Raw genomic sequence first — 226,724 nt, 5'->3', positions numbered from 1 at the left:
CGACGCGTTCGATGCCGCCGGCCGTATCGACATGAACCTGCTCTCGCGCAGCCTGCCGTTTGGCGATTACGAGTTCTACCTGTGCGGTCCGGGCGGCTTCATGCAGGGGCTCTACGACGGCTTGCGCGGCTTCGGCATCAGCGATGAGCGCATCCATGCCGAAGCCTTTGGTCCGGCCTCGCTCGCCCGCACCGGCAACACCGTCGCGGCGGCAGTGCCGCTGGCACCGGTGGCGGACACGGCCGTCCCGGTGATCTTCATGGAAAGTCTCAAGGAAGCCCGCTGGACGCCGGATTCCGGCAGCTTGCTGGAGCTGGCCGAAGCGCGCGGCCTGTCGCCGGAGTTCAGTTGCCGCGAAGGCCACTGCGGGAGTTGCCGCACTCGCTTGCTCGCTGGCGAGGTGACTTACCTCAAGCCACCGCAGGCCAGTGTGGGCGAAGGTGAAGTACTGCTGTGCTGTGCGCGCCCGGCCAAGCCCTCCGGAACCGATGCACCGCGCCTGGAACTGGCGCTGTGAGGGTGATATGAAGGCCCTGGCAAGTCCTCCGTCCTGATGCCGCTGAAGAGGGCATAATGCGACCTTCTCCGACAGGCAGGGAAGGAAGGCACATGGACCGATGGCTGGCAATGCGAATCTTCGTGCAAGTGGCCGAGACTGCCAGTTTCGCCAAGGCGGCGCGGCAGATGCAGTTGAGTGCGCCGGTGGTCACCCGCACCGTGGCGGGGCTGGAAGAACTGGTCGGTGCGCGGCTGCTGGTACGCACCACGCGTTCGGTCAAGACCACTGAAGCCGGGGCGCGCTATCTGGAAGACTGCCGTCGCATCCTCGCTGAAATCGCCGAAGCCGAAGCGGCTGCGGCCGGCCATTACGACCAGCCCTCGGGCACGCTGTCGGTGACGGCGGCCTTGCTGTTCGGACAGTTGCATGTGCTGCCCATCGTTACCGAATATCTCGATCTCTATCCGGGCATGCGGGCGCGCACTTTCTTCGTGGATCGCCCGGTCAACATCGTGGAAGAGGGCATGGATGTGGCGGTGCGCATCGGCCATCTGCCTGATTCGGGATTCACGGCCATCCAGGTCGGTTCGGTCAGCCGCGTGATCTGTGCCTCGCCCGACTATCTGCGCCAGCATGGCACGCCGGCTGCACCCGCCGATCTCAAGCAGCATCGCATCGTCACGTCCACCAGCGCCTGGGCTTCGCCGGAGTGGCGCTTTGCCGACGGCCAGCGTGTGGTGGTCGATGCAGCGCTGCAGACCAATACCAATGAAGCCGCCATCAGTACCGCCCGCCAGGGCTGGGGATTGACGCGCGTGCTGGCCTATCAGGTGGCGGCCGACTTGCAGGCCGGGCGCTTGCAGCGGGTCATGCGCGAATTCGAAGAGCCGCCGCTGCCGATCCACGTGCTCTATCCGGAAGGGCGGCGCTCACCGGCCAAAGTGCGGGCCTTCATTGACCTGGCGGTGAGCCGCCTGCGGGCGCATCCTGCGTTCCACTGAGCGCAGCCGGGTTCATCCGTAATACGCAGGGTTGCGTACCGAAATACGCAGGGGGCGGTCCAACTGTCGCGTCCACGCTGCGTAGGTCTGGTCAGCGACCAGGCGCAGAGCGGCGATGCGTTCGGGCAGATGATCGAGGATCTGTGCCTGGCTTTGCGCAGCCGGGCCGTGTGCGCACAGCAGTTCGTCGCGTCCGGCCGCACACCAGTTGCGCACGCTCTCTTCGGTCACTTCCAGATGGCCCTGGAAACCCCATTGCTTGCCGCGCATGAATCCCTTGTTGAGGCAATGGCTGCCATACATGGTGCGCACCGCGCCGGTGGGAATTTCAAAGGTGTCGTAATGCCAGTTGAAGATGGTGACCTGGCGTGCCAGTCCCATGCGCTGCTGTGCCGGCGGCGTGACCCAGACCGGGCTCCAGCCGATGTTGGCGCAGAGGTTGCGGCTGACCTGCGCCCCCATGGCACGGGCCAGCAGCTGGGCACCGAAGCAGTGGCCCAGCACCGGCACGTCGCGGGCCAGGGCATCTTGCAGGAGGGCGTGTTCGGCGTGGATCCAGGGCAGGTCTTCATTGACGCTGTGGTCGCTGCCCAGCGTGACGATGCCGGAAAACTGGCTGGCATCGCGCGGGGCGTCGCCTTCTGCGGCGGGATGGAACAGGCGATAGGGCAGGGCGTGTTGTTCCAGATGATCCAGCAGGACCCCGGGGCCCTGTGTGCTTTCATGCTGGAGGATGGCGATCGGTCTCATAAACGAGGGACGGGCTTGGGCCGGTCCGTAGTGGAGGAGACGTCAATGTAGGATGGGGGGCGTAAAAATCTGGTTGTATTTTTGGTTGAATGTGTAAACGCCAGGTAAAGCGCTTGGCGCTTGGCGACGAACAATCGGCCACTGCTGTGTTGAGATGTTTTTATTTAAAAGAGCAAAATTGCTCTTTTAAAGAAATAATCGACTCAAACACGATGAAAAGAGCAATTTCGCTCTTTTAGCTTGAATGCCAAGGTGTCAGCAAGCGCAAGACAACGTGCTCCTGAGCAGGCTCATCGTCATCCGTTCACGCCGTCCTCACCTCCAGCGGCACCCGCTGGAGGAATCGCTCGAAGGACGACAGAAAAGCTTGTTCCGGCGCAGACAGCTTGCGCCCTCCATGCCAGGTCAGGAAGACGTCGATCTCGGCCACCGGCCCGCCCAGTGGAAGCACCTTCAACTGGCCATCGGCCACGTCCGGTCCGATCAGGTGCTCGGGCAGGAAACTCAGACCGATGCCGGCGATCACCAGGCGACGGATCTCTTCCACGTGCGGCGAGGTGGCCGCAATATGGCCGGTAAACCCCTGCTGATCCCGGAAGACTGTGAGCGGCGAGAGGGTATCGCCCAGCTGGTCGCTGGCAAAACAGACGAAATTCTGCACCAGCAGTTCAGCCATGCTGACACTGCGTTGGGCAAACAGCGGATGATGCCGTCCGCACACCAGCACATAGCGATGCCGCAGGAACAGCCGCCGTTCCAGTTTATCCACCGGCTTGCGGCACAGACACAAGCCCAGTCCGCTGCTGCCCTTGGCCAGGGTGTCGAGAATGGCGGCGCTCTGCATGACATCGATCCGGAATTCCACGCGCGGATAGCGACGATGGAATCGCGCCAGGAAATCGTCATACGCCGTGCTCTGCACCCGGCTCATCAGCAGCAGGCGCAGCGTGCCCGCCACATCCTCGCCAGCATGGCCGGCAGCGACCTCGATGCGCGCTACCATGCCATACATCTCGCGGGCCACGGCATAGATTTCCTCTCCCAACGGGGTCAGGCGGAATTCGCCATGGCGCCGGTGCAGCAGCACGCCCCCCAGATTGTCTTCCAGGCGCCGCAGCGCCTGACTGACCGCCGGCTGGCTCAGGCAGAGTGTGCTGGCGGCGCGGCCGACGCCGCGCTCCTGCACCACGAACATGAAGGTGCGCAACAGATTCCAGTCCATGCGTTCGGAGGAGAACGCGGGCAGGGGCGGGCGCAGGCTGGCGGGATCGTGGCGCATGAGGGGCTCGGCGAAGGGAGATCGTAAGGATTCAAGCGGACTCCAGTCCGGCAAAGAAGCGCGCCGCGTTATCCTGCAATCCGGCTAGATAGTAACCGCCTTCCTGCACCACCAGCGTGGGCAAGCCCAATGCGCCGACCTCGCGCCCCAGCCGCTCGAACCCGGCACTGCTCACGCCCACCACGGCCTGCGGGTCTTTCTCGAAGATATCGAAGCCCAGCGCCAGCACCAGTACCTCCGGCTGATACAGCGCAATGGCGCGGCAAGCCTGCGCCAGCCGCGCGAAGAACACCGCTTCGGGCGAGCCGTGCGGCATGGGCAGATTGAGGTTGTAGCCCAGGCCCTCGCCGCTGCCGCGTTCCTCTTCGAAACCCGCCACTGCGGGATAGAAATTCTCCGGGTCGCCGTGGATCGAGATGTACATCACGTCACGCCGTGCGTAAAAGATTTCCTGGATGCCCTGGCCGTGATGCATGTCGGTATCGAGGATCAGGACGCGGCGATGTTTTTCACTCAGCATCTGGGCGGCGATGGCAGCATTGTTCAGATAGCAGAACCCGCCGGCCGCTTCGCGCCGCGCATGGTGGCCGGGTGGGCGGCACAGCGCATAGGCACGGCGTTCGCCCTCCAGTAGCGCTTGCGCGCCGGCCATGGCGCACTGCGCCGACCAGTAAGCCGATTGCCAGGTATGCGGCCCTACCGGACAGCTGTCATCGGCCAGGTAGCGTGCCGCCTTGGCCAGCACGCCGCGCAGCGGATTGGGTTCGCGCACGAAGACGTTGGAGACCACTTCCTGGCCCCAGTCATCAGGCAAGGCCATCCACTGCGCATGCGCCTCCTGCAGGAATTGCAGATAGTCCAGCGCGTGTACGGCGCTGATGGCGGACGCTCCCGCATCCGGTGGTGCCTGTACCGCAAAGCCAAGATGCGTGGCCTGGGCGGCCAGTTCGTCCAGCCGTTCCGGCACTTCCTGCGGTATGCGCATCTTGCCGCGCGAGAAGTAGCTCTGCGGGTGGTGCAGCTTTTGTGCGGGATGGTAAAAAGTTTTCATCAGCTCTCCTGCACGTGTAGACGATCAGACATGGACATGGCGCGATCCCGGCCCAGCCGCGCCACGCACAGCATCGACAGCAGCGAGATACATGAGAACAGCAGCGCCAGCGGCCACCACTGGCCCCGGAACTGTTCGGCCAGGACCGTGCCCAGGAGGGGTGTGAGGCCGCCGAAGATGGCGCCCGAAACCTGGTAGGCCATGGAGATGCCGGTATAGCGGATCCGCGTCGGGAAGGTTTCGCTGATGAAGCCGGCGATGACTGCGTAATAAGCACCGATGAAGAGGATGGCGATGGCGACCCCGGCCGTGACGCTGACCAGCGAACCGAGATCGACCAGCGAGAACATGGCAAAGGGCGAGACGACCGAGAGCGCGGCCATCGTCACCAGGAAACGGTGATTGCCCCACAGCCGCGCCAGATGGGCGGCTACAGGCGTGATGAAGAATTGCATCACCGATACCAGCAGCAAGCCGTTCAATACCAGCGCCCGCTCCAGATGCAGGTATTGGGTGGTATAGACCAACATGAAGGTATTGGTAAAGTAGAAGCCCGCGATTCCGAGTACGTTGGCACCGACGGCCAGCATCAGCAGCCCGGGCGCACCGCGCAACACTTCGGCCAGGGGAGGGGCGCTTTCTGCTTCGGCGGCGGCAGGTGTACTGGCGCGCCGTCGCTGTTCGTCCAAAAAATCCGGCGACTCCTGCACCGAGAGCCGGATCGCAAAACCGACCGCCAGCAGCAGCGCGCTCATCAGGAAGGGAATGCGCCAGCCCCAGTCGAGGAAGGCGGCATTGTCCAAGCTGCTCACCAGTTTGAACATGAGCGTGGCCAGGATCAGCCCGGCCGGACTGCCCAGCTGCGCGAAGGAGGCCAGGAAGGTGCGGCGGCTTTGGTCCGGCGAATGTTCACTGGCCATGAGTACGGCACCGCCCCATTCGCCGCCCACCGCGATGCCCTGGATGAAGCGCAGGGCCACCAGGGCGATGGGTGCCCAGATGCCGATGCTGGCATAGGTCGGCAGCAGTCCGATGAGTACCGTGACCGTGCCCATCATCAGGAGCGTGATGACCAGCGATTTCTTGCGGCCTGCGCGGTCGCCGATATAGCCGAACACAGCACCCCCCAGCGGCCGCGCCAGGAAGCCCACGGCGAAGGTGCCGAAGGAAGCCAGCGTTCCGTAGAAGCCGCTGGTCGTGGGAAAGAACAGTTTGCCGAACACCAGGGCGGAGGCCGTGGCATAGATGTAGAAGTCGTACCATTCGATCATGGTGCCGACGAAGGCCGCCAGCGAGGCGCGTACGGGCTGGTGACGTGATGCTGCGGTATGCATGGTTCAGTCTCCCGAGGGGTTGTCGAGGTGAGGGGGAACTGAAGTTATACGACTGCCGCGCTCATAAGAAAAATTAGCTTTTTGAATCCTTTATATTCGGAATTCTTATCTATTGTTTTGATGCCCTGTTTTTTTAATTCAGCCGCAGGGATGATTGGGGCATAGTTGACCCGGAAGCGAACAGTGACGATTCGATGATGAGGAAAAAATGCGCCCCCAAGACGAGACCAAATCCAACACGAAAACCGATGTACCCATCGGAGACGCCTACTCCGCGAGCAAGGAGCAATCATGCTCTCCAGACGTGCGTACGACAAACCAGCGCCGTCTTGCACCATTGGAGATACTCAATGGAAGTGTATTGCGCTATGACGACCCGATCAGTTCCTTGTTTGACGACTAGCGGCCGTTCGCAATCAACCCCAAAAAAAACCGGCCGCTATCGCGGCCGGATTGACTTCGTTGATCAGTACCACATCGGGATAATCAAATCCCCCCCATACACAAATACTTCACGACCAGGTAATCATCAATCCCGAAGTGCGACCCTTCGCGCCCCAGTCCCGACTGCTTGACGCCGCCGAACGGTGCGACTTCATTGGAGATCAGCCCGGTATTGATGCCCACCATGCCCGACTCCAGCCCTTCGGCCACACGCCAGATGCGGCCGATGTCGCGTGAATAGAAATAGCTGGCCAGCCCGAATTCGGTATCGTTGGCCAGGGCCACCGCTTCCTCATCAGTCTTGAAACGGAACAGCGGCGCCATCGGACCAAAGGTCTCTTCGCGGGCCACCTGCATGGCCGGCGTCACATCGGCCAGCACGGTCGGCTCGAAGAAGCTGTGGCCCAGCGCATGGCGCTTGCCGCCCAGCAGCACGCGGGCTCCCTTGCTGACCGCATCGGCGATATGCTGCTCCACCTTCTTGACGGCCTGCTCGTTGATCAGCGGACCTTGCGTCACGCCGTTCTCCATGCCATCACCGACCTTCAGTTTCTTGACCGCTTCCACCAGCTTGGCAGCGAAGGCGTCATACACCCCATCCTGCACGTAGAGCCGGTTGGCGCACACGCAGGTCTGGCCGGCATTGCGGTACTTGGAGGCAATCGCACCTTCCACGGCGGCATCCAGGTCGGCATCGTCAAAGACGATGAAGGGTGCATTGCCGCCCAGTTCCAGCGAGAGCTTCTTGATGCTGGATGCACTCTGTTCCATCAGCAGCTTGCCCACGCCCGTGGAACCGGTGAAGCTGATCTTGCGCACGATGGGGTTGGAGGTCATCTCGCCGCCGATGTCCTTGGCGCTGCCGGTGACCACGCTGAACACGCCTGCCGGAATGCCGGCGCGTTCGCCCAGCACGGCCAGCGCCAGTGCCGAGAAGGGCGTGGCTTCAGCGGGTTTCAAGACCATCGGGCAGCCGGCGGCCAGTGCCGGACCGGCCTTGCGAGTAATCATTGCAGCTGGGAAATTCCACGGCGTGATCGCCGCGCAGACGCCAATGGCTTCCTTGATGACCACGATGCGGTTCGACGGCGAGGGCGAAGGAATGGTATCGCCATAGGTGCGCTTGCCTTCCTCGGCAAACCATTCGATGAAGGAGGCGGCGTAGCCGATCTCGCCCTTGGCTTCGGCCAGGGGCTTGCCCTGCTCGGCCGTCATGATCAGCGCCAGGTCGTCGGCATTGGCCATCATCAGCTCATACCAGCGGCGCAGGATGACGCTGCGTTCCTTGGCGGTCTTTTTCTTCCAGGCGGGCCAGGCGGCGTTGGCGGCTTCGATGGCGCGGCGGGTCTCGGCCGCACCCATCATGGGCACGCTGCCCAGCAGGCTGCCGTTGGCCGGGTTGTAGACCTCGTGCTTGCCAGCGTGGTCGGCATCGCACCACTGGCCGTTGAGATAGGCCTGCTGGCGCAGCAGGGAAGGATCTTTGAGTTGTTGCAGCATGTCAGGTCTCCGTAAAAGTGGGGGGAGCAGGCTCAGAAGCGCGCGGCCGCCTTGTTGCGCCCGCGCAGCCATTCCAGGGCCAGCAGCAGGCAGGTCGAAAACAGAATCAGGATCGTCGCCAGGGCGGCGATGGTCGGGCTGATGTTGTCCTTGATGCCGGCAAACATCTGGCGCGGCAAGGTGGCTTGCTCAGGCCCGGCCACGAACAAGGTCAGAACCACTTCGTCGAAAGAAGTTGCAAAAGCGAACAAAGCCCCCGAGATCAGGCCCGGCGCGATCACCGGCAAGGTGATGCGGAAGAAAGTACGCAGCGGACTGGCGCCCAGGCTCAGGCTGGCCCGCACCAGGTTGTGATTGAAGCCCTGCAGCGTGGCCAGCACCGTCGTGACCACGAAAGGCGCACCCAGCGCGGCATGCGCCAGGATCAGGCCGAGGTAGCTGTCGGACAGGCCGATACGGGCAAAGAACAGATACACCCCCACGCCGACCACCACCACCGGCACGATCATGGGCGAGATCAGGATTGCCATCAGGATGCCCTTGCCACGGAAGTCCGACTTGTTCAGGCCGACGGCGGCCAGCGTGCCCAGTACGGTTGCGATGACGGTCGCGGCCGGTGCCACGATGAAACTGTTCTTGGCGGCACGCACCCATTCATCGGAGCTGAACAGGTTCTCGTACCAGCGCAGCGAGAAGCCCTTGATGGGATACATGAGGAAACTGCTGTCAGAGAACGACAGCGGGATCATCACCAGGATGGGCGAGAGCAGGAACAGCAGCACCAGCAGGTTGAAGCCGCGCGAGGCAAAGAACCAGGCGCGTTCCACCAGCGAGGTGTAGGGCGGGAAGAGAGGCGGTTTGTTCATGGCGTACTCCTTGGATTCTTCAATGACTCAGCTGATGCCCACATCGACCTTGGCAAAGCGGCGATAGACGCCATACAGCACCAGGGTCGCCGCCAGCAGCAGGGCACCCAGCGCGCAGGCCATGCCCCAGTTGATGGTGGTGTTGATGAAGTAGGCGATGAAGTAGCTCACCATCTGTTCATTCGGTCCGCCCAGCAGCGCCGGGGTGATGTAGTAGCCGCCGGCCATGATGAAAACCAGCAGCACACCCGCACCGATGCCCGGATAAGTCTGCGGCACATACACGCGCCAGAAGGCGGCGAAGGGATGGCTGCCCAGCGAGACGGCGGCCTTCAGGTAAGTGGGCGGCACCGATTTCATGACGCTGTAGAGCGGCAGGATCATGAAGGGCAGGAGGATGTGCGTCATGGAGATATAGACCCCGACGCGATTGAATACCAGCTCCAGCGGCGACTGCGTGAGACCGGCCAGCATCAGCGCCTTGTTCACCAGTCCTTCGGATTGCAGCAGCACGATCCACGCGGCCACGCGCACCAGGATCGAGGTCCAGAAGGGAATCAGCACCAGGATCATCAACAGGTTGGCGCGGCGCTCCTGCATGGTGGAGAGCCAGTAGGCCAGCGGATAGGCCAGCAGCAGGGTAATGAGGGTGACCACCGCGCTCATCCACAGCGTGCGGCCGAAGATGGTGCGGTAGATCGCCGATTCAGGGGCGGCCGCTTCGATGTCGCCGAAGACGTTCTGGCGCAGGTCCAGCGATGCCAGCAGATAGTAGGGGGAATAGACCGAGCCGTTCTGGGCGATCACGCGCCACACGTCCGGCTGGCCCCATTGTGCATTGAGGGCGATGATGGCCTCGCGCGCGGCGGCGGGGCTCAAGGCTTTGCCATCGGCATCGCGCAGCGGCATGGCACGCGCCGTGCCCATCACCAGCGAGCGCGAACCGGACAGTTCGATATTGAGACGGCGCGCCAGGTTGCCGGCGGTGGTGTCTTCCTTGGCACGGGCCAGATCTTCCGCGAGCGCTGAAAACGCCTGATCGGGCAGAGCTGACTTGCGATCCCACTTCGACAGCACCGCCACGGTCTGCGGCAAGGTGGCGGCCACTTCCGGATTCTCGATGGCGCGCTGCAGGAGGGCCACGATGGGGGCCACGAAGGTCAGCAGCAGGAAGATCGCCAGCGGCGCGATCAGGGCCAGCGCACCCAGGCGTTTGCGGGTCTGGGCGGCGCGCAGTTCGCGCTTGAGTTGCTGCGGATCAGGTTCGGCCAGGGGCATGGCGGCGGCGGAGCGGGTGGCGATGGTGGTCATGTCTCGGGTGTCCGGTGGCAGCGGAATTCAAGGCAGCGATCCCGCCGGTGAGAGCGGGATCGCTGTCGTTACGGCGTGCAGGCTTACTTGGCGATCCAGGCAGCGAAGCGCTGTTCCAGCTCTTCACCGTGGTCGGTCCAGAACTGCAGGCTCAACTGCACCGCATCCTTGGCATTGGCCGGCGAGGTCGGCAGGTTGCCCAGGGTCTTGGCGTCCAGCAGCTTCAAGGCAGCCTTGTTGACCGGGCCGTAGGCGATGTTGTTGGCGTAGACCTTCTGGTTTTCCGGCTGGCTGACGAAGTTGATGAACTTCTCGGCCAGTGCCTTGTTCGGCGAACCCTTCGGGATCACCCAGTAATCCAGGGTGTAGACGCTGCCGGCCCACACCACCTTCAGGTTCTTGCCTTCGCGCTGGGCGGCATCGATGCGGCCGTTGTAGGCGTTGGCCATGACCACGTCACCCGAGGCCAGGAACTGCGCCGGCAGGGCGCCGGCATCCCACCACTGGATGTTGGGTTTCAGTTGATCCAGCTTCTTGAAGGCGCGATCCACGCCTTCCTTGGTGGCCAGGACCTTGTAGACATCCTTGGTCGGCACGCCATCGGCCATGAGTGCGAACTCCAGGTTGTACTGGGCGCTCTTCTTCATGCCGCGCTTGCCGGGGTATTTCTTGGTATCCCAGAAATCGGCCCAGCCGGTCGGTGCGGTCTTGAGCTTGTCGGCGTTGTAGGCCAGCACGGTGGACCAGACGAAGGCACCCATGCCGCATTCGCTGACGGTGGCTTCGGGGATGTAGTCGTCCTTCTTGATGGTCTTGGCCAGGTCGAGCTTTTCGATCAGGCCATCATCACAGGCGCGGGTCAGGTCGCCGCCGTCGATTTCCACCACGTCCCAGCTGACCTTCCTGGTCTCGACCATGGCCTTGACCTTGGCCAGTTCGCCGTTGAATTCGGCGGTCACGACCTTGGTGCCGGTGCTCTTCTGGAAGGGCTCGACGTAGGCCACCTTCTGGGCGTTGCCATTGGCACCGCCGAAGTTGACCAGGGTCAGTTCCGCGGCGGAAGCCGCGCCGGAAAACAGCAGGCCCAGGAAGAGCGGGGACAGCAGGGCAGGTGTCAGGCGTTTCATTGTTGTTCCTCGTTGGTTATCGTGCGTGTTGACTGTGTTGAACTAAGGTAGAGCCGAGCGGCAATCTGAGTTGCCTCGCTCATCAAGCGGTACTGCTGAACATCAGGTGCGACAAAAGAACAAAAACGGAATAACTCAAAAAACCAAGTAAACGGGGAGTGTGGAGAAATCAGAGGAAGCAGCGCAGACGATCCTGCGCCACATGCAGGACCACGCTGCTGCCCTCGCTCAGTCCCGCCAGTGCCGGGTCGGAGAGGGAGAGCTTGACGAAGCAGTCTTCCTGCCCCGTCACCGTGCAGCGCACGCGCACGTGATCCCCAAAATAGATCAGCCCGGCGATGGTGGCGCGGATGCTGTTGGGTTCGGCACTGCCGCCTGCGGCCAGGCGGATGCGTTCCGGGCGCACGCAGGCGGTGATGCTTTGTCCGGCATGGGCGCGATGCACGTTCAGGCCGGTCACCACCGTGCCATCGGCCAGGCGCACCGTACAGTGTTCGCCCTGGACCGATTCCACGCTGCCCTTGAGACGGTTGTTGTCGCCGATGAAGTTGGCGACGAATTGATTGTCGGGATATTCGTAGAGCTCGGTGACCGGGGCCAGTTGCTGGATCACGCCCTGGTCGAAGACGGCCACGCGGTCCGACATGGTGAGCGCTTCGCTCTGGTCGTGGGTGACGTAGACGAAGGTCACGCCCAGGCGCTTGTGCAGGGCCTTCAGTTCGAGCTGCATGTGTTCGCGCAATTGCTTGTCGAGCGCGCCCAGCGGTTCATCCATCAGCACCAGTTGCGGATCGAACACCAGCGTGCGCGCCAGCGCCACGCGCTGCTGCTGGCCACCCGAGAGCTGGGTCGGATAACGGTCACCGAATTTGCCCATCTGCACCATGTCCAGCGCCTGCTTGACCTTGGCTTCGCGGGTGGCGCGATCCATCTTGCGCACCGACAGCGGATAGGCCACGTTCTGCGCGATGGTCATGTGCGGGAACAGCGCATAGTTCTGGAACACCATGCCGATGTTGCGCTTGTGCGGTGGCACGCGATTGAGCAACTGGCCATCGAGGCGGATCTCGCCGCCGGTCGGAAATTCGAAACCGGCCAGCATCATCAGGCAGGTGGTCTTGCCGGAGCCGGACGGACCCAGCAGGGTCAAAAATTCACCGCGACGAATGTCGAGATCCAGATTCTTGACGATCAGGTTTTCGCCATCGTAGGTTTTCTTCACGCCGCAGAACTGCACCAGCACGTCATTGCCGCTGCCGGCGGCCGGCGCGTGTGCTTGCGCCGCTTGCTTCATTGCATAAGCTGCCATCATCGATCCTCTCTTGTACGCGGGGCCGCAGACTTGGTGCGGCCCGTCTTCCCTGTTCTGAAAGCTGCCTTGCAATGCAAGACTCAGGCCAGCTTGATCGCCTTGGCCAGGATGCCCAGCGCCTCATCCATGACGGTATCGGGAATCGTCAGCGGGAACAAGAAGCGGATCACGTTGCCGTAGCTGCCGCAGGAGAGCAGCAGCAAGCCATTGTTCAACGCATGTTGCTGGACCTTCTTGGTGTAGTCCGCATCCGGCTTGCCGGTGACGGGATCGGCAAACTCCACCGCCACCATCGCACCGACACCGCGCACTTCGGCGATCTGCGGCACGGCAGAGCGCAGTTCCTTCAGGTGCTCCTGCAGCTTGTCACCGAGGCGTTGGCCGCGGGCGACCAGCTTTTCTTCTTCCATCACATCCAGCACCGCCAGCGCCGAGGCGACGGCCAGCGGGTTGCCGGCATAGGTGCCGCCCAGGCCGCCAGGGGCGGGCGCATCCATGATCTCGGCGCGGCCGTTGACGGCCGACAGCGGCATGCCACCGGCCAGGCTTTTCGCCATGGTCATCATGTCGGGCAGGACGTCGTAATGTTCCATCGCAAACAATTTACCGGTACGGCCGTAACCGGACTGCACTTCGTCGGCGATCAGCAGGATGCCGTGCTCGTCGCAGATGGCGCGCAGGCCGCGCATGAAGTCGGCCGGGGCAGCATAGAAGCCGCCTTCGCCCTGCACCGGTTCCAGAATGATGGCGGCGACGCGCTTGGCTTCGATGTCGCTCTTGAAGAGGCCGTGGACCGCGTCCAGTGCGTCTTCGGTGGTGATGCCGTGCAGGGCGCTGGGGTAGGGCGCATGGAACACGTCGCCGGGGAAGGGGCCGAAGCCCAGCTTGTAGGGCGCGACCTTGCCGGTGAGCGCCATGCCCATCATGGTCCGGCCATGGAAGCCGCCAGCGAAGGCGATCACGCCGGGACGGCCGGTGTGGGCGCGGGCGATCTTGATGGCGTTTTCCACGGCTTCGGCGCCGGTGGAGAAGAAGGCTGTCTTCTTGGGATAGTTGCCTGGCGTCACCGCATTGATGCGCTCGGCCAGCTCGACATAGCTGGCGTAGGGCACGATCTGGTAGGCGGTGTGGGTGAACTTGTCGAGCTGGGCGCGCATGGCGTCGAGCAGCTTGGGATGGCGGTGGCCGGTGTTGAGGACCGCAATGCCGGCGGCGAAGTCGATGAAGCGACGGCCTTCCACATCCCACAGTTCGGCGTTCGACGCGCGCTCGGCGTAGAAGTCGCACATCACACCCACGCCGCGCGGGGTGGCGGCATTCTTTCGTTGTTGCAGCTCTTGGTTGGTGGCCTTGCTGGTCATGGCTTGCTCCGATCTTGCTTCGTTGAATGCGCCGCAGGGCGCGGAAATGTGCAGGAAATTGCTGAATCGGGAAACAATATAAAACCCCAGTGGCACTGTAATATAGAGCCAATTTCAATTATTTGATGGTGCCACTTGAAACTCGCCTCCTTGTCCGACTATCTGCTGCTGCGCATCAATCGCACCTCCGCCAAGGCCGCGCCGGGCAAGGGCAAGGCGGCGGCCAGCCGCGAAAGCGGCGCAGCGAAGACCACCAAAAACGTAAAGACCGGTAGCGAGCGCATGCCCGTCAACCGCCAGATCTACCAGTTGATCCGCGAAGCCATCCTGGCCCATACGCTACCGGCGGGCATGCAATTGCCGTCCTCGCGCGACCTGGCCCTGGAGCTCGGTACCTCGCGCAATACCGTGACCTATGCCTATGAACAATTGCTGGCCGAGGGTTATCTGGAAAGCCGCACCGGTGCCGGAACCTTCGTGGCCGATACGGCGCCGGACCAGATCCCCGAGGCGGTGGAGCGCAAGGAGCCGCTGACCGATCCTTCCGGCAAATCCGAACTGTCCGCGCGCGGTGCGCTGCTCACGCGCCAGGCCGGCGTGGGCGAGCGGCAGTGGGGGGCCTTCATGCCGGGCGTGCCGGACGTGACCTGCGTGCCGCACAAGATCTGGGGACGCCTGCAGAACAAGCACTGGCGTCGTTCCAGTTCGGACCTGCTGACCTACGGGCCGGGCGCCGGTTATGCCGGGCTGCGCGAGCAGATCGCCGAGTACCTGCGGGTGGCGCGTTCGGTCAACTGCACGCCCTCGCAGGTGCTCATCACCACCGGCATCCACCAGTCCATCGACATCGTGGTCAAGCTGCTTGGGGAACATGGGGATACTGCCTGGGTGGAAGACCCGTGCTACTGGGGCACCCGCAGCGTGCTCAATTCGCTGGGCATCCAGTCGGTCCCGATTGCGGTGGACCAGGAAGGCATGCGCATGCGCCTGGCCAATTTGCGCCGTCCGCCGCGCTTCATCTGCACCACGCCCTCGCACCAGTATCCGCTGGGGATGGTGATGAGCCTGTCGCGGCGGCGCATGCTGCTGGAGTACGCGGCGACCCACAAGGTGTGGATCATCGAGGATGACTATGACAGCGAATTCCGCTACGGTGGCCGTCCGCTGGCGTCGCTGCAGGGCATGGATACGCAGGACCGCGTGCTGTACATGGGCACCTTCAGCAAGATCATGTTTCCGGGATTGCGCATCGGCTTCCTGGTGGTGCCGGAGTCGCTGGCCAAGGCTTTTGCCACCGGCATTGCCGAGTTGTATCGCAACGGCCAGGTGTTCCTGCAGGCCACGCTGGCCGACTTCATGGCCGAGGGCCACTTCGCTTCGCACATCCGCAAGATGCGCGTGCTGTATGCCGAACGGCTGCAACTGCTGCAGCAGTCGATCAACCGCCACTTCGGCGAGAAGATGACCATTACCGGCGGCGAGGCCGGATTGCATCTTGTGCTGGGCCTGCCGCAGGAGTGCGACGACGTGCTCATCTGCGAAGAGGCACTGGCCGCAGGCATTGTGGTGCGCCCGCTGTCGCGCTACTACATGCATGCCCGCGGGGCGCGGCGAGGCTTGCTGCTGGGCTATGCGAGCGTGCCCAATGAGGAGATCGCGCGCGCCTTTGACAAGCTGGCGGCGGTGATCAAGCCGCATCTGGTGTAAGCGGTCACCTGCGCGGATGCGGCGGCGGGTGGGGGACAGGGGTGGATTTTCGCCTGTATGAAGAAACTCTTTCGTGGCCCCGGGAGTGGTTGATCGGGTGGCGCTGTCCTAAGATGTCTCCCATCTGTTGCTCATTATCGTGAAGGATTCAGCATGAAAGCCATCATCACCAACCCGCAAGCCCAAGCCATCCACGACGCCGCCTCGCTGGCCGACACCACCTTGCCCGATCCCGTCGCTGGCGAGCATGACCTGCTGGTCGAGGTCAAGGCCATCTCGGTCAATCCGGTCGACACCAAGATCCGCGCCAGTGCTGGCGAAGCCCGCGTGCTGGGCTGGGATGTCAGCGGCGTGGTGCGTGCGGTCGGCCCGGCGGTCAGCCTGTTTGCGCCGGGCGACGAGGTGTTCTATGCCGGTTCCATCGTCCGCCCCGGTGCCAACAGCGAACTGCACGTGGTCGACGAGCGCATTGTCGGCCGCAAGCCCGCCAGCCTGGGCCATGCAGATGCCGCCGCCATCCCGCTGACGGCCATCACCGCCTGGGAACTGCTGTTTGACCGCGTTGGCGTCGCCGAAGGCGCGGGGCAGGGCAAGCGTCTGCTCATCATCGGCGCAGCCGGCGGCGTGGGCTCGATCCTGACCCAGCTGGCGCGCAAGCTCACGCAGCTGACCGTCATCGGCACCGCCTCACGCCCGGAAACTGCGCAATGGGTCAGCGAGCTGGGCGCGCATCACGTGATCGACCACAGCCAGCCCTTCAAGCCGCAACTGGAGCAGTTGGGTTTTCCTGAGGTCGATATCGTCATCAGCCTGACCCATACCGACCAGCACTATGCACAGATCATCGAGGCGCTGGCACCGCAGGGCCAGCTGGCGCTGATCGACGATCCGGCCACGCTGGATGCAGTGCCGCTCAAGCGCAAGAGCATTTCGCTGCATTGGGAATTGATGTTCACCCGCTCCATGTTCCAGACTGCCGACATGATCCGCCAGCACGAACTGCTGCAACGGGTTTCACAACTGCTGGATGAGGGCGTGCTGCGCACCACGACCGGCGAGCATTACGGGCGCATCAGCGCGGAGAATCTGCGGCGTGCGCATGCCCTGCTGGAGTCGGGCAAGGCCAAGGGGAAGATCGTGCTGGAAGGGTTTGCGGACTGAAGCGCGCAGGCTGTGGAGCGGCAGGTCGGCCGCTCCGCCTGCCTGCCTTCCTGCGCAGCGCGCCATGGTCATGCAGATCACGCATAGATTACTTTTTTGACAACGAATCGGGTTCCATGCCACATGCATGGTAAATTACGGAGTCCGGACCGGCTCATGGCGTCCGGGCCCTTAGACAACCCCGATAGGAACCCTAGTTGGAAAACATATTACTGATCGTCGCGGCCTTCTTCCTGGTTGCGTTGAACGGTTTTTTCGTTGCAGCAGAATTCAGTCTGGTCAAGTTGCGTCAAACGCGCATCCGGGCCATCGCAAAAACACAAGGCATGCGCGGCCGCATTCTGGCCGTGGTCCACAATCAGCTGGATGCCTATCTCTCCGCCTGCCAATTGGGTATCACCCTGGCCTCGCTGGGCCTGGGCTGGATCGGTGAACCCGCCTTCGCACGCTTGCTGGAACCGCTCTTTTCGCTGGTCGGCGTGACCAATCAGGAGCTGATTCACGGCGTCTCGTTCGTGTTCGCCTTCTTCGTCATTTCCTTCCTGCACATCGTGGCCGGCGAGCTGGCCCCCAAGTCGATGGCCATCCGCAGCCCCGAGAAGCTGGGCCTGTGGTGTGCCGTGCCGCTGTACGGTTTCTACTGGGGCATGTACCCGCTGATCTGGGTGCTCAATGCCAGCTCCAACTGGCTGCTGCGCGTGGCCGGACTGGGTGCGGGACATGGTCACGATGCCCATTATTCCTCGGACGAACTCAAGCTGATCCTGCGCGCAGGCAGCAAGAGCGGCAAGAGTGGCAAGTTCACCCGTGACGAGTGGAACGTGCTGGCGCAGAGCCTGAACTTTGCCGAACTGGACGTGGCCGACATCATGCGTCCGGCCAGCGAGATCGTGTCCCTGGGCGATGACAAGAGTCTGGAAGAGAACCTGGACATTATCTATCGCAACCGCTATTCGCGTTATCCCTATTTCGATGCCGAGCGCCAGCAGGTGCTGGGCCTGGTGCACCTGAAGGATGTGTTCCTGGCGCAGCAGGATGGCCGTGCCATCGGCAACCTGAAGGAATATCTGCGTCCGGTGCAGTTCATCTCGCCGGCCTTGCCGGCACTGGACCTGCTGCGCCGCTTCCGCACCGGCATGCCGCACTTTGCCATCATCGGCAAGAAGGGCCAGCCGCCGCAGGGTTTCATCACGCTGGACAACATGCTGAGTTTCCTGGTGGGCGAGATCCGCGACGAATTCCGTCACAACACCGGCGAGTGGAGCCGTCAGGATGACGGTACCTTGCTGGGCAAGGGCAGCCTGCCCATCGTGACGCTGGAGCACATGCTGGGCATCGACATCGAATACGACGACAGCATCGACTCGGTCGGTGGCCTGGTGATGGAGAAGCTGGGCGACCTGCCCAAGGAAGGCCAGAAGATCGAGTTCGCGGCCTTTGATGTGGTCATCAAGCGTATGTCCGGACCGAAGATCGTGCTGGTGAAGGTGTATCCGAAGGGTGGGGACGTGCGCGAATAAGGAGAGCCAGCGCCTCTTTGCTTGCGCCTGTGGCAGGATGATCGGGTGAGGCAGCCGGGTGCCGTGCGATCCGCTGGTTGAGCGTTCTTCAGCAACACCGTAAAGGCAGGCGATGGCGAGCAGTCATCGACTGCCTATTTTTTTGATGGGGACCGGGGATCCTGTTTCTCCGTGCCCTCCACCAGAAAGCTCGCCGTATAAACGAGGAAGGCTTTGCCATTGGCATCGGCGCGCTGGTAGTCCTCCACCAGCGCGCCGATTTCGCGTTTGAGCAGGCTGGTGGTCGTGGCTGCGCTTTGGCCGCTGAGCAGCCAGGTGATATCGATTCCGAACTGTTCGCGCATGAGGCGCAGCAGCTTGCTACCGGGAATGCAGCGGCCGCGTTCGATCTGGCAGATGTGATTGGGCGCGGTGTTCAGGGCGCGGGCGAAGACGTTCTGGTTGATGCCCATCTTCAGGCGGATGGTGCGCAGGCGTTGGCCCATCGCGGCCGGCGCGCTGGCGCTGCTGGCAGCGGCCGGGGGCGGTGGTGGTGGCGGCGGCAGCGGGGGCGGCAATGGCGGTAGCGCTGCTAACGGTGGCAGCGGCGGCGCAGGCAGTGGCGCAGGCGCTGCAGCCGCCGGCAGTGCAGGTGCAGGCACGGTCGACCCGTCCGCCGCAGTCATCCGGGGCAACGCCGCGCTGGGTGCCATCAAGAACGCGAACGTCACGGCCTATGACGCAGCCGGCAATGCCATCAGCGATACCGTGGCCGTGGTCGACGGCAAGTACACGCTGACGCTCAAGCATCCGCTCTACAAGGGCCCGATGATGCTGGTGGTGCGCGACAACACCCCCGGCGGAGCCGACAACTACATCGACGAAGGCAGCCTGCAGCTCACCGACCTGGGCCCCACGCCGCTGCGTGCACTGGTCATGGCCAGCGGCGTCAACCAGAACGTCAACGTCACCGCACTGACCGAACTGGCCGTGCTCAAGGCCGGTCTGGACCAGGGCGTCACGCGCGCGGCCGAGCAGCCTGACGTCACGGCCGAACGCATCATCGCCGCCAACAATGCGGTCAGCGGCTTCTTCAAGGTCGATATTCTCGGGACGGACGTGGTCACCACTTCCGCCACCCATGCGAACGGACGCGGCATCCCCAATCCCAGCTTCAACAGTGCGTTGAGCGTGGAGACGCAGAACTATGGCGCAGCCCTGAAGGCCATCGCCAACCTGGTCCGGCTGGACAAGAAGACTTACCCCAACCAGGCCAGCGCACTGGTGCGCCTGGCTGACAGCCTGGACTTCGTCGACGAGGCCGGCAGCGGCCTGAAATGGGCGACCAGTGCGCACGGCCAGACGCTGGCCAAGGCCAGCGCCCTGCAAGGAGCGCTGTTCAGCGAGGCGCTGACGCAGATCATCGAGAATGCCAAAGTCTCGGTCACCATCAAGGGCATCGACACTCTCGGCCATGAGGTCAGCGTCAACCTGCCCGTGGCCCACGCCGATGCCAACGGCAACGCCATCCTCAAAGCCAGTGAGGAGAACATGGAGGTCCTGCATGGCGTCGACCGCGGCCGCGCCATCAGCGCCCAGGTCACCGTGACCGACGGCAGCAACAGCCGCACCAACCATGCGCTGTGGAGCAGCAGCAATACCGATGTGCGGGTGGACCTGAATACCCCCGAGAGCATGACCCGCTTTGCCGCGCAAAATCCGCTGAGCCTGGTCAGCGATACCTTCTACAACGACAGCAGCACCGGCGGCGACAGCGGCAGGTTCCCCGCCACGCAGGGCGACAGCGACCGCATCACCCGCGATGGCAGACTGCGCATTGCCCTGACCAAGGCGTTCAACGGCCAAAGTGAAGTGTTGCAACTGGCCGTGGCCAGCAGCACCGACCGCAACGGCAACCCGGTATGGGACAGCTGGCACGAAGTGAACGGACTGACCGAAAACGGCAGCCCCGCCGCAGGCCGCTTCATCTACGAGACTGGCAAGGTGACCGAAGCCAACGGCCAGATCTGGGTCAAGGCGCGCATCGTGCAAAAGGGGCGCGAGTTCACCGGTGGCTACGGCAATGCCAACACGCTGGAGACACCGCTGCACTTCACCCTGGACAGTCTCGCCCCCACGCCCCTCCGCCTGCGCCTGCCCACGGGTGCGGACGACGGCATCGCCAGCGACGATGGCATCACGCGCCAGCTCAATACCAGGCTGGAACTGATGGCCCCGCGCGAAGGCGGCGCGGAACTGCACCTGCAGCTGCAGGCCGTGCCTGGTACCGCCAATGACACCCTGGCGGCGATCAATACCGCCGGCGTCGGCCGCACCATCGCGCCCGGCAGCTGGATCACCCTCAGGGCCGACGAACACCTGGTCATGAGCGGCAACACCAAGACCGGCAACGGCAAGGTAGTACTGAAGCTGCGCCACATCGACGCCGCCGGCAACTATCAGGAGATCAGCCATACCTTCGTCACCGACAGTACCGGCACCATCGAACTGGTCAACCTGCTGGTGCAGCGCAATAGCGTCCTGCAGGAAGCGCGTAAGGCCACGGCACAAGCACAAACCGCCTTCGACACGGCGACGGCCACCGAGCGCACCGCCAAGCAGACCGTGCTGGCAGCCGCACAGCGGGTCGAGCAGGCCGCCCGCAAGGCCCATGAAGAGGCCGTCGTGAGCGTGCGCACGGCATTGACTACAGCACGTGAGGATGGCACGTATCGCCTTGATGAAGTCTTGAACCAGAACACCGACAAAGCCTATTTCCCGGCCATCGTCAACCAGCTCAGCCGTGCCACCAATGTGGAGCAGATCAATCACCAAAGCGGACTGGAGAGCTTCGTCACGGATGCCATGCAGAAGGCCAACGCTGCCGTGACCAAGGCGTCCCTCTACGGGGATGATCCGGCCAAACCGGCACCGGATCACGAGGATTTCTTCGCCATGGGCGTGCTGGGCCTGGACAATAATGCGGTGGCCATGGCGGCGGTGGTGGATGCCATCAAGGGACTACCGAAAGACAAGACCAATTCCATTGGCGAGATCCAGGCGGTCACCGACGCCTACCTGAAGGTGCTGGCGCTGGCCAATGAGCGGACCGACACGGCAGACACGGACCTGCCTGCGGCCACCGTCTACGCAATCCTCGGGGTGAAACCGGCCTTGACTCCTGCAGCGGCCACCACGGTGCTGGCACAAGCCGCAGCGGACCTGCACGCCCTCGCCAAGGGCGTGCCCGAGCCCGAAGACGCGCTTGCGCTGACCACCGCCCAACTGACGGCCATCAAGACCCAGCTCACCAAACTGGGCGTGACCGCTCCCGATGACGCGGTGCTGCCAGCGGTCATTGCCGCCCTGCGCTTGAGCCCTTCCGATGGCGCAAAGATCAACACGCTGGACAAGCTGCAACAGCTTGCCGACAAGGCCGCCGACGCACAGCGCAAGATCAGTCTCTACGCCGATGATGCCAGCAAGCCCAAACCGAGCGCCGAGGATTATCTCGACATGGGCGTGAACAAGGTCACCGCCGACAACCTCGATGCGATCAACTCCGCGCTGGCCACCCCGCTGGTCCAATCGGCACAGACCGCCAGCCCCAAGCTGGTACAGGGCATCGTCACCTCGTACGCAAGAATCCTGGCAGCGGCCGATGGCATTGCAGGCAATGCCACCACACCGGCGAGCGCGCCAACCGCGCCCACGGCCGTCGATTACGAACGCGTGGGCATCAAGACGGAACTGGTCACCAAACTGAAGGACAGTGCCTACCCGCTGCTGGGACTGCTCAATACCCTGGTCGATGCCACCCACAAGGACAAGGTCAATACCGTGGCGCTGCTGCAGGAGCGCGCCGAGATCGCCGACAAGATCATTGCCCAGGTCCGGGGCGTGCCCGGCGACAGCAAGGTCAGCCAGCAGGAATTGACAACGGTCGGCATCACCGAATTGCAGGCCGACACCTTCGCCGCCGTCCTCTCGGCACTGGCGGCCAGCAAGGATGACGGTTCGGAAGTGATCGGCCAGATCGGCGGCACCTTGCGCCTGCAGCAACTGGCCAACAAGGCCCATGCAGCACAGCTGGTGCTGGAGAACTACGCCGACAACAAGCCGGAGGCCACCGAGCTGACCAGCGACACTTACAAGGACATCGGTCTTGACCTGACCAAACACCTGCCGCAGGCCGGCAGTGCGGCAAAGGCCGTGGCCGCCCTCAACAGCGCATTGCAAACCACCGCCGTGACCAAGGCGCAGGTCAATCCGCCGGTCAGACTCAAGGAAATCATCGAGAGCTACCAGAAGGTCCTGGCGGCCGCCAACGGGGAAGCACCCGCCGATGGCAGCCTGAGTTCCGAAGCCAGCCAGATCACGGCTGAGGGACTTGGCAAGCTGGGCATTACCGGTCTGGCCGGCGCCCCTGCGGAGCTGCTGGCCAATGTGCAGGCGGTGGTGGATGGCATGGCGCGCGAGAAGGCGCTGGATGTGACCAACCTGCAGAACAGCGTGAATATCCTGTTGAAGATCAGCCGGCTGGCCGACGGCACGGCCGGCAATGCGACCGTCGCTGAGCAATTCACCGATGCCCTTGCCGAACTGGAAGCCGTCGGGATTACCGTGACCGACCCGATCGTGGCGCAAGCGGCAGTCAGCGCCATCGATGCAGTGCGCTTCACCGACATCAACAGCCCCAGGAAGCTGCGCGCACTGGTAGAGGCCTATGAACGCATCCTGCAGGAGGCCAACGAAAATCCGCGGGCTACCGGTGTCCGAGTTGCGCGCACTGGCCGTGGCCGCCCACGCGGCGCTGAAAAAAATCCGCGACTACGCCCAGAACGCCAGCGATGGCACAGTCGCAGCGGAAGGCACCAGCGGCTTGCCGACCCTGCAGGACTTCAAGGATATCGGCGTCACCGACGTGGACAAGTTCGTCCTGCCCACACCGGATCGCGACGATCACATGCCTGCCGGCCTCTTCGCCCTGCTCTCTGGGCTGGCCAGCGCGGACGTCAAGGGCAGCGACGCCACCACCCACAGCCAGATCCAGGACATCGTCAACAGCTACAACAAGGTGCTGACGCTGGCTGACGGCATGGCCAACCTTGCCACTGGCGCGTCCGCTCCCCTGGCAGAGGACTACACCCGCATCGGCAGCACGCTGGGCAGCGTGGCCACGCAACCGGCCTATCTCAAGCTCCTCAACTCCGTCATTGCACGCCCCAGTTCTTTTCATGCTGCGAGTTGATTTCGGCATCGGCGATCTGGCTCTGGTTGTCAGGAGATCTGGTGGGCGAAAAGTTGGCTCGCTCGGTGTTGCCGCTGCTGCCGCTGGTCTCTGCAGCAGCGCTGGGATCGCGCTCGCCGTCCTCGACCACCACCGGCTTGTCGCTGTCTTCCTCGTCGTTCTTGCGGGCCTTCTTGTTCCTGGCGTTGTTCTGGTTGTAGCGCGTGATTTCCTTGGAACTGACGGTCAGGTTGGCTTCCGGCGAGACATCGATCTTGTCGATCTGCTGGAACACGCTGGCTAACGGCAGCTGGCCATCGGCGAACTGCAACGAGGACTCCGGGGCGCTCATGGCGCTGACCGCGCCGCTGGAGATGATGATGCGATCTCCGTTGACCAGCACCAGCATCAGGTCCACGTCCAGCGCGCGGACGTCCTTGATGCTCCTGATGGAAATGTTCTTGAGATAGGCGTCGGCGTCGGACAGCTTGAGAACGGTAACGGTCATGGTGGTACTCCCTAGAAAGTGACGAATCGAAATCGGGTCACGCACGCTTTCATCGCTCACGCCAAGCCGCTGGCAGGGCAGGGGTGGTGCCTGCCGGCAAGACACCTTTCGGTGCGCGGTACGGGTGAACGTGAGCGGATGAAAAATCGTGCTCAGTGACAAACGCCTGCCATAGTGATGGCGTCGTTTTGTCCTGATAAGGGGATCAAGGGAATAAAACCGAAATACAAAAATTTAACGAAATACGGCTCTTCAGATTTCGAAGAATGTCTCGAAAATTTTCTTGAGTTTGATCGAATAAATTCAGAAAGCCTGCAGGGCGATGATCTGAACTACCCGGAAAGCCGCGCCAGATGGGGTCTGGCGGAATCGAGTGGAGATTTTTTTGGGGTAAGTAAAGTGCGGCAAAGAAAACTGATCGGAGTTCGAACAATTTTATTGTGCCGGAGTGAAAATAAGTTTTGATAGCGGGTAGGCCGGTTCAGATCGCCGTTTCAGGAAATGAACGTTCCTTGAAAAATGGCAGCCATTGTGCGGGAAGTGAAACGCGCTCCCTGATAAAAAATGGCTCCCGAATCATCGGGAGCCATGGTGCGGACCGGGACTGGCCGGTCCGGTTCCGTGCCGGACAAAACGCGTGATGCGGAATCACATCAGCGCATCACTGCGTCAATTGCCGATGCCTCAGAATCCCAGCGTACGTCCATCCGGATTGCGCGGATCCGAGAAGCCGTCAAAGCCATCCGGACGGATCTGGATGGTCTGGGTACGGCCCATGGAAGGCTGCACGCTGATCTTCTGGCCCTTGTCCTGCAGGATCTTGAGCGTATCGGCGGACAAGCCCTTTTCCACGCGCAGCTGGTCCGGTGCCCACTGGTGGTGGATACGCGGCGTGATGGTGGCTTCGGCTACGTTCATGTCGTGGTCGATCACGTTGAGGATGGTCTGCAGGGTGGTAGTGATGATGCGGCTGCCACCCGGGCTGCCGGTGACCAGGAAGGGCTTGCCATCCTTGAGCACGAAGGTCGGCGACATCGACGACAGCGGACGCTTGTAGGGGCCGACCGCGTTGGCGTCGCCACCGATGAGCCCGAACGCATTGGGCACGCCCGGCTTGGCGGCGAAGTCATCCATCTCGTTGTTCAAGGTGATGCCGGTGCCGGTGGCGACGATGCCGCTGCCGAAGTTCAGGTTCAGCGTGTAGGTGGTCGCCACCAGGTTGCCGTCCTTGTCGGCCACCGAGTAATGGGTGGTCTGGTCGCTTTCATACGGCTGCGGCTGGCCCGGCTTGATCTCGGTGGAGGGCGTGGCGCGGTCCGGGTTGATCTTCTTGGCCAGCTCGTCGGCATAGGCGCGCGAAGTCAGGCCCTTGACCGGGACCTTGGTGAAATCCGGATCGCCCAGGTATTCGGAGCGGTCGGCATAGGCCAGCTTCATGGTTTCGGCCATCAGGTGGATGGTCTGTGCGCTGTCGGCACCGTATTGCTTCAGGGGATAGCGTTCCAGGATGTTCATCATCTGGATGATGTGCACACCGCCCGAGCTCGGCGGCGGCATCGACATGACCTGGTAACCGCGATAGTTGCCGGAGACCGGCACGCGTTCGACGACCTTGTAGTTCTTCAGGTCCTCGGCGGTGATGAGGCCGCCGTGCTTGTCCATCTCGGCCACGATCTTCTTGGCGATGGCACCGTCATAGAAGGCCTTCGGACCTTCCTTGGCGATCAGGCGCAGCGACTTGGCCAGGTCCTTCTGGACCAGCATTTCGCCTTCCTTGAGCGGACGGCCTTCCTTGAAGAAGATGGCCTTGGAGGAATCCCACTGGCCCAGGTGTTCGCGCTCGGCCGAGAGGATCAGCGCCAGGCTGCGGCTGACCGGGTAACCCTTGTCGGCCAGTTCGATGGCCGGCTGGATCACCTGCGACAGCTTCATCGTGCCGTACTTGGAGAGTGCATGCGACAGGCCCGCGACGGTGCCGGGCACGCCCACGGCCAGGTGGGTGTAGAGCGAACGGCCGGGCACCACGTTGCCCTTGTCGTCCAGGTACATGTTGCGGGTGGCGCGCTGCGGGGCCATCTCGCGGAAGTCCAGCGCCACGTTCTTGCCGGTCTTGGCGTCGTGGATCATCATGAATCCGCCACCGCCGATGTTGCCCGCATTGGGCAGCACCACGGCCAGGGCAAAGCCCACGGCCACGCCGGCGTCGACGGCATTGCCGCCCTTCTTGAGGATATCCACGCCGACCTTGGTGGCCAGCTCCTGCTCGGTGGCCACCATGCCGTGCTGGCTGTGGACCGGGCTGATGATGTCATAGGTCAGGTCGTACTTGACGACCGGGGCCGATGGCGCTGGCGTTGCCGTCTGGGCCGAGGCCGGCAGGAAGGCCAGCGCGCCGCACAGCGGCAGCAGCGCCATGGCGGCGGGTTTGCAAAGACCGGTGAATGTCTGCATGAGGGTTGCTCCTGGTGATCTGGACTTGGTTATCTGCATATTATTTATAGAAATGCCGTCCGCGCTGCTGCATCACTGCATCAGCGACCTGCTGTGCTGCTGCATTCTTGCAGAGGAGAACGACACCGGGAGATTGTAGAGAATGGCAATTTTCTGTCCAGAGCCGGGAGCCGCCGATGGATGGATTATTGGCGCCGATTCGTCCACGGATGTGGGGGATGCAGGCGCGCGCGTGAAGACGCTTGGCCTCAGGTACTCTCGCGCAGCGCCAGCTCGAAGCCCAGGTCCAGGCGGCCTTTGGGAATGTCCTCGCCCTTGAGCTGGCGCACCAGCATCTCGGCCGACTTGTAGCCGATGTCGTAGCGCGGCGTGACTACGGTAGTGATGGAGGGCGTGGCGCAAGCGGCCCAGGAGAGATCGTTGAAACCGGCAATGGCCATCTCGCGCGGCACGCTGATGCCCTGGCGCTGGCATTCGAACAGCGCGCCCAAGGCCAGGTCATCATTGCAGCAGAACACGGAATCGCATTCCGGATGCTGTTCCAGCACCCGCCGCAGCAGTTGCGCGCCCATGTCGACGGTGGTCGGCTCGGGCAGCAAGACTTCGATCTCGGGCTTGATGCCCGCTTCCAGCAAGCCTTTGCGGAAGCCCTCACGGCGCTTCATCATGCGCGGGTCGAGCTGGGCCGCCAGGAAAGCCGGGCGCCTGTAGCCGCGTTCGACCAGATGCCGGGCCACCGCATGCCCGGCACGGGTCTGCGAGAAGCCCACCGAGAAATCATGCTGGCTGCGTCCCAGGTCGAACATGCGCACCGCCGGAATATCCCGGCTGCCGGGACGGGCCTGCAGGATGTCGTGCTGCTCGCTGCTGGAGAGCAGGAAGCCGGCGGGAGCATGGGCCAGATAGGTGGCGATGAGCTGCTCTTCCTTGGCGCGCACGTAACCGGTCTCGCCGATCAGGAACTGGTAGCCGGCACCGGCCAGGTAGTCACGGATGCCGGAAAGCGTCTCGATGAAAACCGCATTGGTCAGCGACGGCACCAGCACCGCGATCACCTGCGAGCGCGCCGAGGCCAGCGTAGAGGCCGCCTGGTTGGGCACATAGCCCAGCCGATCGATGGCTTCCAGGATGCGCTGGCGCGACTGTTCCTGCACCAGGCCGGGATTTTTCAGCGCACGGGACACCGTCATCGGGCTCACCCCGGCCTCGGCCGCCACGTCGATGATGGTGACGCGCCCGGTGGCACGGCTACCACGCACGGCGGGTGGGGCTTTGGGCTTGGACTTGGGTGCTACGCGCTGTGTCATGGATGCAGGGGAGGGCGGTCATTCGAAGTGGCGACATGATACCTGCTTGCGGGGCCCTCTTGGCATGCGGGAAGTCCTTTCGGGTATTTCCGCAAAACAATTTATATCGCACCGGCGCCCGCTCAAGTCCCGCTTCTGACGCACCGCAACACAACAAGTGTTTGACCCGTACAAAATGTTAGCGTTATCATCGCGCCCCATGTTAACGCTAACATCTGAACCTCCGGGCACACGGCGGCGGAGCTGGCGGCGGCATACCACACTCAGGAACGGAACTCAGTGCAGCCCTCGTGGGTTCCTCAATAAAACACTACGCAGATAGTGCAGATGCCCGTGCCTTCTCCAGGAGAGGCCGCAGGAGACGCTCGCCCTGGCGCCATGCGCGGGGCCGCGCCGCTGCGCTGAACCAGGGATCGTGCGCCATCGGCTATCGGCAATCGGAGATCCCATGCTGGGCATGAGCCACGACGCCACCTTGCTGTTCAATGCAGTCATTGCGATCCTTGCGCTGATCCTCATGATCACGCGCCTGCGCATCCATCCCTTCATCGCCCTGACCATCACATCGGGCTTCCTCGGCTTGATCTCCGGCATGCCGCTGCCCAAGATCGTCAAGTCCTTCCAGGACGGCTTCGGCGGCGTGCTCGGTTTCGTCGGCATCGTGCTGGGCCTGGGGACCATGCTGGGCAAGCTGATGGCCGAGTCCGGCGGCGCTGACCAGATTTCCCAGACGCTGGTGCGCGCCTTCGGCCGCGAGCGCGTGCACTGGGCCATGATGATGGGCGCCTTCCTGGTCGGCATTCCGCTGTTCTTCGAGATCGGCTTCGTGCTGCTGATCCCGCTGGTGTTCATCGTGGCGCGCCGCTCCGGCGTGCCGCTGTTCAAGATCGGCATGCCCATGCTGGCCAGCCTGTCGGTGATGCACGGCTTGGTGCCGCCGCATCCGGGCCCGCTGCTGGCCATCGGCATCTTCGGTGCCGACATCGGCAAGACCATCTTCTATGGTCTGCTGGTGGGCCTGCCGACCGTCATCATCGCCGGCCCCCTGTTCGGTGCCTTCATCTCGCGCTACGTCGACATCAAGCCCTCCGAGGAACTGATGGCGCAACTGGCACGCGAGCCGCAGACCACCAACCTGCCCGGCTTCACCACCACGCTGGTGACGGTGCTGCTGCCGGTGTTCCTGATGCTGCTCAAGACCTTCGTCGACGTCACCCTGCCGGAAGGCCACGCCGTGCGCGACCTGATGGATTTCATCGGCAACCCCATCGTGGCCCTGCTGGCCGCACTGCTGCTGGCGATCTGGACCTTCGGCATCGCCCGTGGCTTCACCCGCCAGCAAGTGCTGAAATTCGTGGACCAGAGCCTGGCCCCGACCGCTGCCATCGTGCTCATCATCGGTGCCGGCGGCGGCTTCAAGCAGATGCTGGTGAACTCCGGCGTGGGCACTGCCATTGGCCAGTTGGCCGTGCATGCACAGATCTCGCCGCTGCTGCTGGCCTGGTTCGTGGCTGGCGTGATCCGTGTGGCCACCGGTTCGGCCACCGTCGCCACCATCACCGGTGCCGGCATCGTCGCGCCGCTGGTGGCGCTGATCCCCGGCACCAACAAGGAACTGCTGGTGCTGGCCACCGGTGCCGGTTCGCTGATCCTGTCGCACGTCAACGATGCGGGCTTCTGGCTGGTCAAGGAATACTTCAACATGAGCGTCGGTGAAACCTTCAAGACCTGGACGGTGATGGAAACGCTGATCTCGGTTGTTGCTATCATCTTCATCATGTTGCTCAACCTGGTCGTCTAAGACTGATCGCAACGCCCGGCTGGTCCGGGCGTCTTGCTTTGTTTGTTAAGGAAACTGCATATGTCCTCTTCCGCACCCTACATGCTCGGCGTCGATATCGGCACCACCAGCACCAAGACCGTGGTCTTCACGCTCGATGGCAAGGTGGTCGCCCAGCATGCAGAGGAATACCCGGTCCTCTGTACCGAACCGGGCATGGCGGAACAGGACCCGGAGCAGATCGTCGCGGCCGCGCTGGCCTCCATCGCCGGTGCCGTCAAGGCCGCCAAGGCTGCGCCGCAGGAAATTGCGCTGCTGTCCTTCAGCGCCGCCATGCACAGTGTCATCGCCCTGGATGCCGACAATCGCCTGCTCTCCAACAGCATCACCTGGGGCGATATCCGCGCCTCGGTCTGGGCCGAACGCATCAAGCACGAGCACGACGGCAATGCCATCTACCGCCGTACCGGCACACCCATCCACCCGATGTCGCCGCTGTGCAAGCTGATGTGGATGCGCCATGAAAAGCCGGAGGTCTTCCATCAGGCCGCGCGCTTCGTCGGTATCAAGGAATACCTGCTGTACCAGCTCTTCGGCCAGTGGGTGGTGGATCACTCCATTGCCTCGGCCACCGGCATGTTCAATCTGCGCGAGCTGGCCTGGGACCAGGGCGCACTGGAATTGCTGGGCGTACGTCCCGACCAATTGCCTACCCCGGTCCCGACCACGCACCGCCTGCCGGCCCTGTCGCCGGAGATGGCGCAGCGCCTGGGGTTGTCGGTGGAGACGCCCTTCATCATCGGTGCCAATGACGGCGTGCTCTCCAACCTGGGCGTGAATGCCATCGAGATCGGCCACGTGGCGGTGACCATCGGTACCTCCGGTGCCATGCGCACCGTGATCGATGAGCCGCTGACGGATCCGCATGGCCGTCTGTTCTGTTATGCACTGACCGAAAAACACTGGGTGGTCGGCGGCCCCGTCAACAACGGCGGCAACATCTTCCGCTGGGTGCGCGATGAGCTGGCCACCGCCGAAGCGGCTGCTGCGCGTGAGGAAGGCGTCGATCCCTACGAGGCACTGACGCGCATCGCCGAGAAGGTGCGGCCCGGTGCAGAAGGGCTGCTGTTCCATCCCTTCATGGCCGGCGAGCGCGCCCCGCTGTGGAATGCCGACCTGCGCGGCTCCTTCTTCGGCCTGGCCCTGCATCACGGCAAGCACCACATGATCCGCGCCGCGCTGGAAGGGGTGATCTTCAATCTCTACAGCATTCTCCCGGCGCTGGAAGAACTGGTCGGCCCCACCAAGCGCATGATGGCCACCGGCGGCTTCGCCCGCTCGGCCCTGTGGCGACAGATGATGGCCGACATCTTCAACCGTGAAGTGGTGGTGCCGGAGAGCGTGGAGTCATCCTGCCTGGGCGCGGCCGTGCTGGGCGCGTGGGCGCTGCGCCTGCTGCCGTCGCTGTCGGTGATCTCGGGCATGGTCGGCTCCACCAATCATCACGCCCCCGAGGCCGAGGCGGTCGCCGTCTATGGCCGCCTGCAACCCATCTTTGCCGCCATTCCGGCCAAACTGGAGGCGGAGTATCACGCCATCGCCGCCTTCCAGCGCGAGACCGGAAAGCAGCACTGAGTCCTGTTTTGCGCCATCACGGGCAGGGCAGGGTTTGACAGCGAAATTTCCGACAAGAAGAAAGAGACCACATGACCATCAAGACCACCCCGTTGCCCGCAGGTTTGCAGGGCTTTTCCCTCGAAGGCAAGCTGGCCCTGATCACCGGTTCTTCCGGTGGCATCGGCCTGGCGCTGGCGCGCGGCATGGCCCAGGCGGGCGCTGCCATCGTGCTCAACGGACGCGATGCCGGCAAGCTCGCCACCGTCGCGGCGCAATTGCGTGCCGAGGGCCACACCATCCATGAAGCCAGCTTCGATGCCACCGTCAATGACGAGGTCAAGGCGGCGGTGCAGAAGATCGAAAGCGAGATCGGTGCCATCGGCATCCTGGTCAACAACGCCGGCATCCAGCGCCGCAATCCGCTGGAAGAGTTCAAGGAATCGGACTGGCACGATCTCGTCAATACCAACCTGAACAGTGTCTTCTATGCGGCCCAGGCCGTGGCACGCCACATGATCCCGCGCGGTGCCGGCAAGATCATCAACATCTGTTCGGTGCAGAGCGAGCTGGGCCGTCCCAATATCGCGCCCTATACCGCCACCAAGGGGGCGGTGAAGATGTTCACCAAGGGCATGGCCATCGACTGGGGCAAGTACGGCCTGCAGGTCAACGGCCTGGGTCCCGGCTACTTCAAGACCGAGATGAACATGGCCCTGGTCAACGATGCCAAGTTCACCGACTGGCTGGTGGGCCGCACCCCGTCGCGCCGCTGGGGCGATGTGGAAGACCTGGTCGGTGCTGCCGTGTTTCTGGCCAGCGACGCGTCACGTTTCGTCAATGGCCACATCCTCTACGTGGACGGCGGCGTGACCGCTACCTTGTAAATCATTTAGCTCATTTCGGAGATACACATGCAACAAGGCCTCGTCATCCATGCACCGCACGACCTGCGCATTCAGTCGCTGGAGTCCGCCCCGCTGCAACCGCAGCAACTGAAGGTCAAGGTCAAGGCCGGCGGCATCTGCGGTTCCGACCTGCACTACTATCACCACGGCGGTTTCGGCGTGGTGCGCATCAAGGAACCGATGGTGCTGGGCCATGAAGTCTCGGGCCAGATCGCCGAAGTGGGTTCGGCCATCACCGACATCGCACCCGGCACCCGCATCGCCATCTCGCCCAGCCGCCCCTGCGGCGTGTGCAAATACTGCCAGGAAGGCAAGCAGAACCATTGCCTGGACATGCGCTTCTACGGCAGTGCCATGCGCACCCCGCACGTGCAGGGTGCGTTCCGTCAGGAAATCATCATCGAACGTTCGCAGGCCCACATCGTGGCCGATCATGTCACGGATGGCGAAGCGGCCATGGCCGAGCCGCTGTCGGTGGCGCTGCATGCGGTCCGCCGCGCTGGCCCGCTGGTGGGCAAGCGCGTGCTGGTGACTGGCTGTGGTCCGATCGGCGCGCTGGTGGTGGTGGCCGCGCGCCGCGCCGGTGCACTGGAAGTGGTGGTCACCGATGTCGCCAGCATGCCGCTGCAAGCGGCCCTGCAGGTGGGCGCGGACCGTGCCATCAATATGGCCGAGACGCCCGATGCGTTGAAGGCCTATGCCGTCGACAAGGGGACCTTCGATGTGCTCTTCGAAGCCAGCGGCAATGAACGGGCGTTGGTGGGGGCGCTGGAAGCGCTGCGTCCGCAAGCCGTCATCGTCCAGGTCGGCCTGGGAGGCGACATCCAGTTCCCGGCCAATCTGCTGGTGGGCAAGGAGCTGGACTGGCGCGGCGCATTCCGCTTCCATGAAGAGTTCGCCATGGCGGTGGAGCTGATGAACCGCAAGCTGGTGGACGTGAAGCCCCTGATCACGGCGACCTATCCCATCGCCCAGGCGGTGGAAGCCTTCGAGATCGCCGGTGACCGATCGAAGATGATGAAGGTGCAGATCAGTTTCGACTGAGCATGATGCGGGCGGCCGGTCCCGATGGCCCCGCCCAAGCGCCTTCCCCACCGATGCCGCCCGCTTCATTGCCGGGCGGCATTTTTTTTGCCCGCCGCGCAAACGTTTGTCCAACAGCGTAGGACAGGCATTGCCGCCCGCTATAATTGCGTCGTCAAATCTGCAGCGGGGCCGCGCTGAGGGGCGGGCACCTTTTCATGCAGCCACCGTATTACCTCTGGGGGGAGGAAACCATGTCCAGGCCTGGGCTTCGTACGCTGACCGTCGGTCAGCGCCTGTCGGTGCTGATCCTGCTGGCCTTGCTGGGGCTGGTCGCCACGGCGGCCGTCAGTTTGCGTCAGATCGAAAACGTTTACCATGCGGCCAATTACGCGACGGTCAATACCGTGCCCAGCGTCACAACGCTCGATGATGCGCAGGCGGCCTTCAATGCCATCCAGGGGCGCATCTACCAATACCTGGTCAATCCCGATCCGCTTGACCGCGCGCGTCTGCTGAAGGAGATCGAGACACAGCGCGCACGCCTGAACCGGTATCTCAAGACCTACGCCGAGGCTTACATCACCGACGAGACCGACGGCCTCATGCTGGCCGATGACCAGGCGCGCATCCTCGCCTTCGACGAGGTGGTGCGGCGGCTGTTGAAGGCCTCCGATGAGGACCGCATCGAGGACAGCGTGCCGCAGGCGGTCCTGGAGTTTCGTGCCAGCATTGATGCCGTGCAGGTGACCTTCGGCCGTCACCGTTCCTACAACATTGCGCTGGGTGACGCCAGTGCACTCAGTGCGCGCGAAATGATCAGCGATGCGCTGCAGACGGTCAGCCTGCTGGCGGGCGGGATCATGCTGGTTCTGCTGGGGTCCGGCTGGCTGCTCACGCGCACGCTGTTGCGCCAGATGGGCGGCGAACCGGGGGATGTGGTGACGGTGATGCAGCGCTTGTCCGATGGCGACCTGGTGCAGCAGATCAGCGTGAAGGCACGCTACCGCGACAGCATGATGCACGCCATCCAGAAGATGATGGAGCGTCTCTGCCTGGTGGTGAGCGAGGTCCGTGGCAATGCCGAGGGGCTGGTCAGCACCGCCGAGGAGGTCAGTGCCACCGCGCAATCCTTGTCGCGCGCCTCCACCGAGCAGGCCTCCGGCGTCGAGCAGACCAGTGCGGCGCTGGAGCAGATCCACGCCTCCATCCTCAGCACCTCGCAGAATGCCCGGCTGACCGACCAGATCGCTGCGGCCGCTGCCGTCGAGGCGCGCGCCTGCGCCGATACCGTCAAGCAGATGGTGGATGCCATCCAGCAGATCGCCGGCAAGATTGTCGTCATCGACGACATCGCCTACCAGACCAACCTGCTGGCGTTGAACGCCACCATTGAAGCAGCGCATGCCGGTGAGCATGGCTCCGGCTTCGCGGTGGTGGCCGCCGAAGTGCGCCGGCTTGCCGAGCGCAGCCAGTCGGCCGCGCAGGAGATCGACGAGGTCGCGCGCAGCAACGTCGCCCTGGCCTGCGCCGCCGAGCGCCAGCTCAACGACATGGTGCCGACCATTGCGCGCACCTCGGCGCTGGTGCAGGAAATCGTCCACTCCTCGGAGAGCCAGTCGGCGGCGGTCAGCCAGATCAGCCAGGCGGCCAGCCAGCTGGCTCAGGTGATCCAGCAGAACTCGCTCAGTTCTGAGGAACTGGCCGTGACCTCGGAAGAACTCAACCGGCGCGCCGTGCTGTTGCAGACCACGGTGAGTTTCTTTCAGTGCCAGCTGGCGCGCGGCATGCAGCCCCGGCTGGCGTAGGCCAGTTGCCGTTGGCCTGACGGGGAATTTCCGTGAGGGCTGATGAGAGCTCGTGAGGATGCCGTCGCGCAGCGTTGCCGGACGGTGTTTTCTTTTGCAGCGCATGAGAGGACAGCGCGGCCCCGATTGACAAGCCAGGTCGCCGACGATAATTTCATCGACAGCTCTGCAGCGCGCAGCAGCGAGGGGAGCGCGCCAACAACGCAGCCACAGCCTTGCCTCTGGGGAGAGGAATCATGTCCAGGCCCGGGTTTCGTTTGCTGACCGTCGGTCAGCGCTTGTTCGTGCTGATCCTGCTGGCGTCGATGGGGCTGGTGGCGACCGCCATCGTCAGCTTGCGCCAGATCGGCAATGTCTATGAGGCGGCCAGTTACGCACAGGTCAATACGGTGCCCAGCGTGACCACGCTGGACGATGCCCAGGCCGCCTTCAACGCCATGCGCGAGCGCGTCTACTTCTACCTCATCAACCTTGATCCGGTGGACCGTGCCCGCCTGGTGCAGGAGATGGACCAGCTGCGTGCGCACATGAACGGGCATCTCAAGACCTATGGCGATGCCTACATCTCCGATGAGACCGATGGCGCCATGCTGGCCGAAGTGGTTGCCCGCACTGCGGGTTTTGAGGAGGTCCGCAACCGCTTGCTGGTGGAGAGCGGAAGGAGCCTGGTCCATGACAGCCATACTGCGCTCGGCCTGGAATTTCGTGCCGCCATCGACAGCGTGCAAGCCAGCTTTGCGCGCCATCGTTCCTACAATGTCGCACTGGGTGAGGCCAGCGCATTGAGTGCGCGCGAGATCATCAGCCATGCGCTGGAGTCGGTGGCTGTCGTGGCGGGCGCTGTATTGCTGACGTTGATCGCTGCGGGCTGGCTGCTCACGCGCACCTTGCTGCACCAGATGGGAGGTGAGCCGGGCGAAGTGGTCACGGTCATGCAGCGGCTTTCCGACGGCGATCTGTTGCAGCAGATCCGGCTCAAGCCCGGCTGTGCCGACAGCATGATGCACGCCATCCGCAAGATGGTCGAGCGCCTGGGGCGAGTCGTGGCCGAGGTGCGCGGCAACGCCGAGGGCATGGCCGAGACCGCCGCCGAAGTCAGCGCCACGGCCCAATTGCTGGCCACGGCGGCCACCGAGCAGGCCAGCGGCGTGGCGCAGACCAGCACGGCCCTGAGCCAGATCCATGCCGCCATCCTCACCACGGCGGACAATGCCCGCCTGACCGACCAGATCGCCTCGGCCGCTGCCGTGGAGGCGCATCAGTGCGCGGATACGGTGGGTGAGATGGTCGCGGCGATCCAGGTGATTGCCGGCAAGATCGCCATCATCGATGACATCGCCTATCAGACCAATCTGCTGGCGCTCAATGCCACCATTGAAGCCGCCCATGCCGGGCAGCATGGTGCCGGGTTTGCCGTGGTGGCGGGTGAGGTGCGGCGTCTGGCCGAACGCAGCCAGGCGGCCGCGGAAGAGATCGACCAGGTCGCACGTGATCACACGGTCCTGGCCAGCCGGGTCGAACGGCAGCTCGGCGACATGGTGCCGACCATCGCCCGCACCTCGGCGCTGGTGCAGGAAATCGTGCAGTCGTCGGAGCAGCAATCGGCCGCCGTCAGCCAGATCAGCGCCGCGGCCAGCCAGCTGGCGCAGATTGTTCAGCAGAACTCGATCAGTTCCGAGGAGCTGGCGGTGACCTCCGAGGAACTCAATCGCCGGGCCACCACCTTGCGTTCCTCGGTCGGTTTCTTCCAGTGCCAGCTGGCGCGCGGCATGCAGGCCAGCCTGGCTTAGGGCTTGAGCAGTACCTTGATCGAATCCATCGAGTCGGCCATCTTGATGGCGGCTTCCCATTCAGAAAGGGCATAGTTGTGCGTCACGATGCCGCGTGAGGTCACCAGGCCGCGCGCCAGCAGGTCGATGGCGATGGGATAGCAGTCTCCGCTGAGGTGCGCGCCGCGCAAGTCCAGTTCCTTTTCTTCACCGATGATGGACCAGTCCACGGTAGTGTCACGGCCAAAGACGCTGAACTCCACGAAGCGGCCCAGCTTGCGGATCATGTCCAGTCCTTGCGTCACGCCGGCGGGCGCGCCGGTGGTCTCGATGTAGACATCACAGCCATATTGGCCGGTGGCTTCGCGCACGATCTTCAGCGCATCCTCGCGGCCCGGATTGATGACGATATCGGCCCCGTATTCACGTGCCAGTTGCAGGCGCTGGTCGGAGAGGTCGATGACGATCAGTTTCTTCGGCGTCTTGAGGTGCGCCACCTGGACCATCAGCAAGCCCAGCGTGCCCGCACCGGCAATCACCACCACGTCATCGAGCTGGATGTCGCCGCGGTTGACGGCATGGATGGCGCAGGACAGCGGTTCGGTCACGGCGGCATCTTCGAATGAGATGTGCTCGGGAATCTTGTGGATCACCGCCCGCGCCGACAGCCGCATGTAGTCAGCCATGCCGCCCTCGGCCACCTGGCGCTGGAAGCCGTAGACATCATGCACCTCGCACATCCAGCGATAGCCGGTCTTGCAGTAGCGGCACTTGCCGCAAGGCACGATCTGTTCGGCGATCACCCGGTCGCCCATGGCCACGCCGTGGTGCTCGGCTGCGCCCGGTCCCATCTCCACCACATGGCCCCAGAATTCATGGCCGGGAATCACCGGTGGCTTGACATAGGAGGGCTTGTTCTTGACCTCGTCGCCCCAGAAGCGCGCGGCACCGGCGAAGCACTTGCAGTCACCGGCACAGATGCCGCACGAGGCGATCTTGATGATGACCTCATTGGGACCGGCCGCCGGCCGCTTGACCCGTTGCAGGCGATAGTCGCGTGGTGCGTGGCAGACCACGGCCAGCATGTCGTCGTCATGGAAATGCATGATGGGATGTCCTTTGCTTGGGGATTAGTGGGGCAGGCCGGCCTGCAGCGATTTGGCCAGGCTGCCGAGGATCAGCGCGCAGGAACAGGCACCGGCATCGAGCACGCCGATGGAACGCTCCCCCAGCCGGCTGGCGCGGCCGATGCGGGCCTGCAGGGCGCGGGTCGAATCGCGGCCGGTGTCGGCAGCGTGCTGCATGGCCTGCAGGCAGGCGGCGAAGGGCAGGTCGCGGCCCAGTGCGAGGCGGAAGGCGTCGCGTGCCGGGATCAGGCTGTCCATCAGGGTCTTGTCGCCGACCTTGGCTTCGCCGATGGCCTGCACGGCGGCAATGCCCTCGTCCAGGGCCTTCAGGAAGAGCTGGCGGTCCAGTGTGGGCTGGCCTTCCAGCACCGTGCTCATGGCCATGAAGAAGCTGCCGTAGAGCGGACCCATGGAACCGCCGATGCCTTCCATCAGGGTGATCGAAAGCGTATCGAGGGCCGCCGCCAGCGAGGTTTCGGGCGCTTGTTTGAGACGTTCACCGCACAGGCTGAAACCCTTGCTCATGTTGATGCCGTGGTCGCCATCCCCGATCGCGCCATCGACTTCGCTCAGCCAATCGCGGTGCTGGTTGATGGTCGACACCAGATCCTGTACCACCCAGGCAGCCTGGCGCATGTCGAATCCGGAGTTCATGGCTGGCCTCCCTGGCGCAGGCCGATACTGTCGCAGGGGGCGGCCAGGCATTGGTCCAGCTGCGCATCCAGGCGCATCAGGGTCAGCGTCACCCCCATCATTTCCAGCGAAGTGAAGAGATTGCCCACGAAGCTGTGCGCTACCTGCAGACCGGCTTCGCGCAGGCCATCGGCGACATCGGCATAGAGGATGTATTGCTCCATGAGTGGTGTGGCCCCCAGGCCCGAGAGCAGCACGGCGACCTTGTCGCCACGCGCGAAGGGCAGGTCGGGCAGCAGCTTGTCCAGCATCAGGCGCGCCATGTCGCGCGCTGGAACCACGGCCTGCACCGATACGCCCGGCTCGCCGTGATGGCCGATACCGACTTCCATCTCGCCATGCTTGATCGTGAAGTTGGCCTTGCCCACCGCCGGGATGGTGCAGGCCGACAGGCCGATGCCGATGGAGCGCGTGTTGTCGATGGCTTTTTGCGCAGCCTGTATCACTTCATCCAGCGTGCCGCCTTGCGCGGCCACCGCACCTCCGGCTTTCCACATCAGGATTTCACCGGCTACTCCGCGCCGCTTGCCGGGCTGGTCGGGCGGTGCCGAGGCGGCGTCGTCATTGGCCACCACGGTACGCACCTGGATGTCGGCGCGTTCGGCCAGTTTGATGGCCATCTTGACGTTCATGTTGTCGCCGGCGTAGTTGCCATACAGGCAGGCGATGCCCTGCCCGCCATGGGCGAGCTGGAAGGCGTCCATGAAGGATTTTGCGGTGGGTGAGGAAAACACTTCACCCACGGCCACGGCATCGACCAGGCCCTGGCCGACGTAGCCGAGAAAGGCCGGCTCATGGCCGGAGCCGCCGCCGGTGACGATGCCCACGCGGCCCGGCGTGCCGGCGCTGCGATGGCGCAGTACGCGCGGATTGTCAGGGTGGGCGGACAACCCGGGATGCGCGGCCAGCACGCCGCGCAGCATGTCCTCGACGACCAGGTCGGGGTTGTTGACGATGCGATTGAGAGTCATGAATCAGTCCTTGGAAAACGTCGGTCCACTGCAAAAACAAAGCGTCAGGTCACGGTGTAGCCGCCATCGATGAGGATGTTCTCGCCGGTGATCATGGCCGCCTGCGGGCTGGCCAGATAGGCCACCAGATGCGCCACTTCGTCGGGCTGGGCGAAGCGGCCCACGGGGATGCGCGCCCGCATCGCCACCCCCACCGCGCCGGCCCAGGCCTGCTTGCCCAGTTCGGTTTCCACCACCGTCGGTGAAATGGCATTGGCGGTGATGCCGTGGCGCGCCCATTCCAGCGCCAGCACGCGCGTCAGCGCCACCAGTCCGGCCTTGCTGGCGCAGTAGGCGGCATGCCGCTCCAGCGCTACCACGCTGGCCTGCGAGGCGAGGTTGATGATGCGTCCGCCCTGCTGGCGCTGCATCAGCGGAAACACCGCCTGCGCCAGCAGGAAGGGGGCCTTCAGATTGATGGTCATGGTGCGGTCCCAGTCGGCGCAGGTGGCCGATTCGGCCTCCTGCAACAAGGCCACGCCGGCATTGTTGACCAGCACGTCAATGCGTCCGTAGTGCTGCTCCACCTGGGCGATGGCGCGGCCGATGGCGGCTTCATCGCAGACGTCGAGCACCAGGCCCAGGTGCGCGTGGTCCGGCCCGAGCTGTCGGGCCAGCTGCAGCACGGCATCGCTGCGGTCCACCAGCACCAGCCGGGCACCGCAGCGCGCCAGCAACTGGCTGGTGGCCAGCCCGATGCCGGCGGCAGCCCCCGTGACCAGGGCCACGCGTCCGGAAAAATCATGCGGCCGCGTCATCGCATCGGCAGACAGGGCTGCGCTCATTTCTTGACCTTTTTCAGGAAGGCATCGGCATTCTCCTGGGTGATGGTGGTCCAGGGCACGGTATAGGATTTCTCGGTGCCGCCCTTCCAGGGAAGCTTGTCGCCGTACTCGGTCCAGATCGTCGAGCGCGGCTGGTAGGACGGCCCCTTGATGGCCCGCAAGGCCACATCCAGCGCGCCTTGCGCCTGCGCCTGGGCATCCTGGAACTGGGTCACCATCTCGCCTCGCTTGACGGCGGCAATGGCATCGGCAATGCCATCGATGCCGACCACCGGGATGGTCTTGGGATCGATGCCCTTGGCCTTGATGGCCTGCAGTGCCCCCAGCGCCTCATCATCGTTCTGCGCCAGCACGCCCTTGATCTGGCCGGGATGGGCGGTGAGCCAGTTTTCCATCAGCGCCATCGATTCCGCACGCGACCAGTTGCCGGTCTTGCGAGCCAGCACCTTGACGTCCTTGTTGCGCGCCAGCACTTCATCATTGCCACGCGCACGCTCGATCTGCGCGGACTGCCCGATGGGCCCTTCGATCATGACGATGTTGCCCTTGCCGCCGATGGCCTTCATCAGCGCTTCCGCTTCGAGGCGGCCGGCCACCACGTCATCGTTGCCCACGTAGGACGTCAGCACGTCGCCCTGCACCCGGGTATTGGAGCCGATCACCGGGATGCCGGCCTTGACCGCCTTCTGCACCGGTGCCGCGCCGGCCTTGAGGTCGATGGGCACGAAGATGATGGCGTCATACTTTTGCAGGATCATCGTGTCGAACTGGTTGCTCTGGGTGAGCGCGTCGTAGTTGCCGTCGAAGACGGTGACCTGCACGCTGCCATCCTGTACTGCCGGATGGGCTTTGAGCTGATTGCTCCACATCTGCATGAATTCGCCCTTGAGACCGTAGACGGCCGCGCCGATGCGCAGGGGCTTGTTCTGGGCGCTGACGCCGGTGGCCACGGCCATCAGCAGCAGGCTGGCGAGGGTTTTCTTGATCATGAATCGTCTCCGTGTGAGTTGTTGTGGGACTTCAGTTTTTCTTGCGCGAGGAATCCAGCAGGACAGCGCCGACGATGATCACGCCCTTGATGACTTGCTGGTAGTAGGAAGACACGCCGAGCAGGTTGAGCCCGTTGTTGATGACGCCGATCAGCAGCGCACCCACGACGGTCCCGCCCAGGGTGCCAGTGCCGCCCGAGAGCGAGGTGCCGCCGATGACCACGGCAGCGATCGCATCGAGTTCATAGGACACGCCCGCCTGCGGCAGCGCCGCCGTCGTGCGTGCGGCCAGCAGGACGCCGGCCAGCCCGGCCAGCAGGCCGCTGATGACGTACACCGCGAAGTAGACCTTGCGGGTATCGATGCCGCTGGTCTTGGCGCTGCGCGCATTGCCGCCGACCGCATAGATGTAGCGGCCATAGACGGTGAAGCGCAGCACGAACCACGACACCGCGATGACCACGCCGAAGATGACGATGGGCACCGGCACGTGCAGGATCTGTCCGCCACCGATGGACAGCAGGCCCGGCGGCAGGTCCGAGACCGGCATGCCGTCGTTGTAGATGTAGGTGGCACCGCGTGCGGCGCTCAGCATGCCGAGCGTGGCCACGAAGGAAGGCACGGCCATGCGCGCCACCAGCAGGCCGCTGATGGCGCCCAGCCCGGCACCTGCGCCCAGTCCGGCCAGCACCGCGACCGCAGGCGGATAGCCGCCACCGGTCGCCAGCCACGCCGTGACCATGCCGGAGAAGGCCAGCAGCGCACCGACCGACAGGTCGATGCCGCCGGTCAGCACCACATAGGTCATGCCGATGGCGAGGATGCCGTTGATGGAGGTCTGGCGCAGGATGTCGGTCCAGTTTTCCAGCGTCATGAAATACGGCGTGGCCAGCGAGAGCGCGATGCACAGCACGATCAGGGCCGCCAGCACACCGTAGCGCGCATAGGCCTGGCGCAGGCTGGTGAAGGAGGGCGAGGCCAGCCGGCCGGCGGAGAGGGAAGTGGGTTTGGTCATCATGGGTTCGTCATGGATCGTCATTGGATCGTCGGTGGATCGTCATCGGGATACATCCCACGGATATCGCAGACGGCTGCTCCATGGCAGGCACGCACTGCGTCCCGCGCTTACGAGGCCAGGTGCAGCAGTTCTTCCTGCGTGGTGGCATGCGCATCGACCACTTCCACCACGCGGCCGCGCTTGAAGATGGCGATGCGGTCGCACAGGTCGAGGATTTCCTGCGCTTCGGAAGACACCACCAGGGCGGCACCGCCGTCCTGCACGAAGCGGTCGATCAGCTGGTACACCTCGCGCTTGGCACCTTCATCGATGCCGCGCGTGGGTTCGTCGCACAGCAGGCAACGTGGCTGGGTCGAGAGGCAGCGCGCCAGCACCACCTTCTGCTGGTTGCCGCCGCTCATGGAAGAGACCGGCAGATGCGGTGAACTCACCTTGATCTGCAGGCGCTGGATCATCTGCCGCACCAGCGTATCGACGCGGCTGCGCCGGATCAGCGGCAGGCGCGACATGCGCCGGTACGCAGCCAGTACGATGTTGTCCTGGATCGAGGCGCACAGCACCAGTCCGCTGTCCTTGCGGTCTTCGGTCACCAGTGACAGACCAGCGGCGATGCTGGCCGCGGGCCGGCCTGCGGGCAGGGGCTGCTGCCGCAGCGTGACGGCACCCTGATCGGGCCGGGTCAGGCCATAGATGCAATTGAGGTATTCGCTGCGGCCCGAGCCCATCAGGCCATAGATGCCGACCACTTCGCCCGCATGAACCTGCAGCGAGACCTGGTCGAATTCCCCTTGGCGGCCCAGTGCTTCGGTCGACAGGATCGCCTCGCCACCCCGGCGACGGCGGCGCTCCTGCACCTGCAGCGTGCGGCCGACGATGGCCTTGACCAGGCTGGCGCGGTCGATGTCGCGGATCAGGCCGGTCTCGACGAAGCGGCCGTCGCGAAAGACCGTGTAGCTGTCGGCGATCTGGAAAATTTCGGAAAGACGGTGCGACACGTAGATGATGCCGGTGCCTTGTGCGGCCACGCTGCGGATGGCGCGGAACAGGACTTCGGTCTCCTTTTCGCCGATGGCCGAGGTGGGCTCGTCCATGATCATCACGTCGCAGTCGTGGCTGAAGGCCTTGGCGATTTCCACCAGTTGCACCTGGGCCAGGCTCAGGTCCTGCATGCGAGCGCGCGCATCGACCTGGAATTGCAGGCGATCCAGCAGCGCCTGCGCCTGCCGTTCCATGGCGCGGGTGTTGACGCAGAGCCCTGCCACGCGGGGCTCGCGGCCGAGGTAGAGATTTTCTGCCACGCTCATGCCGGGGATGGGCGAGAGCTCCTGCGTGATGATGGCGATGTGGTGCTGCAGGGCTTCGGCCGGCGAATGGAAATCCACCGGCTGGCCCTTGAGGCGGATCTCGCCGCCATCCCGCCGCAGCAGGCCCATGATGATGGCCAGGAAGGTCGATTTGCCGGCACCGTTGCCGCCGCATAGCGCATGCACGCTGCCGCGCTTCAACTGCAGGCGTCCATCGGCCAGCGCCACGATCTCGTGGAAGGACTTGCTCACTCCATGTGCTTCCAGCAAAAGCTCTGCCATGGCTGTCTCCATACATGCGCTGGTCAAATGTCCAGCGATGGGTAAATGTTTGTTGTGAGCCCATCATTGCAAAGAATTTTTTTGCTGTCAATGCTCATTTGCTCATCGCTTTAAATAACTTTTTCTTCTGTTTTGCGGTGCAATAATGCATTTACGAGGTATTAAAGCTGAATTACTGCAGTTTTTGTGGCGTGCAGAACACTTTTGCATTAGTCTCTTGATGAACAAATGCTCTTCGGTGAATAATTATTCTGGCCGAGCATGAGCAAGTCAGTTCATCGTCACCAGGAGACAAGGATGAAAATAGGTATCGGATGCGACGAAGCGGCGTATGCGCTCAAGGAGGTCATCAAGGCCCATCTGGCGGGAAAGGGCCTTGACGTGGTGGACTTCGGCACCCATGATACGGAGCCCGTGATTTACCCCGACATCGCCTTTGCGGTGGCCGAACAGATCCGGCAAGGGGCGATCGGCCGCGCCGTCTTGCTGTGCGGCACGGGGATCGGCATGGCGATCTCGGCCAACAAGGTGCCGGGGGTGCGCGCGGCGCAATGCCACGACACTTATTCCGCCGAACGGGCCAGCAAGAGCAATGACGCCCAGATCATCACCCTGGGCGCACGCGTGGTCGGGAGCGAACTGGCCAAGGCCATCGTCGATACCTGGCTGGCGGCGGAGTTTTCAGGTGGGCGCTCGACCGAAAAGCTGGAGCGCATCAAAGAGTATGAACATCATTTGCACAATACCAAGCGCCCATAGGCGCAGCGCTTCCGGATGCAAGCCGGCAGTGACGCAGAGGCAAACGCAATCCAAGGGGGGAATCCATGTCCATGGATGAATTGACGCGCCTGGCCACGCTGTATTACGTCGATGGCCTGACGCAGCAGGAGCTGTCGGAGCGCTTTTCGATTTCGCGCGCCTCGATTGCGCGCATGCTCAAGCGGGCGCAGGACGAGGGCATCGTGGAAATCCGCGTGCGCCATCATCCGGGCCAGACCATCGAGCTGGAACACGCGCTGATGCAGCGTTTCGGCATCGAGCGTGCGCTCATCTCGGTCAGCCACAACGACCAGGACCGCCAGCGCGCCATGCTGGCCGGCCTGGTGGCCAATCACCTCGACCGCAGCCTGACCGATGACAGCATCGTGGCCGTCGGCATCGGGCGCAACATCAATGCGGTGTCCGAACACGCGGTGTCCAACACGCGGCGCAGCGCCACCTTCGTCTGTGGTATCGGTGGTTACTATCGTGGTGGCGAAGCGATGAACTCCGATCACATCTGCCGTCGCCTGGCCTCGCGTTTCGGCGGCGACAGTGAAACGCTGTATGCCCCGGCACTGGTCAACAATGCGGCCATGCGCGATGCGCTGCTGGCCAATGATGCGGTCCGTCCTACGCTGGACAAGGCGCGCCGCGCGCACGTGGCACTCATCGGGGTGGGCGATATCCATGAAGACAGTCCGATGGTGCGCATGGGCTGGTTCTCGCCCCAGGAAATCCTGGAGCTCAAGCGCCATGGTGCGGTAGGCGACATGATGGGCTACGACTTCATCAACATCCAGGGCGAACCCATCCGCACGGAGACGCACTCGCGCGTCATCGGCCTGACGGTGGATGACTTGCGGCGCATTCCCGACGTCATCGCGGTCGCCAGCGAAAGCGGCAAGGCCAGCGCCATGCTGGGCGCGCTGCGTACCGGCACCATCAAGACGCTGGCCACGACCGACAGCATTGCGCATACGCTGCTCACGCTGGAAGAAGCGACCAGGAAGAACGCTGCGTGAGCTGAATCGAAGGATTCCATTGCGCAATGAAGAAGGCCGCATCGTGCAGACGATGCGGCCTTCTTTTTTGGATCACGTTCGTGGACAAGGCGCAGCTGCGCCGTTCTCCTTAACGCAATGCGTCGACGATCTGCTCCAGCTTCACTGCATCAGCCGCAAACTGGCGGATGCCTTCGGCCAGTTTTTCGGTGGCCATCGCATCGCCGTTCAAGGCCAGGCGGAAGGCTTTTTCGTCCAGTGAGATGCGCTCGATATCGGCGGCATCCGCCGCTTCCTTGCTCAGCTTGCGCTCGACCGGGCCATCGGTGTCGGCCAGCTTCTGCAGCAGGTCCGGGCTGATGGTCAGCAGATCGCAACCGGCCAGCTCGACGATCTGCGAGGTATTGCGGAAGCTGGCACCCATCACTTCAGTGGCGTAGCCGAACTTGCGGTAGTAGTTGTAGACCGCCTTGACCGACTGCACGCCCGGATCATCGCTGCCGGTGTAGTCCTGGCCGGTGGACTTCTTGTACCAGTCATAGATGCGGCCGACGAAGGGCGAGATCAGCTGGACACGGGCTTCGGCGCAGGCGATGGCTTGCGGCAGCGAGAACAGCAGGGTCAGGTTGCAGCGGATGCCATCCTTTTCCAGGATCTCGGCGGCACGGATGCCTTCCCAGGTGGAGGCGATCTTGATGAGCACGCGCTCGCGGGCAATGCCGGCTTCTTCGTACAGGCGGATCAGTTCGCGGCCCTTGGCGACAGTGCCTTCGGTGTCGAAGGACAGGCGTGCATCGGTTTCGGTGGAGACGCGGCCGGGGATCAGCTTCAGGATTTCCAGGCCGAAGGCGATCAGCAGGCGGTCGATGATTTCATCGGTGCTCTTGCCGGCGTGGGCCTTGACGACCGATTCCAGCAGCGGCTTGTACTCGGCCTTCTGCACGGCCTTGAGGATCAGCGAGGGATTGGTGGTGGCGTCCTGCGGGGCGAAGGCCTTCATCGCCTGGAAGTCGCCGGTATCGGCCACGATGGTGGTGTACTGCTTCAACTGGTCAAGCTGGCTCATGGAAAGTCCTGTTGCTAAAGAGAATGGAAGGGGACAACGGCATTGTACGCATTGGCGCTGCGCTGTCTGTCGGTCAATGACTGATCCTTGATCCGTCGCAGTCCTCTCAACGGAAGAAGGAATCGAATTGCATGTCGAATTTCTGCAGCGATTTCTGGGCGTTCTGCATCTTCTTGCGGAATTCCGGTCCGCGTCGCAGGGCCAGGCCCACGGCGAGGATGTCGATCACCACCAGGTGCGCCAGGCGCGCCGAGATGGGCGTATAGGGATCGATGTTGAAGGACAGGTCGATGGGCACCAGTACCGTCGCCAGTTCAGCCAGCGGTGTACCGGATGGACCCAGCACGATGATGTCGGCACCGCCCTTGCGGGCCAGCTGGATCGAGCGCAGCAGGGCGGCATTGCCGCCACGCTGCGAGATCGCCACCACGCAGTCGCCAGCCTTGAGCAGCGAGGCTGCAATGCTGTGGATGTGCGGGTCGGAGTAGGCCACCGTGGGCACGCCCGAGCGGAAGAACTTGTGCTGGGCGTCGTTGGCCACGATGCCGGAGGTCCCCTGGCCGTAGAACTCGATCTTGTTGGCGCGCGCCAGCACGTCCAGCGCCAGCTGGATCGCATCCGGGTTCAGGTGGTTGCGCAGATCCAGCAGCGTGTTGATGGAGCGGCTGCAGATCTTGTTGACCAGGTCGGCGGCGAGGTCATCCTGCGCCAGCGTTTCATCCGCACCGGGCAGGGCCAGCGCCAGGCTCTGCGCAAGCTTCAGCTTGAAGTCGTGCCAGCCCTCGTAACCGATGGCGCGGCAGAAGCGGATCACGGTCGGTTCCGAGACTTCCGCATTCTTGGCCAGCGCCGTCAGGTTCTCCGCCAAGGCCAGCTGCGGATTGGCGAGGATGGTGGCCGCCACTTTCTTCTCCGACTTGGAGAGGGAGTTGATGTGGGTGCGGATGGAATCAAGCAGCATGGACATGACAGTGGCCTGGTGACGCTAAGCGTGTGGCTTCAGACCTCGGGCAGCGCTTCTTCGCGCCACTGCAGGCCATCGCGGCCGATCAGTGCGCTCGCGGCAGCCGGGCCCCAGGTGCCGGCGTTGTAGGGCACGGGGTCGGCTTCCTGCTGGTCCCAGTAGGTGAGGATGGGTTCGACCCATTCCCAGGCGGCTTCCAGTTCGTCGCTGCGCATGAAGAGCGTGAGGTGACCGCGCAGCACGTCCAGCAGCAGGCGCTCGTAGGCATCCATGCGCGGGGTCTTGAACTTCTCGCGGAAGTCCAGCTCCAGTTCCACCGGGCGCAGGCGCATGCCGTCGCCGGGCTGCTTGGCCATCAGGTTCATGTGCAGACCTTCGTCCGGCTGCAGGCGGATCACCAGGCAATTGGGAGTGTCGTTCTGATGCGCGAAGATGGCGTGCGGCACGCTCTTGAAGCGCACCACGATCTCGGCCAGCGAATCGGCCATGCGCTTGCCGGTGCGCAGGTAGAAGGGCACGCCGGCCCAGCGCCAGGTATCGATCTCGGCCTTTACGGCGACATAGGTCTCGGTGCGCGAATCGGGATTGGCGTCGGCTTCCTTGCGGTAGCCGGGCACGGCCACGCCATCCACGTGACCGGCGCGGTATTGGCCGCGCACCACGTTCATGGCCAGCGTGGTCGGGGTGAAACGCTTGAGCGAGCGCAGCACCTTCAGTTTTTCATCGCGCACGGCATCGGCCGAGTTCGATACCGGCGGTTCCATGGCCACGATACAGAGCAATTGCAGCAGGTGGTTCTGCAGCATGTCGCGCAGGGCACCGGAAGTATCGTAGTAATCGAAGCGGCCACCGACGCCGAGCTCTTCGGCGATGGTGATCTGCACGTCGGAAATCCATTCACGGCGCCACAGGGGTTCGAACAGCACATTGCCGAAGCGCAGCGCCAGCAGGTTCTGCACCGCCTCTTTACCGAGGTAGTGGTCGATACGGAAGATCTGCGATTCCTGGAAGTAGCGGCCCACTTGCGCGTTGATGTTGCGCGCGCTTTCGAGGTCGCGGCCCAGCGGTTTTTCAAGCACCACGCGCGAGGTCGGCGTGACCAGGCCGGCCTTGGACAGGTTCTCGCAGATCGAAGCGAACAGGCTGGGCGGCGTGGCCAGGTAGAACACGCGCGCCAGGCCGTCGACTTCGCGCAGGGCTTCTTTCAGGTGGCTGAAGCTGCCGGCTTCCTTGGCATTGACCGAGGCGTATTGCAGGCGGTTGGTGAAGCGGTCCCAGACGCTGGCGTCCAGGTTGGCGGCCGGCACGTGGGGTTTGGAATCCTTTTCCACCAGCTTGAGGAAATCCTCACGCGATTTTTCATCGCGGCCCAGGCAGATGATGCGGGCATCGGCCGGCAGGTCGCGCGCGCGCTCGCGGGCGTACAGCGCCGGCAGCAGCTTGCGCATCGAGAGGTCGCCGGTGCCGCCGAATAAAACCAGATCGAAATCAGAAGTAGCCATGGTGTGTGTTGTCTCTTGTGCGTGAAGTAGCGGGTTGGCGCTACGTGGTTGCTAGCCTTGCTGCCCGGTGCGGGCTGCCTCGCGCGCCAGTGCGATCAGGGCGCTGGTGGAGGCATCGTGCCGCGCGGCGTCGGGTGCGGTGCCGGACTTCAGTTCGGCCAGGATGGTCTTGGCCAGGACCTTGCCCAGTTCCACGCCCCATTGGTCGAAACTGTTGATGCCCCAGATCGCGCCCTGCACGAAAGTCTTGTGTTCGTAGAGCGCAATCATCGCGCCCAGTGCATGCGGGCTCAGTTCGGGCAGCAGCAGGGTGTTGCTGGGACGGTTGCCGTCAAAGGTTTTGTGCGGGATCAGGGCCGCGAGTTCCGCCTCCGGCACACTCTGTGCCTGCAGGTCGGCGCGCACTTCGTCGGCGTCCTTGCCGCGCATGAAAGCTTCCGACTGCGCGAAGCAGTTGGCCAGCAGCGCTTCCTGATGCTCGGCAATGGTGTGCGAAGGCTTGAGTACGGCGATGAAATCGATGGGCGTGATGTCCGTGCCCTGGTGCAGCAGCTGGAAATACGCGTGCTGGCCATTGGTGCCGACGTCGCCCCAGATGGCCGGGCAGGTCTGTACCGAGACCGGTGTGCCGTCACGGGTGATGCGCTTGCCGTTGCTCTCCATGTCCAGCTGTTGCAGGTAGGCCGGGAAGAAGCGCAGCCATTGGTGATAGGGCGCAATGGTGAGCGAGGCGCTGTCGAGGAAGTTGCGGTTCCAGATCCCGACCAGGGCCTGGATCACCGGCATGTTCGATGCCAGCGGTGCTTCGCGGAAATGGCGGTCCATGGCGTGGGCGCCGGCCAGGAATTGCGCGAAGTTGTCATAGCCGATCAGCAGGGCGATCGGCAGGCCGATCGCCGACCACACCGAGTAGCGGCCACCGACCCAGTCCCAGAAGGGGAACATGTTCTCGGTATCGATGCCGAAGGCCGAGACTTCTTTGGCATTGGTGGAGACGGCCACGAAGTGCTTGGCCAGATCTTCGGACTTGCCATGCTGCAAGAACCACGCGCGCGCCGACTTGGCGTTGAGCATGGTTTCCTGGGTGGTGAAGGTCTTGGAGGCGACGATGAACAGCGTGGTCTCGGGATCGATGCGCGCGAGCACCTCATCCAGATCATGGCCATCGACGTTGGAAACGAAATGCGCCGTCAGGCGAGCGTGGCGATAATCGCGCAGGGCCGTGCAGACCATCTGCGGGCCGAGGAAGGAGCCGCCGATGCCGATGTTGACGATGTCGGTGATCTCGCGCCCGGTGTAGCCGCGCCATTGGCCGCTGCGTACGCGTTCGGAGAAGGCGCGGATGTGCTGCAAGACCGCGTGAACCTCCTGCGCCACGGGCTGTCCGTCCACTTGCGCGGTGCGATCATCAGCCGGTGCGCGCAGGGCAGTGTGCAGGACGGCGCGTTGTTCGGTAAAGTTGATCTTCTCGCCGCTGAACATGGCTTCGCGCAGGGTTTCCACGCCGCGCTCGCGGGCCAGGCTCATCAGCAGAGAGAGCGTGTCGGCATTGAGCCGGTTCTTGGAGTAGTCCAGCAGCAGCCCGGCGGCACGCACGTGCATGCGCTCGAAACGGTCGGGCTGTTGGGCGAACAGGTCGCGCAGATGCCATTGAACTGCCGTAGCGTGATGTGCTTGCAATGCCTGGAAGGCGGCCGTGTCGGTCAGGGCGGTGGTATGCATGAGTTGGGTGTCGGTTGGCTGTCTTGACCTGGTTGGCAGCGCGGCCGGCCGTGGTCATGTTCTCGGGGCAACGCAATCGACTATACATCAAATGTCGCCAAAGTGGTAGTTTCACTACAGTTTATGACCGGCCCGTTACATTGCCGTGCGGCATCGGCGCGCTGCGCCCCAAAGCCGGAAGTGATAAGGGTTTTGAAGCGGAATGATGTTGACCAATGAAAAGACGGGTGCGACTGGCCTGCTGCAGTGCTCTAAGTGTATGATTTCATTCGGCCAAAATTGTGTAGTAAAATTACAGTGTTAACGCTAACAGGAAACCGACAATGTCTCTCAACGCTACCTTAGCCAGCGTCACCCAACGCATCGCCGAACGTAGCCGTCCTTACCGGACCGCTTATCTCGAACGCCTGGAAGCCGCGCGCCGCAAGGGCGCGCAGCGTGGCGCGCTGGCCTGCACGAACCTGGCGCACGGCTTCGCCGCCTTCCCCGCCAATGACAAGCTGAAGCTGAAGGAAGACAAGGCTCCGTCGCTGGCCATCGTCTCGGCCTACAACGACATGCTGTCGGCGCACCAGCCTTTCGAGCGTTTCCCCCAGATTCTGAAAGAAGCCGCGCGCGAAGCCGGCGCCGTGGCGCAGTTCGCCGGCGGCACCCCGGCCATGTGCGATGGCGTGACCCAAGGCCAAGCCGGCATGGAGATGTCGCTGTTCTCGCGCGACGCCATTGCCATGGCCACTGCCATCGCGTTGTCGCACAACATGTTCGATGCGGCGCTGTACCTGGGCGTGTGCGACAAGATCGTGCCGGGCCTGTTGATCGGCGCGCTGCATTTTGGCCATCTGCCGGCCGTGTTCGTGCCTGCAGGTCCGATGACCAGCGGCATGAGCAACAGCGACAAGGTCAAGATCCGCCAGCTCTACACGGCTGGCAAGATCGGCCGCGCCGAGCTGCTGGAAGCGGAATCGAAGTCCTATCACGGGGCCGGTACCTGCACCTTCTACGGCACCGCCAACAGCAACCAGATGCTGATGGAAGCCATGGGCCTGCACCTGCCGGGCGCGGCCTTCATTACCCCCAATACGCCGCTGCGCGATGCGCTGACCGCTGCGGCCGCCAAGCAGGCTGCCAAGATCACCGACCTCGGTTCGCAATACACGCCGGTGGGCCGCATGATCGATGAAAAGTCCATCGTCAATGCCATCGTCGCGCTGCACGCTACCGGTGGCTCCACCAATCACACGCTGCACCTGGTTGCGATCGCCAAGGCCGCCGGCATCGTGATCGACTGGGACGATTTCGACAAGCTCTCGGCCGTGGTGCCGCTGATCACCAAGATCTACCCCAACGGTACGGCCGACGTGAACCACTTCCATGCGGCGGGTGGCACCGGCTTCGTGCTGCGTGAGCTGATCGACGCCGGCCTGATGCATGACGACGTCACCACCATCCTGGGCCAGGGCCTGCGCCAGCACTGCAAGGAACCGATGCTGGCAGCTGAAGGCGAGAACGGCCGTCCCGGCATCGTCACCTGGCACGACGCTCCCGCCACGAGCGGCGACGAAGGCGTGCTGGGCACGGTGGCCAAGCCGTTTGCGGCCGATGGTGGCTTGAAGCTGCTGCAGGGCAACCTCGGCCGCGCGGTCATCAAGATCTCGGCGGTCAAGCCCGAGCATCGTGTGGTGGAAGCACCTGCCGTGGTATTCCATTCGCAGGAAGCCTTCATGGCCGCCTTCAAGGCCGGCGAGCTGGATCGCGACTTCGTGGCCGTCATCACCTTCCAGGGTCCGCGTGCCAATGGCATGCCGGAGCTGCACTCGCTGACTCCGGCGCTGGGCATCCTGCAGGACAAGGGCCGTCACGTTGCGCTGGTCACCGATGGCCGCATGTCGGGCGCATCGGGTAAAGTACCGGCCGCGATCCACGTTACGCCGGAAGTGCTGGGCGGTGGTCCGTTGGGACGCGTTCGCACCGGTGACATCATCCGCCTGGACGCTGATGCGGGTACGCTGCAAGCCAAGGTGGAGGCAGCCGAGTGGGAAGCACGTGGCCTGGACAGCAGCGATCTGTCGGGCAATCAGCACGGCATGGGCCGCGAATTGTTCAGCCTGTTCCGCAACGCGGTGGGAACCGCAGAAGAGGGTGGCGCCACCTTTGGCCTGCCGCCGATTTTTGAGAAAGAGAAAGTCACGGTATGAAGACCACACTGGAAATCATGCGCGCCTCGCCGGTCATCCCGGTGATCGCCATCGACAAGTTCGAACACGCCGTGCCGCTGGCACGCGCCTTGGTCGCGGGCGGCATCCGCGTGCTGGAAATCACCCTGCGCACCGAACACGGCCTGCCGGCCATTCGCGCCATTGCCGAGTCGGTGCCGGACGCCATCGTGGGCGTGGGTACGCTGACTTCGCCCGAAGAGTTCACCGCCTCGCGTGATGCAGGTGCGGTCTTTGGCGTCTCGCCGGGCCTGACCCCGGCGCTGATCGAAGCGGCCAAGCGCAGCGGCCTGCCGCTGCTGCCGGGCGTGATGACGCCTTCCGAAGTGATGGCCGCGCGCGAAGCGGGCTTCCGTCAGTTGAAGCTGTTCCCGGCCGTGCCGGCCGGTGGCGTGGGCATGCTCAACGGTATTGCCGGTCCCTTGTCCGATGTGTCGTTCTGCCCGACGGGCGGTATTACGCAAGAGACGGCACCGCAGTTCCTGGCGTGCAAGAACGTCGTGTGCGTAGGCGGCTCCTGGCTGACCCCGAAGGCGGCCATCGAGGCCGGTGACTGGGACAAGATCACCGAGATCGCCAAGGCGGCAGCTGCGTTGAAGAAGGTTTGAGTTTTCCACAGCCTTGAGAGAGGACGGTGCCGGGTTTTTCCGGCCGTCTGATCGAATCAAAAAAGCCCCGGTTTGCAGCCGGGGCTTTTTGTTTTGGTCATTGTCTGCTGCCCAGCCAGTAGGCTGGTAGTGCGATCATTTCGCGTGCGAGGGAATAGAAATCACGGGCTTCAAAGTAGTTCGCATGTGCTGAATGAACGGTGTCGATGCCGACGCGGTGCAGCGCGTAACGGCTGCGCGGAATGTGGAAGAACTGCGTGACGACCAGGGCGCTGCGCAAACCCTGGGCCTGCATGATCGCCGCGCTGTTGACCGCCGTGGCCATGGTCGTGTTGCCCTGCTCATCCAGGAGGATGGCCGAACGGGGAACGGATTGTACTTCGTTCAGGTAGGTGGCCATGACTTGCGCCTCGCTGAAACCTTCCTTGCCTGTTCCTCCGCTGACGATGATGCACGGGAACATCCCTTGCCGATACAGTTCGGCGGTCTTGTCCAGTCTTGCGCGCAGGCGGTCAGAAGGCGTGCCGTCCGGCATGACCTTGGAGCCGAGTACGATGCCTGCATCGCTCTTCTGGATGTCATCGAGCAGGCCGGTCAGTACGATGCCCAGCAGGCATGTCATGACGATCAAGAGGACGCTTGTCGTGATGAGGATGAGTCGTTTCATTGGAGTGGTCGGAGGGTGATTGCAGGGTGATGAATCAAGAAAAAAGGGCGGGCGCGATGGATATCGCTGCCCGCCCTTTTTGCCTGTCTTTGTTTTTCTTTTACCAGTTTTTGCTTGTCTAGTTCTTGGCCACGACTGCCGGCTCCACCGGCGCTTGCGCCTGCTGCCTGAGCCTGTAAGCCAGCACCAGCAAGATGATCCCCAGCACGATCATCGGCACCGACAGCATCTGCCCGGCCGAGATGGTGATGCCACCAAAATGCACCTCGTAATCCGGCACGCGGAAATACTCGGTGAAGAAGCGCGCGCAGCCATACAGCAGCGAGAACATGCCCGCCACCGCCATGCGCGGACGTGAGTGGCGCGCGAAGATCCACAGGATGATGAACAGCAGGATGCCATCGACCAGCATCTGGTAGATCGGCGAAGGATGGCGCGGGATGTTGTCGACGTTGGGCCAGATCATGGCCCAGGGCAGCGAAGGATCGGCCGGACGGCCCGGCAGTTCTGCATTGATGAAGTTGCCCAGGCGGCCGGCCGCGTACCCCAGCGGCACCATCGGTGCGATGAAGTCCATGATGTCCATCAGGTTGCGGCCGCGCTTGCGACCCCACAGGTACATCGCCAGCATCACGCCCAGGAAGCCGCCGTGGAAGGACATGCCGCCCTTCCAGACCGCGATCATGTCGGCCGGATGCGCAAAGTAATACGCCGGGTTGTAGAACAGGATCTCGCCCAGCCGCCCGCCCAACACCACCCCGAGCACGCCATAGAAGAGCATGTCGTCGAGGTCCTCCTTCTTCCAGCCGACGGCGGCAATGTGCGGCTGCTTGATGCGCAGGCGGCCCAGCGCGATGAATTGGGCAAAGGCCAGCAGGTACATCAGGCCATACCAATGGACGGCCAGCGGCCCGATGTGGATGGCGATCGGGTCGGGCATGGGGTGGACTAGCATGAGTTTGATCTTTCTGTTGTTGGGCGGAACGGCGGTTGGAGCACGCCGCCTTGCGCAAGTTCGCGGCAGTGATTCCCGTGCGATGGGATCAGGCGGGCATCTCCAGGAGATCCAGCAGGGCACGCAGCACGCCGGACGGGTTGTCGCGCCGCCAGGCCAGGCCGGTCTGGATTTCCGGTGCCGCATCCGATAGCCGGCGGTAATCCACGCCCGGGCGTTTCAAATTCGAGACGGATTGTGGCACAAGCGCCATTCCCATGCCAGCCGAGACCAGGCCGACGATGGTCTGCATCTGGATCGCCTCCTGGCCGATATGGGGCGTCACGCCCGCATCGCGAAAGCAGGACAGGATGGTGTCATGGAAGGCCGGTGCAATGCGGCGCGGGAAAATGATCAGCGGCAGCTCGCGCAGGCTCTTGAGCGACACCGGTCCGCGTCTCTTGACCGCGCCTTCGGGCAGCGCCGCAATCAGCGGTTCCGACAGCACCGGGCGCACATCCAGCGCGGCCGCCGCTTTTTCCGGCAGCGGCGGCAGCAGCAGGCCGGCGTCGATCTTGCCCTGCATCAGGTCTTCCAGCTGGATATCGGTGGTGGCTTCGCGCAATTCGATCTGGACTTGCGGATAACGCGCCCGGAAGCGCTGCAGGAGCGGGGGCAGGATGCTGTAGTCCGCACTCGATATGAAGGAAAGCGATAAAAGTCCGGAGGCCCCGCTGGCCGCGCGCCGGGCCAGGTCGGGCAGGGCGGCGGCCTGTTGCAGGATGCGCTGGACCTCCGGCAGCAATGCCTCGCCGGCCGGCGTGAGCGCCACGCTGCGCTTGGTGCGCTGGAACAGGGGCGTACCCAGTTGCTCTTCCAGCGCGGCGATGGTCTGCGACAGCGGCGGCTGGGTCATGTGCAGGCGCGCGGCGGCGCGGCCGAAATGCTTTTCCTCGGCGACGGCGGCAAAGTAGCGCAGCTGGCGCAATTCCAGGCGGGGATGGTCGGACATGGACTGATATCGGATCCGAATGAGTCGGGCGTCCATGATATCCCCGGCCTTGCAACGCGACAAGGCGAGGATGGCGTGATATTTCCGTCATGGAATTTGATCTATGACAGATATACGCGAGGGCAGATAGAGGGTGCGTGGCGAAGCCGGGTAGAATAGCCCCGCCTGCGAAGCGCCTGGAGAATGCCGCTGCAGGCGTGACCGTCGTCCACCGCTTGCTGAGGAGCCCCCATGAAATACCTGTTGTTGATCGCCACCCTGGTGGCCGGTTCGGCCATTTCCGCCGAAGCCATGGCCAATGCGCAACTGGCCAAGTCCAAGAATTGCATGGCCTGCCACTCGGTGGATGCCAAGATCGTCGGCCCCGCCTTCAAGGAAGTGGCCAAGAAATACGCCGGCCAGAAGGATGCCGAAGCCAAGCTGACCCAGAAGGTCCTCAATGGCGGCGGTGGTGTCTGGGGCGCGGTAGCGATGCCGGCCAACAAGGGCCAGGTGACCGAGGCTGAGGCGAAGGAGCTGGTGAAGTGGGTGTTGAGCCTGAAGTAAGCCTCAGCAAACCGCCATGAGAAAAGGAGACCGAGGTCTCCTTTTTTATCGTCTGCATGTCGGTCTGCGTCCGTATGCGCGGACAAGCGATTACTTCAACCACTCCCTGATCCGCCGGCTCAGCACCTCGCAACTGATCCCATACCGGTCATGCAAGGTCGGCAGCGCTCCTGCATCGAGGAAGGCATCCGGTAGCCCGGCCATCTGGAAACCCGCCGGCTGCACGCGGTGGCGCATCAGCGTGGTGGCGACGATCTCGCCCAGGCCGCCGATGACGGAATGGTTCTCGGCCACCACCACCAGACGGTTCTTCTTGCTGACCTGCTGCACCACCGTGGCTTCGTCAAAGGGCTTGATGGTCGGGCAGTGCAGCACGCCCACGCTGACGTTGTCGGCTTCCAGCGCCTTGGCCACTTCCAGTGCGCGCATGGTCATGAAGCCGCTGGAGATGATCAGCACGTCGTTGCCGTCGCGGATCTCTTTGGCTTTGCCCAGCTCGAACTGGTAGTCGTATTCATCCAGCACCAGCGGCACGTTGCCGCGCGCCAGGCGCATGTAGACCGGGCCCTGGTGCGCCGCGATCTGCGGCACCGCCTGTTCCAGGTCCAGCGCATCGCAGGGGTCGACGATGGTCATGCCCGGAATGGCGCGCATCATCGCCAGGTCTTCGGTGGCCTGGTGACTGGGGCCGTAACCGGTAGTCAGGCCGGGCAGGGCGCAGCAGATCTTCACGTTCAGGTTTTCTTCGGCGATCACCTGGTGGATGAAGTCATACGCACGCCGCGTGGCAAAGACCGCATAGGTGGTGGCGAAGGGCACCAGTCCCTCCTTGGCCATGCCGCCGGCGGCGGCCATGAGCAACTGCTCGGCCATGCCCATCTGGAAGAAGCGCTCGGGATACGCCTTCTGGAACAGATGCAGGTCGGTGTACTTGGCCAGGTCAGCGGTGAGGCCCACGATCTCGGGGCGGTCCGCTGCGTATTCCACCAGGGCCTTGCCGAACGGGGCCGCCTGCACGCGCTGCCCTTCGGCGGCGATGGAGGCGATCATGGCCGAAGTGGTCAGGCGCGGTTTCTTCTCTGCGACGGTGTTCATGCTTGGCTTCCTTGTTGATAAGACTGGTCGAGGATGGACAGCGCCTGCTGCCATTCGGGCGGATCGACACGGATGAAGTGGTTCTTCTCGCGCTGCTCCAGGAAGGGCACGCCCTTGCCCATCAGGGTATCGAACAGGATCACGCGCGGCTTGGCGTCCTTGAGGTGGCGGGCATTGTCAAAGGCCCGCACCACGGCGGCCAGGTCATTGCCATCGACCCGCTGCACGTACCAGCCGAAGGACGCCCACTTGTCGGCCAGCGGCTCAAAGCCCATCACCTTGCTGGAAGGACCATCGGCCTGCTGGTTGTTGATGTCGACCAGGCAGATCAGGTTGCCCAGCTGGTGGTGGGCGGCGCCCATGGCGGCTTCCCAGGTCGAGCCCTCATCCAGCTCGCCATCGGACATGGAGTTGTAGACGAAGGCCGGATTGTGGTTGTAGCGCAGGCCCAGCGCCATGCCCACGCCGATGGCCAGGCCCTGGCCCAGCGAGCCGCCGGAGATTTCCATGCCCGGCGTATAGGTCGCCATGCCCGACATGGGCAGGCGGCTGTCATCGCTGCCGTAGGATTCCAGCTCTTCATCGGGGACGATGCCGGCCTCGATCAGGGCGGCATACAGGGCGATGGCGTAGTGCCCGTGCGAGAGCAGGAAGCGGTCGCGGCCGTTCCACTCCGGATCATCCGGGCGCAGTTGCATGGCGTGCTTGTAGGCCACGGCCAGCACGTCGGCCCAGCCCAGCGCCTGGCCGATGTAGCCCTGGCCCTGGACCTCGCCCATGCGCACGGCATTGCGGCGGATGCGGTATGCGCTTGCGCGCAGGTTTGCCAAATTGTCAGACATTGCGAGTCCTTGCTAGAGGAATGAAAACGTAAAAAATCACAGGAAGCCAATCGAGAACCACGGTACGAAGGCCACGATCAGCAGGCCCACCACCAGCGCGCCGAGATACGGCCAGATGCGCTTGACGGCAACGTCCGGATGCACGCGGCCGATGGTGCAGGCGGCGTAGTAGCCCAGGCCGAAGGGCGGTGCGAACAGGCCCACGCCCATGGAGAGGATGATGACCATGGCGTAATGCACCTCATGCACGCCGATGGCCTTGGCCACCGGGAACAGCAGCGGCGCGAACAGCACCATGGCGGGGATGCCCTCCAGCACGCTGCCCAGCACGATGAAGGCGGCGATCGACACCAGCAGGAAGCCATACTTGCCCCCCGGCACACTGGTCATGGCCTCGGCCAGCGCATGCGAGAAGCCCGACTGCGTCAGCGCCCACGACATGCCGGTAGCAGTGCCGATGATGAACAGGATCGCGCCCGACAAGGCAGCGGTGTCGACCAGCATCGGATAGAGCCGCTTCCAGTCGAACTGGCGATACACCAGCAGACCCGCCACCACCGAATAGGCAATGCCGATGGTGGAAACCTCGGTGGCCGTGGCCACCCCTTCGACCACGGCCGTGCGGATCAGGATCGGCAGCAGCAGCGCGGGCAGGGCGATGATGAGCGTGCGCAGCACCACGCGGCCGGGCGCGCGCTGGATGCCTTCGAGGATCTCGGCACTGCGCCAGCGCGCCAGGATCGCCAGCAGCACGGCCAGCACGATGCCCGGCATGATGCCGCCGGTGAACAGCGCCGCAATCGATACCCCCGCCACCGAGCCGATGGTGATCAGTACCAGCGAGGGCGGAATGGTCTCGGCCATGGCACCGGAGGCTGCCAGCAGCGAAATGAGTTCACCCTCGTGATTGCCACGCCGCTTCATCTCCGGCAGCAGCACCGGAGCCACCGCCGCCATGTCGGCGGTCTTGGCGCCGGAGATGCCCGAGACCAGCAGCATCGCCCCCAGCAGCACGTAGTTCAGCCCACCGCGCACGTGGCCCAGCAGCGACGCCAGGAAATCCACCATGGCCTTGGCCATGCCGGTCATTTCCACCAGATGGCCCAGCAGGATGAACAGCGGCACGGCCAGCAGGATCAGCGAGGACATGCCTTCATCGAAGCGTCCCGCCACCACCGCCAGCGGGCTGGTGGTGACCGTGAGCATGAAGGCCACCGTCGCCAGCCCGAAGCAGAAGGCGATGGGAATGCCCAGCAGCACCGACACGCCCAGTACCACACCGAAGAACACCACCAGGTTCCAGTTGCCGATGGCCTGCAGCCAGCCTGCGCCCAGATACATGGCACCGGCCACCACGGCCAGCAGGACCACCACGCCGGCCAGGTCGACCAGCTTCTGGCGCGAGATGCGCAGCAGCGACAGCGCAATCATCAGCGCCGCACCGACCGCCACGGCCGCCGCACGCACGGTGTTGGGCCAGCCCAGCGCCGGGGTCTGTACGAACATTTCGTCTTCGGCGTATTCCCACATCGGATGCATCAGGATCAGCAGCATCACGCAGGGCGCGATGATGGCCAAGGCTTCGGCCCAGGCCTTGCCGCGTTCGCTCATGAAGCCCACCAGCACGGTGGTGCGCATGTGGATACCGCGCCGCAGGGCCACGGCCGCGCCCAGGTTGGCAAGCCAGAGGAAGAGGATGGACGCCAGTTCATCCGCCCAGGGGATCGGGTTGTTGAAGATGAAGCGCATGATCACGCCCGCCAGCAGGACCACCACCTCGCCCACCACCAGCGCCGCGGCAGGAATCTCGATGGCCAGGCCCAGCCAGTTTTCCAGGCGCGCTGCCAGCGAGCGGTCATCCGTCACCGGCTGCTCCAGCGACAGGGCGCTCATCCCAGGCTCCCGACGGCGTTCTGCAGCAGCTTCCATGCATCGTCGCCGAACTTGGCGCGCATGTCCTTGTAGAAGTTGGCCTGGGCCAGTGCGGCCTTGAAGGAATCCTTGTCGGCCTCGATGATCTGCACACCCTTGCCCTGCAGGTCATTGCGGGCGAAGCCGGCCAGCGAGGCGATGTCGGCGCGTTCATCCGTGGCAGCCTTGTCCAGTTCGCGGCGCACGATTTCCTGGATGTCCTTGGGTAGCTTTTCGAAGGCGCGGCGGTTGCCGAGGATCCAGTAAGCATCCCACACGTGGTTGGAGATGGTGCAGAACTTCTGCACTTCGTACAGGCGCGCCGTGCTGATGATGGCCAGCGGGTTTTCCTGGCCTTCGACCAGCTTGGTCTGCAGCGACGAATAGACTTCATTGAAGTTGATCGGCGTCGGGCTGGCACCCAGTGCGGTGAAGAGCGAGGTCAGCATCGGTGCCGCCGGCACGCGCAGCTTCAGGCCCTTGAGGTCGCCCGCAGTCTTGATCGGTTTGGTCGAGGTGGTGATCTGGCGGAAGCCGTTGTCCCAGGGTTTGGACATGGTCAACAGGCCGACCTTCTCGATCTGCGCGCGCACATAGGCACCCAGCGGGCCATCCATGGCCTGCCAGACTTCCTTGTAGTCGTGGAAGGCGAAACCGGTGTTGACGATGCCGGCTGCCGGCACCAGGGTCGACAGCACCACGCTGGCCTGGTTGAAGAATTCCACGCCGCCATTGCGGATCTGCGACATCAGGTCGGTATCCGAACCCAGCTGGTTGGCCGGGAACAGCTTGATGTCCAGCCGGCCGCCGGTGGCTTCGCGGATGCGGTCGATGGCCTGCTGCGCACGCTTGTTGACCGGGTGCGACGGATCTTGTCCGGTGGCGAACTTGTAGTTGAACTCGGCCGCATGGGCCGGACGGCTCATGATGGAAAACAGCGGCAGCGCCGCACCCACGGCACCGGCCTTGAGCAGCTGGCGGCGGCTCAGGGTGGTCTTGCCGGGTTTGCTGTTGTCTTGGGTCATGTCTGGTCTCCTGTTTGTTCTGATAGCGGGAAAGATGCCGGCCGGGCCGGCGTGCGCGAGCATTAAGCTGTGTTTAATGAATCAGCATTCCACCATTAACGTCCAGCGTGATGCCGGTGCAGTATTGCGAGAGGTCGCTGCCGAGGAAGACGCAGGCGCCGCCGATGTCGTCGGCACGGCCCAGGCGCGCCAGCGGAATGGTCTCGGCGATTTCGGCCTTCTTTTCTTCGGTGAGCTTGCCCTTGATGATGTCGGTGCCGATCAGGCCGGGCGTGATGCTGTTGACGCGGATGCCTTCCGGACCGAACTCGCGCGCCATGGCACGTGCCAGCCCCAGCACGCCGGCCTTGGCCGCCGAATAGTGCGGACCGCCCAGGATGCCGCCGCCGCGTTGCGCCGACACCGAGGAGATGCAGATGATGGAACCGCTCTGCTGCGCACGCATGGCCGGCAGCACCGCCTGCGACATGTAGAGCGTGCCGCGCAGGCTGACATCGAGGATGCGGTCGTAATCCGCGCCGGTGATCTCCAGCGTCTTGACGGGTTGGGTGATACCGGCATTGTTGACCAGGATGTCGATGCGGCCGAACTGCTTGATGGCCTGGGCAATGGCCGCCTCGCAGGAAGCCTTGTCGGTCACGTCCGCCACCAGCCCCAGATGCTGGCTGCCGATGCGCGCAGCGGCGCCGGCCGGGTCGGCTTGCGCCAGGTCCAGCACCACCACGCGGGCGCCTTGTCCGGCCATCAGGCGCGCCGTGGCGTAGCCCAGTCCGTTGATTCCTGCACCGCCGGTGATGACGGCAACCTTGTCCTTGAGCAGCATGTCGTGTTCTCCAGATGTTTGCGTTGAGGTGAGCAACAGCGGAGACAGCGCGGATGCGCGATGGCGCGTGCTGCCGTGCAGCATGCAGGGTAGTTGACCATGTCTCCGTTTTTGTTCTGATGCGCATGGTCGAACTTTCCTCGCCTGACGACAAGCGAAGTCTCGTCATGTTAAAGTGACGGATCATCATCTTAGCCACAGAGCCCGTCCATGGCCGTTCTCCCGCCGTTACCCAACCTTCAGGCCTTCGAAGCGGTGGCCCGGCGCAAGAGTTTTGCGCTGGCGGCGGCCGAGCTGCACCTGACCGCTTCGGCGGTGAGCCATCAGGTGGCACGGCTGGAGTCCTATCTCGGCATTCGGCTCTTCGAGCGCAGTGCGCACGGCGTGCGCATCACCACGGCCGGGGAAAGTTACCTGGCGCGCATCCAAGGGGCGATCTCGGCCATCACGGCGGCGTCCATGGACGTGCGGCAAGGAGTCAGCAATACGCTCTACATCCATTCCGCGCCCAGCATCGCCAGCCTGTGGCTGATGGCGCGGCTCAATGATTTCGCGCGCACCTATCCGGAGATCACCTTCAATCTCTCGGCGGCGCACTCGCAGAGCAATTTCGAGTTGGGCGAAGTCGATATCGACATCCGCTACGGCATTCCCAACTGGCCGGGACTGGTAGTGGAGCCGCTCTTCGAAGAGCGCATCGTGCCCTTGGCCAGCCCGGCCTTCATCCGTGAATACAAACTCAGGAAGCCCGCCGATCTGCTGGGCGTGAAGCTCATTCGCAGCAATGTGAGCGTGGTGCAGTGGTCGGACTGGTTCGGGGAATTTGCGGACGTGCGTCCGCCGGAGCAATTCGCGGTGCGCTTCGACCGCGCGCAGATGTCACTGGATGCCGCCACCCAGGGATTGGGCGTGGCGCTGGAGAGCGCGACCGTGGCCGCGCGGCACATCGAGGAAAAGAAACTGAAACCGGTCTTCGGACTGGATCTCGCCATCAAGGTCAAGGCGCACTTTGCGGTCTACCCGGCGCATCATGCGCGCCGGCCTGCGGTGGCTGCGTTCCTTGAGTGGCTGCGTGAGCAGGCCGAAGTGCAGGATTACTGAGCGGCCTTCTGCTGCCGCGCCACTTCCTTGCGCTTCATGGAGAGATAGTCCTCGCGGCTGACCTCATGCAACTGGCGGGGATATTGTTCGGTCGCACCGTACCAGGCCGTCAGCCGCTTCTCCAGCCGTTCTCCGGCCGGTGCTTCCAGGCCGGACAGATAGGCATCGATGGCCAGGTAATAGCGCATGGTATTGCGCTCCACCGTGGCGCGACTGCCTGAGACATACTGCGGCTGTCCGTTGGCCTCGCGCTTGACCACGCTGAAACCGACCTTGTCGCGGCCGGCCGTCATCAGGTAGGCGCGCAGCGCCAGCTTGCTGGCCATGCCATAGGAATAGGCATAGCTGAAATGCAGGAAGGAGCGCTTGTCATCCAGCGGAATGGCTTCAATCTCGATGCGATAGTTGGAGGTGTCCAGCGGTCCCTTGTCGGCCAGCATCGAGGACGAAAAATAATCGGCTGCGCTGGCCCCGCCGTGATAGCGCAGGTCGACGCGGTAGGTATCGTTGAGATCCTGTTCGGTCTTCTTGCCGACCTGCATGCGCAGGGTGGTCTTGCCGTTTTCGCGCATCATGCGGCAATACTTGGTGTTGAGGTGCAGGATGAGGATGTCACACCAATGATCGGGGTTGTCCAGCGACTCGCGCACTTGCGCAAAGGGATAGCTCAGCACGGCATAGATGTCGCCCTTGACGTTGCCGCCTTCCTCGCGCGAATTCAGGTAAAGAGGGCGATGGTAACCGTTGTTGCTGAGCTCGCCCTGCAATTCTTCGTAACGGCTCTTCATGGCGACCGCACCGGTCTGGGTTTGGGCATGTGCCCAGCTGCCGACCGCCAAGGCACAGGTGGCAGCCAGCAACAAGCGTGAGGTCAGACGGGACAACATCGATCGCAAACCGGACTCCTTTTCGATTTCAGTACATTCGTTCATTCACCGGCGTTTCCCGCCGCGCTCAAAGCAGGCGGGACCAGACGCTGGCACCAAATTCCTTCATCCTTTCACTGATCGGGCGCTGCTCCCATTGTTCCTTTGTGATTTCCTTGGAGGCACCAAGATCCCGGTCGAACATGGTTCTGGTCTGGGCCCCGAATTGCGGGCTCAGGATCACGGCATTGATTTCCTGGTTGTAGACGAAGCTGCGCCAGTCGAGGTTGGTCGAACCGATGGTGGACCAGACGCCATCGATGAGCGCGGTCTTGGAATGCAGCAGCGCGTCCTGGCGCTCGTAGATGCGCACGCCCGCTTCCAGCAGTTCGCTGTAGAAGGAGCGCGAGGCATACAGCACCAGCGAGGAGTCGCTGTGCGAGGGCAGGATCAGGCGCACATCCACGCCGCGCCGGGCCGCATCCTTGAGCGAATCGCGCAGTTGCGGATCGGGCACGAAGTAGGCATTGGTCAGGTAGATCGAACTCTCCGCATGTTGAATGGCCGAGATGAAGGTGGCGTAGATGATGCTGTAAGGATCATCCGGTGAGCTGCCGATGGCGCGCACGATCTCGTTGCCGGCCGGGGCCACGGGCGGGAAGTAGCGATGGTCGCCGAGGTCCGGACCGCGCTGCTTGCCCCAGGTCTCGATGAACAGCTTCTGGAATTCCAGCGCTACCGGGCCATCGATGCGCACCTGCGTATCACGCCAAGGGATCTGCTCGCCGTCCTTGTTGAGCTGCGGTTTTTTCTTGCGGGTGCTGAAGGACCCGCTGGAATACACGCTGCTGATGTTGATGCCGCCGACGAAAGCGGTCTTGCCATCGACCACCAGCAGCTTGCGGTGATCGCGCTGGTTGACGGCCCAGTCCTTGCGCAGCTGCGTCGGATTGATCGGATTGAATTCCAGCACATGCACGCCCGCATCGATCAGGGGCTGGAAGAATTCGCGCGGGGTATTGATGCTGCCCACGCTGTCATACATCAGGTTGACCTGCACTCCCTTCTTCTGCATGGCGATCAGCAGGTCGGCAAACTGGCGGCCGACCTCATCGTCTTCCATGATGTAGGTTTCCATGTTGATGTGATAGCGCGCGGCCTGGATGGCCTGCTGCATGGAGGCATAGGTGGCCGGGCCGTCGATGAGCAGCGTGACCTTGTTGCCGGTGACCAGCGGCGAGCCGGTGATGGCGCCTTCGATGGCCACGTGGCGGTCCAGCAGGGTGTTGTCGGCATTCTGCGCGCGCAGCTTGTCCAGCGCGGCCTTGGCCTGTGCCTCGGAGAGCACGCCGCGTCCGCCCTTCATCTGGATGGTGCGGGCCGATTGCGTGTCCATGTCGGGCACGATGGTGGGCAGCGAGCTGCATGCGGCCAGCATCAGCGAGCTCAGCAGCAGCGCGAGCCCGGCGGCGGACCAGCTCCTCAATCTCATTTTCTTGTTGGTCATGGAAGGATCCCGGTTGGGCGCTGCCATGGACCGGGACGCTGTCCGGCGTCGGCAGGCAACGCTGTGCGGACGAGTATATGCCCGGCTGCAGCGCCGTAGCGCGACCGCAGGCACGAATCGGAACTGTCCTACAAAGGAAAGCGGGAGCTGCCTACAGGGGGGCGCGGGCGCTGTTGCATCCCGCAGGAGGAGAGGCGGATGGATCGACGATCCATCCGGCGGGAATCATCAGTAAACGTCGCGGCGATAGCGATTCTGTTCGATCAGGGCATGCAGGCCGGCTTCGCCCAGCAGGTCCGTGAGGACGGCATCGACACCGGCGGCCATGCCTTCCAGGCTGCCGCAGACGTAGATGACTGCGCCCTGGTCCAGCCACTGGCGCAGCTCGGGCCCGGCTTGACGCAGGCGGTCCTGTACATACAGGCGTTCGCTCTGGTCACGCGAGAAGGCGAGATCAAGGCGCGCCAGGCGGCCGTGTTCCAGCCAGTCCTGCAATTCATCGGCATACAGGAAATCGTAACGTTCGTTACGTTCTCCAAAAAGCAGCCAGTTGCGGGACTGCGTTTCTGCGTGCTGCATGCGTGCGTGCAGGTGACCGCGCAAGCCGGCCAGGCCCGAGCCATTGCCGATGAAGATGGCCGGCGTATCGGCCGCGACCGGAGCGAAACCGGCGTTCTCCACCAGACGCAGATCGATTGAGGCATCGCCTGGTGCAAATTCGGTCAGCCAGCCGGAGGCCAGTCCCAGTCCGTCTTCATGCCGGACCTGGCGCACCAGCAGGTGCACCGCGCCATCCTGTGGCACCGAGGCCACCGAGTACGAACGCGCGGCAAGGGGCTGCAACTGGTCGGCCAGGGCTTGGGCTTCCCGTACAGGATGCGTGGGCAGCACGCTGCAGGCCAGCGCGTCGGCCAGCGTCTTTTGCCGGCCTTGATGGCTCACCATGGCGCTGCCATCCAGCTGCAGTCGCTGCAGCAGCAGGGCGATACGATCCGGTGCGTGGCGCGGCAGGATCTCGACCAGTGCACCGGCTTGCCAGTCGGGCAGGCTGCTGTCCTGCGGCTTTAATTCCACGTGATACAGCGGCGCACCCTGGCTGCCCGGATTCATGAGCACGCGTCGTGTCAGCTTCCATTGTTGCCATGCCGGTGCAGTGGTGGGCAGGAATTCGCTCACATTCGCCTGCAGTCCGTGGGCGGCCAGTTCAGTTTCCCATTTGCGCAGCGCCACGCCGGCCATGCGGTCCACTTCCACCAGCGGGAACAGGGGCTTGGCCCCGCACTGGCGCAGGCCATGGTCGAGGGTGTGGCCGAAGCCGCAGAACTGCGGATAGTGACGGTCGCCCAGCGCCAGGATGGCGTAGTGCACGTGGACCAGCGACTGCCCTGCGGCCTGGCGCAGGCGCTTTTCGAAGCCGCGTGCACTGTCGGGTGCATCGCCCTCGCCAAAGGTGCTGGCGATGAAGAGGATGCGGCGGTGATGGCGCAAGCTCTCCGGCGTGCTTTGTGCCAGCGCTTGCAGCTGCACGGCGATGCCGCTGCGGCGCAGGCCGGCAGCGGTATGCAGGGCGATGCGCTCGGCCTGGCCGGTCTGCGAGGCATAGGCCACCAGGACCGGTTCGCCTTCGGGAGCGGGTGCCGTGCCGTTGAGGCTGGCACGTTCGGCGCGCAGCGCGGCCTTTTTGCGGCGGCGGTCGAGATAGAGCATCCAGCCGGTGATGCCAAAGAGCGGCATCATCAGGCTGGCGATGGCCATGATGATGCGGCCCGGCAGGCCGAAGTAAGTGCCCATGTGCAGCGGATAGATGGCCGCGATCAGCTTGCCGCCATTGCTCTTGTCCTCGTAGCGTTCCAGCTGCCGGACCTCGCCGCTCTGCGGCAGGACCACCATGCGGCTGCGGGCGCGCTCATGGGGCGCACCGTGATCGAGGAAGAAGATCTGCACCGGCTGTGATCCCTGTTCCGGCAGGCGCAGCTGGGCGCTCTGGTAGTTGGGGGCCTTGGCCAGGAAACTGTTCCAGGCCTGGGTCAGTTCCAGCGGGATGGCTTCGTCCGCTGCGGGTTTCTTCTTGCCTTCGCCGCGTTGCATGGCGGGGCGGCGGCTCTCGCCGGCCAGCGTATTGAGGCCGTCCTTGAACCAGTCCAGCGCCCAGTAGGCACCCGTGATGGAGAACACGACATACATCACCAGCGACCAGGTACCGATGACCGAATGCAGGTTCCACAGGAAGGAGCGGCCCTGCAACTGGAAGTCCAGCCGCAGCCAGGCGCGCAGCGACAGCGGGCGGCGCGGCCAGCGCAGGTAGAGGCCCGAAAGCGCCAGCACCAGCAGCGCCAGTGCCAGCGTGCCCAGCACGATCTTGCCGATCTCGGTGGGCAGCAGCAGCCAGCGGTGGAAGTGCTCGATGAACTCGAAGAATTCCGCGCCTGTCACCGGCGGCAGCAGCGCGCCGGTATAGGGATCGGCATAGCGCACCTCACCGCGCCGCACGCCGGGCGGCGGCGCGAACACCACGCGGGCCGAGGCGCCGGGTTCAGAAGTGAGGGTGAGGGTGGTGACGCGCCGGGCCGGTTCGGCCTCACGGAGTTTGTCCAGCAGTTGCTGGGGCGTGAGCGTGGCCTGCTGGCGCACTTGCACATGCATCACGCCGGGGCTCAGCGCCTCCATGATTTCTTCGCGGAAAGCCAGCACGGCGCCGGTCACGCCGATGGTCATCAACAGGGTACCGGCAGTAATGCCGATGAACCAGTGCAACTGGAACCAGATCTTCTTGAACATGTATCACTAGGGCGGCGAGAGGCGCGCATGCGCCTTGTTGGTGTTGTCTGCCGGGCCGCAGCGGGCGCGACCGGCGGGTCAGGCCGGTATTATAGTTCAGATGAAAATGATTCTTATTGTTGTTTTTGGGTGGCGTGATGTAGCTGTCCGTACACAAAACTCTTCGAGCTCCACCATGAATTTTCCTTGAGGAAATTATTTGCCAGTCTTGCTGGTTAACCTGGCCGACCAAGCCAGGAGCGCATGTTGCCGGAAATTCTCCTGCCATCTTCAAAAAATTCCTTAAGTGGAATATAACTTCAGGGGAATAAAGCATGCAATGCGAGGTAGAATTTACCGATGAATTCGAAGACTGGTGGGATCGGCTCAATGATGCTGAGCAGACGTCCGTGGCTGCCTACGTCGGCCTGCTGGAGAAAAACGGACCCGCTCTCAGACACCCATACAGTTCTGGAATTCTCGGTTCCAGGCATGCGCACATGAGAGAGCTTCGGATCCAGCATGCCGGAAGACCTTACCGGGTGCTCTACGCATTTGATCCATTGCGGCATGCGATCCTGTTGATTGGCGGAGACAAGACCGGAAACCATCGTTGGTACGAGCACACCATCCCTCTCGCGGACAGGCTCTACGACGTTCATCTCGACACACTGAGCAAGGAGGCAGTCGATCATGGCAAAAAAATTTAGTGAATTGCGCGCCCGCATGCATCCTGAGGCGCAAGTGCAGGCAAACGCAAGAACCGAATCCATGCAGACCTGCATCAAATTGCAGGCATTGCGCAAGAGCCTGCAAGTGACGCAGGCCAGCCTTGCCGCGAGTTTGAATATTCAGCAGGCAGCCATTTCGAAGATGGAAAGTCGTGATGACCTGCTAGTGAGCAGCGTCATGGACTTCGTGCGGGGCTTGGGCGGTCAATTGGTGCTGACGGCAACGTTCCCAGGCAACAAGACGTTTGATTTGACACCCGAACCGGTGAAGGTCCTGCGCGCGCCCATTGCCGTTACGGAAAAGCCTCGAGCCAAGATGCGCCGACCGGGCAAGGCAAGCTGACTTCAGTGTCTCTCCGCTACAGCATCCAGCCACCGGGACGTAGCGTGGCTGGGGCGACATCGGCAAGCTCGTTTACCCCAACATCATCTTCAACAGGGTCCGAGTCAAACTGCTCCCGGTATCGGCCGCCACATCCACCACACTCAGGTGATGTTGCCCGGGCAGCGGCAAGACTTCCACCGCATGTCCCGACTGCCGCAGCGTGGCCGCATAGAAATCGCGCTGGCGCAGGAATTCCGCCGATTCATCGTCGCCCGCACATAGCAAGGCCTGCACGCCATTGGGCATGGCGAGCAATTGCGGGCTGGCCTGCTGGGCGTCCGAGGGCGAGAGGTGCAGCACTTCGTTCAGATAGGACAGCCGCACCGGTTCCAGGTCATAGATCCCGCTGATGCCGCACACGCCGCGCACCGGCGCGGCACCCAGCGAAGCAATCAGCGCGGCCAGGTGGGCACCGGCCGAGTGGCCCATGAGCCAGATCGCATCCGGATCGAAGCGCAGCGCCGCCGCCTTGGCATACAGCATGCGCAGCGCGCGCCCGCAGTCGGCGGCGATGTCGCCCATGCGCACTTGTGGGGCCAGGCGGTAATTGATGAGGGCCACGTTGATGTCCTGGGCCAGGTAGGGCAGGGCCAGTTGGCTGAACTGGTGCTTGTCCAGCGAGCGCCAGTAGCCGCCGTGGATGAAGACCAGCAGGGGCCGGCCATTGCTGCGCCCGGGAAAGAAATCCAGCGTCTGCAGCGCATCCTCTCCGTAAGGCACATCGGTCAGATGCGGATGCGCTTGCCGCGCTGCTTCTCCCTCGCGCGCAAAGCGGTCGAAATACGCCTGGAAATCCGTAATACGCAGGCGCACGTTGTATTGCTCGTCCAGCGCCTCGCGGTCATAGTCGCGGTAGATGTTCATGTTGTCTCCCCGGCCTTCCGGCCACAGTCGTTGTCCTGCCCGGATTCATTCGGCAAAGTGCGCCGAGATCAGGTTGCGCAGCCAGACATTGCCCTCGTCCTGATTGTAGCGGCGATGCCAGAACATGTTGGTCTGCAGCGCCGGCAGGCGCAGCGGCGGTTTGATGTAACGCAGTCCGAAGGGCGCGGCAGCACTCTCGGCGAGCTTGCGGGGCACCGTCACCACCAGCGCCGTGGTGCTGACGATGTAAGGAACCGCCGTGAAATGCGGCACCCGGAAGCGCACGCTGGGCAGCACGCCGGCCTTCTCCAGATTCTGGTTGATGCGATCATAAGGACTCTCCAGCGAAGACACCATCAGGTGCTCGGCTGCCAGGAATTCCTTCAGGCTGACTTCGCCGCGCTTGTCCAGCGCATGGCCGATACGGAACATGCTCACGTATTCCTGGCGGAACAATCGCCGCTGGTACAGCGCCTCCGACAGATTGTCGAACGCGCCGATGGCCAGGTCCACCCGGCCCGCTTCCATTTCACTCTTCAGGTCGATCGCCCCGGCACGCACGGTCGACAGGCTCACGCCCGGCGCGACCTCGGCACAGGCTTCGATCAGGCGCGGCATGAAATACACCTCACCCACATCGGTCATGGCAATCGTGAAGCGGCGCTCGCTGGTCTGCGGCGCAAAGCCTTCCTGCAGGTTGAGAGCACGGGCTACCTGCTGCAGCGCCGCAGCCACCGGCTCGGCCAGCTGTTCGGCAAAGGGCGTGGGCTGCATGCCTTGTGCCGTGCGCACGAACAGCTCATCGCCGAAGCTGCGCCGCAACCGCGCCAGCGCGTTGGACACCGCCGGCTGCGACAGCCCCAGCCGACGGGCGACCGAGGAGATCTGGCGTTCCTGGAAGACTTCCTGAAATACCACCAGCAGATTGAGATCGATGTCGCGCGGTTCGATGAGGGCCATGGTCAGCTCGGCAGTACGGCAAACGCGTGCACTGCAATATTCATGAAATGAATGGATCGTATTTTCGTATTTATATCGTAAAAGAAGGGCGATTGCACTACAGTGACGGCGCGACAACACCATCAAGAGCCGCGCAGCAGCGTCTGCGCACACGGCCATGCAATCTGCCATTGTCGGCCGCATCGGCCCATGGATGGCAGGCAACACAACTAAAAAAACGTAAAGACAGACGAGGAGCACGACAATGAGTATCCACGCAAGTGGCGCTCTCCCCACGGTCCATGTGGACCAGGTGGTGGAGCAGGGCCGGTTCGGCACTTTTCAATTCGGCCTGCTGCTGCTGTGCGGCCTGTGCCTCATCATCGATGGTTTCGACGTGCAGGCCATGGGCTATGTGGCCCCGGCCATCATCGCCGACTGGGGCGTGAGCAAGGCCAGCCTGGGACCGGTATTCGGTGCCGGCCTGTTCGGCATGCTGCTGGGCTCGCTGGTGCTTACCCCGGTGGGTGACCGCTACGGCCGCCGTCCGGTCCTGATCGCCTCGACCCTGTTCTTTGCGGTCTGCATGCTGGTGACGCCGCTGGTCACCACCATCGATCAGTTGCTGATCGTGCGTTTCATCACCGGCTTCGGCCTGGGCAGCATCATGCCCAATGCGATGGCGCTGGTCGGTGAATACAGCCCCTCCTCCTCCCGCGTGACCCGCATGATGCTGGTCTCCTGCGGCTTTACCGTGGGCGCTGCGGCCGGCGGATTCGTGAGCGCAGCGCTGATCCCGGCGCACGGCTGGCATGCAGTGTTCTGGGTGGGCGGTGCAGTGCCGCTGGTGCTGGGCCTGGCGATGCTGGTCTGGCTGCCGGAATCGATACAGTTCCTGGTGCTGCACCGTCGTGCGCGCAGCCAGGTGGCGCGCTGGCTGCGCAAGCTCGATCCCGCCATCCGCATTGATGACAGCACCGAGGTCGTGGTCAAGGAAAGCAAGGCCGAAGGCATGCCGGTAGCCGCCCTGTTCCGCGATGGCCGCGCCGGTGTCACCGTGCTGCTGTGGCTGATCAGCTTCATGAACCTGATCAACCTGTACTTCCTCTCCAATTGGCTGCCCACGCTCATTCGTGACGCCGGCTATTCCACCAGCATGGCCGTGCTGATCGGTACCTCGCTGCAAGTGGGCGGCGTGGTCGGTACGCTGACCTTGGGCCGCTTCATCAACCGCTTCGGCTTCACCCGCGTACTGGGCAGCTGCTTCCTGCTGGCCTGCGTGTCCATTGCGCTGATCGGCAAGGTGGCGGCCATGCCGGTGCTGCTGTTCCTGGCGGTGATCGTGGCGGGCTTCTGCATCGTGGGTGGACAACCGGCCGTCAATGCACTGGCCGGTACCTTCTACCCGACCACGCTGCGTTCCACCGGCATCGGCTGGGCGCTGGGCATCGGCCGCATCGGCTCGGTGGTCGGGCCGGTCATCGGCGGCCAACTGATCGCGCTGCAGTGGAGCAATGGTTCGCTGTTCATCGCAGCGGCGGTGCCGGCGCTGATTTCGGCGCTGACCATCGCGCGCCTGCATCGTACTTCCCGAGGAGTGTCCGCATGAATACCGTCACCGATTCTTCCGTCAGCCATCACGTGCATACACGCGGCTACCAGTCCGGCTTCGGCAATGAGTTCGCCACCGAGGCCCTGCCGGGTGCGCTTCCCGCGCACCAGAATTCGCCGCAGCGTGCGCCCTATGGCCTGTATGCCGAGCAGATTTCCGGTACCGCTTTCACCGCGCCGCGCGGTCACAACCGTCGCTCGTGGCTCTATCGCATCCGTCCGGCAGCAGTGCATCATCCGTTTGAGCCAATGGAACGCGGCCTGCTGGTGAGTCACTTCGACGACGTCGCAGCGCCGCCCAACCAGTTGCGCTGGGACCCGCTACCCATGCCGACCGTGCCCACCGATTTCATCGAAGGGATGGTCACGATGGCCGGCAACGGCTCGCCGCAAGCCCAGAGCGGTTGCGCCATTCACTTGTATGCCGCCAATTGCTCGATGACCGATCGTTTCTTCTATTCGGCCGATGGCGAACTGCTGATCGTGCCGCAGCTGGGCCGCCTGCAATTGCGTACCGAGCTGGGCGTGATCGATATCGAGCCGCAGGAGATCGCCGTCATTCCGCGTGGCGTGCGCTTCCAGGTGCGCCTGCCGGATGGCGAGGCACGCGGCTACATCTGCGAGAATTTCGGCGCGCTGCTGCGCCTGCCTGATCTCGGTCCGCTGGGTTCCAACGGACTGGCCAATCCGCGCGATTTCGCCACGCCGCACGCTTGGTACGAAGACCGCGAGGGCGACTTCCAGCTCATCGCCAAATTCGGCGGCAATCTGTGGCAGGCGAAGATCGGCCATTCGCCGCTGGATGTTGTGGCCTGGCATGGCAACTATGTTCCCTACAAGTACGACCTGCGCCACTTCAACACCATCGGTTCGATCAGCTACGACCATCCCGATCCCTCGATCTTCTTGGTGCTGCAGTCGCAGAGCGATACGCCCGGCGTGGATACGATCGACTTCGTGATCTTCCCGCCGCGCTGGCTGGCTGCTGAAAATACCTTCCGTCCGCCCTGGTTCCACCGCAACGTGGCCAGCGAATACATGGGCCTGATCACCGGCCAGTACGATGCCAAGGAAGGCGGCGGCTTTGTGCCCGGCGGCGGCAGCCTGCATAATTGCATGAGCGGTCACGGACCGGATGCGGCCACCTTCGAGAAAGCCAGCCGCATCGATACCAGCATCCCGAACAAGGTCGACCACACCATGGCCTTCATGTTCGAGACCCGCAACATCCTTTGCCCGACCCGTCACGCCCTGTCCGCGCCGACCTTGCAGCGCGATTACCAGGACTGCTGGCTGGGCATCCAGAAGAACTTCAACCCGGAGCGCGCATGAGCCTGCCTAGCCTGACACTGAACGAAACCCATGACACCTCGCTGCGTAGCTGGGTCCAGAGCGCAAATGCAGAAAACTGCAGCTTCCCGATCCAGAACCTGCCTTACGGCGTGTTTCGCCGCAGCGGCAGTGAAGAAGCGTACCGCGCGGGCGTTGCGATTGGCGACCAGATCCTGGACCTGCCGGCCGCCCAATCAGCCGGCGCCTTCTCGGGCTTCGATGAAGCCACGCGCACGGCGGCGCACGCGGCCTGCAGCGGCAGCAGCCTCAATGCCCTGATGGCGCTCACGCCGGCTGCCTGGTCGGCACTGCGCCTGGCATTGTCGCGCCTGCTGCGCAGCGGTTCGGCGCATCAGTCAGAACTGGCCGCCTGCCTGGTTCCGCAAGCCCAGGCCGAATACGATGTACCGGCCGTGATCGGCGACTACACCGATTTCTACACATCGATCCACCACGCCACCACGATAGGCAAGCTGTTCCGTCCGGACAATCCGCTGCTGCCCAACTACAAATGGGTGCCCATCGGTTATCACGGCCGTGCTTCTTCCATCGCGATCTCGGGCCAGCAGTTCCGCCGTCCGGTGGGCCAGACCAAGGCCCCCGATGCAGACCTGCCCGCTTTCGGTCCCTGCAAGCGGCTGGATTACGAACTGGAACTGGGCATCTTCATCGGCGGCGGCAATGCCCTGGGCGAGCCGGTCCCGATGGCGCAGGCCGAGGACAAGGTGTTTGGACTTTGTCTCCTGAACGACTGGTCCGCACGCGATGTGCAGGCCTGGGAATACCAGCCGCTGGGTCCCTTCCTGTCGAAGAGCTTTGCTTCTACCATCTCGCCCTGGATCGTCACGCTGGAAGCGCTGGCCCCGTACCGTTGCGGATGGACGCGTCCGGCGGACGACCCGCAGCCGCTGCCTTACCTGGATGCGCCGACCCTGCGCGAGAGCGGCGCCTTTGACATCGAACTGGAAGTGCTGATCCAGACCGCTGCCATGCGTGAAGCGGGCAGTGCCCCGCAACGGCTCTCGCTGGGCAACTATCGGGATGCCTACTGGACCGTGGCGCAGCTGGTCACGCACCATACCGTCAATGGCTGCAACTTGCGTCCGGGCGATTTCTTCGGGTCGGGTACCTTGTCGGGTCCGGCACCGGACCAGGCCGGTTCGCTGCTGGAACTGAGCGGTGGCGGCAAGACCCCGCTGACCCTGGCCAATGGCGAGAAGCGCGTCTTCCTGGAAGATGGCGATACCATCATCCTGCGCGCAGTGGCTCGTCGCGATGGCTTGCCCACTATCGGTTTCGGTGAAGCGGCCGGCACAGTGTTGCCTGCCCGCAGCCTGGCCTGATCCGATTGTCTTTCCTGAAGGAAGCAAGCGCATGACTACCCTCTACAGCTATTTCCGCAGCTCGGCCTCGTATCGCGTGCGCATCGCCCTGAATCTCAAAGGCGTGCCTTATGAAACGGCGGCCGTGCATCTGTTGAACCAGGGCGGCGAGCAATTGCTGCCCGCCTTCACGCAGTTGAATCCGCATGCGCTGGTCCCGGTACTGGCCGACCAGGGCAAGCTGCTCACGCAATCGATGGCGATGCTGGAGTATCTGGAAGAGCGCTATCCGACGCCCTCCCTGTTGTCGGGCGATGCCTTTGCGCGAGCGCATATCCGCGAACTGTCGCTGGCCATCGCCTGTGAAATCCATCCGCTGAACAACCTGCGCGTGCTGCGTTATCTCAAGCACGCGCTGGCCGTGGATGAGGCGCAGAAGACGGCCTGGATCCAGCACTGGATCAAGCTCGGTTTCACCGCGCTGGAACAGCAACTGGCGGCCGATACCACCCGTGGCCACTTCTGCGTAGGCGATGCACCGACCATGGCCGATTGCTTCCTGATTCCGCAGATCTTCAATGCGCGCCGTTTCGAAGTGGACATGGCGCCTTACCCGACGCTGTGCGCCATCGAGGCCGCCTGCAATGCGCTGCCCGCTTTCGAGCAGGCGCATCCGGCGCAACAGCCCGACGCCGCCTGAGCGATCAGCCCGGGCTGCGGCGCGGTACCAGCAGGTTGCCTGTCATGATGAGCACGGCTTCGTCGTGCTGGTTGTAAGTCGTCACGCGATGGTTGAGGAATCCCTGCTGCGGCTTGGATTGCGAAGTCTTGATGCCCAGCACTTCGGCTTCCAGGCGCAGCACATCGCCGGGACGGGTCGGACGCGGCCAGCGGAATTCATCGAAGCCGGCACCGATGATGCCGCCCTGGATGTGCAGGGTATCGACCAGCAGGCGCATGGTCAGCGTGGCGGTATGCCAGCCGCTGGCGGCCAGGCCACGGAAGAAGGTCTGCTGTGCAGCTTCGTCGTCGAGGTGGAAGGGCTGGGGATCGTACTGTTGGGCGAACTGCTTGATCTCTTCGGCGCTCACGGTGAGCGTGCCCGGCGAGCGAAATACCTGGCCCGGCTGGAAGTCATCGAGGTAGTTGAGGGTGGTCACTGAGTCTCCCTGTTCATTGTTATCGAAGTCAGACCTGGTCCTTGGGCGGCCAGGGTTGGTCACAGTATAACGACAGACCGTAAAACAAAAGGCCGCAGCGAGAATCGCTGCGGCCTTTCACAGGGAGCTCCGCGCGTGCGGACCTGTCATCAAAACGATCACGACGACTTGGACAACTTCGCCAGCTGCTGGGTCAGATAGCTCTGCCGCGACTGCATCGTCGCCAGCGTCACGTTGAGCCGGTTGAACTGGTTGGTGTAGTTGTCCTTCAGGGTTTGCAGCCGATCATTGGCCGCGGTCTGCTGGTCGGTCACGATCTTGAGGCTGTCCTGCAGGCCCTTGGTCTTGGTGGCCAGCGTGCCGCTGTCGCCCAGGATGCTGTCCATCAGCTTCTGCAGCTTGGGCACGACGCCGGAGGTCCCGGTGAAGAGCTTGGCGACCGCGTCGAAATCCTTGTTGCCGGCCGTCGTCAGCTTGGCCGCATCCAGCGCCAGCGTGCCATCCTTCTGGAACGAGATCCCCACCTGCGACAGGTTCATGCCGCCATCGTCGCCCAGTGCGCCCAGCATGGTGCCGCGGATCTGCGTCATCATGTTCAGCACGGAAGATTCCGCTGCCAGCGGCGAGCCGGTGCTGGCCTGGCCCTTGGTGGTGGACGGGGTCTGCTTGGTGAGGTTGGTCACGGCCTTGGCCAGGTTGTTGTAGGCCGTCACGAAACTGTTGGCCGCCGTCGACAGGCCGCTGGTGTCATTGGCGATGGACAGCGAGAAATTGTCCGCCGCCGTCGTCACCTTCGCCAGGTTCAGCGTCACGCCCGAAATCGCATTGCTGACCTTGTTGGTGGTGCTGGTCACCGCCACGCCATCGATGGTCAGCTTGGCATCCTGCGCCTTGGCCAATTGCCCCATGCTGCTGCCGGACAGGCTGGCATAGTCATTGCTGCCGACCAGCTTGATCGGATCCGTGCCGGCCGGCGTGAGCACCAGATGGTCATTGCTGCCGTCGTTGCTGATGCTGGCGGTCACGCCGGTATTGGCATCGTTGATGGCTTTCATCACGTCGTTCAGGCCGATGGCACCGCTGTTGTCGAGATCGGTCGGGGTGATGGTGAAGGACTTGCTGCCGACCTGCAGCGCCAGGCTGCCGCTGCTGTAAGTCTGGTTGGTCGCTACGCCCGTGGTGGTGACGGTGCCGCTGGGATCGAAGTTGAACACCGCGAAATTGCCGGTGCCGCTGACCCGCAGGCTGTTGGCCGCGCCGCTGTCCTTGGCGGTGAGCACCAGGTGGTCGTTGGTGCCGTCGCTGACGATGGCCGCATTGACGCCCGCTTCGCTGGCGTTGATGGCATCGCGCACACCGGCCAGGGTATTGGTCTTGGGCTGGATCAGCGTGGTCGAGCCATTGCCGGTCTTGATGGCCAGCACGCCATTGTCGAAGGTGGTGCCCGGCACGATGCCGGCCGAGCTGACCTTGACCGCCTGTGCCAGCTGGCTCACGCCGATGCTGTACTTGCCGGCGGCGGCCTTGGTGGTATCGCGCGGGGCCTGGATCTGCGTCACCGAGCCCGACACGCTGGGGTCATAGCTCAGCCCGGACAGCGAATTGTTGGCCGTGACCTTGATGGTGTTGGCCGTGCCGCCGGTATTGGATTCCAGGACCAGATGGTCGCCGCTGCCATCGGTGACGATGGAGGCCGTCACGCCGGCCTTGGAGGCATTGATGGTGTCGCGCAGACCCGCCAGGGTGGCATTGGCCTGCAGCGTGATGAAGGTGGGCGAGTTGGTGCCGATCTTGATGGCGATCGAGTCGCCGGCATTGAAGGTGGTGCCGCTGGCATAGCCACCGGATTTCAACTTCTGTGCCAGGACCTTGGTCGAGTCGTCACTGTTGGCCTCTGCCGTGAACGGATCGGTGGTCAGGCTGGTGCCGGTGCCGGCATTGGACACGGTGGTCTTCTGCGCACTGAAGCTGGCGGCCGTCATGACCTTCAGGGCGCTTTGATAGCTGGTCAGCGCATTCTTCAGCGAGCCATACGCGGAAATGAGCGTATTGAAGCCGCTTTCCTTGGTCTTCAGCGGTGTGAGCTTGGACTTGCTCTCGACCGCGATGAGCTGGTTGACCAGCGTCGAAACGTCAAGCGGACCGGCCGATGTCGAGATCGTCCCCGTGGAAGTTGCCATGTTGCCCCCTAAGCAAACGTGATGTTCTTGTAATTTGAGAAACTGACCCTTCGTCAGCGCACCCGAAGGTTAACGGCACGTCTTTACAAAAGTAAAGGGGAGTTTGCTGACCAATAGTCGTGTTTTTCTGGGGAATTTGTGGAGATTGGATGGAGATGCCGCAATCCGGCCATCGCGGAGGGCATAAATGTAAAGATGAGGCCGAGGGCTTGCCGCGCTGGAAAAGGCTTGCTGTGCGGAAATTGACAGGGGGGTGTGCAAAAACGATCAGGAGGGTCCGCGATCGTCTGTACAGAAAAAAGGGCAGGAAAAAGGCGAGGATAAAGGCCAGCAAAACGTACCGAAAAACGGTGCAGACAGCGCAGCCGCCACATGCAGGGCGTGCCAGGCTGCCACCGCACGGTACCGGCCGGCGGTGGCCAGCCCATGGGGCTCAGGTCTGGATGAATTTTTCCAGCGGATAGTGATGCTTGATGAAGGGCGACTTGATGACGATGTAGCTGAAATACTTCTCGATGCGCAGGTTCTGTTCCAGCAGCGATTCGATTACGCTCTGGTAGTGCACCACGCTGCGGGTCATGAACTTGAGCAGGTAGTCATAGCCACCGCTGACCAGATGGCATTCGATGATTTCATCGACGTTGCGGATGGTGGCTTCGAACTTGGCGAAGTCTTCGCGCCGATGGTCCGACAGCGTCACCTCGGTGAACACGATCTGGACGTCGGCCAGTTTCTCCAGACGGATATACGCGCCATAGCCGCTGATGTAGCCGGCCTTCTCCAGGCGCTTGACGCGGATCAGGCAGGGACTGGGCGAGAGGCCGACGGCGTCGGCCAGGATTACATTGGTAATGCGGCTATTCTGCTGCAGGTGACACAAAATCCTCAGATCGATCCGGTCCAGTTTCAACGCGCCGTTAGTCATCATGTTGCCTCGGGTTATTCGACTCAGCCTGCCGGTTTGCCTCGCGTATCGCACGCAGCGCAATCCGGCAGGATGTAGCAGGGCATTTTAACCCCTCCGGCGGCGATTTCCCCATCGTGCCGGAGGCGATACTCGCATGGGCCGGCTCAGCGCACGGCCTGGCGCACCTCGGGTTGGGCCAGCACTTCATCGAGGATGGCCCGCAGGCGCGCAAACATCAGCGCGAAATCCTCTTCCGTGTAGCACAGCGCGGGCGCGAAGCCGAGGATGTTGTCGCCGAAGGCGCGGAACACCAGCCCATGGCGATAGGCCACCTGGAAGATGCGATCGTGCAGCTTCAGCTCGGGTGCAAAGCGTGCCTTGGTCTGCTTGTCAGCCACCAGTTCCAGTGCGCCCAGCAGGCCACGGCTGCGCGCATCGCCCACCAGCGGATGATCGAGCAGGGCGCGCAGGCCGCCGGCGAAGACCGGTTCCAGGCGCCGGCCGTTTTCCAGCAGACCGCCTTCCTCATACAGCCGCAGGACCTCCAGCGCCACCGCCGCACTGACCGGATGGGCCGAGTAGGTCTGGCCATGGCCGACCACGGTGCTCATCGGTGCGCCATCGGCAATGCCGTTGTAGACACGGTCCGACATCATCACCGCGCCCATCGGCGCATAGCCGGCGGTGAGGCCCTTGGCCATGGTCATCAGGTCGGGCTGCACGTCTTCGTCCAGGCAGGCGAACATCGGGCCGGTGCGGCCGAAGCCGGTGATGACCTCGTCCACCACGAACAGGATGTCCAGCTGGTTGCAGGCCAGCTGCATGGCCTTGAGCCAGCCTTTGGGCGGCACCACCACGCCGCCGGAACCCTGGATCGGTTCGCAGAAGAACGCCGCCACATTGTCCGCGCCCAGTTCGGCGACCTTGTCGCGCAGCGATTGCACCGAGGCCGCGATGATCGCTTCATCGCCCTGCAGCTCGCTGCGGTAAGGGTAAGGCGAGGGCAGGTAATGCTGGGTCGGCAGCGGCAGGTTGAAGTTGTAATGGAAATTGGGCAATGCAGTCAGGCCCGCGCCCACCGAGGACGAACCGTGATAGCCACGCTGCAGCGAGATGAAATGCTTTTTGGTCGGCTTGCCGATGGAGTTGTGATAGTGCGTGATGTAGCGAATGGCCGCATCCACCGCATCGGAACCCCCCAAGGTGAAATACACGTGCTTGAGCGACGCCGGGCTGATGTCCACCAGTTTCTTGGCCAGCAGGATGGCCGGTTCCGAGGCGAAGTGGAAATAGCCGGTGGCATACGGCAGGCGCTGCATCTGTTCGGTCGCGGCGCGGATCACGCTTTCCTGGCCATAGCCGGTATTGACGCACCACAGTCCCGAGAAGGCATCCAGCAACTGCTTGTCCTGGTGATCGGTCAGGTAGGCACCCTGGCCCGACCTGAGGATGATGGGTCCCAGTTCTTCATGCTCGCGGAAGCTGGCAACGGGGTGGATCAGGTGGCTGCGGTCGAGCGCGGCCAGGGCGGAAGTTTGCATAGAGGTGGACTCGCTGAAGATGCGTTGAACAAGGCCGTGCAGGCAAACGGCACAACCGGCATGTGTTCTATCCTATGCCCTCGGCCTCGCAGGCGATGCGCAAGATGCGGGGCTGAAAAAGCATCTTCATGGGTTTTGCGCGCTGCTGCGGCATTTTCTGCGGCAGCAGCGCGGACACGTCAGCCCAGCCTCAGCCCAGCGCCTGGTTGACGATGGAGAACAGCTGCATGCCCGCATCACGTACCGGCGGCTCACCCTTGCACATGCGCGTGACATGGTCCACGCAGGTCAGGCCCAGCTTGTCGAACCAGGCCGGCAGGCCGCTCGATTCGAACACGTCGATGCGGATGAAGGAGTCCGAATAGGTATTGATCCAGTGTGCGATCAATCCCTTGGCGCGTTCCGCGTCGGGTGCCACCACCGGCCCGATCACGCGGCCATGGCCGAAGCGGCGCACCAGCGCAAAGCCCAGCATCTCGCCATCGCGGTCCAGTGCCACGCCTTCGGATATCTCCAACAGGGCCAGCAGCAGCTTGCTGCGATCCATGCCGGTGGCCTGCGCATCCAGTTCCAGCAGGCGATGGACATCATTCTTGCCCATCGGCCGCACGCGCTCGCCCGGTGGCAGCGACACCAGCACCGGCTGCGCTGACGAGCCCTGGAACTGGTGCAGCACATCCTGCTGCACGAAACCCAGTTGCTTGTAGAGCGGCATGCCGGCCGCTGTCGCGTTGACGATGAGGCTGCGGCCATTGACCTCGCTGGCTGCATGCTGCATCAGCCGCCGTCCCAGGCCGCGCCGCTGCAACTCGGTCTGCACCAGCAGCATGCCGATGACGGCGTGGTGCTCGCCATAGGTGGTGCAGACCACGCTGCCGACGGTGCGCAGCGCCGCGTCCGCGGCGGTGTTTTCCAGCAGGTAGCCTTGCCCCATCTGCAGCAGGAAATTCCAGTCTTCCAGCCGGTGCGGCCACTTGAAGCGCAGCGACAGCCGGTGGCAGTGGCCCAGGTCATCCGTTGCAATCGGCCGCAAGAGCAGGTCGGGCAAGGGCTCGCGGGCGGTCTCGGGCTCGTGGGTGGACAGCGCGGGCATGGTGGCTCCTGTTGGTTTCAGTGAGAGGGGCAGCTAGGCAGGGGAGGACTCAGAGCTGGCCCTGGCAAACGTATTTGGTGTGCAGGTAATCATCCAGGCCATGCACCGAGCCTTCGCGGCCATAACCGGATTCCTTCACGCCGCCGAAGGGCGCCGCTTCCGCTGCCAGCGCACCTTCGTTGACGCCCACGATACCGCTTTCCAGCGCATCGGTGACGCGATGGATGCGGCGCACATCGGTCGAATAGAAATACGCCGCCAGGCCGAAGGGCGTGGCATTGGCGGCGGCGATCACTTCCTCTTCCGTCGAGAAGCGGGTAATTGGTGCCACCGGTCCGAAGGTCTCTTCGCAGCTGCATTGCATCTCGCCGGTGACGTTGGCCAGCACGGTCGGGGCATAGTAGTTGTCGCTTTCGAAGCCGGCGCCCTGCAGGCGCTTGCCGCCGGTGATCACGCGCGCACCGCGTTCGATGGCATCGCGCACGTGCTGGTCGATCTTGCCAATGGCGCGGGCGTTGATCATGGGGCCGATCTGCGAAGCCGGATCGGTGGCCGGGCCGACCTTCAGTGCCGCCACGCGCGCCCCGAGCTTGGCCACGAAGTTTTCATAGACCTTGTCTTGCACGTAGATGCGGTTGGGGCTCACGCAGGTCTGGCCGCCATTGCGGAACTTGGCGGCCATCACGCCATCGATGGCGGCATCGATATCGGCATCATCAAAGACGATGAAAGGCGCATTGCCGCCCAGTTCCAGCGAGAGCTTCTTCAAGGTATCGGCCGAATGGCGCGCCAGGTGCTTGCCCACGGCGGTCGAGCCGGTGAAGCTGATCTTGCGCACGCGGCCATCGGCCAGCCACACATCGACCACTTCCGGGGTACGTTCGCGCGAGGCCGTGACGATGTTGATGACCCCGGCCGGCACGCCCGCTTCCAGTGCCAGGCGGATCAGCGCCAGCGACGTCAGCGGCGTGTCCTCGGCCGGTTTGCACACCACGGTGCAGCCGGCGGCCAGGGCCGGGGCGATCTTGCGGGCGATCATCGCTGCCGGGAAATTCCACGGCGTGATGGCCGCCACGACACCCACCGGTTCCTTCAACGCCATCATGCGGCGGCCGGTGACCGGTGCCGGGATGATGTCGCCATTGGCGCGCGTGGCTTCTTCACCGAACCATTCCACATAGCTGGCGGCATAGGCCACTTCGCCCTTGGCTTCGGCCAGCGGCTTGCCCTGCTCGCGCGAGATCAGGCGGCCCAGGTCTTCCTGGTGCGCCAGCAGCAGATCGTTCCAGCGCTTGATGATGGTGGCGCGCTGCTTGGCCGGCGTGGCACGCCAGGCCGGGAAGGCGGCCACAGCCGCATCGACGGCAGCACGCGCGTCAGCGGCGGTACCGTCCGGCACGGTGGCAAACACCTGGCCAGTGGCCGGGTCAGTCACGTCCAGTACGCGGCCATCGGCCGCTGCGCGCCAGTCGGCGCCGATCAGTTGGGCGCCGGGCATCAGATCCTGGCGTTGCAGAGTCAGAGAGGTCATGGTGAGCATTCAGCAAAAGTTAATGCAACTATCAACGAGCATTCAATAAAAGTTAATGCAGCCAGCGGCGCATCATCAGGCCAGCTTGTCCTTGAGCTGGTAATACAGGCCGATCACCGGCAGGAACCACGGCGGCCCGAAGTGGCCGGGGATGGCCGGCCATTCGCGTTCGCGCCAGGGATTGGCCAGCGCGTCACCCGCCATCACCTGGGCCATGCACTGGCCCATGTGCACCGACATCTGCGTGCCGTGGCCGCTGTAACCCATGGAGTAATACAGTCCGTCGCGTTCGCCGGCCTGCGGCAGGCGGTCGCGTGTCATGTCGACCAGGCCGCCCCAGCAGTAGTCCAGGCGCACCTGGCCTAGCTGCGGGAAGGTCTCATGCAGGCCCTGACGCAGGATCTCGCCGCTGGCCGCATCGGACTGCGGACTGGAAATCGCAAAGCGCGCCCGTCCGCCAAAGACCAGGCGGGTATCGGGCGTCATGCGGAAATAGTGGTGGATGTTGGCCACCGTGGTGTAGGTGCGCTGCCTGGCCAGCATCGCGGCAGCGCGCTCGGCGCCCAGCGGTTCGGTCACCACGATGAAACTGCCGATGGGCACGATGCGCCGGCGCAGCCAGCCGAAGCTGCCATAGGCCCCGTGACGGCTGGCTCCGGTGGCCAGCAGCACCTGCTTGGCCGTGATGGTGCCGCGCGCGGTGTGGACGCGATGCGCGTGGGTGTTGCCGATGCGTTCCAGGCGTCGCACTTCGGTACCGGTATGGATGGCCGCGCCGTGACGTTCTGCCGCCGTGGCCAGGCCCCAGGCGAAGCGGCCCATGTGCATCTGGCCGCTGCGCTTGTAGAGCAGGCCGCCGTGGAAGCGCTCGCTTTGCACCTCGGCACGCACGCGGGCGACATCGAGGATCTCCACATCGCTGTCCACGCCATCGGCGATGAGACGGTCGGCGCTGCGTTGCAGGGCGTCCATCTGATAGGGTTTGGTGGCCATCTTGAGCTTGCCGTGGCGCAGGAAATCGCAGGCGATCTGCTCCTGCTCCACCAGCCGTGCCACCGTATCGACCGCATCGTCATAGGCGTGATACCAGGCGCGGGCACGCTCCACGCCGACTTTGGCGGCGACCTCGGCATAGTCCACCGCCAGGCCATTGTTGACGTGGCCGCCGTTGCGGCCCGAGGCTTCCGCAGCCACATGCGGGCCGGCTTCCAGCACCACCACCGAGGCCCCGCGTTTGGCGAAAGCCAGTGCCGCCGACAAGCCGGTGAAGCCGCCGCCGACGATGGCCACGTCAACCTGCGTGGGCAGCTCGCGCGTGGGGGAGATGAACAGCGGGGCAGAATCGGTCCAGTAGGATTCCAGCTTCATGGTCGGGGCTTCAGGCAGGTGAATGGGGAAAGGTGAGGCGGCAGACGCACTGCGCCACGTCATCAAGGATAGAACGCATAAGCCAGCGCCGTGACGCGAACTGCCCGCCGCCAGCGGCATGGCATGCCGTTGTGGCGGGGCGGTTCGGCATTTTGTTTGCCATGCGGCATCTCCGGATGAAGTGGCGTGGAGGTATCAGTAACCGCGCTGGCGGTCGATCAGGCCCAGCAGCGGCAAGCCCTCGCGATGGCGGCGCAGGTTTTCCAGCACCGCATCGACCGCACCATCGGGCTGGGTCATGCTGGCGATGTGCGGCGTGAGCACGATGTCGGGATGGGTCCAGAAGGGATGGCCCTGCGGCAAGGGTTCGGTCTCGCACACGTCCAGCACGGCGGCGCTCAATTGGCCGTCATTGAGAGCGGCCAGCAGATCGTCTTCCACCAGATGGCCACCGCGTCCGACGTTGACCAGCGCAGCACCGCGCGGCAATTGCGCAAACAGCTCGCGGTTGAGCAGGCCGCGCGTATCGTCGGTCAGCGGCACCAGGCACACCAGCACATCGGTACGCGCCAGGAAGTGGCGCAGGCCATCGCTGCCGCTGTAGCAATCGATACCGTCCATCTGGTGCGCCGAACGGCTCCATCCTGCGCAGGGGAAACCCAGTCCGTGCAACTGCTGCAGCACGGCGCGCCCCAGCATGCCCAGTCCCAGCACGCCGACGCGGCAAGCCGAGGCCGGGCGCACGCGATGGGCGCGCCACACCTGTTCCCGCTGCTGTCGCGCATACACGCGGCTGTCACGATGCAGGCCCAGCACCGCGTGCGTCACGTACTGCACCATGCCGGCGGCGATGCCGGGTTCGGTCATGCGCACCACCGGCAGGTCCGGGGGCAGGGTGGACATGTCGAACTGGTCGATGCCGGCCCCGACCGAGAACAGGATTTCCAGATGGGGGAAGCGTTGCGCGATATCGTCTGGCGGCGTCCAGGCGGCCAGATAGCGCACGCTGCTGCCATCGCCTTCATGCGGCCAGATATGGAAGGGCAGCTCAGGGGCCTTCTCGGCAAACAGTTGCGCCCATTCGGCGCCGCGTACCGGATCGGCCTTGTAGAGAAAAGTCATGTTGGTCTCGTGCGGGCCGTTCAGCCCAGTGCCTGGTTGATCATGGAATAGGTGCGCCACGCGGTGGCGGGCGCGGGCGGGGTGCCACGGCACATGCTGACCACGTTGTCCACGCAGGTCAGGCCGATCTCTTCGAGCCACGGTTTGAGGCCGGTCCGGCCCGGCACGTCGATGCGCAGATAAGCGCCGGGATAGGCGTTGATCCAGTAAGCGATGAGCGTCTTCGCATCTTCCACATTGCTGGCGATGACGGGGCCGATCACGCGGCCGCGCCCGAACTCGCGCAGATAGGCGACGCCCTTGACCTGGCCCGCCTGTTCCAGCACGGCCACTTCAGAGGTGTCCAGCAGCGGCACCAGCAGGGCGCTGCGGTCCATGCCGCTGGCCTGTCGGTCCAGTGCCAGCAGATAAGGCACTTCGTCCTTGCGCAACGGGCGGATGCGCGCGCCTGCGGCCAGCACCGGGGTGGCACGCGCGGTGGTGCTCTGGTGCTGGCTCAGGGTGTCGGTGACCACGAAGCCCAGCTTCTCATAGAGCGGGCGTCCGGCCTCGGTGGCATTGAGGATGACGTTGCGCGTACCGGCATCCTGCAGCAGGCGCTGCATCATGGCGCGGCCCAGGCCACGGCCCTGCAGGGCATCGGTGATGATGACCAGGCCCAGCGAGGCATAGTCCTCGCCGAGCGGGCAGAGCATGCCGCTGCCGGCCACGCTGCGCGTGCCATCGGGTTCTTCCAGTTCCACCGCCCAGCTGCTGCTGACCTGATGATGGAACTGCCAGTCGGCCAGCCGGTGCGGCCAGTAGAGGTGCAGGCTCATGGCGTGGCAACTGGCCAGGTCCTCGGGGCGCATGGGGCGCAGGGTGGTCTGTACGGCCTGTCCGGCCGGGAGCGTGCTTTGGGTAGTCATGCAGCGTGTCCTTGTCGATACGGTGGCGATGCGGATGAGGCAGGGTCAATGGTCCCTGTTCCGTCAAATCCTATAAATATATAGTTTCGGTCTTCTCGCGCTGCGGGCCGCGCCCGCTGGCCGGGTCCGCAACGCTACCCCAGCGATGATGCACCTGGCGCGGCATTGCGCGGCAGTTTTCAAGCCTGCCAATTCGCAATCTTATGGCGATCTGCCCCCTCTTCTCGGCACAAAATTGGGCGGTACCGGCAGTAGCATGATGCAGCCCCCGCATGATCTGCTTTGGCAGGCCAGCGCGGTGCGCAAGCAGATGCGGAGCAGGCATCGCCTGCGCAAATGCAGTCCCGGACATGCGCCAGCCTGCGGACACGATCCGCACCAGCTTGGTGAAAATGCCCCAAAGCAGCGCACCCGGCTCGCATTGCTGCACTGCTCGGCAAGCTATGCTGATTGGACCGCAGAAAACACATATTTCTGTTTCGCGGCCCGGTCAAAAAGGAATAAATCGCAAGTTTCGCTATGTTGTAATCCTTCTCATGCAGTCAACCGCAATCCCGCAAGCAAGCAGCCTCCAGCGCAGGCCCAACAGGTGATGCGCCCCCTTTTTTGACAGGACGATTTTCCATGAGCATTTTCAAGCCCAAGTTCATTACCTTCGATTGCTACGGCACCCTGACCCGTTTCCAGATGTCGGAAACCGCGCAAAAGATTTACGCCGATCGCGTCTCCGCCGAAGACATGCCGTTCTTCCTGCGCCAGTTCGCGGCCTATCGCCTCGATGAAGTGCTGGATCAATGGAAGCCCTACGAACAGGTCTGCAAGAACGCCATCACCCGCACCTGCGCGCGCTGGGGCATCAAGACCACCGACGAGGAAACCGGTGCCTTCTACAAGGCCGTGCCGACCTGGGGCCCGCACGCCGACGTGCCGGAGGGCCTCTCCAAGGTGGCCAAGGAATTCCCGCTGGTGATCTTCTCCAATGCCGACGACAGCCAGATCATGCACAACGTCGAGCAACTGGGCGCACCCTTCCACAAGGTCTTCACCGCCCAGCAGGCACAAGCCTACAAGCCGCGCCTGAGCGCCTTCGAATACATGCTCGACAACCTGAACTGCAATCCGGAAGACGTGCTGCACGTGTCCTCCAGCCTGCGTTACGACCTCATGCCGGCCTCCGACATGGGCATCAAGAACAAGGTCTTCGTGGCCCGCGGCCATGAACCCTCGACCCCGTATTACGGCTACACCGAAATCAAGGACATCTCCGGCCTGCCGGGCGTGCTGGGTCTGTAAGGCGCTTGTCAGCAGTCAGCAGTGAGCGGGAGCTGCAGGGCTCCCGTGCAGTTTCCGTCATTCCCGGTGTGCTCCCGCCCTGGTATCAATGTTGCGAGGAGTGTGCCGGACCCAACAGGCGGCGTGCCCTCCCGAGGGATCTGCAACATGCAGACGGCAGGGCAGGCCGGTGGTCTTCGTGGTTGAACTTTTATCGTGAGGCATTTCATGAGCAAGCAGGAAAACGGACATCACCCCAAAGAGGGTTCCATCATCACCGGCGATGCGCTGGACCAGGCCCCTGGCGGCTTCACCCGTCGCGACATGATGCGCACCCTGCTGGCCGGCAGCCTCATGACGGTCGGCGGCACGGGCCTGCTGACGGCCAGCGGCAGCGTCATGGCACAGACCGGCAAGCGCGGCGGCAAGATGCGCATCGCCACCCAGACCAGCTCCACTGCCGATACCCTGGACCCGGCCAAGACCGCGCACTCCACCGACTACACCCGGGTGCACATGTTCTACAACGGCCTGACCAAGCTCGATGGCAAGCTCGCACCGCAGATGGTACTGGCTGAAGAAATGCTGACCACCGACGCCATCACCTGGACCGTCAAGCTGCGCAAGGGCGTGGTCTTCCACGACGGCAAGCCGTTCACCCCGGCCGACGTGGTCTATTCGATCATGCGCCACAAGGATCCGGCCACCGCCTCCAAGGTCAAGGTCGTGGCCGACCAGTTCGAATCGGTCAAGGCCACCGGCCCCAACGAAGTCCAGATCAAGCTCACCAGCGCCAACGCCGACTTGCCGGTGATCCTGGCGACCGCGCAATTCCTCATCATCCGCGACGGCACCACCAACTTCAGCACCCCCAACGGGACCGGTGCCTTCAAGCTCAAGGAATTCACCCCGGGCGTGCGCACCATCGGCGTGCGCAACGAGAATTACTGGAAGCCAGGCCTGCCCTACCTGGACGAAGTCGAACTCTTCGGCATCCCCGACGAAGCCGCGCGCGTCAATGCGCTGCTCTCCGGCGACGTGCACTGGATCAACGACGTCAACGCCCGTTCCACCGGCCGCGTCAAGGGCACGCCGGGCTACACCGTCATGGAAACCAAGTCGGGCCAGTACACCGACCTGGTCATCCGCCAGGACCAGGCCCCGGGCAACAGCATGGATTTCACGCTGGGCATGAAGTACCTGCTGGACCGCGAGCAGATCAAGATGGCCGCCTTCCGTGGCTATGCCGTGACCGCCAACGACCAGCCGATCGACCCGACCAACCGCTTCTACTTCGCCGGCCTGCCGCAGCGCCCCTTCGATCCGGAGAAGGCCAAGTTCCACCTGGAGAAGGCAGGCGTGCTGGGCAGCACCATCCCCATCGTGGCCTCGGTGGCCGCCACCGGTTCGGTCGACATGGCCGTGCTGATGCAGCAGAGCGCCGCCAAGATCGGCCTGAAGCTGGATGTGAAGCGCGTGCCCGCCGACGGCTACTGGTCCAACCAGTGGATGAAGGTGCCGGTCGGTTTCGGCAACATCAACCCGCGCCCCAGCGCCGACATCCTGCTGACCCAGTTCTTCAAGTCGGATGCGCAGTGGAACGAATCGGGCTGGAAGAATCCGCAGTTCGACCAGCTGGTGGTGGCCGCGCGCGGCGAGACCGACTTCACCAAGCGCAAGGCCATGTACGCCGACCTGCAGACCATGATCCACGAGAAGTGCGGCCTGGGTATCCCGGTCTTCATCATCAACCTGGAAGGCATGAGCACCAAGGTCAAGGGGATCGATCCGGTGCCGCTGGGTGCGTTCATGAACTACACCTGTGCGGAGTACGTCTGGCTGGACGCGTGAGTCCGGGAAAGTCTCACGCCTGACGTACGCTGTCAGTGGAAGTCGCGCGGGACCGGTCCATCTCGATGGCCGGCCCCGCCACTCGTTACCGAGGAAAGCTATGAATGGAATGATCCTGCGTCTGATCGTGCGCCGCCTGCTGCAGGCGGTGCTGACGCTGCTGCTGGTCTCGGCCGGCGTGTTCTTCATCACCAACCTGTTGCCGGGCGACGCCGCCCAGACCGCACTGGGCCAGGCCGCCACGCCGGAGACGGTGGCCGCACTGCGCCTGCAATACGGCCTGGACCTGCCGGCCCCGCTGCGTTATGCGCACTGGCTGGGCAACCTGCTCTCGGGCAACCCCGGCATGTCGCTGGTCAACAATGTGCCGGTGGCGCAGATGATCGGTGGCCGCTTGCCGGCCTCGCTGATGCTGGCGGCCGTGACGGCCCTCGTATCGGTGCCGCTGGCGCTGTTCCTGGGCATCTTCTCGGCCATGTATCGCGGCTCCTTCTTTGACCGTGCCGTCAACGTCAGTGCCGTGTCGATGGTATCGGTGCCGGAATTCCTGGTGGCCACGGTGGCCGTGATGATCTTCGCGGTCAAGCTGCGCTGGCTGTCGGCGCTGTCGCATGCCAGCGATGCCGCCACCCTGGGTGCCTTCATCAAGGCCTATGCCATGCCGGTGCTGACCCTGTGCTGCGTGATCGTGGCCCAGATGACGCGCATGACGCGCGCGGCCGTGATCGATCAGTTGCGTTCGTCCTATGCCGAAATGGCGCTGCTCAAAGGCGTCAAGCGCACCCGCATCGTGCTGCGCCATGCGCTGCCCAATGCCATCGGCCCGATTGCCAATGCCGTGGCGCTGAGCCTGTCCTACCTGCTGGGCGGTGTGCTCATCGTCGAGAGCATCTTCAATTATCCCGGCATCGCCACCCTCATGATCGATGCCGTGACCACCCGCGACATGCCGCTGGTGCAAGCCTGTTCCATGATCTTCTGTACCGGCTACCTGCTGCTGGTGCTGACCGCCGATGTGCTGGCCATTGTTTCCAATCCAAGGTTGAAGACCCGATGAAAGCCCTCCACGACTCCACCGGCACCGAAGCGGGCGCGCCCGTCGCACCGGCTGCCGCAGCCACCGCACCCGCCAGGCGCGTGCGCCGCCATTCGACCATGGCCTGGATCGGCATGGTGATCGTCGGCTTCTGGATCCTGATGGCCATCCTCGGCCCCAGCATCTCGCCCTACGACGCCACTGCCATCGTCGATACCGACGTGTTCTCCGGCATGAGCCACAAGTTCCTGCTGGGCAGCGACTACCTGGGCCGCGACATGCTGAGCCGCATCCTCTTCGGCACCCGCGCCACCATCGGCCTGGCCTTGCTGTCGACCGTGGTGGCCAGCCTCTCGGGTACCGCCATCGCCTTGTTCGCGGCCTTCTCGGGCGGCTGGCGCGATGCCGTCATCAGCCGTGCGCTCGATGCCCTGATCTCGATTCCCAGCAAGATGTTCGCGCTGATGATGGTGGCCACTTTCGGTTCTTCCATGTTCCTGCTGGTGCTCACGGCGGCCATCACCTACATGCCCGGTGCCTACCGCATCGCCCGTTCCTTGGCGGTCAACGTGCAGGCCATGGAATACGTGCAGGCCGCGCGCGCTCGCGGCGAGGGCGTGTGGTACATCATGACCGTGGAAATGCTGCCCAACATGATCCGCCCGGTGCTGGCCGATTTCGGCCTGCGCTTCGTCTACGTGGTGCTGCTGCTGTCGGGCCTGAGCTTCCTCTCGCTGGGCGTGCAGCCGCCGGATGCGGACTGGGGCTCGCTGGTGCGCGAAAACATTTCCGGCCTGGGCGAAGGCGCCCTGGCGGTGATCATGCCGGCCCTGGCGATTGCCTCGCTGACCATCGGCGTGAACCTGTTGATCGATAACCTGCGCAGCAAGCGCGCTGCCAAGGAGTAAGCCCGTGAAGCAATTCGATATCTTCCTCGGCAAGGAAAGCGGCGTCGGTGCTGGCGCTGCGGCAGGCGGGGCGGCACTGCGGCCCCTGGTGGAAGTGCAGGGCCTGCGCGTGAATGCCCGCAAGGACGACGGCAGCCAGGTCGAGATCGTCAAGAACGTCAATTTCACCGTGGCCCCCGGTGAAGTGCTGGCCCTGATCGGTGAATCCGGTTCCGGCAAGACCACCATTGCACTCTCGCTGCTGGGCTATGCGCGTTCCGGTTGCCAGATCGTCGGTGGCCAGGTGCGCATCGGCCAGCGCCAGATCGACCAGATGGATGAGAAGGCGCTGCTGGCCATGCGCGGCCACCATGTGGCCTACATCGCCCAGAGTGCGGCGGCGGCTTTCAATCCGGCCCGTACCCTGATGGACCAGGTGATCGAAAGCGCCCTGCAGCACGGCGTGATGGACAAGGCCAGCGCCATGCGCAAGGCGGTCGAGCTGTTCCGCGCGCTGGCCCTGCCCAATCCCGACAAGATCGGTGAGCGTTATCCGCACCAGGTCTCCGGTGGCCAGTTGCAGCGCGTGATGGCGGCCATGGCCCTGATCACCGATCCTGAACTGGTGATCCTGGACGAACCAACGACCGCGCTGGACGTGACCACCCAGATCGAAGTGCTGCGCGCCTTCAAGAAAGTGGTCAAGGAAATCGGCACGACCGCCGTCTACGTTTCGCACGACCTGGCCGTGGTGGCGCAGATGGCCGACCGTATCATCGTGCTGCGCGACGGTGCCGTGCGCGAAGTCGGTACCACCGACCAGGTGCTCAATGCCCCGTCCGACACTTATACCCAAAGCCTGATTGCTGCCGCCTGTCCGGCTGCGCGCGTGGTGCAACTGCGCGAGATCGTGCCCGAGAGCGTGCCGGCCGAAGCCCGTGCGCCGCTGCTGCGCATCAGCGGCCTGGTGGCCGGTTACGGCGCACCGGACCGGCTGGGCCTGCCGGGCGTGCGCATCCTGGATGACATCAATCTCACCATCCAGCGTGGCAGCACCGTGGGCATCATCGGCGAATCCGGTTCCGGCAAGACCACCCTGGCGCGTGCCGTGGCCGGCATGATCGCGCCGGCGCGCGGCAGCATCCAGCTCGATGGCCAGAACCTGTCACCGACACTGGAAGGCCGCACCCGCGAACAATTCCGCCGCGTGCAGATCGTGTTCCAGAACGCCGACACTGCGCTCAATCCGGCGCACACCATCGGCCGCATCCTGAATCGTCCGCTGTCCTTCTATCACGGCTTGAAGGGCGAGGCCATGCGCCGCCGCACGGCTGAACTGCTGGACCTGGTCAAGCTGCCTTCCAGCATCATCGACCGCCTGCCCGCCGAACTGTCCGGTGGCCAGAAGCAGCGCGTGAACCTGGCCCGTGCACTGGCCGCCAAGCCCGACCTGATCCTGTGCGACGAAGTGACGTCGGCGCTGGACACCGTGGTGGCTGCCGCCATCCTGGAACTGCTGGCCGAGCTGCGGCGCGAGCTGCAGGTGTCCTACATGTTCATCAGCCACGACATCAGCACCGTGCGCGCGATTTGCGACGACATCGTGGTGCTGTATGCCGGCCGCATGGTGGCCAACCGTCCGCGCGAAGCCATGATGGCGCCGCCCTATCACCCGTATTCGCACCTGCTGCTGTCGTCGGTGCCGGCCATGCAGCAAGGCTGGCTGGAACAGGTGGCCGGGGCCGGCCAGCACAAGCTGCCGCCGATTGGCGCGGTCGATCCGTCGCCGGAGATCTGCGCCTTCCTGCCGCGCTGTGCGCAGCGCATCGATGGCGTCTGCAACGTGGTGCCGCCGCGCCGCCGCAACATGGAACACGGTGGCGAGATCCTTTGCCACCGTTCGGATGCCGACCTGCAGCAGTCGCAGATGCCGCTGGTGCCGGTGGAGGGCATCACCGTCTGACCCGGTGACCCACCCAGCCGCCTGCCTGGCCGCGAGCCATGGCGGGCAGGCAAGGCAGGCCACGAGCATTAAGCCGCATTTAATGCTGGATTCGTTGAGCATTAATCACAGAATCAGGCGCGGCTCGTAGCATCGTCATGGAATGCATGCCGCCGGCCCCGGCGCCGGCCATGAAGCAAAGATTCGGGCAGGACCGCAAGAGCACCGTGGAGTCGGTCTCGCAATCCTGCCCATCCCCAAGGAAACAGGAGAAGAAATGACTGCAGCGTTGGTGTTGTACCGTGCCTCCGGCACCCCCGTATCCACCCCCTTCCATCCGGGCGCGCTGGGTGCCTCCGACCCCTTTGCCGCCTCGCGCGAGATCGCCTGGCAGGGCATCGGCGGCATGAGCGCAGGCCGCCTGCGCTTCGAAGGCAGCCTCGACATCGCCCGCTTCCCGCACCAGGAAACCCTGGTCGTGGTGCAAGGCGAACTGCGTATCGAAGCCGAAGGTGCCGCACCGCTGGTGATCAAGCCCGACAACGGCGTGGTCATCGCCACCGGCGCCGCCGTGCGCATCACGGCCACGCAGCCGACCCTCGTCATCTTCTGCGCTGCCGACTGCCCGCACCCCGTGCAGCCGGGCGTGTTCCCGCTGGTGGCCGAAGCCAACTTCAAGCCCTCGGCCAATTCGCTGCCCAAGGAAATCCTGCTGGGCGACGTGCCCACCTGCCGCAGCGACAACGTGATCGATGAAAGCTCCATCGGCTGCAAGATCGGCACCTGGGATTCCACCCCTTACCACCGCATCGTGCGCGCCCACCCGGTCAATGAATTCATGCACATCCTCGACGGCGGCGTGCGCTTTGCCGAACCGGATGGCAGCGTGGTTTCGGTGGAACGGGGCGACTCCGTCTTCGTGCCGCTGGGTGCGGCCATCGGCTGGGAGAGCAGTGAGCGCGTGGCCAAGTACTACGTGGTGCAGACCGTCGCCGCCGAGGGAGGAAAGTAAGATGTCGCCCCCGCTCGTGCAGGTCCAGAGTCCTACCATTCCGCCGGCCTCCGCCGATGTGGTCGTCATCGGTGGCGGCATCATCGGCATCTTCACCGCCTACTATCTGGCCAAGCGTGGCATCTCGGTGGCGGTGGTCGAGAAGGGCCGCATCGGTGCCGAACAATCCAGCCGCAACTGGGGCTGGTGCCGTCAGCAGAATCGCGACGCCCGCGAACTGCCGATGGCCACCAAGAGCATCGACCTGTGGGAACAATTCTCCGCCGAGACCGGCGAAGACACCGGTTTTACGCGGTGCGGCCTGCTCTATCTCTCCAACGATGATGAAGAAATCGCCCGCTGGGCAGCCTGGGGCGACTTCGCCAAGACCGCCGGCGTGACCACCTACATGCTCGATTCGAAGCAGGCGGCCGAGCGTGGCCATGCCACCGGACGCGCCTGGAAAGGCGGCGTCTTCTCGCCCACCGACGGCACGGCTGACCCGGGCAAGGCAGCACCCGCCGTAGCGCGCGCCATCATGAAGCTGGGTGGCCACGTGATCCAGAATTGCGCCGCACGCGGCATCGAAACTGAAGGCGGCCGCGTCTCGGGTGTCATCACCGAAGCCGGTGTCATCAAAACCAAGGTGGCCGTCATGGCCGGTGGTGCCTGGGCCTCATCCTTCTGCCATCAGCTGGGTATTCGCTTCCCGCAGGCATCCGTGCGGCAATCCATCATGAGCGTGGCGCCCATGGAGCAGCCCTTGCCGGGCGCGCTCTACACCTCGGGCGTAGCCGTCACCCGCCGCAGCAACGGCTCCTATGCGCTGGCCATCAGCGGCCGGGCGCGGGTCGATCCGACCATGCAATTCCTGCGCTTCTCGCCGCAGTTCCTGCCGATGTTCGCCAAGCGCTGGCGCAGCCTGTCGCCTGGCGGGCTGGAAGCCTGGCGCAGCGGCCACGAGACCCTGTCGCGCTGGCGCATGGATGCGCCTACGCCGATGGAACGCATGCGTATCCTGGATGCGTCGGCTGATCCGGTCTCGATCCGGGCCACCCATCGCCGTGCGGTCGAATTGCTGCCGCAGCTGGCGCAGGCCAAAGTCACGCATACCTGGGCCGGTTATGTGGACAGCACGCCTGATGGCGTGCCCGGCATCGGTGAGCTGCCGCAGACGCCGGGCCTGATCCTGGCCGCCGGTTTCTCCGGTCACGGTTTCGGTATCGGGCCGGGGGCGGGCCACCTGATCGCGGACCTGGCCAGTGGTGTGGAGCCCATCGTCGATCCGCGTCCCTATCACCCCAATCGTTTCTCGGATTCTTCCTGGGGCAAGGTGGCGGATTTCTGAAGCAGTTCAGCGCCGCCAGGGCACGGGCTGGAAGGCCCGCTTGGCGGCGTCGAGAAAGACCCGCTGGCGCAGCGTCAGCCCCTGGCGGCCCGGCAGCAGCGCCATGATGGGTGCGGGATCGAGTTGCCAGCCGGGCAGCACGCGCTTCAGGCTGCCATCGGCCACCAGATGCGCACAATCCCATTCGGAACGCGCCACGAAGCCTTCGCCATCGAGCGCCCAGTCGCGCGTGATGGTGCCGTCATTGGAAGAGAGCGCGCCATTGAGCTTGACGGTCAGCGCCTTGCCGGTGCGGCGGCCGGCACTGTCGACGGGCGTGAAGCGCAGGCGGCTGAGGTCGTCGTCGTTCTCGCGCAGGCTGAGGTAGGGATACTCGGCCAGGTCGGAAGGATGCTTGATGCGCTGCATGCGTTTGGCCAGCACAGGCGCGGCACACAGGAAGCGCGCATTGGGCGCGAGGAAGTGGCCGACCCAGGAGGAGCCCTTGACGCGCCCGATGGAGATGATGGCGTCAGCGCCGGTGGAAGCCGCCAGCGGACTTTCGGCCAGCAGCAGCGAGATGCTCAGTTTGGGATGGCTGCGGTGCAAATCGCGGATCAGCGGTGCCACGTAGCGACGACCGAAGCCGAAGGGCGCGACCACGCGCAGCGAACCGCTGACGTTGGCCAGGTTGCCGCCGGCCCCGCGGTCCGATTCGCGCGAGACGCTGGCGGTGATGGATTCGATGCGCTCCAGGATGTCCATGGCTTCCTGCACCAGGCGCTGGCCTTCGTCGGTGAGCGCGAAGCCGCGCGCGGCGCGATTGGCCAGGCGCACGCCGACGCGGTCCTCGATGCGCTGCAGGCGCACCGTCACCGCCGGTGGCGTCAGGTCGAGCAGGCGGGCGGCACCGGCCAGCGAGCTGGCCGAGCCCAGGGCACGCAGCAGTTGCATGTCATCGAGTTGCAGCATTAAAAATCTCTTAATGGTGAATTGAACGAACATTAAACATCGCTGAAGGTCTTTTGGCTACAGTCCATCACAGGAAATGCGTCGGTTATCCTGACCGGCCTTCCTGCCACTTCAGCCTTGCCCATCATGAACAACACAGCACACACCGCCCCCGTCACCCTCAACCCGACCGGCCTGGCCACCCCGGGCGGCCATTACAGCCATGTGGCCATCGGCAACGGCATGGTCTTCATTTCGGGCCAGTTGCCCATCGATGCGAGCGGGCACAAGCTCACCGAGGCCAGCTTCGAAATGCAGGCACTGCAGGTGCTGGCCAATGTGGAAGCCGCACTCGCCGGTGCCGGCAGCGACATCGGCAAGCTGCTGCAGGTCCGCATCTATCTCACCGATGTGGCGCACTGGCCAGCCTTCAACGACATCTACGCACGCTGGGCCGGCAGCGCCCGCCCGGCGCGCGCCGTGGTGCCGGTCCCGGCACTGCACTTCGGCCTGCAGGTCGAGGTGGAGGCCACGGCACTGCTGTGACACTGCGCCGTACGCGCAACCAACCCGAAACAAGGACAACCCGACATGACCCGCACCGCTTCCACCGACATCGTCTCTCCGCTGGCGCACCTCAAGCGCAACGGCCGCCTGGATCACTTCTACATCGATGGTCAATGGCAGCGCCCGCAAGGCGACGGGCTTGCCGCCGTGGTCTCGCCGGCCACGGAGGAACGTGTCTGCGAGATCGCATTGGGCAACGCCGCCGACGTGGATCAGGCCGTGCAGGCCGCGCGCCGTGCGTTTCCGGCCTGGGCCGCGACCTCGCCGCTGGAGCGCGCCGCGCTGCTCGGTCGTGTTCACGCCCTGCTGGTGGAACGCACCGAACTGTTCGCGCAGGCGCTGACGCTGGAAATGGGCGCTCCCATCACCTATGCCCGCACCGCCCACGTGCCGCTGGCCGCCGAACACCTGCGCGTGGCGCGTGACAACCTGGCGGACTATCCCTTCATTCGCCCGCGCGGCACCACGGCCATCGTGCGCGAGCCGATCGGCGTGTGTGCCCTCATCACGCCCTGGAACTGGCCGATCTACCAGATCACCGCCAAGGTCGGCCCGGCACTGGCAGCCGGTTGCACCGTGGTGTTGAAGCCGAGTGAACTGTCGCCGCTGTCGGCTTTGCTGTTTGCCGAGATCGTGCATGAGGCGGGCATTCCTGCTGGCGTGTTCAATCTGGTCAATGGCAGCGGTCCCGAGGTCGGTGCGGCCATGTCCTCGCATCCGCAGGTGGACATGATTTCGATCACCGGCTCCACCCGCGCCGGCGTGCTGGTGGCGCAAGCCGCTGCCGTCACGGTCAAGCGCGTGGCCCAGGAGCTGGGCGGCAAGTCGCCCAATGTGGTGTTGCCGGATGCGGACCTGGCACGTGCCATTCCGCCGGGTGTGGCGGCGGCCTTCCGCAACATGGGACAGTCCTGCAGCGCGCCCACGCGCCTGATCGTGCCGCGTGCGGCGCTGGATCGCGTGCATGAACTGGCGCTGGCGACGCTGGCCCAGATGAAGGTGGGCGACCCCACCGATGAGGCGACGACCCACGGCCCGCTGGCCAACCGTGCGCAATTCCTGCGGGTGCAACAGATGATCGAGGCCGGGATGCAGGACGGTGCACGCCTGCTGGCCGGTGGTGCCGGACGCCCGGACGGACTGGAGCAGGGCTACTATGCGCGGCCCACGATCTTCTCCGACGTGCATACCGACATGGTGATCGCCCAGGAAGAAATCTTTGGCCCGGTGCTGGCCATCCTGCCCTATGACACCGTGGAAGAAGCCATTGCCATCGCCAACGACACCGTCTATGGCCTGGGTGCGCACGTGCAGGGCAGCGACAAGGACCAGGTGCGCGCAGTGGCCGCCCGCATCCAGTCCGGCCAGGTACACCTGAACTATCCGGCCTGGGATCCGCAGGCCCCCTTCGGCGGCTACAAGCAGTCCGGCAACGGGCGCGAGTACGGGGTGGAGGGCATGGAGGAATACATGGAAGTGAAATCGATCCTGGGCTACTACGCCTGAGCGTCTTCATCACCGCCGTCATGACGGCATGAACACATGAGCATCATGGAACACACTGAACATTCGCACGACTCCTTGCACCAGCACCGCGCCCACTGGGCCGGCCTGCGCCGCGACCTGCACGCCCATCCCGAGCTGCGTTTCGAGGAACATCGCACCGCCGACGTGGTGGTGCAGGAGCTGCAAGCACTGGGCTATGAGGTCACGCGCGGCCTGGGCGGCACCGGCGTGGTAGCCAGCCTGCCGGGCAGCGATCCGCAACGCGGCATCGTGCTGCGCGCCGACCTGGATGCCTTGCCCATCGTCGAGGCCAATGACTTTGCGCACGCTTCCTGCAGCCACGGAATCATGCACGCCTGCGGCCATGACGGCCACACCGTCATGCTGCTGGGCGCGGCACGCGTGCTCAAGCAGCAGCCGACCTTGCCGGGCAGCGTGCACTTCGTCTTTCAGCCGGGAGAAGAGGGCGGGGCGGGGGCGCGCAAGATGATCGATGACGGCCTGTTCGACCAGTTTCCGACCGAAGCCGTGTTCGGCATGCACAACTGGCCCGGCTTGCCCGCCGGGCAGTTCGGCTTGCGCACCGGTCCCATCATGGCCGCCGGTTCGCGCCTGAAGATCACCATCACCGGCAAGGGCGCCCATGCGGCCCAGCCGCACCTGGGGCTGGACCCGATCCCGCTGGCCTGCTCCATGGTCCTGCAGTGCCAGACCATCGCGGCGCGCCACAAGGACCCGGTCGACCCGGCCGTCATTTCGGTCTGCATGTTCCATGCGGGCGATACCGACAACGTCATCCCGGACCGCGCCGAATTGCGCGGCACCATCCGCACGCTGTCCTCCACCTTGCAGCAGAAGCTGCAGGCAGACATCCGCCGCATGTGCCATGCGCTGGCCGAGGCCTATGGGGCCAAGGTCGAAGTGGAATTCTTCCAGTACTATCCGGCCACCATCAACACTCCGGCCGAGACCGACTTCTGCGAACGCGTGATTCGGCAGACCTTCGGTGATGAACGCATCCGCACCGGCATCCCGGCCAACATGACCTCCGAGGATTTCGGTTTCATGCTGGAGGAGCGGCCCGGTACCTATGTGTTGATCGGCAATGCGCCGCAGGACCGTGCCTCGCACTCGCTGCACCACCCGCACTACGACTTCAACGACGACATCATCGAAGAAGGCGTGCGTTACTGGGTGGCGCTTGCGCAGTCTTACTTCGGCAGCGGGCTCACGGGCGGAGCCGTTACCAGCCGTTGAAGCGCGGCCAAGTCGCCACGCTGCCATCGGCGGCGATGGCCTGGTATTGCTGGTACTGCGCACCGGTGGCACAGGCGTGGTTGGGCAGGATGCGCAGGCGCGTGCCGATGGGCAGGTGCTCTGCGATCTGCGCATCCGGGCTGCCCTGGCGCGAGAGGATGCCGTGTTCCTGGTTGGCCCCGCTCATGAGGTAGCCTTCCAGCACCTTGCCGTCTTCCGTGCAAACCTGCCCATAGCCGAAGTCGTGCTTGCGTCCTTGCGTGCCGCGGTCGCGGCTCATCGCCATCCATCCGGCATCGACGATGGCCCAGCCTTTTTCGGGCTGGTGGCCGATCACGGTGGTCAGCACGCTCAGGGCGATCTCGTCCATGGTATTGACGCCCACGTTGTGCATCACCAGGTCGAACATGGCATAGACACCGGCGCGTACTTCGGTCACGCCCTGCAGGTGTTCGGCGCGCAGGGCGGTCGGCGTGGAGCCGATGCTGACCACCTCGCAGGGCAGGCCAGCTTCGCGCAGGCGCTCGGCGGCGCGCACGCAGCCGACACGTTCCTGTTCGGCCACGACGATGAGGGCGGCGTCGTTGTCGTAGTCATAGCTGGAACCGGCATGGGCGATCACACCGCCGATGCGCATGCCGCCGGCGTGGAGCACCTTGCCCACGGCCAGCAGGGTGGCGTCTTCCGGGGCGATGCCGGAGCGGTGGCCATCCACGTCGATTTCAATCCAGACTTCAAAACATTCCTCTTGCGCCTGGCCGAAGGCCACGATGGCCTCGGCACAGACCACGCTGTCGGCCACGATCTTGAGATCGCAACCCTGGCGGCGCAGCGCCAGCGCCTGGCCCAGCTTGGTGGGCGCCATGCCGACGGCGTAGACGATATCGGTGATGCCGGCAGCAAAGAACTGTTCGGCTTCCTTGAGGGTGGAAACGGTGATGCCACGCGCGCCGGCCTGCAGTTGCGCCTGTACCACTTGCTGGCACTTGGTGGTCTTGACGTGCGGGCGGAAGCGCACGCCCAGCGCATCCATGCGCTGCTGCATGCGGGCGATGTTGCGCTCCATGCGCGAGATGTCGATCAAGGCGGCGGGCGTGGGCAGGGTGGCCAGGCTCATGGGGAACTCCTGAAGAGGGTAGGTCGATGAGCATCGACTATAGGAGATCAGGATTGCGCTGTGCTTAATGCTCGGTGAATCGAGCATTAAGCTGTGTTTAATGCACTGTCCGGCGGCCGAGCCGCCGCGTCAGGCCTGCTGGAACTGCCGTATCGTCTCCAGCACGTTCACGGTGGCCTTGTCCAGGTTGGGCAGGGCGCGATGGGCCACGCCGATGTGGCGCTTGAGCACCGGCGACAGTGGCACGATGCGGATGTCCTTGTGGCGCTCCAGCTCGGCAGCCAGGGGCTGTTCCAGCGGCAGGATGGCTGCGCCGTAGCCGGCGGAGACCAGGCTCTTCATGGCTTCGTTGTAGTTCAGTTCGATGCGCGCGCGCGGGTTTTCCCCGGCCTCGGCAAACCAGGCCATGGTGAGCCGGTACATCTGCGTGGTGGCGTCGTTGAAGATCATGGGCTTGTCCATCAGCCAGCCCGGCTTGATGGCGGCGGGCGATTTCCAGGTGGCCGGCAGGAAGGCCATCATGCGGTCGCTGCGCCAGTGCGTGATCTGGATGTCCTTGGAGGCCGTGATGGGGATGGCGACCAGGCCGATGTCGAGCGTGCCTTCCTGCAGGCGCGCCATGGTTTCGTTGGAGCCCATGATGTTGACCTCCACATCGATGCCGGGGTAGCTGTTTTCCAGCTGGCGCAGTACGCGCGGCAGCAGGTTCACCACCACACCGGTGGAGGTGCCCAGCCGTACCCGGCCGACCTTGCCTTCGACATGTTTCCTGGCGACATCGAGCAGATCGTCGGCATCGCGCAACAGGCGCCGGGCCCGGTCGATCACCAGCGCGCCCAGCGCCGTGGCCTGTACGCGGCGGCTGCCGCGCATGAGCAGGGCGCTGCCCAGGCGCTCTTCGAGATCGCTGACATGCAGGCTGATCGTGGGCTGGGCCAGGTGCAGCGCATTGGCGGCAGCGGAGAAGGTGCCGAGGTCGACGATGGTGACCAGCGTGCGCAACTGGTCGAGGCTGAGTTCTCTCATCAGGTTTCCTGATAGTGGCTGTCATCAAACTCAATTTTACCAATGACTTCGATTGGCGGATGATCCGCGCATTCATCCAGGGAGAAGTCCATGTGGCACATCGTCAGCCAGGTCCTTGCCCGCGTCTTCGGGGACCATCACGCTTCACACGGGGGCGCAGAGTCGGAAATGCGGGGGATGGGGACGCGCGAGCTCAATGACCTGGGTATTGGCACGAGCGAGGTGCCGTTCTACTTGAAGGACGAACGACAGGGATTGCGGCATCGTCATGCCAACCCGCCGACCTGATTGCTGCCCGTGAACAGCACAACTGTATTTCATCTGGCCGGACGCACATGCCCTGGCCACCATCAGGAGAAAGACCATGCAACATCTTGCTGAAGTGATCGCCCTGTCCGCCACGTTGAGCGTGGCCACCATGAGCCCCGGACCCAGTTTCGTGATGGTGGCGCGCACCTCGGTCGGAAGCGGACGAGCCAATGGCCTGCTGGCCGCACTGGGCATGGGCATCGGCGGCGTGCTCTTTGCCGGAGCGGCCTTGCTGGGACTGCAAGCGGTGCTGCTGGCAGTGCCTTCGCTCTATCTGGTATTGAAGTTGGGGGGTGGTGTTTATCTGGCCTACATGGGCTGGCGCATCTGGCGCGGGGCGCGTACGCCCTTGATGGCGGACGATATCGCACAGCGCGATGAAGCACCGTCCCTGTCCCGTCGGTCCCTGTGGCTGGGCCTGGTCACCCAGATCAGCAATCCGAAAACTGCCATCGCCTACACCAGCGTGTTTGCTGCCTTTTTGCCGGCCGAGACTTCCTTGCCCTTCAAGGGACTGACGCTGCTGCTGGTCTTCCTGATCGAAGCGGGATGGTATGGCCTGGTGGCCGTGGCGCTCTCGTCAGCGCGTCCGCGCCGCTGGTATGTGCAGGGCAAGCACTGGTTCGACCGCACCGCAGGTGCCGTCATGATGACGCTCGGGTTCAGGCTGCTGCTCTCGCGCATGGGGCCGTGACAGGCCGCGATTGACTGCACATGGGGCCAAGGCACGCCGCCGACGTCAGGCGATCCGACGTCGGCAAGGATGGCCTCAATCCAGCTTGAACTTCCCCACCACCGCCGCCAGATTCCCCGCCTGTCCCTTCAGCGAATCCGCTGCCGCCGCCGCCTGCTCGACCAGCGCGGCGTTCTGCTGCGTGGTCTCATCCATCTGCGTGATGGCGAGATTGACTTCATGGATGCCGCCGCTCTGTTCCTGCGTGGCCGCACTGATCTCGGCCACCACGTCCGTGACGCGGCGCACGCTGGCCACCACTTCGGTCATGGTGCTACCGGCACGTTCCACCAAAGCGCTGCCGGCGCTGACCTTCTGCACCGAGTCGTCAATCAGCTCCTTGATTTCCTTGGCCGCACCGGCCGAGCGCTGGGCCAGTGAGCGCACTTCGGAGGCCACCACGGCAAAGCCGCGTCCCTGCTCACCGGCACGGGCCGCTTCCACCGCGGCATTGAGCGCCAGGATGTTGGTCTGGAAGGCGATGCCATCGATCACGCTGATGATGTCGGCAATGCGGCGCGAACTTTCGGTGATCCCCTCCATGGTCTGCACCACCTGGCCCACCACATCACCGCCCTGGCTGGCGATGTCGGAGGCGGTGGCCGCCAGCTGGTTGGCCTGGCGCGCGTTGTCGGCGTTCTGGGTGACGGTGGAAGTCAATTGCTCCATGGCCGACGCGGTTTCTTCCAGCGAGCCGGCCTGTTGTTCGGTGCGGTTGGACAGGTCCAGATTGCCACGGGCGATTTCGTTGGAGGCGGTAGCAATGGTGTCGGTCCCCTGGCGCACCTCATTGACGATGTCGCGCAGGCTGTCGTTCATCACGCGCAGGGCTTCCATGAGGCGTCCGGTTTCATCGCGGCCAGCCGGGCGGATGCGCAGGGTCAGGTCGCCACGCGCCACGCGCTGGGCGATTTCCACCGCTTCCTTCAACGGACGCGAGACATTGGCCGCCACCACGAAGGCCAGCAGCGAACCGATGGCCACCGTCGCTGCCAGCAAGCCCACGATCCAGCGCTGCGCCGCACGGAATACGCCCGAGGCTTCTTCGTCAGCGCGCGCGCTGCCGCTCGCATTGAGCTTCACGATGGCGTTGAGGTTGCCGACCATCGCGGCGTAGAGCTTGGCGGATTCGCCATTGAAGAGGGCGCGTGTCTCGTCGTACTGCTGGTTGGCCGCCATCTCGGCCAGTTGTTCATCCACCTTCAGGTAGGCAGCCAGGTTCTTGCCGAACTGGGCGTACTGTTCCTTCTCCTCGGGTTCGGACATGCGCTGCTCGAATACCGCGCGCTGCTTGGCCAGCGCATCCAGCCGTTTCTTGATGGACTGGTTGGCAGCGCTGCGCTCCTGGGGTGTCACCGCAGTGACCAGTTCCAGTTCATTGAGGCGCAGCGGTGGCAGCGAACCCTGCAGCTCGCGCGCGGCATCCATGGTCGGCATCCACTTGTTGACGATCTCGCCGGAAGCACTGTTGACCTGCTTGAGTTCCTTCATGGCGAACAGGCCCTGCAACAGGGTCAGCGCAATCACCACCGCAAACGACAGGGCCAGTTTTTTGGCGATGTTGAGGTTGTAGAACCAGATCATGTCTTCCTCGCATTCGATTTATATCGTTTTCAGTGTCGGATCCGAACGATGCAGTCGAACGTGTCTGCGAGGCCACCCGTTTGGCGTGCGGGCGTCAAGAGCAGCAACCGGCCGGGGGCGTGGTTGCGGGAGCAATGAAGTGCTGGTGATGTCATGCTGTCATGCCGTCACGGAGCGTCGGCTTCCTGCCCATCCTGTCTCTCTTCTCACCTGCGGCCTCCCTTGGCCGCCGGCGCTTGCTGTTCGATGGTCGCATGGCTGGATCGGGCTTGATCTTAACGACCAGCAAGATTTCCATCCAATGAAATTAATCATGCTGGCAATGCGTTAATTGATATCGATTGTTTGATATCGATGGTTGTCAGGATGTCGTACAAGATTATTCAATGAGGCACGATGGAAGACGCCGCAGCTGCAGTAAGATGTGCATAAAATTCACTTCTCCGCCTTTTTCGCACGATGCGCCGAAAGATCCCTTCCACCCAGGCCATGGCCGTCTTCGAGTCGGCCGCGCGGCACCAGAGCTTTACCAAGGCCGCCCAGGAAATGGCGGTGACGCAAAGCGCCGTCTGCCGCCAGGTAGCCGCGCTGGAAGAATTCCTGGGCCTGAAGCTGTTTCGCCGCACCAAGCGTGGCGTGCGCCTGACCGAAGCGGGCGTGAGCTACAGCCACCAGGTCGGCCAGCGCCTGGATGAAATCGAGCGCGATGCCCTGCACCTGATGTCGCGCGATGGCCATGGCGATACGCTGGAGCTGGGCGTGATGCCGACCTTCGCCACGCGGTGGCTGCTGCCGCGCCTGCGCTCCTTCCTGGAGGCGCATCCGGGCGTGACCGTCAACCTGCGGCCGCGCACCCGGCCTTTCCTTTTTGAAGAGACCAATCTCGATGCCACGCTCTACGCCGGGCAAGCCAGCTGGCCCGGGACCGAGGGCGTGTTCCTGATGCGCGAGAGCATGGTGGCCGTGGCCAGCCCCGAGCTCATCGGTGCCGGCCGCAAGCTCACGCCCACCGAGCTGCTGGCCTATCCGCTGCTGCAGCAGAGCACGCGGCCCTACGTGTGGCGGCAGTGGTTCGCTTCCTTCGGCATGCAGGTGCAGAACGACCTGGTGGGCACGCAGCTGGAGCTGTTCTCCATGCTGACCCAGGCCGCCATCGTGGGCATGGGCGTGGCGCTGATCCCGCGCTTTCTGATCGAGGATGAATTGCGGCGTGGCCTGCTGGTGGTGGCAGTCGATCACGATTATCTGAGCACGCACTCCTACTACCTGATCTATCCCGAGCGCACCTCGGAGCGGCCGCTGCTGCGCCTGTTCCAGGACTGGCTGGAACAACAGGCCAAGGCCTATCGACTGCCCAGCGGATTGGGTTGAGCCGGGTCCGGATCGGCTGTCTCGACAGGCGGAACCGGAGTGCGCAAAACGCACACGGTGATGCAAACAATTCGTTTGCGCCGGGGCGGGGCAGTCCGTATATTTTTGTCCACCGCCGCTGCGCGAGGACGGTCCGCGAAGACTGTGCCGCTGCAGCGATTCCTGATGCACAAAAGAGGCTTCCATGAGCAAAACGCAGCAACGACATGCATTCGATTACGCCGACCCCCTGATGCTGGAGCAGCAACTGAGCGACGATGAGCGCCAGGTGCGCGACGCCGCCCAGGCCTACTGCCAGGACCGCCTGGCCCCGCGCGTGCTGGAAGCCTTCCGCCACGAGAAGATGGATGTGAGCATCTTCCGCGAGATGGGCGAACTGGGCCTGCTGGGCGCGACCATCGACGAGCAATACGGTGGTGCCGGGTTGAATTACGTTTGTTATGGTTTGATCGCGCGTGAAGTCGAGCGCGTCGATTCCGGCTATCGCTCCATGATGAGCGTGCAATCCTCGCTGGTGATGACCCCCATCAATGCCTTCGGCACCGAAGCGCAGAAACAGAAATACCTCCCCAAGCTGGCCAGCGGCGAATGGATCGGTTGCTTCGGCCTGACCGAACCCAACCACGGTTCCGATCCCGGCAGCATGATCACCCGCGCGCGCAAGGTGGACGGGGGTTACAGCCTGTCCGGCAGCAAGATGTGGATCACCAACAGCCCGGTGGCCGATGTCTTCGTGGTGTGGGCCAAGGATGACGAAGGCGAGATTCGCGGCTTCATCCTCGACAAGGGGGCCAAGGGCTTGTCGGCACCGGCCATCCACGGCAAGGTCGGCCTGCGTTCTTCCATCACCGGGGAAATCGTGATGGACAACGTCTTCTGTCCGGAGGAGAACGCCTTCCCCGATGTGCGCGGATTGAAGGGGCCCTTCACCTGCTTGAACAGCGCGCGTTACGGCATCGCCTGGGGCGCGCTGGGCGCAGCCGAAGACTGCTACGAACGCGCGCGCCGCTACACCATGGAGCGCCAGCAGTTCGGCCGTCCGCTGGCGGCCAACCAGTTGGTGCAGAAGAAGCTGGCCGACATGCTCACCGAAATCTCGCTGGGCCTGCAAGGCTGCCTGCGCCTGGGACGCCTGAAGGATGAGGGATATTCCGGTATCGAGCAGACCTCGATCATGAAGCGCAACAGCTGCGGCAAGGCGCTCGACATCGCCCGCATGGCGCGTGACATGATGGGCGGCAACGGGATCTCCGATGAATTCGGCGTGGCGCGTCACCTGGTGAACCTGGAAGTGGTCAACACCTATGAGGGCACGCATGATGTGCATGCGCTGATCCTCGGCCGCGCCATCACCGGGCTGGCGGCGTTCTCCAACTGAAGCGACATCGCCTGCAAGCCGCCTGTACGGTGGCTTGCAGGCCAATGATTTGCTCTTTCGCTCTTCTCTCTACAGCACGCCCCGTTCGCGCAACGCGGCGATCTGCGCTTCTTCCATCCCCAGCAGCGACTGCAAGACTTCTCCCGTGCCTTCACCCAAGGAGGGCGGTGCCTTGCGCACTGGCAGGCGTTGGCCATCGAAACGATAAGGCGGTGCCAATACCTGCACGCTGCCCGCTTCTGCATGCGGATGCGTGCTGACCAGACCGGCCGAGGTGGCGCGCGGGCTGGTCAGGGCCTCATGCAGGCCCAGCACTTCACCGCAGGGAATGCCGGCCTGGTGCAGCTTGGCCAGCAGGTCGGCGCGCTTGCGGGCCTTCAGTTCACGGTTGATTTCCGGGACCAGCACGTCGCGATGCTGGCCACGGCTGACGTTGGTCTTGAAGCGCGCATCCTCGGCCAGGTCGGGACGGTCGATGACGCTGTGGCAGAAACGCTGGTACTGGCTGTTGGTGCCTACCGTGATGACCAGCCGGCCATCGGCCGCATCGAAGACGCCATAGGGAATGATGGAGGGATGCGCATTGCCATAGCGCGGCGGATCGTCACCCAGGATCAACGCTTCCAGTCCGTAATACGAGGTGATCATGACGCCGCAATCGAACAGCGCCATTTCCACGTGCCGCCCCTGTCCGGTCTGCTGGCGCTGGTACAGCGCGGCCAGCACGCCTTGAGCGGAATACATGCCGGTGAACAGGTCCACCGCTGCCACGCCCAGCTTCAACGGCGGCTGGCTGGCCTCGCCATTGAGCGACATCAGCCCGGATTCGCCCTGGATCACCAGGTCATAGCCGGGCCGCGTGGCTTCGGGACCGCTGCTGTCGTAGCCGGTGATGGAGCAATACACCAGGCCGGGATTGTCGCGGCGCAGGGTTTCGTAATCGAGGCCAAATTTCTGCACGCCGCCGAACTTGAAATTCTGGATCACCACATCGCTCTTGCGGGCCAGCTGGCGCACGATGTCCTGGCCTTCGTCGGTCTGCAAGTCGACGCTGATGGAGCGCTTGTTGCGGTTGACGCTGTTGAAATACGCGGTCTCGGTCGAGCCGATGCGGGTGCCCCAGTCGCGCGTGTCGTCGCCGCGTTCGGGGTGCTCGACCTTGATCACTTCGGCACCCAGGTCGCCCAGCACCATCGCACACCACGGTCCGGCCAGAACGCGCGAGAGGTCCAGTACGCGGACGCCGGCCAGCGGCAGAGATGCAGTCTGTTCAGTCATGTTGTCTCCTCGTGGACGGGATGCGTATTGCGTTTTGTTCTTCTGTATTTCGTGGTTGCGCATCCCGGTAATGCTATTCGTTTGGTGTCTGCCGCAGCCGCCGGAAATCGGCGGGCCGTTTTTCGAGGAAGGCGTGAATACCCTCGGCCGCTTCGTCTTCGCCCTGCGAGAGCACCATGTGCTGCGCTTCCAGTTCCAGTTGTTCTTCCAGCGTGGCACCGTAGGCATGCTGGCACAGGTGCTTGATGCGGGCCATCGCCTGTGCCGGTCCGTCGGCCAGCGTGGCAGCCAGTTGTACGGCGGCTTGCAGTGCCTGTCCCGCCTCGGCCAGTTGATTGACCGCGCCCATGGCATGCAGACGTTCGCCATTGAAACGCTCGCCCGACAGGCAAAGCTGGGTCAGCACCTGGCGCGACAGGAATTGCGCGAGGAAGGCCGTCACGCCACCATCGGGCGTGAGCCCGACCTTGACGTAGGCCACCGAGAACTGCGCCTGGCGCGTGGTCACCAGCAGATCGCAGGCCAGGGCCAGCGACAGCCCGGCCCCGGCCGCGCCGCCTTCGACGGCTGCAATCACCGGCTTGCTGCAGCGGCCGATATGGCGGATCAGGTCGTGCAAGCCTTCCAGTTTTGCACGCCGTTGTTGGGGTGCCATGTTGCGGCGCTGGGCCAGCAGGCGCAGGTCGCCGCCGGAGCAGAAGAAGTTGCCGCCCCCGGCCAGCACGATGGCCCCCACTTGCGGATCGGCCTGGGCCTCGTCGAGCGCGGCCGTCAGTGCCACGTACAGGTCGGCGTTGAGGGCATTGCGCGTGGCCGGATCGTGATTGATGAGCACGCGCACGGCGCCGCGCTGCTCGCGCAGGACCTTGCTCATGCCGGTACTTCGCGGCCCAGCGCGATGTAGCGTTGCAGGTGGTGGTCCTCGTCGCCGAGCTGGTGATCGATCATCACCAGGCGCTTGGCGTAATGCGACAGCGGCAGTTCCCAGGTCATGCCGATGCCGCCATGCAGCTGGATCGATTCTTCGGCCACCAGCGTGCCGATGCGGCCGATGCTGAACTTGGCCGCCGACAAGGCGCGTTCGCGCGTGAGGCGGTCGGCGTCCAGGGCGGCAGCGGCATTGATGACCGCCGAGCGTGCCTGTTCGACTTCCAGCAGCAGGTCGGCCATGCGGTGCTGCAGGGCCTGGAAGCTGCCGATGGGCAGGCCGAACTGCTTGCGGGTGCGCAGGTAATCGAGTGTGGCTTCCTTGGCCACTTCCATCGCGCCCAGCGCTTCAGCGCACAGGGCCAGCACGCCGCGTCCGAGGATACGTTCGAGCAGCGCAGCGCCATTGCCGGGGCTGCCCAGCAGAGCGTCGGCGGGCAGAGATGCATCCTTCAGCAGCAGGTCGGCCACGCGGCCACCGTCGATGGTGTCGCTGCCTTGCAATTGCAGGCCCGCCGTATCGGCCGGGATCAGGAACAGCGAGATGCCCTCGCTATCATCGGTCGCGCCACTGGTGCGCGCCGAGACCAGGAATACATCGGCCGCTTCCGCGTGCACCACGACCGCCTTGTGCCCTTGCAGACGCCAGCTTCCATCGGCCGATTGCGTGGCGCGCGTGGCCACGTGCGTGGGCGTGTAGTGGCTGTCGGCTTCTTCATGGGCCAAGGCGGCTAGCGTCTGGCCGGCGATGATCGGTTCCAGCAGGGCCTTCTGTGCGGGCGTGCCAGCGGCCGCGATGGCCTCGCCGACCAGGATGGCACTGCCCAGCAAGGGCTCCAGCAGCAGGCCGCGGCCGATCTCTTCAAACACCACGGCGATGTCGAAACCGCCACCGCCGTAGCCGCCATCTTCCTCGCGGAAGAGCGCGCCGATCACGCCCATCTCTGCCAGCTGCGACCACATGTCGCGGCTCATGCCGGGTGCGGATTGCAGCAGGTGCTTGCGGGCTTCAAAACCATACTGTTCGGTAATGAGACGGCGCAGGCTGTCGGCCAGCATGCGCCGTTCTTCGGTGTGCTCGAAATTCATGGGCGTTTCCTCACAGGCCAAGGATCATCTTGGAGATGATGTTCTTCTGGATTTCATTGGAGCCGCCGAAGATCGACAGCTTGCGATTGTTGAAGTAATGCGCGGCCGCACCGGCAGCGGCTTCCGGACCCAGCGTGCCGCCGTCGTGACCTTCTTCCAGCGAATGCCACTGATACGGGCGCGCATAGGGGCCCATGGCGCGGCGGGTGAGGGCGGTGATTTCCTGGCGGATCTCGGTGCCGCGTATCTTGAGCATGGAGCTTTCCGCACCGGGCGCACCACCGCCGGCCACCGCCGAGATGACGCGCAGGTTGGTGGTCTTCATGTTCTCCAGATCGATTTCCACGCGGGCCATGCGGGCCGCGAAGAGCGGATCGTCAGCCAGCGGACGGCCATGGCTGCGTTGCGTGGCGGCGATGTTCTTCAAGCGTTGCAGTGCGGCCACCGAGAAGCCGATGCCGGCGATGTTGGTGCGCTCATAGGTCAGCAGGTACTTGGCGCAACTCCAGCCGCGATCTTCCTCGCCGACCAGGTTTTGTACCGGCACGCGCACATCGGTGAAGAAGACCTCGTTGACTTCGTGCTCGCCATCCAGCGTGATGATGGGGCGCACTTCCACACCCGGGGCGTTCATGTCGATGAGCAGGAAGCTGATGCCTTCCTGCTTCTTGGCCTCGCGGTTGGTGCGTACCAGGCAGAAAATCATGTTGGCGTAGTGGCCCAGCGTGGTCCAGGTCTTCTGGCCGTTGACGATGTAATGATCGCCGTCGCGTACCGCATGCGTCTTCACGGCCGCCAGGTCGGAACCCGCGCCCGGCTCCGAATAGCCCTGGCACCACCAGTCCTCGCCATTGAGGATGCGCGGCAGCCAATACTGCTTCTGCGCTTCGTTGCCGTACTTGATCAACACCGGCCCCAGCATGTTGACGCCGAACGGCACCACGCGCGGCGCATGCGCCAGGCAACACTCATGTTCGAAGATGAATTTCTCGATCACGGTCCAGCCGGTGCCGCCATATTCCTTGGGCCAGTGATTGGCCAGCCAGCCGCGTTCGTTGAGGATGGCATGCCATTGTTCCATCTCGTCGCGGCTCAGGTGCTTGCCGCTGGCCACCTTGTCGGACAGGGCCTTGGGCAGCTTCTCGGCAAGGAAGGCGCGCACGCTGTCGCGGAAGGCTTCTTCGGCCGGGGTGAAATTCAGATCCATTCCAGTCTCCTTGGGGATGCAGCGAAGCGACGCTGCGCTTCAATAGATTTCAAACAGGCCGGCCGCGCCCATGCCGCCGGCGATGCACATGGTCACCACGGCGTAGCGCGCACCGCGCCGCTTGCCCTCGATGAGCACGTGGCCGGCCAGACGGGCTCCGGTCATGCCGAAGGGATGGCCGATGGAAATGGCACCGCCGTTGACGTTGAGCAGTTCTTCCGGAATGCCCAGGCGGCGCTGGCAGTACAGGGCCTGCGAGGCGAAGGCTTCGTTGAGTTCCCACAGGCCGATGTCTTCCATGCGCAGGCCGTGGCGCTGCAGCAGGCGCGGCACCGCAAAGACCGGGCCGATGCCCATTTCATCGGGCTCGCAACCGGCCACGGCAAGACCACGGAACGCGCCCAGCACAGGCAATCCCGCGCGTTCTGCGGCGCGTGCTTCCATCATCACGCAGGCCGAAGCGCCGTCGGAGAGCTGCGAGGAATTGCCTGCGGTGATGAACTTGTCCGCGCCCATCACCGGGGCCAGCTTGGCCAGCGCCTCATGGGTGGTGCCGGGACGGTTGCAGTTGTCGGCCTCCACCGTCACCTCGCGCAGGCTGGTCTGGCCGCTGGCCTTGTCGGTCACTTGCATGGTGGTGGTGCAGGCGACGATCTCGTCGCGGTAGCGTCCTGCTTCTTGCGCTTCGGCGGTCTTGCGCTGGCTGCCTTCGGAGAAGCGGTCCTGGTCTTCGCGCGAAATGCCGTAGCGCGCCGCCACGATGTCGGCGGTCTCGATCATGGGCAGGTAGAGCTCGGGCTTGTGCTCGACGATCCACGGATCCATGCCGCTGTCGCCGCTGTCGGTGGCGCTGCGGCTTCGGATTTGCGAGATGCTTTCCACACCGCCTGCGATCATGGCATCGGCGCCATCGACCACGATGCGGCCTGCGGCCATCGCAATGGCTTGCAGGCCCGACGCACAGAAACGATTGACGGTGGTGCCGGCGATACTGATGGGCAGCCCTGCACGCACGATGGCCTGGCGCGCGATGTTGCGGCCGGTGGTGCCTTCCGGATAGCCGCAGCCGAGGATGGCATCCTCGATCTGGCCCGGATCGATGCGCGCACGTTCGACGGCGGCGCGCACGGCGAAGGCCGCCAGGGTCGGGCCGGACGTGACGTTGAATTCGCCGCGATGGGCCTTGGTCAAGGGAGTACGCGCAGTGGATACGATGACGGCTTCCCGCATCATGGAATTCTCCTGGAAGGATGGTGCAAGGGGGAGACCGCCAATGTGCGCGGTCTCCGGGGAGTTCGGTCGATCGGTCAGCCGGCCTGGTTCAGCGATTCAAAATTGGCGCCGCGTTCGACCAGTTCCACCAGCAGCGGCGAGGGCGTCCAGAACAGCGGATCTTCTGCGGCAAAGGCGCGGATGTCCGCCAGCACATTGGGCAGGCCGACCATGTCGGCGTATTTCATGGGGCCGCCGCGATGGCGCGGGAAACCGTAGCCATAGAGGAAGGTGACATCCACATCCAGCGGACGCAGCGCAATGCGCTGATGGACGACATTGGCACCTTCATTGATCATGGCGGCCAGGTAGCGGCGCTGGATGTCTTCCTTGCTGAAGCTGCGCGGGGTGATGCCGGCACGCGCACGTTCTTCGTCAATGAGCGCCAGCACTTCCGGGTCCGGTGCGCCGCTGCGCGGTCCATCCGGATAGCGATAGAAACCGCGACCGCTCTTTTGCCCGAACCAGCCGCGCTCGCATAAGCGGTCGGCAATGTGGACGTAGCGCGCACGCGGATCGCGCGTGGCGGCGCGGCGCTTGCGGGTGGCCCAGCCGATGTCGCCACCGGCCAGGTCCACCACCTGGTACGGCCCCATGGCAAAACCGAAGTCGCGCACGGCAGCATCGATCTCATAGGGCGACGCGCCATCTTCCATCAGGGCATCGGCCGCCTGACGATACACGGCCAGGATGCGATTGCCGATGAAGCCATCGCAGACCCCGGCGCGCACCGGCACCTTGCGCAGGCGCTTGGCCAGTTCGAAAGCGGTGGCCACCACATCGGCGGCGACCTGGCGCGGCACCACGATTTCCAGCAGCTTCATCACATTGGCCGGCGAGAAGAAATGCAGGCCGATCACGTCCGCCGGACGGGAGATGCTGGCGGCGATCGCATCGATGTCGAGGTAGGACGTGTTGGTCGCCAGCACGGCACCGGGCTTGCAGACGCGGTCCAGTTCGGCGAAGACGGCTTGCTTCACCGTCAGATCTTCGAAGACGGCTTCGATCACTACATCGGCGGCGGACAAGTCTTCATAACGGGTGCTGCCCTGCAAGCGCGCCAGTACCGCATCGCGGGCCTCTTGCGTGAGACGGCCCTTGGCCACCTGGGCGTCGTAAACTTTTTCCACATGGCCGCGCCCACGTGCGAGCGCTTCGTGGTCGCGTTCGATCATGGTCACCGGCAAACCGGCATCGAGCACCGCTACGGCGATGCCTGCACCCATGGTGCCGCCGCCGACCACGCCGATCTGTTCGATGCGGCGTGGCTGGGCGTTGCGGGTCTCGGGGGCTTTCTGCACTTCGCGTTCGGCGAAGAAGGCGTGGATCAGGCCGGCGCGTTGCGGGCTGTCCAGGCATTGCAGGAAGAACTGGCGTTCCAGTGCGAGTCCTTCCTCGAAGGTGAGATTGGTGGCGGCTTCCACCGCATCGATGATCTTGTGCGGGGAGAACAGGCCGCGCGATTTCTTGCCGGCCTCGGCGCGTGCGGCCGCAATGGCCGCTTGCGTGGCGGCGGTATCGACCAGCCCTTTGCCATCGCGACTGCGGCGTACCGGTGCGTGCGTCTCCAGCAGGGCCTGCAGTTCGCGCAGGCCGGCCGCGCGCGCCTGATCGGCGCTGTCGCCCTCGGCCAACTGATCCACCAGACCGAGCGAGAGGGCTTCCTTGGCGCTGAGATGGCGCCCGCTCAGCATCATCTCCAGCGCGGCCTGTGCACCGATCAGGCGCGGCGTGCGCTGGGTGCCACCGGCACCGGGCAACAGGCCCAGCTGCACCTCAGGCAGACCCAGGCGGGCGTTGCCGAGGGCCACGCGGTAATGCGCTGCCAGCGCCACTTCCAGTCCGCCGCCCAAGGCCGCACCGTGGATGGCGGCCAGCACCGGCTTGTTGCAGGCCTCGATGCGATTGCACAGTTCGGTCAGCAGGGGCGATTGCGGCGGCTTGCCGAATTCGCGGATGTCGGCCCCGCCGATGAAGTTGCGGCCCGCGCCGGTCACCAGGATGGCGGCCACGCCTGCATCGGCCTCGCCCTCCTCGATGGCGGACATCAGGCCCCGGCGCACCCCCACCCCCAGCGCATTGACCGGCGGGTTGTCGATGGTCACCACCAGGATGGCGCCTTCACGCGCCAGATGGACCGGGGGCGTTTCGCCCGCCGCCGTGGATTGCTTGGACATGCAGCAGTCTCCTGTTCTAGTTGGTTCGCATAGCGAAACTAAAGTTCGCAAATGGCTTTTGTCGGCAACGATACCGCATTTGCGCCGGATGTGTAAACCGTGCATGCCGCAGCGGCCCGATCTGCACAATTGTCAGCAAGGGTCAGGCGGGGCGGGCGTTTGCGGCCGATGGCGAAAAAGGCAGGTTGAGCCGGGGGCCTCTGTTGGCGCTGTTGAAACGCCACATCCGGACTGCTTGTTTTGCACAGCGGAACACACGTTCGCAAATAATTGACACTGCGATTTCAGGTGTGTACATTCCACAGCCAATGAGGGGCGACGTGACCATGCGGCACGGCCCTGCCACGCGGAGATGTGACGGATGGATGAGATTGTGTCGTTCAAGGGTGAGGATGAGAGCCACGACCGGCAGTTCGTCAATGCTCTGGCGCGTGGACTGGAGATCCTGCGGTGCTTCCGCCCCGGGGAGATCTACCTCACCAACACCGAACTGGCCAAGCGCACCGGCCTGCCCAAGCCGACCATCTCGCGCCTCACGCACACCCTGACCCGGCTGGGCTATCTCGAATATTCCGAAGACCAGGGCCGCTATCAACTCGGCTCCGGCGTGCTCGCCCTCGGCTACTCACTCCTCTCCGGCATGGATGTGCGCAAGCTGGCGCGTCCGGCCATGCAGGAGCTGGCCGACTATTCGCAATGCAATGTGGCGCTGGGCATCCGCGATCGCCTCAGCATGGTCTACATCGAAGCCACGCGCGGCCAGTCCGCCGTGACCTTGCGCCGCGATGTCGGCTCGCGCATTCCGCTGGCCACCACCTCCATGGGCCGCGCGCTGCTGTGCGCCTTGCCCCAGAACGAACGCGATTTCCTGATGGACCACATCCGCCTGCGCAATGAAGAGCAATGGCCCAAGGTCAAGGCCGGCATCGAGCAGGCCTTCAAGGATTACCAGGATCATGGTTTCTGCATTTCCGTCGGCGAATGGGAAAAGACCATCAGCGCCGTGGGCGTGCCCATGATCGATGCCAACGAAGAAAAGATCATGGCCTTCAACTGCGGCGGCCCGGCCTTCATGCTGACGCGCGAGATGCTGATGGAAGACCTCGGCCCGCGTCTGGTGAACGTGGTGCGCACGGTGGAAGCGAGCATGGGCCGCCACTGAGTGGCAGGCAGCAACGAACAGGTCACAACGAGCAACAACGAGCACGGAGACAGACGCGCCGACATGCCGCAGGCATGACCGGTGCGCAGCAAGGCAGTACCGCAGGTCCATCACAACAAAAAACAGAAGTCAGCGCCATCGGGGTCATGCAGACCCGTTTCAGCCATGGGTGTCCGGTGCTGTCCGGCCGGGATGCGCACGTTCGCAGGCAGCGTCGTGCGCCTGGCATCCATCGCTGAAGCGGGACGTCCCCGGCCAGGACAGACATCAACATCACTCAGATTCACTCAGAGGAAAAAGGTGGAGACAATGACGAACAAGCATCAAGGCATCAAGCGACTGGCCCTGCTGGCCTGTATGGCCTCGGTACTGGCCGCTGGCGCGGGCAGCGCGGCCGCCGACGAACTCAAGGTCGGGGTGGAAATTCCGCTGACCGGCAGCCTGGCACGCGTGGGCTCGGGCATGCAGGAGGGCATCAACGTGGCGGCTGATGTCTTCAACAAGACCAACGGCAAGCACAAGATCAAGCTGGTCACCATCGATGACGAATCGGCCCCGGCCAAGGCCATCGCCGCCGTCGAGAAGCTGGCTGGCGAAGGCGTGCTGGCCATCACCGGCGGCTACGGCTCCAACAATATCGCACCGGCTGCCGATGCGGCGGGCAAGGCGGGACTGGTCTACATGACCTCCGGCGGCGTGGACGACAACCTGGTCAACAGTGGCCGCAAGAACTTCTTCCGCATCAACAACGTGGCCGGCTACCAGAAGGCCATGGTGGGCCTGCTGGACGACATGAATGCACGCTCGGTCTCCATTGTCTATTCCACCAAGGAAGCCACGGCTGCGCTGGCCAAGGACCTGGAAAAAGCCTGGGGTGCCAAGGGACTGAAGGTGACCTCGCACGCCTTCGATCCGGCCATCAGCGACTTCAAGCCCATCGTCAACAAGATCAAGCTGCAGGACAAGCCGGAAGTCATCGCCATGATCGGCTACGAGAATGACTACGTCGGCATCCTGCGCGCAGCGCGCGTGTTGAAGCCGGCGGTCAAGGCCATGGTCGGCGTGTGGTCGCTGGCCACCCCGAAGATGGCGCAGGACTTCCCGGACCTGGTGCCCAATGTGTATGGCACGGCGCTGCTGCCGTATCCGGCGCAGTTCACCACGGCCGATGGCAAGCTCTTTGAAGAAACCTATCGCCGCCTATACAAGAAGGACCCTGACTACCTGGGCCAGTTCGGTTACGTGCAATCGATGCTGCTGTTCGAAGCCATCGCCCGCGCCGCCGACAAGGGCACGCTCAAGAAGGATGGCGTGGCCGAAGAAATGCGCAAGACCGATCGTGAAACCCTGATCGGCCGCGTGCAGTTCGGTGCCAATGGCGACAACCTGAACTTCACCCACCACATGGGCCAGCACCAGGGCGACAAGGTCGCCATCGTCTGGCCCAAGGCGGCCGCTACCAACAAGATGAATTATCCGGCCGTGCCCTGGTAATGCCCGGGCGGCGCGCACGCTGCACGGGCATGCGCGCCGTTGCCCACTCCAACGGAATGCAGACATGAATGAACTGATACTGCAAGCCCTGTACTCGGGGCTGCTGCAGGGGGGCTCCTACGCTCTCATTGCCTTGGGCCTGGCGCTGGTGTTCGGTGCCATGCGGGTCATCAACCTGGCGCAGGGCGAGCTGGTATTGCTGGCGGCTTACATCGCCTACTCGGTGGAATCGGGCTTGGGCCTGAACCCGGTACTGGCCATTCCCATCGCGCTGGTGGTGGTGTGCCTGACCTCGGCCATCGTGTATTTCGTGGTCAGCCGCATCAAGAAGGACCGCGAGATCAATTCGCTCATCCTCACCTATGGCATCGGCGTCATCCTCACCAACGGCATGCTGCTGATCTGGAAGGCCGACATCCGTTCCACCAGTTCCGAATGGCTGCAGGAAGCCTTCGTGCTCGGCCCCTTCTACAGCATGCGCAGCGAAGTGCTGTTCTTCGGCGTGAGCCTGCTGATGATGGCTGCGCTCTGGTGGTGGCTCTCGCGCAGCTGGTATGGCCGTGCGGTGCGCGCCGTCTCCAGCAACCGCGATGCGGCCAAGCTCATGGGCATCAATCCCGGCTATACCGAACTGGTGTCCTTCATCGTGGCGGGCATCCTGGCGTCCTTCGCCGGGGTGGCCTTGTTCAGTTACGGTGTTATCAGCCCAGCTTATGGCGGGGTGCTCACGGTCAAGGCTTTCATTATTACTGTGTTGGCCGGTGTGGGCTCGATTCCGGGCGTACTGATCGGCGCGATCCTGCTGGGCGTGGCCGAGGCGCTGACCGTGACCCTGGCCAGCTCGGCCCTGCAGGAACTGGCGGGCATGAGCTTGTTCCTGCTGGTGCTGTTCATCATGCCCAACGGCTTGTTCGGCGTGCGCGCAAGAAGGGGATGAGATCATGACGATGAACAAGAACAAGCTGTCCGCATTGCTGCTGCCCTTGCTGCTGATCGGCGCACCGCTGCTGCTGGCGCAGGACCATTACGTGATGAGCCTGCTGGTGGCCTCGATGGTCATCGGCGGCATCGCGCTGTCGTGGGCGCTGCTGGGCAACCTGGGCGGCATGATCAGTTTCGGTCACGCGGCTTTCTTTGGGGTGGGGGCTTATACCTCGGCGGTATTGAGCATGAAATTCGGTGTGCCGGTATTGCTGGGCTTGCTGCTGGGCGGCGTCGGTGCGCTGGTGGCGGCGCTGGCGATGTTGCCCGTATTACGTCTGCGCGGTCCGTATTTCGCGCTGGCGATCCTGGCGTATGCACACATCTTCCGCATCCTGGCCACCGAGTGGACTTCGATGACCGGCGGCTCGGGCGGGCTCTCCAACATTGCGCGCCTGCCGACGGTGATGGGCGTGGACCTGTCGAGCAAGATCGGTGCGTATTTCGTGATCCTGCTGATCGTGGCGGTGTTCGCACTGGTGTATGCGCGGGTACGCGAGAGCCATTATGGATTGGCCCTGCGCGCCATGCACGAGAGCGAGGACGCGACCCGCGTGGTGGGCGTCAACAGCACCGTGCTCAAGGGCATGATGCTGCTGCTGTCGGCTTTCATGTGCGGCGTGGTCGGTGCCTTCAATGCGCACTACATCAGCTTCCTGGAACCGGACTATGCCTTCAGCGCCCTGTGGGTCACCATCCCCATCGTGGCGGCCATTTTCGGAGGTTATCGCAGCATCACCGGACCGGTGGTCGGGGCGGTGGTGGTCTACCTGCTGGACCAGCTGGTGTTCAAGAACATCATCCCTTCCGGCCATCAACTGGTGCTGGGGGCCTTGCTGGTGGCGATGATCGTCTTCAGTCCGGACGGCTTGCTGCCGCTGCTGCGCAAGCTGGGAAAGAGAAAATACGCAGGAGGCAAGCATGCTGCAACTTGAAAAAGTCTCGGTGCGCTTCGGTGGCCTGACGGCGGTTGATGAAGTCACGCTGCAGGTCGGCACCGGCGACGTGGTCGGCCTGGTCGGTGCCAATGGCGCGGGCAAGACCACGCTCTTCAATGCCATCTCCGGACTGGTGCGTCCGACCAGCGGCAGCATCCGCTTCAATGGCGCCGATATCCTGCATGCGCCGCTGCACCGCCGTGCGCGGCTGGGCATCGGCCGCACCTTCCAGATTCCGCAGCCCATGCATGAACTGACGGTGCGGCAGAACCTGATCGTGGCGCAGCGCTTTGCTTCCGGCAAGGTGGATGCGGCCAAGATCGACGAAGTGCTGGCCTTCACCGGCCTGGCTGAAAAGGCCGAGCGCGATGCCGCCACCGAACTGGCGCTGACCGAACTGAAAGCGCTGGAAGTGGCCAAGGCCCTGGCCACCCAGCCCAAGCTGCTGCTGCTCGACGAAGTGCTGGCCGGGCTGGAGACCAATGGCAAGCGCCGCTTCATGCAGATGCTCAAGGGCCTGCATGAGGCCTTTGCCGTTGGCATCGTCATCATCGAACACGACATCGAGACCATCAGCAACCTGTGTCCGCGCGTGGCCGTGCTCAACTTCGGCCAGCTCATCGCCGAGGGCGCGCCGGCGCAGGTGTTCAATGATCCGGCAGTCATCAAGAGTTATACGGGAGCGTGAATGCTTGAAGTCACCAACCTGCGCGCCGGCTACGGTGCCATCAATGTGCTGTGGGATGTCTCGCTGACAGTGGGGCAGGGCCGGCTGACCACCATCATCGGGCCCAACGGTGCCGGTAAAACCACGCTGCTGCGCGCCATCATGGGCCTGATCCCGATCGGGCAGGGGCAGGTCACGCTGGAGGGCAAAGTGCTCAATGGCATGCCGACCTGGGAGATGTCCAAGGTCTCGATGGCGATGATCCCGGAAGGGCGCATGATCTTCCGCGCCATGAGCATCGAGGAAAACCTCATCGTCGGTGCCTTCGCCCCGCAGCACCGGGCACGCGTGAAGGACAACCTGGAGCGCGCCTACACCATGTTCCCAAAGCTGCGCGAACGTCGCCGCCAGCTGGCCGGGTCACTCTCCGGGGGCGAGGCTCAGATGCTGGCGATGGCGCGCGGGCTGATGTCAGAGCCGAAGCTGCTCATCATCGACGAACCCTCGCTGGGACTGGCCCCGGTGGTGGTCAACGAACTCTTCGAAATCCTGGCGCGATTGAAGGCAGAGGGCCGCACCATCATCCTGGTGGAGCAGAACACCGAACGCGCCGTGGGCGTGGCCGATCACGTCTACCTGATGCAGGGCGGCAAGGTGATCCTGTCGCAGAAGGCCAGCGAGGTGGCGCTGGATCATCTGCACGATCTTTATTTCGCACGATGAGGCCATGACGGCGCGCTGCGGCTGACCGGTGTGCGCCAGCGTGAAGTTTGTCCCAAAACAAAACGCCCCGCCGTCTCACGACAGCGGGGCGTTGTTCATGCTACGTGCGGGACTCAGGCCTTGGACTTGCCGTCCTGTGCCTTGGCCGCTGCCAGCGCGGTCATGTTGATGACACGGCGCACGGTGCTCGACGGGGTCAGCACGTGCACGGGAGCGGCCGTACCCAGCAGGATGGGGCCGATGGTGGTGCCCTGGCCGCTGCTGGTCTTCAAGACGTTGAAGAGAATGTTGGCGGCATCCAGGTTGGGGCAGACCAGCACGTTGGCAGCACCCGTCAGGCCGCTGTCGGCCAGGCCCGCATTGTTGCGGATCTTTTCCGACAGGGCGGCGTCGCCGTGCAGTTCACCGGCGGATTCGACCTCCGGTGCCAGCTTCTTGAAGGCTTCATGCGCGGCAGCCATCTTGCGGGCCGAGGGACGCGAGGAGCTGCCATGGTTGGAGTGCGACAGGAAGGCCACCTTCGGCGGCACACCAAAGCGCGCCACTTCTTCGGCGGCTGCCTTGGCGATGCGCGCCAGCTGCTCGGCGTCCGGCGTGTCGTTGACGTAGGTGTCGGTGATGAAGAGCGTCTGTTCCGGCAGCAGCACGGCATTCAGGGCGGCGAATTCCTGCGCGCCGTCCTTGAGGCCAATCACCTTTTCCACATGGGCCAGGTGGCCGTCGTAGTTGCCATCCAGGCCGCACAGCATGGCGTCGGCGTCACCGGCCTTGACCATCAGCGCCGCCAGCAGGCTGCCGCTGGCGCGCACGTCGGCTTCGCTGCCGTCCTTGTACTGGGCGGCGTACTGCGCCACGCGGGCGTCGCTGGCCGGGTCGATCACTTGCACGTTCTGGCCGATCTTGATGCGCAGGCCGGCCTTCTTGATGCCGGCTTCGATGGCGGCGGGCTGGCCGACCAGGATCGGTGCGGCCAGGCCTTCGTCGGCCACGAACTGCACGGCGCGCAGCACGCGCTCATCCTGGCCATCGGCGTAGACCACGCGTTGCGGCGCGACCTTGGCGGTGTTGAAGACGGGCTGCATGAACATGCCGGTCTGGTAGATGAAGCGGGTCAGTTCTTCACGGTAGGCGGCGTAGTCCTTGATGGGACGGGTCGCCACGCCGGACTCGGCAGCCGCCTTGGCCACGGCCGGGGCGATCTTCAGAATCAGGCGCGAATCGAACGGGGTCGGGATCAGGTAGTCGGCACCAAACACCAGTTCCTTGCCGGGGTAGGCGGCGCTGACTTCGGCGCTGGTCTCGGCCTTGGCCAGGTCGGCGATCTCGCGCACGCAGGCCAGCTTCATGGCTTCGGTGATCTTGGTGGCACCGCAGTCCAGCGCGCCACGGAAGATGTAGGGGAAGCACAGCACGTTGTTGACCTGGTTCGGGTAGTCCGAACGGCCGGTGGCGATGATGCAGTCCGGACGGACCGACTTGGCCAACTCGGGGCGGATTTCCGGTTCCGGGTTGGCCAGCGCCAGGATGATGGGCTTGTCGGCCATGGTCTTGACCATCTCCGCGGTCAGCACGCCAGGGGCCGAGCAGCCCAGGAAGACGTCGGCACCGTTGACCACGTCGGCCAGGGTGCGCGCTTCGGTCTTGATGGCGTAGCGCTGCTTGGAGGCGTCCAGGCCACCGGGGCGGCCTTCATAGATGACGCCCTTGCTGTCGACCATGTAGACGTTCTCGCGCTTCACCCCCAGGCCGATCATCACTTCCACGCAGGCGATGGCGGCTGCGCCCGCGCCGGAGACGGCGATCTTGACGGCGCCGATGTCCTTGCCGACCAGTTCCAGGCCGTTCAGCAGGGCAGCCGAGGAGATGATGGCGGTACCGTGCTGGTCATCGTGGAAGACCGGGATGTTCATGCGGGCCGAGAGCTTCTGTTCGATGTAGAAGCATTCCGGGGCCTTGATGTCTTCCAGGTTGATGCCGCCCAGGGTCGGCTCCAGTGCGGCGATGATCTCGACCAGCTTGTCCGGGTCGTTCTCGGCCAGTTCGATGTCGAACACATCGACGCCGGCAAATTTCTTGAACAGGCAGCCCTTGCCTTCCATCACCGGCTTGGAGGCCAGCGGACCGATGTTGCCCAGGCCCAGCACGGCGGTGCCGTTGCTGATGACGGCCACCAGGTTGCCGCGCGAGGTGTAGTCGAAGGCCTTCAGCGGGTCGGCTTCGATGTCCAGGCAGGGATAGGCCACGCCCGGCGAATAGGCCAGCGACAGGTCGCGCTGGTTCGACAGCGGCTTGGTGGGGCGGACTTCGATCTTGCCGCGCGACGGGGTGCGGTGGTATTCGCGGGCGGCGTCACGCAGGAGTTGCTCGGCGGCAGAAATTTGTTGGGTCATGGTCTGGTTGAGGGATGAAAAACGGTCTTGAAAAAGCGGTGGTCTGCGCAACGACTTGCGTTGCTGCGGCCAGCTTGTACTGTTCTGGTTTCCTGGTCTTGAATGCGGCGGGCCGATCGGGAAGGATGGTGTTTCTCGTCGGTCCGGAGTGGGGTACGGAAAGCGGCCTCCAGTGATGGTGGCCGATAGTCCGCGCCTGCCTCCGCCTGCTCCGGGCTTGTGGCCGCCGGAACGGGTGCGGGGAGGGGGATATTACCTAAAAATTCACGCTTCGGGTTTTTTGCGGCCATGCCGTTTGATATCAAGGGGACGCCGGTGGCTGTTACAAGCTGTTTCCAAGTTGACGATTGTTGACACAAATCTGCAAGCAAGGCGCGCGCATAATGCCATTGAGCCTGCTGATGAGTCTGATGCCAGTCATCGGTGGGAGCGGTTGGACGCGTTGTGTCTACAGTCTGCGTTTCAATCGCGATTCAAGCGTGTTCATCGTTTTTTTGATTTTTCATTTTCGTTGGGAGCGTCATCATGAGTCCGCAAGAAACCCAAGCCCTTCAGGATTTTCTCCAGCAACTCACGCAGGTGCAGGGCATCAGCAAGGATGCCCAGGCCGATGCCATGATCCAGGCGGCGGTGGCGCGTCAGCCGGATGCGGCGTATCTGCTGGTGCAACGGGCCTTGTTGATGGAGCAGGCCCTCAACGCGACCAAGGCCCAGGTGGCCGCCCTGCAGAATCAGGTGCAGTCGTTGCAGGCCAATGCCGCAGGCGGCGCGCGGAGTTCTGGCTTTCTCGATGGCAACGCCTGGGGCAACGCGCCCGCGGCAGCCTCGGCACGTCCGCAGCCTGCGGCCCCGGCTTATATGCCGGCCCCTGCACAGCCTTATCCCGCACCCCAGCAGGCCGTGCCTGCCTATCAGGCAGCTCCGGCGGCAGGGCCTTCGTCCGGGTTCTTTGGCGGCGGCATGGGCAGCATGCTGGGCACGGTGGCGGCGACCGCAGCGGGCGTGGCCGGTGGCGCCTTCCTGTATCAAGGCATCGAGCACCTCTTCAATGGCAACAGCGGATCGGGACTGGCGCACCAGAACGGCTTGAGCGCGCCGGTGGAGAATATCGAGAACACTACCGTCAACAACTATTACGGCAATGATGGGGATCGCAAATCGGATTTCGCCAGCAATGACAGTGGCAGCGACTCCGGTAGCAGCAGCGATCTTGCCGATCTGAGCAATTTCGATGTGGATGACGGCGGGGGATACGACGATACCCTGGTGTAAGCCGCAATCCCCCTCTGAGAAGCCTGCGCGAGCAGGCTTTTTTTACGCCCCGCTTTTCCGTAGGCGCATTCCCGCGTCGTGGGTATGTCCTGATCTCGCTTGACTTCAAGCAGTACGCTACCTATGATGCGCATACATCGATGCATATGCATTGTTTGTGCGATCCCCGGCGCGGCCTCGTTGACGCCGGATTGTCATCCCTCGCCAACCGGATTCCCCATGAGCAAGGACATCTGCACCTGCGCCCCCCTGCGTCGTCTCACCCGCAGGATCACCATCATCTATGACCATCACCTGCAGGACAGCGAACTGAGCATCACGCAGTATTCGTTGTTGAGCCGCATTGGCCGCAAGGGACCGATCGCCAACATCGTGCTGGCGCAGGACATGGGCATGGACCGCAGCACCCTGAGCCGCACCCTGAAACCCCTGGTGGCCGCCGGCTGGATCGAGACCGTCGACCTGCCCGACGATGCCCTGCTGGACAAGCGCTCCTTCGCCCTGCAACTCTCCCGCTCCGGCCGCGCCAAGCTGGAGGAAGCCCGGCCGCGCTGGCGGCGTGCCCAGGACGAGATCGACCGCCGTCTCGGTCCCAAGCTCGCGCGCGAATTCAATGACCTCATCGAAGACGCCTATGCCCGCCTGCAGGACGCGTGACGCGCCAGCAGGCCCGGTTTGAAGCTGCAATGAACCTTGCTTCACCCGACGATTCGCTCCCACCCATCCAACAAGCTCGCACTACCCTCCCGACAGGATCGCCATGAACAAACTGACCCAATCGCTGGCCAACGCCGTCACGCCCCGCTTCCACTATGCCTGGGTGGTGGTGGGCGTGATTTTCCTCGTGCTGCTGTGTTCGGCCGGCATCCGCGCCACGCCTTCGGTGATGATCCTGCCGCTGGAGCAGGAGTTCGGCTGGAACCGCTCCACCATCTCGGTGGTGATCTCGGTCAACATCGCCTTGTATGGCCTGATCGGCCCGTTCTCGGCGGCAGCCATGCAACGCTTCGGCATCCGCCGCGTGGTGCTGGGGGCGCTGGTGCTGCTGGCCAGCGGCACGGCCCTCTCGACCCTCATGCACATGCCCTGGCACATGCTGCTGTCGTGGGGTTTGCTGGTCGGTGCCGGTACCGGCGTGGCGGCCAACACCCTGGGGGCCACCATCGTCAGCCGCTGGTTCGAGACCCGGCGCGGCCTGGCCATGGGCTTGCTCACCGCCAGTGCGGCCACCGGGCAGATGGTGTTCCTGCCGCTGATGGCCTCCATGGTCGGCAGCTACGGCTGGCGCTCGGTGGCTTTCCTGGTGTCGGCGGTGGCACTGCTGGCCATTCCGCTGGTGTGGCTGCTGCTGCCGGAAGGCCCGGCGGCCATCGGCCAGAAGATGCTCGGCCAGACCAGCGAGACCGCCGATGATGGCCGCTCCAGGCGCAATCCGCTGGCCATCGCCTTCGATGCGTTGCGCACGTCGGTGCGCATGCCGGACTTCTGGCTGCTGTTCATGAGCTTCTTCGTCTGCGGGCTCTCCACCAATGGCTACATCGGCACGCAGTTCATCGCCATGTGCAATGACTACGGCATCAATGAAGTCAAAGGCGCTTCCATCCTGGCGGCCATGGGCATGCTGGACCTGGTCGGTACCACGCTCTCGGGCTGGCTCTCGGACCGCTACAACCCGCGCGTGCTGCTGTTCTGGTATTACGGCTTGCGCGGGCTGGCGCTGATCTTCCTGCCGTACGCATTTGGCTTGCAGTATTACGGGCTGGCCATCTTCGCCATCTTCTATGGCCTGGACTGGATCGCCACCGTGCCGCCGACCGTGCGCCTGGCCAATGACGTCTTCGGCCGCCTGGCCGCGCCCATCGTGTTCGGCTGGATCGTGGCCGGGCACCAGCTCGGGGCCGCTACTGCCACCACGGTGGCCGGCTACATGCGGGCGACGCTGGGCAACTACACGCTGTCGTCGATCATGATGGGCGTGGCCTGTCTGATCGGCGCGGTGCTGGTGTTGCGCATCAAGGGACATCAGGGAGCGCAGCCGCAACCTGCCAGCGCGTAAATCATTTCACCTGTGTCTTTTGGAGAAGGCCAGCTTTCTTGTGGAAGCTGGCCTTTTTTTCCTATATCGGGCATTTGGGACAATCGCGGAGACCGTCGGCAGCATGCCAGAATGCGCTCTTTCGCCAGCCGGGGCGCTGGCCCATTTTCCTCGCTCGATGATGAACAAGACTCTCCGGCTACTCCTGCCGCGCCGTCTGGCGCGGCTGCCTCTTCAGCTCGCGCTGCTCGCTTGCACGCTCTCCCTGATGCGTGGCGTGCAGGCCGCCGAAGCCCTCATGCCCGCCGTCGAAGACAAGACCCCGCTGCTGATGCCGCCGCAAGCCGCCGCACGGCCCGCCTACCTGGCACGTGCGCAGCGCCGCTTCGAGCAGGGCAGCCAGGGCAACCAGATCATCGGGCAGCTGCAGGGCGGACTGTTCTGTACCCGCAGGAACGAGATCGTCTGGAACCAGAACAGTGCCGAAGTGATGTTGCCGACCAATGCGCTGTTCCTGCGCTTTCGCAGCGAGCTGCAGCAGCATGGCTATCCGGTGCCGGCGTCCCCGGCCGAACCGCTGTTCCGGGAACAAGACGCTGCCCAGGAACGCGCCCGGCCAGCCGACTTCAACCTCCAGGTAGGCGTGGTCATCAGCCAGTTTCAGACCAATCTCTGCGCCAAGGGCGGCGACAGCTGGACCGGCGAGGCCTATCTCCGCCTGGAATGGCAGGTGTTCGCGCCGGAGCAGCGCAAGGTGATCTATCGCGGCATGAGCGAAGGCGTATTCCGTTCGCGTGAGCGCAGTCTTGATGGCAGCGTGCCGCCGATTCCGATGGAAGCCTTCGGCGCGGCGGTCCGCAATCTGCTGGCCGATCCGCGCTTTGCGCTGGCGCTGCAATCGCCCTATGACAGCGTGGCCGCGGCTGCAATTGGCAGTGCCGGCAGCGACGTTGCGCGCGCACCGGAGGCCATGCCGGCGGGCAGCCCGCTGGCCATCGACAACCAGCCCGCCGAACGGGGCAATGGCGAAATTGCCAGGGTGATGCCGGAGTTGCGTTCGGCGGTGGTCACGGTGCTGACCGAGCGCGGCTCCGGTACCGGTTTCTACATCGGCAGTTCCGGCTGGCTGCTGACCAACCAGCATGTGATCGGGCAGGCGCGCGCGGTGCGGGTGCGCCTGCCGACCGGAAGAGAACTGCTTGCTGAAGTCGTGCGGGTGGATGCGGCGCGTGACATCGCGCTGCTCAAGACCGAAGCGCCGGGTGTGCGGCCAATGCCGCTGCGCATGGGCGAGCCGGGCATCGGCGATGATGTGTATGCGCTGGGTTCACCGCTGGGCGATGCCTTCAATACCACGCTCACGCGCGGCATCCTCAGTGGCGTGCGCAAGGTGCGCGATCTGGATTTCCTGCAGAGCGATGTGGCGATCCTGCCGGGTAGCAGCGGCGGTCCCTTGCTGGACAAGTCCGGCCAGGTGATCGGCATCACCGTGGCCGGGCTGGGGGCCAAGGGACTGGCCGGGATGAACTTCTTCATCCCGGTCGGCAGTGCCATCGAGCGCCTGCAATTGCAGTTGCAGAACCGCGATCAGCGCAAGCCCTGATCCGCTCTGCTGCTGCACGCAGCGGGCAGCAGCGTTCAATCCCACTGCGGCGCAAATCCCGGATTGGCAAGCCGCTCGCCACGGTCGAGCGCAGCGATGGCCTGCATCTCCGCCTCGGAGAGTGTCAACCGTTGCGCCTGCAGATTGGCGGCCAGGTTCTCGCGTCGGGTCGAGGAGGGGATCACCGCAAAGCCCTGCTGCAGCGACCAGGCCAGCGCCACTTGTGCGGCCGACACTCCATGGCGGGCGGCGATCTCCAGCAGCGTCGCGTCCTCCATCACCTTGCCATACGCCAGCGGCATGTAGGCTGTCAGGTGGATGCCCTTGGCACGGGCAAAATCGATCACCTTGCGGTTCTGCAGGAAGGGATGGATCTCGACCTGATTGGTGGCAATGGCTTCCGCACCGACGGCGGCGATGGCCTGCTCCATGTGCGCGATGGTGAAGTTGGAAATGCCGATCAGGCGCGTGAGCCCCTGTGCCTTGGCCTCCGCCAGTGCCTGCAGGTAGTCGGCCACCGGCAGTTCATCCTGGGGGGAAGGCCAGTGGATCAGCGTCAGGTCGACCTGATTGAGGCGCAGCTTGTGCAGGCTTTCCTTGAGGCTGGGGAGGAGCTTGTCGCGGGCAAGGTTCTCGGTCCAGATCTTGGTGGTCACGAAGAGATCATCGCGGGCCACGCCGCTCTCGGCGATGGCTTGGCCGACTTCGGCTTCGTTGCCGTAGATCTGCGCGGTATCGATGTGGCGATAGCCGAGGTCCAGGCCGTTGCGGATCGAATCGATGACCTGCTGGTCCTTGAGACGGAAGGTGCCCAGGCCCAGGGTGGGGAGGGTGGAGGTGTGCATGACTTGTCCTTTGCGTTGATGATGATGCCCGGCAGGCCAGTGCTGCCGGGGCGATCAGGATCAGAGCGATTGAGTATCGGACAATTCCTTTGTCGCTTGAAGTGCCGCACGGACAAATCATTGTTGAATTCAAGTCAATAATGCATGCGCGGCATTTGCCGGTCTGCCTCGCACTTCCCGGCGACGGGTGAGGCGATGCGCATCGTTCCCTGCGTTCTGCCGAGACGGTATCCGAGGCAACTGCCAAACCCGACGCACAGCTTGTCACATTGGTAACGCTACCAGCCGCAATGCTAGAATGCCGCCATGTCCGAAAAGCGTATGCCTCCTCCAGATTCTCCGATGCAAATCACCAGTGCCGAGCGCGACGACGACAGCGCCGAACCGCGCCGCCGTGCTGCCCGCAAGAGCGCCGGTGGCATCACGCTGCGCGACGTGGCGCAGCTGGCGGGCGTGGCACCGATCACTGCATCGCGTGCGCTCAATACACCGTCGGCAGTCTCGCCCAAGGTCTTGCAGAAGGTGCGTGAGGCGGTCGAGAAAACCGGTTACGTGCCCAACCTGCTGGCCGGCGGACTGGCCTCCAACAAGAGCCGGCTGGTGGCGGTGGTGGTGCCGACCGTCATCGGTCCGGTGTTCCAGGAAATCGTCCATACCCTGACCGAAACGCTGGCTGCGGCCGGCTACCAGGTCATGCTGGGCCAGAGCGGCTACGAGAATTCGCGCGAAGATGCGCTGCTGGAAGCCATCATCGGGCGCCGTCCCGATGGCGTGGTGCTGACCGGCATCATGCGTTCGGCAGAAGCGCGCAAGCGGCTGCTGGCCAGCGGTATCCCGGTGGTGGAAACCTGGGACCTGACCCCGACTCCCATCGACATGCTGGTGGGTTTCTCGCACGAAGCCATCGGCCGTGAGGTGGCGCGCTACCTGCATGCGCGCGGACGCCGCAAGGTGGCCGTGGTGGGCGGACGCGATGAGCGCAGCCAGCGGCGCATGAATGCCTTCGCGCAGGAGTGCGCGGCGCTGGGCATGCAGCAGGGCAGGGGAGAGGTTCCCATGTATCACGTCGTCGCCCCGACGACGCTGGGGCAAGGCCGCCAAGGCTTGGCCGAACTGCTGCAGGCGCAGCCTGATCTGGATGCCATCTTCTGCAGCTCCGACCTGCTGGCGCTGGGCGTGATGATCGAAGCGCAGAGCCGCGGCATCGCCATTCCCGGCCAACTGGCCGTGGTCGGTTTCGGCGATCTGGAATTCTCGCGCGACCTGCAGCCGCGTCTGACCACGGTGCGCATCGATGGCACCGGCATCGGGCAGCGCGCCGCGCGCTTCATCATCGAGCGCGCCTCGGGCAGCGAGGTCAGCGAGCGTATTGTCGATGTCGGCTTCTCCATCATCGCGCGCGACAGCGCCTGAGTTTTCGCCGAAGCGCCTCATCCTTCCTGATGTGCTGATGCCTTGAGGCAATCAACACTTCCCCATTGACAGTCAAAATTGGTACCGCTACCATGCATTCAATTCAAATTTGGTACCGCTACCAATTTGCAGTCTGATCGTTTCCGTTTCCGGAGAAAACCCGCCATGACCCAGAACCCAGCTTCCGCATCGTCCCCGACATCGTCGCCATCCCAGCACAAGGGCGCGCCGCGCGTGACCGGCATGCGCGTCATCCCGGTGGCCGGGCATGACAGCATGCTCTTGAACCTCTCGGGGGCGCATGGTCCGTATTTCACGCGCAATATCGTCATCCTCACCGACAGTGCCGGCAATACCGGCGTGGGCGAAGTGCCGGGCGGGGAGGGTATCCGCCAGACGCTCGACGATGCGCGCTCGCTGGTGGTGGGCCAGTCCATCGGCAATGTGCAGGCCATCCTCAATCGTGCGCGTACCGCCTTCGCCGACCGCGATGTGGGTGGACGCGGCCTGCAGACCTTTGACCTGCGCATCGCCATCCATGCCGTGACCGCGCTGGAGGCGGCCCTGCTGGACCTGCTGGGCAAGTTCCTCGACGTGCCGGTGGCGGCCTTGCTGGGCGAGGGCCAGCAGCGCGATGAGGTGGAGATGCTGGGGTATCTGTTCTACGTGGCCGATCGCCGCAAGACTGACCTGCCGTATCTGGCCGCGGCGGATGCGGACGATGACTGGCTGCGCCTGCGCCACGAAGCCGCGCTCACGCCGGAGGCGGTGGTGCGCCTGGCCGAGGCGGCCTATGCGCGCTACGGTTTCAATGACTTCAAGCTCAAGGGTGGCGTGATGCGTGGCGAGGAGGAGATCGCCGCCGTCAGCGCCCTGGCCGAGCGTTTCCCCAAGGCACGCATCACGCTCGATCCGAATGGCGGCTGGCTGCTCAAGGATGCCATTCGCCTGTGCCGCGACCAGCATGATGTACTGGCCTATGCGGAAGATCCCTGTGGTGCTGAAGACGGCTACTCGGGCCGCGAGGTGATGGCAGAATTCCGCCGTGCTACCGGCCTGCAGACCGCTACCAACATGGTAGCGACCGATTGGCGCCAGATGGGGCATGCGATCTCGCTGCAATCGGTGGATATCCCGCTGGCCGATCCGCATTTCTGGACCATGCAGGGCTCGGTGCGTGTCGCGCAGATGTGCCATGAATGGGGCCTGACCTGGGGTTCGCATTCGAACAACCACTTCGATATTTCCCTGGCCATGTTCACTCACGTGGCCGCGGCCGCACCCGGCAAGATCACCGCCATCGATACCCACTGGATCTGGCAGGACGGCCAGCGTCTCACGCGTGAACCGCTGCAGATCGTGGGCGGCAAGGTCAAGGTGCCGGCCAAGCCGGGGCTGGGCGTGGAGCTGGATATGGAGCAGGTCGAGGCGGCGCACCAGACCTACCGCAACATGGGGCTGGGCGCGCGCGATGACGCGGTGGCCATGCAATACCTGATCCCTGGCTGGAAATTCGATCCCAAGAAACCTTGCCTGGTGCGTTGAGCAAGGGTCTTCATCTGTTTTGACGAGGCTGCGAGAAGAGCGCGATCGACGCGTCGGCGGCCTGCACTTTCTTTCATCAACCGGCAGTACGGGCTCAACCGAGGAGACAACCCGTGAATCCATCCCAGTCCTCCCCCGCAGCGAACCAGGTCCTCACCTCGGCGGTGAGCAAGATCAAGTGGCGCATCCTGCCGCTGTTCGTGGCCATGTTCATCATCAACTACATCGACCGCGTCAACATCGGTTTCGTGCGCAGTCATCTCGCGACCGATCTCGGCATCGGCGCAGCGGCCTTTGGCCTGGGCGCGGGGCTGTTCTTCGTCGGCTATGCCATCTTCGAAGTCCCTTCCAACATGCTGCTGCAACGCTACGGGGCTCGCGCCTGGCTCACGCGCATCATGTTCACCTGGGGCCTGGTGGCGGCTTGCATGGCCTTCGTGCACAGCGAGACCAGCTTTTATTTCATGCGCTTTTTGCTGGGCGTGACCGAGGCCGGTTTCTTTCCGGGCGTGGTGTATTACTTCACGCAATGGCTGCCCAACCATGAGCGTGGCCGGGCGATGGCGGTGTTCCTGTCGGGGTCGGCAATTGCTTCGATTCTCTCCGGTCCGATCACCGGTGCGCTGCTGCTGATTGAAGGTGGCGGACTGCATGGCTGGCAATGGATGTTCATCATCGAGGGCGGTGCGTCGATGCTGTTCTGCGTGGTGGTGTGGAAGGTGCTGGACTCCACGCCGCGCGATGCCAAGTGGCTCTCGCCGGAACAACGCGAGGCGCTGGCTACGGTCATCGCGGCCGAACAGGAGCAGCGTGCCGCCAATCGTCCAGCGCACGTTTCGGCGCTGACCTTGTTGCGTGATCCGCAGATCGTGCTGTTCTGCCTGATCTATTTCGCCATCCAGCTGACCATCTATGGCGCCACCTTCTGGCTGCCGACCATCATCAAGAAGATGGGCCACTTCAATGATTTCCAGGTCGGCCTGTTCAACTCGATTCCGTGGATCGTGGCGATTGCGGCGATGTATGTCTTTGCCGTGCTGGCCGCGCGCTACAAGAAGCCGCAGTTCTGGGTGGCGACCACACTGGTGATTTCGGCCATCGGCATGGCGGTCTCGGCTTCGGCCGGTCCCGTGATCGGCTTCGTGGCGGTGTGCTTTGCGGGCATCGGTTTCAAGGCGGCTTCGTCCTTGTTCTGGCCCATTCCGCAGGCTTATCTGGACGCGCGCATTGCGGCAGCGGTGCTGGCGCTGATCAATTCGCTGGGTAACCTGGGCGGCTTCTTCGCACCGGCTACCTTCGGCTACCTGGAGCAGAAGACCGGTTCCATTCAGGGCGGACTGTACGCATTGTCGGGGGCCTCGCTTGTGGCGGCGGTGCTGGTATTTCTGGCACGGACCCGGCCGTCGGTGCAGGACGGCGGCGGCTCGGCTGAAGGCCGCACAGAACCGGTGGCCAAGCACGCGGTGTGAGCACGGCGCGCGATTGATTTCTCCGAGGTCTTCCTCGTTTGCGTCCGCCCGCCCGTGATCTCACGGTGCGCCGGGCGCATTTTTACGCGGGTGGAGCGCGCCGGTTTTGTCCAAGCAGAGGGGCCGGCCACACGCCTATAATGGCAGCCTGCACACCGCCATCACGGCGGAACAGTCGCCGCCTCCCAGGCGGCGAGACATCAAGGCAGCCCGTCCATGGACACCCTCTACCACCTGATCGAGCAATACGGTCTGATCCTCGTTTTCGTCAACGTGCTGGTCGAGCAACTGGGCGCGCCGGTGCCGGCCTATCCCACGCTGATCATCACCGGTGCGCTCTCGGCGACCGGACGCTACTCGCCGGCGCTGTTGCTGTTGCTGGCGGTGAGTGCGGCACTCAGTGCCGACTATTGCTGGTATCTCGCCGGCCGCCGCTACGGCCGCCAGATCATGTCGCGCCTGTGCCGTATTTCGCTCTCGCCGGACTCCTGTGTGCGCCAGACCGAATCGATCTACCTGCGCTGGGGCGCGCGTTCGCTCTTGCTGGCCAAGTTCATTCCGGGCTTCGCCTCGATTGCCAGTGCGCTCTCCGGCACCATGGGCACGCGCCGCATCAGCTTCCTGCTGTGGGATGCGGCGGGCAGCGCCCTGTGGGCGGGACTGGGGATTTTCCTCGGTTCGCTCTTCAGCTCGGCCGTGGATGACCTGCTCAATGTGCTGGCGCAATTGGGCCATTACGGCATGCTCCTGATCGCCGTGGCGCTGGCGGCCTTCGTGGCCAACAAATGGTGGCAGCGCCGGCGTTTCCGCAAGTCGCTGGAGATGGCGCGTATTTCAGTGGATGAATTGAATACCATGCTCGAAGAGGGCAATGCGCCCACCATCATCGATGTGCGTTCGCCGATGTCGCAGCAGGATGGCCGCATTCCAGGTGCGGTCACCATTTCCAACCAGGAGATCCAGACCTTTGTCTTCGATGGTCCCGTCGAGGGTGAGGTGGTGGTGTATTGCGCCTGTCCCAACGAGGCCTCGGCGGCCATGGTGGCGCGCCAGCTGATGCGGCGCGGCTATACGCGCGTGCGGCCGCTCACGGGCGGCATCGATGCCTGGCGCGCCGCAGGTTACGCCATCGATGTCTGAATCGCGGTGCCCTGGCGGATGGTCTTGGTGACCGGGGTCTTTTCGCAGATCTCGGCCAGGCGCGTGAGCTGTTCTTGCGACAGGGCATTGCCGAAGCTGATCTTGCGGGTGATGGTTTCCAGGCCGCTGTCGTCGCGGCCGAAGTGGGCGTCCACCGAGATGCTGCCCAGATCCCAGCCCTTGCGGTCGGCGTACATGCGCAACGTGAGCGAGGTGCAGGAGGCCAGCGCGGCCAGCAGCAATTCATAGGGGGCCGGACCGGTGTCCTTGCCGCCATTGCTTTCCGGTTCGTCGGACTTGAGCTGGTGGATGCGCGCCTTGATGTCCTGGGCGTAGCCGGCGGCGTTGTGCAGGGTGACGTGGGCCATGCGGGTCTCCATTCGGTGAGGTGAGGGGATGGGCGATTGTGGCACAGGCCGGCTGCGCGATCTTGTATTTTCCTGCGCGAAGCATCCGTCCCAAGACGATATACGGACGAAAAAAAACCACGCTCGCGCGTGGTTTTTTCTTGCCGGGAGGCTGGGTGATCAAGCGAAGTTCTTGGCCACGAAGTCCCAGTTGATGATGCCCCAGTAGTTCTCGACGTACTTGGCGCGTGCATTGCGGTAGTCGATGTAATACGCGTGTTCCCACACGTCCACGGTCAGCAGCGGCTTGCTGTCAGTGGTCAGCGGGGTGCCGGCGCCGGTGGTGTTGACGATGTCCAGGGAACCGTCAGCCTTCTTGACCAGCCAGGTCCAGCCAGAACCGAAGTTGGCCAGGCCTTGCTTGGTGAACTCGGCCTTGAAGGCGTCGAAGGAACCCCACTTGGCATTGATGGCGTCAGCCAGCGCGCCGCTCGGAGCGCCTTGGCCCTTCGGGGTCAGGCCGTTCCAGTAGAAGGTGTGGTTCCACACCTGGGCAGCGTTGTTGAAGATGCCGCCGGAGGATTTCTTGATGATCTCTTCCAGGGACAGGTGTTCGAATTCGGTACCCGGGATCAGGTTGTTCAGGTTGGTCACATAGGTCTGATGGTGCTTGCCATAGTGATATTCCAGGGTTTCCTTGGAAATCGTGGGCGCCAGCGCGTCCAGATCGTAAGGCAGTGCCGGAAGGGTATGTGCCATGATGAATCCTTTCAGTCTTGTTGGTTTGCTACGAAGGGGTCTTTTCCGAACCTGCGATTCTAAAGCGGAAGACAATTCTTTGCACTCGGTCAAATCTGGCGCGCGTCAGTTGCGCATCGGCCTCCAGTGCGGCAATGCGAATGGTTCCCAATGGGAGACGCTGGTCGCCAGCGCAGGCAAGACCGTAGATGCCAGTCCCCGCAAGACGTTCCAGCTCATCCGCGCACTGGCTTCCGATGGTCCCACCCGTAATACGGCGCGCTGCGCTGTATTGCGCCGGAAAATGCTTATGCCAAAAAAGTCTGCCACAGCTGTCAAGCAGGGCGACAGCATTGCCTCAATCCAGCCGTGGCTGTACGCTGGCAATGCCGACCTCGGCACTGCCTTCGGCCAGGCGGATGGTGACCTCACTGCGCGCGGCCAGCTCGGCCGGGGCGTGCAATACACGGCCCTGGCGATCGCTGACGATGGCGTAGCCGCGCTCCAGCGTGCGCTGCGGATTGAGTAGTTCGAGCTGCGTACTCAGCCCCGCCAGCGCCTGCCGCTGGCGCAACTGCCGTGCGGCCTGCGCTCCTTGCAGGCGTCGCGTCAGGTCCAGCAGGTCGCGCCGGGCGTGGGCAGTGTCGGGAATCTGGTGCGACAGATGGGTGGCGAGTTGCTGCAGGCGATGGCGCATGCGGGTCAGCGGCACGCGGGTGGCGTGGGCGAGCCGGGTTTGCAGCGCGGCCAGTTTGACGCGCTCATGCTGTATATACGCACTCGGGTTGACCAGGCGGCGCGAGAGCCAGTCCACGGTCTGCGCTTTTTCGGTCAGGTTGCGGCGCAGGGCGCGCGTGAGGTCATTGGCGTGGCCGCGCAGTTCAGCCAGCCAGTCCTCGCGGGCGGTGGCGGCCAGCTCGGCGGCCGCCGTGGGGGTGGGAGCACGCAGGTCGGCGGCGAAGTCTGCGATGGTGAAATCGGTTTCATGGCCGACACCGGAAATCACCGGCATGCTGGTCTCCACGATGGCGCGCGCCACCACTTCTTCATTGAAGGACCACAGGTCCTCGATGCTGCCGCCGCCACGGCACACCAGCAGCACATCGCATTCGGCGCGCGCGGAGGCGATACGGATGGCATTGGCGATGCGCTGGGCCGAGCCTTCGCCCTGCACGGGCGTGGGGTAGAGAATCACTTCCACATGCGGGGCGCGGCGGCGCAGGGTGGTCAGCACATCGCGCAAGGCGGCGGCCTGCGGGCTGGTGACGATGCCGATGCGGCGCGGGAAGCCCGGCAGGGGGCGCTTGCGGTCGCGGTCGAACAGGCCTTCGCGTTCCAGCCTTTCCTTCAGTTGCACGAACGCGGCGTAGAGGTCGCCCACGCCGGAGCGGCGGATGGCTTCCACGTTGAGCTGGTAATCGCCGCGCGGCGCGTAGAGCGTCACCAGGGTGCGCACTTCGACCTTGTCGCCTTCGCGCGGCATGAAGCCGGCGTATTGCGCGCGGCCCTTGAACATGACCGCACGCACCTGGGCCCCGTCATCCTTGAGGTTGAAATACCAGTGGCCGGAGGCGGCTCGGGTGAAATTGGAAATCTCGCCCTTGACCCAGATCAGCGGGAAATTGCGCTCCAGCATGCGTGCCACCGCCTGGTTCAGGCCGGAGACGGTCAGGATGGGCGGGCCGCCGTCGGTAGTGGCGGCGGCCGGCATGGCCTCCGGACGCGGGCGGGCAGCGGGGAAGGGCGGGAACTTGTCGGCAGGCATGGGACGCAGGGACTCCAGGGGCGATACAATGCCGCATTGTAAAGCCAAGCCGGCTGCGCTTGCCGAGCCGCGCGCAACCGGCTACATTCTGCACCGCAGAAACGGGCGTGCCGGAGAGGACCGCCGGCTGCACCAGATTCACCGCTCATCCGCATTTCTTAGGAGTACGTTTTGCTCGCCATCATCCTCGCCGCCGGCTGGCCGATCTGGCCTTTGCTGATCGCTTCCATCATCGGCCTGGCGCTGGTCATCGAAAGACTGGCCTACCTGCGCCGCGCGCGCATCCTGCCGCCGGACCTGCTGGGCGAAGTGGTCCGGGTCTACCAGAGCGGACGCGTCAACGAGGACGTCATCGACAAGCTGGAACAGAATTCCCCGCTGGGCCAAGTACTGGCCGCCGGACTGCGCAACGTCGATGCCCCGCGCGAAGTGATGAAGGAAGCCATCGAAGAGGCCGGCCAGGCCGCCGCGCATCGTCTGGAACGCTTCCTGACCACGCTGGGCACGATCGCTTCGCTGGCGCCGCTCATGGGCCTCTTTGGTACGGTGGTCGGGATGATCGAGATCTTTGCCTCGCAGAATGCGGCCGGAACCAATCCGGCGCAGCTGGCGCACGGTATCTCCATTGCGCTCTACAACACGGGTTTCGGCCTGGCCATTGCCATGCCGGCGCTGGTGTTCTATCGCCACTTCCGCGCCCAGGTCGATGGCTTCGTGGTCGACATGGAGCAGCAGGCCGTCAAGTTCGTGGACATCGTCCACGATGTACGCCGCTGATCTTGGACGACGGAGAACCGCATGAACTTCCGCAAGGGCCGTCCCCGCGAAGACCTGGAGATCAACCTGATCCCCTTCATCGACGTGCTGCTGGTGATCGTGATCTTCCTGATGGTGACCACCACCTACAGCAAGTTCACCGCCCTGCAGGTCACGTTGCCCACGGCCGATGCCCAGAAGGCGCTGGAACAGCCCTTCGAGATCAACATCGCCATCGACGCCAATGGCCGCTACGCCATCAACAACAAGCGCATCGCCGCGCGGGATGCGCAGGGGCTGTCGGAAGAGATGCAGGCTGCGGTGCGCAGCAGCGGCAGCAAGGCTGATCCGGTCATCATCATCAATGCCGACGCGCTGGCCACGCACCAGACCGTGGTCAACGTGATGGAGGCGGCACGCATGGCGGGTTATCCCAAGCTGACCTTCGCGGCGCAGTCGAGCAGCAAGTAGCCGGCCGCGACCCGCACTGAAAATTTGCCAATAGCTTCATGTCATCCAGCAGCGATGGCGCGCCGGCCAGGTCCCGCCTGGCCCGCGTTTTTTTTATTCACTGGAACCCGAAAATGGCCGAATCCAGGCCCACTGCCGAAGCCATCCTGACCCGCGCCTGGCAACAGCGCGGTCCGCTGGCCTGCCTGCTGTGGCCGCTGTCGCTGCTCTTCGGCGCACTGGCGGCGCTGCGCCGCGCGCTCTTCGCGCTGGGCATCAAGCGCGCCGAACGGCTGCCGGTGCCGGTGATCGTGGTGGGCAACGTCTTCGTCGGCGGCACCGGCAAGACCCCGTTTGCGATCTGGCTCATCGAGGCCTTGCGTGCGGCTGGCCTGCGTCCGGGCGTGATTTCGCGCGGCTATGGCGGCGGTGCCGGGCAGACGCTGGAGGTCACGGCCGATGCGGCGGCGGCCCAGGTGGGGGACGAACCCTTGCTGATCGTCCAGCGCACCGGCGTGCCGCTGGTGGTCGGACGGCGCCGGGCCGAGGCCGGGCGCGCCTTGCTGGCGACGCATCCCGAGGTGGATGTGATCATTTCCGACGATGGCTTGCAGCATTACGCGCTGGCGCGTGACATCGAGATCGTGCTGTCCGATGCGCGCGGTGTCGGCAACGGCTGGCTGCTGCCGGCCGGACCGCTGCGGGAGCCGGCTTCGCGCCGACGGGATTTTTCTGTGGTCAATGTCGGCGCGCAGGGCAGCGCATCCGGCGGCGCGCATGCCATGCGGCTGCAGGCGGACCAGGCCGTGCAACTGGCCCCGCCCGCTGCGCACAAGCCGCTGGACCGGATGGGCGAGGGTGGCGTGAGGCTGGCGGCGGTGGCGGGGATTGGCAATCCCGGGCGGTTTTTTGCGACGCTGGAAGCGGCGGGTCTGTCCTTTGCGCGCCATCCCTTGCCCGACCATTTTGATTTCGCCATCGATCCTTTTGCAGGCCTTGCGGCCGATGTCATCCTGATCACGGAAAAGGATGCAGTAAAATGCAGGGCTATCGAGGCCATCCGAAACGACCCGCGCATCTGGGTCGTGCCTGTCTCGGCGCGCATTGACGGCGCGCTGGCTGAACATATAGTGGAGAAACTCCGTGAACGCCCGACTGCTTGATATCCTGGTTTGCCCCATCTGCAAGGGCCCGCTGGACTATGACAAAAAAGCCCAGGAACTGATCTGCAAGGCAGACAAGCTGGCTTATCCCATCCGCGATGGCATCCCCATCATGTGGGCCGATGAAGCGCGCGAACTGACGGCTGTGCCGGCAGCGCCTGCGGCCTGACGCGAGTCCCCGGTCTCTTGATTCCTGATTTCTGCCTTCCTGCTGCGGTTGATTCCATGACCTTTACCGTCATCATCCCTGCGCGCCTGGCTTCCACGCGCCTGCCCAACAAGCCGCTGGCCGACCTCGGCGGCAAGCCCATGATCGTGCGCGTGGCCGAGCGGGCCGCGCTGTCCGGGGCCACCCGCATCATCGTGGCCACCGACCACCACGACATCCACGCCGCCTGCGAGCAGCATGGCATCGAAGTGGCCATGACCCGCGCCGATCACCCCTCCGGCACCGACCGCATCGCCGAAGTGGCCGCCGCGCTGGGGCTCACCGAGGATGAGGTGGTGGTCAACGTGCAGGGCGATGAACCCCTGATCGATCCGGGCCTGATTGCTGCCACCGCCGCCCACATCAAGGACGGCGTACCCATGGCCACGGCCGCGCACGCCATCGGGACTGCCGAGGATGCCTTCAATCCCAACGTGGTCAAGGTAGTGCTCAACAAGGACGGCTGCGCCATGTATTTCTCGCGCGCCACGATTCCGTGGCATCGCGATGCCTTTGCCAGGTCGCGTGAGTCGCTGCCCGACGCCAGCGGTCCCGATCACGCCAATGAATACGTGCCGCTGCGCCATATCGGCCTGTATGCCTACAGCAACCGTTTCCTGCAGCTCTACCCGACCCTGGCCCCGGCCCCGCTGGAACGCATCGAGGCGCTGGAGCAATTGCGCGTGCTGTGGCATGGCCACGCCATTGCCGTGCACGTGACCTCGATGGTGCCCGAAGCCGGGGTGGATACCCCCGAAGACCTGTTGCGCGTGCGCAAGCATTTCGAGGCGCCGCCGGACAGCCCGCTGGTGCAGACCATCTCCGCGCTCTGATCTTTCGTCGGCGTGGCAGGCATGATCCGCCGCAAGGCGGTGCGGATCGGCTTGCTGTAAGTTCCATGTCAAGCTGACGCGACACAATCAGAGTCCGGAGACTGCTTAAAAATCAGGCGTTTGTCATGGTTCGGTAAGATTTTGTGGTAAGTTTCGTCCCAGAGCTGATGCAAACGGCGCGCAAACAAGCTGCATAACCGTCCAGATGGTAGCGATCCTCTGCCATCACGTCGCAAAAGAATTCAAGCATTCATATTCAGAAACCCTCAATTTAGGAAACGACATGCGCCTCATCCTTTTAGGAGCGCCTGGTGCCGGTAAAGGCACGCAAGCCACTTTTATCAAGGAAAAATTCAACATTCCGCAGATCTCCACCGGCGACATGCTGCGCGCGGCCGTGGCTGCGGGCACCGAGCTTGGCATCGCTGCCAAGAAGGTGATGGATGCGGGCGGTCTGGTTTCCGACGACATCATCATTGGCCTGGTCAAGGATCGCCTGCAGCAGGCTGACTGTGCCAATGGCTACCTCTTCGACGGCTTCCCGCGCACCACGCGCCAGGCCGATGCGATGAAGGAAGCCGGCGTGGCCATCGACTACGTGCTGGAAATCGACGTGCCCGACAGCGCCATCGTCGAGCGCATGAGCGGCCGCCGCGTGCACCCGGGTTCGGGCCGCACCTATCACGTCAAGTTCAACCCGCCCAAGGTAGAAGGCAAGGATGACCTGACCGGCGAGGCGCTGATCCAGCGTGACGACGACAAGGAAGAAACCGTCAAGAAGCGTCTGGCCGTGTATCACGAGCAGACTGAAGTGCTGGTGGGCTACTACGGTGATTGGGCCAAGTCGGGCCAGCCGGGTGCGCCGAAGTATCGCAAGATCGCCGGCGTCGGTCCGGTGGAAGAAATCAGGGATCGTGCATTTGCCGCCCTGGCGGAGTAAAGTGAAGCGGACTTCGGTCCGCTTTTTTTATGCTGTCGCGCTGGAGGCCATTGGCTCGACAGTCAGCAAAAACTAAGTAAACCGATCACCGGCAGTGACGCCCGCCCGAGGGCGTGGCACCGGCGGCCCGGCAAGGCACAACAACTCCAATAAAAAAGGGCGACGCAATTTGCAGGCGCAGTATCGGCCGCGACGAACCGGAACAGCAGCACCCGGACGGCGCGGCGGATGTTCGTGATTGTTGATGAGTCGTGATAACAAAGGAGACGATGATGGCACTTGCCCTGTGGTTTGCCATTGCCTGCGGCATGGTCGCGGTGATCTATGGCCTGGTTTCTCGGAGCTGGATTCTCAAGCAGGACCCCGGCAACCCCCGCATGCAGGAAATCGCCCTGGCCATTCAGCAGGGCGCGGCGGCCTATCTGGCGCGGCAGTACCGCACCATCGCCATGGTGGGGGTAGTGCTGCTGATCCTCATTGCGCTCATTCCCGGTTTGGGATGGCTGACCGCCATCGGCTTCCTGCTGGGGGCGGTGCTGTCCGGCGCCTGCGGTTTCATCGGGATGAACGTGTCCGTGCGTGCCAATGTGCGTACTGCACAGGCTGCCACGCGCGGCATGAACGAGGCGCTGGGCGTGGCGTTCCGGGGCGGGGCGATCACCGGGATGCTGGTGGTGGGGCTGGGATTGCTGGGGGTATCGCTGTTCTTCTGGATCCTCTATGTCTATGGACAGGGGCGCGCCGCCAGCCTGCACGATGCCATCCAGCCCTTGATCGGACTGGCTTTCGGGGCATCCCTCATCTCTATCTTTGCGCGGCTGGGCGGGGGCATCTTCACCAAGGGCGCGGACGTCGGGGCCGACCTGGTGGGCAAGGTCGAGGCCGGCATTCCCGAGGATGATCCGCGCAATCCTGCGGTCATCGCCGACAACGTCGGGGACAACGTGGGCGATTGCGCCGGCATGGCCGCCGACCTGTTCGAGACCTATGTCGTCACGCTGGTGGCGACCATGCTCCTGGGCAGCCTCATGCTCAAGGGTCTGGAAACCTTGGCGGTGCTCTATCCGCTGGCGCTGGGCGGGGTGTCGATCCTGGCTTCCATCGTCGGTTGCGCGATGGTCAAGGCGCAGCCGGGCAAGAAGATCATGTCGGCGCTCTATACCGGCCTGTGGTGGTCGGCCGGCCTGTCGCTGGTCGGCTTTGCGGCGGTCACCTGGCTGCTGTTGCCGCCTGAACTGCGCGTGCCGCTGATGGGCGCGGCCGTGGTGGGCATCGTGCTCACCGGTCTCATGGTCTATATCACCGAGTACTACACCGGCACCGACTTCAAGCCGGTGCGCCATATCGCCGAAGCCTCCACCACCGGGCATGGCACCAATATCATCGCCGGTCTCGGGGTGTCGATGAAGTCCACCGCCTATCCCGTGCTGGCGGTGTGCGCGGCGATCCTGGCGTCGTACTGGCTGGCAGGCTTGTACGGCATTGCGATTGCGGCGACTTCCATGCTGTCCATGGCCGGTATCGTGGTGGCGCTGGATGCCTATGGGCCCATCACCGACAACGCGGGCGGTATCGCAGAGATGTCGGGTTTGCCCGATTCGGTGCGCGCCATCACCGATCCGCTCGATGCCGTGGGCAATACCACCAAGGCGGTCACCAAGGGCTATGCGATCGGCTCGGCAGGACTGGCCGCACTGGTGCTGTTTGCCGATTACACGCATGCGCTGGAGTCCGTGGGCAAGACCGCCAGCTTCGACTTGTCCAGCCCGGCGGTGATCATCGGGCTCTTCATCGGCGGGCTGATTCCTTATCTGTTCGGTGCCATGGCGATGGAAGCGGTGGGACGCGCGGCCGGTGCAGTGGTGGTGGAAGTGCGTCGCCAGTTCCGCGACATCGCCGGCATCATGGACGGCAGCGGGCGTCCCGAATATGACCGCGCGGTGGACATGCTGACCTCGTCGGCCATCCGGGAAATGATCCTGCCGTCGCTGCTGCCGGTGATCGTGCCGATCCTGGTCGGGTTGCTGCTGGGGCCGTCGGCGCTCGGGGGGCTCCTGATGGGGACCATCGTCACCGGGCTCTTCGTGGCCATCTCGATGACCACCGGCGGCGGCGCCTGGGACAACGCCAAGAAATACATCGAGGACGGCCACCATGGCGGCAAGGGATCGGATGCCCACAAGGCCGCCGTCACGGGCGACACCGTGGGCGATCCATACAAGGATACGGCCGGGCCGGCGGTCAATCCGCTCATCAAGATCATCAACATCGTGGCGCTGCTGCTGGTGCCCTTGCTGCCGACGGTGTCCTGACCCGATCTGACTGCAGCCCTGATTGTCGCCGCACGGATAGTCTGCCGTGCGGCGACCTGCGCATAATCCCCGCACCGCGAAGGGAAAGCCTGCATTGCCAGGCTGGCCGATTCGTCAAATAATGCCCCCTGATGTATCCCATCATCATTGGCTCGCCGGCCAGGCCATCCGCCTGGCTGCGCGCAGAGAAAAAACAGGAGACTCCATGCGTATCGAAGGAAATGTATTCATCGTCACCGGCGCAGCATCCGGTCTGGGTGCGGCCACTGCCCGCATGATCGCCGCCGCTGGTGGCAAGCCGGTGCTGGCCGATCTCAACGAGGAGGCTGGCAGTGCGCTGGCCCGCGAACTGGGCGGCGTCTTCGTGCGCTGCGATGTCAGTTCGGAAGACGATGCCCAGGCCGTGGTGCGTGCCGCGCAAGCGGCCGGCAGCCTGCGCGGACTGGTCAATTGCGCCGGCATCGCCCCGGCCGAGAAGCTGGTCGGCAAGAACGGCCCGCACAGCATGGCGCTGTTCATGAAGACGCTCAACATCAACCTGGTCGGCAGCTTCAACATGGCCCGCTTTGCGGCCGATGCCATGGCCAAGACCGAGGCGCAGGAAGAGGGCGAGCGCGGCATCATCATCCACACCGCCTCGGTGGCCGCCTACGATGGCCAGATCGGCCAGACGGCCTATTCGGCTTCCAAGGGGGCCATCGTTGCCATGACCCTGCCGATGGCGCGCGATCTCTCGCGCAGCGGCATCCGCGTCATGACCATCGCCCCGGGTATCTTCGAGACCCCCATGATGCTGGCCATGCCGCAGGAAGTGCGCGATTCGCTGGGGCAGGCCGTCCCTTTCCCGCCGCGCCTGGGCCGTGCCACCGAATATGCACAGCTGGCCCGCACCATCATCGAGAACGTGATGTTGAACGGCGAGACCATCCGCCTCGATGGTGCCATCCGCATGCAGCCCAAATAGACGGCATTTGCCTGCCAATTCTCTTGTCCACGGTGAGGGGGCTACTGATAAGCTCCCCTCATGGAGACCATGGAACACAAAACAGGCTTGATCCTGACCGGCGGTGGCGCACGGGCGGCTTACCAGGTGGGTGTGCTCAACGCCCTCTCGATGATCCTGCTCGAAGCCGGCTGGCCGGTACACAGCAATCCCTTCCCCATCATCTGCGGCACCTCGGCCGGGGCCATCAACGGCACCGCCCTGGCCTGCCGGGCGGACGACTTCGGCGAAGCCGTGCGCGAGCTGATGGCGGTGTGGAGCAATTTCCAGGTGGAGCAGGTGTACCGCGCCGATTCGCTGGGCGTGATCCGCTCGGGGGCGCGCTGGCTGTCGCTGTTTTCCTTCGGCTGGCTGCTGCGCAAGTGGCGCGCCAATCCGCCCAATTCCCTGCTGGACAACACCCCGCTGGTGAGCATGCTGCATCGCCTGCTGGACCTGCCACGGCTGGATGCTGCCCTGGCCGAAGGACAGTTGCATGCGCTGGCGGTGACTGCCTCGTCCTACACCAGCGGCCAGCACATCACCTTCTACCAGTGTGCGCAAGAGATCGAACCGTGGCGGCGCACCCAGCGCCTGGCCATGCGGGATCAGATCGGCATCGATCACCTGCTGGCCTCTTCTGCCATTCCCTTCATCTTTCCGGCCATTCCGGTGTACATCGACGGCCGCTGCGAGTATTGCGGCGATGGCTCGATGCGCCAGATCGCCCCGATTTCCCCGGCCATCCACCTCGGTGCCACCAAGGTCCTCATCATCGGTGCCGGACGCATGGGCGAGAAGGGCGAGCAGGCCCCGACCAATACGCCGCATTACCCCAGCCTGGCGCAGGTGGCCGGACATGCGATGTCGGGCATTTTCCTCGACGGCTTGTCGGCCGACATCGAGCGCATCAACCGGGTCAACCAGACCTTGTCGGTCCTGAACGAGGAGCAGCGCCGGCATACGCCCCTGAAACCCATCCGTACCCTGGTGATCTCGCCCTCGCAGCGCATCGACAGCATCGCCAGCCGCCACGTCGGCAGTCTGCCGCGCCCGATCCGCACCATGCTGGGTGGCATCGGGGCCACCGAGGCGCGCGGCTCGGCACTGGCGTCCTATCTGCTGTTTGAACAAAGCTTCACACGCGAGCTGATCGCCCTGGGCGAAAGTGATACCTACGCCAAGCGCGAGGAGGTGCTGGCCTTTTTTGAACCGGATACCGCCCAGCTGCTCCAAGCCTCTGCCTGATTTGCTGCCGGTCAAGTTCCTGGCCTGCCGTGGTTGCCTAGCCGAAAGCAACGCGTTAATCTACCGAGTGCTGTTGCCATTCATTGACAAAATTGCAATTAACAGAATCAATGCAGACGATGCAGATGCGAGCCCGCTTCATTTCTTCCTTCTTCACCCGTTACTGGCTGGTGCTGCTGACGGCGTTGATGCTGTCCGTCCCGGTGCAAGCCAAGGGGCCGGTGCCGGGCAACTTGCCGGAGGTCAATCTTGACCAGCTGCCGCGCGAAGCCCAGCAGACCATGGCCCTGATCCGTCAGGGTGGGCCTTTCCCGTATGAAAAGGATGGCGCGGTCTTCGGCAACTATGAAGGGGTTTTGCCCAAGCAAAAGCGCGGGTATTATCGCGAATACACGGTCAAGACGCCGCGCGCCCGCAATCGCGGGGCCCGTCGCATCGTCAGCGGGGGAGAACCGGCCACGTCGGGCGAATACTATTACACCAGTGACCATTACAAGACCTTCCGCCGGATACGCGACTGATCTTGTACAGCGCAGGGCAGGGCGCGCGAGTCCTGTTGCAGCAAGCCACACAGCAGGCCAGCCATCACCATCACGACAATTACGACAACCACGACAGCCACACAGCCCCGCCTATGAATACTGAAGGCAAAATGAGTTTGTTCAAAACGGTGCCGCCCAATATCGTGCAATCGATCCGCGCCTTCCGCGTGACCGAGCTGCAGCAGGAGGCCGCGCACCTGCAGCAGCACTTTCTCTATGCCTATTGCGCCGAGGCCGTGACCAAGCAGCAGGTGCTGACCACCATCGCCACCGCCTTCCAGTTTCCCCGGCACTTCGGCAAGAACTTCGATGCCCTGCATGACTGCCTGACCGACCTGACCCACAAGGCCGGCAAGCAGATCGGTTTCGTCGTGGTGCTGGAGCAACTGCCCAACACCCAGAAATTCGACAAGGAAGCGCGCGAGACCTTGCTCGACGTCTTCCGCGATGCGGCCGATTACTGGGCTGAGAAGAAGGTGCCGTTCCGCGTTTTCTATTCCTTCCAGTAAATTTTCTTCACATTTTGATAAACCTTTTACGCCACGCCGGATCTTTCACATCGTGAAAACCGGCGGCGGAGGGGCTGTCAGCAGGTACAATGCGCACACCATGAGAAGCATTGTCATCCTGATTTCCGGACGAGGCAGCAATATGGAAGCCATCGTCCGCGCTGCACAGGCCGAGCGGTGGCCTGCCCGAATCGCCGCCGTCATCAGCAACCGCGCCGACGCCAGCGGCCTCGAATTCGCCGCCAGCCACGGCATCGCCACGGCCGTCGTGGCCAACCGCGACTATCCTACGCGCGACCAGTTCGATGCCGCCCTGCGCGAGCAGATCGACGCGTTCGCGCCGGACCTGGTGGTGCTGGCCGGCTTCATGCGGATCCTGACGGCACCGTTCGTCAATCATTACCAGGGCCGCATGCTCAATATCCACCCGTCGCTCTTGCCCAGTTTCCCCGGGTTGGCGACGCACCGGCAGGCACTGGCGGCCGGCGTCAAGCTGCACGGCGCGACCGTGCACTTCGTCACGCCCGACCTCGACCACGGCCCCATCGTGGCCCAGGCCGCCGTGCCGGTGCTGGAAGAGGACAGCGAGGAGACGCTCGCCGAGCGTGTCCTGGAACAGGAACATGTGATCTATCCGCGCGCCGTGCGCTGGTTCGTGCAAGGCCGTCTGGCACTGGACGGGGCGCGCGTGCGCCTGGCCGCCGAAGCCTGAGGCGCAACGAGCCAACGCTGCCGCGCAACCCTTATCTTGAATTGAATTGAATCTGAAGGACCTAGCATGAGATTGCCTCCCGCGATCATCCCCCATACCGAAGAACTGCTGCGCGAAGTGCTGCGCTTCACCGGCCCGGCCGACGTCACCCTGTCGCGCTACTTCCGCGACAATCCGCGCCTGGGCAGCCGTGAGCGCGGCGTGATCGCTGAAGCGGTTTACGGGCTGCTGCGCAACAAGACGGTCCTGACCAACTTCGCTGAATCCGGCAGTGGCCCGATGATGCGCCGCCTGGCCCTGCTGGGCCTGGCCGATGCGGTCGGTGCCGAATCCATCGCCGGCCTGCAGGAAGGCGAAGCCGAGTGGCTGGAGCGTGTGGCCCAGATCGACCGCACCCAGCTGGCCCCCCAGATGCGCAGCAATCTGCCGCCCTGGCTGTGGGAAAAGCTGGTCGCCCGCATGGGCGAGGAAGCCACCCTGCAACTGGCTGATGCCATGAACCGTCCGGCTCCGCTGGACCTGCGCGTCAATGCCCTCAAGGCCGACCGCGATACCGTCATCGCCGAACTGGCCAAGGCCCCGGTGGCTTGCGAGCCGACCCCGTATTCTCCGCTGGGCCTGCGCGTGTTCAAGAAGCCGGCCCTGCAGAACCTGCCGCTGTTCAAGGACGGTGCCATCGAAGTGCAGGATGAAGGCAGCCAGCTGCTGGCCCAGATCGTCGGTGCCAAGCGCGGCGAGATGGTGGTCGATTTCTGTGCCGGTGCCGGTGGCAAGACCCTGGCACTGGGCGCGCTGATGCGCAATACCGGCCGCCTTTATGCCTTCGACGTGTCCGAAAAGCGCCTGGCCAAGCTGAAACCGCGCCTGGCGCGCAGTGGCCTGTCCAACGTGCATCCGGTGGTGATCGCCCATGAGAACGACGCCAAGGTCAAGCGCCTGGCTGGCAAGCTCGATCGCGTGCTGGTGGATGCCCCTTGCAGCGGCCTGGGCACCTTGCGCCGCAATCCCGACATGAAGTGGCGCCAGAGCGTGGAAACGCTGACCGAGATGCGCGCCAAGCAAGGCTCGATTCTCGCCAGCGCCGCGCGCCTGGTGCGTCCGGGCGGCCGCCTGGTGTATGGCACCTGCAGCTTCCTGGAAGAAGAGAACGATGAAGTCATCGCCGACTTCCTGGCCTCGCACCCCGACTTCACGCTGCGTCCCATGAGCGAAGTGCTGGCCGAGCAGAAGATTGCGCTGGATACCGGCGACTACCTGAAGCTGCTGCCGCACCATCACCAGACGGACGGTTTCTTCGCGGCCGTCCTGGAGCGCCGCGCCGCTGCATGATGCGCCGGGTCTTGCTGCCTTGCCTGGCCGCCAGCCTGCTGGCGGCCGCTCCTGGCCTGCAGGCCAGGGAGGCGCTGCCGCCACCGCCGGTGATGGCAGCGCAGGGCACGGTGCAAACCGCCTTTGCGCCCTGGGATGACATCGAAGCGCTGATCGTCGGCCAGCTTCACTCTGCGCAGCGCCAGATCCTGATGCAGGCCTATCTGCTCACCAGTCGTCCGATTACGGATGAACTGGTGGCCGCCCGCAAGCGCGGCATCGATGTGCGCGTGCTGATGGATGCCGGCCAGCTCGACAAGAATTCCGAAGACCGCCTGCGCCAGCTGCGCGCGGCCGGCATTCCGGTCTGGCTGGAAACCGATTACCGCAATGCCCACAACAAGGTCATCATCATCGATGCGGCCTTGCCGACGGCCACCGTCATCACGGGCAGCTACAACTTCACCTGGTCGGCCCAGCACAAGAACGCCGAGAACGTGCTCATCCTGGGCAAGAACCCGCCACTGGCTGCACGCTACGCCAGCAACTGGCAGCGCCACCGCCAGGATGCCCAGGCGGCGCCCTGATTTGCCCTGATTCTTCACCCGGCCAGCCATGACCGATCATTTCCTTTCCCTCTTCACTGATATCAGCACCGTCGACCTGCTGCGCCAGCTGGTGGTCATTGCGCTCTGCCTGCTGGGCGGCATCGGCCTCTCGCGCTGGCTGCGCGCGCGCTTCGTGCTGCCGGCCGATGGCGAGGAGCAGTCGCTGGTGATGCAGATCGGCGTCAAGAGCTTCGCCCGCGTGCTCTCGCCGCTGCTGGCCCTGGGCCTGCTCACAGCTGCCTATTACATCCTCAAGCGCGGCCACCATGCCGTCACGCTCTGGGAAATCATGTTCCCCCTGACCATCGCCCAGGTGGCGATGCGTTTCGTTTTCTACGTATTGCGCGGCATCTTCGTGAAGGATGCGACCGTGGGCGCGCTGCTGCACCTGTCGGAAAAGGTCATCGCGCTGCTGGTCTGGCTGTGCGTGGTGCTGTGGATTACCGGCCTGTGGCCGGATTTCGTCGACTATCTGGATACCACCACCTTCCCGCTGGCGCGCCACAAGGTGTCCCTGTTGACGATGTTGCAAGGTGCGGCCTCGGTGCTGGTGACGCTCATCATTGCCCTGTGGATAGGCACGGTGGTGGAAAACCGCCTCATGAAGTTCAGCGGCATGCATTCCTCCCTGCGCACGGTGGTGGCGCGCATGATGCGGGCCTTGCTGATCCTGATCGCCTTCCTGGTCAGCCTGTCGCTGGTGGGGATCGACCTGACCGTGCTGTCGGTCTTCGGGGGCGCGCTCGGTGTGGGTATCGGCCTGGGTTTGCAGAAGATTGCCAGCAGCTATGTCTCCGGCTTCGTGATCCTGCTGGAGCGCAGCATGGTCATTGGCGATATGGTTGCCGTGGATAAATATTTCGGCAAGGTCACCCAGATCAATACCCGCTACACCATCCTGGAAGGGCTGGACGGGATCGAATCGGTGTTGCCCAATGAACTATTTGTCTCCAATCCGGTACAAAACTATTCCTTGACCCATCGCATTGTACGTTTGGCTACACAGCTTACAATTCTGTACCAGGACGATGTGGAAACGGTCTTGTCCATCATGGAACAGGCCGCACTTGGTGTACAACGGGTCTCCCAGCAGACCGCTCCGCAAGCCCTGCTGATCAAGATCGGGGCCGACGGACTGGATCTGGAACTGGGGTTCTGGATCACCGACCCGGAAAATGGACGGCTCAATGTGCTGTCCGACGTCAACCGGGCCATCTGGGCCGCCTTCAAACAGCATGGCATTCAGGTGGCACATCCCAAGCGCGACATTCGTATCATGGATGAGCGCAGCTTCCGCCAAAGTACGCGCCAGGAAATTCCTGATGTCCCAGAGGCACAGAATTCGCGTACAATGCCCGGCAATTAAAAGAAAATAAAACCATTTTCACGGAACAAGTAATAATCCTGTTTTGTAGTCCGATAGTTGTTTTCTATTTGGAGTTGTACTGATGACCCTTGATGCGATCCTCGACTTTGTTGCCAACGGCCTGCTGCACGCGTCCGGTTGGCAGATTGTCATTTACACACTGGTGATGACCCACATCACCATCGTGGGCGTGACTCTCTATCTGCATCGTTGCCAGGCGCATCGCGCGCTCGAACTGCACGCGATCCCCAGCCACTTCTTCCGTCTCTGGCTGTGGATGACCACCGGCATGGTGACCAAGGAATGGGCCGCCATCCACCGCAAGCACCACGCCAAGTGCGAGACCGAAGAAGATCCGCACAGCCCGCAGACCCGCGGCATCCACAAGGTGATGTGGCAGGGTGCCGAGCTGTACCGCAGTGAGTCCAAGAACGCCGAGACCATGGAGAAGTTCGGTCACGGCACTCCGGATGACTGGATTGAACACAACATCTACAGCAAGTACGGCTGGCAGGGTGTGGGCATCATGCTGATCATCGACGTGCTGCTGTTCGGCGCCATCGGTCTGACCGTGTGGGCCGTGCAGATGGCCTGGATCCCGTTCTGGGCGGCTGGCGTGGTCAACGGCCTGGGCCACTTCTGGGGCTATCGCAACTACGATTGCAACGATGCAGCGACCAACCTGTTCCCGATCGGCATCATCATCGGCGGCGAGGAAATGCACAACAATCACCACACCTTCGGCACCTCGGCCAAGTTCTCGGCCAAGTGGTATGAATTTGACATCGGCTGGATGTACATCCGCATCCTGGAGACTTTCGGCCTGGCCAAGGTCAAGAAGGTGGCACCGGTGCCCAAGTTCGACAGCCAGAAATCGGTGATCGACTTCGATACCCTGCAGTCCGTGATCGCCAACCGTTACGACGTGACCGCCAAGTACGCCCGTTCGCTCAAGAGCGCCTGGAAGGACGAGCTGGATCACCTGATCGAGAAGGCCCAGCTGGAATCGCGCTTCCTGAAGTCCTCCAGGAAGCTGCTGCAGCGTGAGCCGGCCCGTCTGGAAGATGGCCAGAAGCAGCAACTGTCGGAACTGTTCGCCCACAGCAAGGCGCTGCAGACCATGCATGAGATGCGCATTGAACTGAGCGCCATCTGGGAGCGTTCGCACTCGACCCGCGAACAGCTGCTGCAGCAATTGCAGGACTGGTGCACCCGCGCCGAGGCATCCGGCGTGAAGGCCTTGCGTGACTTCGCCCTGCGCCTGCGCAGCTACGCCTGATCGGCTTTGACCAGGCCGCTGCTCCGGGGTAAAAGCCGGAAGTGAAGGAAAAGCATGAAGACATCCCCGCAGAGCGATCTGCGGGGATTTTTTTCGTCATCGGCCAGTACAGGCCTGAAGGTTTTTGTCAAAAAACCGAAACGGGAGGGGAGGGCTGCGGTGCGCAGCGGGCTGACCGGCGCAATGCGGTCAACGTGAGCAGGCAATAAAAAACCCGCAGAGTATTCTGCGGGTTTTTCATCGGGAGACCGGGATCAATTACTTGATCTTGGTTTCCTTGTATTCGACGTGCTTGCGCGCCTTGGGATCGAACTTCATGATGCTGATCTTTTCGGGCGTAGTACGCTTGTTCTTGGTGGTGGTGTAGAAGTGACCAGTACCTGCGGTCGACTCCAGTTTGATTTTGTCGCGGCCGGATTTCGCCATGATAGATTTCCTTTACTCTGCTAATTAGACTTTTTCGCCACGAGCACGCAGATCGGCCAGAACGGCATCGATGCCGATCTTGTCGATCACGCGCAGGCCGGCGTTGGACAAACGCAGCGAAACCCAGCGGTTCTCGGATTCGACGAAAATGCGGCGGTTCTGCAGGTTGGGCAGAAAACGACGCTTGGTCTTGTTGTTTGCATGGGAAACGTTGTTGCCGACCATCGGCCCCTTCCCGGTGACTTGGCAGACACGTGCCATGTGAGACTCCTTAAAAATTTCCGAATTTGGGAAAAACGAGAGTATATGGAAAAAACTCTGCTTTTTCAATGACTTGCGAAAAACAATTGTGTCTTGATGTAGCTCATTGATTTAACAATTGAAGAAACATGGTTTTTCCGCTGTCACCCTCAATGGCGCAATCCCAGTCCTGTAAAGGCTTTGCGGCCGATCTGGCTGGTTACGGTTCACACCTTGCCGTGGTCGGCAAAGGAATACAGGCGTGTTCCGGCCACCACGATGTGGTCCAGCAATTCCACCTCAATGAGCTCCAGGGCTTGCTTGAGTGTCTTGGTCAGGCGCAGATCGGAGTCACTGGGCCGCGGGTCGCCGGAAGGGTGGTTGTGGGCAACGATGACCGAAGCGGCGTTGTAACGCAGCGCCATCTTGACCACTTCCCGGGGATGGACCGTGGTCTGATTCAGCGAGCCCCTGAACAATTCTTCCGTCCCGAGCAGGTTGTTGCGCATGTTCAGGAAGAGGGCGACGAAACATTCGTGTTCCTTGCCGAAGAAGGTCAGCTTCAGGTATTCGCCCACGACGCGCGTGGAATTGAGGGCCGATGCCTGCTTCAGATCGCTGTGGATGGCGCGCTTGGCCAACTCCAGAGAGGCCGATAGCTGGGCGCATTTGGCCGGGCCGAGGCCGTTGCCCAGACTGGGCTCGCGCTGAACGGCCTTGCACAGGCCTTCGAGCGAGCCGAAGCGGTGCAGCAGATCCATGGCCAGTTCCATGACGCTCTTGCCCGGCGTGCCCACGCGCAGAAAGATGGCCAGCAATTCCGCATCGGAGAGGCAGGCCGGGCCCAGCTCCAACAGACGTTCGCGTGGCCGCTGTGCGGCGGGCCAATCGACAATGGACATGGTCATGAGATGAATCTCCTTTCATATTGCGTTCGAGAGGAAAGACGGCAGCCGGTCCCGCCGCAACCGTCCAACAGAAGCCCGGCACCGCCGCAGTGCGCTTGCGCCGCCGCAAGGAAGTGTCCAATGCGCCCGCCACCCGCGCAGCCGGATGCGGCTGACAGCGGCAGAGCGGGCCAACGTGGCTTACAATAGCGGGCTCTTGTGCACCTTCCCGCTTCCAAGCCCGTTCCCAGCCATGTCCAGCCCAACCGTCCCCGTCGTCACCGAAAACGCCTATCTCACCTTGCATTACCGCCTGGCCTCGCTGGACGGCGAAGACATCGTCAGCACCTTCAACGAAAATCCGGCCACCCTGCAGTTCGGCCAGGGCCAGTTGGCTCCCTTCCTCGAAGCCTGCCTGCTGGGCCTGCCCGAAGGCACGCAGCAGACCTTTGAACTGAGCCCGGCCCAGGCTTTCGGCGAGCGCAGCGAAGAGCTGATCCAGCGTATCTCGCGCGCCACGCTGGAAGAGAATTCCTCCATGGATGAGGACTATCGCGTGGGCGACCTGGTCGATTTCGCTGCCCCCGGTGGCGGCCGCTTTGCCGGTATCCTGCGAGCGATCGATGATGATGGCGCAATTTTCGACTTCAATCACCCGCTGGCCGGGCAAACGCTGAAGTTCGAAGTAAAAATCATCGGAATCCTGTAAGAGCCTCGTCATTTGGCGAGTTGGCCCTCGCAATGTTTTGAAGAATCAAGGAAATGACCATGACCATGGAACAAGCCGAATCTGAAATCCTGCTGGCCCAGCCCCGTGGTTTCTGTGCGGGCGTGGACCGCGCCATCGAGATCGTCGAACGTGCGCTGGCGCAGTTCGGCGCACCCATCTACGTGCGCCATGAAATCGTGCACAACGCCTACGTGGTCAACGACCTGCGGGCCAAGGGCGCGGTCTTCATCGAGGAGCTGGCCGACGTGCCGGCCGGCAATACGGTCATCTTCTCGGCCCATGGCGTGTCCAAGGCGATCCAGGCCGAGGCGGCCGAGCGCGGCCTGACGGTGTTCGATGCCACCTGCCCGCTGGTCACGAAAGTGCATATGGAAGTGGCCAAGATGCGCCGCGAGGGCCGCGAGATCATCATGATCGGTCACGCCGGCCACCCCGAGGTGGAAGGCACCATGGGCCAGACCGAGGCCGGCATGCATCTGGTGGAGACGGTGGAAGACGTCCAGCGCCTGCAGGTGGCCGATCCCGAACTGCTGGCCTATGTCTCCCAGACCACGCTGTCGGTGGATGACACGGCCGACATCATCGCCGCCCTGCGCGCGCGCTTCCCGGCCATTGCCGAACCCAAGAAGGGCGACATCTGCTACGCCACCACCAACCGCCAGGAAGCCGTGAAGTTCATGGCCCCGCAGGTGGAAGTAGTGATCGTGGTCGGCAGCCCCAACAGCTCCAACTCCAACCGCCTGCGCGAACTGGCCGAGAAGAAGGGCGTGCCCGCCTTCATGGTCGACAACGCCGCCCTGATCGAACCGCAATGGGTACAAGGCCGCCAGCGCATCGGCGTCACGGCCGGTGCATCGGCACCGGAAGTGCTGGTGCAGGCCGTGATCGATCGCATCAAGGAAATCGGTGCGCGCAGCGTGCGCGTCCTGGACGGTATTGAAGAAAACGTCACCTTCCCCTTGCCCAAGGGCTTGGGTACCCGCACGCCCTCGGCCGAATCGGCATGAGCCTGAATCAGCCCTGTGACAAAGGGTGAATATTCGGACGAAAATCACGTCCGGCGTTTGCGCAAAGAGGCCTGCTGATGCAGGCCTTCTTCATTTCCGCGACAGCTGTTGTGAAGTCGCCGACAATTCATTGGTCTTACCGCACTTTCTTCTGTAACAGGCGATTGTTTGTGCTCGATTGTTGGAATCTTCTGCGTATAATTCCGCACCATTATCGACGGACCGCCCAAAAGGCGGCCGAGCGCTAGCCCTCACAAAGAGGGCAGGGCGTCGCCAACGCGACGTCAACCAGAGACGGGAGACATCCATATGTACGAGCATCTGCCCACCGGCCTCGCCCGGTGCCTCCGGCGAAGACCTCCCGGGCGCCCGCCCAGTCGATGCGCCAGCCCCGGCCCAAGCCGCCCGCACGGCTACTGCGGCTGAATTTCCCTCCATTCCCTCCGTCAGCGAGCCCTGCTCGCCGGGAACGCGTGCACCCTTTTTATGAAGAGTGATAACGCGGTCCCGGGTTTCGGGAACGGATTTTGCTAATCGACATGCTTTCGCGCGGTGTCCGCTTTGGTGCAGAGCCACGTGTTTTTCTTGTTTCCATTTAGATCGAAGAGTTATTCATGGACATTTTCATCCAGCAGATCATCAACGGATTGGTGCTAGGCAGCATGTACGCACTGATCGCCCTGGGCTACACCATGGTGTACGGGGTGCTGAATCTGATCAACTTTGCCCACGGCGACATCCTGATGGTGGGCGCCATGGTCGGCCTGTCGATCCTCAAATTGGTGCAGCAGGTCGCGCCTGACCTGCCTGGCATCGTCAAGCTGATCATCGCCATCGTCGGAGCCATTCCGGTGTGCGTGATCGTCAGCCTGCTGATCGAGCGCATCGCTTACCGTCCGCTGCGCAACGCGCCGCGCCTGGCGCCGCTGATCACCGCCATCGGCGTATCGATCCTGCTGCAGACCTTCGCCATGATGATCTGGGGCCGCAGCCCGCTGCCGTTCCCGCAGATCATGCCCTCGACCCCGGTCAACATCGCCGGTGCCCTGATCTCGCCGACCCAGATCATGCTGCTGATCCTGGCCCTGGCCGCGATGATCGGCCTGGTGCTGATCGTGGAGAAGACCAAGATGGGCCGCGCCATGCGCGCCACTGCCGAGAACCCGCGCATCGCCGGTTTGATGGGCGTGGATGCCAACCGCGTCATCATCGTCACCTTCGCCATCGGCGCCGCACTGGCCGCGATTGCCGGCGTGATGTGGGCTGCCAACTATTCCACCGCGCAATTCGCCATGGGCTTCGTGCCGGGCCTGAAGGCCTTCTCGGCGGCCGTGCTGGGTGGTATCGGCAACATCTACGGCGCCATGCTGGGCGGCATCCTGCTGGGCCTGATCGAGAGTCTGGGTGCCGGTTACATCGGCGACCTGACCGGCAACTTCCTGGGCAGCAATTATCAGGACATCTTCGCCTTCATCGTGCTGATCATCGTGTTGACCTTGCGTCCGTCCGGGATCATGGGTGAGCGTGTGGCGGATCGGGCCTGAGTTTTTAAGATTTAAAACCTTAAAAACTTAAAAACAGAAACTTAGAAACTTAAGAAATCGGAAGAGAACACTATGGCTCTCATGACCTTCGACATGAAGCGCAACCCCCAGCAGGCGCGGTTCAGCCTGCTGGCGCTGTTGGCGCTGATGATCATCTTCCCCATGATCGCCCAGCATTTCGGCAATTCGTGGGTGCGCATCATGGATATGGCGCTGCTCTACATCATGCTGGCCCTGGGCCTGAACGTGGTGGTGGGTTTTGCCGGCCTGCTGGACCTGGGCTACATCGCCTTCTATGCCATCGGTGCGTACACCGCCGGCCTGCTGGCCTCGCCCCAGTTCGCCGCCGTGATCGAATCCTTCATCAACACCTATCCGGCCATCGGCAATTTCCTGGTCTGGCTGTGCGGTCCGCAGATCGTGCAGAACGGCATCCACCTCTCGCTCTGGCTGATCGTGCCGATCTCGGGCGTGCTGGCGGCGCTCTTCGGTGCGCTCCTGGGTGCGCCGACCCTGAAGCTGCGCGGTGACTACCTGGCCATCGTGACGCTGGGCTTCGGCGAAATCATCCGCATCTTCATGAACAACCTGAACGCGCCGGTGAACATCACCAATGGTCCGCAGGGCATCAACCTGATCGACCCGATCCGCGTGTTCGGTGTCTCGCTGGCCGGTGAACCGGGTTCGGGTTCGATGCTGAAGATCTTCGGCATGAACCTGCCCTCGGTGAACGCGTACTACTACCTGTTCCTGGTGCTGTGCATCTTCGTGATCTTCTTCTCGAGCCGTCTGCAGGATTCGCGCCTGGGCCGTGCCTGGGTGGCGATCCGTGAAGATGAAATCGCCGCCAAGGCGATGGGCATCAACACCCGCAACGTCAAGCTGCTGGCCTTCGCCATGGGCGCGTCCTTCGGTGGCGTGGCCGGTGCCATGTTCGGTGCCTTCCAGGGCTTCGTCTCGCCGGAATCCTTCTCCCTGACCGAATCCATCGCCGTGCTGGCCATGGTTGTGCTGGGTGGCATTGGCCACATTCCGGGCGTGGTGCTGGGTGGCGTGATCCTGGCCGCGCTGCCGGAAGTGCTGCGCCACGTGGTGGAGCCGCTGCAGATGGCCATCTTCGGCAAGGTGTGGATCGATGCCGAAGTGCTGCGCCAGCTGCTCTACGGCCTGGCCATGGTGATCATCATGCTGACCCGTCCGGCTGGCCTGTGGCCCTCGCCGCGCCATGAAGACCGTCCCGAAGTGGACCACACCCAAGTCGGTACCACCGGCGAAGTCAAAGCTTAATCTGGAGCACAGAACATGACACAAACACTGCTCAAGATCCGTGACGTCAGCAAGCGTTTCGGCGGCCTGCAAGCCTTGAATGGCGTGGGCATCACCATCGAGCGCGGCCAGATCTATGGCCTGATCGGCCCCAACGGCGCCGGCAAGACCACGTTCTTCAACGTCATCACGGGCCTGTACCAACCCGATACCGGCAGCTTCGAACTGGACGGCAAGCCTTATTCGCCGAGCGCCCCGCACGAAGTGGCCAAGGCCGGTATCGCGCGTACCTTCCAGAACATTCGTCTCTTCGGTGAAATGACCGTGCTGGAAAACGTGATGGTCGGTTGCCACGTGCGCACCAAGCAAAATGTCTTCGGTGCCGTATTCCGCCACAAGGCAGCACGTGACGAAGAAGCGGCGATCCGCGCCAAGTCGCAGCAACTGCTGGACTTCGTGGGCATCGGCCAGTTCGCCAAGCGCACGGCGCGCCACCTGTCGTATGGCGATCAGCGCCGTCTGGAAATCGCCCGCGCCCTGGCGACCGATCCGCAACTGCTGGCGCTGGACGAACCGGCGGCTGGCATGAACGCCACCGAGAAACTGGCCTTGCGCGAGCTGCTGGTGAAGATCCAGGCCGAAGGTAAAACCATCCTGCTGATCGAACACGACGTGAAGCTGATGATGGGCCTGTGCAACCGCATCACGGTGCTGGACTACGGCAAGCCGATTGCCGAAGGCGTGCCGGCTGACGTGCAGAAGAACCCGGCGGTGATCGAGGCCTACCTCGGTGCAGGACATTAAGCGAGACCACAGAACATGACAACGAACATTCTCAAAGTCGACCAACTGAGCGTGGCCTATGGCGGCATCAAGGCCGTCAAGGGCATCAGCCTGGAAGTCAACGACGGTGAACTGGTCACCCTGATCGGCGCCAATGGCGCCGGCAAGACCACCACCCTCAAAGCCATCACCGGCACGCTGCCCAGCAGCAAGGTCGACGGCCACGTGTATTACATGGGCAATCCGTTGAAGGGCAAGAAGTCCTTCGAGCTGGTCAAGGACAAGCTGGCGATGGTGCCGGAAGGCCGTGGCGTTTTTACGCGCATGAGCATCCAGGAAAACCTGTTGATGGGCGCCTACACCAGCAATGACAAGGGCCAGATCCAGGCCGACGTCGACCGCTGGTTCGAGGTCTTCCCGCGCCTGAAGGAACGTGCGGCGCAGATGGCGGGGACCTTGTCGGGTGGTGAACAGCAGATGCTGGCGATGGCGCGCGCGCTGATGAGCCATCCCAAGCTGCTGTTGCTGGATGAGCCCTCGATGGGTCTGTCGCCGATCATGGTGGAGAAGATTTTTGAAGTGATCCGCAATGTGTCGGCACAGGGGATCACCATCCTGCTGGTGGAACAGAACGCCAAGCTGGCGCTGCAGGCGGCGCATCGCGGCTACGTGATGGAGTCGGGACTGATCACCATGGAAGGGCAGGCGCAGCAGATGCTGGATGATCCGCGGGTGAAGGCGGCTTATCTGGGTGAGGGATAAATCGATTCGTCAATTCGTAAATGATATAAATCATTTGTAATGGATCGAAGAAAAAGCGCAGCCGAGGCTGCGCTTTTTTTGCGTCATCCAACCACGATGACGCAGGGATGAACAATCACTGCATCAGGCCGCCTTGCGTGCCCGCACCTCATTGCGCAGACTGCGCACCTTGTCGTGGTTGGCCAGCACGCCCTGATACTGGCGCTCGATGACCAGGCGAATATCGGTCGGCAGCTCTTCACTCAAGGCCTTGCGATAGGCGTTGACGGCGGCATCCTCGCCGCGTTCGCATTCGTCCAGAATGCTTTCGTCATCACGTCCGGTGATGGCGCTTTTCAGGTTCACCCACTGGCGGTGCAGTGTGCCGCCCAGCGTACTGTGGCTGGCCGGGTCGCCGCCCAAGCGCTGCACCAGGTCCTGCAGGTCCAGCGCGGCCTGGGCGCAGGCCGTCGCGCGTTCCCTGAAGGTTTCCTTGTAGGGGATATAGCGTTCCTGTGCATCATCGGCGCAGGCACGGAAGCCTTTTTCGCCATCGATGGAAATCTGGATCAGGTCGTTCAGGGTGGAAATCAGGTGGTCGTTGGTCATGTTGTCTTCCTTTCTTGTGGCTCGCCCTCTTCACGCACCGCTGCAGCGCGGGTGCAAATGGAGGCGGCAGTGAGTCGGTCAGTGGACGAAGAAATAGATCAGCACCAGCAGGAATGCCGGGACGCCACACAGCCATGCGAGGAAATACTTGCCCATGATGTTCTCCTTGTCGGGTTCAGGTAAATGGTCAACGATCCGGTTTCCCCTTGCTCACCTGCCGGACGAAACGGGACCGTCATTGCACGTTTCCATCCTAGGATCCGGGCGTATCGATTTCCATCGGACGGGACCGCAAGCCGATGTAGGAAACGGCCCAGCTTTTTGCTGCCTGAAACGCTACGGTGAGCAACACCCGACCCGGCGAAACGCCAATGCTGACAAGGCTTTCCGCTTTGTCCTACAAAACAATCGGCCGCCGTCCTATAGAGCAGAACAGTAGGCGCTCGCTATCATTTTTCCCATGATGTTCACGGTGACTCAGGCAGCAAAAAACGCTGCTGCGAATCGCGAACATGTCTACGCAAGACCTGCACCGCTCCTTTCAATCCATGTTGAACCCTTGACCACGAGGAACCACATCATGAACAAGAAGACGATCACCGGCCAGTTCAATTTTGCCCTCGGCAAGTTCCAGGAAAGCGTGGGATCGGTGCTGGGCAACGTGCAACTGCAGCGTGCGGCACAGCGCCGCCAGATGGACGGTCGCATCATGCACGCCGTAGGCGAAGCGCAGGATCTGATCAAGCGCTCCCTGCGCCAGCGTGCAGGTTCGCTGTAAGGCTCTGCCGCTGCGACGCAAACCGAAGGAGAGCATTGATGAGTTTCGGAAAGACATTGTTGTGGGCCGCCGGCATCGCCGGTGTGGCCGTTGGTGCCAGCCTGCGCATGCTGGCTCGCCAGGCGCAGCGCCGCGACCAGCGCCAGCAGGACATCGCCCTGCAGCGTTGGGAAGATGAGGGCGGCAGCCCGCCGCCCGCGGCCCGCCGTCGCGTGCGGTGACGGGCGGCAACGCAGGTTGATGGGCCTTTGTCCTACACGCCAATCGGGCTGACTCCGATACAAAGCGCAACAAGGCATCGGTATCGTGCACCTGACTCGCCGAAGCAAGCGACAGCCCGCATCAGGCATCGAGCGGATAGCGCGGAAGCAGCACCGTGCAATACAGGTAACAGACCAGGTAATACAAGGCAACACAGCAGCAGGACAGCATCAACGAAGGCGCCGGAAATTGCGTCGAGTCAGTCCGCAACCGCCCGGCATGACCAAGAACAAGGGAGGAGATCATGGACAAGCTCGTGCTCGGATGGCTTCTGGGTGTACCGGTGCTGATGCTGATCGTGCTGCAGTACCTGATGTGAGCAACACCGTGAGAACGCCTCACCCCGGGTGGCCGGATCATCCACGCCGCCCCGATCAAACCGTAACGCATACAAGGAGGCCAAGCATGCAAGCCAACAAGTTCAAGACCGCCCGTACCGACGTGCAATCCCTGCTGCAACAGGCGCAGGACCTGTTTGCCGAGGCCGCCAACGCCACCGGCAAGAAGGCCGACGATCTGCGCGCCAGCGCCCAGGATCTGCTGGAGCAGGCCCTCAACACCGCGCAGGATGCGCAGGCTGCGGTGGTGGAAACCGGTCGCCAGATCGTCACCAGCACCGACGATTACGTGCAGTCCAACCCGTGGCGTGCCATCGCCATCGGCACCGGCATCGGCCTGTTGGTCGGTCTGGCCGTGGGCCGCAGCGCGGACCGCTACTGAGCACTGCGCAGAGGATTTTCCCGGAACCCGGTGTGGCCCTCGCGGCCAGTCCGGATCCAGCCAGGCGCGCTGCCGGCGATGAAAGCTGAAGCGCGCATTAGTCAAGAAACCGGAGAGAAGGAATGACCATGACCAAGAATCCACCGAAAACCGACGTCAAGAGCAAGCAAAGCTTCCACCTCGACAAGGACGCCATCCGTGCCGCCGCCAAGAAGATCGATGACGGTGCCGTCACCGAAGGTTATCGCGGCAACCGCGAAGAAGTCGTGGCGATGTTGAACGATGCCCTGGCGACCGAGCTGCTGTGCGTGATGCGCTACAAGCGCCACTACTACACCGCCAAGGGCCTGAACGTGGAAGCGATCAAGGGCGAGTTCCTGGCGCACGCACAGGAAGAGCAAAGTCACGCCGACCAGATTGCCGAGCGCATCGTGCAACTCAATGGTGAGCCCGATTTCAATCCCAAGACCATTGCCGAGCGCAGCCATGCGCAATACGACGAGTCCGAGGACATCAAGGACATGATTCGCGCCAACCTGGTGGAAGAGCGTGTGGCCATCGAAGCCTATCGCCAGATGATCGAACGCATCGGCGACGACGATCCGACCACCAAGCACCTGCTGATCCAGATCATGGCGCAGGAAGAAGAGCACGCCGACGACATGAGCGATCTGCTGGGCCTGTAAGCCCGCTCAGAACGCACTGGAACAGCCGACCATTCCGGGAATTCGTTCCCGCAACTTTGCAAGGAGACTGACATGAACTGGGACATCGTTGAAGGCAACTGGAAGCAATTCAAGGGCAAGGCCAAGGAACAGTGGGGCAAGCTGACCGATGACGACCTCGACGTCATCGCGGGCAAGCGCGACCAGCTGGCCGGCCGCGTGCAGGAAGCCTACGGCGTGAGCAAGGACGAAGCCGAAAAGCAGATCCGCGACTGGGAAGATCGCAACAAGGATCTGCGCCAGTAAGCGCCCCTGCTTGTCGACGTACCGCCGCCGGGCGCGCAGTCCCGGCGAGGGTACGGCAAGGAGTTGGAGTGTGTGAGTGTGAGTGAGTGCAAGTGCAGGACGCAGGCCGGTCACCATGCCGGCCTGCATAAGAATACGGCCCCAGGCCGCAACCCAAGCAAACCATGAGGAAGGACACAATGAAAAAAATCATCGCAACCATGATCTTCGGCGCAGCCGCTATCGGCATGCATGGCGCAGTCTTCGCAGCCGATCCGGCAGCGGCCCAGTACAAGGCAGACAAGGCCAAGGCCGATGCCGACTACAAGGCGGCCAAGAAGAAGTGCGGTCCTTTGAAGGGCAACGACAAGGATGTCTGCGAGAAGGAAGCCAAGGCAGCTCACGAATCCACCATCGCTGACGCCAAGGCCAAGCGCAAGGGCGTGGAAGCCGACAAGGACGCCATGAAGGACAAGAACGACGCCAACTATGACGTCGCCAAGGAAAAGTGCGATGCCATGAGCGGCGACGCCAAGGACAAGTGCGTGGCCAATGCCAAGGCCAAGTTCGGCAAGTAATCCTGTCCCGCGCGATTGAGCGCAATGGCAGTGGATTTGCACCGGGCCAGGGGCCCGGGCGGATGCAAGGCAAATTCTTTATTTCGTTCCTGTCGCAGTCACCTGATTGCGCAAACCAACTCAAAGGAGTTTCATCATGTCGCTGACCAAAATGTCCCTGACCAAGCGTTTCCTCGGTTTCTTCCTGGCCCTGTTCATGGTTTCCCTGGTGGGCTGCGCATCCAGCCCGGGCAAGGAAGGCACCGGCGAGTACGTCGATGATGCCGTCATCACCACCAAGGTGAAGGCTGCCATCTTCAACGAGCCGAACCTGAAGTCCGCTGAAATCAACGTCGAAACCTACAAGGGCGTGGTCCAGCTGTCCGGTTTCGTCTCCAGCTCCACCTCCGCTGCCCGCGCTACCGAACTGGCCCGTGGCGTCAAGGGTGTGGTCTCGGTGCGTAATGACCTGCGCCTGAAGCAATAACGCGGGGAACTTGCAAGCGCGTGGCCGGTCTGTTGACCGGTCCGCGCTTTGTCAGCTTGTGGACGTGCCACTTGCAAAGCGCATCGGGCGATCCGGTGCGTTTCGCAAGAAGACAGGTCAGGGCCTGTCAGGTATAGTTGGAACCCGTTGCTGCCAGGCAGGGGCAGGCCAGCCGGCTTGTCAGGACAGGGAGGCAGCGATGCCGGCCGCAGGACGCGCGTGAATCGTGTACAGATTGCTGTACGGAATCGTGTGCAGGGTCCTCGCCGGAATCGAGTACAAACATAAAACAGGTCCAAGCAGCGCCAACGGCGCTGAAGTATCAATTCACCGCTCAAAAATGCCATGACAAAAATACTTGTAGTCGATGACCACGCGGTCGTACGGGCAGGTGTGCACCACTTCATTTCGGAAATTCCGTCGATGGAAATCGGCGGGGAGGCCAGCACGGCGGAAGAAGCCATTCGCCTGGTGCGAACCCAGGACTGGGATATCGTGTTGCTCGATATCGCCATGCCCGACAAGAGTGGCGTGGAAGTGCTGAAGCAGATCAAGCGAGAAAAACCGGAATTGCCGGTACTGATGCTGTCGATGCACCCCGAGAGCCGCTATGCGGTGCAGGTGCTGCGCAGCGGTGCCTCCGGCTACGTGCAGAAGGAAGCGCTGGCAACCGAACTGGTCAACGCCATCAACACCATTCTGCGCGGGCACAAGTACATCAGCTATGGCGTGGCCGAGCTGCTCACCAGCGAACCGGTGGATTCGGAAAAGCCTTTGCATGAAACCTTGTCGCAGCGCGAGTACGAGATCTTCTACAAGCTCGGCCAAGGCCAGGGGGTGACGCAGATTGCCGACGAGCTGTGCCTGTCGGTCAAGACAGTAAGTACCTATCGTTCGCGCGTGCTGCAGAAGATGAGCATGACCAACAACGCGGACATCATTTATTACGCGATCAAGAACAATCTGATCGACTGAGCCGGGTTTCCCCCGGGCGGATATGTCGCCGTCTCTGGCCATTCTGGCCGGGCGGCGGGCAAGGAAGAGTGGTACGGCGCATCATGGATGACAATCTCAACAGCAGGGCCCAGCGCGACAGCGACGGGACGCCCTTGCGGATCTTCCTGGTGGAGGATTCGGAGGACGTGCGGGACCTGATCGTGGAGAGCCTGTCGGAAATCGCCGGTGTGCGCCTGGTGGGCTACGCCGAAACCGAACTGGAGGCCTTGCGCCATCTGCAGCAGAACAGCTATGACGTACTGATCCTGGACATCCAGTTGAAGCAGGGCAATGGCATGAGCCTGCTGCAGTCCCTGGCGCGCTCCAATACGCGTCGCCAGAGCGAAGTGAAGGTAGTCTTCAGCAATCATGTGAGTCCGACCTATCGGCGCGTGGGAGTGCAATGCGGGGTGCAGCACTTCTTTGACAAGTCGTCCGAATTGCCGCTGCTGTGTGACTTGCTGGAAGAGCTGGCACAGAAGAGAGCGGGCAAGCTGGGGCGCACCTCATCGAGCAACAATACGCCGCCGCAGGGGCCGGCCCAGACGGGCGGAATGTAAGTTTATTTTTTTGCTGCATCATGTGGTGCAGCTACCCAGCAAGTCGCCAGGGCAGTTCGGCGCGACCTTGATGGATCAGACAATCAGAACCGATCATGGCAAGCAGGCCGCCACAGAAGGCGCGCAGGCGGCACGGGTCGCACCAAAGCAAGGGATTTTCGACGATGCAGAAGAACAATGACGGCCTTCGTCCGTCCTCCGCCGATCTCCAGAACAGCGCATCGGTGGAGTATTTTGCCGCGTCACACGCGCATTACAGCAGCATGGTGACGCTGGCCATGGGCCTGTCCATGGCGGTGATCCTGCTGGGCGTGGTGGTGCTGGTGACCGGCCTGCTGGGCGAAGAATATCGTCGCCTGCTCTCGGGCCTGCTGGCCGTGCGGGAGGTGACGGCGGGCGGTTTCATCCTGGGCGCTTCGGCGCTCTATTTCCGCTGCATGCATTCCGGCGCGCGCCGTCCTTCGGTGCGCAAGCTGGCCGTCGGCCTGGCGGTATTGCTATTGGTGCTGGGTGTGGCCTCGCTGGTGCAGGGCGTGATGTACACGCTGGGCTGGTTGCCGCTGGATGGTGCGCATCCGATTTCGCCACTGGCCGTTCCTCCTTTGATTTCAGTCGGTTTCGTGCTGATGGCGCTGGCCTTGCTGCTGCATGACTGGCGTCTGCTGGGCGGCTACTATCCGGCGGAATATCTCGCCTTCACGCTCATGGGCCTGTCGGCCATCCCTCTGGTGGGCTACCTGTATGACGTAAGCCAGTTCATCTATCTCGATTTCCCGCTGCCCATCTCTCTGCTGTCGTCGCTGGTGTTTGCGCTGCTGGGCGCGGCCTTGCTGATGGCGCGTCCCTCGCATCCGCTCATGGCGGTGATCCTGCGCATGGCGCCCGGTGGCCAGATGCTGCGCCATCTGCTGCCGCAGACCCTGTTCCTGCTGCTGGCCTTCAGCCTGCTGCTGAACTGGGGCATGACGCATGGCTGGATCCTGCCGGAGCTGGTGCTGCCGACCCTGACGCTGATCAACGGCGTGATCGTGCTCTTCATCTTCTGGGGCTCGGCCAGCCGGCTCGACAGCGAATACGGTGAACGCACGCGCAACGCCCAGAAGCTGGCCGAAACCAGTGCGTTGCTCAATGCCGTCAGTGAAAGTACCAGCGACCCGATCTTCGTCAAGAACCGCCAGGGCCTGATGATCTTCGCCAACCCGGCCACGCTGCACAAGCTGGGCAAGACTTGGGAAGAGACCATGTACCGCTCGAGCCGTGAACTGTTCCTGGTCGAGGAAGAGGCCGACACCGTCGACCGCGATGATCGCCGCGTCATGGCCTCGGGCAAGCCCGAGAAGCTGGAGCAGACGCTTCACCTGCCCGAAGGCGTGGTGACCTTCCAGACTGCCAAGGTGCCGTGGTTCGGCAAGGATGGCAGCGTGCAGGGGGTGATCGGCATCAGCACCGACATCACCGAACGCAAGCAGGCCGAGGATGAATTGCGCGAGCGCGAGAGCCGGCTGGAAAAGACCGTCATCGAGCGTACGGCGCTGCTGCGCGAACTGACCAACCACCTGGAAACGGTGCGCGAGGAAGAAAAGCGCGCCATCGCCCGCGAGTTGCATGACAACATGGGCGCGTCGCTGACGGCCCTGTCGATGCACCTGGAAGGGGTCTACCAGATCCTGCCGCCGGATGAAAAATGGGCCGATCGCAAGACCCGCATGCAAGGCCTGATGAAGTCGCTGGTGGCCACCACCCGGCGCATCCAGACCGAGCTGCGTCCCAATACCCTGGACCTGTTCGGGCTGAAGGCTGCGATCTCGGAACAGCTCGATGAATTGCACGAGCGCACCGGCATCGCCTGCCACGCCAGCCTGCCAGATGAAGACGTCGATGTGGGCCACGAGATGGAAATCGCCATCTACCGCATGCTGCAGGAAATGCTCAACAACGTGACCAAGCACGCCAAGGCCAGCAAGGTCGACGTGATTCTCGATGTCGATGAGGATCATGTGGCGCTGACCGTGCGCGACGATGGCGTGGGCATTCCCGAAGAGCGGCGCGACAACCACAAGACCTACGGTCTGCGCGGCCTGCGCGAGCGCGCCACGTTCTTTGGTGGCGAGGTCGATATCCGCTCCACGCCGGGCAAGGGCGCGCTCATCAGCATCAGCCTGCCGATCCGTCCGGAACTTGCTGCCAGCGAGACTTGACGGGCCGGCGCCCGACGGTATTCAAGATTGCGTCACACCCTCTGAAAGCCGCCCCCAGGGCGGCTTTTTGCGTTTTGGTGAGGTTTGTTTGAAGAGCGTTTTTCCTGCACGGTTTTTCGTTTTTTCCTACGCGTGAAAGGACGACTCTCTTATGTTCGCCCGACAGGCTCATCGGTACCATGAATTCATCGTCACTCACCGCCCGTCGGGCCGGCAAGGGTGGCGGAGCCGGCAGCCAGCCCAGTGCGGCACCGGGTAACCATCAGGCAAACAACCCAAAGGAGCCATCATGAACAAGGACCAGATCAAAGGCAGCTTGAAGGAAGTGGCAGGCAAGGTGCAGGAGAAGACCGGTGAGCTGACCGGCAATACCAGCCAGCAGGTCAAGGGTGCTGCCAAGCAGGTCGAAGGCAACGTCCAGAAGACCTATGGCGATGCCAAGGAAGCCGCCAAGGACTAAGTCCTGGATGTCCGTGTTCCGGTGACCTGATCAGGCACCGGCGGCACGGGCCGGCAGGGTGTGAAGGACATCTGAAGCAGGCAGCACAGCGCGTGTAGGAAAACGCCTACACGAATATCGGAAACGGCTGATTTTGTGATGCAGCAATTTCCGCGACCATGTGGTCATGGTGCTGGTAGAGCCGGGAATTGCAAAAGAGTTCACGGTTTGCCGCATGAAATTTTGCTCACCGCCAGAAGGGACCCCTGAAAGGGACGACCATGAAAAAAACAGTCGGTATTTGCATGCTGGCAGCCGCTTCGGCTTTCGCCTCTCACGCTTTCGCAGAAACTCCGCAAGCCGTCGACAGCGCATCGCGCTGGTCGGCTTCCACGATGGACCGTCACATGCCGGTGGATGCAGCGCGTCTGCACAAGCTGGGGCAGAAGAAATTCCGCTACATGGACATGGCCGAGAGCAAGCGCTCCAAGTCCCTCCAGAACGCCGTGCTGCTGTTTGGCGCACGAGCCGATGGCAAGGATCCGGCAGCGCAACGCGAACCGGCCAAGGCTGCGCCCAGCGCACCGGTTTATCGTGATCACGCACAACAGCCCAAGGCGCCGCGCGTGATCATGCGTCCGTCGACCTGATCGGCGGCCGTATTCCCCTATTCGACAAAGAGGAAGGAGTCATCATGAAGACCATGCAAAAACTGGCAGTGACCTCGGTAGCCATCTGTGCCTTTGCCGCCCTGACCGGCTGCAGCGGCATGACCCAGCAAGACAAGAACACCGCCATCGGCGCAGGTGCCGGTGCCGTCGGTGGTGCAGTCCTCACCGGTGGCAGCGCCATCGGGACCGTGGGTGGTGCCGCCGTCGGTGGCGTCATCGGCAATCAGGTCGGCAAGTAATTCGCTGGTCGGCTGATCCCGGCCGCCGCTCCTCGCGCTGAGGAGCGGCCCACCACAACGCCGCGACAGGGTGACCTGTTGCGGCGTTGTTGCATTCAGGCAGTGGAGGGAGCCAGTTTATTTCGGAGCCGGGTGGCTGCCGTGCTTGTGGTGATTGTGCATCTGTTTGGGGTCACCCTTGACGGATACCGCAACGGGTTCGCCGCCCTGGTAGTCCTTGAAGATGCGCTGTGCCCGCGCAGCATCCTGCGACCTGGCGTCGGCGGCTTGCTTGCGGCAGGCTGCAGCATCCTTCCCGCGTAGGCTGCGGCAGCCCTGCAGCGCTTCGGCATAGGCGGCCGCCGTTTCCTTGTTCAGGTTTTGCAGCCGGCCTTTGGCGCTGTTGTCATCCTGGTACCAGCGCTGGGGATCGGCCTTGCTGACATCTTCTTCAGCAGCGTGCGCGGCGGCCGCGCAAAGCAGGCTCAGGGCCGCCAGGAGAGCGGGCAGGGGAGAAGCGAGGAATTTATTGTTCATCTGATGTCAGCCTCATCACGGTACGGGAGCAGGGAAAGCCATGCGCGTGAGCTTGCCCCGGCGGGGCGGGGCGGCGTCCACAAGCAAACGGCGCGGACGGTGACAGGCACCGTCCGCGCCGTTTTTCCGTCCGCCACCGGATGGTATCAGGCTTGCGGGAGGGAAGGGAGCGTCCGAAGGCTGGGGCCAGGGCAGCCGGACCGCACAGGCCGGCTGCCGCCCCGCCTTATATCTTGCCGAGCAGCAGCAGGATCAGCAGGATGATGACGATGGTGCCAGCGATACCGCTGGGACCATAGCCCCAGCTGCGGCTGTGCGGCCAAGCGGGGATGACGCCGAGCAGGATCAGGATCAGGACGATGAGCAGGATGGTGCCGAGGGTCATGGATTTCTCCTTTGTTATTGAGTTCGTTCTTGCCCGCCAGGGTGCAAGCGCCGGGTGATTCGTAAAGCTGGGGTCATCTTAGGGTCAGCCGGTCCGCCGCACGATCAGCGCCCATCGCAATGTGCTGTAGGAAAATCCGGCAAGCGTGAGTAGGTGGCCGCGCCCCCGGCTTGGCCAGCGCAGGCCATCGTTGCGACCCTGACAAATCGCTGCCAACTTGGTGCAAGGCACAACCGAAGTGCGGATCCCGCCCGATTTGATCGCGCCGCGAGGTCCTCCTCCTGCCGCTGCGGATATCATCGTGTTCCCTTGCAACGCAGTTCCCATGCGGCTTTTCGAGGTGCGTCGCGGTTCTGGCACGCTCTTTGCTGAAGCTGATGCACAAGCGCAGCAATGCGCAAGCAACGTGAAGGTGTGGCCAATGGCGGTCGCGCCGTCCAGGACAAAGGCGTCTTCCGGTATGGGTCATCCATGTCGGAACACGCCTTTTTTTGTTTGGGCTTTCTTCAAATCGCAACGCAAGGGGAATGGTGCTATGGAATCCAAAGGTCAGGCAGACAAGACAGGCGCGCTCGGCAGCGGCATGCAGGATGCACAGGACAGCGCGCTCAAGGCAGCGGACAGGGTGGACGGCAAGCGCCGCACGCTCCTGCAGGGCGGTGCACTGGCCGCCGGCAGTGGCATGCTGGGCATGCTCCCGGGCGGTGCGTGGGCGGCCGGCTCGGACAAGCCGGAAAAGGAAGAAGTCAAGATCGGCTTCATCCCCCTGACCGATTGCGCCTCGGTGGTGATGGCCTCGGTGCTGGGTTTCGACAAGAAGTACGGCATCAAGATCGTCCCCAGCAAGGAAGCCTCCTGGGCCGGCGTGCGCGACAAGCTCACCAACGGCGAGCTGGACGCGGCCCACGTGCTGTATGGCCTGATCTATGGCGTGCAACTGGGCATCGGCGGCCAGAAGAAGGACATGGCGGTGCTGATGGGCCTGAACCATAACGGCCAGGCCATCACCTTGTCCAAAAAGCTGGCTGACAAGGGGGCAGTCGATGGCGCATCGCTCTACAAGCTGATGCAGACCGACAAGCGCGAATACACCTTCGCACAGACCTTCCCGACCGGCACCCACGCGATGTGGCTGTATTACTGGCTGGCCGCCAACGGCATCAATCCGATGAAGGATGCCAAGGTGATTACGGTCCCGCCGCCGCAGATGGTGGCCAACATGCGGGTGGGCAACATGGATGGCTTCTGCGTGGGCGAGCCCTGGGGCCATCGCGCCATCGTCGATGGCGTGGGCATCACCGCCATCACCACCCAGGACATCTGGAAGGACCATCCCGAGAAGGTGCTGGGCACTTCGCTGGAGTTCGTGCAGAAGTACCCCAACACCTGTCGCGCCATGATGGCCGCCATCCTGGAGGCCAGCAAGTGGATCGATGCCTCGCTGGCCAACAAGAACAAGATGGCCGAGGTGATCGCCGACAAATCCTATGTGAACACCAGCAAGGACGTGATCGACCAGCGCATCCTCGGGCGCTACCAGAACGGCCTGGGCAAGACCTGGGACGATCCCAACTACATGAAGTTTTACGACGAAGGCCAGGTCAACTTCCCCTTCCTCTCCGATGGCATGTGGTTCATGACCCAGCACCGCCGCTGGGGCCTGTTGAAGAGTGATCCGGATTACCTCGCCGTGGCCAAGTCGGTCAACCAGATCGATCTCTACAAGGACGCTGCCGCCATGACCAAGACACCGCTGCCCAAGGAGGTCATGCGCAGTTCCAAATTGATGGACGGCACGGTGTGGGACGGCAAGAATCCGGCGGCCTACGCGCAGGCGTTCAAGATCAAGGTGTAAGCGGGTGCGGCCTGCGCCGTGTCCATCAAGGTGAAGTGCTTAGAGCAAGGGGAAGATGATGAGTGCAGTCGCAGAGAGCATCATGGGTGAGAACGCCAAGCCCGCTGGCAACGGCCACGCCGGCGTGTCTGCTGCCAGCGAGCCGGTGCGTGCAGCCGCCGCCAACGAAGCGCAGGGGGCACCCGCCGCCAGCGCTGCCGGCAGCGTGAAAGCGCGCAGCCTGCGCAAGAAGATCATTGCGGGCGGCCTCTTCATGCGCGTGGTGCCGCCCCTGCTGGGGGTGGCGCTGCTGGTGCTGGTCTGGCAGATCATCGCCTTGAAGACCGCCAGCTTCCCCACGCCATGGGTGACCCTGAAGGAAGCGGGCGTGATGTTTTCCGATCCCTTCTACCGCAACAGTCCCAACGACCAGGGCATAGGCTGGAACGTGCTGGCTTCGCTGCAGCGGGTCGGCATGGGCTTCGGACTGGCGGCGCTGGTGGGCATTCCGCTGGGCTTTGCGATTGGCCGCGTGGAATTCCTCTCGCGCATGTTCGGCCCCATCATCAGCCTGCTGCGTCCGGTCTCGCCGCTGGCCTGGCTGCCCATTGGCCTCTTGGTGTTCAAGTCGGCCAATCCGGCGGCGATCTGGTCGATCTTCATCTGCTCGATCTGGCCGATGATCATCAACACGGCCGTCGGTGTGCAGCGCGTGCCGCAGGATTACATGAACGTGGCGCGCGTGCTCAATCTCTCCGAATGGAAGGTGCTGACCAAGATCCTCTTCCCTTCGGTATTGCCCTACATGCTGACCGGCGTGCGCCTTTCCATCGGTACTGCGTGGCTGGTGATCGTGGCCGCCGAGATGCTGACCGGCGGCGTCGGCATCGGCTTCTGGGTCTGGGATGAATGGAACAACCTGAACGTGCCGCACATCATCATCGCCATCGTCGTCATCGGGGTGGTCGGGCTGGTGCTGGAACAATTGCTGGTGGCGCTGGCCAAGGCGTTCACCTACGAGCAGGTCAACAACTGAGGAGGGCAGGATCATGGACAACATCAACGGCAAGTTCATCGACATCCACGGTGTGGAGATGGTGTTCCACACCAGGAAGGGCGTCTTCCATGCACTGCGCGAGATCAACCTGACGGTGGCCAAGGGCGAGTTCGTCACCTTGATCGGCCACTCCGGCTGCGGCAAGTCGACCTTGCTGAACCTGATTGCGGGCCTGCTCAAGCCCAGTGATGGCGTACTGCTGTGTGCCAATCGCGAGATCGGTGGTCCGGCCCCGGAGCGTGCAGTGGTGTTCCAGAACCACTCGCTGCTGCCGTGGCTGACCTGCTATGAAAACATCTATCTCGGTGTGGAGCGGGTGTTCGGTGCCAGCGAAAATCGCACCCAGCTGCGTGACCGCACGCGCGCCGCGCTGGCCTTGGTCGGCCTGACGGCGGCCGAGAGCAAGCGGCCCAATGAGATCTCCGGCGGCATGAAGCAGCGCGTCGGCATTGCCCGCGCGCTGGCGATGGAGCCCAAGGTCCTGCTGATGGATGAACCCTTCGGCGCACTCGATGCACTGACCCGTGCGCACCTGCAGGATGAGTTGTTGAAGATCGTGGCCAAGACTGAATCGACGGTGGTGATGGTGACCCACGATGTGGATGAGGCGGTGCTGCTGTCGGACCGCATCGTGATGATGACCAATGGTCCCGCTGCCACAATTGGCGAGATCGTGGAAGTGAAGCTGCCGCGTCCGCGCGACCGTGTCTCGCTGGCGCAGGATGCGCAGTATGGTGCCTATCGCACGGCGGTGCTGGAGTTCCTGTATCGCAAGCAGGCGCATCCGGCGCGGGAAGCGGCGTAAGCCCGCGTCAGACCCTTCTGCCGGCCACCTGTCCAATGCAATTGAAGGAGATGTCCATGAGCAGCCTGGCTGTCATCGAGGAGGCCCCTGTTGAGGGCGCTGAGGAGTCCGCACTCGTTCCGCTCTCGGGCGAAGTGTTTGGTGCCCTGATCAATCTCTCTGGCCGCCGCCGCTTCACGTCGCAGCGCTTGGTGTTGTACGCGGTGCTCGCAGCACAGGGCCAGCAGGGAGCTTGTGCCACTGCGCGCGAGGCATTGGGACTGTTCCGCAGCGCCCATGCGGCCTTGCTCAAGCGCTCCGGGGACTTGCCCGGCGTATTCTGCCCGGAGCTGGAAGAGGTGTATTTCGGACGCAGCCGGGGCGATGCGCGCATCACCAGTTTTGCCGAACTGGCGCAACGTGCGCTCAATGCCATCGAGGACAAGCTCAAGACCGGTCCGGCCCTGCTGGAACAGCTGGTGCAGGAAACCACGCCGCTGCTGGCCGTGTTGAACGAGATCACGGCGGTCTACGAAGCGCAGTCGAAGAAGCATGCGCGCCTCATGCGCGAGCAGTTGCGCGGCATCATGACCGACATCGAAACCATTGCACGCGAAGCCAAGATGGTGGCCTTCAATGCCCGCATCGTGGCAGCGCGATCAGGACAGGCTGGCAGGGAATTCTCGGTGGTGGCTGGTGTGCTTTCCAACATCACCGGTGAAATCGATGAACTGGTCAAGGAAGCGCTGAGTGGCGCTGCGGCCTGAATGCGCCTTCCTGGTACCATTCATCTGCGTTCAATGCTCTTTTCCAGAGCATTGAATTTTGCTTAATGCTGCTTATCGGCTCTTCAGCGCTGCCCACGCCACCAGCAGCCACGCTGCGAGAAAGGCCACACCGCCAAACGGCGTGATGGCACCGAGGATGCGGGTGCCGGTCAGGGCCAGCAAGTAGAGGCTTCCGCTGAAGATGACGATGCCCGCCAGCATCAGCCGGCCGGCCCAGTGCAGCGCGGCACCGGCCATGCGCGGCATCAGCAGCGCCACGGCGATCATGCCCAGCGCGTGCATGACCTGGTAGGTCACGGCGGTATGCCAGATCGCCAGCATCTCTTCGGAAATCATTTTCTTCAAACCGTGCGCGCCGAAGGCGCCACAGCCCACGGCCACGAACATGTTCAGCGCGCCAGCGGCGATCAGGGTGCGTTCTTTCATCGGTCTTGCTTTCAGTCGGGAAGATTCAGGGTTTCCAGTTCCGTCTCCGGCAGGCCATCTTTGCCCGCTGTCTCGATGGCATCCGGATAACAAGCGCGATGCTGTTCCTTGCCGCTGCTGCGTTCACGCACCACCAGTCCGGAGGAATCCTTGGGGAGGTTCTGCCCCTTGAAACCGGTGCGAATCATCCGGTCATAGTAAAAATAATCGTAGCTGTCGGTACTGAAACGGACATGCGATTCGTAACCACCCGAATACATGGTGTAGCTGCGAAAGAATCGTCCTTCCGCAGGCTGGGGCGTATCGGGAAATTGCATCTCGATCTTGCTTGCAGTCCCGAAGCGGTATTGCAAGCGACTGCGCTTGTCGGGATAGTCCGCCGAGGCGCATAGTGACGCCGTTTTCTTGCGCGCGGTCTGGCAGCTGTAAATGATTTTCTCTCCCGGCTTGCAGAGGCTCTGGGAGAGGGGCGCTGCCAGCGCAGGAAACGACGGCAATCCAAGTAACAGGACGAGTATGCGTATTTTCATTTTGATTCAATAAGTCGGACGTACGCCTTTGCCCAGCCGATATTCATGCCGCAACACGAACTGCGACGTGGCGATCAGCCCCGACAATCCCAGGATCAGTTGCGTCAGCGTATCCGGCGGCAGCACCCAGACGCTGCCTGCGGGGGCCGGCACGTTGGCGGCAGCGCTGATGACCGGGGCCGCCCATGAGGCTTCCTCGCTCACGTCCAGCAGGATCTGGCCTTCGGGCGTGGTGTGCAGATGGATCTCGCCGCCCAGTTCCAGCGTGAAGCAGATGCCCTGGCCGGCGTTGACGGTGTTCATCTTGTGACGGAATACCACGGCCTGCAGCTCGCGGTTGTAGGTGTCGATCCAGGTCTCCACCTCCTGCACGTTCTGCAGCACGATCCATGTGCGCGGTGCGGGGATGGTGTCGGCACCGGCAACGGCATCATCGGGGAAGATCGGTTCGGGGGCTTGCTCGGACATGGTCAATGCAGGACCGCGCCACGCGCGGCCCGTGGTGGCTACGGGGAAGGCAGCAGTATATAGGATCGCCGTGACTGGAGGCGCCAGCCGTCGACTTGCAAAAGTGCTTGCCTGGCGCTCGGCACTGGCGGTAGCTTATGCGCTCCGGCCTGCTCGGCCCTCATCATAAAAATTCCATGCGCCAATTCTCTTTCTTCGCCTTCGGCAGGCTGCTGTCGACACTGGGCCTGTGCGGCCTGCTCCTGGTTCCCTTCTCTGGACGCGCCCAGCAGCTGGCACTGGACATCAACGAATCGGTCACCAGCATCGATGTCAGCGTCAAGGACCTGTATGGCCGGCAAGAGAGCGGCAAGGTCGTCATCACCCAGTTCAAGCCGGCCGGACCGGGGCCTTTTCCGGTGGTCATCCTCAGTCACGGACGCAGTCCCACCAATCGTCAGGATCCGCCGCGTTTTCGCTTCACCAGGCAGGTGCGCTACTTTGTCTCGCGCGGCTTTGCCGTCTTCGAGCCGACCCGCATCGGCTACGGCGCCTACATGACGCAGTTCGATCCCGAGGACAGCGGCAGTTGCTCCAGCAAGGATTACGCGCCCATGGCCGAGGCCGGCAGCACCGAAATCCTGGCCGTGCTGGATTACGCCAGGCAGCAGCCGTATGTCGATGCCAAGCGTGTGCTGTTGGTGGGACAGTCGGTGGGGGGCTACCTCACGGTGGCCGCTTCCGCGCGCAATCCCGAGGGGGTAGTGGGCGCGATCAATTTTGCCGGCGGCTCCGGCGGCGATCCGGAAAAACGTCCCGGCAATCCCTGCGCCCCCCAGCTGCTGGAAGAGATGTATGCCCGCTTTGGCCATGCCGCGAAGATGCCCATGTTGTGGAGCTATACCGAGAACGACCTCTACTTCGCCCCGGTCCACAGCAAGGCGTGGCACGAGGCCTTCGTCAAGGCCGGTGGCAATGCAGACTATCGGCTCCTGCCGCCCTTCGCCCAGAACGGGCATACGCTCTTCGCCCGTGGCCCCGAGATCTGGGAGCCCATTGTCGGCGAGTTTCTCGACAAGCTCGGCCTGCCGGCACTGCGTGCGGCTCAATAAGCCAGCCGATACGCCTCATTGGTCGATTCCAGCCGGCTGGCAATGACCTTGACCACATACGCATGCAGGCGCAAGGCCGTTGCCGGGTCCTCTTGCTCCAGCTGGCGCAGGCTGGCCAGCGTCAGCTGCCAGGCCAGTGTGGGGCGGTCGGTGACGACGTCGGCGGTGCGCCGCTGGCCGCGATAGAGCGCCATCTCGCCGACGATGGTGGCACTGCCGAAAGAACGCAGGCGCATGCGGCCGCCGCCCTCCAGCGGCAGCGAGATGCTGACCATTCCCTCGTCAATGAAATACATCGAATCACCCGCATCGCCCTTGCGGAACAGCAGCGTGCCAGCGGCCAGTTCCACCTTCTCCAAGCGCGCCATGAGCGACGCCATTTCGCGCGCATCAAAATGCTCGGCCAGGCTGCTGTGCAGGGCATCGCGCGATTCATTCCGCATGGCTTGTTTCAGCAGGCGGTCTTCCACCCATTCCAGCGCCAGGTCGAGATCGGCAAACTCGCGCGGTGCCGTGCCGCTGAATGCGGCACGCGCAATCGGACGGCGGATGGGATCGGCAATGCCGGTCAGGATCAGGGTCACCTTGTATTGCTCGCACACCTGCGCCAGCTTGACGAAGCTCTGCGAGGTGGACGCATCCAGTCCCTGCACGTGGCGGAAGTCGATGATGATGAACTGGCGCGGCGACTGCAATTGCTCGCGCACCCGATGCACGATCTGGTTGGCGCTGCCAAAGAACAGGAAACCCTGCAGGCGCATGCCGAAGACGCGCTGGCCCAGCTGCTTGAGTTCCGCATGGGCTGCGGCACCGCGCTCCAGCTTGGAGTGCAGGGTGGCGCCGGTGAATTCCATCTTCACGCAGGACACCCGGCCATAGTCCAGCACGAACAGCACGCAGGCCACCACCACGCCCAGCGCCACGCCGGTGACGAAGCCATAGCAGGCCACCACCGCCACGATCAGCACGATCAGGAAATAATCCCCGCGCGCCAGACGGCGGCTGCGGACCAGCCATTCATTGAGCAGTCCGCCACCCAGGCCGATCAACAGCCCTGCCAGCACCGGCTTGGGGAAATAGCCCAGCAGCGGAATGAAGAACAGCGCGCACACCAGACACAGCACCGCCGCCAGCAGGGTGGCGACGCGATCGCGCGAGCCGAAGCGGTAATTGAGCAAGGTGCGCGAGAGCGAATGGCAGCCGACCACGCCCCCGAAGCATCCGCTGAGCATGTTGGCCAGGCCGGCACTGCGCAGTTCGCGGTTGAAATCCACTTCGCGCCGCGTGGCCAGGCTCACACCGGTGGCATTGAGCAGAATCGCGAGCGTGGTCACGGCGATCAGGGCCAGCAATTCTCCATAGTGGCGCCACAGGATGTCCCAGTGCACCAGCGACCAGGAGACCTGCACCGGCAGCTGCACATGGCCCAGGCTCAGCGGCGCGAACATCCAGCCCAGCGCGCGGGCCTGCGCCAGCGACAGTCCGCTGGCCGCCAGCGCGCCATAGAAGGCCGCACTGGCCAGCGCCAGCGAGACCGGCAGCGCCAGCGGATGATCGAACTTGCGGCCCGGCAGGCCCAGCATGCCGATCACCACGATGGCCACCGGCAGCAGTTCCTGCCAGTGCAGGTCGATGCCGGTGCGCAGGGCATCCAGTCCCAGGGGATGCCCGGTCAGCACCGTGAAGGCACCGCTCCAGAGCAGATAGCCAGTCCCGGCCAGGAAGCCGCCGACCACCGGGAACGGCACGAACAGCACCAGGTTGCCGCGCCGCAGTGCGCCCAGCGCCATGAGCGCCAATCCGACCAGGAGGCTGCTGAGGGTGATGGCGATGGTGACGGTGGCCAGGATCTCGGCTGGAGAGAGCTGGGCGCGCTGCATGGTGGCGCTGATGCCGCCGACCATCAGCGAGAGCAGGCCGACCGAATTGGAGTCCGCCCCGCCCAGCATGAAGGGCAGCGAACTGGTGAAGCAGATCACCAGCAGGCACAGCACGCTGGTGACGAACATCAGCGGCAGCCCGGCCTGCAGCAGGGCATCGCCACTGCCGCCAAAGATCATGACGGCATAGCTGACCGCATAGCTCACCGACACCAGCGCCACCACGCAAGCCGCCGGCAGGCTGCCCAGCCAATGGCGTGCGCGCGCCAGCAGTGTGGATTGCGGCATCAGATGACTTTCCCCGAAGGCTGCGCGTTTGTGCGGCATGCCTGTACCCCCATCGATAAGGACCGGTCGTTGCTGCCGGTCGTTGTTGTTGTCTGGCGTGTGCCTGCGCGCCCCCGCGCGCGTTACCGGCCCGGCGCTTCGCGCTGCATGCCGCAGTCGTCGCCGTTGTTCCGGTAGTGCCAATCATGAAGCGCAATCTATCACACGAAAATGACAGGATGACAACATTGCCCCGGTTTGATGAGGGAAGTGAAGGTTTGGGCAGATATCCGCGCCGGTGTTGAGGTTGCGCACTTTCCCTCCGGAAAAAGATGAAGGGAAGCGCCGTTTTTCAGGGAGCGTCGGCGCGGCCGTTTTGCCGGTGCCACTGAACCGAGGCTTGCCCGGCCAGTTCACGCAGGCTGCGCAGGGAAGCGACTTCATCGGCGCTCAGGGCGTCGCGCTGGCGGCGCAGACCGCCGAGCTCGTGCAGCGCGGTTTCGGCCTCGATGCTGGCCAGTCCGGCCTGGCGTTGCAGCTGTCGCAGCACAGGAGCTGGCTGCTGCGACTGGACGGCGTCCAGATAGGCGCGATTGGCTGCCAGTCCGGCCGCGATGCGCTGGCGCGGCGTAGCGCCGAGATCGGGCCACAGCGCCAGCGCGGCCAGCAGGGCGGCAGCGCTGCCGATCAGGTTGTCCAGTGCGCGGGCCGAGGCGATCCCGGTGCCGGGCTGCAGCATGTCGGTCACGCAGATGAAGAGCATGGTCAGAAACACCACGAACACCGTGTAGTTCACCAGCCGCAGGGCAATTGCCAGCCCTGCCAGCAGGACCGCCACCAGCGGCAGCAGCAGCCCGTGGGCCGGGACCAGCTGCAGCAGCGTCAAGGCCAGCAGGCCGCCCAGCAGGCTGCCCAGGATGCGTTCCAGGCAGCGTGTCCAGGTCTGGCGCGCCGCGCCCTGCAACACCACGACCACCGCCATCGTCGCCCAATACGGATAGCCCAGATGAAAGGCCTCGGCCGCATAGAACACGGCGGCCACGCCGGCAGCCTGGCGTCCCCCCTGTTGCACGCCCCGCAGCAGGCCGGCGCGCAGGCGCTTGTGGGGCGGGACCGCCGGGGCTGGCGAGGGCTGCGACGAACAGGCGCCGGCGTGCGCGGCTTGCCGTGCCTGCAGCAGGCGGTCGGCTTGCGCCAGGGCGCGCAGGCAGCCGGCGATCAGGGGATCGGCTGCTGCAGCGTGCGGTCGGGCGCTGCGCGGCCGGTTGGCCTTCGCGGGGGATGTCTCCAGAACGGCGAGGGCGTGCAGCAGCACGGCGCTGGCCACACGCGCAGCCCGGCGGCGCTCGCCCGGACTGGCCAATTGCTGGATGGCCGCATGCTCCAGTGCGATCAGGGTGTGGAAGAGCATTTCGCAGGCTTCCAGCCGGCGTTCCCATGCATCCGCCTCGGCCATGGGTGTGCCCGCATGCCGCTGCAGCATGGTCCGCAGGCGTTCCAGCGCCAGCCGTGTGGCGCGGCGGTGTTCGCCGTGCTCACGGTGCCAGTGCTGGTCGCGGTGCTGTCCGGGCGGCGCGGCCAGCAGGGCCAGGCTCATGTCCATCATGCGCAGCAGCGCTGCACGGGCCGCCTGGCGCAGGGCAGCCTGGTCGTCGAGACGCCAGGCCAGATTGATCAGCAGCCAGGCCCAGGCGGCACCGGCGCAGAAGGAGGCGGCCTGCAGCGCGGCCATCGCCGCCCCGTGCGGAAAACCAGCCGCCACCACGGCGACCACCGCCAGCAGCGTCCCCAGCAGGGTGCCGGACTCGATGGCAGCGGTCAGCGTCACCACCCCCAGCACCATCAACGGCGCGCTCAGCAGGGCCGCGTGCGGGCCCCAGGAGGCGCTCCAGGCACCGAAGAAGGCCACCGCCGTGCCTGCCACGGCAAAGCCGCCCAGCAGCCTGCGGCGTTGTGCTTGCGGCCCCGGCGCGTCGCACAGGCAGGTCCAGAAGGCCGCGAACACGGCCCATGCCAGCCAGCGCTGGCCGCTCAGCATCGCGGCTGCCAGCGGCAAGGCAATGGCCACGCCGGCGCGCACGCCTTCCCCGGCATTGAACTGCTCCTGCAACAGGGGGAAGGAACGCAGTTCCAGCCGCCGGGCAATGCGGCGGGCATGGGCAGCGAGTGGACGGGCAGATGAACGGAGCAGGAGTCGCATGGCGAATACGGAAGTGGTCGGACCACTATGCAAAGGCATTGTGGCGTCCGAGAAGCGAATACTACAATCGACTGCAATTTCTCCCCAAGGATCCTGCAAAGTGGTCCGACCACCAAGAAAGTGAGTTGCCGATGACTGCCTCTCCCCTGGTTGATCGCCTGGCCAGCCTGATTGCCCGGCAAGCGCTGGCACCGGGCCAGAAGCTGCCGTCTGAACGCACGCTGGCGGCCGAGTTCGGGGTGTCGCGTTCGTCCCTGCGCGAGGCCATTGGCGTGCTGGCCAGCCGGGGTGTGCTGGTGGCGCGTCACGGTGGCGGCACCTTCATGGCGGACGATGAGCAGGCGGCGCTGACCGACCCGATTGCCGAGGCCTTGCAGCCGCTGGCGCCACTGGCGCGCAGCGATGCCGGCTACTGGAAGGACGTCGCCGAGATCCGCTTTTCGCTGGAAGGCGATGCGGCCTATTTCGCCGCCCTGCGCGCCAGCGACGACGACAAGCGCCGCCTGCAGCAGGCCTATCTAGCAGTCTCCACTGCGCCGCTCGACGATCTGGCCGCGCAGGCGCGCACCGATGCGGCCTTCCATCTCGCCATCGCCCAGGCCTCGCGCAATGTGGTGTTGCGGCAGGTGATGTCGGGCCTGTTGCGGCTGCTGGAGATCAGCATTGCCGACACCCTGCGCCAGCTGTATCGCCTGCCGGACATCGTGGCCCAGCTGGATCAGCAACATCGCCAGATCCTCGATGCCATCCTCGCCGGCCGCGCCGAAGAGGCGCGCCAGCATGCCAATGCGCATCTCGACTTCGTGCAGCAGCGCCTGCTGGACATCGAAGAAGCCCCCGCCCGTGCGCGGCGTGCCGCTGCCGTTTGATTTCTTTCACGTTACCAGGACCATCATGATCATCTCTTCCACCCACGATTACCGCGAAGCCGCCCGGCGTCGCTTGCCGCGTTTCCTGTTCGACTACATCGACGGCGGTGCCTACGATGAACACACGCTGGCGCGCAATTCGCTGGACCTGCGCCAGCTGGCCTTGCGTCAGCGGGTACTCAAGGAAGTGGGCGAAGTCGATCTCTCCACCACGCTGCTGGGCCAGTCGCTGGCCATGCCGCTGGCGCTGTCGCCGGTCGGCCTGACCGGGATGTATGCCCGGCGCGGGGAGGTGCAGGCGGCGCGGGCGGCGGAGAAGGCGGGCATCCCCTTCACCTTGTCGACGGTGTCGGTGTGCCCGATCGAAGAGGTGCAGCAGGCGGTGACGCGGCCGATCTGGTTCCAGCTGTATGTGCTCAAGGATCGCGGCTTCATGAAGAACGTGCTGGACCGCGCCTGGGCGGCGGGTGTGCGCACGCTGGTGTTCACGGTGGACATGCCGGTGCCGGGCGCACGCTATCGCGACCGCAATTCGGGCATGTCCGGGCCCAATGCGGCGCTGCGCCGCTATCTGCAGGCCGTCACGCATCCGCGCTGGGCGTGGGATGTGGGTTTGCTGGGACGTCCGCATGATCTCGGCAACGTCTCGGCCTATCTCAACAAGAAGACCGGACTGGAAGATTACGTAGGCTGGCTGGGGGCCAATTTCGATCCGGGCATCGGCTGGCATGACCTGCAGTGGATACGCGATTCCTGGCAGGGCAGCATGCTGTTGAAGGGCATCCTTGATCCCGAGGATGCACGCGAGGCGGTCCGATTCGGTGCCGATGGCATCGTGGTCTCCAACCATGGTGGCCGCCAGCTGGACGGCGTGCTCTCGACTGCGCGCGCCTTGCCGGAGATCGCCAGTGCGGTGAAGGGGGATCTCGCCCTGCTGGTGGATTCGGGCGTGCGTTCAGGGCTGGACGTGGTACGGCTGCTGGCATTGGGTGCCGATACGGTGATGCTGGGGCGTGCCTTCATCTATGCGCTGGCCGCAGAGGGGCAGGCCGGGGTGGAGAATGTGCTGAGTCTGTTTGCCAAGGAGATGCAGGTGGCCATGACCTTGACGGGGGCGCGCAGGATCGGCGAGATCAGTACGGATAGCCTGGTGAAGGCGGGTGCCAGCGCCCCCGTGATCTGAGCCTGAGAACCGGGGGCCGCTGCTGCTTCATGTTCGGTGGCGCTTCACATCTTCGCAATCACCAGCTCGCACTTGCGAACTGATTCCTGGCCGCGCAGCATGTCGCCCTTGAGCGCATAGATCGGTGCACCGGCGGTGATGCTGCCGGTAAACCGGAATTGCCACATCCGGTCGGGATCGTTGACGCGGTAGCCGAAGCCGGTCACGTCGAGCCGGTTGCTGCCGAACTGGCCGGTCAGGTTTTCCGCCCGTATGGCATCGCGGCGATGCAGGGAGATCGCGACCTTGCCCACTTCCGCCTCGAAATGCGCCTGATAGGCTTGCGAGAACTCGCCGTTGTCGGCGCGCGCTCCGCATGTCATCAAGCCGTACCAGCGCTCGCCACTGCGCACGCTGTTCGGATTGGCCGGCGTTGATGGAGCGGCCCCGGCGGGCGGAGCCATCGCGACGGGAGGCGCTGCCGGCGCAGGCAGCGCGGCCGGAGGCTGCGTCAATGCCGGTGGTGCGGGGGTGGCTGCGGTTGGCGTGCTGATCGTGCCGTTGCGCTTGGCGAGGACAGCGCGGCCGCGGGTCTCCAGATCGCGTATCCATTCGGCCGGTACAGCGAAGGAGAGATTCTGAACCGTGGCCCCGGCAATCATGGCGGTAGTGATGCCGATCAGTTCGCCCTTGTCATTGAACAGCCCGCCGCCGCTGGAGCCCGAGGAAATCGGTGCCGAGGTCTGCAGGAAGCGCAGCTTGCCCTCGTTATCCAGCCGCAATGCAGAAAGCAGCCCATCGCTGATCGTTTCTTCCAGCGCGCGCGGTGCTCCCAGCGTGAAGACCTTCTGCCCGACCCGCAGGCTGCGCGCCGGAGCGATGGTGACGGCGGGTGCCTTGAGGCCTTCGGCACGGACCTGGCAGAGATCGCGCTCCGGATCCGGAAACTCCAGCTTGCCCCCCAGCGTGAGATTGCCGCGCCGCAGCTTGAAGCTGCTGGCGCGCGCGAGTACGTGGCAATTGGTGACCAGCCGTTCCGGCCCGATCACGACGGCCGAACCGGTACTGAAGATCTGTCCTTGCGCGTCCATGGCCTGCACCACCCAGATACTGGGCGAGAGCTGCTGGAACAGGGTTTCGGCATCCAGTGCGTGGGCTGGCGGCGCTGCAGCGAGCAGGGGGCCGAGCAGGCCGAGCAGGCCGAGGAGCTTGGTCAGGCGGGATCTCATGGAGGTGCGTCTCAGGGGGTAGGCAGGAGGTTCTTGAGGTCGTCGATGGTGACCTGGCCATTGCGCCGCTGTTGCGCTGCCGGCAGGGGCGTGAAGACCAGGGCGGACTTGATGACGTCCTGTTCGGGGGGCGCGGGTGACTGGCCTGCGCTTTTCACGTAGGGACCGATGAGCCGCAGGACCACTTCGGCGCTCAGTACGGCCTGGCCCGGATACTCGGCGGGCTTGCGCAGCATCTTGACCACGGCATTGCCGGAGTAGGTGATGATGGGCGTGCCGGGTGTGTAGATGTAGATCGGGGCAGCGTGGGTGGCGGTGGGCGTGAGCCGGGCCAGGGGATCGTTGCCGTCTTGCGGGTCGCTTTGCCAGGAGGTATTGGTCATCGGCGGCGCGACCGGTTTGGGGACGGGATCGCTGGGCTTGAGGATGATGAAGTGGGAGTAGCCCTGTTGCTGCGTCAGTTCTGCGCAGCGATAGATCCAGTAATGCCAGACCATGTCGCGGCTGGTTTTGCCGTTGCCGGAGAAGGTGACGCGGTACAGGTCATCGGCCAGTTTGGCATCGGTATAGCCCCCGGTCAGTCCGCGCGGCCCGTAGGCGGTGGCGCAGCCGGCCAGCATTGTCGCTGCCAGCACGATGCCGGCAACGCCCCTGAATGATGATGTCAGCATCATGTTGTTCTTTGTTGTCGTGGATGATGTGGGCCCGTTTTGGCCGGTATGAAGTTCTCATCCGGCAGGGCCTTGATTCAATGTGTGAATCTTCACATGGCGTTCTGACAAAGGGCTGACGGGGGGCTGACCAGGAGTTTTCTTCAGAGAAAATTGAAACGAGCGCTGGAGAGGCGCTTCGCGGAAATGCGGGGATGTGAAGGAAGGGGCAAAAACAAAAAGGGCTCCAGCGAACTGGAGCCCTTCTCTTGTACTGCTGAATTTCTGGTAGGCCGTGCGGGATTCGAACCTGCGACCAACGGATTAAAAGCCAGATCAAGCGTCCGTATCATCACACAGAATTACTGGTAAACACAATTGTAGCGACTGACGGCAAGGACTGCACCCATGGTCGGAATCCAACGGGACGCTTCTTGACCTGCCAACCTTTGAGCTGGAAGATTCTCTGCACCGTGTTCTTGTTGAACCCGAGCAATGTTGATTTGCTCGCAGATTTGACCCTCTCCATTTGACCCACCTTCCATTGCCTGCTGAAGGCAGCCACCCGGTCATACGACCCCTCGTATCCCAGTTCTCTTAAGTCCAGGAACATCTGTTTTAGGGTCCTTCTTTGCTTCCGAGATTTGACCGCGTCTGCGCTGAGCCAAGCGGAGAGCTTGGCGGTGAAGTCATCGAGCGAGCTTGGCGAACGCCTTGCTGGATAAGCAGGTTCGCTGACATCGGATCGGATGTAGCGGCGAACTGTGTTGCGGGAAATGTCGAGCCTGCGGGCGATTTCCCGAATTGAGATGCGGTCTCTGATGTACCAGCGTCGAATAATTCCAAGTAGGGCCACGTCTATCACTCCGTTCTCCCGCTCGCTGTCATGAGCAGGATTGTGGTCTAAACATGGGTCAACTTTGGATGCAAATTTCCGGGGAAAGTGGGTCAGTTTTCAATGCAAATCAACAAAAAAGGGCTCCAGCGAACTGGAGCCCTTCTCTTGTACTGCTGAATTTCTGGTAGGCCGTGCGGGATTCGAACCTGCGACCAACGGATTAAAAGTCCGCTGCTCTACCAGCTGAGCTAACGACCCGAAAGACCGCTATTATAGGCAAACTCTATCGGCGGTGTCAACACTGTGCCTTCACAAACGATCAAGATCGTTCATCAAACACCACCACCGCGATGAACCCGCTTACTTGAGCGACGCCATCCTATCCTTGCCGGTCTGTGCGGCAGGGGTGTTCGGATACTTGGCGATCAACTGTTCCAGGGTCTTCTTGGCCGCTGCCTTGTCCTTCAGTTCAGCTTGCGAACTGGCGATGTTGAGCAGGGCGTCAGCGGCCTTGGGGTTGTCCGGATAATTCTTCACCACCACCTGCTGTGCAGCGATGGCACCCTTGTAGTCGCGCTGGGCGTACAGGGCATTGCCTTGCCAGTATTGCGCCGAGGCGGCGTAGCCGGATTGCGGATAGCGCTTGATGAAGTCGGCAAAGGCGTTGGCCGCTCCCTTGTAGTCGCCACCCTTGAATTGCGACAGGGCCGCATCATAGGCCTGCTGTTCGGACACGCCCACAGCCACGGTCTGGCCATCGACTTGCACCTGCTGCGGCTCGAGCTTGCGCAGGCGTGCATCCAGGTCGACGTAGAAATCCTTCTGGCGTTGCTGGGCGTTGGTAATCTCGTTGGTCAGCACCTCGATCTGGCCGCGCAGCGCCGCAATCTGGGATTGCAGGTTGTCGTTGCGGTCCGAGAGCGTCAGGACGCTGTTCTTGTCAGCCTTGTTGGCAACGTCACGCTGCAGGGCTTCGATCTTGGAACGAATGTCCAGGATGGCCTTGCGCGCCTCGTCATCATCAAACAGGCCGGCACGGGCGGTAAGCGGTAGGAAAGCCGTGGCGGCCAGCAAGGCCGCCACGGTTACCGATTTCAGTTTGAAAGCGGTATGCATGTCGATTATTGGTAAGCGATGTCAGCGCGACGGTTCTCGGCGTAGGACGCTTCATCCTGGCCCAGTGCCTTGGGCTTTTCCTTGCCGAAGGAAACCGCTTCCACTTGTGCATCCGACACGCCCAGCAGGACCAGTGCCTTGCGGACGGCTTCTGCACGCTTCTGACCCAGGGCCAGGTTGTACTCGGCGCCACCGCGATCATCGGTGTTGCCCTGGATGATCACCTTGCGGTCCTTGTGGGCCACCAGGTACTTGGCGTGGTTTTCGATGACGGTACGGTATTCCGGCTTGACAGTGTAGCTGTCGTAGTCGAAGTACACGCTACGCTTGGCCAGCACGCCTTGCGGGTCGTTCAGCGGATCAACCGAACCGGCGTTGACGGTGCCCACGGCGCGGGTGTCAGCGCCGTTGCTGGCGCCGTTCTGCACGGGGGCGTTGGCCTTGTCGTCCAGCTTGGTCGACGAGCAGGCGGCCAGCAGAACAGCGCTGGAGACGATGAGGGCGAAGGTACTGATAGTGCGCATTTTGGATTTCTCCTTGTCGTGATGAAAGCAATATTGGATTTCTTTATTTCATGAACGGACCCCAGGTCGGTTCCCTGATATCACCGGCCTGCGTCGTCAGACGCTGTTTGATTCGGCCATCGACGGAAACGACGGCCAGGGATCCGCGACGACCAGATTCCGTCGCGTACATGATGTATTTGCCATTGGGCGCAAAGCTGGGCGACTGGTCACGGCTGCCATCGGAGAGGCGAATCTCCTGGCCATTGGTCAGGTCCAGTGCATACAGCTGGAACAGACCGTCGCGACGCGAAATGAAGGCCAGCGTCTTGCCATCCGGCGAAATGCGCGGGCTGATGTTGTAGCTGCCATTGAAAGTGACGCGTTGGGGCGAGCCACCATCCAGGCCCACCTTGTACACCTGCGGGCCGCCGCTGCGGTCGCTGGTGAAGTAGACGCTACCGCCATCAGGCGAAAACTGCGGTTCGGTATCGATGCCGGCACTGTTGGTCAGGCGGCGCAGGCCCGAACCGTCGGCATTGATCACGTAGACCTGGGTCAGGCCATCGCGCGTCAGGGCCACGGCCAGGCGCGAGCCGTCCGGCGACCAGGCCGGGGCCGAGTTGCTGCCCTTGAAGTTGGCCACGATGGAGCGCTGGCGGGTCACCAGGTTCTGGATGTAGACCACCGGCTTCTTCATCTCGAAGGAAACGTAGGCGACCTTGGTGCCATCCGGCGACCAGGACGGCGAGATGATCGGCTCATTGGAGCGCAATGCCACCTGCGTGCCTTCCCCATCGGCATCGGCCACTTCCAGGCGGTATTCGTTTCCGGACTTGGTCACATAGGAGATGCGGGTGGAGAAGATGCCCGGGATGCCGGTCAGCTTCTGGTAGATGTCGTCGGCGATCTTGTGCGCGGTCAGGCGCAGCAGTTGCGGCTGGGCACCGATGGACAGGGCCGAGAGCTGGCTCGACTGCACCGTGTCGAACAGGCGATAACGCACGTCGAAACGGCCATCGGCCAGGCGCGTGACGCTGCCCACGGCCAGCGCATTGGCCCCGCGCTTCTGCCAGTCGGCATAGTTGATGGCCGAGGAATCCGAGAGCGCATCGCTGTTGTCGATCAGCTTGAAGATGCCGCTGCGGGCCAGGTCGGCCTTGACCACCGAGGTGATCTGCTGCGGAGCGGATTCTTCGCCCGGGAAGGCGGCGATGGCCACCGGGATCTGCGAGGCACCCACGCCGGTGATCTCGAAGCGGATCTGCGCCTGCGAGGCCGGGGCGAAGGACAGGCCGGCCACGGCCACCATGGCAGTGGCCATGCGGGTCAGGGACAGGGTCAGGTAACGGGCTTTAATCATCGTTTACTGATCTTTCGGATAATGGGTGAATGTGAAGCTGGACGGCACCTTGCCATCCGTATCGGCCGGGAAGGGCTGGGACTTCATGACGGCAGTCCGCACGGCATCGTCGAAGCCAGGGACACCTGAAGGCTTGTTCACACGCACGCTGCGTACCGTCCCGTCCGGGAACAATTCGACAGTGTACTCCCCGGCAGGGTTTCCGCTGACGCCGCTATTGTCGAAGACCGTGTTGCTGCGGATCTTGGCGCGCAACTTGTTGGCGTAGTTCGGGCTGCCCTTCGGACCTTGCGACTTCTCGGCCGTGCCGGTGCCACCGGTGGCACTGGTGGCCTGGCCCATCATGCGTTTCAGGTCTTCCTGGCGACGCTGTTCAGCCGCCTTGGCATCGGCCGCGGCTTGCTGCTGCTTCTTCTTGTCGGCAGCCTGCTTCTCGGCGTCGGCCTTCTTCTTGGCTTCTTCTTCCTTCTGCTTGTCTTCCTTCAGCTTCTTCTGCTTCTCGGCTTCCAGCTTTTCCTTCTTCTCGCGGTCAGCCTTGTCCTTCTCGGCCTGTTCCTTCTTCTCGCGCTCGGCCTTTTCCTTCTCTGCCTTGAGCTTGTCGGCCTTTTCCTGTTTCTCCTGCTCTTCCTTGCGCTTCTTTTCCTTCTCTTTTTGCAGGGCGATATCGGGCTTGTCGAGCTTGGGCTCGTCGATCACCTTGGGGGCGACGGTCTTGGGCTCGATCACGGGCTGCGGCTTGGGCGGCTCGACCACCGGATCAGGTTCGGGCTGCGGCTGTGGCGGCGTGGGCAGGGGCGCGGCTTCCTTGTACTGCGGATCCCAGATCTCGGCTTCCACCGTCAGCGGTGTTTCGCTCTGCCAGCGGATGCCGATCCAGAAGAACAGGAACAAGGCCACGTGCATCACCAGCGCCAGCGTGATGGCGCGCCAGCGGCCGGGTGGCTTGGGGATGGTGTAGTGTGCGTTATCGCTCATATCACTCGGCTGTGCGCTTACTTGGTGGCCAGGCCGACCCGCGCGATTCCCTGTTTCTTGGCTTCCGAGATGACTTGCACCACGTCGTCGTACTTGATTTCCTTGTCGGCCGAAATCATCACCGCCAGGTCCGGATTATCCTCATGCAGCTTGCGCAGGCGTTCCGACAGGTCGGTCTTGCCGGTCACGGTCTCGGCCTTCTTGCCGCCGCTCTTGGGGCCGTTGATGCGAATGGTGGCCTGGGCGTTGGGCTTCAGGGCGATCTCGATGTAATCCGACGGCGGCTGCGTGGACTTGCCCGCCGTGGGCAGGTTGATCACGCTGGGATTGGTGATGGGCGTGGCCACCATGAAGATGATGAGCAGCACCAGCATCACGTCGATGTAGGGCACGACGTTGATCTCGGACTTGAACTTGCGGGGACGGCCCCCGCGCATCGATGAGCCAGCCATTAGCGTGCCTGACGTTGCAAGATGTTGGAGAACTCTTCGATGAAGCTCTCGAAGCGGATCGCCAGACGGTCGATGTCGTGCGAATAGCGGTTGTAGGCCACCACCGCCGGAATGGCCGCGAACAGGCCGATGGCCGTGGCGATCAGGGCTTCGGCAATGCCGGGCGCCACCGCAGCCAGGGTGGCCTGCTGCACGTTGGCCAGGCCACGGAAGGCGTTCATGATGCCCCACACGGTGCCGAACAGGCCCACGTACGGGGACACCGAACCGACCGAGGCCAGGAAGGCCAGGTGCGATTCCAGCGCATCCATCTCGCGCTGGTAGGCGGCGCGCATGGCGCGGCGGGCACCGTCGAGCAGCAGGGCGGGTTCGACGGCACCGCCACGCGCGGCGACCGACGCCTTGGCCTTGGTGAATTCACCCATGCCGGCCTGGAAGATGCGCTCCAGCGCGCCACCGGCACCGGCCTTGCGGCGGTTGGACAGGGCATCCTGGTACAGCGCCGACAGGTTGCCGCCGGACCAGAAGACGCGCTCGAATTCCTCGGTCTGCACACGGGCTGAGCGGATGGTGAACATCTTGCGGAAGATGTAGGTCCAGCTGATGATCGAGGCCGACAGCAGCAGCAACATCACGAGTTGCACCAGGACGGACGCGTTGGCGATCAGTGAAATGAAGGACAGGTCTTGTGTGACGTTCATGGGAAAGTGTGGCGGCTTGAAGGCGGCGTTGGGGTGAGGAGGCTAGGTTAAAAATCTGTTGTTTTGTGTGAACGTTCAGTGAGGCGGTGACGCTATATGAAACGGTACGAAACAAAAGACGGCAAATGTGCAGAGAAGTTTTCCACGGCGCAGATTGTCCCAAACGACGGGAATGTGTCGCCACAAGGCGACAGTCCCAGCACCATAAAGGCCCGGATGAGCTTTTCCGTTGACATCATGTGGCCTTCTTGATGCGATTCAGCAATTCGTCAGGAATCGGACGCGGCCGGAAAGTGGCCTGGTCCACACAGACTACGGTGATGCTGCCTCGTGCCAGCAGACGCGGTGCGCTGCCATCGAGGCCTGCGCTACCTGAGCCGTCCCCCGACGGCAGGCGCCAGGCCTCCTGGATGAATTGCATGGAGGCATTTCGAAATTTTTCGACCACGACGGTCAGGCGGAGTTCATCGTCCAGGCGGGCGGGCGAGAGATAGTCGACGCTGGTGTTCTTGACCACGAAGATGGCACCGGTGGTCTCGGCCAGGTGCTGCTGCTGGAAACCGAAGGAGCGCAGCCATTCGGTGCGGGCGCGCTCAAAGAACTTCAGGTAGTTGGCGTAGAAGACCACGCCTCCGGTGTCAGTATCTTCGTAATAGACCCGGATCTTCCAGTCGAATGGACTACTGGCGGCACTCATATGCTTCTTGTTATTGGGAAATCTGCTGTGGCAGGGGAGTAAGAATCAGGAAATCAGGAAAAGTGAACAGGAAACCCATCGCGGTCCGCGATGATGCCGTCAGGCAAGCGAACGAATTGACGGCCGCTCGCTGCCTGCAGAACTTGTCCATCCGCCAAGGTCGGGCGAGGATGGCGTTCTTGCGGTGCCAGGGCACCTTCGGCAAAAACGCCATTCTACTCCATCCCTTACTGTTTGCGCTTGATGTTGAAGGGGCTGAAGCCCTGGCAGGTCGGCATCAGTTCCATGTAATTGATGTTCACATGGGCGGGCATGGTGGCGACCCAGAAGGCGGCTTCCGCGATGTCTTCAGCCGTCAGCGGGGTCGTTCCTTCATACACCTTCGCCGCCGCGCCATCGTCGCCCTTGAAGCGCACGTTGGAGAACTCGGTGCCGCCGCACAGGCCGGGCGCCAGGTTGGTGGCGCGCACGCCGGTACCGACCAGGTCGGCACGCAGGTTCAGGGTGAACTGGTCGACGAAGGCCTTGGTGGCACCGTAGACGTTGCCGCCCGGATAGGGATAGGCACCGGCCACCGAGCCCAGGTTGATGATGGTGCCGCTGCCGCGCTTGACCATCTCCGGCAGCAGGGCGTGGGTGATGGTGACCAGGCCCTTGACGTTGGTGTCGATCATGGTTTCCCAGTCCGACAGCGCCACTTCGTGTGCCGGGCCCAGACCCAGCGCCAGGCCGGCGTTGTTGACCAGCACGTCGACCTGCTTCCACTCGCCCGACAGGCTCTCCAGGCCGGCGTTGATCGATTCCTTGCTGGTCACGTCCAGCACCAGGGGCAGCACCTTGTCGGCACCCAGTTCCTTGACCAGGTCATCCAGGCGCTCCTTGCGGCGACCGGCCGCGATCACCTTGTGACCGTTGCCGGCAAATTTGCGTGCCATGGCGGCACCGAAGCCTGCGGTTGCTCCTGTAATCAACACGACCATCTCTTGATTCTCCTGTTGTGTGGCGATGAGACCGGTGCCGGGCAGGGAAACTGGATAAAGCTTCACACCGGCGATCCGGAAGTAAAAACGAAAGAAGCGAAATTGTAGCCCAAAGCCGCTTTTTACGAGGATGGGCTCGCTTTTCTCGGGTTTTTTCCGGCTTTTTCTTTCATATCGGCTCGGGAGCGTGGCTGTTGCGCGGCCACCATGGTTCTTGCCCAAATCGCCCCGTTTCACTACAATGCGCTCACCATTTCGTCTCACGTGACTGGCGAAACGCCGGGTAAAACCGGCCAAGATGGGGATCCATCGGGAAGCGTGAGATTTCAACAGCCGTGCGCCTGGGCAGCCGAATGGACAGTACGACTGAGGCTGCCCGCAATCCCATTCCATTTTTCCGGCCCTCATTCGATTTCGGAAGTCGAGCCCCCGGCATGTCCGCATGCTGCCGGTGACGCGATCTTCGGCCCCAGCTCATCAATTTGGAGAAAAGCCATGTTTGACAAGAACCAGACTCTCGCGAAAGTCGATCCCGACCTGTGGTCTGCCATCCAGAAGGAAAACACCCGCCAGCAGGATCACATTGAGCTGATCGCGTCTGAAAACTACACCTCGCCGGCCGTGATGGAAGCGCAAGGTTCGCAGCTGACCAACAAGTACGCCGAAGGCTATCCGGGCAAGCGCTACTACGGTGGCTGTGAATTCGTGGACGTGGCCGAGCAGCTGGCCATCGACCGCCTGAAGGCCCTGTTCGGCGCCGAAGCCGCCAACGTGCAACCCAACTCCGGTTCCCAGGCCAATCAGGGCGTGTTCTTCGCCATGTTGAAGCCGGGCGACACCATCATGGGCATGTCGCTGGCAGAAGGCGGCCACCTGACCCACGGCATGGCACTGAACATGTCGGGCAAGTGGTTCAACGTGGTCTCCTACGGCCTGAACGAAAAGGAAGAGATCGACTACGACGCCATGGAACGCCTGGCTCGTGAGAAGAAGCCCAAGCTGATCATCGCTGGCGCTTCGGCTTACTCGCTGCGCATCGATTTCGAGCGCTTCGCCAAGATCGCCAAGGAAGTCGGTGCCTACTTCATGGTGGACATGGCCCACTACGCCGGCCTGATCGCCGCAGGCGTGTACCCGAACCCGGTGCCCTTCGCCGACTTCGTCACCTCGACCACCCACAAGTCGCTGCGCGGTCCGCGCGGTGGCGTGATCCTGATGAAGGCCGAGCATGAGAAGGCCATCAACTCGGCCATCTTCCCCGGTATCCAGGGCGGCCCGCTGATGCACGTCATCGCGGCCAAGGCCGTGGCCTTCAAGGAAGCAGCTTCGCCGGAATTCAAGGCGTATCAGCAGCAAGTGGTGAAGAACGCCGACGTGCTGGCCAAGACCCTGATCAAGCGCGGCCTGCGCATCGTCTCCGGCGGCACCGAGTCGCACGTGATGCTGGTGGACCTGCGTCCCAAGGGTCTGACCGGCAAGGAAGCCGAAGCCATCCTGGGTTCGGCCCACATGACCTGCAACAAGAACGGCATCCCCAACGATCCGGAAAAGCCATTCGTGACCTCCGGCATCCGCCTGGGCAGCCCGGCCATGACCACCCGTGGTTTCAAGGAAGCCGAAGCTGAGAAGGTCGGCAACCTGATCGCCGACGTGCTGGACAACCCGCACGATGCCGCCACCATCGAGCGCGTCAAGGCCGAAGTGAAGAAGCTGACCGAGGCCTTCCCGGTCTACGGCTGATTGACGGCGGAAATGCCGGCCCGTTGGGGCCGGCGTGAAGTTTTCTGCCAAAAAGCGGAAACTGTACCTGTCGTAGAAGATGTTCCGGACGGCGCCCGTTACTGCGGGCGCCGTCGCTTATTTGGACCGGCCGGTTTGCCCTCGCATACGATGGCCGGGCCGGCCTGGGGATGCAACACTGTGGTGCTGGCCATGGCGTGGCCGGCGCGTCATCGAAGTACCGGGCCCCGGCCCTCATTGTCCAGCTCAATCCAACTACTGCCTCACTGCCACCATGAAGTGCCCATTCTGCAATCACGAAGATACCCCGGTGCTGGATACGCGCCTGTCCGAGGACGGCCATTCCATTCGCCGCCGCCGCCGCTGCGGCAATTGCGACAAGCGCTTCACGACTTACGAGCGCATCGAGCTGACCATGCCGGTGATCGTCAAGAAGAATGGCAGCCGTACCGACTTTGATCCGGCCAAGCTGCGCGGCAGCCTGATGCTGGCACTGCGCAAGCGCCCGGTATCGGCCGAGGCGGTCGATATGGCCATCCAGAGCATCCAGGACAAGCTGCTGCAAAGCGGCGAGCGCGAGGTGATGTCGGGACAGGTGGGGGAGCTGGTGATGCGCGAACTGAAGCGTCTGGACAAGATCGCCTATATCCGCTTTGCCTCGGTCTACAAGAGCTTCGAGGATGTGACCGAATTCCAGGATGTGATCGATGAAGTGGGACTGGAGCGCAAGGGCGCGAAGAAACGCGAGAGCTGAGTGAGGCGAAGAGGGGGCGGCGCTGCTTGGTCCTCCGTCACGCCAGCAAACAGGCGTAACAAAGAGGCATTACAAACAGGCATAAAAAAACGGCTGCGAATGCAGCCGTTTTTCTTCAATCCAAGTCCCGCCTGTGCCGCTGTGCCGGCATCCTGAACCTGACGGTTCAAGTTGGCTGCGGTAGTTCAATTTCGGGTTCATCGGACTAGCGACGCTCACGCCCATCAAACGATCCCACAGCCTATGCTCGTAAATGGTTCAAGGAATATATGGCAATCGCGAACACGGCAGGAGTACGAAGTCTAACCGATTCATCTTCGTCCTCCAAGACCTTCCTCAAAAATAAGTCGACGATTTTGTAACCGGATTTTCTTCAGGGGAAGTGCTTGCTCCGGGAAAGCAAAATGGCTGCGCAAGGCAGCCATTTTCTCAAGCACGCGTAAAGAATTTCCGCGTGTCAGCATGGCGCTGACAGCGCACTCAAAACAGTTTTTCCTGCGGGGCCAGCGCCTGGTCCACTACCTCGGTGATGGCGGCAATCTGCTGCTGCCATTGCGCAATGGTCAGGCCGGCGAAGGGACCTTCAGCACGTTGCATGCTCAGCAACTCGGCAGCGATGCCCAGTCCGGCCATCACGGCGATGCGGTCGGTGCCCTTGATGCGGCCGGCGTCGCGGATGGCGCGCATCTTCTGGTCGAGATAGGCCACGGCATGATGCAGCGCGGCCTGTTCGCCTTCCTGGCAGGCCAGCGTATAGGACTGGCCCATGATCATGGCATTGATCTGGATGGTGGTCATGCGGCCTCCTCACCGGCGGCAGCCGCTTCTTCTTCCACTTCGGCCACGGGCAGTTGCGCCAGCACGGCGGAGACGCGCTGGTAAGCCTGGTCCACGCGGGAGGCGAGGGTGGTGTTGTCTTCGGAGAGCAGTTTGACTTTCCGGCGCAGCTCGGCATTTTCTTCGCGCAGGCCTTGTGCCAGCTTGGCGAGCTGAGTGACTTTTTCAGCCAGTTGCAGGAATTCGGAACTCATGTGTTGATTTGTTCGCAGGGATGGGATGACGCCGGCCGGCGTCAACGTATGTCAGAGATGTTCAGGATCACAACGTCTCAATCGCACAATTATAAGCGCATTGCCACGCCACCTGAACAAGAACGGCCGCACGGAGCGGCCGGATGGGTTTGGTCAGCGGTCAGCGCCTTTGGTTCCCCTGCGCCAGGCGGATCGCCTATTCGCTGCGCCGCGTCGCCTGGCCGTGCATGCGCATGTAGCCCTGTTGCAGGACGAAATTGTCGAAGGCCGTCAGCAGCGGATGATATTTCTCGCTGTTGCGTTCCAGCTGCATGAGCGCGTAGCCGGTTGCTTCCAGCGTGGCCAGCTGTTCGGGCTTGTGCGACTTGCGGATGGTGTAGCGCGAGGTCGGGGTATCGATCAGCATCATGCGCGGCAGGGTTTGCAGGATCGGGTTTTCGAACAGCATCTTGCGGCTCTTGCGCCAGGTACCGTCGATGATCACCAGGCGCACGCGCTTGAGCGTCTCCTGCTTGTCCACCATCATGGTGCGCGCATCGAAGTAGCGGGTCTCGGGTGTGCAGACATCGTCCGTGTACAACAGCACCGGATGCACCGGTTCGGTCGAAGAGACGCCGCGCAGGCGGGACGGAGCGTGCATCATTGCGTGCAGTTCCTCGGCATCAAACACCGAGCCGACCACCAGCTTGCTGTACGGCAGGCTCAGGTGCAGCAGCCGCACGCTGTTTTTGGCATTGCTCACTTCCAGCGGATGCTGAAGGATCAGCACATCGACGGCATGATCGATGGGAGAGGTCCAGTGGCAGATGCAAGCCGTCAGTGCGCGTTGGCAGATGGGGCAGAGCAGTCTGCGGGCCAATTGTTGATCGTGGTTGGAAACCAAAATGTTCAGCCTTCTGTAGTTAGCGATGGTCATCCGGCGCAACGGGAAGCCGGTGAACCAGCGTGCGCCGCGCGATCCTTCATGAACCCGTTCACCGTGGGCCGTAGATTGGACTCAGTACTGCTCTCCGTCAATCGACATAAAGCGAAGAAATTCTCGATTTTTGCGGAAATCTGGTTGGCATTTTGCTGGTTTGCGTTTGCAGCCCTTGCACTGGCCTGCCGCCTGAGAGATGCTGGAAAGCTTTGCAAAAGACCAAGCTTGAAACCCGGCAAGGTGGCATCTGTGGCGGCCTTCGCGGGTGTTTCATACCTTCAGGAAATCTTCCCGTCCGCCAAGCCAGCGTGCCAGATGGCGATCCACGATATCGGGCGCATGCTGCAGCAGTGCCTGCGCCGTATCGCGCGCTTTTTCCACCAGCCACTGGTCGGTGGCCAGATCGGCAAAACGCAGCATGGCCTCACCGGATTGTCTTGCGCCCAGGAACTCACCCGGCCCGCGAATATCGAGGTCGCGCCGTGCGATCTCGAAGCCATCGGTCGTCTCGCGCATGGTCGCCAGGCGCTGCTTGGCGGTGCCGCCGAGGGGGCCTTGATACAGCAGCAGGCACACGCTGGCTGCCGAGCCCCGCCCCACGCGTCCGCGCAACTGGTGCAGCTGCGACAGGCCAAAACGCTCGGCATGTTCGATCACCATCAGTGAGGCATTGGGCACGTCCACGCCGACTTCGATGACGGTGGTCGCCACCAGCAGATGGATCGCCCCCCGGCTGAAGCCTTCCATGACGATCTGTTTTTCCACCGGCTTCATGCGGCCGTGCACCAGGCCGATCTGCAGGTCCGGCAGCGCGGCTGAGAGGGCGGCATGGGTGTCGGTCGCGGTCTGCAGTTGCAAGGCTTCGGATTCCTCGATCAGCGGGCAGACCCAGTAGATCTGCTTGCCTTCCAGCGCTGCCGCATGCACCCGTTCAATGACTTCATCGCGGCGGTTCTGGTCGATCACGCGGGTGACGATAGGTGAGCGGCCCGGCGGCAATTCATCGATCACCGAGACTTCGAGATCGGCGTAATAGGTCATCGCCAGCGTACGCGGGATGGGGGTGGCCGACATCATCAGCTGGTGCGGCACGGCAGCCGCTTCGCGGTCGGCCGGATTGAAGCTCTTGTTGCGCAGGGCCAGGCGCTGGCCCACGCCGAAGCGGTGTTGCTCATCGACGATCACCAGGCCCAGGTTCTCGAATTGCACCGTGTCCTGGATGAGCGCGTGGGTCCCGATGACCAGGCGCGCCGCACCGGATTCGATGTGGGCCAGGGCCTCGGTCTTTTCCTTTTTTTTCTGGCTGCCGGAGAGCCAGGCCACGCCGACATTAAGCGGTTCCATCCAGGCCGCAATCTTGCGGAAGTGCTGTTCGGCCAGGATTTCGGTCGGTGCCATCAGCACCGCCTGGCAACCGCTGTCGATGGCCTGGGCGGCGGCCAGCGCGGCCACCACCGTCTTGCCGCTGCCCACATCGCCCTGCAGCAGGCGCTGCATGGGGAAGGACTGGCGCAGGTCGGCGCGAATCTCTTCGAGAACGCGCTGCTGGGCACCGGTCAGCTGGAAGGGCAGGACCTTGGTCAGTTCCTCGGTGATGCGCCCGGTGACCGGCAAGGCGCGCGAGGTCTTGGCGCGGCGCGCGGCCTGGGCGCGCTTGAGCGAGAGCTGCTGCGCCAGCAATTCATCGAACTTCATGCGGATCCAGGCGGGATGGGAACGTTCGATCAGGGCATGCTCATCCACGTCCGGCGGCGGATTGTGCAGCAGCCTCACGGACGGCTCGAAGCCGGCCAGGTTCAGGGTCTCCAGCATCGAAGGCGGCAGCGTATCGCTCCAGTCCAGGCGGCTCATGGCATTGGCGATGGCCTTGCGCAGATAGGCCTGGGAGAGGCCTTCGCCAGCCGGATAGACGGGCGTGAGGACATCGGGCAGCGGCGCGCCTTGGTTGACCACCTTGTAAGAGGGATGGACCATCTCGGCGCCGAAGAAACCATGCCGCAATTCGCCGCGCACCCGCACCCGGGTACCTTCGGCCAGTTGCTTGGTCTGGCTGCCGTAGAAATTGATGAAGCGCAGGGTCAACTGCCCGCTGTCGTCGCCGACTGTCACGATCAACTGCCGGCGCGGGCGGAACTGCACGTCGCAGGCAGTGACCATGCCTTCGACCTGCACCGTCTGCAGGCCCCGCATGGAGGCCTCGGCGATGCTCATGAGGGTGGTTTCGTCCTCATAGCGCAGCGGCAGATGCAGCACCAGGTCCATGTCATTGTGCAGGCCCAGCTTGGCCAGCTTGTTTTCGGGCTTGGCGGCAGGCTTTGCGGTGGCCTTGGCAGCGGGAGCCGCTTTTTTCTTCGAGGCCGGCGGGGTGGTTTTCTTCGCGGTAGCGGGCATGCGGTCGGCGTGGTATGGACGGAGGGCCATTGTGGCTAGTCGCACGCGCATATGGGAAAAACGCGCAGACAGCGTAAAATAACGGGTTACGCTATTTTACTGTGAATATTTACAGTATCAATCCCGCCGGCAACACTTCTTGCCCGGGAAGTGCCCCGGCACCGGGCCATTTGGCCATGTTGGCTGCCGTGCGCATCGCCTCCACCCATATTTTGCAAGCATGTACTCTCTTTCCGACTTCGATTTCGAGCTCCCTCCCGAGCTCATCGCCCAGACCCCGCTGGCCGAGCGCAGCGCTTCGCGCCTGCTGCAGGTGCAGGGTGCGCAACTGACCGATCGCCGCTTCTCAGACATCGTCGAGCTGCTGCAGCCCGGCGACCTGTTGGTCTTCAACGATACCCGCGTCATCAAGGCGCGCTTGTTTGGTGTGAAGGAAACCGGCGGCAAGATCGAGGCCCTGGTCGAGCGCATCCTCGATCCGCGTACCGTCCACGCCCAGGTACGCGCCTCCAAGTCGCCGCCACCAGGTACCCGCATTCGCCTGGCCGATGCCTTCGATGTCACCGTAGGTGAACGTTTCGGCGAATTCTTCACCCTGCATTTCCCCGCCGATGCCTTCGAGTTGCTGGAGCAATACGGCAGCCTGCCGCTGCCGCCCTACATCGACCACGAGGCCGATGCCTATGACGAGACGCGCTACCAGACCGTCTACGCCAAGGAACCCGGTGCCGTCGCTGCACCGACCGCCGGCCTGCACTTCGATGAAGCCCTGCTGCAGCAACTGGCCGCCCGTGGCGTCAAGCAGGCCTTCGTGACCCTGCACGTGGGTGCCGGCACCTTCCAGCCGGTGCGGGTGGAAGACCTGTCGCAGCACAAGATGCACAGCGAGTGGTACACCATCTCGCCCGAGACGGTAGAGGCCGTGCGTGCCACCAAAGCCGCAGGGGGCCGTGTCATCGCGGTGGGGACCACCAGCATGCGCGCCCTGGAGTCCGGCTCGCAGAGCGGCCAGCTCCAGGCAGGCAGCGATGACACCCAGCTCTTCATCACGCCCGGCTACACCTTCAAGACCGTCGACCAGCTGGTGACCAACTTCCACCTGCCCAAGTCGACCCTGCTGATGCTGGTGTCAGCCTTCGCCGGCTATGAACACATCCGTGCAGCCTATGCGCACGCCATTGCGCAGCAATACCGTTTCTTCAGCTATGGCGATGCCATGCTGCTGACCCGTACCTGAGAAACCCGGAAAGAAAACAGAGAGCATCATGTTGGAATTTACCCTGCTGAAAACCGACGGAAAGGCCCGCCGCGGCCGCGTCAAACTGAACCACGGCACCGTCGAGACGCCCATTTTCATGCCGGTGGGCACCTATGGTTCGGTCAAGGCCATGTCGCCGCTGGAACTGAAGGAAATCAACGCCCAGATCATCCTCGGCAATACCTTTCACCTGTGGCTGCGCCCGGGACTGGAAGTGGTCAGCAAGTTCGGTGGCCTGCACAAGTTCATCGGCTGGGACAAGCCCATCCTGACCGACTCCGGCGGCTTCCAGGTGTTTTCGCTGGGCGAGATGCGCAAGATCACGGAAGAGGGTGTGCACTTTGCTTCACCCATCAACGGTGACCGCCTGTTCCTCTCGCCGGAGATCTCGATGCAGATCCAGCGCGTGCTCAATTCGGACATCGTCATGCAGTTCGATGAATGCACGCCTTACGAGATCGATGGCCGTCCCGCCACTCGCGAAGAGGCCGGCAAATCCATGCGCATGTCGTTGCGCTGGGCCAAGCGTTCCAAGGATGAATTCGATCGCGGCGAAAATCCGAACGCGCTCTTCGGCATCGTCCAGGGTGGCATGTTCGAAGGCCTGCGCGATGAATCGCTGGCCGGCCTGGAAGAACTGGGCTTCGATGGTTTCGCCATCGGCGGCCTGTCGGTGGGCGAGCCCAAGGAAGACATGATGCGCGTGCTGGAACACGTCGGCCCGCGCCTGCCGGCCGACAAGCCGCACTACCTGATGGGCGTCGGTACGCCGGAAGACCTGGTGGAAGGCGTCTCCAACGGCGTGGACATGTTCGACTGCGTCATGCCGACCCGCAATGCGCGCAATGGCTGGATCTTCACGCGCTATGGCGACGTCAAGATCAAGAACGCCAAGTACAAGAACGACGACCGTCCCTTCGACGAGAGCTGCGACTGCTACGCCTGCAAGAACTTCTCGCGCGCCTACCTGCACCACCTGCATCGCGCCGGTGAAATCCTGGGGGCCCGCATGAACACCGTGCACAACCTGCACTACTACCTGCAACTGATGCAGGAGATGCGCGACGCCATCGACGCCGGCACCTTCCAGGACTTCGTCAGGAAATTCAAGGAAGACCGCGCACGCGGCGTGGACTGATCCATTGATGCGTCAATGCGCTGATGTGTTGGTGCCCGCCATTGCGCATCAACCCATCATTGCGGATGCACGCCTCCAGCCTTCGCCGCCAACCGCAGCAGTGCCTCCCACAATTGCGCCGGGGCCACCGGTTTGTGCAGCATGGGAATGCCGCTTTCGCTGGCTTCGCGCAGCCGGGCCGGTGCCGTATCCCCGGTGATGAGCAGCGCACCGACATGCTCCCGGCTGGCAGCGCGGACTGCCGCAATGGCTTCGGTGCCATTGCGATGCGCACGCAGGCGGTAGTCGCTGATGACTACGTCGAATTCCTGTGAGTGGGCCAGCGCTTCGGCCTCTTCCAGGCCTTCGACGTCGATGCAATGGCAGCCCCATTGGCCCAGCAGCTGCGCCATGCTGTCGCGCACGCGCTGGTCATCATCGATCAGCAGGATGCGCAGGCCGTGCAGGTCGCGCTGTGCCGTGAGCGCCGGTGCCGGCTTGCCCGGATGCGCCGGCAGCGGCATGACCGCCGCCGGCAGCTGCAGCCGGAAGACGCTACCGCGTCCCGGCCGCGACTGGACCGTCAGCTGCAAGCCCTGCATCTTCGCCAATCCTTCGGCAATCGCGAGCCCCAAGCCCATGCCCTTGTTGTGATCGCGTTCCGGATTGCCCAACTGGTGAAATTCCCGAAAGATTTCCTGCTGCTGCTCCGGCGCGATGCCGATGCCGGTATCCCATACCTCCAGCCACACCTGTGGACCCCGCTGACGGCAGGCCACCAGCACGCCACCACGTTCGGTATAGCGGATCGCATTGGACACCAGATTGCGCAGGATCAGTTCGGTCAGCCCCGCATCGGCGCTGGCCACTGCCTGGCTCTCGCGGGTGCGGAACACCAGACCCTTGGCCTCGGCCTGCGCGGCCATCTCGCGGCTGATGCGATGGATCAGCGCCTGCGGGCGGAAAGGGGCCAGCTGCGGTGTCACCACGCCCGCTTCGATGCGTGAGTAATCCAGCAGGGTATGCAGCATGTCGGCGCAATTGTCGGCGGCATTGCGCAGGCGGCCGACCACCTCGCGCTGCATGGGATCGAGCGGGGTATTGGACAGCACTTCCAGGAACAGCCCTTGCGCATGGATGGGTTGCCGCAGGTCGTGGCTGGCCCCGGCCAGGAAACGCGACTTGGCGGCATTGGCCTGTTCGGCTTGCTGCAGGGCCTGCTGGGTTTTTTCGGATTCGCGCTGCAGGCGCTCGATGAGCGCGTTGTTCTCGAAGCGCAGCATGATGGCTGCGTGCGCCGCACGCGCACTGTTGCGCGCCTGGACCATGAGCGAGGCGACGTAGAGCAGGGCGGCCACGGCCAGCACCTGGAGTGCATCTTCATGCGTATGCCAGGCGCTGGCCGCCAGCATGCCCAGCTCCACCAGGCAGAAGGAGACGAAGGCCGGCAGCACCGGCGACAGGATCGACATGGAATTGCCGGCCACCCCCGCCAGCACCCCGATGAGCAGGATGCTGCCACCCGGGCTGGCGGTATCCAGCGCCAGCGGTGCCAACAGGCCCCAGGCGGCACCATCGATGCCATGCAACACGACCAGGCGGCGCTTGATAAGGTCGATGTTGGCGGGCGTGATTTCCATGCGCAACATGCGCCGCGCATCGGCGTAGTCGAACAGCTTGGAGGCGATCACCCCGGCAGCCCACCCCAGCAGTGGCCACAGACCGGCGCTCTCGCGCAGTGCATAGGCCACCAGCAGCGCCACCAGAATGCCCGGCAGCACCGAGCTGCCCAGATTGCCGCACAACAGCCGCACCTGCTCCACGCGGACGCGGTGCAGCGTGTCGTCGCCCGCCGCGTGCACGGGTGCGCTTGCCAGCGCGCCGTCGCTCTTCATGCGCTAGCTCACCAGGCCGCGCCGGCGGGCGGCAAAGGCGGCTTCGGCGCGGTTGTCCACGTCCAGGGCCAGCAGGATGGCCTGGACATGGCCGCGGATGGTGTTTTCGGAAAGATTGAGCCGGCGGCCGATGGCCTTGTTGGTCAGGCCCTGGCTGAGCAGGCCCAGTACCTCGTACTGGCGTGGCGTGAACTGGGGTTTGCCGGTGGCATCGGCGGCGACATCGGCCACAGGGAGGACATGCCGTCCGCCAGCCACCTCCAGCAAGACCCGCAGGATGTGGTCAGCGGTGGCTGCCTTGGAGACGAAGGCGGCCGCGCCGCGCCGGGTGGCTTCACGCACGGTTTCGTCGGTATCGTCGGCGGAAAGAATGATGACCGGCACCTGCGGCCACTTGCGCGCCAGCACGGACATGCCGTCGATGCCATTGAGCCCGCCCAGCTGGATGTCCAGCAGCACCATGCCGGGCGGCTGGCCGTCCTCAAGGCGCATGGCGTCCTCCAGCGAGGCGGCCTCGCCGATGTTGGCGTGCGGCAAGGCGGCCTGCAGCACCAGCCGCAGGCCGCAACGAAAGAGCGCATGATCGTCAATGATCAGGAGACGTGAAGTCGGCATGTTTGGAAACCCTCCCGCAGCCGCGCTCCCAATGGGACGCGGCCTTCGGAAACTGTTTTTGTTGTGCCGCGATTCTACGCTGTTGTGGTGGATTGGCGCACGCCGAGATGTCACGGCATGCGCTGGCTCAAGTGCTCTCTTCGAGGCAGAGCGTGAAACGGCTGCCGGTCCCGACCCGGCTTTGTACCGTAATCGTGCCGCCCATGTGGTTGGCCAGCTTCTGGCTCAGGTAGAGGCCCTGGCCCATGCCCTCGTGCTTGCGCGAGGCGGTGGCGTCGAGCTGGGTGAAGGCGCGAAACAGCTTCTGCTGGTCCTGTTCGCTGATGCCGCAGCCGCTGTCGCTGACCTCGATCCAGCTGGTCAGGGTCTTGTCGTGGTGTTGCTGGCGCAGCTTCACCAGCACCTGGCCGCGATCGGTGAACTTGATCGCGTTGCCGACCAGGTGCATCAGGATCTGCGCCAGGGCGCGCCGGTTGGCATGGATGCGCACTTCGCCCGCATAGGGTGCCAGCTCCAGCTGCAAGCCTTTCTTCATTGCGGCCGGGCGCAGTACGGCCACGGCTTCCTCGATCAGTTCCGAGCAGAGCAGGGCCTCGGGGATCAGGTCTTCCGCCTCGGCCTCCATGCGCGAGACATCCAGCAGGCTGGTGATCAGTCCCAGCAGATGCTGGGCGCTTTCGTGCACGGTCTGCAGCTGTTGTTCCTGCTCGGCCGTGAGCGGTCCGCCCATGCGTGTGAGCAGGATTTCGGTAAAGCCCAGGATGGCGTTCAGGGGCGTGCGCAGCTCGTGCGAGGTATTGGCCAGGAAGCGGTTGCGCGACTCCACGGCCTCCTGCAAGGCGCGGTTCTTTTCTGCCAAATCTTCTTCGATGCGCTTGCGGTCACTGATGTCGCGCACGGCGATCATGAGGAAGGTCTCGCCCTCGATGGCCAGCGGGCTCAGGCTGACGTCAACCGGGAATTCGCTGCCATTGCGCTTGAGCCCGCACAGGTCGGGCGTGGTATTGCTGGCCGGAGCGGCGCGGCCGGACAGGTACTCCGCCAGGTTTTGCGCATGCATGGCCAGGAAGCGCTGCGGGATCAGGACATCGATGGCACGGCCGGTCAGTTCGCCAACCTCCCAGCCGAACAGCTCGCCGGCGCGGCGATTGGCCAGCACCACGCGGTCCAGCGCGTTGACCACGATGATGCCGTCGGGCAGCGAATCATAAAGCCCGTGGACACTGGCCGCGATCAGGCTGATGTCACGTTGCACCGTGGCCTGGCTGATGTCCCGCTTGCAGGACAGCACGTATTGCGGTTGCCCTTGCTCATCGCGCAACAGCTTGTTGGAGACTGACAGGTGCAAGAGCGAGCCATCCTTGCGGCGGCGGATGGACTGGCATTCGGCCCGGCCCAGCGCCAGCGTATCGGCGAACACCCGCTCTTCCTCTGCGCGCCGCTCGGGCGGCACGATGAAGTCCGCCAGATGCTGGCCCAGCACTTCCTGGCCGCTGTAGCCGAAGATCTGTTCGGCGCAGCGGTTCCAGTAGACCACGCCGCCTTGCATGTCCATGAGGACATAGGCGTCGGGTGCTTCGCTGAGCAGCAGTTGTTCAAGTGCCTGCATCGTCTCCGCCGACGGCCTCTTGCAGGCGCAGCAGTTTGTCGTGGACCTGCCCCGGGAGACCCTGCCACAGGGTCTTGGCGGTCAGGTGCATGGTCTGGGTCCAATCCTGCCAGTCCTCCCCTGCGGCCTGATACAGCGCCGGGAAATCATTCGGTGCCAGTTGCAGTTGCGGCAGCGCCCGCGCGATCTTGGGCAGGGCGGCCTCGGCTACCTGCGGTGTGCCGCAGCCCAGTTCGGCCATGGCGGCCGAGAGATACAGGGTCCAGATGATTTCCAGCGGGCGCGGAGCCGGCAGCTCCTCCGGCAGGGCCGGGGCTTCGTAGTGCAGCACGGCATCGCAGAACAGTTCCGGGATCTTCCAGTCCTGCATCAGCGCCGCCGCGATGTTGAGGTGATTGAAGCCAAACAGCGATTGTTCCATCGCCAGTTGCCCCGACGGCTCCAGCGGGCGCGTCAGCAGCGACGAGTAGCCGGCCGGATGGGCCGAGGCCAGGGTCAGCTTGCCGATGTTGGCCAGCAGGCCGGTGGTGAACATTTCTCCCAGCGGTGCCACGCGGGTGTGGCCACTGATGGCCTGGGCACTGCAGGCCATGGCGAAGCTGTGGGCCCAGAAGGCCGGCAGCTTGAAGTTGGCGCAGGAGGCCGGGGCCGTCGTTTCCGCCAGCGACAGCGCCAGGGCCAGCTGGCGCACGGCCTGCAGGCCGACCAGCAGCATGCTGTCCATGCTGACCGAGGCGATCGGGCGCACGCGGTCGGCATTGAGTACGTTGACGATGCGGATGATGCGCCCGGACAGGGCCGGATCGGCCTGCACCAGGTGGATCAGTTCATGCATGTCGGGATCATCCTGCGCACACAGGCGCATGATGGTCAGGCGCACCCCGCCGGGCGAGGGCAGGGCTTGGGCGCTCCTGAGCTTCTCGAACAACGTGGGTTCAATGAAGGTGAGCATCATTTGCCGTCCTGGTTGCGGTTGTAGATATCGACCACTTCCTCCCAGCCGGCAAAGAAGGCTTCCACGCAGCGCGGATCGAAGTGGCTGCCCGCATTGTCGCGCAGATAGCGCGCTGCGTCTTCCAGGCTCCAGCCTTTTTTGTAAGGACGCGAGGAGGTCAGCGCGTCGAACACGTCGGCCACGGCCACGATGCGGCCATACAAAGGAATGTCGTCGCCCTTTATCCCATTGGGGTAGCCGCTGCCATCCCATTTTTCATGATGGGTCTCGGCGATCCGGGAGGCCGTCTGCAGCAGTGAGGACGGACTGCCGCGCAAGATGTCGGCACCGATCTGCGCGTGCAGGCGCATGACCTTCAGTTCTTCCTCGTCCAGCCGTCCGGGTTTGAGCAGGATATGGTCGGGGATGCCCATCTTGCCGATGTCGTGCATGGGGGAGGCCGCCAGCAGCAGGTCCTGCTCCTCCTTGGGCAAGCCGAGATGGGCGGCGATGATGCGGGTGTAATTGGACATGCGCACCAGGTGTTCGCCCGTTTCCGGATCGCGATAGCCGGCCGCGCGCGAGAGCAGGTCCACCGAATTGAGCGCCAGGCTGGTGCTCTGCTGCGCCTTCTGCTCCACCTCTTCAGACAAGTCTTCGATCTTCCGGCTCATGGCCAGCTGCGACTTGCGCATGGCCAGCATGTTCTTCACCCGCGCCAGCAGTTCCACCCGGTTCACCGGCTTCGACAGGAAATCATTGGCCGACATCTGCAGCGCCTTGTGCCGCACCTGCAGGCCCATGTCGGCGGTGATCATGATGACCGGCGTCATTTCCTGGCCCGGCATGGCGCGAAAACGCGAGAGGAAATCGAGGCCATCCATGCCCGGCATCATGTAGTCCAGCAGGATCAGGTCCGGATCGTGGCTGCCGCACCAGTCCAGCGCTTCATACGCATCGGGGCAGGTGCTGATGCTGGTATCGGGCAACTGCGCCAGCATGTGCGTGAATAGCGACAGATTGGTCTTGTCGTCGTCAACGATCAGAATCTTCATGTGTTCCCCCGGCCCTCTCTTTTAGGTGTTGTCGCAAGGCGGCGAAGGCGCTTGCGCACTCCTCGGCGAGCTTGCGCACGTGTGCCAGTTCGCCCTGGCGTGCCGCCAATTCCATGTTGCGTCCCGCCTGTCCCAGCGCCTGGATGCCCAGGTTCAGGCAGCTGCCCGCCAGCCGGTGGCCCAGCGCCTGGATCTCGCCCAGCAGCGGATCGCTGGCCTGGCAATGCCGCGCCAGATCGTCCATGACCGGCGTAGTGTGTTCGACGAACATGTCCAGCATCTGGCCAGCCAGCGCAGTGTCCTCGCCGAACAGTTCCTGCAGGCGGCTCTCGTCGAGCATGAGCGGCGCAGCACCGGTGTCGGCGGCCGCTTCCTGCGCCGCCGGCAGGTAATGCTCCAGCATCGCCGCCAGTTGCGAGCGCAGCAAAGGCTTGGTCAGGTAATCGTCCATACCGGCCTCCAGGCACTGTTCCCGATCCCCGGCCATGGCATTGGCGGTCATCGCGACAATGGGGGTGTGGGCCAGCTCGCCCTGCAGACGCCGAATGCGGCGCGTGGTTTCGTAGCCATCCAGCACCGGCATCTGGCAATCCATCAGGATCAGCGCGTAAGCGCGCCGTGCCAGCTTCTCCAGCGCCTCCGCACCGTTGGAGGCGATATCGACCGCGTAGCCCATGGCATTGAGCTGGTACACCGCCACCTTCTGGTTCATCACGTTGTCTTCCACCAGCAGGAGTTCACGCTGTTCCTGCTGCCCCTGTTGCCCCGGATGGGACAGCGCCCGGAGCGGGCGCGCTGCCGTCAATTCCCCGTCGGCCGCATCCTTGCCGCCCGCCAGCGGATCGACCGCACGCAGCAGCTGTTGCTTGCGCAGCGGCAACTGCAGGGCTGGCGACGTTGATTTTCCGTCTATATTAAGGCCGTGTACGCCATGGTCAAGCAGCACGCACGTAACTGTCGGCCTTTCCGCGTGCAGGCGTGCCAGCACTGCGGCCGGCGGCACATCCCGGATCTCGCTGCTGACGATGAGGGTATCGATGCCGGTGGCCGTAGCCGCCGGGCCGGTCAGCGCCGCCAGGGCGTCGCTGGCACTGCTGTAGCGCACCGTTTCCAGGCCGGCCCCACGCAGGTATTCGTGCAGCATGGCGGCGCTGGCATCATGCGTTTCGAGCAGGGCCACCTGTCGTTTTTTGGCTGCATGCGGTCGGGTGGCGAACTGCGGAGGTTGCGCCACGGGAATGCCCAGTTCGAACCAGAAGCAGGAACCGTTACCGGGCGTGCTCTCCACGCCGATCTTGCCGCCCATCAGTTCCACCAGGCGCTTGCAGATCGACAGGCCCAGGCCGGTGCCGCCGTATTGGCGGGTGACCGAGTTGTCGGCTTGCGAGAAGGGCGAGAACAGGCGGCGCAGCGTATCGTCATCCATGCCGATGCCGCTGTCGCGCACTTCGAAACGCACCCGGCAGTGATCGCCCGACACGTGCAAGGCCTGCACCCGCAGCAGCACTTCGCCCACATGGGTGAACTTGAGCGCGTTGCCCAGCAGGTTCAGGAGGACCTGGCGGATGCGTCCGGGGTCGCCCAGCAGCCGCACCGGCAGGCGCGGATCGACGTGCGCCATCAAGCGCACGCGCTTTTCGTGCGCCTTGAAGGACAGCGCTTCGGCGCTGGCTTCCACCACTTCCAGCAGGTCGAACTCGACCACGGCGATGTCCATCTTGCCGACGTCGATCTTGGAGAAGTCGAGCACGTCATTGACGATGCCCAGCAGGGCATTGGCCGAATCCTCGATGGCCTTGGCGAATTCGGCTTGCTGCGTATCCAGGCGCGTGGTGCGCAACAGTCCGGCCATGCCCAGTACCGCATTCATGGGTGTGCGGATTTCGTGGCTCATGGTGGAGAGGAAGGCCCCGCGCGTGAGCATGGCCTGGTCGGCCGCTTCCTTGGCCAGGACCAGGTTGCGCGCGGCACGCTGATGGTCGCGCAGCAGGCGCAGCAGGATCAGGGCCCGTACCAGCCACAGCGCCAGCAGTCCCACGATCAACCAGGGCGGGAGGTTGGCACGCCACAGCGCGGCCAACGTCAGCACGGCAAAGCCGGCCTCGGCCAGCGCCAGCGGCAAACGGCCGTCGCGCGGGCGCGCCGGGGCGTGCTGCGCGTCATTGGGGGTGCTGCCTGGCATCACGAGCTTGTCTCCATGTTTCCCGACTCCGGTTCGATTCCGCCCGCAAGTGCAGGGAGGCACTGCGGGTTTCGATAGAATCAATTATAACGAATCGGATAATAAATTGCCGAAATTGTTTTATTTGTTCCGACGGGAAAGCGCGACTGTGGTCAAAATGCGGCACAATGCTGAGCTTGTCATTGCGATAATAATTGACCTCTGCCACGCTGCTGCTGGTGCTGCACGGCTTCCGCTGCAATTTCGAAATAAACAATATTGTCATTTTACTCTGTCAAATTAATTTTATTGATTTATTCGATTAATTTATTTAAGATGACAGCACAACCTAACAATGCAGTGGCCCAACCCGACAAGGAGCCCGCACCATGAAGCATCCCCCCTCGATGGCAGGTACCCGACTGGCGCGTCCTGATTTGCTGCGCTGGCATGCCACGCTGCTCCTGCTCACGCTCGGCTGCTGGGCCTGGCCCCATTTGCAGGCGGCCACCACGGCCAAACTCTCCATCTCGGTACTGGTGACTACGCGCTGCAACGTGGTGGTCAATGTCATCAATGGCGTGGCGGCCGTCTCCAACACCTGTGGGGCCGTGCCTGCGGGCAGCCCGGATGGACGGGCCTTCCTGCTGGTGAATCAGCAGGAGCGTTCAGTGGTGGTGGTTTACTGAGTCCGCTGCACCTGCTAGCCAATCACATCCCGGCCAGCGCCGGCAAGGTGGCGGCCAGCACCCCCAGCAGCACGACCGCCCAGGAGGGCAGTTTCAGCCACACCAGAGCGGCAAAGGCCGCCAGCGCAATGAGCAGGTCACGCCCGCCGAAGATGGCGCTGGTCCACACCGGCTGGTAGAGCGCTGCCAGCAGCAATCCCGCCACCGCGGCATTGACGCCCGCCAGCACCGCCTGCATCGCGGCCTGACGGCGCACCGCATCCCAGAACGGCAGTAGCCCGGTCACCAGCAGGAAGGACGGCGCAAAGATGGCCAGCAGGCACAGTACGCCACCGGCCACCCCATTGGGCCAGGAAGACATCACCACGCCCAGATAGGCCGCCAGTGTGAAGAGCGGGCCGGGGATCGCCTGGGCTGCGCCATAACCGGCCAGGAAAACATCCTTGTCGACCCACCCCGTGGGCACCAGCTCGGCCTGCAACAGCGGCAGCACCACATGGCCGCCCCCGAAGACCAGGGAACCGACGCGATAGAAGATGTTGATCTGCTGCAGCCAGGCCGCCGGATGGAGCGCGGCCAGCAGCGGAATGCCCGCCAGCAGGACGAAGAACAGCAGCAGGCAGGCACGCCCCGTGCGGCGGCTGACCACCAGCGGCAGGTGTTCCTGCAGCGCAAGCTGCGGGCCGTGCAGCAGCAGCCGTCCGGCCAGACCGGCTGCCACGATCACGCCCAGCTGTACCAGGCTGCCCTGCAGCTGCCACGCCGCCAGCGCAGCCAGCGCCATGATGGCCAGGCGTACCGGACCGCGGCACAGCGTCTGCGCCATCCCCCATACCGCCTGCGCCACGATGGCCACGGCCACGATCTTCAAGCCGTGCACCACCTCCCCGGAGAGCCAGTGCGCATCCTCCAGCACCGACAAGGCCACCACCATCAGCAGCAGCGCCGAGGGCAGCGTAAAGCCCAGCCAGGCCGCCAGCGCACCGCGATAGCCGCCCCGGATCAGGCCGATGGCCAGCCCGACCTGGCTGCTGGAGGGGCCGGGCAGGAATTGGCACATGGCTACCAGGTCGGCATAGGTCTGTTCGGACAGCCAGCGCCGCCGGGCCACGAATTCATGGCGGAAATAGCCGAGATGGGCGGCCGGCCCGCCAAAGGAGGTCAGCCCCAGCCGCAGGAAGACCAGAAAGATCGCCCACGCCGGTTGGCGCGGGGCAGCGGGCAAGGCGGAGGGGGTGGCAGGTTCGGGAGCGGGGGAAGCTGGCATGCGGTGTCGGATCGGGTTGGCGCGCGAAGCAGGGGACCGGAGCGCCGCCTATATTAAGGGCGGCTTTAGGGCGAAATGAAGCTTTTTTCATGTGCCCTGCCATTTCATGGGGTGTGCAGCGATTTTTCTTTCGCTGCAGGTGACAAAAAAGCCCGATTTAGCCTGGTGCCCCCTTGATCTGCGGCAATGCACCCCGATTTGGCGGTTTGGTGCCTGCGCAGTGCTAGAATGCAGGGCTATTTTTCAATCAACCTTTGGAGCCTTACGTGTTTATTTCCGACGCATACGCGCAAACGGCCGCAGCAGCCCCTGGTGGCGCGATGGGCAACCTGGCCAGCTTCCTGCCGATCATCCTGATGTTCGTGGTCCTGTATTTCCTGATGATCCGCCCGCAGATGAAGCGTCAGAAAGAACAGAAAGCCATGATGGACGCACTGAGCAAGGGCGACGAAGTCGTCACCTCCGGTGGTCTGCTGGGCCGCATCACCAAGGTGGCCGATGGCTACATCACCATCGAAGTCTCCGAAGGCACCGAAGTCATTGTGCAAAAGGGCGCTGTCACCACCTTGCTGCCCAAGGGCACCATCAAGGGCCTGTAATCGGCCTCACCGGTTGGCCGGCCTGAACCGGCGAACCCATGGGCGCATCGCTGATGCGCCCATGTCGTTAGAACGGTGTGCAGAAACTTCCGGTTCCTGGCGCCCGTTCTGAACAGGGCGGCAGGTCCCTGCCTCCCTCTCCCGCAAGCAAGAAGCACAAGACCATGAATCGTTACTCTCTCTGGAAATACGCACTGATCGTCCTGGCCCTGCTGTTCGGCGTGATCTATACCGTCCCGAACTTCTTCGGCGAATCCCCCGCGGTGCAGATCAGCAGTGCCAAGTCGACCCTGAAGGTCGAGCCTGCCGTGGCCGGCCGTGTCGATCAGATCCTGAAACAAGGCAATCTCGGCGCAGAGAGCGTGGCGTTCGACAATGCCGGTTCGCAGCCCTCGGTGCGCGCCCGCTTTGCCACCACCGACATCCAGTTCAAGGCCAAGGCCCTGCTGGAGAAGGAACTCAATACCGACCCCAGCGACCCGACCTACATCGTCGCCTTCAACCTGCTGCCCAATACCCCGCAATGGCTGCAAAGCCTGCACGCCTTCCCGATGTACCTGGGCCTGGACTTGCGCGGCGGCGTGCACTTCCTGATGCAGGTCGACATCAAGGCGGTCCTGAACAAGCGCCTGCAAGGCATGCAAGCCAGCGTACGCAGCCTGCTGCGTGACAAGAACATCCGCCACAGCGGCATCAACCGCTCCGGCGACAGCATCGAGATTTCCTTCCGCGATGCCGATACCCGCAACAAGGCCCGCGCCGCCCTGGGCGAGCTGCAGGAAATGGTGCTCACCGACGCCGGCAGTGGCGATGACCTCAAACTCATCGCCACCCTGCGTCCGGAAGCCCTGAAGCAGACCCAGGAAGACGGCGTCAAGCAGAACATCAGCACCCTGTCCAAGCGTGTCAACGAACTGGGCGTGGCCGAGCCGCTGATCCAGCGCCAGGGCGCCGACCGCATCGTGGTCGAGCTGCCGGGCGTGCAGGACGTCTCGCGTGCCAAGGACATCATCGGCCGTACCGCGACCTTGGAAGTGCGCATGGTCGATGAAAGCGTGGTGCGCGGCACCGAAGAAACCTCGGCCATCCCCTTCGGCTCCGAACTGTTCAAGATCGGCAAGGGCGCACCCGTGGTGCTGAACAAGGAACCGGTGCTGACCGGCGACTACATCTCCAACGCCTCGGCCAGCTTCGATGAAAACCACCAGCCGGCGGTGAGCATCGACTTGAACGGCGACGGCGGCCGCAAGATGCGTGAAGCCACCCGTGACAAGGTCGGCAAGGCCATGGCCATCGTCCTGTTCGAAAAGGGCAAGGGCGAAGTCCTGACCGTGGCCACGATTCGCTCCGAACTGGGTTCGCGCTTCCAGATCACCGGCATGGGTTCGCCCGAAGCGGCCAGCGACCTGGCCCTGCTGCTGCGCGCCGGTTCGCTGGCCGCACCGATGGACATCATCGAAGAGCGCACCATCGGCCCGCAACTGGGTGCCGACAACATCAAGAAGGGCTTTGATTCGGTGCTGTATGGCTTCCTGGCCATGGCCGTCTTCATGGTGATCTACTACCAGCTGTTCGGTTTCTTCAGCGCCCTGGCGCTGTCGGTGAACGTGCTGCTGCTGGTGGCGCTGCTGTCCACGCTGCAGGTCACGCTGACCCTGCCGGGTATTGCCGCCATCGCGCTGGCACTCGGTATGGCGATCGACTCCAACGTGCTGATCAACGAACGCATCCGTGAAGAACTGCGCGCCGGCAATTCGCCGCAGGCAGCGATTGCCGCCGGTTTCGACCGCGCGTGGGCGACCATCCTGGACTCCAACGTGACCACCCTGATCGCCGGCCTGGCGCTGCTGATCTTCGGCTCCGGCGCGATTCGCGGCTTCGCCGTGGTGCACTGCCTGGGCATCCTGACCTCGATGTTCTCGGCCGTGTTCTTCTCGCGCGGTGTGGTCAACCTCTGGTATGGCCGCAAGAAGCGTCTGTCGGGCCTGGCCATCGGCCAGATCTGGAAGCCCGAGGGCGATGTGCTCTCGACTTCCGGCAAGGCCGCCGCCAAGCGCGACGCCAAGTAATCATCAGCAGCACAGCCAGATTTGAGCCAGGCACCCCGCTGCAGGTGGTGCCGGCACCGAAAGGATAGTGATGGAATTTTTCCGCATCAAAAAAGACATTCCCTTCATGCGTCATGCCCTGATCTTCAATGCGATCTCGGCACTGACCTTCGTGGCCGCGGTGTTCTTCCTGTTCTCCAAGGGATTGCACTTCTCCATCGAATTCACCGGCGGCACGGTCATGGAAGTGGCCTACAACAAGCCGGCCGACCTGGAGAAGATCCGCAAGTCGATTGAAGGACTGGGTTACCGCGACACCCTGGTGCAAAGCTTCGGCACTGCCCAGGACGTGATGATCCGCCTGCCCGCCCAAGCCGGCGTGAACGCCAGCCAGCAGAGCGAGAAGGTCAATGCCGCCCTGAGGGCTGATGATCCGGACGTGCGCCTGCAGCGCGTGGAATTCGTCGGTCCCCAGGTCGGTGACGAGCTGGCCCATGATGGCCTGCTGGCCCTGGGCATGGTGGTGCTGGGCATCGTGATCTACCTGGCCTTCCGCTTCGAATGGAAGTTCGCGGTGGCGGCGGTGATCGCCAACCTGCACGACATCATCATCATCCTGGGCTTCTTCGCCTTCTTCCAGTGGGAGTTCTCGCTCACGGTGCTGGCCGCCATCCTGGCCGTGCTGGGTTACTCGGTCAACGAGTCGGTGGTGGTGTTCGACCGGGTGCGCGAGGCCTTCCGGGATCGCCGCTTCGGCAAGCTCTCCGCGCCCGAAGTGCTGAACCACGCGATCACCAGCACCATGTCGCGTACCGTCATCACCCACGGCAGCACCGAAATGATGGTGCTGGCGATGTTCTTCTTCGGTGGCCCGACGCTGCATTATTTCGCGCTGGCGCTGACCATCGGCATCCTGTTCGGTATCTATTCCTCGGTGTTCGTCGCCGCAGCGCTGGCCATGTGGCTGGGCGTGAAGCGCGAAGACCTGATCAAGCCGGTCAAGGTCAAGGACGAGAACGGCGGCGCGGTGGTCTGATTTCCGATTCACCAGCGTTGCACAGGGAGGGCCGCCGCGTTCACGCAGCGGCCCTTTTTCATGAAAGGCCCGCAAAGGCGGGATAATGCTGATCTTCACGACAGCGCATCACTGCATTCCCCTTTTTTTATCATGACCGCATCCATCGATCTGAACGATATCGACTATGAGCGCCGCTTCGGCGGCGTTGCCCGCCTGTACGGCGCGGCAGCCCTGCAACGCTTCGGCCAGGCGCGCGTGTGCGTGGTCGGCGTCGGCGGCGTGGGCTCCTGGATCGTCGAGGCGCTGGCCCGCAGCGCCATCGGCCACCTGACCCTGATCGACCTGGACAACCTGGCTGAATCGAATGTCAATCGCCAGATCCATGCGCTCACCGGCACCCTGGGACAGGCCAAGGTGACGGCCCTGCATGAGCGCATCCGGCAGATCAATCCGACCTGCGTGGTCACCGAGGTGGAGGATTTCGTCGATCCGGAGAATGTCGAGCAGATGCTGGGCGGTGGCCGTTTCGATTACGTCATCGACGCCATCGACAATGTCCCGGCCAAGGTGGCGATGATCGCCTGGTGCCGCCAGAACGGCATGCCCATGGTCACCATCGGCAGCGCCGGCGGGCAGATCGATCCGACTCAGATCGAGATCCGCGACCTGTGCCGTACCGAGCAGGAACCGTTGCTGGCCAAGGTACGCAAGCGCCTGCGTTCACAGCATGGTTTCCCGCGCGGGACCAAGAACAAGTTTCATATCGACGCAGTGTTCTCGACGGAACCGCTGCGTTTCCCGGATCTGGCCGAGGGCGAAGCCTGCGAGATCGTGCAGGCAGAAGACCTGGATGGGGGCGAGGATGCCGCCGACAGCACGCAAGCTGGCGTGACAGGGCTGAATTGCGCCGGTTTCGGCTCGGCCATGGTGGTCACGGCCACCTTCGGCCTGGTGGCCGCAGCGCATGTCTTGAAGAAGCTGGCCGAGAAGGCCAGCTGAGGCAAGGAGGAGGGGGCTTCAGTGCCCGCCGCCCTCATCGACCCGGTGCGCGGACACGCACAGCAGCACGCTGACGGTGACCAGCACCATGGCCGCGATCTCCAGCAAGGTCGGCCAACGCTGTTCCCACAGGAAGCCGTAGAGCAGGGCAAAGAGGGTCTCGAACAGGATCATCTGCCCGATCATGGTCAGTGGCAGCAGGCGGCTGGCCTTGTTCCAGCAGGCATTGCCGAACAGCGACGCAAAGATCGCCACTCCCGCCGACACCGCCACGAAATGCATCCACTCGCTGCCCGGATGCGGCTGCAGCATCACCGTGAAGGCCGGCACTGCGATGAACAGCGACAGCAGCCCCGTGACCACGCCGATCAGCAGATTCCAGTCGTGCGCAGAAACTTCATGCAGGCGCGCCAGCCAGCGGCTGTTGCCGACCGCATAGGTGGTCCAGGAGGCCAATGCGGCCAGGGCGCAGAAGAAGCCGATGACACTTTGCTTCATATCGCCTCCAGCCGACCCGGATAGCGACTGCCAGGCCACGCAGGCGATGCCGGCCAGGCCCAAGGCCAGCGACGGGGCCAGCTTGCGCAGCGAGACCGCGCCATGGCCGCGGCTGCCGATGATGCTCACCGCCACCGGCAGGAAGCCGATCACCAGCGAGGTCATGGCCATGCCACCCAGTTGCACGGCACTGGCCAGGAACACGTAATACACCACATTGCCCAGCAAGCTCAGCCACACCAGCGCGCGCCATTCGTCACGGCCCAGGTGCGGCAGCAGTTTCTTGATGCGCGGCGCGATCAGCAGCGCTGCGAACAGTCCGTAGGCCAGATAGCGCCCGGCCGTCAGTTGCCAGGGCGAGAAGGCGCGGGTCAGTTCAGGGGCCAGGAATACCAGGCCCCAGGCGGCACCGGCCAGTGCGCCATAGAAAATGCCTTGCAGGATCGTGTTGGAACTCATCGGGAATCAAAGTCAGCCATGTTGCAAAGGGGGGCAGTATGCCCCAGCCGACGCGGGAAGGATTGTTGCAGGCTACGGTTTTCTTGTGGCGGGCGAGGGCAGAAACGAAAACGCCGGCACGAGGCCGGCGTTGGTCTGCTGTGCGGTCAAGCCGTTCAGATCGCGGTGCCGAACAAGCCCGCACCGATAAAGGCCAGCGCCACCACGCCGATGCCCATCGACAGGTAGGCCAGCACGGCCACGCCGGTGATGATGGTGGCCGAGGCCAGCACGATGGCCACTTGCAGCATGCCGGCGGCCATTTCCATCTTTTCGTACTTCTCCATGTAGGCATGCGCCTCGTGCTCGGCTTCGCGCGCCTTGTGGGACAGCTCCTTCTTGCCTTCGCCGCTCTTCTCGTCGCTGTCGTAATGGGCGATGGCGTCGTCGAGCTTGGCCACGGCCGCGCTGATGCGTTCATCCTTGGGATTGCCCAGCAAGGTCAGTTGCTGCTTGGCCAGCTGCGCCGCATTGCCGCGCACCGATTTGGCCTGGAAGAAGGACCACAGGTTGGCCGCCTCCTGATGCTTCAGGATGACCTCGGTCTGGTAGGACTTGGACAGGGTTTCGGTAATGGCCAGCACCAGCGCCAGGATGGCGATGAGCAAGGCCAGCTTCTTGTTGCCGGAGGCATGGGCGTGCTCGGCGTGTTCCAGGTTTTCGGTGGCTTCCGTCATGATGGTTCTTGTAATGTGGGAAAAGGAGGGCGGCCCGGCACGCGGGCAGCGTTTCATCAACGATTCACCTCCATATCGGTTGACCTGAAGAATCTCGAAACTCGTATTCTCCTGTAGGCCAGGATGGCGACTTCCCTCAGGCAAGATTGCCCCAGCAGGCAATGTACGCATCCGATATTCGCATTTCCTCACGGTCGGGGTGATCACGTTCTCCGCTGCTGTTGCGCACGGCCTGCACAAACAATGTGCCGCAAGTTCAGCAGGAATATTTGCCTTTGGCTACACTGTTCACCCACAAATTCTGAACCTGTGGGATTGGATTTATTGACTGGCATTATACAAAAAGACAATCACGCGATTGTTTTCGATCAATTACATTAATGGTTCTTCGCAAGCACGACCGGAACAAGGCGAAGCTGGCCCCGCAGTACGGCGTCATGGTGCCGTAGCAGAACGCAGTCAGCCTGTCGCTGCAGTACAAGCCGCTATGTCCAGCCAGGCTGGAGGTAGCCACGAAGATGCCCGTTTCCCGGTCCGGGCGTCATGACCCATCGGGTCGATCAACAGGAGAGAACGCAATGTCGAACGAAGCCAAGTGCCCCTTCAACCACACCGCCGGTAGCGGCACCAGCAACCGCGACTGGTGGCCCAAGCAGCTGCGTGTGGATCTGCTGGCCCAGCATTCTTCCAAGTCCAACCCCATGGGTGAGGATTTCAACTACGCCGAAGCCTTCAAGAGCCTCGACCTGGCCGCCGTCAAGGCCGACCTGGCCAAGGTGATGACCGATTCGCAGGACTGGTGGCCGGCCGACTTCGGCCACTATGGTCCGCTGTTCATCCGCATGGCCTGGCACAGCGCCGGTACCTATCGCATCGGCGATGGCCGCGGCGGTGCCGGCCGTGGCCAGCAGCGCTTCGCGCCCTTGAACAGCTGGCCCGACAACGTCAACCTGGACAAGGCACGCCGCCTGATCTGGCCGGTCAAGCAGAAGTACGGCAACAAGATCTCCTGGGCTGACCTGCTGATCCTGACCGGCAACGTCGCGCTGGAAACCATGGGTTTCAAGACCTTCGGTTTCGCCGGTGGCCGCCAGGACGTGTGGGAACCGGACCTGGACGTCTACTGGGGTACCGAATCGACCTGGCTGGGCGGCGATGACCGCTACGGCAAGGGCAAGGCCGGCGCCAGCCACGGCGAGATCACGGCCGATGCCGACCGTCACGGCAATGAGCAGAGCCGCACCGGCCCCACCGGCCGCAACCTGGAAAACCCGCTGGCCGCAGTCCAGATGGGCCTGATCTACGTGAACCCGGAAGGTCCGGAAGGCAACCCTGATCCGGTGGCCGCCGCCCATGACATCCGCGAAACCTTCGCCCGCATGGCGATGGACGATGAAGAAACCGTGGCCCTGATCGCCGGTGGCCACACCTTCGGCAAGACCCACGGTGCAGGCGACGCCAAGCACGTGGGCCGCGAACCGGAAGGCGAGGGCCTGGAACACCAGGGCATGGGCTGGAAGAGCAGCTTCGGCAGCGGCGTCGGTGGCGACACCATCAGCTCCGGCCTGGAAGTGACCTGGACCCAGACTCCTGCCCAGTGGAGCAATTACTTCTTCGAGAACCTGTTCAACTATGAGTGGGAACTGACCAAGAGCCCGGCCGGTGCCCATCAATGGGTGGCCAAGGGCGCCGATGCGGTGATCCCGCATGCCCACGGTGGCGCGCCCCTGCGTCCGACCATGCTGACCACGGACTTGTCGCTGCGCTTCGATCCGGCTTACGAAAAGATCTCGCGCCGCTTCCTGGAACACCCGGAGCAGTTCGCCGACGCCTTCGCCCGCGCCTGGTTCAAGCTGACCCACCGCGACCTCGGTCCGCGTGCTCGCTACCTCGGCCCGGAAGTGCCGGCTGAAGAACTGATCTGGCAAGATCCGCTGCCCAAGGCAGAAGGTGCGCCGATTGATGCAGCCGATGTCACGGCCCTGAAGAGCAAGATCCTGGCCTCGGGCCTGTCGGTGAGCGAGCTGGTCTCGACCGCCTGGGCCTCGGCTTCCACCTTCCGGGGTGGCGACATGCGCGGTGGTGCCAACGGTGCGCGTGTGCGCCTGGCGCCGCAGAAGGATTGGGCTGCCAATCAGCCGGCCCAGCTGGCCAAGGTGTTGAAGGCACTGGAAGGCATCCAGTCCGAGTTCAACCAAGGTGCCAAGAAGGTGTCTCTGGCGGACCTGATCGTGCTGGCCGGTAGCGCAGCCGTCGAAAAGGCGGCCAAGGATGCAGGCGTGGCCGTGACGGTCCCCTTCAGCGCAGGCCGTGTGGATGCGTCGCAGGAGCAGACCGATGTGGCCTCCTTCGAGCCGCTGGAACCCGTCGTTGATGGTTTCCGCAACTTCCAGAAGCAGCGTTATGCAGTGCGTGCCGAAGACATGCTCATCGACAAGGCCCAGCAACTGACCCTGACCGCGCCGGAAATGACGGTCCTCATCGGTGGCCTGCGCGTGCTGGGCAACACGGTGGGTGGCAGCACCAAGGGTGTGTTCACTTCCAAGGTGGGTGTGCTGTCCAATGACTTCTTCGTCAATCTGCTGGACATGGGCACCGAGTGGAAGTCCACTTCGCCCGCCCAGGAAGAGTTCGAAGGCCGTGACCGCAAGAGCGGTGCCGTCAAGTGGACCGGCACCCGTGTCGACCTGGTGTTCGGCTCCAACGCCGTGCTGCGCGCCCTGGCTGAAGTCTATGCCAGCTCGGACGCCAAGGAAAAGTTCGTCAAGGACTTCGTGGCGGCCTGGGTCAAGGTGATGGATCTGGATCGCTATGACCTGAAGAAGTAAGCAGCAAAGCAGTCAAGCAGTGAGGCAGTGAAGCGATGAACGACGGCGGGCCGCAAGGCTCGCCGTTTTTCTTTGCGCGTGCGCGTGTCATGGAGATGTCACGGAGTGCGCCGATGCAGGGGCTATAGTGGCGTTCGGTCTTTTTCTTCACCTGCGAGGCGCATGATGGCCCTGAGCCTGGATGACATTGCCCTGCTGTTCACACGGCACGGCCACACGCAATACACCGGCGAGCCGGTCACGCAACTGGAACACGCGCTGCAATCGGCGCTGCTGGCCGAGCAGGAGGGCGCAGCGCCCAGTCTGATCGTGGCCAGCCTGCTGCACGATCTTGGCCACCTGCTGGAAGACCTGGGCCAGACGCCCACCCTGGCCGGCATCGATGACCTGCACCAGTATCGCGTGCTGCCTTTCCTGCGCGGCGTCTTCCATGAATCCGTGCTGGCGCCGATTGCCCTGCATGTGGATGCCAAGCGCTACCTGTGCGCCACTGATCCGGACTACTTCGCGCAGCTCTCGGCCGATTCGGTGCGCAGCCTGCAATTGCAGGGCGGGATCTTCGATGTGGAACAGGCGGCGGCTTTCATCGATCGGCCCTATGCCGAGGATGCCGTCAGGTTGCGGCGCTGGGATGATCGTGCCAAGACGGCGGGTTTGCCGACGCCCGATTATGCGCACTATGCAGGCTACTTCAACGAGTGCCTGCTGCGGCCGGGCAAGGCCAGCCGTCCTCAGGGCAAATAACTTTTCCGATACGCTGATGGGGTCGTGCCGCGCAGCTTGCGCAGCGCATGCGTGAGCGCACTCTGGTCGCCATAGCCACAGCGCTGGGCAATCTGCGCCAGCGGCAGGCTGCTGGTGCGCAGCAGCTGGCAGGCCCGGGCCACGCGCACTTCGGCCAGCCAGGCGCGCGGCGACGTGTCCAGTTCAGCGCGAAACCATTCATGCAGGCGGCTGGGGGAGATCGCCGCCAGTTCCGCCATCTGCGCCACCGTCCAGGGATGCTCGGCGCGCGCCTCCACCCGTGCCAGCATCAAACGCAGCCGCGACAGTGCCTGCGGCTGTTGCGTGAGCGCGTCCAGCAGCAGGGGAACCCAATGCTGCAGCGTGTTGCCGGCGGGGCGGGTGTCGCTCGCCGCCACCGCCATGAATTCCACCAGTTTGCCGGCGGCGCGCGACAACGGCAGGAAAGGCCGCTGCGCCAGCGCCTCCAGTTGCAGGCTGCCGACCGCATCGGGTGCCAGGTCGACCACCAGCGAACGATTCTCGCCGCCCGCGCGCGTGGCATGCCGCGCGCCGGGTTCGACGAAGGCCGCCGTGGCGGTATCGGCCAGGCCTTCGCGGCCGGCGATGTCCATCGCCAGATGGCCTGCCAGCGGTAGCACCAGTTGCGGAAAATCATGCCGGTGCGCCAAGGACTCCTCCCGATAGCTGCGCAGGTGCAGCTGCGCCACGGGTGGGGCAGTGTCGGGATGCGGTCGCGAGGATGGGATCATGGCGGGCAGGGATGCAAAGCAATCCCGCCATGATAGCGGACTTCGCTGCTACAGCCGGATCTGCTCGAAGGCCGTGATGCGCTGGCGCGCTTCGCCGACCTGCGGCTGCTTGCCATCGGCGATGGTATCGGCGGCGCGTACCCTGGAACCGAAGTCCAGCCCGGTCATCCTTTCCAGTTCGGGAATGGCCACGCGCCAGTGGTTGACGTCCACCGAGGGCAGGTCGCGCGGCGTTCCCAGGCTGTGTCGGCTCTCCGACAGCAGGGCCGACTGGTCGGCCAGCAGGCCTACCGCTTTCAAGCCTTGCTTGCCCTTCCACACCACGATCTTGAAGAAGGCCGAAGGGATCTGCACCTCATCGGCCCACAGGTCCACCTGGTCGTTGAACACCGGGCCCTGGAAGACGCACAGGCGGCCTTTGCTGCTGGCAGCCAGCACGCCGTTCTCCAGCACATAGCGCTCCAGGCCCTGCCAGTAGGTCGCGCTCTGGTTGAAGCGGAAATGCTGGGGCGAGCAATTGGTGAAATGGAAGGTGTCGGCATTGGCGCGTTCGGCTTCTTCCGGCGTACCCCAGCTCGGATCGGAACGGCGCGTCAGGTGGCCCCGATCGAAATAGGTCGACCACGCCGAATAAAAATCCTGCTCCAGCACGCTGCCCGCCGCCACGCGCGGATCGCGGAACCAGGCATCGCCTTCGGCCGCATTGACCTGGCCGCTGCCGCGATCGACTGCAAGGTAATGCGTGCCGTCGATGTTGGTGGCAGTGAAGGCGGCCATGCGGCGGCGCTTCAACAGTTTGATGCTGAAGTGTTCATATTTCAGTTCGCCGTCGTCGCCAGCGGCACCGGCCACGGTAGGCAGCAGCGGGACGATGTCGCCCGCCAGCTTCGCATCCGGCTGTGGCAGCGGCAGCTCTGCGCCGGGGATGAAAGCGGCATCGTAGCCGCTGCGATTGCCGTAATCCGGATCGATGCGCAAGGCTTCTGCGCCTGCGGAGGGGCGGGGCGGGGAGAGCCGGCGTGGTGGCTGCAAGGTCGCGTTGTTGGCAGAGAGGCTTGCGTTGGCGGCAGCGGGTGTCGTCGCCTGGGCGACGGTCGCTGCACCTCCCGCAACCCGCACCGTCACTTCCAGCGGAATCGTCAGGGTTGCGGTCTGCAGAGCGATGTCTTTGCCACTGTTGTTCATGCTGATCTCCTGTGTCATGTCGGATGCGGTGTTGTCGGCGACGGTGAGGGCAGCGGGCGCGCTGGCCAC

Annotated in this window: 206 protein-coding genes, 1 tRNA gene, 1 other RNA gene and 1 riboswitch (2 of these 209 running past the window's edge); of the genes, 107 read left to right on the top strand and 101 right to left on the bottom strand. The window is 63.5% G+C overall.

The annotated features are described in order from the left end of the window. Positions 1-517 carry the 3' end of a 2Fe-2S iron-sulfur cluster-binding protein gene (locus ACWHXP_RS15000; RefSeq protein WP_489635664.1) on the top strand. The gene continues 1,547 nt to the left of window position 1, outside the view, so only the last 517 of its 2,064 coding nucleotides appear in the window; its start codon lies off the left edge, out of view; its stop codon occupies positions 515-517. 92 nt (positions 518-609) lie between these two features. Continuing rightward, positions 610-1,500, top strand: a complete 891-nt coding sequence (locus ACWHXP_RS14995; protein ID WP_121044290.1) for a LysR family transcriptional regulator — start codon at positions 610-612, stop codon at positions 1,498-1,500. Between the two features lie 12 nt (positions 1,501-1,512). Here the strand turns inward: ACWHXP_RS14995 and ACWHXP_RS14990 are convergent, their stop codons facing one another. From ACWHXP_RS14990 to ACWHXP_RS14945, 10 genes are all read right to left on the bottom strand, one after another. Next, complete coding sequence (locus ACWHXP_RS14990) at positions 1,513-2,250, bottom strand: type 1 glutamine amidotransferase (protein WP_121044287.1); 738 nt, start codon at positions 2,248-2,250, stop codon at positions 1,513-1,515. A gap of 304 nt (positions 2,251-2,554) precedes the next feature. Further along, complete coding sequence (locus tag ACWHXP_RS14985) at positions 2,555-3,529, bottom strand: LysR family transcriptional regulator (protein WP_259434282.1); 975 nt, start codon at positions 3,527-3,529, stop codon at positions 2,555-2,557. A 31-nt stretch (positions 3,530-3,560) separates the two neighbouring features. After that, on the bottom strand, positions 3,561-4,580 hold the full coding sequence (locus tag ACWHXP_RS14980; RefSeq protein ID WP_489635665.1) for a histone deacetylase family protein: 1,020 nt from the start codon (positions 4,578-4,580) through the stop codon (positions 3,561-3,563). Beyond that, a complete protein-coding gene (locus ACWHXP_RS14975) occupies positions 4,580-5,914 on the bottom strand; it encodes an MFS transporter (protein WP_489635666.1) in 1,335 nt (444 codons plus the stop codon). Before ACWHXP_RS14975 ends, ACWHXP_RS14980 begins: the two co-directional genes overlap by 1 nt. 486 nt (positions 5,915-6,400) lie before the next feature. Further along, entirely contained in the window at positions 6,401-7,858 is a 1,458-nt protein-coding gene (gabD, locus tag ACWHXP_RS14970; RefSeq protein WP_489635667.1) for an NADP-dependent succinate-semialdehyde dehydrogenase, read from the bottom strand. Positions 7,859-7,890: 32 nt separating this feature from the next. Then, on the bottom strand, positions 7,891-8,724 hold the full coding sequence (locus ACWHXP_RS14965; RefSeq protein ID WP_034341087.1) for an ABC transporter permease: 834 nt from the start codon (positions 8,722-8,724) through the stop codon (positions 7,891-7,893). A 27-nt stretch (positions 8,725-8,751) separates the two neighbouring features. Next, positions 8,752-10,035 (bottom strand): ABC transporter permease, encoded by a 1,284-nt coding sequence (locus ACWHXP_RS14960; RefSeq protein ID WP_121044281.1) that lies wholly within the window; start codon positions 10,033-10,035, stop codon positions 8,752-8,754. 83 nt (positions 10,036-10,118) lie between these two features. After that, the gene (locus ACWHXP_RS14955; protein ID WP_121044277.1) at positions 10,119-11,162 is read right to left on the bottom strand and encodes an ABC transporter substrate-binding protein; all 1,044 of its coding nucleotides are present in this window, start codon (positions 11,160-11,162) and stop codon (positions 10,119-10,121) included. A 169-nt stretch (positions 11,163-11,331) separates the two neighbouring features. Beyond that, complete coding sequence (locus ACWHXP_RS14950; RefSeq protein ID WP_227022807.1) at positions 11,332-12,471, bottom strand: ABC transporter ATP-binding protein; 1,140 nt, start codon at positions 12,469-12,471, stop codon at positions 11,332-11,334. Positions 12,472-12,554: 83 nt separating this feature from the next. After that, positions 12,555-13,835, bottom strand: coding sequence for a 4-aminobutyrate--2-oxoglutarate transaminase (locus ACWHXP_RS14945; protein WP_039789038.1), 1,281 nt, complete (start codon positions 13,833-13,835; stop codon positions 12,555-12,557). A 135-nt stretch (positions 13,836-13,970) separates the two neighbouring features. Between ACWHXP_RS14945 and pdxR the strand changes: the two genes are divergently transcribed. The 3 genes from pdxR to ACWHXP_RS14930 all read left to right on the top strand — a co-directional run bounded on the left by pdxR (position 13,971) and on the right by ACWHXP_RS14930 (position 18,223). Further along, a complete protein-coding gene (gene pdxR, locus ACWHXP_RS14940) occupies positions 13,971-15,542 on the top strand; it encodes a MocR-like pyridoxine biosynthesis transcription factor PdxR (protein WP_039789037.1) in 1,572 nt (523 codons plus the stop codon). 153 nt (positions 15,543-15,695) lie between these two features. Continuing rightward, positions 15,696-16,703, top strand: coding sequence for a zinc-binding alcohol dehydrogenase family protein (locus ACWHXP_RS14935; protein ID WP_489635668.1), 1,008 nt, complete (start codon positions 15,696-15,698; stop codon positions 16,701-16,703). Positions 16,704-16,900: 197 nt separating this feature from the next. Further along, positions 16,901-18,223, top strand: a complete 1,323-nt coding sequence (locus ACWHXP_RS14930; RefSeq protein ID WP_489624833.1) for a hemolysin family protein — start codon at positions 16,901-16,903, stop codon at positions 18,221-18,223. A 134-nt stretch (positions 18,224-18,357) separates the two neighbouring features. Here the strand turns inward: ACWHXP_RS14930 and ACWHXP_RS14925 are convergent, their stop codons facing one another. Further along, on the bottom strand, positions 18,358-18,675 hold the full coding sequence (locus ACWHXP_RS14925) for a helix-turn-helix domain-containing protein (protein ID WP_489635669.1): 318 nt from the start codon (positions 18,673-18,675) through the stop codon (positions 18,358-18,360). On the opposite strand from ACWHXP_RS14925, the gene ACWHXP_RS14920 reads away from it, so the two are divergent. Beyond that, positions 18,668-23,296 (top strand): hypothetical protein, encoded by a 4,629-nt coding sequence (locus ACWHXP_RS14920; protein WP_489635670.1) that lies wholly within the window; start codon positions 18,668-18,670, stop codon positions 23,294-23,296. The two genes, ACWHXP_RS14925 and ACWHXP_RS14920, sit on opposite strands and share 8 nt — an antisense overlap. A 119-nt stretch (positions 23,297-23,415) precedes the next feature. Here the strand turns inward: ACWHXP_RS14920 and ACWHXP_RS14915 are convergent, their stop codons facing one another. The 3 genes from ACWHXP_RS14915 to gntR form a co-directional block, all read right to left on the bottom strand. Further along, complete coding sequence (locus tag ACWHXP_RS14915; RefSeq protein ID WP_489635671.1) at positions 23,416-23,940, bottom strand: hypothetical protein; 525 nt, start codon at positions 23,938-23,940, stop codon at positions 23,416-23,418. A 684-nt stretch (positions 23,941-24,624) separates the two neighbouring features. Further along, the gene (gene ggt, locus ACWHXP_RS14910; RefSeq protein ID WP_489635672.1) at positions 24,625-26,391 is read right to left on the bottom strand and encodes a gamma-glutamyltransferase; all 1,767 of its coding nucleotides are present in this window, start codon (positions 26,389-26,391) and stop codon (positions 24,625-24,627) included. Between the two features lie 248 nt (positions 26,392-26,639). Further along, a complete protein-coding gene (gene gntR / locus ACWHXP_RS14905) occupies positions 26,640-27,698 on the bottom strand; it encodes an HTH-type transcriptional regulator GntR (RefSeq protein ID WP_489635673.1) in 1,059 nt (352 codons plus the stop codon). A 448-nt stretch (positions 27,699-28,146) separates the two neighbouring features. Here gntR and ACWHXP_RS14900 point away from each other — a divergent pair, with 448 nt between their 5' ends. The 6 genes from ACWHXP_RS14900 (at position 28,147) to ACWHXP_RS14875 (ending at position 36,621) form a co-directional block, all read left to right on the top strand. Beyond that, positions 28,147-29,499 carry a GntP family permease gene (locus ACWHXP_RS14900; protein ID WP_034334060.1) on the top strand — a complete coding sequence of 451 codons (1,353 nt, stop codon included), beginning with the start codon at positions 28,147-28,149 and terminating at the stop codon, positions 29,497-29,499. Positions 29,500-29,559: 60 nt separating this feature from the next. Continuing rightward, entirely contained in the window at positions 29,560-31,113 is a 1,554-nt protein-coding gene (gntK, locus tag ACWHXP_RS14895) for a gluconokinase (protein WP_489624836.1), read from the top strand. Positions 31,114-31,184: 71 nt separating this feature from the next. After that, on the top strand, positions 31,185-31,979 hold the full coding sequence (locus ACWHXP_RS14890) for an SDR family NAD(P)-dependent oxidoreductase (RefSeq protein WP_134221554.1): 795 nt from the start codon (positions 31,185-31,187) through the stop codon (positions 31,977-31,979). Positions 31,980-32,006: 27 nt separating this feature from the next. After that, positions 32,007-33,044, top strand: coding sequence for an L-idonate 5-dehydrogenase (locus ACWHXP_RS14885; RefSeq protein WP_209532097.1), 1,038 nt, complete (start codon positions 32,007-32,009; stop codon positions 33,042-33,044). 233 nt (positions 33,045-33,277) lie between these two features. Next, on the top strand, positions 33,278-34,831 hold the full coding sequence (locus tag ACWHXP_RS14880; RefSeq protein ID WP_489635674.1) for a methyl-accepting chemotaxis protein: 1,554 nt from the start codon (positions 33,278-33,280) through the stop codon (positions 34,829-34,831). 236 nt (positions 34,832-35,067) lie between these two features. After that, positions 35,068-36,621: a methyl-accepting chemotaxis protein gene (locus ACWHXP_RS14875; protein ID WP_489635675.1), complete on the top strand. Its 1,554-nt coding sequence runs from the start codon at positions 35,068-35,070 to the stop codon at positions 36,619-36,621. Here the strand turns inward: ACWHXP_RS14875 and ACWHXP_RS14870 are convergent. The 7 genes from ACWHXP_RS14870 to ACWHXP_RS14840 form a co-directional block, all read right to left on the bottom strand. Continuing rightward, a complete protein-coding gene (locus tag ACWHXP_RS14870; RefSeq protein ID WP_134221556.1) occupies positions 36,618-37,706 on the bottom strand; it encodes an alcohol dehydrogenase catalytic domain-containing protein in 1,089 nt (362 codons plus the stop codon). The genes ACWHXP_RS14875 and ACWHXP_RS14870 overlap by 4 nt on opposite strands. Before the next feature lie 24 nt (positions 37,707-37,730). After that, a complete protein-coding gene (gene dhaL / locus ACWHXP_RS14865; protein WP_311434342.1) occupies positions 37,731-38,381 on the bottom strand; it encodes a dihydroxyacetone kinase subunit DhaL in 651 nt (216 codons plus the stop codon). Continuing rightward, the gene (locus tag ACWHXP_RS14860; protein WP_310838908.1) at positions 38,378-39,391 is read right to left on the bottom strand and encodes a dihydroxyacetone kinase subunit DhaK; all 1,014 of its coding nucleotides are present in this window, start codon (positions 39,389-39,391) and stop codon (positions 38,378-38,380) included. The genes dhaL and ACWHXP_RS14860 overlap by 4 nt, the downstream gene beginning before the upstream one ends. 44 nt (positions 39,392-39,435) lie before the next feature. Then, a complete protein-coding gene (locus ACWHXP_RS14855; protein ID WP_489635676.1) occupies positions 39,436-40,215 on the bottom strand; it encodes a GolD/DthD family dehydrogenase in 780 nt (259 codons plus the stop codon). Beyond that, positions 40,212-41,204 carry a substrate-binding domain-containing protein gene (locus ACWHXP_RS14850; RefSeq protein WP_134221559.1) on the bottom strand — a complete coding sequence of 331 codons (993 nt, stop codon included), beginning with the start codon at positions 41,202-41,204 and terminating at the stop codon, positions 40,212-40,214. The genes ACWHXP_RS14855 and ACWHXP_RS14850 overlap by 4 nt, the downstream gene beginning before the upstream one ends. Positions 41,205-41,235: 31 nt before the next feature. Then, entirely contained in the window at positions 41,236-42,222 is a 987-nt protein-coding gene (locus ACWHXP_RS14845; RefSeq protein WP_034340050.1) for an ABC transporter permease, read from the bottom strand. A 107-nt stretch (positions 42,223-42,329) separates the two neighbouring features. Next, the gene (locus ACWHXP_RS14840; protein ID WP_489635677.1) at positions 42,330-43,808 is read right to left on the bottom strand and encodes a sugar ABC transporter ATP-binding protein; all 1,479 of its coding nucleotides are present in this window, start codon (positions 43,806-43,808) and stop codon (positions 42,330-42,332) included. A 297-nt stretch (positions 43,809-44,105) separates the two neighbouring features. Between ACWHXP_RS14840 and rpiB the strand changes: the two genes are divergently transcribed. Together rpiB and ACWHXP_RS14830 are read left to right on the top strand one after the other, a co-directional pair. After that, positions 44,106-44,567, top strand: a complete 462-nt coding sequence (gene rpiB, locus ACWHXP_RS14835) for a ribose 5-phosphate isomerase B (protein ID WP_034340041.1) — start codon at positions 44,106-44,108, stop codon at positions 44,565-44,567. A 65-nt stretch (positions 44,568-44,632) separates the two neighbouring features. Then, entirely contained in the window at positions 44,633-45,592 is a 960-nt protein-coding gene (locus tag ACWHXP_RS14830; RefSeq protein WP_121044224.1) for a sugar-binding transcriptional regulator, read from the top strand. 109 nt (positions 45,593-45,701) lie between these two features. Here the strand turns inward: ACWHXP_RS14830 and tal are convergent, their stop codons facing one another. The 4 genes from tal to pgi form a co-directional block, all read right to left on the bottom strand. Then, positions 45,702-46,637: a transaldolase gene (gene tal / locus ACWHXP_RS14825; RefSeq protein WP_034340035.1), complete on the bottom strand. Its 936-nt coding sequence runs from the start codon at positions 46,635-46,637 to the stop codon at positions 45,702-45,704. A 106-nt stretch (positions 46,638-46,743) separates the two neighbouring features. Continuing rightward, entirely contained in the window at positions 46,744-47,598 is an 855-nt protein-coding gene (locus tag ACWHXP_RS14820) for an SIS domain-containing protein (RefSeq protein WP_034310514.1), read from the bottom strand. Between the two features lie 38 nt (positions 47,599-47,636). Then, complete coding sequence (gene zwf / locus ACWHXP_RS14815; protein WP_121044221.1) at positions 47,637-49,103, bottom strand: glucose-6-phosphate dehydrogenase; 1,467 nt, start codon at positions 49,101-49,103, stop codon at positions 47,637-47,639. A 51-nt stretch (positions 49,104-49,154) separates the two neighbouring features. After that, positions 49,155-50,825, bottom strand: a complete 1,671-nt coding sequence (gene pgi / locus ACWHXP_RS14810) for a glucose-6-phosphate isomerase (RefSeq protein WP_489635678.1) — start codon at positions 50,823-50,825, stop codon at positions 49,155-49,157. A 323-nt stretch (positions 50,826-51,148) separates the two neighbouring features. On the opposite strand from pgi, the gene edd reads away from it, so the two are divergent. Together edd and ACWHXP_RS14800 are read left to right on the top strand one after the other, a co-directional pair. Beyond that, positions 51,149-53,020 (top strand): phosphogluconate dehydratase, encoded by a 1,872-nt coding sequence (gene edd, locus ACWHXP_RS14805; RefSeq protein ID WP_276841409.1) that lies wholly within the window; start codon positions 51,149-51,151, stop codon positions 53,018-53,020. Continuing rightward, positions 53,017-53,646: a bifunctional 4-hydroxy-2-oxoglutarate aldolase/2-dehydro-3-deoxy-phosphogluconate aldolase gene (locus ACWHXP_RS14800; RefSeq protein ID WP_489624845.1), complete on the top strand. Its 630-nt coding sequence runs from the start codon at positions 53,017-53,019 to the stop codon at positions 53,644-53,646. Before edd ends, ACWHXP_RS14800 begins: the two co-directional genes overlap by 4 nt. A gap of 97 nt (positions 53,647-53,743) precedes the next feature. Here the strand turns inward: ACWHXP_RS14800 and ACWHXP_RS14795 are convergent, their stop codons facing one another. The 3 genes from ACWHXP_RS14795 to ACWHXP_RS14785 all read right to left on the bottom strand — a co-directional run bounded on the left by ACWHXP_RS14795 (position 53,744) and on the right by ACWHXP_RS14785 (position 56,259). Next, positions 53,744-54,313 carry a YdcF family protein gene (locus tag ACWHXP_RS14795; RefSeq protein ID WP_489624846.1) on the bottom strand — a complete coding sequence of 190 codons (570 nt, stop codon included), beginning with the start codon at positions 54,311-54,313 and terminating at the stop codon, positions 53,744-53,746. A 118-nt stretch (positions 54,314-54,431) separates the two neighbouring features. Then, positions 54,432-55,268, bottom strand: coding sequence for a prolipoprotein diacylglyceryl transferase (gene lgt, locus ACWHXP_RS14790; protein ID WP_121044207.1), 837 nt, complete (start codon positions 55,266-55,268; stop codon positions 54,432-54,434). Positions 55,269-55,356: 88 nt separating this feature from the next. Continuing rightward, on the bottom strand, positions 55,357-56,259 hold the full coding sequence (locus tag ACWHXP_RS14785) for a LysR family transcriptional regulator (protein ID WP_489635679.1): 903 nt from the start codon (positions 56,257-56,259) through the stop codon (positions 55,357-55,359). 231 nt (positions 56,260-56,490) lie between these two features. Here ACWHXP_RS14785 and ACWHXP_RS14780 point away from each other — a divergent pair, with 231 nt between their 5' ends. Then, entirely contained in the window at positions 56,491-56,805 is a 315-nt protein-coding gene (locus tag ACWHXP_RS14780) for a c-type cytochrome (protein ID WP_088755289.1), read from the top strand. 90 nt (positions 56,806-56,895) lie between these two features. Here ACWHXP_RS14780 and ACWHXP_RS14775 read toward each other — a convergent pair whose 3' ends face one another. The 5 genes from ACWHXP_RS14775 to ACWHXP_RS14755 all read right to left on the bottom strand — a co-directional run bounded on the left by ACWHXP_RS14775 (position 56,896) and on the right by ACWHXP_RS14755 (position 62,501). After that, positions 56,896-57,900, bottom strand: a complete 1,005-nt coding sequence (locus tag ACWHXP_RS14775; protein WP_134221566.1) for a transketolase family protein — start codon at positions 57,898-57,900, stop codon at positions 56,896-56,898. Then, positions 57,897-58,742 carry a transketolase gene (locus tag ACWHXP_RS14770; protein ID WP_489635680.1) on the bottom strand — a complete coding sequence of 282 codons (846 nt, stop codon included), beginning with the start codon at positions 58,740-58,742 and terminating at the stop codon, positions 57,897-57,899. Before ACWHXP_RS14770 ends, ACWHXP_RS14775 begins: the two co-directional genes overlap by 4 nt. Before the next feature lie 36 nt (positions 58,743-58,778). Continuing rightward, positions 58,779-60,635 carry a TRAP transporter large permease gene (locus ACWHXP_RS14765; protein ID WP_489635681.1) on the bottom strand — a complete coding sequence of 619 codons (1,857 nt, stop codon included), beginning with the start codon at positions 60,633-60,635 and terminating at the stop codon, positions 58,779-58,781. Continuing rightward, on the bottom strand, positions 60,632-61,678 hold the full coding sequence (locus tag ACWHXP_RS14760; RefSeq protein ID WP_121044199.1) for a TRAP transporter substrate-binding protein: 1,047 nt from the start codon (positions 61,676-61,678) through the stop codon (positions 60,632-60,634). The genes ACWHXP_RS14765 and ACWHXP_RS14760 overlap by 4 nt, the downstream gene beginning before the upstream one ends. Positions 61,679-61,751: 73 nt before the next feature. Then, positions 61,752-62,501 (bottom strand): SDR family NAD(P)-dependent oxidoreductase, encoded by a 750-nt coding sequence (locus tag ACWHXP_RS14755; protein WP_489624847.1) that lies wholly within the window; start codon positions 62,499-62,501, stop codon positions 61,752-61,754. Positions 62,502-62,711: 210 nt separating this feature from the next. Here ACWHXP_RS14755 and ACWHXP_RS14750 point away from each other — a divergent pair, with 210 nt between their 5' ends. Further along, a complete protein-coding gene (locus tag ACWHXP_RS14750) occupies positions 62,712-63,602 on the top strand; it encodes a LysR substrate-binding domain-containing protein (protein ID WP_489635682.1) in 891 nt (296 codons plus the stop codon). Here the strand turns inward: ACWHXP_RS14750 and ACWHXP_RS14745 are convergent. The 3 genes from ACWHXP_RS14745 to ACWHXP_RS14735 all read right to left on the bottom strand — a co-directional run bounded on the left by ACWHXP_RS14745 (position 63,596) and on the right by ACWHXP_RS14735 (position 68,753). Continuing rightward, positions 63,596-64,489, bottom strand: a complete 894-nt coding sequence (locus tag ACWHXP_RS14745; protein WP_039786206.1) for a hypothetical protein — start codon at positions 64,487-64,489, stop codon at positions 63,596-63,598. The two genes, ACWHXP_RS14750 and ACWHXP_RS14745, sit on opposite strands and share 7 nt — an antisense overlap. A gap of 67 nt (positions 64,490-64,556) precedes the next feature. Then, entirely contained in the window at positions 64,557-65,975 is a 1,419-nt protein-coding gene (cls, locus tag ACWHXP_RS14740) for a cardiolipin synthase (protein WP_489635683.1), read from the bottom strand. A gap of 228 nt (positions 65,976-66,203) precedes the next feature. Continuing rightward, positions 66,204-68,753: a PepSY domain-containing protein gene (locus tag ACWHXP_RS14735; RefSeq protein ID WP_489635684.1), complete on the bottom strand. Its 2,550-nt coding sequence runs from the start codon at positions 68,751-68,753 to the stop codon at positions 66,204-66,206. Between the two features lie 314 nt (positions 68,754-69,067). Here ACWHXP_RS14735 and ACWHXP_RS14730 point away from each other — a divergent pair, with 314 nt between their 5' ends. After that, a complete protein-coding gene (locus ACWHXP_RS14730; protein ID WP_134137167.1) occupies positions 69,068-69,442 on the top strand; it encodes a type II toxin-antitoxin system RelE/ParE family toxin in 375 nt (124 codons plus the stop codon). Further along, positions 69,426-69,806, top strand: coding sequence for a helix-turn-helix domain-containing protein (locus ACWHXP_RS14725; RefSeq protein ID WP_121044185.1), 381 nt, complete (start codon positions 69,426-69,428; stop codon positions 69,804-69,806). Before ACWHXP_RS14730 ends, ACWHXP_RS14725 begins: the two co-directional genes overlap by 17 nt. 72 nt (positions 69,807-69,878) lie before the next feature. On the opposite strand, the gene ACWHXP_RS14720 is transcribed toward ACWHXP_RS14725, so the two are convergent. Together ACWHXP_RS14720 and ACWHXP_RS14715 are read right to left on the bottom strand one after the other, a co-directional pair. Beyond that, positions 69,879-70,712 (bottom strand): alpha/beta hydrolase, encoded by an 834-nt coding sequence (locus ACWHXP_RS14720; protein ID WP_209567777.1) that lies wholly within the window; start codon positions 70,710-70,712, stop codon positions 69,879-69,881. A 45-nt stretch (positions 70,713-70,757) separates the two neighbouring features. Further along, the gene (locus tag ACWHXP_RS14715; RefSeq protein WP_121044179.1) at positions 70,758-71,672 is read right to left on the bottom strand and encodes a LysR substrate-binding domain-containing protein; all 915 of its coding nucleotides are present in this window, start codon (positions 71,670-71,672) and stop codon (positions 70,758-70,760) included. A gap of 244 nt (positions 71,673-71,916) precedes the next feature. On the opposite strand from ACWHXP_RS14715, the gene ACWHXP_RS14710 reads away from it, so the two are divergent. From ACWHXP_RS14710 to maiA, 4 genes are read left to right on the top strand one after another with little or no spacing between them, the layout of a single operon-like run. Further along, on the top strand, positions 71,917-73,260 hold the full coding sequence (locus ACWHXP_RS14710; RefSeq protein WP_209567775.1) for an MFS transporter: 1,344 nt from the start codon (positions 71,917-71,919) through the stop codon (positions 73,258-73,260). Then, positions 73,257-74,594, top strand: coding sequence for a homogentisate 1,2-dioxygenase (hmgA, locus tag ACWHXP_RS14705; RefSeq protein WP_489624852.1), 1,338 nt, complete (start codon positions 73,257-73,259; stop codon positions 74,592-74,594). The genes ACWHXP_RS14710 and hmgA overlap by 4 nt, the downstream gene beginning before the upstream one ends. After that, positions 74,591-75,937, top strand: coding sequence for a fumarylacetoacetase (gene fahA / locus ACWHXP_RS14700; RefSeq protein ID WP_489624853.1), 1,347 nt, complete (start codon positions 74,591-74,593; stop codon positions 75,935-75,937). Before hmgA ends, fahA begins: the two co-directional genes overlap by 4 nt. 31 nt (positions 75,938-75,968) lie before the next feature. Then, entirely contained in the window at positions 75,969-76,616 is a 648-nt protein-coding gene (gene maiA / locus ACWHXP_RS14695) for a maleylacetoacetate isomerase (RefSeq protein WP_489635685.1), read from the top strand. A 4-nt stretch (positions 76,617-76,620) separates the two neighbouring features. Here the strand turns inward: maiA and ACWHXP_RS14690 are convergent, their stop codons facing one another. The 9 genes from ACWHXP_RS14690 to ACWHXP_RS14650 all read right to left on the bottom strand — a co-directional run bounded on the left by ACWHXP_RS14690 (position 76,621) and on the right by ACWHXP_RS14650 (position 87,726). Then, the gene (locus tag ACWHXP_RS14690; protein WP_489635686.1) at positions 76,621-77,076 is read right to left on the bottom strand and encodes a MaoC family dehydratase; all 456 of its coding nucleotides are present in this window, start codon (positions 77,074-77,076) and stop codon (positions 76,621-76,623) included. A gap of 158 nt (positions 77,077-77,234) precedes the next feature. Beyond that, on the bottom strand, positions 77,235-79,256 hold the full coding sequence (gene fliD / locus ACWHXP_RS14685; protein WP_489635687.1) for a flagellar filament capping protein FliD: 2,022 nt from the start codon (positions 79,254-79,256) through the stop codon (positions 77,235-77,237). Between the two features lie 433 nt (positions 79,257-79,689). After that, a complete protein-coding gene (locus ACWHXP_RS14680; RefSeq protein WP_081486017.1) occupies positions 79,690-80,184 on the bottom strand; it encodes an Lrp/AsnC family transcriptional regulator in 495 nt (164 codons plus the stop codon). Between the two features lie 143 nt (positions 80,185-80,327). After that, complete coding sequence (locus tag ACWHXP_RS14675; RefSeq protein ID WP_489635688.1) at positions 80,328-81,704, bottom strand: aspartate aminotransferase family protein; 1,377 nt, start codon at positions 81,702-81,704, stop codon at positions 80,328-80,330. 190 nt (positions 81,705-81,894) lie between these two features. Next, on the bottom strand, positions 81,895-82,797 hold the full coding sequence (locus tag ACWHXP_RS14670; protein WP_039785952.1) for a GNAT family N-acetyltransferase: 903 nt from the start codon (positions 82,795-82,797) through the stop codon (positions 81,895-81,897). A gap of 49 nt (positions 82,798-82,846) precedes the next feature. Then, complete coding sequence (locus ACWHXP_RS14665) at positions 82,847-84,328, bottom strand: NAD-dependent succinate-semialdehyde dehydrogenase (protein ID WP_034332106.1); 1,482 nt, start codon at positions 84,326-84,328, stop codon at positions 82,847-82,849. 75 nt (positions 84,329-84,403) lie between these two features. Beyond that, entirely contained in the window at positions 84,404-85,759 is a 1,356-nt protein-coding gene (locus ACWHXP_RS14660; protein WP_489637745.1) for an NAD(P)/FAD-dependent oxidoreductase, read from the bottom strand. Positions 85,760-85,891: 132 nt separating this feature from the next. Continuing rightward, entirely contained in the window at positions 85,892-86,818 is a 927-nt protein-coding gene (locus ACWHXP_RS14655; RefSeq protein ID WP_121044150.1) for a 2-hydroxyacid dehydrogenase, read from the bottom strand. Between the two features lie 20 nt (positions 86,819-86,838). Next, positions 86,839-87,726 (bottom strand): GNAT family N-acetyltransferase, encoded by an 888-nt coding sequence (locus tag ACWHXP_RS14650; protein ID WP_252697305.1) that lies wholly within the window; start codon positions 87,724-87,726, stop codon positions 86,839-86,841. Positions 87,727-87,871: 145 nt separating this feature from the next. Here ACWHXP_RS14650 and ACWHXP_RS14645 point away from each other — a divergent pair, with 145 nt between their 5' ends. The 8 genes from ACWHXP_RS14645 to ACWHXP_RS14610 all read left to right on the top strand — a co-directional run bounded on the left by ACWHXP_RS14645 (position 87,872) and on the right by ACWHXP_RS14610 (position 97,053). After that, on the top strand, positions 87,872-88,336 hold the full coding sequence (locus tag ACWHXP_RS14645) for a hypothetical protein (RefSeq protein ID WP_489635689.1): 465 nt from the start codon (positions 87,872-87,874) through the stop codon (positions 88,334-88,336). A 14-nt stretch (positions 88,337-88,350) separates the two neighbouring features. Further along, positions 88,351-89,019, top strand: a complete 669-nt coding sequence (locus tag ACWHXP_RS14640; protein ID WP_134137153.1) for a haloacid dehalogenase type II — start codon at positions 88,351-88,353, stop codon at positions 89,017-89,019. A 207-nt stretch (positions 89,020-89,226) separates the two neighbouring features. Further along, entirely contained in the window at positions 89,227-90,849 is a 1,623-nt protein-coding gene (locus tag ACWHXP_RS14635; protein ID WP_329801752.1) for an ABC transporter substrate-binding protein, read from the top strand. Positions 90,850-90,949: 100 nt separating this feature from the next. Further along, the gene (locus ACWHXP_RS14630) at positions 90,950-91,906 is read left to right on the top strand and encodes an ABC transporter permease (protein ID WP_039785967.1); all 957 of its coding nucleotides are present in this window, start codon (positions 90,950-90,952) and stop codon (positions 91,904-91,906) included. Beyond that, complete coding sequence (locus ACWHXP_RS14625; RefSeq protein WP_134137152.1) at positions 91,903-92,793, top strand: ABC transporter permease; 891 nt, start codon at positions 91,903-91,905, stop codon at positions 92,791-92,793. Before ACWHXP_RS14630 ends, ACWHXP_RS14625 begins: the two co-directional genes overlap by 4 nt. Before the next feature lie 4 nt (positions 92,794-92,797). Next, a complete protein-coding gene (locus ACWHXP_RS14620) occupies positions 92,798-94,735 on the top strand; it encodes an ABC transporter ATP-binding protein (RefSeq protein ID WP_489635690.1) in 1,938 nt (645 codons plus the stop codon). Between the two features lie 256 nt (positions 94,736-94,991). Next, positions 94,992-95,726: a cupin domain-containing protein gene (locus ACWHXP_RS14615; protein WP_489635691.1), complete on the top strand. Its 735-nt coding sequence runs from the start codon at positions 94,992-94,994 to the stop codon at positions 95,724-95,726. A 1-nt stretch (position 95,727) separates the two neighbouring features. Beyond that, positions 95,728-97,053, top strand: coding sequence for an NAD(P)/FAD-dependent oxidoreductase (locus ACWHXP_RS14610; protein ID WP_209567758.1), 1,326 nt, complete (start codon positions 95,728-95,730; stop codon positions 97,051-97,053). A 6-nt stretch (positions 97,054-97,059) separates the two neighbouring features. Here ACWHXP_RS14610 and ACWHXP_RS14605 read toward each other — a convergent pair whose 3' ends face one another. Beyond that, positions 97,060-98,004 carry a LysR family transcriptional regulator gene (locus ACWHXP_RS14605; RefSeq protein ID WP_034332077.1) on the bottom strand — a complete coding sequence of 315 codons (945 nt, stop codon included), beginning with the start codon at positions 98,002-98,004 and terminating at the stop codon, positions 97,060-97,062. 126 nt (positions 98,005-98,130) lie between these two features. Here ACWHXP_RS14605 and ACWHXP_RS14600 point away from each other — a divergent pair, with 126 nt between their 5' ends. From ACWHXP_RS14600 to ACWHXP_RS14590, 3 genes are read left to right on the top strand one after another with little or no spacing between them, the layout of a single operon-like run. After that, positions 98,131-98,529, top strand: a complete 399-nt coding sequence (locus ACWHXP_RS14600; protein WP_121044126.1) for a RidA family protein — start codon at positions 98,131-98,133, stop codon at positions 98,527-98,529. A gap of 45 nt (positions 98,530-98,574) precedes the next feature. Then, positions 98,575-100,056 (top strand): aldehyde dehydrogenase family protein, encoded by a 1,482-nt coding sequence (locus tag ACWHXP_RS14595; protein WP_489635692.1) that lies wholly within the window; start codon positions 98,575-98,577, stop codon positions 100,054-100,056. Between the two features lie 45 nt (positions 100,057-100,101). Next, positions 100,102-101,313: a M20 aminoacylase family protein gene (locus ACWHXP_RS14590; RefSeq protein WP_489635693.1), complete on the top strand. Its 1,212-nt coding sequence runs from the start codon at positions 100,102-100,104 to the stop codon at positions 101,311-101,313. Here ACWHXP_RS14590 and ACWHXP_RS14585 read toward each other — a convergent pair. Both ACWHXP_RS14585 and ACWHXP_RS14580 read right to left on the bottom strand, forming a co-directional pair. After that, a complete protein-coding gene (locus ACWHXP_RS14585) occupies positions 101,300-102,430 on the bottom strand; it encodes a DSD1 family PLP-dependent enzyme (protein WP_489624863.1) in 1,131 nt (376 codons plus the stop codon). The genes ACWHXP_RS14590 and ACWHXP_RS14585 overlap by 14 nt on opposite strands. A 129-nt stretch (positions 102,431-102,559) precedes the next feature. Further along, positions 102,560-103,456, bottom strand: coding sequence for a LysR family transcriptional regulator (locus ACWHXP_RS14580; protein WP_489624864.1), 897 nt, complete (start codon positions 103,454-103,456; stop codon positions 102,560-102,562). A 90-nt stretch (positions 103,457-103,546) separates the two neighbouring features. Here ACWHXP_RS14580 and ACWHXP_RS14575 point away from each other — a divergent pair, with 90 nt between their 5' ends. Further along, positions 103,547-103,744 (top strand): hypothetical protein, encoded by a 198-nt coding sequence (locus ACWHXP_RS14575; protein ID WP_489635694.1) that lies wholly within the window; start codon positions 103,547-103,549, stop codon positions 103,742-103,744. Positions 103,745-103,820: 76 nt separating this feature from the next. Beyond that, positions 103,821-104,459 carry a LysE family translocator gene (locus tag ACWHXP_RS14570; protein ID WP_489624866.1) on the top strand — a complete coding sequence of 213 codons (639 nt, stop codon included), beginning with the start codon at positions 103,821-103,823 and terminating at the stop codon, positions 104,457-104,459. A 75-nt stretch (positions 104,460-104,534) separates the two neighbouring features. Here ACWHXP_RS14570 and ACWHXP_RS14565 read toward each other — a convergent pair whose 3' ends face one another. Further along, a complete protein-coding gene (locus ACWHXP_RS14565; protein WP_489635695.1) occupies positions 104,535-106,082 on the bottom strand; it encodes a methyl-accepting chemotaxis protein in 1,548 nt (515 codons plus the stop codon). Between the two features lie 459 nt (positions 106,083-106,541). On the opposite strand from ACWHXP_RS14565, the gene ACWHXP_RS14560 reads away from it, so the two are divergent. Both ACWHXP_RS14560 and ACWHXP_RS14555 read left to right on the top strand, forming a co-directional pair. Then, positions 106,542-107,453, top strand: a complete 912-nt coding sequence (locus ACWHXP_RS14560; RefSeq protein ID WP_489635696.1) for a LysR family transcriptional regulator — start codon at positions 106,542-106,544, stop codon at positions 107,451-107,453. Positions 107,454-107,637: 184 nt separating this feature from the next. Continuing rightward, positions 107,638-108,831 (top strand): acyl-CoA dehydrogenase, encoded by a 1,194-nt coding sequence (locus tag ACWHXP_RS14555; RefSeq protein ID WP_088755249.1) that lies wholly within the window; start codon positions 107,638-107,640, stop codon positions 108,829-108,831. Positions 108,832-108,900: 69 nt separating this feature from the next. On the opposite strand, the gene ACWHXP_RS14550 is transcribed toward ACWHXP_RS14555, so the two are convergent. The 6 genes from ACWHXP_RS14550 to ACWHXP_RS14525 all read right to left on the bottom strand — a co-directional run bounded on the left by ACWHXP_RS14550 (position 108,901) and on the right by ACWHXP_RS14525 (position 116,781). Then, the gene (locus ACWHXP_RS14550; RefSeq protein WP_489635697.1) at positions 108,901-110,109 is read right to left on the bottom strand and encodes a CaiB/BaiF CoA transferase family protein; all 1,209 of its coding nucleotides are present in this window, start codon (positions 110,107-110,109) and stop codon (positions 108,901-108,903) included. 73 nt (positions 110,110-110,182) lie between these two features. Continuing rightward, entirely contained in the window at positions 110,183-110,983 is an 801-nt protein-coding gene (locus tag ACWHXP_RS14545; protein WP_489635698.1) for an oxepin-CoA hydrolase, alternative type, read from the bottom strand. Beyond that, positions 110,980-112,125 carry an acyl-CoA dehydrogenase family protein gene (locus ACWHXP_RS14540; RefSeq protein ID WP_489635699.1) on the bottom strand — a complete coding sequence of 382 codons (1,146 nt, stop codon included), beginning with the start codon at positions 112,123-112,125 and terminating at the stop codon, positions 110,980-110,982. The genes ACWHXP_RS14545 and ACWHXP_RS14540 overlap by 4 nt, the downstream gene beginning before the upstream one ends. A 10-nt stretch (positions 112,126-112,135) precedes the next feature. Continuing rightward, a complete protein-coding gene (locus ACWHXP_RS14535; RefSeq protein ID WP_489624870.1) occupies positions 112,136-113,332 on the bottom strand; it encodes an acyl-CoA dehydrogenase family protein in 1,197 nt (398 codons plus the stop codon). A gap of 39 nt (positions 113,333-113,371) precedes the next feature. After that, a complete protein-coding gene (locus ACWHXP_RS14530) occupies positions 113,372-114,562 on the bottom strand; it encodes an acetyl-CoA C-acyltransferase (RefSeq protein ID WP_489635853.1) in 1,191 nt (396 codons plus the stop codon). Between the two features lie 77 nt (positions 114,563-114,639). After that, entirely contained in the window at positions 114,640-116,781 is a 2,142-nt protein-coding gene (locus tag ACWHXP_RS14525) for a 3-hydroxyacyl-CoA dehydrogenase NAD-binding domain-containing protein (protein ID WP_489635700.1), read from the bottom strand. A 361-nt stretch (positions 116,782-117,142) separates the two neighbouring features. On the opposite strand from ACWHXP_RS14525, the gene ACWHXP_RS14520 reads away from it, so the two are divergent. The 6 genes from ACWHXP_RS14520 to ACWHXP_RS14495 all read left to right on the top strand — a co-directional run bounded on the left by ACWHXP_RS14520 (position 117,143) and on the right by ACWHXP_RS14495 (position 122,746). Beyond that, positions 117,143-117,943 carry an IclR family transcriptional regulator gene (locus tag ACWHXP_RS14520; RefSeq protein WP_008326330.1) on the top strand — a complete coding sequence of 267 codons (801 nt, stop codon included), beginning with the start codon at positions 117,143-117,145 and terminating at the stop codon, positions 117,941-117,943. Positions 117,944-118,252: 309 nt separating this feature from the next. After that, complete coding sequence (locus ACWHXP_RS14515; RefSeq protein ID WP_489635701.1) at positions 118,253-119,437, top strand: ABC transporter substrate-binding protein; 1,185 nt, start codon at positions 118,253-118,255, stop codon at positions 119,435-119,437. 64 nt (positions 119,438-119,501) lie between these two features. After that, complete coding sequence (locus ACWHXP_RS14510) at positions 119,502-120,374, top strand: branched-chain amino acid ABC transporter permease (RefSeq protein WP_489635702.1); 873 nt, start codon at positions 119,502-119,504, stop codon at positions 120,372-120,374. Positions 120,375-120,378: 4 nt separating this feature from the next. Beyond that, positions 120,379-121,353 carry a branched-chain amino acid ABC transporter permease gene (locus ACWHXP_RS14505; RefSeq protein ID WP_489635703.1) on the top strand — a complete coding sequence of 325 codons (975 nt, stop codon included), beginning with the start codon at positions 120,379-120,381 and terminating at the stop codon, positions 121,351-121,353. Continuing rightward, positions 121,340-122,044, top strand: a complete 705-nt coding sequence (locus ACWHXP_RS14500; protein ID WP_489635704.1) for an ABC transporter ATP-binding protein — start codon at positions 121,340-121,342, stop codon at positions 122,042-122,044. Before ACWHXP_RS14505 ends, ACWHXP_RS14500 begins: the two co-directional genes overlap by 14 nt. Then, a complete protein-coding gene (locus ACWHXP_RS14495) occupies positions 122,045-122,746 on the top strand; it encodes an ABC transporter ATP-binding protein (RefSeq protein ID WP_489635705.1) in 702 nt (233 codons plus the stop codon). It begins immediately after the preceding gene. Positions 122,747-122,859: 113 nt separating this feature from the next. On the opposite strand, the gene ACWHXP_RS14490 is transcribed toward ACWHXP_RS14495, so the two are convergent. Continuing rightward, on the bottom strand, positions 122,860-125,136 hold the full coding sequence (locus ACWHXP_RS14490; RefSeq protein WP_489624875.1) for an NADP-dependent malic enzyme: 2,277 nt from the start codon (positions 125,134-125,136) through the stop codon (positions 122,860-122,862). Positions 125,137-125,661: 525 nt separating this feature from the next. On the opposite strand from ACWHXP_RS14490, the gene ACWHXP_RS14485 reads away from it, so the two are divergent. The 4 genes from ACWHXP_RS14485 to ACWHXP_RS14470 all read left to right on the top strand — a co-directional run bounded on the left by ACWHXP_RS14485 (position 125,662) and on the right by ACWHXP_RS14470 (position 130,046). Continuing rightward, positions 125,662-126,408 (top strand): DUF2076 domain-containing protein, encoded by a 747-nt coding sequence (locus tag ACWHXP_RS14485; protein ID WP_489635706.1) that lies wholly within the window; start codon positions 125,662-125,664, stop codon positions 126,406-126,408. Positions 126,409-126,627: 219 nt separating this feature from the next. Next, the gene (locus ACWHXP_RS14480) at positions 126,628-127,065 is read left to right on the top strand and encodes a MarR family winged helix-turn-helix transcriptional regulator (RefSeq protein ID WP_034339376.1); all 438 of its coding nucleotides are present in this window, start codon (positions 126,628-126,630) and stop codon (positions 127,063-127,065) included. Positions 127,066-127,168: 103 nt separating this feature from the next. Then, positions 127,169-128,464 (top strand): MFS transporter, encoded by a 1,296-nt coding sequence (locus tag ACWHXP_RS14475; protein WP_204725026.1) that lies wholly within the window; start codon positions 127,169-127,171, stop codon positions 128,462-128,464. A gap of 160 nt (positions 128,465-128,624) precedes the next feature. Further along, positions 128,625-130,046 carry a S1C family serine protease gene (locus ACWHXP_RS14470; protein WP_489635707.1) on the top strand — a complete coding sequence of 474 codons (1,422 nt, stop codon included), beginning with the start codon at positions 128,625-128,627 and terminating at the stop codon, positions 130,044-130,046. 35 nt (positions 130,047-130,081) lie between these two features. On the opposite strand, the gene dkgB is transcribed toward ACWHXP_RS14470, so the two are convergent. Continuing rightward, the gene (dkgB, locus tag ACWHXP_RS14465) at positions 130,082-130,891 is read right to left on the bottom strand and encodes a 2,5-didehydrogluconate reductase DkgB (protein ID WP_489635708.1); all 810 of its coding nucleotides are present in this window, start codon (positions 130,889-130,891) and stop codon (positions 130,082-130,084) included. Positions 130,892-131,233: 342 nt separating this feature from the next. Here dkgB and ACWHXP_RS14460 point away from each other — a divergent pair, with 342 nt between their 5' ends. The 4 genes from ACWHXP_RS14460 to ACWHXP_RS14445 all read left to right on the top strand — a co-directional run bounded on the left by ACWHXP_RS14460 (position 131,234) and on the right by ACWHXP_RS14445 (position 136,458). Further along, positions 131,234-132,304, top strand: coding sequence for a LacI family DNA-binding transcriptional regulator (locus tag ACWHXP_RS14460; RefSeq protein ID WP_121044057.1), 1,071 nt, complete (start codon positions 131,234-131,236; stop codon positions 132,302-132,304). A 165-nt stretch (positions 132,305-132,469) separates the two neighbouring features. After that, positions 132,470-133,849, top strand: coding sequence for a glucarate dehydratase (gudD, locus tag ACWHXP_RS14455; RefSeq protein ID WP_489635709.1), 1,380 nt, complete (start codon positions 132,470-132,472; stop codon positions 133,847-133,849). A gap of 113 nt (positions 133,850-133,962) precedes the next feature. Further along, on the top strand, positions 133,963-135,318 hold the full coding sequence (locus ACWHXP_RS14450) for an MFS transporter (protein ID WP_489624880.1): 1,356 nt from the start codon (positions 133,963-133,965) through the stop codon (positions 135,316-135,318). Positions 135,319-135,534: 216 nt separating this feature from the next. Continuing rightward, complete coding sequence (locus tag ACWHXP_RS14445; RefSeq protein ID WP_489635710.1) at positions 135,535-136,458, top strand: DedA family protein/thiosulfate sulfurtransferase GlpE; 924 nt, start codon at positions 135,535-135,537, stop codon at positions 136,456-136,458. On the opposite strand, the gene ACWHXP_RS14440 is transcribed toward ACWHXP_RS14445, so the two are convergent. The 3 genes from ACWHXP_RS14440 to xseA form a co-directional block, all read right to left on the bottom strand. Beyond that, on the bottom strand, positions 136,440-136,826 hold the full coding sequence (locus tag ACWHXP_RS14440; protein ID WP_088755225.1) for an OsmC family protein: 387 nt from the start codon (positions 136,824-136,826) through the stop codon (positions 136,440-136,442). The genes ACWHXP_RS14445 and ACWHXP_RS14440 overlap by 19 nt on opposite strands. 159 nt (positions 136,827-136,985) lie before the next feature. Further along, positions 136,986-137,564 (bottom strand): superoxide dismutase [Fe], encoded by a 579-nt coding sequence (gene sodB / locus ACWHXP_RS14435; protein ID WP_034339352.1) that lies wholly within the window; start codon positions 137,562-137,564, stop codon positions 136,986-136,988. Between the two features lie 337 nt (positions 137,565-137,901). Continuing rightward, on the bottom strand, positions 137,902-139,254 hold the full coding sequence (xseA, locus tag ACWHXP_RS14430; RefSeq protein WP_489635854.1) for an exodeoxyribonuclease VII large subunit: 1,353 nt from the start codon (positions 139,252-139,254) through the stop codon (positions 137,902-137,904). Positions 139,255-139,479: 225 nt separating this feature from the next. On the opposite strand from xseA, the gene ACWHXP_RS14425 reads away from it, so the two are divergent. The 17 genes from ACWHXP_RS14425 to ACWHXP_RS14345 all read left to right on the top strand — a co-directional run bounded on the left by ACWHXP_RS14425 (position 139,480) and on the right by ACWHXP_RS14345 (position 154,722). After that, on the top strand, positions 139,480-140,085 hold the full coding sequence (locus tag ACWHXP_RS14425; RefSeq protein ID WP_034339345.1) for a MotA/TolQ/ExbB proton channel family protein: 606 nt from the start codon (positions 139,480-139,482) through the stop codon (positions 140,083-140,085). A gap of 21 nt (positions 140,086-140,106) precedes the next feature. Further along, positions 140,107-140,535, top strand: coding sequence for an ExbD/TolR family protein (locus ACWHXP_RS14420; protein ID WP_034339343.1), 429 nt, complete (start codon positions 140,107-140,109; stop codon positions 140,533-140,535). 113 nt (positions 140,536-140,648) lie between these two features. Then, complete coding sequence (gene lpxK / locus ACWHXP_RS14415; RefSeq protein WP_489635711.1) at positions 140,649-141,677, top strand: tetraacyldisaccharide 4'-kinase; 1,029 nt, start codon at positions 140,649-140,651, stop codon at positions 141,675-141,677. Continuing rightward, entirely contained in the window at positions 141,658-141,846 is a 189-nt protein-coding gene (locus ACWHXP_RS14410) for a Trm112 family protein (RefSeq protein WP_034339340.1), read from the top strand. Before lpxK ends, ACWHXP_RS14410 begins: the two co-directional genes overlap by 20 nt. A 56-nt stretch (positions 141,847-141,902) precedes the next feature. After that, a complete protein-coding gene (gene kdsB / locus ACWHXP_RS14405) occupies positions 141,903-142,718 on the top strand; it encodes a 3-deoxy-manno-octulosonate cytidylyltransferase (RefSeq protein WP_134221618.1) in 816 nt (271 codons plus the stop codon). A 283-nt stretch (positions 142,719-143,001) separates the two neighbouring features. Further along, a complete protein-coding gene (adk, locus tag ACWHXP_RS14400) occupies positions 143,002-143,658 on the top strand; it encodes an adenylate kinase (protein WP_008326404.1) in 657 nt (218 codons plus the stop codon). A gap of 272 nt (positions 143,659-143,930) precedes the next feature. Continuing rightward, positions 143,931-145,970, top strand: a complete 2,040-nt coding sequence (locus tag ACWHXP_RS14395) for a sodium-translocating pyrophosphatase (protein ID WP_489625534.1) — start codon at positions 143,931-143,933, stop codon at positions 145,968-145,970. Between the two features lie 205 nt (positions 145,971-146,175). Beyond that, positions 146,176-146,934, top strand: a complete 759-nt coding sequence (locus ACWHXP_RS14390; protein ID WP_259434349.1) for an SDR family NAD(P)-dependent oxidoreductase — start codon at positions 146,176-146,178, stop codon at positions 146,932-146,934. Between the two features lie 60 nt (positions 146,935-146,994). After that, positions 146,995-148,200, top strand: coding sequence for a patatin-like phospholipase family protein (locus ACWHXP_RS14385; RefSeq protein ID WP_034339323.1), 1,206 nt, complete (start codon positions 146,995-146,997; stop codon positions 148,198-148,200). A gap of 125 nt (positions 148,201-148,325) precedes the next feature. After that, entirely contained in the window at positions 148,326-148,721 is a 396-nt protein-coding gene (locus ACWHXP_RS14380) for a guanyl-specific ribonuclease (protein ID WP_121044780.1), read from the top strand. Between the two features lie 2 nt (positions 148,722-148,723). Then, positions 148,724-149,251 (top strand): barstar family protein, encoded by a 528-nt coding sequence (locus ACWHXP_RS14375; RefSeq protein WP_370516341.1) that lies wholly within the window; start codon positions 148,724-148,726, stop codon positions 149,249-149,251. A 100-nt stretch (positions 149,252-149,351) separates the two neighbouring features. Further along, on the top strand, positions 149,352-149,963 hold the full coding sequence (gene purN, locus ACWHXP_RS14370) for a phosphoribosylglycinamide formyltransferase (protein WP_204725037.1): 612 nt from the start codon (positions 149,352-149,354) through the stop codon (positions 149,961-149,963). A 66-nt stretch (positions 149,964-150,029) separates the two neighbouring features. Then, a complete protein-coding gene (locus ACWHXP_RS14365) occupies positions 150,030-151,292 on the top strand; it encodes an RsmB/NOP family class I SAM-dependent RNA methyltransferase (protein WP_489624883.1) in 1,263 nt (420 codons plus the stop codon). Beyond that, positions 151,289-151,858, top strand: a complete 570-nt coding sequence (locus ACWHXP_RS14360) for a phospholipase D family nuclease (RefSeq protein ID WP_489635712.1) — start codon at positions 151,289-151,291, stop codon at positions 151,856-151,858. The genes ACWHXP_RS14365 and ACWHXP_RS14360 overlap by 4 nt, the downstream gene beginning before the upstream one ends. 28 nt (positions 151,859-151,886) lie before the next feature. After that, complete coding sequence (locus tag ACWHXP_RS14355; protein WP_489624885.1) at positions 151,887-153,245, top strand: mechanosensitive ion channel family protein; 1,359 nt, start codon at positions 151,887-151,889, stop codon at positions 153,243-153,245. An 82-nt stretch (positions 153,246-153,327) separates the two neighbouring features. Then, entirely contained in the window at positions 153,328-154,524 is a 1,197-nt protein-coding gene (locus ACWHXP_RS14350) for a DesA family fatty acid desaturase (RefSeq protein WP_121044028.1), read from the top strand. Between the two features lie 54 nt (positions 154,525-154,578). Then, on the top strand, positions 154,579-154,722 hold the full coding sequence (locus ACWHXP_RS14345; protein ID WP_166675601.1) for a hypothetical protein: 144 nt from the start codon (positions 154,579-154,581) through the stop codon (positions 154,720-154,722). A 60-nt stretch (positions 154,723-154,782) separates the two neighbouring features. On the opposite strand, the gene rpmG is transcribed toward ACWHXP_RS14345, so the two are convergent. The 3 genes from rpmG to radC all read right to left on the bottom strand — a co-directional run bounded on the left by rpmG (position 154,783) and on the right by radC (position 156,092). Next, positions 154,783-154,950, bottom strand: coding sequence for a 50S ribosomal protein L33 (gene rpmG, locus ACWHXP_RS14340; RefSeq protein ID WP_006463731.1), 168 nt, complete (start codon positions 154,948-154,950; stop codon positions 154,783-154,785). A 24-nt stretch (positions 154,951-154,974) separates the two neighbouring features. Continuing rightward, positions 154,975-155,211 carry a 50S ribosomal protein L28 gene (gene rpmB / locus ACWHXP_RS14335; protein ID WP_006463730.1) on the bottom strand — a complete coding sequence of 79 codons (237 nt, stop codon included), beginning with the start codon at positions 155,209-155,211 and terminating at the stop codon, positions 154,975-154,977. A gap of 206 nt (positions 155,212-155,417) precedes the next feature. Next, complete coding sequence (gene radC, locus ACWHXP_RS14330; protein WP_034338236.1) at positions 155,418-156,092, bottom strand: RadC family protein; 675 nt, start codon at positions 156,090-156,092, stop codon at positions 155,418-155,420. Positions 156,093-156,330: 238 nt separating this feature from the next. Here radC and ACWHXP_RS14325 point away from each other — a divergent pair, with 238 nt between their 5' ends. From ACWHXP_RS14325 to ACWHXP_RS14300, 6 genes are all read left to right on the top strand, one after another. Continuing rightward, positions 156,331-156,786: an FKBP-type peptidyl-prolyl cis-trans isomerase gene (locus ACWHXP_RS14325; protein WP_039785208.1), complete on the top strand. Its 456-nt coding sequence runs from the start codon at positions 156,331-156,333 to the stop codon at positions 156,784-156,786. A 59-nt stretch (positions 156,787-156,845) separates the two neighbouring features. After that, positions 156,846-157,814, top strand: a complete 969-nt coding sequence (ispH, locus tag ACWHXP_RS14320; RefSeq protein ID WP_489635713.1) for a 4-hydroxy-3-methylbut-2-enyl diphosphate reductase — start codon at positions 156,846-156,848, stop codon at positions 157,812-157,814. A 614-nt stretch (positions 157,815-158,428) separates the two neighbouring features. After that, the gene (locus ACWHXP_RS14315) at positions 158,429-159,358 is read left to right on the top strand and encodes a branched-chain amino acid ABC transporter permease (RefSeq protein WP_034338197.1); all 930 of its coding nucleotides are present in this window, start codon (positions 158,429-158,431) and stop codon (positions 159,356-159,358) included. A 72-nt stretch (positions 159,359-159,430) separates the two neighbouring features. Beyond that, complete coding sequence (locus ACWHXP_RS14310) at positions 159,431-160,645, top strand: ABC transporter permease subunit (RefSeq protein WP_402704373.1); 1,215 nt, start codon at positions 159,431-159,433, stop codon at positions 160,643-160,645. 15 nt (positions 160,646-160,660) lie between these two features. Then, the gene (locus ACWHXP_RS14305) at positions 160,661-161,428 is read left to right on the top strand and encodes an ABC transporter ATP-binding protein (RefSeq protein WP_034338203.1); all 768 of its coding nucleotides are present in this window, start codon (positions 160,661-160,663) and stop codon (positions 161,426-161,428) included. A 15-nt stretch (positions 161,429-161,443) separates the two neighbouring features. Further along, positions 161,444-162,169 (top strand): ABC transporter ATP-binding protein, encoded by a 726-nt coding sequence (locus tag ACWHXP_RS14300; protein WP_034331852.1) that lies wholly within the window; start codon positions 161,444-161,446, stop codon positions 162,167-162,169. 123 nt (positions 162,170-162,292) lie between these two features. On the opposite strand, the gene ACWHXP_RS14295 is transcribed toward ACWHXP_RS14300, so the two are convergent. Next, positions 162,293-162,757, bottom strand: a complete 465-nt coding sequence (locus tag ACWHXP_RS14295; RefSeq protein ID WP_489624886.1) for a ferritin-like domain-containing protein — start codon at positions 162,755-162,757, stop codon at positions 162,293-162,295. Between the two features lie 580 nt (positions 162,758-163,337). On the opposite strand from ACWHXP_RS14295, the gene ACWHXP_RS14290 reads away from it, so the two are divergent. The 13 genes from ACWHXP_RS14290 (at position 163,338) to ACWHXP_RS14230 (ending at position 171,613) form a co-directional block, all read left to right on the top strand. Further along, positions 163,338-163,535 carry a CsbD family protein gene (locus tag ACWHXP_RS14290; protein ID WP_034338209.1) on the top strand — a complete coding sequence of 66 codons (198 nt, stop codon included), beginning with the start codon at positions 163,338-163,340 and terminating at the stop codon, positions 163,533-163,535. 38 nt (positions 163,536-163,573) lie between these two features. Next, positions 163,574-163,756, top strand: coding sequence for a hypothetical protein (locus ACWHXP_RS14285; RefSeq protein WP_034338212.1), 183 nt, complete (start codon positions 163,574-163,576; stop codon positions 163,754-163,756). Between the two features lie 445 nt (positions 163,757-164,201). Beyond that, complete coding sequence (locus ACWHXP_RS14280) at positions 164,202-164,516, top strand: ElaB/YgaM/YqjD family protein (RefSeq protein ID WP_034338215.1); 315 nt, start codon at positions 164,202-164,204, stop codon at positions 164,514-164,516. 122 nt (positions 164,517-164,638) lie between these two features. Next, complete coding sequence (locus ACWHXP_RS14275; protein WP_034338218.1) at positions 164,639-165,202, top strand: ferritin-like domain-containing protein; 564 nt, start codon at positions 164,639-164,641, stop codon at positions 165,200-165,202. 72 nt (positions 165,203-165,274) lie between these two features. Next, positions 165,275-165,487: a CsbD family protein gene (locus ACWHXP_RS14270; RefSeq protein WP_034338221.1), complete on the top strand. Its 213-nt coding sequence runs from the start codon at positions 165,275-165,277 to the stop codon at positions 165,485-165,487. Between the two features lie 179 nt (positions 165,488-165,666). Then, entirely contained in the window at positions 165,667-166,044 is a 378-nt protein-coding gene (locus tag ACWHXP_RS14265) for a hypothetical protein (RefSeq protein WP_034338224.1), read from the top strand. Positions 166,045-166,180: 136 nt separating this feature from the next. Next, a complete protein-coding gene (locus ACWHXP_RS14260) occupies positions 166,181-166,510 on the top strand; it encodes a BON domain-containing protein (RefSeq protein WP_008326489.1) in 330 nt (109 codons plus the stop codon). Between the two features lie 345 nt (positions 166,511-166,855). After that, positions 166,856-167,485: a response regulator gene (locus ACWHXP_RS14255; protein ID WP_006464715.1), complete on the top strand. Its 630-nt coding sequence runs from the start codon at positions 166,856-166,858 to the stop codon at positions 167,483-167,485. 83 nt (positions 167,486-167,568) lie between these two features. Further along, the gene (locus ACWHXP_RS14250; RefSeq protein ID WP_232729739.1) at positions 167,569-168,066 is read left to right on the top strand and encodes a response regulator; all 498 of its coding nucleotides are present in this window, start codon (positions 167,569-167,571) and stop codon (positions 168,064-168,066) included. A gap of 164 nt (positions 168,067-168,230) precedes the next feature. Further along, positions 168,231-170,264, top strand: coding sequence for a PAS domain-containing sensor histidine kinase (locus ACWHXP_RS14245; RefSeq protein WP_489635714.1), 2,034 nt, complete (start codon positions 168,231-168,233; stop codon positions 170,262-170,264). Between the two features lie 289 nt (positions 170,265-170,553). Next, positions 170,554-170,724, top strand: coding sequence for a CsbD family protein (locus tag ACWHXP_RS14240; protein ID WP_034338233.1), 171 nt, complete (start codon positions 170,554-170,556; stop codon positions 170,722-170,724). Positions 170,725-170,984: 260 nt separating this feature from the next. After that, positions 170,985-171,353 (top strand): hypothetical protein, encoded by a 369-nt coding sequence (locus ACWHXP_RS14235; RefSeq protein WP_134134591.1) that lies wholly within the window; start codon positions 170,985-170,987, stop codon positions 171,351-171,353. A 44-nt stretch (positions 171,354-171,397) separates the two neighbouring features. Further along, on the top strand, positions 171,398-171,613 hold the full coding sequence (locus ACWHXP_RS14230) for a YMGG-like glycine zipper-containing protein (protein ID WP_008326509.1): 216 nt from the start codon (positions 171,398-171,400) through the stop codon (positions 171,611-171,613). Positions 171,614-171,730: 117 nt separating this feature from the next. Here the strand turns inward: ACWHXP_RS14230 and ACWHXP_RS14225 are convergent, their stop codons facing one another. Further along, positions 171,731-172,129, bottom strand: coding sequence for a hypothetical protein (locus tag ACWHXP_RS14225; RefSeq protein WP_489624889.1), 399 nt, complete (start codon positions 172,127-172,129; stop codon positions 171,731-171,733). Between the two features lie 226 nt (positions 172,130-172,355). Next, on the bottom strand, positions 172,356-172,514 hold the full coding sequence (locus ACWHXP_RS14220; protein WP_039788823.1) for a DUF3309 family protein: 159 nt from the start codon (positions 172,512-172,514) through the stop codon (positions 172,356-172,358). A 583-nt stretch (positions 172,515-173,097) separates the two neighbouring features. Between ACWHXP_RS14220 and ACWHXP_RS14215 the strand changes: the two genes are divergently transcribed. From ACWHXP_RS14215 to ACWHXP_RS14200, 4 genes are read left to right on the top strand one after another with little or no spacing between them, the layout of a single operon-like run. After that, positions 173,098-174,369 (top strand): CmpA/NrtA family ABC transporter substrate-binding protein, encoded by a 1,272-nt coding sequence (locus ACWHXP_RS14215; protein ID WP_420840910.1) that lies wholly within the window; start codon positions 173,098-173,100, stop codon positions 174,367-174,369. Between the two features lie 58 nt (positions 174,370-174,427). Continuing rightward, positions 174,428-175,384: a nitrate ABC transporter permease gene (gene ntrB / locus ACWHXP_RS14210; RefSeq protein ID WP_489635715.1), complete on the top strand. Its 957-nt coding sequence runs from the start codon at positions 174,428-174,430 to the stop codon at positions 175,382-175,384. Between the two features lie 13 nt (positions 175,385-175,397). Beyond that, the gene (locus ACWHXP_RS14205; protein WP_121037827.1) at positions 175,398-176,210 is read left to right on the top strand and encodes an ABC transporter ATP-binding protein; all 813 of its coding nucleotides are present in this window, start codon (positions 175,398-175,400) and stop codon (positions 176,208-176,210) included. Positions 176,211-176,266: 56 nt separating this feature from the next. Further along, positions 176,267-176,956 carry a methyl-accepting chemotaxis protein gene (locus tag ACWHXP_RS14200; protein WP_121037830.1) on the top strand — a complete coding sequence of 230 codons (690 nt, stop codon included), beginning with the start codon at positions 176,267-176,269 and terminating at the stop codon, positions 176,954-176,956. A gap of 72 nt (positions 176,957-177,028) precedes the next feature. Here ACWHXP_RS14200 and ACWHXP_RS14195 read toward each other — a convergent pair whose 3' ends face one another. The 3 genes from ACWHXP_RS14195 to ACWHXP_RS14185 are packed head-to-tail and all read right to left on the bottom strand — an operon-like array spanning position 177,029 to position 178,401. After that, positions 177,029-177,403, bottom strand: a complete 375-nt coding sequence (locus ACWHXP_RS14195) for a DUF423 domain-containing protein (RefSeq protein WP_121037833.1) — start codon at positions 177,401-177,403, stop codon at positions 177,029-177,031. 11 nt (positions 177,404-177,414) lie between these two features. Then, positions 177,415-177,933: a hypothetical protein gene (locus tag ACWHXP_RS14190; RefSeq protein ID WP_489635716.1), complete on the bottom strand. Its 519-nt coding sequence runs from the start codon at positions 177,931-177,933 to the stop codon at positions 177,415-177,417. Between the two features lie 6 nt (positions 177,934-177,939). Further along, a complete protein-coding gene (locus ACWHXP_RS14185) occupies positions 177,940-178,401 on the bottom strand; it encodes a hypothetical protein (protein ID WP_489624891.1) in 462 nt (153 codons plus the stop codon). 176 nt (positions 178,402-178,577) lie between these two features. Here ACWHXP_RS14185 and ACWHXP_RS14180 point away from each other — a divergent pair, with 176 nt between their 5' ends. Further along, a complete protein-coding gene (locus ACWHXP_RS14180) occupies positions 178,578-179,492 on the top strand; it encodes an alpha/beta hydrolase family protein (protein WP_489635717.1) in 915 nt (304 codons plus the stop codon). Here the strand turns inward: ACWHXP_RS14180 and ACWHXP_RS14175 are convergent. Together ACWHXP_RS14175 and ACWHXP_RS14170 are read right to left on the bottom strand one after the other, a co-directional pair. Then, on the bottom strand, positions 179,486-181,660 hold the full coding sequence (locus tag ACWHXP_RS14175; protein ID WP_489635718.1) for an SLC26A/SulP transporter family protein: 2,175 nt from the start codon (positions 181,658-181,660) through the stop codon (positions 179,486-179,488). The two genes, ACWHXP_RS14180 and ACWHXP_RS14175, sit on opposite strands and share 7 nt — an antisense overlap. 331 nt (positions 181,661-181,991) lie before the next feature. Continuing rightward, a complete protein-coding gene (locus ACWHXP_RS14170) occupies positions 181,992-183,839 on the bottom strand; it encodes an FUSC family protein (RefSeq protein WP_489635719.1) in 1,848 nt (615 codons plus the stop codon). A gap of 131 nt (positions 183,840-183,970) precedes the next feature. Here ACWHXP_RS14170 and ACWHXP_RS14165 point away from each other — a divergent pair, with 131 nt between their 5' ends. Both ACWHXP_RS14165 and lldD read left to right on the top strand, forming a co-directional pair. Beyond that, positions 183,971-184,708, top strand: coding sequence for an FCD domain-containing protein (locus ACWHXP_RS14165; RefSeq protein ID WP_034333759.1), 738 nt, complete (start codon positions 183,971-183,973; stop codon positions 184,706-184,708). A 25-nt stretch (positions 184,709-184,733) separates the two neighbouring features. Beyond that, entirely contained in the window at positions 184,734-185,891 is a 1,158-nt protein-coding gene (lldD, locus tag ACWHXP_RS14160) for an FMN-dependent L-lactate dehydrogenase LldD (protein WP_489635720.1), read from the top strand. Positions 185,892-185,935: 44 nt separating this feature from the next. Here lldD and ACWHXP_RS14155 read toward each other — a convergent pair whose 3' ends face one another. From ACWHXP_RS14155 to ACWHXP_RS14100, 12 genes are all read right to left on the bottom strand, one after another. Then, positions 185,936-187,099, bottom strand: coding sequence for a S1C family serine protease (locus tag ACWHXP_RS14155; protein ID WP_489635721.1), 1,164 nt, complete (start codon positions 187,097-187,099; stop codon positions 185,936-185,938). An 11-nt stretch (positions 187,100-187,110) separates the two neighbouring features. Further along, complete coding sequence (locus ACWHXP_RS14150; RefSeq protein WP_489635722.1) at positions 187,111-187,770, bottom strand: CC0125/CC1285 family lipoprotein; 660 nt, start codon at positions 187,768-187,770, stop codon at positions 187,111-187,113. Positions 187,771-188,101: 331 nt separating this feature from the next. Next, entirely contained in the window at positions 188,102-188,605 is a 504-nt protein-coding gene (locus ACWHXP_RS14145; protein WP_489635723.1) for a helix-turn-helix domain-containing protein, read from the bottom strand. 164 nt (positions 188,606-188,769) lie between these two features. Further along, a tRNA-Lys gene (locus ACWHXP_RS14140) sits at positions 188,770-188,845 on the bottom strand. Positions 188,846-188,947: 102 nt separating this feature from the next. Beyond that, positions 188,948-189,703: a tol-pal system protein YbgF gene (gene ybgF, locus ACWHXP_RS14135; protein ID WP_121037855.1), complete on the bottom strand. Its 756-nt coding sequence runs from the start codon at positions 189,701-189,703 to the stop codon at positions 188,948-188,950. A 5-nt stretch (positions 189,704-189,708) separates the two neighbouring features. Continuing rightward, positions 189,709-190,227, bottom strand: a complete 519-nt coding sequence (gene pal / locus ACWHXP_RS14130; protein WP_008326545.1) for a peptidoglycan-associated lipoprotein Pal — start codon at positions 190,225-190,227, stop codon at positions 189,709-189,711. Between the two features lie 43 nt (positions 190,228-190,270). Then, positions 190,271-191,569 carry a Tol-Pal system beta propeller repeat protein TolB gene (tolB, locus tag ACWHXP_RS14125; RefSeq protein WP_039788991.1) on the bottom strand — a complete coding sequence of 433 codons (1,299 nt, stop codon included), beginning with the start codon at positions 191,567-191,569 and terminating at the stop codon, positions 190,271-190,273. 3 nt (positions 191,570-191,572) lie between these two features. Then, entirely contained in the window at positions 191,573-192,544 is a 972-nt protein-coding gene (tolA, locus tag ACWHXP_RS14120; RefSeq protein ID WP_489635724.1) for a cell envelope integrity protein TolA, read from the bottom strand. Between the two features lie 17 nt (positions 192,545-192,561). Then, on the bottom strand, positions 192,562-192,996 hold the full coding sequence (locus tag ACWHXP_RS14115; protein ID WP_039788988.1) for a biopolymer transporter ExbD: 435 nt from the start codon (positions 192,994-192,996) through the stop codon (positions 192,562-192,564). Continuing rightward, positions 192,996-193,697, bottom strand: a complete 702-nt coding sequence (gene tolQ / locus ACWHXP_RS14110; protein WP_039788986.1) for a protein TolQ — start codon at positions 193,695-193,697, stop codon at positions 192,996-192,998. The genes ACWHXP_RS14115 and tolQ overlap by 1 nt, the downstream gene beginning before the upstream one ends. A 235-nt stretch (positions 193,698-193,932) precedes the next feature. Further along, positions 193,933-194,394 (bottom strand): tol-pal system-associated acyl-CoA thioesterase, encoded by a 462-nt coding sequence (gene ybgC / locus ACWHXP_RS14105; protein ID WP_489624898.1) that lies wholly within the window; start codon positions 194,392-194,394, stop codon positions 193,933-193,935. A 227-nt stretch (positions 194,395-194,621) separates the two neighbouring features. Next, positions 194,622-195,374, bottom strand: a complete 753-nt coding sequence (locus tag ACWHXP_RS14100) for an SDR family oxidoreductase (RefSeq protein ID WP_121037866.1) — start codon at positions 195,372-195,374, stop codon at positions 194,622-194,624. 254 nt (positions 195,375-195,628) lie between these two features. Next, positions 195,629-195,728: riboswitch (ZMP/ZTP riboswitch) on the top strand. Between the two features lie 141 nt (positions 195,729-195,869). Between ACWHXP_RS14100 and glyA the strand changes: the two genes are divergently transcribed. Beyond that, positions 195,870-197,114: a serine hydroxymethyltransferase gene (glyA, locus tag ACWHXP_RS14095; protein ID WP_008326559.1), complete on the top strand. Its 1,245-nt coding sequence runs from the start codon at positions 195,870-195,872 to the stop codon at positions 197,112-197,114. A 274-nt stretch (positions 197,115-197,388) separates the two neighbouring features. After that, the gene (nrdR, locus tag ACWHXP_RS14090) at positions 197,389-197,868 is read left to right on the top strand and encodes a transcriptional regulator NrdR (protein ID WP_121037869.1); all 480 of its coding nucleotides are present in this window, start codon (positions 197,389-197,391) and stop codon (positions 197,866-197,868) included. A 120-nt stretch (positions 197,869-197,988) separates the two neighbouring features. Here the strand turns inward: nrdR and ssrS are convergent. The 5 genes from ssrS to recG form a co-directional block, all read right to left on the bottom strand. After that, positions 197,989-198,165, bottom strand: a non-coding RNA gene (gene ssrS / locus ACWHXP_RS14085) — 6S RNA. A 183-nt stretch (positions 198,166-198,348) separates the two neighbouring features. Continuing rightward, entirely contained in the window at positions 198,349-198,666 is a 318-nt protein-coding gene (locus tag ACWHXP_RS14080) for a cell division protein ZapA (protein WP_121037871.1), read from the bottom strand. Further along, on the bottom strand, positions 198,663-198,899 hold the full coding sequence (locus tag ACWHXP_RS14075) for a hypothetical protein (protein ID WP_034330350.1): 237 nt from the start codon (positions 198,897-198,899) through the stop codon (positions 198,663-198,665). The genes ACWHXP_RS14080 and ACWHXP_RS14075 overlap by 4 nt, the downstream gene beginning before the upstream one ends. A 196-nt stretch (positions 198,900-199,095) precedes the next feature. Next, positions 199,096-199,782, bottom strand: coding sequence for a tRNA-uridine aminocarboxypropyltransferase (locus ACWHXP_RS14070; RefSeq protein WP_039789792.1), 687 nt, complete (start codon positions 199,780-199,782; stop codon positions 199,096-199,098). A gap of 306 nt (positions 199,783-200,088) precedes the next feature. Beyond that, positions 200,089-202,209, bottom strand: a complete 2,121-nt coding sequence (gene recG, locus ACWHXP_RS14065; RefSeq protein ID WP_489625535.1) for an ATP-dependent DNA helicase RecG — start codon at positions 202,207-202,209, stop codon at positions 200,089-200,091. Positions 202,210-202,429: 220 nt separating this feature from the next. Here recG and queA point away from each other — a divergent pair, with 220 nt between their 5' ends. Both queA and tgt read left to right on the top strand, forming a co-directional pair. Then, positions 202,430-203,446 carry a tRNA preQ1(34) S-adenosylmethionine ribosyltransferase-isomerase QueA gene (gene queA / locus ACWHXP_RS14060; protein WP_039788976.1) on the top strand — a complete coding sequence of 339 codons (1,017 nt, stop codon included), beginning with the start codon at positions 202,430-202,432 and terminating at the stop codon, positions 203,444-203,446. A 28-nt stretch (positions 203,447-203,474) separates the two neighbouring features. Next, positions 203,475-204,605, top strand: a complete 1,131-nt coding sequence (gene tgt, locus ACWHXP_RS14055; RefSeq protein WP_121037880.1) for a tRNA guanosine(34) transglycosylase Tgt — start codon at positions 203,475-203,477, stop codon at positions 204,603-204,605. Between the two features lie 56 nt (positions 204,606-204,661). On the opposite strand, the gene ACWHXP_RS14050 is transcribed toward tgt, so the two are convergent. The 6 genes from ACWHXP_RS14050 to ACWHXP_RS14025 form a co-directional block, all read right to left on the bottom strand. Continuing rightward, positions 204,662-206,479 (bottom strand): ATP-binding response regulator, encoded by a 1,818-nt coding sequence (locus ACWHXP_RS14050; RefSeq protein WP_489635725.1) that lies wholly within the window; start codon positions 206,477-206,479, stop codon positions 204,662-204,664. A 3-nt stretch (positions 206,480-206,482) separates the two neighbouring features. Further along, a complete protein-coding gene (locus tag ACWHXP_RS14045; protein WP_121037886.1) occupies positions 206,483-207,094 on the bottom strand; it encodes a response regulator transcription factor in 612 nt (203 codons plus the stop codon). Positions 207,095-207,221: 127 nt separating this feature from the next. Beyond that, entirely contained in the window at positions 207,222-208,703 is a 1,482-nt protein-coding gene (locus ACWHXP_RS14040) for a PAS domain S-box protein (RefSeq protein ID WP_489635726.1), read from the bottom strand. After that, a complete protein-coding gene (locus tag ACWHXP_RS14035) occupies positions 208,690-209,658 on the bottom strand; it encodes an HDOD domain-containing protein (protein WP_121037892.1) in 969 nt (322 codons plus the stop codon). The genes ACWHXP_RS14040 and ACWHXP_RS14035 overlap by 14 nt, the downstream gene beginning before the upstream one ends. Beyond that, positions 209,655-210,692: an HD domain-containing phosphohydrolase gene (locus ACWHXP_RS14030; RefSeq protein WP_039788967.1), complete on the bottom strand. Its 1,038-nt coding sequence runs from the start codon at positions 210,690-210,692 to the stop codon at positions 209,655-209,657. Before ACWHXP_RS14030 ends, ACWHXP_RS14035 begins: the two co-directional genes overlap by 4 nt. Next, positions 210,673-212,874: an ATP-binding protein gene (locus ACWHXP_RS14025; RefSeq protein ID WP_489635855.1), complete on the bottom strand. Its 2,202-nt coding sequence runs from the start codon at positions 212,872-212,874 to the stop codon at positions 210,673-210,675. The genes ACWHXP_RS14030 and ACWHXP_RS14025 overlap by 20 nt, the downstream gene beginning before the upstream one ends. 368 nt (positions 212,875-213,242) lie before the next feature. On the opposite strand from ACWHXP_RS14025, the gene ACWHXP_RS14020 reads away from it, so the two are divergent. Then, the gene (locus tag ACWHXP_RS14020) at positions 213,243-213,542 is read left to right on the top strand and encodes a hypothetical protein (RefSeq protein ID WP_489635727.1); all 300 of its coding nucleotides are present in this window, start codon (positions 213,243-213,245) and stop codon (positions 213,540-213,542) included. 22 nt (positions 213,543-213,564) lie between these two features. Here the strand turns inward: ACWHXP_RS14020 and chrA are convergent, their stop codons facing one another. Continuing rightward, entirely contained in the window at positions 213,565-214,809 is a 1,245-nt protein-coding gene (chrA, locus tag ACWHXP_RS14015; protein ID WP_489635728.1) for a chromate efflux transporter, read from the bottom strand. 266 nt (positions 214,810-215,075) lie between these two features. Here chrA and yajC point away from each other — a divergent pair, with 266 nt between their 5' ends. From yajC to tcdA, 4 genes are all read left to right on the top strand, one after another. Continuing rightward, positions 215,076-215,408, top strand: coding sequence for a preprotein translocase subunit YajC (gene yajC / locus ACWHXP_RS14010; protein WP_034341323.1), 333 nt, complete (start codon positions 215,076-215,078; stop codon positions 215,406-215,408). A gap of 164 nt (positions 215,409-215,572) precedes the next feature. Next, entirely contained in the window at positions 215,573-217,477 is a 1,905-nt protein-coding gene (gene secD / locus ACWHXP_RS14005) for a protein translocase subunit SecD (protein ID WP_134221651.1), read from the top strand. A 70-nt stretch (positions 217,478-217,547) separates the two neighbouring features. Then, positions 217,548-218,492, top strand: a complete 945-nt coding sequence (gene secF / locus ACWHXP_RS14000) for a protein translocase subunit SecF (RefSeq protein ID WP_489624903.1) — start codon at positions 217,548-217,550, stop codon at positions 218,490-218,492. A 132-nt stretch (positions 218,493-218,624) separates the two neighbouring features. Then, complete coding sequence (gene tcdA / locus ACWHXP_RS13995) at positions 218,625-219,473, top strand: tRNA cyclic N6-threonylcarbamoyladenosine(37) synthase TcdA (protein WP_489624904.1); 849 nt, start codon at positions 218,625-218,627, stop codon at positions 219,471-219,473. Positions 219,474-219,491: 18 nt separating this feature from the next. On the opposite strand, the gene ACWHXP_RS13990 is transcribed toward tcdA, so the two are convergent. Both ACWHXP_RS13990 and ACWHXP_RS13985 read right to left on the bottom strand, forming a co-directional pair. Then, on the bottom strand, positions 219,492-220,430 hold the full coding sequence (locus ACWHXP_RS13990) for a DMT family transporter (RefSeq protein ID WP_209531876.1): 939 nt from the start codon (positions 220,428-220,430) through the stop codon (positions 219,492-219,494). 155 nt (positions 220,431-220,585) lie between these two features. Continuing rightward, complete coding sequence (locus ACWHXP_RS13985) at positions 220,586-221,146, bottom strand: DUF4337 domain-containing protein (RefSeq protein ID WP_034332644.1); 561 nt, start codon at positions 221,144-221,146, stop codon at positions 220,586-220,588. A gap of 578 nt (positions 221,147-221,724) precedes the next feature. Here ACWHXP_RS13985 and katG point away from each other — a divergent pair. Continuing rightward, positions 221,725-223,974, top strand: coding sequence for a catalase/peroxidase HPI (gene katG / locus ACWHXP_RS13980; RefSeq protein ID WP_121037916.1), 2,250 nt, complete (start codon positions 221,725-221,727; stop codon positions 223,972-223,974). Between the two features lie 165 nt (positions 223,975-224,139). Then, a complete protein-coding gene (locus ACWHXP_RS13975; protein ID WP_034332666.1) occupies positions 224,140-224,718 on the top strand; it encodes a phosphonate degradation HD-domain oxygenase in 579 nt (192 codons plus the stop codon). Here ACWHXP_RS13975 and ACWHXP_RS13970 read toward each other — a convergent pair. Continuing rightward, on the bottom strand, positions 224,706-225,470 hold the full coding sequence (locus ACWHXP_RS13970) for a helix-turn-helix transcriptional regulator (protein ID WP_489624906.1): 765 nt from the start codon (positions 225,468-225,470) through the stop codon (positions 224,706-224,708). The genes ACWHXP_RS13975 and ACWHXP_RS13970 overlap by 13 nt on opposite strands. A 48-nt stretch (positions 225,471-225,518) precedes the next feature. Next, positions 225,519-226,724, bottom strand: partial view of a DNA/RNA non-specific endonuclease gene (locus ACWHXP_RS13965; protein WP_489624907.1) — the 3' portion only. It continues 918 nt past the right edge of the window; the window shows 1,206 of its 2,124 coding nt (coding positions 919-2,124); the start codon falls outside the window, past its right edge; its stop codon occupies positions 225,519-225,521.

This window comes from Herbaspirillum sp. Her2, from assembly GCF_057961375.1.
The sequence above is the reverse complement of the archived record's forward strand: the minus strand, read 5'-3'. Positions and strand labels throughout refer to the sequence as shown.

What these genes read in the sequence shown, in the direction of transcription:
- ACWHXP_RS14995 (WP_121044290.1), top strand. Translation starts at nt 610, where the DNA reads ATGGACCGATGGCTGGCAATGCGAATCTTCGTGCAAGTGGCCGAGACT.
- ACWHXP_RS14990 (WP_121044287.1), bottom strand. Translation starts at nt 2,250, where the DNA reads ATGAGACCGATCGCCATCCTCCAGCATGAAAGCACACAGGGCCCCGGG.
- ACWHXP_RS14985 (WP_259434282.1), bottom strand. Translation starts at nt 3,529, where the DNA reads ATGCGCCACGATCCCGCCAGCCTGCGCCCGCCCCTGCCCGCGTTCTCC.
- ACWHXP_RS14980 (WP_489635665.1), bottom strand. Translation starts at nt 4,580, where the DNA reads ATGAAAACTTTTTACCATCCCGCACAAAAGCTGCACCACCCGCAGAGC.
- ACWHXP_RS14975 (WP_489635666.1), bottom strand. Translation starts at nt 5,914, where the DNA reads ATGCATACCGCAGCATCACGTCACCAGCCCGTACGCGCCTCGCTGGCG.
- gabD (WP_489635667.1), bottom strand. Translation starts at nt 7,858, where the DNA reads ATGCTGCAACAACTCAAAGATCCTTCCCTGCTGCGCCAGCAGGCCTAT.
- ACWHXP_RS14965 (WP_034341087.1), bottom strand. Translation starts at nt 8,724, where the DNA reads ATGAACAAACCGCCTCTCTTCCCGCCCTACACCTCGCTGGTGGAACGC.
- ACWHXP_RS14960 (WP_121044281.1), bottom strand. Translation starts at nt 10,035, where the DNA reads ATGACCACCATCGCCACCCGCTCCGCCGCCGCCATGCCCCTGGCCGAA.
- ACWHXP_RS14955 (WP_121044277.1), bottom strand. Translation starts at nt 11,162, where the DNA reads ATGAAACGCCTGACACCTGCCCTGCTGTCCCCGCTCTTCCTGGGCCTG.
- ACWHXP_RS14950 (WP_227022807.1), bottom strand. Translation starts at nt 12,471, where the DNA reads ATGGCAGCTTATGCAATGAAGCAAGCGGCGCAAGCACACGCGCCGGCC.
- ACWHXP_RS14945 (WP_039789038.1), bottom strand. Translation starts at nt 13,835, where the DNA reads ATGACCAGCAAGGCCACCAACCAAGAGCTGCAACAACGAAAGAATGCC.
- ACWHXP_RS14935 (WP_489635668.1), top strand. Translation starts at nt 15,696, where the DNA reads ATGAAAGCCATCATCACCAACCCGCAAGCCCAAGCCATCCACGACGCC.
- ACWHXP_RS14920 (WP_489635670.1), top strand. Translation starts at nt 18,668, where the DNA reads ATGCCCATCTTCAGGCGGATGGTGCGCAGGCGTTGGCCCATCGCGGCC.
- ACWHXP_RS14925 (WP_489635669.1), bottom strand. Translation starts at nt 18,675, where the DNA reads ATGGGCATCAACCAGAACGTCTTCGCCCGCGCCCTGAACACCGCGCCC.
- ACWHXP_RS14915 (WP_489635671.1), bottom strand. Translation starts at nt 23,940, where the DNA reads ATGACCGTTACCGTTCTCAAGCTGTCCGACGCCGACGCCTATCTCAAG.
- ggt (WP_489635672.1), bottom strand. Translation starts at nt 26,391, where the DNA reads ATGCAGACATTCACCGGTCTTTGCAAACCCGCCGCCATGGCGCTGCTG.
- gntR (WP_489635673.1), bottom strand. Translation starts at nt 27,698, where the DNA reads ATGACACAGCGCGTAGCACCCAAGTCCAAGCCCAAAGCCCCACCCGCC.
- ACWHXP_RS14900 (WP_034334060.1), top strand. Translation starts at nt 28,147, where the DNA reads ATGCTGGGCATGAGCCACGACGCCACCTTGCTGTTCAATGCAGTCATT.
- gntK (WP_489624836.1), top strand. Translation starts at nt 29,560, where the DNA reads ATGTCCTCTTCCGCACCCTACATGCTCGGCGTCGATATCGGCACCACC.
- ACWHXP_RS14890 (WP_134221554.1), top strand. Translation starts at nt 31,185, where the DNA reads ATGACCATCAAGACCACCCCGTTGCCCGCAGGTTTGCAGGGCTTTTCC.
- ACWHXP_RS14885 (WP_209532097.1), top strand. Translation starts at nt 32,007, where the DNA reads ATGCAACAAGGCCTCGTCATCCATGCACCGCACGACCTGCGCATTCAG.
- ACWHXP_RS14880 (WP_489635674.1), top strand. Translation starts at nt 33,278, where the DNA reads ATGTCCAGGCCTGGGCTTCGTACGCTGACCGTCGGTCAGCGCCTGTCG.
- ACWHXP_RS14875 (WP_489635675.1), top strand. Translation starts at nt 35,068, where the DNA reads ATGTCCAGGCCCGGGTTTCGTTTGCTGACCGTCGGTCAGCGCTTGTTC.
- ACWHXP_RS14870 (WP_134221556.1), bottom strand. Translation starts at nt 37,706, where the DNA reads ATGCATTTCCATGACGACGACATGCTGGCCGTGGTCTGCCACGCACCA.
- dhaL (WP_311434342.1), bottom strand. Translation starts at nt 38,381, where the DNA reads ATGAACTCCGGATTCGACATGCGCCAGGCTGCCTGGGTGGTACAGGAT.
- ACWHXP_RS14860 (WP_310838908.1), bottom strand. Translation starts at nt 39,391, where the DNA reads ATGACTCTCAATCGCATCGTCAACAACCCCGACCTGGTCGTCGAGGAC.
- ACWHXP_RS14855 (WP_489635676.1), bottom strand. Translation starts at nt 40,215, where the DNA reads ATGAGCGCAGCCCTGTCTGCCGATGCGATGACGCGGCCGCATGATTTT.
- ACWHXP_RS14850 (WP_134221559.1), bottom strand. Translation starts at nt 41,204, where the DNA reads ATGATCAAGAAAACCCTCGCCAGCCTGCTGCTGATGGCCGTGGCCACC.
- ACWHXP_RS14845 (WP_034340050.1), bottom strand. Translation starts at nt 42,222, where the DNA reads ATGATGACCAAACCCACTTCCCTCTCCGCCGGCCGGCTGGCCTCGCCC.
- ACWHXP_RS14840 (WP_489635677.1), bottom strand. Translation starts at nt 43,808, where the DNA reads ATGGCAGAGCTTTTGCTGGAAGCACATGGAGTGAGCAAGTCCTTCCAC.
- rpiB (WP_034340041.1), top strand. Translation starts at nt 44,106, where the DNA reads ATGAAAATAGGTATCGGATGCGACGAAGCGGCGTATGCGCTCAAGGAG.
- ACWHXP_RS14830 (WP_121044224.1), top strand. Translation starts at nt 44,633, where the DNA reads ATGTCCATGGATGAATTGACGCGCCTGGCCACGCTGTATTACGTCGAT.
- tal (WP_034340035.1), bottom strand. Translation starts at nt 46,637, where the DNA reads ATGAGCCAGCTTGACCAGTTGAAGCAGTACACCACCATCGTGGCCGAT.
- ACWHXP_RS14820 (WP_034310514.1), bottom strand. Translation starts at nt 47,598, where the DNA reads ATGCTGCTTGATTCCATCCGCACCCACATCAACTCCCTCTCCAAGTCG.
- zwf (WP_121044221.1), bottom strand. Translation starts at nt 49,103, where the DNA reads ATGGCTACTTCTGATTTCGATCTGGTTTTATTCGGCGGCACCGGCGAC.
- pgi (WP_489635678.1), bottom strand. Translation starts at nt 50,825, where the DNA reads ATGCATACCACCGCCCTGACCGACACGGCCGCCTTCCAGGCATTGCAA.
- edd (WP_276841409.1), top strand. Translation starts at nt 51,149, where the DNA reads ATGTCTCTCAACGCTACCTTAGCCAGCGTCACCCAACGCATCGCCGAA.
- ACWHXP_RS14800 (WP_489624845.1), top strand. Translation starts at nt 53,017, where the DNA reads ATGAAGACCACACTGGAAATCATGCGCGCCTCGCCGGTCATCCCGGTG.
- ACWHXP_RS14795 (WP_489624846.1), bottom strand. Translation starts at nt 54,313, where the DNA reads ATGAAACGACTCATCCTCATCACGACAAGCGTCCTCTTGATCGTCATG.
- lgt (WP_121044207.1), bottom strand. Translation starts at nt 55,268, where the DNA reads ATGCTAGTCCACCCCATGCCCGACCCGATCGCCATCCACATCGGGCCG.
- ACWHXP_RS14785 (WP_489635679.1), bottom strand. Translation starts at nt 56,259, where the DNA reads ATGTCCGACCATCCCCGCCTGGAATTGCGCCAGCTGCGCTACTTTGCC.
- ACWHXP_RS14780 (WP_088755289.1), top strand. Translation starts at nt 56,491, where the DNA reads ATGAAATACCTGTTGTTGATCGCCACCCTGGTGGCCGGTTCGGCCATT.
- ACWHXP_RS14775 (WP_134221566.1), bottom strand. Translation starts at nt 57,900, where the DNA reads ATGAACACCGTCGCAGAGAAGAAACCGCGCCTGACCACTTCGGCCATG.
- ACWHXP_RS14770 (WP_489635680.1), bottom strand. Translation starts at nt 58,742, where the DNA reads ATGTCTGACAATTTGGCAAACCTGCGCGCAAGCGCATACCGCATCCGC.
- ACWHXP_RS14765 (WP_489635681.1), bottom strand. Translation starts at nt 60,635, where the DNA reads ATGAGCGCCCTGTCGCTGGAGCAGCCGGTGACGGATGACCGCTCGCTG.
- ACWHXP_RS14760 (WP_121044199.1), bottom strand. Translation starts at nt 61,678, where the DNA reads ATGACCCAAGACAACAGCAAACCCGGCAAGACCACCCTGAGCCGCCGC.
- ACWHXP_RS14755 (WP_489624847.1), bottom strand. Translation starts at nt 62,501, where the DNA reads ATGCTGCTCAAGGACAAGGTTGCCGTCATCACCGGCGGTGCAGGAATC.
- ACWHXP_RS14750 (WP_489635682.1), top strand. Translation starts at nt 62,712, where the DNA reads ATGGCCGTTCTCCCGCCGTTACCCAACCTTCAGGCCTTCGAAGCGGTG.
- ACWHXP_RS14745 (WP_039786206.1), bottom strand. Translation starts at nt 64,489, where the DNA reads ATGTTGTCCCGTCTGACCTCACGCTTGTTGCTGGCTGCCACCTGTGCC.
- cls (WP_489635683.1), bottom strand. Translation starts at nt 65,975, where the DNA reads ATGACCAACAAGAAAATGAGATTGAGGAGCTGGTCCGCCGCCGGGCTC.
- ACWHXP_RS14735 (WP_489635684.1), bottom strand. Translation starts at nt 68,753, where the DNA reads ATGTTCAAGAAGATCTGGTTCCAGTTGCACTGGTTCATCGGCATTACT.
- ACWHXP_RS14730 (WP_134137167.1), top strand. Translation starts at nt 69,068, where the DNA reads ATGCAATGCGAGGTAGAATTTACCGATGAATTCGAAGACTGGTGGGAT.
- ACWHXP_RS14725 (WP_121044185.1), top strand. Translation starts at nt 69,426, where the DNA reads ATGGCAAAAAAATTTAGTGAATTGCGCGCCCGCATGCATCCTGAGGCG.
- ACWHXP_RS14720 (WP_209567777.1), bottom strand. Translation starts at nt 70,712, where the DNA reads ATGAACATCTACCGCGACTATGACCGCGAGGCGCTGGACGAGCAATAC.
- ACWHXP_RS14715 (WP_121044179.1), bottom strand. Translation starts at nt 71,672, where the DNA reads ATGGCCCTCATCGAACCGCGCGACATCGATCTCAATCTGCTGGTGGTA.
- ACWHXP_RS14710 (WP_209567775.1), top strand. Translation starts at nt 71,917, where the DNA reads ATGAGTATCCACGCAAGTGGCGCTCTCCCCACGGTCCATGTGGACCAG.
- hmgA (WP_489624852.1), top strand. Translation starts at nt 73,257, where the DNA reads ATGAATACCGTCACCGATTCTTCCGTCAGCCATCACGTGCATACACGC.
- fahA (WP_489624853.1), top strand. Translation starts at nt 74,591, where the DNA reads ATGAGCCTGCCTAGCCTGACACTGAACGAAACCCATGACACCTCGCTG.
- maiA (WP_489635685.1), top strand. Translation starts at nt 75,969, where the DNA reads ATGACTACCCTCTACAGCTATTTCCGCAGCTCGGCCTCGTATCGCGTG.
- fliD (WP_489635687.1), bottom strand. Translation starts at nt 79,256, where the DNA reads ATGGCAACTTCCACGGGGACGATCTCGACATCGGCCGGTCCGCTTGAC.
- ACWHXP_RS14680 (WP_081486017.1), bottom strand. Translation starts at nt 80,184, where the DNA reads ATGATGACTAACGGCGCGTTGAAACTGGACCGGATCGATCTGAGGATT.
- ACWHXP_RS14675 (WP_489635688.1), bottom strand. Translation starts at nt 81,704, where the DNA reads ATGCAAACTTCCGCCCTGGCCGCGCTCGACCGCAGCCACCTGATCCAC.
- ACWHXP_RS14670 (WP_039785952.1), bottom strand. Translation starts at nt 82,797, where the DNA reads ATGCCCGCGCTGTCCACCCACGAGCCCGAGACCGCCCGCGAGCCCTTG.
- ACWHXP_RS14665 (WP_034332106.1), bottom strand. Translation starts at nt 84,328, where the DNA reads ATGACCTCTCTGACTCTGCAACGCCAGGATCTGATGCCCGGCGCCCAA.
- ACWHXP_RS14660 (WP_489637745.1), bottom strand. Translation starts at nt 85,759, where the DNA reads ATGACGTGGCGCAGTGCGTCTGCCGCCTCACCTTTCCCCATTCACCTG.
- ACWHXP_RS14655 (WP_121044150.1), bottom strand. Translation starts at nt 86,818, where the DNA reads ATGACTTTTCTCTACAAGGCCGATCCGGTACGCGGCGCCGAATGGGCG.
- ACWHXP_RS14650 (WP_252697305.1), bottom strand. Translation starts at nt 87,726, where the DNA reads ATGACTACCCAAAGCACGCTCCCGGCCGGACAGGCCGTACAGACCACC.
- ACWHXP_RS14645 (WP_489635689.1), top strand. Translation starts at nt 87,872, where the DNA reads ATGATGCACCTGGCGCGGCATTGCGCGGCAGTTTTCAAGCCTGCCAAT.
- ACWHXP_RS14640 (WP_134137153.1), top strand. Translation starts at nt 88,351, where the DNA reads ATGAGCATTTTCAAGCCCAAGTTCATTACCTTCGATTGCTACGGCACC.
- ACWHXP_RS14635 (WP_329801752.1), top strand. Translation starts at nt 89,227, where the DNA reads ATGAGCAAGCAGGAAAACGGACATCACCCCAAAGAGGGTTCCATCATC.
- ACWHXP_RS14630 (WP_039785967.1), top strand. Translation starts at nt 90,950, where the DNA reads ATGAATGGAATGATCCTGCGTCTGATCGTGCGCCGCCTGCTGCAGGCG.
- ACWHXP_RS14625 (WP_134137152.1), top strand. Translation starts at nt 91,903, where the DNA reads ATGAAAGCCCTCCACGACTCCACCGGCACCGAAGCGGGCGCGCCCGTC.
- ACWHXP_RS14615 (WP_489635691.1), top strand. Translation starts at nt 94,992, where the DNA reads ATGACTGCAGCGTTGGTGTTGTACCGTGCCTCCGGCACCCCCGTATCC.
- ACWHXP_RS14610 (WP_209567758.1), top strand. Translation starts at nt 95,728, where the DNA reads ATGTCGCCCCCGCTCGTGCAGGTCCAGAGTCCTACCATTCCGCCGGCC.
- ACWHXP_RS14605 (WP_034332077.1), bottom strand. Translation starts at nt 98,004, where the DNA reads ATGCTGCAACTCGATGACATGCAACTGCTGCGTGCCCTGGGCTCGGCC.
- ACWHXP_RS14600 (WP_121044126.1), top strand. Translation starts at nt 98,131, where the DNA reads ATGAACAACACAGCACACACCGCCCCCGTCACCCTCAACCCGACCGGC.
- ACWHXP_RS14595 (WP_489635692.1), top strand. Translation starts at nt 98,575, where the DNA reads ATGACCCGCACCGCTTCCACCGACATCGTCTCTCCGCTGGCGCACCTC.
- ACWHXP_RS14590 (WP_489635693.1), top strand. Translation starts at nt 100,102, where the DNA reads ATGGAACACACTGAACATTCGCACGACTCCTTGCACCAGCACCGCGCC.
- ACWHXP_RS14585 (WP_489624863.1), bottom strand. Translation starts at nt 102,430, where the DNA reads ATGAGCCTGGCCACCCTGCCCACGCCCGCCGCCTTGATCGACATCTCG.
- ACWHXP_RS14580 (WP_489624864.1), bottom strand. Translation starts at nt 103,456, where the DNA reads ATGAGAGAACTCAGCCTCGACCAGTTGCGCACGCTGGTCACCATCGTC.
- ACWHXP_RS14575 (WP_489635694.1), top strand. Translation starts at nt 103,547, where the DNA reads ATGTGGCACATCGTCAGCCAGGTCCTTGCCCGCGTCTTCGGGGACCAT.
- ACWHXP_RS14570 (WP_489624866.1), top strand. Translation starts at nt 103,821, where the DNA reads ATGCAACATCTTGCTGAAGTGATCGCCCTGTCCGCCACGTTGAGCGTG.
- ACWHXP_RS14565 (WP_489635695.1), bottom strand. Translation starts at nt 106,082, where the DNA reads ATGATCTGGTTCTACAACCTCAACATCGCCAAAAAACTGGCCCTGTCG.
- ACWHXP_RS14560 (WP_489635696.1), top strand. Translation starts at nt 106,542, where the DNA reads ATGCGCCGAAAGATCCCTTCCACCCAGGCCATGGCCGTCTTCGAGTCG.
- ACWHXP_RS14555 (WP_088755249.1), top strand. Translation starts at nt 107,638, where the DNA reads ATGAGCAAAACGCAGCAACGACATGCATTCGATTACGCCGACCCCCTG.
- ACWHXP_RS14550 (WP_489635697.1), bottom strand. Translation starts at nt 110,109, where the DNA reads ATGACTGAACAGACTGCATCTCTGCCGCTGGCCGGCGTCCGCGTACTG.
- ACWHXP_RS14545 (WP_489635698.1), bottom strand. Translation starts at nt 110,983, where the DNA reads ATGAGCAAGGTCCTGCGCGAGCAGCGCGGCGCCGTGCGCGTGCTCATC.
- ACWHXP_RS14540 (WP_489635699.1), bottom strand. Translation starts at nt 112,125, where the DNA reads ATGAATTTCGAGCACACCGAAGAACGGCGCATGCTGGCCGACAGCCTG.
- ACWHXP_RS14535 (WP_489624870.1), bottom strand. Translation starts at nt 113,332, where the DNA reads ATGGATCTGAATTTCACCCCGGCCGAAGAAGCCTTCCGCGACAGCGTG.
- ACWHXP_RS14530 (WP_489635853.1), bottom strand. Translation starts at nt 114,562, where the DNA reads ATGCGGGAAGCCGTCATCGTATCCACTGCGCGTACTCCCTTGACCAAG.
- ACWHXP_RS14525 (WP_489635700.1), bottom strand. Translation starts at nt 116,781, where the DNA reads ATGTCCAAGCAATCCACGGCGGCGGGCGAAACGCCCCCGGTCCATCTG.
- ACWHXP_RS14520 (WP_008326330.1), top strand. Translation starts at nt 117,143, where the DNA reads ATGGATGAGATTGTGTCGTTCAAGGGTGAGGATGAGAGCCACGACCGG.
- ACWHXP_RS14515 (WP_489635701.1), top strand. Translation starts at nt 118,253, where the DNA reads ATGACGAACAAGCATCAAGGCATCAAGCGACTGGCCCTGCTGGCCTGT.
- ACWHXP_RS14510 (WP_489635702.1), top strand. Translation starts at nt 119,502, where the DNA reads ATGAATGAACTGATACTGCAAGCCCTGTACTCGGGGCTGCTGCAGGGG.
- ACWHXP_RS14505 (WP_489635703.1), top strand. Translation starts at nt 120,379, where the DNA reads ATGACGATGAACAAGAACAAGCTGTCCGCATTGCTGCTGCCCTTGCTG.
- ACWHXP_RS14500 (WP_489635704.1), top strand. Translation starts at nt 121,340, where the DNA reads ATGCTGCAACTTGAAAAAGTCTCGGTGCGCTTCGGTGGCCTGACGGCG.
- ACWHXP_RS14495 (WP_489635705.1), top strand. Translation starts at nt 122,045, where the DNA reads ATGCTTGAAGTCACCAACCTGCGCGCCGGCTACGGTGCCATCAATGTG.
- ACWHXP_RS14490 (WP_489624875.1), bottom strand. Translation starts at nt 125,136, where the DNA reads ATGACCCAACAAATTTCTGCCGCCGAGCAACTCCTGCGTGACGCCGCC.
- ACWHXP_RS14485 (WP_489635706.1), top strand. Translation starts at nt 125,662, where the DNA reads ATGAGTCCGCAAGAAACCCAAGCCCTTCAGGATTTTCTCCAGCAACTC.
- ACWHXP_RS14480 (WP_034339376.1), top strand. Translation starts at nt 126,628, where the DNA reads ATGAGCAAGGACATCTGCACCTGCGCCCCCCTGCGTCGTCTCACCCGC.
- ACWHXP_RS14475 (WP_204725026.1), top strand. Translation starts at nt 127,169, where the DNA reads ATGAACAAACTGACCCAATCGCTGGCCAACGCCGTCACGCCCCGCTTC.
- ACWHXP_RS14470 (WP_489635707.1), top strand. Translation starts at nt 128,625, where the DNA reads ATGAACAAGACTCTCCGGCTACTCCTGCCGCGCCGTCTGGCGCGGCTG.
- dkgB (WP_489635708.1), bottom strand. Translation starts at nt 130,891, where the DNA reads ATGCACACCTCCACCCTCCCCACCCTGGGCCTGGGCACCTTCCGTCTC.
- ACWHXP_RS14460 (WP_121044057.1), top strand. Translation starts at nt 131,234, where the DNA reads ATGCAAATCACCAGTGCCGAGCGCGACGACGACAGCGCCGAACCGCGC.
- gudD (WP_489635709.1), top strand. Translation starts at nt 132,470, where the DNA reads ATGACCCAGAACCCAGCTTCCGCATCGTCCCCGACATCGTCGCCATCC.
- ACWHXP_RS14445 (WP_489635710.1), top strand. Translation starts at nt 135,535, where the DNA reads ATGGACACCCTCTACCACCTGATCGAGCAATACGGTCTGATCCTCGTT.
- ACWHXP_RS14440 (WP_088755225.1), bottom strand. Translation starts at nt 136,826, where the DNA reads ATGGCCCACGTCACCCTGCACAACGCCGCCGGCTACGCCCAGGACATC.
- sodB (WP_034339352.1), bottom strand. Translation starts at nt 137,564, where the DNA reads ATGGCACATACCCTTCCGGCACTGCCTTACGATCTGGACGCGCTGGCG.
- xseA (WP_489635854.1), bottom strand. Translation starts at nt 139,254, where the DNA reads ATGCCGGCCGCCGCCACTACCGACGGCGGCCCGCCCATCCTGACCGTC.
- ACWHXP_RS14420 (WP_034339343.1), top strand. Translation starts at nt 140,107, where the DNA reads ATGAACTTCCGCAAGGGCCGTCCCCGCGAAGACCTGGAGATCAACCTG.
- lpxK (WP_489635711.1), top strand. Translation starts at nt 140,649, where the DNA reads ATGGCCGAATCCAGGCCCACTGCCGAAGCCATCCTGACCCGCGCCTGG.
- kdsB (WP_134221618.1), top strand. Translation starts at nt 141,903, where the DNA reads ATGACCTTTACCGTCATCATCCCTGCGCGCCTGGCTTCCACGCGCCTG.
- adk (WP_008326404.1), top strand. Translation starts at nt 143,002, where the DNA reads ATGCGCCTCATCCTTTTAGGAGCGCCTGGTGCCGGTAAAGGCACGCAA.
- ACWHXP_RS14395 (WP_489625534.1), top strand. Translation starts at nt 143,931, where the DNA reads ATGGCACTTGCCCTGTGGTTTGCCATTGCCTGCGGCATGGTCGCGGTG.
- ACWHXP_RS14390 (WP_259434349.1), top strand. Translation starts at nt 146,176, where the DNA reads ATGCGTATCGAAGGAAATGTATTCATCGTCACCGGCGCAGCATCCGGT.
- ACWHXP_RS14385 (WP_034339323.1), top strand. Translation starts at nt 146,995, where the DNA reads ATGGAGACCATGGAACACAAAACAGGCTTGATCCTGACCGGCGGTGGC.
- ACWHXP_RS14380 (WP_121044780.1), top strand. Translation starts at nt 148,326, where the DNA reads ATGCGAGCCCGCTTCATTTCTTCCTTCTTCACCCGTTACTGGCTGGTG.
- purN (WP_204725037.1), top strand. Translation starts at nt 149,352, where the DNA reads ATGAGAAGCATTGTCATCCTGATTTCCGGACGAGGCAGCAATATGGAA.
- ACWHXP_RS14365 (WP_489624883.1), top strand. Translation starts at nt 150,030, where the DNA reads ATGAGATTGCCTCCCGCGATCATCCCCCATACCGAAGAACTGCTGCGC.
- ACWHXP_RS14360 (WP_489635712.1), top strand. Translation starts at nt 151,289, where the DNA reads ATGATGCGCCGGGTCTTGCTGCCTTGCCTGGCCGCCAGCCTGCTGGCG.
- ACWHXP_RS14355 (WP_489624885.1), top strand. Translation starts at nt 151,887, where the DNA reads ATGACCGATCATTTCCTTTCCCTCTTCACTGATATCAGCACCGTCGAC.
- ACWHXP_RS14350 (WP_121044028.1), top strand. Translation starts at nt 153,328, where the DNA reads ATGACCCTTGATGCGATCCTCGACTTTGTTGCCAACGGCCTGCTGCAC.
- ACWHXP_RS14345 (WP_166675601.1), top strand. Translation starts at nt 154,579, where the DNA reads ATGAAGACATCCCCGCAGAGCGATCTGCGGGGATTTTTTTCGTCATCG.
- rpmG (WP_006463731.1), bottom strand. Translation starts at nt 154,950, where the DNA reads ATGGCGAAATCCGGCCGCGACAAAATCAAACTGGAGTCGACCGCAGGT.
- rpmB (WP_006463730.1), bottom strand. Translation starts at nt 155,211, where the DNA reads ATGGCACGTGTCTGCCAAGTCACCGGGAAGGGGCCGATGGTCGGCAAC.
- radC (WP_034338236.1), bottom strand. Translation starts at nt 156,092, where the DNA reads ATGTCCATTGTCGATTGGCCCGCCGCACAGCGGCCACGCGAACGTCTG.
- ACWHXP_RS14325 (WP_039785208.1), top strand. Translation starts at nt 156,331, where the DNA reads ATGTCCAGCCCAACCGTCCCCGTCGTCACCGAAAACGCCTATCTCACC.
- ispH (WP_489635713.1), top strand. Translation starts at nt 156,846, where the DNA reads ATGACCATGGAACAAGCCGAATCTGAAATCCTGCTGGCCCAGCCCCGT.
- ACWHXP_RS14315 (WP_034338197.1), top strand. Translation starts at nt 158,429, where the DNA reads ATGGACATTTTCATCCAGCAGATCATCAACGGATTGGTGCTAGGCAGC.
- ACWHXP_RS14310 (WP_402704373.1), top strand. Translation starts at nt 159,431, where the DNA reads ATGGCTCTCATGACCTTCGACATGAAGCGCAACCCCCAGCAGGCGCGG.
- ACWHXP_RS14305 (WP_034338203.1), top strand. Translation starts at nt 160,661, where the DNA reads ATGACACAAACACTGCTCAAGATCCGTGACGTCAGCAAGCGTTTCGGC.
- ACWHXP_RS14300 (WP_034331852.1), top strand. Translation starts at nt 161,444, where the DNA reads ATGACAACGAACATTCTCAAAGTCGACCAACTGAGCGTGGCCTATGGC.
- ACWHXP_RS14295 (WP_489624886.1), bottom strand. Translation starts at nt 162,757, where the DNA reads ATGACCAACGACCACCTGATTTCCACCCTGAACGACCTGATCCAGATT.
- ACWHXP_RS14290 (WP_034338209.1), top strand. Translation starts at nt 163,338, where the DNA reads ATGAACAAGAAGACGATCACCGGCCAGTTCAATTTTGCCCTCGGCAAG.
- ACWHXP_RS14285 (WP_034338212.1), top strand. Translation starts at nt 163,574, where the DNA reads ATGAGTTTCGGAAAGACATTGTTGTGGGCCGCCGGCATCGCCGGTGTG.
- ACWHXP_RS14280 (WP_034338215.1), top strand. Translation starts at nt 164,202, where the DNA reads ATGCAAGCCAACAAGTTCAAGACCGCCCGTACCGACGTGCAATCCCTG.
- ACWHXP_RS14275 (WP_034338218.1), top strand. Translation starts at nt 164,639, where the DNA reads ATGACCATGACCAAGAATCCACCGAAAACCGACGTCAAGAGCAAGCAA.
- ACWHXP_RS14270 (WP_034338221.1), top strand. Translation starts at nt 165,275, where the DNA reads ATGAACTGGGACATCGTTGAAGGCAACTGGAAGCAATTCAAGGGCAAG.
- ACWHXP_RS14265 (WP_034338224.1), top strand. Translation starts at nt 165,667, where the DNA reads ATGAAAAAAATCATCGCAACCATGATCTTCGGCGCAGCCGCTATCGGC.
- ACWHXP_RS14260 (WP_008326489.1), top strand. Translation starts at nt 166,181, where the DNA reads ATGTCGCTGACCAAAATGTCCCTGACCAAGCGTTTCCTCGGTTTCTTC.
- ACWHXP_RS14255 (WP_006464715.1), top strand. Translation starts at nt 166,856, where the DNA reads ATGACAAAAATACTTGTAGTCGATGACCACGCGGTCGTACGGGCAGGT.
- ACWHXP_RS14250 (WP_232729739.1), top strand. Translation starts at nt 167,569, where the DNA reads ATGGATGACAATCTCAACAGCAGGGCCCAGCGCGACAGCGACGGGACG.
- ACWHXP_RS14245 (WP_489635714.1), top strand. Translation starts at nt 168,231, where the DNA reads ATGCAGAAGAACAATGACGGCCTTCGTCCGTCCTCCGCCGATCTCCAG.
- ACWHXP_RS14240 (WP_034338233.1), top strand. Translation starts at nt 170,554, where the DNA reads ATGAACAAGGACCAGATCAAAGGCAGCTTGAAGGAAGTGGCAGGCAAG.
- ACWHXP_RS14235 (WP_134134591.1), top strand. Translation starts at nt 170,985, where the DNA reads ATGAAAAAAACAGTCGGTATTTGCATGCTGGCAGCCGCTTCGGCTTTC.
- ACWHXP_RS14230 (WP_008326509.1), top strand. Translation starts at nt 171,398, where the DNA reads ATGAAGACCATGCAAAAACTGGCAGTGACCTCGGTAGCCATCTGTGCC.
- ACWHXP_RS14225 (WP_489624889.1), bottom strand. Translation starts at nt 172,129, where the DNA reads ATGAACAATAAATTCCTCGCTTCTCCCCTGCCCGCTCTCCTGGCGGCC.
- ACWHXP_RS14220 (WP_039788823.1), bottom strand. Translation starts at nt 172,514, where the DNA reads ATGACCCTCGGCACCATCCTGCTCATCGTCCTGATCCTGATCCTGCTC.
- ACWHXP_RS14215 (WP_420840910.1), top strand. Translation starts at nt 173,098, where the DNA reads ATGCAGGATGCACAGGACAGCGCGCTCAAGGCAGCGGACAGGGTGGAC.
- ntrB (WP_489635715.1), top strand. Translation starts at nt 174,428, where the DNA reads ATGAGTGCAGTCGCAGAGAGCATCATGGGTGAGAACGCCAAGCCCGCT.
- ACWHXP_RS14205 (WP_121037827.1), top strand. Translation starts at nt 175,398, where the DNA reads ATGGACAACATCAACGGCAAGTTCATCGACATCCACGGTGTGGAGATG.
- ACWHXP_RS14200 (WP_121037830.1), top strand. Translation starts at nt 176,267, where the DNA reads ATGAGCAGCCTGGCTGTCATCGAGGAGGCCCCTGTTGAGGGCGCTGAG.
- ACWHXP_RS14195 (WP_121037833.1), bottom strand. Translation starts at nt 177,403, where the DNA reads ATGAAAGAACGCACCCTGATCGCCGCTGGCGCGCTGAACATGTTCGTG.
- ACWHXP_RS14190 (WP_489635716.1), bottom strand. Translation starts at nt 177,933, where the DNA reads ATGAAAATACGCATACTCGTCCTGTTACTTGGATTGCCGTCGTTTCCT.
- ACWHXP_RS14185 (WP_489624891.1), bottom strand. Translation starts at nt 178,401, where the DNA reads ATGTCCGAGCAAGCCCCCGAACCGATCTTCCCCGATGATGCCGTTGCC.
- ACWHXP_RS14180 (WP_489635717.1), top strand. Translation starts at nt 178,578, where the DNA reads ATGCGCCAATTCTCTTTCTTCGCCTTCGGCAGGCTGCTGTCGACACTG.
- ACWHXP_RS14175 (WP_489635718.1), bottom strand. Translation starts at nt 181,660, where the DNA reads ATGCCGCAATCCACACTGCTGGCGCGCGCACGCCATTGGCTGGGCAGC.
- ACWHXP_RS14170 (WP_489635719.1), bottom strand. Translation starts at nt 183,839, where the DNA reads ATGCGACTCCTGCTCCGTTCATCTGCCCGTCCACTCGCTGCCCATGCC.
- ACWHXP_RS14165 (WP_034333759.1), top strand. Translation starts at nt 183,971, where the DNA reads ATGACTGCCTCTCCCCTGGTTGATCGCCTGGCCAGCCTGATTGCCCGG.
- lldD (WP_489635720.1), top strand. Translation starts at nt 184,734, where the DNA reads ATGATCATCTCTTCCACCCACGATTACCGCGAAGCCGCCCGGCGTCGC.
- ACWHXP_RS14155 (WP_489635721.1), bottom strand. Translation starts at nt 187,099, where the DNA reads ATGAGATCCCGCCTGACCAAGCTCCTCGGCCTGCTCGGCCTGCTCGGC.
- ACWHXP_RS14150 (WP_489635722.1), bottom strand. Translation starts at nt 187,770, where the DNA reads ATGCTGACATCATCATTCAGGGGCGTTGCCGGCATCGTGCTGGCAGCG.
- ybgF (WP_121037855.1), bottom strand. Translation starts at nt 189,703, where the DNA reads ATGCATACCGCTTTCAAACTGAAATCGGTAACCGTGGCGGCCTTGCTG.
- pal (WP_008326545.1), bottom strand. Translation starts at nt 190,227, where the DNA reads ATGCGCACTATCAGTACCTTCGCCCTCATCGTCTCCAGCGCTGTTCTG.
- tolB (WP_039788991.1), bottom strand. Translation starts at nt 191,569, where the DNA reads ATGATTAAAGCCCGTTACCTGACCCTGTCCCTGACCCGCATGGCCACT.
- tolA (WP_489635724.1), bottom strand. Translation starts at nt 192,544, where the DNA reads ATGAGCGATAACGCACACTACACCATCCCCAAGCCACCCGGCCGCTGG.
- ACWHXP_RS14115 (WP_039788988.1), bottom strand. Translation starts at nt 192,996, where the DNA reads ATGGCTGGCTCATCGATGCGCGGGGGCCGTCCCCGCAAGTTCAAGTCC.
- tolQ (WP_039788986.1), bottom strand. Translation starts at nt 193,697, where the DNA reads ATGAACGTCACACAAGACCTGTCCTTCATTTCACTGATCGCCAACGCG.
- ybgC (WP_489624898.1), bottom strand. Translation starts at nt 194,394, where the DNA reads ATGAGTGCCGCCAGTAGTCCATTCGACTGGAAGATCCGGGTCTATTAC.
- ACWHXP_RS14100 (WP_121037866.1), bottom strand. Translation starts at nt 195,374, where the DNA reads ATGGTCGTGTTGATTACAGGAGCAACCGCAGGCTTCGGTGCCGCCATG.
- glyA (WP_008326559.1), top strand. Translation starts at nt 195,870, where the DNA reads ATGTTTGACAAGAACCAGACTCTCGCGAAAGTCGATCCCGACCTGTGG.
- nrdR (WP_121037869.1), top strand. Translation starts at nt 197,389, where the DNA reads ATGAAGTGCCCATTCTGCAATCACGAAGATACCCCGGTGCTGGATACG.
- ACWHXP_RS14080 (WP_121037871.1), bottom strand. Translation starts at nt 198,666, where the DNA reads ATGACCACCATCCAGATCAATGCCATGATCATGGGCCAGTCCTATACG.
- ACWHXP_RS14075 (WP_034330350.1), bottom strand. Translation starts at nt 198,899, where the DNA reads ATGAGTTCCGAATTCCTGCAACTGGCTGAAAAAGTCACTCAGCTCGCC.
- recG (WP_489625535.1), bottom strand. Translation starts at nt 202,209, where the DNA reads ATGCCCGCTACCGCGAAGAAAACCACCCCGCCGGCCTCGAAGAAAAAA.
- queA (WP_039788976.1), top strand. Translation starts at nt 202,430, where the DNA reads ATGTACTCTCTTTCCGACTTCGATTTCGAGCTCCCTCCCGAGCTCATC.
- tgt (WP_121037880.1), top strand. Translation starts at nt 203,475, where the DNA reads ATGTTGGAATTTACCCTGCTGAAAACCGACGGAAAGGCCCGCCGCGGC.
- ACWHXP_RS14050 (WP_489635725.1), bottom strand. Translation starts at nt 206,479, where the DNA reads ATGAAGAGCGACGGCGCGCTGGCAAGCGCACCCGTGCACGCGGCGGGC.
- ACWHXP_RS14045 (WP_121037886.1), bottom strand. Translation starts at nt 207,094, where the DNA reads ATGCCGACTTCACGTCTCCTGATCATTGACGATCATGCGCTCTTTCGT.
- ACWHXP_RS14040 (WP_489635726.1), bottom strand. Translation starts at nt 208,703, where the DNA reads ATGCAGGCACTTGAACAACTGCTGCTCAGCGAAGCACCCGACGCCTAT.
- ACWHXP_RS14035 (WP_121037892.1), bottom strand. Translation starts at nt 209,658, where the DNA reads ATGATGCTCACCTTCATTGAACCCACGTTGTTCGAGAAGCTCAGGAGC.
- ACWHXP_RS14030 (WP_039788967.1), bottom strand. Translation starts at nt 210,692, where the DNA reads ATGAAGATTCTGATCGTTGACGACGACAAGACCAATCTGTCGCTATTC.
- ACWHXP_RS14025 (WP_489635855.1), bottom strand. Translation starts at nt 212,874, where the DNA reads ATGCCAGGCAGCACCCCCAATGACGCGCAGCACGCCCCGGCGCGCCCG.
- ACWHXP_RS14020 (WP_489635727.1), top strand. Translation starts at nt 213,243, where the DNA reads ATGAAGCATCCCCCCTCGATGGCAGGTACCCGACTGGCGCGTCCTGAT.
- chrA (WP_489635728.1), bottom strand. Translation starts at nt 214,809, where the DNA reads ATGCCAGCTTCCCCCGCTCCCGAACCTGCCACCCCCTCCGCCTTGCCC.
- secD (WP_134221651.1), top strand. Translation starts at nt 215,573, where the DNA reads ATGAATCGTTACTCTCTCTGGAAATACGCACTGATCGTCCTGGCCCTG.
- secF (WP_489624903.1), top strand. Translation starts at nt 217,548, where the DNA reads ATGGAATTTTTCCGCATCAAAAAAGACATTCCCTTCATGCGTCATGCC.
- tcdA (WP_489624904.1), top strand. Translation starts at nt 218,625, where the DNA reads ATGACCGCATCCATCGATCTGAACGATATCGACTATGAGCGCCGCTTC.
- ACWHXP_RS13990 (WP_209531876.1), bottom strand. Translation starts at nt 220,430, where the DNA reads ATGAGTTCCAACACGATCCTGCAAGGCATTTTCTATGGCGCACTGGCC.
- ACWHXP_RS13985 (WP_034332644.1), bottom strand. Translation starts at nt 221,146, where the DNA reads ATGACGGAAGCCACCGAAAACCTGGAACACGCCGAGCACGCCCATGCC.
- katG (WP_121037916.1), top strand. Translation starts at nt 221,725, where the DNA reads ATGTCGAACGAAGCCAAGTGCCCCTTCAACCACACCGCCGGTAGCGGC.
- ACWHXP_RS13975 (WP_034332666.1), top strand. Translation starts at nt 224,140, where the DNA reads ATGGCCCTGAGCCTGGATGACATTGCCCTGCTGTTCACACGGCACGGC.
- ACWHXP_RS13970 (WP_489624906.1), bottom strand. Translation starts at nt 225,470, where the DNA reads ATGATCCCATCCTCGCGACCGCATCCCGACACTGCCCCACCCGTGGCG.